The following is a 230,686-nucleotide window of genomic DNA, read 5'->3' as shown; positions in this document are numbered from 1 at the left end:
GCCTCTGACCACCATCACTGCATGGGAAATGTTGTTTGACCGTTTAAAAATTGAAGATCCAGTATCAGGTGGAGAACGAAGTATTCTAATTATTGGTGGGGCTGGCGGTGTTGGCTCAATCACGATTCAATTACTCAAAGCAAAATCAGATTTGAAAGTTATTGCGACAGCATCACGCGCAGAGACACAAGCGTGGGTGAAACAGCTCGGAGCGGATTACGTGATTGATCATTCAAAACCACTTAAGGCGCAAATGGATGAACTGGGTTTAAAGGCACCTAGTTATGTTTTTTCTACCAATTATACCGATCAATATATGGAGCAGATTGCTGCATTGACCGCACCTCAGGGGCGTTTGGGCCTGATTGATGATCCAGCCGAACTGAGTATCAGCCCACTTAAAACCAAATCGATCTCTTTACATTGGGAGTTTATGTATACCCGCTCAATGTATCAAACGGAAGATATTGCACAGCAGCGTGAACTGTTAAATGCAGTGGCCAAACTGGTCGATGATGGCGTCATTCAATCCACATTGACTGAGGTCTATGGCAAGATCAATGCCGAAAATCTCAAAGAGGTGCATAGCCTGATTGAAGGTGGTAAAGCCAAAGGCAAAATTGTGCTTGAAGGGTTTTAAATCGAATCAATCAACAAATAGCCGGAACCGCTTAATTGCGTGTTCCGGTTGTATTAGTTACGCCATTGTCTTGGATTAACACCAAACCAGCGCTTAAATGCACGAGAAAATGCACTCACCTCTGAGTAGCCCAATAAAAATGCCATTTCGGAAATCGGGATATTTTTTTGTTTCATGTAATGCTCTGCAAGCTCACAACGCACTTTATCGACCAGTGAACTAAAGGTTAATCCTTCAAGTTTAAGCCGACGGGTGAGTGCACAGCTGCTCAAATCCAAATCGTGTGCAATTTTTTCCAGATTAGGTTCACCTGTGTTCAGCTCAATTTGAATATGTGAGCGCACTTGATCGGTTAGGCTTTGTCTGTGTACATGGGTATTGAGCAAGCGAAGAGTATCTAGAATTACGGTTAATAGCAGCGGATCATGATTGGGCATCGGGTGCTGCAAATCTTTTTTTGACAGTAAAATTGAGTTGAATGGCTGATCAAAATAAACAGGTGCGTTAAACAATTTGCTATGTTCTTGCCAAAACTCAGGCCGCGTATGCTCAAAATGAATTTCACGTGGTGAATAATGCCCGCCCAGCACGCCACGAATCACATTCATGAACATGCCTAAGGTCAATTCGGCATCTTGACGTCGGGTCAAGATCGCACCGTGATGCACCTGATAGTCTAAGCGCCAGCAATCTCCTAAATCGACCATGCGGTTCAGCGTGTCTTTCTGGTGCAAATAAAAGTGATTGGTCATATTGACTAATGCGCTTTCAAGCGTTGCAGAGCATAGTCCGATGTAGCCAATTAGACCTAAAGATTTGGGCTGAAATTGCTGACCATAATGTAAACCGAAATTGTCACATCCTGAAAGTTCAGCGGCCTGTTCTAATACATGACAGTAATTGGGAAGTTGTAAACTTAATGTCGGACTGGCCAGTAACTCGGGATTGATACCACTGATACCAAAGACACGATCGACGTCTGCACCTTTGCTGCTAATGAAATCACTCAAGCCTGATGCAGCTGCTGACAACACGCCCTGATTGCACATGCTGGTGCCCAATAGTTGTGCCGTATTCATCTGAAACATGTGAAGATCTCACTTAATACCGATATATACAAGAGATGAAGCAAGATGCATACCAGCTATAGCGTAGTTTTTATATGTACGGCTAAAATTAAAAAACCTGCGCTTGAATTGATCAAGCACAGGTTAAAACATAACTCAGTGGATTGGATTTATTGAGGTTTCAATGCTTTTGGTGTGCTCGATCCGTAACTGATACTGTTGATTGACGCTGTAAATTGTCCTGTGTTTGCATCACGGCCCTGTAGTAAAAATTTCGGATTAGTCTGTCCATAGCTTTGAACAGCCAAAGCTGAAAACTTCCCAATATCTGTGGTGGGTTTACGCAGACGATTTACAATCAGCACCTTTTTCGTATCTGTGAAATCCTGCATCATGTTTTGATCGCCTTCGCTGTCGCCAGCAATGAAGAGCGGCCCATAACCATATTTAGATACCAAAAATTTTTCAATTGTGCGCGTTTTGCCTTTGCCTTGGGTCTGATCATAACCTTTACGAAATTCAGGCAAAATGCGTCCTTGTGAATCTCGCTCAAGTTCCATGGCATAAGCATGGCTGTCTGGAATGTTAAAGCCCACGTTGGGATTAGAAATAATTTCTTTAATCACATCGATATATGAAGCCGAACACACATAAACATCGATGCCGTTATTTTGAAATGCCTGAAATAAGTCCTGCATTTCGGCATAAGGGCGTAAACCATTTTCCCACGTTACACTGATCACACCGGCCTGACCTTTTAAATCAGATGGGGATGTCCATATCACCGGGCCAATGGGCTGAGATTTTTGCCAAGCAACTGTTTTTTGAACCAAATCACGTACTTCTGCTTCGGTCATTCCGGCAAATAAATAGGTTACCCATGGATAAGACACATCATGATCGAAAGTATCTCCAATAGCCGCATACAAATAACGCATTTTGCTGATAAAGTTTTGATAGTGCGGGCTCGTTTGGATTTGCGCTAAGGATTGATTGCCTTTTAAGCCTGAATAGTGCGTATATAGCCATGCATAGCTTTGCACAATATCGGGTGCAATCTTGTCGATATTAACTGCTTGACCTTGGCTGTTATTGTAATCTGCAACAAAATTTTGCGTACTGATTCCCTTACGAATAATCGTATTGAGCTGTTCTGGCGTTACGGCAAATGCAAGCTGTTGAAGTTGATAAATTAATGTCGCTTCCTCAATATCTAAAAAAACCGAGGTATTGTCAAAATCAGTCACAATATAGGGCCGTTTTAACGGATTATAATTAGGACTGTCTTTGCCGTATTGTGCAATTAATTGATTGAGCTGATCGCGATTAAACGCATCCCAGCGACCTTGTGCCAGATACTCCTGCTTGATCGCGGATGCCAACACCTGTGTATCGTGCTTTGGCATTTGGGCACAGCCTCCCAACGCTAAAACACCTGCGATTAAAGCTCCAATTCCGAGTAAATGCATGTTTCTTTTCATATCTAATTTAGCCCCAAATTACGAAATACAACTCAATGAAAAAACAGATAAAGTGAACAAGTGCTTTGTTTTACTTAAGCGTTGCTACGTCCGACTGGCATTTCACCATTTAAGTACTTCTTACATAAGCGCACGGTTTCATTCGACCATTGATCACCTAAGCTAAGCGCCATTTCGGTATGTGCATGTGAACCATTCCACGCCATCATTTGAATGCGACGTTGCATAATAAATGTAGGAATCATGACGTAATCATGATTTTGAACATGACCTGTTTTTTCATAACCTGTTAGCCAGTGCTCTACCCATTGCGGTGCAGCATCTAAATGTTCATTAAAACTAATCGCGGCAGCCAGATCATGCATAAACCAGCTCATACCGCAGTCGTCAAAGTCAATCACACCAATTTGCTGATCTTGCAGCAGTAAGTTGGTGAGCCTTAAATCGGCATGAATCAGACCATAGCGATCTTCACCGGCACCATACTGGCATAGTTCAGTTGAAATACGTGCAATCGCTTCTTCCACCACAGCGTGGTCGGCTTGATCTAAATGCGGTGCATGTTTCCAGTTGCCCCAATGGCCTTGAGCACCGACCATGGTGTCATGATTCCACACAATTCGATTAAACTGTTCTGGGCGTTTCCAGCTTTTACTGTGTTGATGTAGTGCGGCGGTAATTTGTCCCAGTTGTTGAAAAGCGGTCGGATCGACATCGGTGGTGGGCATGCTGCCATTGACCCAATTGAAAAGCACTGCGTAGCGCGAAATGCCTTCGGCCAGTTTCAGGGTGATCACACGTTGACCATCCTGATCGGCAATCGCCAGTGGAACTTCGATTCCACTTTGATTAAGCGCATCTAACCACGCCAGCTCACTTTCGATATCTTGCAAGTGATGATAATTCGGTCGATGGATTCTAAGTGCGTATTTTGCCTGCGCTGTGGTCACTAAAAAAGTGGCGTTTTCTGACTGACACAGGAGTTTAACTGAACCTTGATATTCGTTTGGATATTGCTTGATGGCTTGTTCTGCAAGAATTTGAAGCTGAACTGAGCTTAAAAATTCGTTTTGTTCGACCGTCATGATTCGACTCCTTCACTCTAATTTTAGATACATCGTAAGTACCGATTGGCCTGATCTTATAAAAGAAAAAATGAATCAACTTGACTTCAAATGACCTTGCTCACAATTTGCGGTCAAGTTTTGAAATGGGCTTTTACGCAACATGAATGAAGTCGGTTGGATCAATAGAGTGATTGAATACAATGAAAGATTCAGAATTAAGCCTAGACAATGGCGCAACTCGTGATGTTGATTATTTTGCAAAACGCCAGCTCAAAAAGGGTGCAGTGGGCTGGTTATTATTGGTGGGTTTAGGAGTCTCTTATGTGATATCTGGAGACTTTGCGGGGTGGAACTTCGGTCTGGCTCAGGGCGGCTGGGGCGGTTTATTTATTGCTACGGTCATTGTCGCCTTAATGTACCTGTGCATGAGTTTGTCTATGTCTGAAATGTCGACCATGTTGCCTACCGCAGGTGGTGGCTACAGTTTTGCTCGTGTCGCGTTTGGCCCATTAGGAGGCTACCTCACCGGAACCGCGATTTTAATTGAATATGCCATTGCACCTGCGGCGATCGCGGTCTTTATTGGTTCATATTGTGAGTCACTGTTTGGGATTGGTGGCTGGAGCGTTTACTTACTATGCTATCTGGTCTTTATGGGTATTCATCTTAAAGGTGCGGGAGAAGCCCTTAAAATCATGTTTGGAATTACCGCAATTGCCTGTGTGGCTTTACTGGTATTTATTGTGGCCATGATTCCACATTTTGAAAGCGGTAAATTATTTGATATTGCGGTCAGCAATAACGTTGGGGCCAGTGCATTTTTACCACTCGGTTATTTAGGAATTTGGGCAGCGGTACCCTATGCCATTTGGTTCTTTTTAGCTGTGGAGGGCGTTCCACTGGCGGCAGAAGAAGCCAAAGATCCAGTTCGTTCTTTGCCGCGTGGCCTCATTGGTTCGATGCTGATTTTGGCGGCATTTGCGCTATTGATTTTGTTTTTAAGTGCTGGTGCTGCGGGGTCAGATGCGTTAAAAGCCTCAGGTGCACCTTTGGTTGATGCCTTGATTGCGGTGTATGGGCAGCATACATGGTTGGCCAGTTTTGTTAATTTTGTTGGATTGGCTGGGCTTGTAGCGAGCTTCTTTTCGATTATTTATGCGTATTCGCGTCAGATTTTTGCACTTTCACGTGCCGGATATTTACCAAAAAGCTTGTCATTGACCAACAAAAACAAAGCACCTTTTCTTGCGATTATTATTCCGGGGATCATTGGCTTTTTGATGTCATTGACTCATGAAGGTGATTTGCTGATTTTAATGGCTGTCTTTGGAGCAACCATCTCTTATGTGCTCATGATGCTGTCACATATTAAATTACGGATTTCACATCCAAACCTTGCACGTCCGTATAAAACGCCGGGTGGTGTGGTTACTTCAAGTATTGCATTGGTTCTGGCTGCAATTGCAGTAGTGGCTGGGTTAATGGTCAATCCGAAAGTATGGTTGCTCACCGCAATGATTTATGTGGCTTTTATTCTGTACTTTATTTTGTATAGCCGCTTCCATCTGGTGAAAGGAACGCCCGAAGAAGAGTTTGCGCGCTTGAACGAAGACTAACCACATTTAAGTGAAACCCAAAGGCATGGTATCTACTGATTCCATGCTTTTTTTATATCTGTCGCCTGTACTAGAAGGTGTGTTTTTTTAAAAATTATGCTATTTTCGCCGCGCTTAGGTATTAATTTTTTTGCGATGCATAAATTGGGTGTGGCCTTTGGCCTTTTGGTGATCTTGTTGCAGAATCTTGTATTCTGGCAAGCGCTATTGCCTGTATCGATGCAGCAAAATCCGGTCTGCGTGGAAATTATGCAGATGACTGAGCACAGTGTAATGCATCATGATGCATCGCATACCACAATGTCTGCTGTCAAATCGTCTGCAATGTCATTACATAGCGATTTCAAAGCGGATCATCAGCATTCGATGCATCCAACTCTGGATTGTCATTTTTGTCATCTGTTTCATCATATTGCACCTACGCCGACAACGGATATCACGCTGATCGAGATCGGTCAGGTTTTTAAACTGATTTTCTTATCGGCGATGGCATATATTCTCTTTTGCCTGCGCCGTCTCTTTCTTTGCCCGCAAGGTCGAGCCCCGCCTGTAAATCCTGTTGTGATCTAAATTCCGACATTTTTGTCCAATTTTTGTCTTACAGAGTTTTACTATGTCTAAATTTTATGTTCATCCACTTGCGTGGAGTATTTTACTTGCCCAGAGTTCAATGGTATCGGTGGCTTTGGCGGCTGAAACAGACACTCAAGTTCAAACTGCGCAGCTTTCAACCTTGACGCTAACCGCAGAAAAGCAAGATGAGCGTCATGCATCTTCTCAGGCAATTACCCAGTTTAATCACGATCTGATTGATGTGCCGTTCACCAAATCGCATGTGTCCGAACAAGATATCAAAAATCAGAATATTCAGCGCGTGAGCGATGCATTGGCCTTGGTTAATGGCGTGGTTTATCAAGACAGTTATGGCGGTGGCTTTTGGGACAATTACTCGTTTCGCGGTTTTAGTACCGACCCAAACATGGGCACGATTTACATGCGTAACGGCTTAAGCTCTTTAAGCGGCATCCATGCGCCACGCGATATGGTCAACATCCAGTCGATTGATTTTCTGAAGGGGCCAATGGCTGCCATGTATGGCCAAGGCGCAATTGGGGGGATTATGAACATCACCACCAAACAGCCCGAATGGCAACGTAAGAGTGAATTGACCTTAAGTGGCAGTACACTTGAAGAATACCGGACAGCACTCGATACCACTGGCGCAATCAATGATCAGCTTGCGTACAGACTGGGGCTCGCTTATGAAAACAATCAAAGTTTTAGAGATCAGGTCGATAGCCAGCATTATTATATTGCACCACAGCTGGCTTGGAAAATTTCAGATCGTACTCAGTTGAATCTGGATACAGAATTTGCCAAAAATCAAGGCGTGTTTGACCGTGGCGTACCGATGGTCAACGGTCAATTTGTGGTCAATAAAAAAACCTTTCTAGGCGAACCAAGTGATGGCGATATCAAAATCAACGATCAGATGTATCAACTGCGTCTGAATCATCAATTCAATGACGACTGGAACCTGACCACCGCGTTAAGTCATGAGCAGGGTGAGCGCGAAGGAACTTCAACTGAAATTTCATCGATTGCAGCCGATGGACAAACTGCAAATCGCTTTCGTCGCTATCGATGGTTTGATACCGAAACCACGCAATTTCAGGCAATTTTACGTGGGAAATTGAACACAGGAACCATTAAGCACGAGCTGGTGGCTAATGTTGAAGCAGGGCATTACACCATCGACCAGCTTCAGCGCAGAAGTGCAGTGGGTGCTTTAAGTACGATCAATATTTACCAGCCTGTATATGGTGTAAATGTATTGCCACTCACGCGAGTAACCAAAAACAGTAAAGAAACTCAGGATATGCTGGGATTCAATCTGCAAGATCAGATTTTCCTGAATGATCAGTGGAATATATTGCTGGGCGGACGCTTTAACCGACTAGAGCAGCAAATTGCAGATTATCGAAGTAATACACAAAGCAAGCAGGCCTTTTCGCCGTTTACGCCGCGTGCTGGTATTAACTTCAAGCCCACCGATCATTTATCTTTTTATAGTAACTGGGGAAAATCATTTGAGCTAAATACGGGGTTAAATAAAAATAATCAACTGTATGACCCTGAAAAAACCACCAGTTGGGAAGTTGGTACCAAATATGAATACTTGCCACAAAGCTGGCTGGGATTCACGTATTTTGATCTCGATAAACGCCATTTACTTACCGAAGGGATTACAGACACTTATGTGGACAGTGGCCGCGTGCAAAGCCATGGTCTTGAGTTTGAGCTACAGCATCAGGTCTCTGAGCATTTACGCCTTAATGCAAACTACACCTATACCGATGCCTCGGTGGTCGAAAGTGAAGTCGAAGCCAAAGGTGCACGCCTAAAAAATATTCCTAAGCATACGGCAAATTTAAGTGCGGATTATCAATTTAGTGCGTGGGGGAAAGATGCCGGTGTTACGGGCAATATCAATTATTATGGCAAACGAAGCGCCAATTACATCGACAATGGCACCAGTTTACCTGAATTTACGACCGTAAATGTCGGGGCATATATCAAGCTCCGTCCAGATTTACGTGCCCAGCTCAATATCGACAACCTGTTTGATAAAGACTATTACGTTTCAAGTTATACCAATTACTGGGTACAACCTGGTGAACCACTCAAAGCAACATTGTCATTGAGCTGGAATTTCTAAGAAAGATCGGTCAGCGTTGTATGCTCAGGCAAGCAGCGCTGTAAAATAATCATAATGAAATCAACTATTCGCTATCGTGATCAGATACAGATATGCACCCGCCTGAAATAGACATGCTCATTTTAAAAGCATTATGCGCATTTTTTGCTCATTTGGGTGCGCCGAGCAGACTCATAATATGTTGAATTCAGCTTATATTTGATTCATATATTCATTATTTGAGAATTCAAATATCAAGAATTAATACGAAAAAATGGGCTTCGAGTACACCCAAATCTGTAAAAGCTCAAGATATATGATTAGATGCGTTGCAATGGTGCGTGTATGAATGAATGACTGCACCATGTTTGAAACCGTTGAACAGCGTTATGTTAAATAGAATGACTCGAAAAATACACACCGGCACGTTGCGCAGCACCCACAATATGTAAGCGCATGGCTTTTTCAGCGGCAGCGGCATTGCGTTGACTAAGTGCCTGTAAAATCTGTTCGTGTTCTTGAACAGTTTTATAGGCCAGATTGGGTTGTACAAACGGCAGGATCTGGCTTTGTTTCATCCAGTCAGTTTGATTTTTTAAGCTTTGAATAATGGATTGATTATTGCTCAATCCAATGATGAGCTGATGAAATAAAAAGTCATGCTCGGCAGCTTCAGTCCAGTGATGTGCTTCAATTGCAGCTTTAAGTTGCTGAAAATGCTGGTTGAGGGTTTCGATATCATGATCAGAGATATATTCACAGGCCAGAAGTGCGCTAAAGCCTTCTAAAATATAACGAAGCTGATAAAAATCTTTAAGTGAAATTTTAAACTGGATATTCCATTGCTCGACTGGCTGGCTTTCAAGCGCAGTCACATATGCACCTTTACCCGCCATAATGTTGAGCAAACCTAAGGCAGCCAAACGCGTGAGTGCTTCTCTGAGCGAAGCACGGCTAATGCCAAGTTCCGACGACAATTCGCGTTGCGAGGGCAAAGCCGACCCCACTGGATAGATTCCGTTTTGAATCCGCTCATGAATAATTTCAACCGCTTGATCGGTCACTTGAGAACTAGAGCGTTTAACGAGTGCAGTCGATTTCATAGAGCTTTGAGATTCAAGAAAATAATTGAACGAAAGATTCATTGGTATTATGCCATTTTTTGAGTTTTACTCGTTTTCCTTCAAAACATCTAGCCCAAATACTCATCAAGACAGTTAGATGCATTCATATGCTGCTTTTGTGCGCAAGTTTAGGGCAGATGTTTCATGTGCTCCTATTTCGCATACAAATTTTGAGCCAGTTTTAGAGCCGATATGGTGCTCTTTTTGTTGGCATAGCTCTTGCTTAATCAGAACCTGAGTATAAGCGGTTAGTGCGATCATTCGCATGGGACATTGCTCTACAGCGCAGGCTGTTCCTCTTAGGGGGACAAGACAGATTTTTATGCTGTCTTGAGAGTATGAATGATCACACAGGTATACTCCATTCTCCCTTTGTATGAATAGCTGTTATGGCTTTCACCTATTCATCAGGGAGTTCATCATGAACAAATATCATGGGTTAGGCAAATCGCGTTTGGCTGTCGTTGCCGCATCACTTCTATTTCTTACATCTGCTCAAGCCAACGATAAACTCGTCTTACAAACCACATGGTACGCACAGGCCGAACAGGGTGGTTATTATCAGGCTTTGGCTGAAGGCATTTATAAAAAGTATGGTTTAGATGTCACCATCAAGGTAGGTGGCCCGCAAATCAATAACATGACACTGCTTTTGGCCAAGCGTGCCGATGTGATTATTAACTATGATTTACAGGTGCTCAAAGGCATTGAAAGTGGTTTCCCCATTAAAGCGATTGCTGCGCCATTTCAAGTCGATCCACAAGGACTGATTACCCATGCCGATGTAAAATCACTGTCCGATCTTAAAGACAAAACCATTTTAGTCTCAACCAGTGGGCAAGCCAGCTGGTGGCCATGGTTACGTGGCAAATATAATCTCAACATTGCTCAAGCCCGCCCATATACTTTTAATATGCAGCCATTTTTAGCCGATAAAAATGTTGCACAACAAGCTTATGCCACCTCTGAGGTGCTACAAGCCAAAAAAGCAGAACCATCGAGTAAATTTTTCTTGTTTGCCAAAGACGGCTATCCAGCTTATGGCGGTATTTTGGTCACCCGAAATGATCTGGTTCAAACCAAGCCAGAGGTTTTACAACGCTTTGTCAAAGCCTCAATGGAAGGTTGGAAAAGCTATCTGAAAAATCCTGCATCAGGCAATGCCCTCATTAAAAAAGAAAATCGGAATATGGATGATGCATTGCTGGCATTTGGTGTCGCGCAAATGAAAAGCTTGGGTTTAATTGAGGGTGGAGATGCCAAAACCATGGGGATAGGCGTCATGACCGATGCCCGCTGGAGTAAAACACGAGATTTCATGGTGCAGTCCAAGTTACTTAAGCCTCAGACTCAGTGGAAATCGGCATATACCTTACAGTTTGTACAGCCGAAATCCAATAAAAACTAAATATCTCATCGAGGTAGAAACATAAGCAAAACAATAATAGGGGGAACCTAACATGAATTCAGCCGTCTTTGTCTCTCAAAATCCAGAGCCACAAAATACTGTAGCACCAATGCTGATGGCGCGTGGTGTAGAAAAAGTTTATCCAAACGGCACACATGCGCTGCAACGCCTTGATGTCGATGTTCAGCGTGGTGAAATCGTATCGCTTTTAGGGCCCTCGGGCTGTGGTAAAAGTACACTTTTAAAGATGTTTGCAGATCTTGAACAACCCAGCGCAGGGCAAGTACGCTGGCATGGTAAAACTGATCTACAGTCTCAGTGCAAAATGGCCATGGTGTTCCAAGAGGCCACTCTCATGCCGTGGGCCAATATTGCAGAGAATGTTCGGCTTCCGCTCGATCTACGTCTTGTACCTAAAAAAATCAGTCAGCCTAAAGTACAAGCAGCTTTAACTTCGGTTGGATTAGGTAATTTTGCTGCATCTTATCCAAAAGAGCTTTCTGGAGGCATGCAGATGCGTGCTTCTTTGGCCAGAGCTTTGGTGACAGAACCTGATTTATTACTCATGGATGAACCCTTTGGTGCCTTAGATGAATTTACGCGGCACCGCCTAGATCAAGATATCCGTACATTATGGGCAGAGCGAGATCTGACGGTCGTGTTTGTCACGCACAGCATTTATGAAGCTGTATTTTTATCTTCCCGAGTGATTGTGATGGGAGCTCGTCCGGGGCGTATTGTGGCGGATATTGCGATTGAAGGGCCGGCACAGCGTGATGACCACTTTAGAGCTTCAGAACGATTTATGACGCAGTGTGCAGAACTATCCAATATTCTGGAACAAGCAAGTGGAGGGCATCACCATGGTTAAGCCATTAATCGAACATCCACAAGTACGTCGGCTCTTGGCGCCGTTAACACTGGGTGTGTTGCTGCTGCTGGTGTGGCAAATTGCGCTTCAGCAAATGAACGTTCCGATTTATCTTATTCCCAAACCATCCGATATTGCTCATGCTTTGGTTGCACAAGCAGATTTACTGTTCGGTAGTTTATGGATCACCTTAAAAATTACATTACTGGCGTTTGTCTGCGCCGTGCTAATTGGGACTTTGATTGCATTTTTGTTTGTACAAAGCCGGGTGATTGAGGCGTGCTTTATGCCGTATGCCATTTTATTTCAAGTTACGCCAATTGTAGCCATTGCACCTTTGGTAATTATTTGGATTCATAATACTACATTGGCTTTAGTCGTTTGTGCCATGCTGGTCGCGATTTTCCCGATTTTAACCAATACCACGTTGGGGCTACGTAGTGTCAATGCTGGGCTGTTACATCTGTTTCAAATCAATAAAGCTTCACGTTGGCAGGTACTGCTCAAGCTGCGTGTACCCAATGCATTGCCCTATTTTTTTGGCGGGCTCCGTATCTCAAGTGGCTTGGCGCTGATCGGTGCGGTAGTTTCCGAATTTGTTGCGGGTACAGGGGGCAGCAGTGCCGGATTGGCCTATCAGATTTTACAAGCCGGATTCCAGCTCGATTTGCCATTGATGTTTGCCGCATTATTTTTAATTACCTGTACGGGACTGATTCTATTTATGCTGATGTCACTGCTCAGCCGTATCTTCTTGAACAAATGGCATGAAAGCGAGCAAGTCTAATGAATTATCTGATTAAAAATATACATGCCATCATGACCGGACAAGCCAATCAACAAGCACGATCTTCTGCAACTTCAATCCGCATTTCAAACGGCGTGATTACCGAGATAGGACATTTAAGGGCCCATTCAGATGAAACTGTTTTAGATGCGCAAGATGGTGTGGTGTATCCAGCGTGGGTGAATACCCATCACCATTTATTTCAGTCTTTGCTTAAAGGTGAACCGCAAGGATTAAATCAAAATCTGACGCCTTGGCTCGCGGCAACACCTTATCGTTTTCGTGGCGCATTTGATGAAGATACCTTTCGACTCGCAAGCCGAATTGGCTTAATTGAATTGCTCCAGTCAGGCTGTGGCACAGTGGCCGATCATCATTATCTATACTGGCCAGACATACCCTTTGATGGCGCCGAAATTTTATTTGACGAAGCGGATCGACTAGGCATGCGATTTGTACTTTGTCGAGGCGGTGGCACACTCACCAGAGGGCTTGAAGCTGAGTTGCCACAGGCGCTTCGACCTGAAAAATTTGAACACATGATGTACGATGTTGAGCGCTTGGTACAGCGCTATCATCAAGCCCAGCCCGATGCCTATAGACGAATTGTGATGGCGCCCACCACGGCACTCCACTCAACTACACCGCAGCAACTTCGAGAAAGTGCAAAACTCGCTCGCCATTTGGGCATTCGTTTACATTCACATCTCTCTGAAACCGTTGATTATCTGGATGCGGCAAAAGCCAAATTTAATTCAACACCAGTGCAGTTTTGTGCCGAGCATGACTGGGTAGGTGAGGATGTCTGGTTTGCACATTTAGTCAAGCTCTTACCCGAAGAAATCAAGATTTTGGGGCAAAGTAAAACCGGAATAGCACATTGCCCACAAAGTAATGCCCGACTGGGTAGTGGTATCGCCGATCTGGTCACGCTTGAAGCCGCAGGGGTGGCCATTTCAATCGGCGTAGATGGTGCAGCATCCAATGAGGCTGCCGATATGTTGTCTGAAACACATGCAGCATGGATGCTACAGCGTGCCCGAAAAGGAATGCTGGCACAACCTAAATATGCAGGAGGTACTTTTGAGGGCGGTGCAGACGCTGCAACCATCGAAGATGTGATCCGCTGGGGTACGCAAGGCGGTGCACAGGTACTCGGGCTTCCCAACATTGGAACACTTGAGATTGGTCAACAGGCCGATCTGGTTATTTATAACCTCAATGATCCGCGATACATGGGATTACACGATCTTGCCATTGGCCCGGTAGCAAGTGCCGGACAAGCCAATATTCGGTATATGCTGATTGGCGGTAAGATCGTAATGCAAAATAATCAGATTCCAGATCTAGATTTGAATGAGCTAGCCTTTGAGGCACGTCAAGCCGTCAAAAAATTACAGGTTCGTGCAGAGCAAATGGCGCTTGCATCCTAATAAGTGCTGTAAAAAACAACAGCTCTCTACGGAGGGCTTTTTTATTTGATGCGGATATGTAGTTGATGCTTGAATCCAGTTGGTCAGCCGAGCTAGTCTTATTGGTATAGCGATAAATATATGGAAATCTTTATGATATTAAACAGCCACATTGTTGAATCAGATCATGCCACAACCAATGCACCTCTTGTGCTGTTGCACGGTTTATTTGGTAGTTTGTCAAATTTAGGGGTGATTGCGCGGGCATTAAATACCAATCATAAAATTATCCAGCTCGATTTACGCAACCATGGAGCTTCTCCACACAGTGCCGAAATAAACTATGAAATTATGGCGCAGGACGTGATCGATACACTGGATGAACTGGGTATTGCCGAGTTTTCCGTGATTGGTCATTCAATGGGCGGAAAAGTCGCCATGAAAATTGCTGGATTATATCCAGAACATATTGCGCATCTGATTGTACTTGATGTGAGTCCTGTGGCTTATGAAGGGCATCGTCATCAGGCTATTTTAAATGCACTGAACGCTGTTCGTGCTGAACCGCACGAGCTGAGCCGTAAACAAGCTACCGAGATCATGAAGCAATATATTCATGAAGATGGCGTGATTATGTTTTTGCTGAAATCGTTTAATCAAGGCCACTGGCTTTTTAATGTCGATGCGATCGAACAGCAATATTCTCATATTGCAGGTTGGCATCCGATTCAGCCATGGAATAAACCGATGTTGTTGATTCGTGGTGGATTATCAGAATACGTCCTGCCCGAGTATCACGATCCAATTACAGCACAGTTCCCGCAAGCAGATATCCAAAGTATTGATGGTGTAGGCCACTGGCTGCATGCAGAAAAACCCGATGTTGTAATTGAGATGATTCAGGATTTTTTACATCAGCAAGGTGAGTCACGAACGCACTGAGTTTGGTGACGTCATGACTGCTGTAAACAAAAAAACTCGAGCTTCAATGCATCGAGTCTTTTTGTTTTACCCAATTTGTTAACGTATTATTCAGGATCAGTCGCAGAATAAAATTTAACACCGAGCTTAATCCGATCACGTCCCTGACTCATCCGCCAGCGATTGGTATCGCGTAATGAATATACACAACCACAGTATTCCTGCTGGTAAAATTCTTCGCGTTTGCTAATCTCTAACATTCGCGTTGCACCGCCATTTTTACGCCAGTTGTAATCCCAATAAGTAATTTCAGGATAATGTGAGGCAGCGCGAACACCACAGTCATTAATCTGATTCATGTCTTTCCAGCGGGAAATACCGAGCGAGCTGCTAATCACTTTAAATCCATTTTCATGCGCATACAGGGCGGTACGTTCAAAACGCATATCGAAGCACATGGTGCAGCGTATCCCTTTTTCAGGTTCATTTTCCATGCCTTTGGCACGTGCAAACCAGTTGTCGGTGTCATAGTCGCAGTCGATAAAGGGAATATTGTGTTTCTCGGCAAATCGAATATTTTCCTCTTTGCGAATCAGATATTCCTTAACAGGATGAATGTTAGGATTATAAAAAAAGATCGAATAATCGATACCCGATTCAAGTAGCGTTTCCATCACTTCGCCTGAACAGGGTGCGCAGCAGGAATGCAGAAGCAATTTATCTGCATTGTTAGGAAGTTCAAGTTTAATTCTAGGTTTAGTCATCAAGTCGTAAAAAGTTATCGCATTAAAACCATATAATTTACTCGATTTCACCTTTAATGGCATGAGTTAAGTGTGATAGCGTTTTAAATTGGATGGTTTTTATGCAAATGACAGATCATATAAAACGAACAATTAAGCTTTCGATGAAGAATAATTCATCTCTACCGACACATGAATATTGGCAATCTGATACTGGTTACGACCCTTACTTTTTGCCGTGTACAATGCATGATCTGCGCGAGATACAAATGATGAAATACTGTCATCAACTTGCGGAATCATGGTCGCGACCCCAACACTTAATGTCACCTGAGACGAAATATCGCTTGAGGGATGTTGAATATCGATCTTACGAATTACATTCATGAGGCGTTTGACCTGAATGAGTGCTTCAGATTCATTGGTCATTGGAAACAACAATAGAAATTCTTCACCGCCATAACGTGCAGCTAAATCGCCACTTCGTGAAGTGAGTGACGTTAAGGCTTTGGCAATTTCACGTAAACATTCATCGCCTTTAATATGCCCCAACGAATCATTATACGATTTAAAAAAATCCAGATCGATCATCATGATGGTGATGGGCATACTGTGTCGAACCGCACGGCGCCATTCTTTTTCAAGCACTTCATCTAGATAGCGTCTGTTGGCTAAGCCAGTGAGTGAATCTTGCTGTGAAAGTGTTTCCAGTAATTCGGCCTGTTTAACCAGTTTGAGCCGATTGAGTTCAATAACGCAGTCACTTAAAAAATTTTCACGATGCTGACGATCGGTAAAGTAGGCCAGCGCCATACCTAAGAAGCTGCTAAAGGTATACGTGCGATTTAAGTAAGTCCAATCAATCGAGATGTTTGAATTAATACTAATCGTAAAACCAATTAACCCACCGACCCAACCTGCAAACAGGGCAGTATAAAAACGAAGACCAACAAAGCCGTAAATAATAATCACGGCATACATCATTGATGCATGCAGTAAGGCATTGTTTTGACCGCCTTCTAGAATATTAATGAGCGTAAATGTGATGGCAACAGCGGCAGTCGAGCCGAGGCAAACATAGTAATCGAACCATTTATCAAACGATTTAAAAAAAGAGAGCAGCCAGGCACTGGTAATAATTACACCAACCCAAGCATAATTAATCAGCCAGAGTTTAATTTCAGATTGTGGAAGAACCTGAAAAATACCAAAGCTGAGTAAACTATATAAAATGAGAATAATCGGTGCACGAAAACGAAACTCATGGGCAGCTGCTTGTCGATATTGAGTGCGATAAACTTGTTCAAGTGTTTTAGGAAACCAGACAAAATTTAAGCCACGCGATAAAAGTAAGTCTATCTGCTCCTGACTTAAAATATTTGAGCCTTGTAACTTCATCGGCAGATCTCACTGTCTTAACGCAATCTCAAAATATTTTTTTAAAAGTGATTTGGATTTAAATATTGTATTCAAGTCATAATTATCATACGTTGAAATTTTAAGGATGAAAAGTAATATCTATTTTTTATCTAAAACTTTATAAAACAATATGTTATTAAAATAATTATTTATTTGTAAAAATGTGAAATATAAATGTGAATGATTTAAAAATGATAATTGGTCATCATTTTTAAATAATATTAATTCATTATAATTTGATAAATTGTCTATTAAATCACATTATTATAAAAATTGATCTTTATTTAAATATCGCTTAAGAATTATAAAAAATAGTCAATTAAAATGAGATTTAATTCACACAAATGATTTGAAGACGTCTAGAAAAGTGATAAAAAATACAGTATTTTTCTAAATTGTATATTGTATTATCAATGCAGCATAAATGAGTTCACTGGACGAAACAGTAACAGGATTTTAAGAATGAGTGCTTATACAAAAGGAACAGCTTTAGAAATAACGTCGCATAGTCCATGGGCTCAGCAATTTTGGGACGAACTCATTCCGTATAAAGATCGCGTGAGCCAGCATCCTTTATTTCAAAATATGGCCAGCGGACAATTGAGTCTGGACTGCTTTCGTTCGGCCTTGCTTAACTTTTATCCTTTGGTCGCGCATTTTCCTTCTTACATGGCGTTGGGGCTGTCTAAAGCGATTGATTTTTCTGCTCAAGGTGTGACTGAAACCCGCAATTGGCTGATTCAAAACATTAAAGTGGAAGAACGACACCTAAATTGGTATCAAGACTGGGCAGGAGGCTTTGGCTTGAGCATTGATCAACTCAATCAAGTTCGTCCCCCAGTCGCCATGAATGCAGTCAATCACTTTTTATGGCATACCAATACCACAGGTTCTTTAGCTGAGTGCCTTGCAGCAACCAATCTGGCGATTGAATGGGCGACAGGTGATTGGTCAGTTCAGGTCTATAAAGGTATACATGCATATATTGATCACCCTGAAGTGAATATCAATAAGCGCTCTCTGGCATGGCTACGTGCGCATGCGCATTACGATGATTTACATCCCTATGAAGCCATGGAACTCATCAAACGATTGTGTGCAGATCAACCAGAATTACAGCAAAAAGCTTTTCTTGCTGCAAAAGAAGGACTTGAATACTATGCATTGGCACTTGATGAGTGCTACAAACTGCAATCTAAAACTGCGTAATTACTTGATTTGATGCTGCTGAAGGTGCAAGCGCAGAATCCGACGTAACTCAAGCAAAGCTTCTGGTGTTTCCTGAATTGAATGCCCGCCTTTAATAATTTTTTCAGATACAGCGCCGTCAAGATGGGCGCTGCTATACGGAACGATACCATCTGTAATTTGATCAGGTTCCTGACTTTTAGTGATGTTGCCCATAATTGAGTGAAACACGTAGCCTTTTGGTGGCACAACATCTTTAGTTAGTGCAATAAATTTAGATTTGTGGCTTAAATCACTTGGACCATTTTGAATGAGTCCACCGTTGATGCCATTGGTGAGGTCCTTGGCCTGATCGGTCGCATCGTTAGTGAGGGTGTCGGTCAGTGCGCCTAAAAAAGAACTGGGCAGGCGAATAATTTTACGTGCTGCCAAGGTAAACCATCGGTCTGCATAATCTGTACCCCGGTGAGGTGCAGACATAAAAATTGCGCGGTCAAAATTTTCAATGGGTTGAATTTTAAAGCGGTTCAAAACATTTTGATCTCGCTTAAACCGTTGACGTTGATTGGTATTCAGCATCTTAAAGGCTTTATCTGATAAATCAGCCTTACTCACCAGTAATCGGCTAATAATGCCTCCCATACTATGACCAATCAGTACCGCATTGTGGTCTGCGGCATCTTGAGGGTCAAGTCCATCAAATGCCTGCTGTAACAACGCATAAATTTGATAACGGCTTTCCAAAATTGGCATATTGGTTGAGTAAAAAATTTGCCAGACTTGATAATGCTCGCGTAGTACACGATCACCCATAATATCGTTGGTGAGCCCAATCCATGCCTCAGGGCTACTGGCCAATCCATGTACCAATACAATAATTTTTTTATTGGGATTATACGGTTCGAGCTTATACAGATGCGGCATGCTTAAACGTTGATCGCGATCCAATAAGCTTAAATAAGCCAAAATTCCAAGATTATTTTCCGCCAGCCATAAACCATATGGTGCCGAAAAATTTGCTGCTAAGGGGTAGCTTTTCCCCGCGACCTTAATATTCTCAGTATTGTACGGATCATAAACTTTAATCACAAACTGAGGATTATTTAAAATCTGGTCGACATTCTTGGGCTTGATCTGAGGCTCGACGACAAGTGTAACTGCCAGATAGCGCGCGTCGTGAATATTTGGATTTTGTCCACTCTTAAAGTTGTAATGTAGCGGGTCGACAATATATTTTGAAGATTCTTTACGATTTGATGGCGGGAAAACTGCAACAAACTCTGATCCAAAACCATCTCGGCGATTAATTGTGCGAAGCCCTGAAAAGTTCAGGTTATAACTCGAAATAAACTTCTCAAGAGGTTGCTTTGCAAGTTGTGGAAAATCATCAAAATTAATACGGTAAGTATTGTCACCGAGTTGAATCTGGGTTTGTACTTGTTTTTGTGGATTGCGAAGCGCATACAACGTCACTTGTTTCGCAATAGCTTGATTATAGAAATCTCGAATTTGAACTTGGCGGTTATCAAATATTCGATCTTGCGGTTTTCTTTGTGTCAAAAATAAATAGGCATAACTATAGCGAATGCTTTTATCGAGCATATTCATTTGACGATCTAAACAGTTATTTTCCTGATTCGACAAATTTAGTTTTGTATTTGATTTAGCTATAGAAGAAGGTGTTTTACAATCCGACGAGCGTTCAAGTTGCATCGATTTAGCCAGATAAATTTCGCTTGCGGCAGACAGAAATTGCTCTTCACCAATTTGTGAAATAGTTTTGAGTTCTGCAATACATGCATCGGGGTCGTTTGTACAAACGTTTGCTTCTCGGCCCGACATCGACAAGACATTCAGACTGGCCTCACTCAATGCATCTTGCATCAGAATACTATTGCGCTCATTGGCAATGGTAATATTTAACGCTTGCTGCTTTACGCTCACCACTTGGCAACCACTGAGTAAGAGGGTGAGGCTTACACTCAGTAGGCTAAGTCCTTTTAGCAATGATGGATTCGGTCTCATAGCAAATAGTTCTTTTTAGATATGGTGAGTCGGCACATCATAATATGTGCAATCAATCTGGATCAAATTGAAGTACAGGGTTCTAAGAAACAACCATAAAAATAGGCTGTTGGTCAGCCTATTTTTATATACAAGAGTGAAGTATTACTTCGGTGCAACTGCCGGGTTGGTCATGACTTGCCACACATTCCAGCGACCTTGCTTTTCGATCTCTGTAATTAAACGATCTGCAACCTCAGCTTCGTCTGGATATTTGATTTTGTAATTTTTGAGCGTTTGGACTGCATTTTTCTTTTGCTCCATTGCAATATAGTTATTTGCACTGACCAAATACGCTTCCTGTACGCCGCCTTTCATGGCTTTTTCCAAATATGGCATTGCTTCACGTTGACCACCACCTTCAGATAAACCAAAACCAAACCAGAAATTGGCTTCCGGATCATTTGGATTCATTTTGAGTAAACGTTGAGCATAAGTCAGTGATTTGGTGGTATAAGCAGAACCTAAATCGAGGTTACGGCCAAGCACACTGGCTTTAAATGCACGAATCAGAACATCAAATGAAGCATCTGGATTGGCTGCTAAAGTATCAAGTTGCGCTGAAACCTGCTTTAACTTACTTTCATAACCACGACGCTCCTGGCGATCGGTAAAACGTGGTGGATAATGGCGAGCTTTACCTTCAACAAGCTGGATAAAGTCATCAATTTCGGTGACATCCAGTTCATTTTCACCAGCCAATGCGGCATATTTCATGCTACGCGTATTATTTTTAATTGTTGGAACAATCAGTTTATTGACATCGAGCACGATCGTTTGTGTCGGATCATCCGAACGTTTTACCACCATTTTTGTTACAGGTTGAGCTGCTGCTTCTTTAAGTGCAACTTCAAATGCAGGAGGTGCATCGTAGTTAAATGGATTTAATGAATAAAATGGCGGCGAAATATCCGGCTCGGTGAACACATAAGGTTGTGTGCTTTGCTTATTTTCTTTGACAGGAAGAGGGCTACATGCGGTTAAAACTGAAGCTGCTAACATGGTGTATGCCAAAGGCTTAAACATCATAGAGTCATCCGTAAAATTGTTGTATGAATAAAAGATCGTTGTGTAGCCAGTCTAAGAAAACCTGAGCAAACATGCAATGAGTGCCGTGTTACAGTATTAAACTAAATGGTCAAGCATCACTCATCTTATGCTGTGCTTCACATTCACGTCGGACTTCTTCAATAATTTTAAGCTCTTCATCACTAAATGGATGCTGATCATAGTTTTGTTTTTTAAATGTCGGATCAAGTGCAGTCAATCGCTTGCATAAAGTATTCATACGCACTTCATTTTGCTGAATACGGTCAAGCAGTACTTTCATACCTTCGAGTAAAGGATCGGTCTGGTCGCGAGTGGCTGCATAAGGTTCAAATCCAATACTTTGTGCATAGCTTTCACGGCGCATTTCTTCGGCATTTTTATCCAGATCTTTTTGAATAAATCGTGCTGCACTGCCTACAGCAGTCACACCCGCAGGAACAGGCTTGGTCACAACAGCATTTGAACCAATTTTCGCCCCTTTACCAATGATCAATGGCCCTAAAATTTTTGCGCCGGCACCGACCACTACACCATCTTCAAGCGTCGGGTGACGCTTGCCTTTATTCCAAGTTGTACCGCCAAGCGTTACGCCATGATAGAGCGTGACATCATCGCCAATTTCGGCAGTTTCACCAATTACGACACCCATGCCATGATCGATAAAAAAGCGACGACCAATTTTGGCGCCAGGATGAATCTCAATTCCTGTCGCAAATCGGCTCAGAGAAGACAGCGCACGTGCAGAGCCTTTCAAGTCTTTTTTCCAGAGCTCATGTGCAACCCGATGCATGATCAGTGCATGAATACCCGGATAAGTCGTCAAAACTTCCAGGGTATTTCGTGCTGCCGGATCACGCGCAAATACGGCTTGAATGTCTTCTTTAAGCTGTTTAAACATGGGGCTGATCCTCATCCTGTTGTGTTTTTTTCCATTTGCCCTGACTGAGTGCTTGCACGCGGCTAAACACACCACGTAACAAATGATACTCCATTCGGTCGAGTTGAATACGACCAAACAAACGGCGCATACGAAGTGGAAGCAAACGCGGATTTTGTGGATCTAAAAATTCGATGTCGACCAGCATTTTTTCAAAATGAGGATAAAATTCTTCCATTTGCTGATGAGTGACCAGTGGCTCATCCCAGTCCATTGCGACACCTTCTGCAACCTGCATTTGCGCATTTGTCATTTCAGGAGATGATGTGGTGGTTCGTTCGAGTGTAGCCATTCGCATTTCATAGCACACCACTTGAATGGCTTGCGCTACGTTTAACACGCCATAGTCGGTATTGACCGGAATCGTGAGGTGATAATTGGCCAATGCCAGCTCTTCATTGGTCAGACCGCGATCTTCACGACCAAATACAATCGCGACTTGCTGTTGTTTATTCAGCACGGCATCTATCGATAATTCAGCAGCCGGGCGTACATCGAGCAGTGGCCAAGGAATGGTTCTGCTACGCGCACTGGTTCCAAATACAATATGACAATCTCGAATGGCATCTTCAAGCGTATCCACAATCTGAATTTGCTCGATCAGATCTTGTGCACCTGCGGCAAGGGCATCGATATCGGGATGTGGATAGGTTTTGGGTGCAACCAATACCAGTTTTGACAGTCCCATGGTTTTCATTGCACGTAACGCACTTCCAATATTGGCTGGAAGCGTGGTATTGACCATGACAATTCGTACATGCGCCAATGATTGATTCACCAACGCATTGTCAGCATTATTCATAAAGTATCCGATTCAAATTTAAGAGTATTGAGAGACTTCTGCGTGATACAGATCCATTGCTTCATCCATCGACATATCTTGCGGTAGGGCAATATTCGCTTTTACTGGCTCTGCCGCTTTGGCTGCTTTTGACTTCACCTGATATTCAATGTAAATCGCTTCTTTACCAAAATAATCGCGCAGTTTCACCAGTAGTTCGTCTAGTGGCGCAACCTTCCAGTTTTGCCCAAGCTGCACTTCTGCACTTGCGTAAGGCTGATCGATACACATGATGACAGGAATATGCTGGCACATATCAATATTACAATAAGGCAAAAGAATCTGTTGCAGATCGCGCGCTAAAGCAGGGGTCATCAAGTCGTCTGTTGGCTGGATGCGAATATGATTGGCACGTTTTTGACGAATTTCATTCAGACTAAATGCTTTGGTCAAGCGTGCCATCGGGCGGTCGAAGCCTTCGCGCTCGTAAATTTCGCCTTCAATCACCACCACTTGCTCAATTGCGACAATATCTTTAAAGCGCTGAAAACGTTCATGGTTACAACTGACTTCAACACGCGCAGTTCCGTCATCGAGCGTAACAACAATGCGGTTCGGGAAATTGGCAACGTCGAGTACCAGTCCAGCAAAGACCGTAGTGACTCCACGGCGCGTAGGTGTCAGTTCATTTAGTTTAGCTGGAATAAACGATTTTAATTCGGTGCGATAAACATCAATCGGGTGACCGGTCAGATACAAGCCCAAAGTGTCTTTTTCACCTTTTAAGCGAACTTCGTCTGACCACGGCTTAACAGGTTTGGCAGGTTTGCGCTGAACTTCTTCAACTTCACCAAACAAATCCATAATACCAGTTTCACGGTTTTGGCGTGCTTGCTCCGCGGCCTGAACAGCCTCAGGCAACTGTGCCATGAGCGTTGATCGTTCAATTTGCAGACAGTCGAGAGCACCGGCACGAATCAACGCTTCAAGTGTACGCTTATTAATTTTTTTCAAGTCGATGCGGTGGCAAAAATCGAATAAGTCGGTATATGGACCTTGCTTAATACGTGAGTCAATCACCGATTGCATTGCTTGTTCGCCTACACCTTTAATGGCACCTAAACCATACACAATGGTGCGTTCATCACTGGCATGAAAATGATACAGCGACATATTTACAGAAGGTGGCATGACTTCAAGTGCGTTATTACGACAGTCATCAATCAAAAATACGATACTGTCGGTATTTTGCATTTCCGACGATAAAACCGCCGCCATAAATTCGGCAGGATAATGCGCTTTTAACCAAGCGGTATGATAGGCCACCAAGGCATAGGCAGCAGCATGCGATTTGTTAAAGCCATAGCCTGCAAACTTTTCCATATAGTCAAAAATATGGTTGGCTGTGGCTTCATCAATATCTTTTTGCGCAGCACCTTCAATGAAGATTTTACGCTGCTTGACCATTTCTTCAGGTTTCTTTTTACCCATGGCGCGGCGGAGCAAATCTGCGCCACCGAGCGTGTATCCCGCACAAAACTGTGCAGCCTGCATTACCTGTTCCTGATACACCATAATGCCATAGGTCGGTTCGAGCACACTTTCAAGTAATGGATGCAAATACTCAAATTCACCGCCGTGCATCCGGTGAATAAAGTCGGGAATCAGATCCATCGGGCCCGGACGGTAAAGCGATACGAAGGCAATAATTTCTTCAAATTTACTTGGGCGCGCTTCCTTCAGCATTTTTTTCATGCCGACGGATTCAAACTGAAACACCGCAGTCGTATTGGCGTTGGCGAACACCAAGTAGGCATCTTTATCATCTAAAGGCACATTGGCAATTTCAAGCGGTGTCTCAAACTGGATGCGCTTATTGATATTTTGCACCGCATCTTCAATTACGGTCAGGTTTCGCAAGCCCAAAAAGTCGAATTTGACCAGACCGGCTGCCTCAACGTCATCTTTATCGTATTGTGCAACGCGGTTTGTACCATCGGCATCGCATAGGACTGCCGAGTAATCGGTAATTTTTCCGGGTGCAATCACCACACCACCGGCGTGTTTACCTGTATTACGCGTGATACCTTCAAGCTTGAGTGCCATTTCCCAAATTTCACTGGCATCGTCATAATCCGGATTGGACGGGTTGGTGACGATGTCTTTGAGTTGTGGCTCCATGTCGATGGCCGTCGCCAGATCCACCCCGAGTGGTTTGGTAGGCACCATTTTTGAAATACGATCGGCCAAACCGTACGATTTACCCAGTACGCGCGCAACATCCCGGATCGCGCCTTTGGCCGCCATCGTACCGAATGTCGCAATTTGCGATACTGCTTCACGTCCATAGGTACGAGAGACGTAATCAATTACTCGGTCTCGCCCTGCAATGCAAAAGTCGACGTCAAAGTCGGGCATTGAAACTCGTTCTGGGTTCAAGAAACGCTCGAAGAGCAAATCGTAACGAAGTGGATCCAGATCGGTAATTTTTAAACTATACGCTACCAATGAGCCTGCACCAGAACCACGGCCCGGACCAACCGGAACACCATTACTTTTGGCCCATTGAATAAAGTCCATCACGATAAGGAAGTAACCCGGAAATCCCATTTTAAGGATAATGCCCACTTCATACTCAATACGTTCATCGTAAGGTTTACGAATTTCAGGCCAGTCTTCATCGCGCATCTCTACGGGATACAAATGATTAAGGCGCTCTTCAAGACCTACTTTAGACAAATGCTCAAAATAGGTGTCGATGGTAAAACCATCTGGAATTGGATAATCCGGAAGGAAGTAAGTTCCAAGCTGTAGCGAAACATTACAGCGCTGCGCAATGTAATAAGTATTTTCAAGTGCACTTGGAATATCTGAAAAGAGTTCCACCATGTCGGCGGTGGTTTTAAAATATTGCTCGGGGCTGTAAATTCGGGGTCTGCGGTTATCAGCAAGTACGTAACCATCTGCAATACAGACTCGTGCTTCGTGTGCATCAAAATCATCACGCTCAATAAAATGAATATCATTATGCGCGACGACACCAACATGATACTTGGCCGCCAATTTAACCGCTTCACCAATATAATCTTCTTCACCCGGACGATCTGTGCGAGTTAAAGCCAGATAAACACGATTGCCAAATTTTTCTTGCCATGCTTCAAGCAGCGGCTCTGCTTTTTGTGGATTGGACGAACACAACATTTTGCCAACATCACTGTTTTGTCCGAGCAATACAATAATGTCGTGATGTTGTTCCAAGATCCATTCTTTTTGAACACAAGGAATGCTGAGTTGCTGGCCTTCGATATGACCACGTGACACAATTTCGGTTAAGCCTTTCCAGCCTTCATTGGTCATGGCGAGCAAGGTAACTCGTTGGTCGGGCTCATTGAGCCGAACCACACTGCCTAAGATCGGTTTGATGCCTTTACTTAAACACGAGGTGTAAAACTTCACGGCCGCATGTAAGTTAGATAAGTCTGTGAGCGCCAAAGCAGGCATATTGTCTTTGACAGCAGCTTTGATGAGATCAGGTATGCGAACAATCGATTCAGTAATCGAAAATTCTGAATGAATACCAAGATGAACAAACTGCATAGACCTATCCTTAACACGACCGCCAAATATTCTAACACGCTCTGTCTGAGACAGTTGTCTAATATTTTGGCATTAAAACATCTTCGTAAAGACAAATCAGATTATAAAACAAAAAAACCGATGTATAGACATCGGTTTTTTTAGGCTAATTGCGCTTAGTATTGCCAGAACATACGCTGAATTTCTTTTGCGTCATTGGTTTTGGTCAGTGCAAGTGCAGTTAGCAAACGTGCTTTTTGTGGATTTAAGTCATGTGCAACCACCCAGCCGTATTTGTCGTCTGGTTGTTCAGCATTACGTAGTACAAAGCCTTGCGGTACACGTGATGAACGTACCACTTGAATGCCTTGCTCATCATGCAATTGCTTTAATGTTGGCACAATATAGTTACCTACAGAGCCATTACCTGTACCCGCATTTACAATTCCTTTTACACCAGCCTTGGCATAGGCAAGGTAAGCATCTGGAATCATTGAGTCAGAACCATATACGATTTGAACCAAAGGTAACTGGTCGCCTTTAATATTTTCGATATTAAATTCTGAAGCATTAGTATGGCGCTTAACAGAACTTCTAAACCAGTAAGGCTTACCTTCAACCAGTGTACCCAAAGCACCCCATTGGCTGCCAAAAGCATTGGTATGAATGTTGATTGCTTTGGTTACATCACGTGCAGCAAAGATCGAGTCATTCATCATGACCAAAACGCCTTTGTTTTTTGCTTCATCAGATGAAGCTAGAGCAACTGCGCTATAAAGATTGAGCGGACCATCAGCAGAAAGTGCTGTAGATGGACGCATTGAGCCAACCAGTACAATCGGCTTGTCTGTATGAATGACTAAATTTAAAAAGAATGCAGTTTCTTCTAGCGTATCAGTACCATGCGTAATGACGATACCGTTTACAGATGGCTTTTTGACAAGATCATTCACTTGGCGAGCAAGGGAGAGTAGTTCTTTGTCGGTAATGCTTTCAGAAGCAATTTGTAGCGCCTGAACACCAGTGACATTTGCTAAATCTTTGATTTGTGGCACTGCATTGATGAGTGCATCGACTGGGACTTTTGCTGCTGTATATGTTGCGCTATTGGTTGAGCTTGCGCCAGCGCCTGCTATCGTTCCACCTGTTGCAACGACCACTACATTATTTTTTGCATATAGTGATACAGATGCTGCAAGAAGCGTTAATCCTAAACCGAATGATTTAATAGCCTTATTAATCATTTATGACAATCCTGTGTTTTGATCTTCCATCGAATAGCAATGTCTATGCCAGACATTTCGGCTATTATTTGAATTTTGATCAATTAAAGCATTGGCATTTTATTTTTTAAATTAAATTAAAAGAATGCATTAATTTTAACAAGAAATACATCAATCTTATCTATGCTATTTCGAGCGTACTGATAAAAATAAAGTGAAAAAACAAAGTATTTAGCCTACAAAAAGTATTTTTGCACCAAATTGGAATGTTGTTGCTTTATCTTGGTGCGTAAACGGCTTTTTTATAAACCGTATAAAAAATAAAAAAGCAATGTCGAACTTCGACATTGCTTTAAATTTTCTTAATTAACGACGATTTGCTAAAAAACGAGATAGACGGGTAATTGCTTCTCTTAACTCATTTTCTGCAGGCAAGAATACCAGACGGAAATGGTCAGGAGTCGGCCAGTTAAAACCGGTACCTTGAACCAGTAGTACTTTCTCTGCACGAAGAAAGTCTAGCATCAGTTGTTCATCGTCTTCTACGGGATACATGTTTGGATCGAGTTTTGGGAAGCAATACATGGCACCTTCCGGTTTTACACAACTCACACCCGGAATTTCATTGAGCATTTCCCACGCAATATTGCGTTGTTCGTATAAACGACCACTCGGGCGAATCAAGTCGTTAATCGATTGATAGCCCCCTAGCGCAGTTTGAATGGCATATTGTGCCTGATGGTTGGCACACAAGCGCATTGAAGCCAGCATGTCTAGCCCTTCAATATAATCTTTCGCGCGTGATTTATCGCCTGTAATAGCCATCCAGCCTGAACGATAGCCCGCAACACGATAAGATTTTGATAAGCCGTTAAATGAAATGCACAACTGGTCGCCAGCAAGTGCAGCAACAGACACATGTTCAATGCCATCGTAAACGATTTTATCGTAGATTTCGTCTGCAAATAAAATCAGGTCATATTTTTTTGCCAATGCCACAATTTGTGCCAAAACATGGCGTGGATAAACTGAACCTGTCGGGTTGTTTGGGTTGATAATCACAATACCGCGTGTATTGGGTGTGATTTTACTTTCCATGTCGGCAAGATCAGGATACCAGCTATTTTCTTCATCACATTTATAGTGAATGGCGGTTCCTCCTGAAAGGTTTACCGCAGCGGTCCAAAGTGGATAGTCTGGCATAGGCACGAGCATTTCATCGCCGTCGTCGAGCAAGCCTTGCATAGCCATGACAATCAGTTCTGATACGCCGTTGCCGACATAGACATCGTTGACATGCATATCACGGATGCCTTTTTGCTGATAATACTGGCAAATGGCTTTGCGTGCAGGGAAGATACCTTTTGAGTCGGTGTAACCAATCGCATTAGGTAAATTTAGTGCGACATCATTAATAATTTCTTGTGGTGCTTCAAATCCAAACGGAGCAGGATTGCCAATATTGAGCTTAATAATTTTATGTCCCTGTTCTTCCATTTCATTGGCCGCTCGTAACACAGGACCACGAATGTCGTAGCATACATGCTCGAGCTTAGAAGACTTTTTAATTTCTCGTGGGGTTTGGGTCGTGTTCGTCATTTTGAGGGTCTCAGAAGGAGGAGGGTTCACTTTTGCATAACGATATAAATAGCTTTTAAATGTTTCAGTTGTAACCAAATCAAGATCATGCTGGTCTTTGAGTAAAGTCACAATTTTTTCATGCGTATAACCGAGCTGTTGATATTGTTTAATCACAGGCAGTAGGTTTTTAAAAATAACGCTCTTTTTTTGAGACATTTTTTTATCCTTAGCAAGAATGGACAAAGATTAACATGTATTTTGCTTACAATGAAGCGTTGGTTACATAACTACTGCTTACTTAAAAAATAATATTGCTTACTTTTTGCTTTTGGTTCAATTATACGTGTTTTGTAAATTGTGCATGAAACACTAGAAATTTTAGATTGAATGACGTAAATATAAGATTATCCTATTTTAAACAGCAAAATAGCTAGGGAAACTATCATGGGAAAACTCAACAAAACAGAACGAGAATGGCAAAGAGAGTTATCACCAGAAGAGTACCGAATCACGCGACAAAAGGGCACTGAGCCTGCTTTTACAGGTCAGTACTGGAATACAAAGCAATCGGGTACCTATGTATGTCGTTGCTGCGGTGCAGAATTATTCTCTTCAATCACTAAATATGATAGTGGCTGTGGCTGGCCAAGTTTTTATAAACCGATTAACACCACCGCAATAGAGGAGCATGACGATTTATCGCATGGAATGGTTCGAACAGAGATTGTTTGTCATCACTGCGACGCTCATTTAGGGCATGTTTTTGAAGATGGACCACAGCCGACAGGATTGCGATATTGCGTAAATTCGGCGTCATTACAATTAAAAACCGACGAGAAGAATGATGAGGAAACTTATCCATGACCAACCTTTATCAATTTGAAGCAGATTTACTTGAGGGAGAGACGAAGTCACTTGCTGATTATCAGGGCAAAGTACTTTTAATCGTAAATACTGCAAGCAAATGTGGTTTTACGCCACAATTTGCTGGTTTAGAAAAAATTTATGAAAAATACAAAGAACAGGGTTTTGAAGTTTTAGGTTTTCCATGCAACCAGTTTGGAGGGCAAGATCCAGGTTCAAATCAGGAAATTGGCTCATTTTGTCAACGCAATTATGGCGTAAGCTTCCCGATGTTTGCCAAGGTTGATGTTAAAGGCCCAGAAGCACATGCGATTTTTCGCTATCTTACCCGTGAAGCGAAAGGGATTTTGGGCAGCGAAAATATCAAATGGAACTTTACTAAGTTTCTTGTTAGCCGTGACGGGAAGGTGTTGAATCGTTATGCACCAACCACAAAACCAGAAAGCCTAGAAGAAGATATTGAGAAAGCTTTGGACAATGCATAAGTTTAATGCTTGGCTTTTTTAATGTTGAGTCATTCAGGTAATCTGTTCTGGTCAGATGCTCGCATGCCTTATGTGGAAACGCGTAAGGCATGTACCAGTCGAACTTGCTACAAATCGCATAGTCATGAAACTTTTTCGATTGGTGCTGTTGATGCCGGTTTTAGTTGCTTTAGTAGTGCCTTTCATCAATTCGAGCGCTTAACTCCAGGTAGTCTGGTGGTTGTGCCAGCATTTACAGAGCACTCGTGTAATCCATTACCCAATCAGGACTGGAGTTATCAAATGATGCACTTAGATGCATCGTGGCTTTCAGCTCTTATTGAAGAGGGTTTATCGAATAGCATCGAACAGAAAATACCTGTTTTAAAACCTGAAATTATTCGAAAATCTGAAGTGTATCAATCGTTCTGCAAAATGAATGAGACACTATTTAATCCAAATTTTACTGTTTTAGAAAAAGAGCAACAATTAATAGACACGCTCATTCAATTTATTTTCCCTTCTATGTCTTGGCGGTTTTTACACAATAAGCAGTATTTAAGAGCGGCTTTAGATGAATTGATAAATCTTCTTAACCAGCACCAAACCTTTCTTTCCCTTGAAGAACTTGCTCAGTCGAGTGGATTGAGCCGCTTTACAATCATACGATTATTTAAACAAAATTTAGGGTTAACTCCACACGCATTTCAGTTGAATCTTCGTATTCATCAAGCTCGACAACAACTTAAAACAGGAAAGTCAATCACAGCAATTGCTTATGATTTAGGTTTTAGCGACCAGAGCCATTTTCATCGGGTTTTTAAGCAGTTCGCTGGTGCGACGCCTGGACAGTATCAACTATCTATGACGCGCAATTTTATACAAGATAATACACATCTAAATACTTAATCTCGTGTTGATGATTTATAGCGAGATACCTTGTGGAACTGTTTATTGCGATTGCGCTCACTCACTTTATTGCCTTACTTTCTCCAGGACCAGATTTTTTTCTCATTTTAACAACGCTATTGCGCCATAATCGAAATGCAGCCATTTTAGTCTGTTGCGGAGTAGCGTTGGGAAATGCGGTCATTATCGCTTTGGTATTTATTGGATTACAATTACTAATCAATATCGATAAAAGTATTCTCGTAGCCATCAAATGGATTGGTATTTTATATTTATTCTATCTCTCTTATTTATGTATCCGTTATGCCAAATCACCGTTGAATTTGAGACGTGAAAATAATTTACACATCCGTAAGGAAAAAATACATTTCATCAAAGGTGTTCAATCTAGCCTAGTTAATCCAAAAAATATACTTTTTTACAGTAGCTTGAGTATTTTAATAGCTGAGCAGTTCGATTGGTATGAAAAACTTTCAATTTCAATCTGGATGGTAGTGGTCGTTTTGGTTTGGAACCTTTTTTTGGTTCGAATGTTGACATTCGATCAGTCATTAAACTTTTTACAACGGAATTCTTGTAAATTGTATTATCTATCCGCTGGAGCATTTTGCATTTTTTCAATACTTTTGATTGGTTATGTATAGCTCTTTTTTTGAGTTTGGAGATGTGTACTCTAAGAATCACAATCATAAAGGGCATAATTAGAAAATATGAGAATGAGTTTTATTTAATAATAATTCTTTTAATTATTTTTATTCTCATTTAGTATTTGTGTAAATTTTTCTCCCTGAGTCAGCCATGCGAAAAATCAAACCTTTGGTCATGCTTATGGCCTGTGTATCTGGTACGCAAATTATTCATGCTGAAGTACAAGCTTCACTAGATGAATCTCAACAAAAATCCACAACTGTAACTGCACTTGAAAGCATCCGCGTGGTCGCAAGTGCAGATGCATCGGCAGATGGTCTTATGGATGCTTATGCTGGAGGTCAGGTTGCATCGGGAGGGCGAATTGGTATTTTTGGAAATCAAAAAAATTTGGATACGCCGTTTAGTCTAAGTGCCTACACCAATCAATACATTCAAGAGCGGCAAGCAAAGAGTGTTGGTGATGTACTTAAAGCCGATCCAAGTGTGCGGGTGGGGCGTGGCTTTGGAAACTTCCAAGAAAACTATTATATTCGCGGTTTTAATCTTGGCTCAGATGATACGGCGTATAACGGCTTGTATTCTATTTTACCACGCCAATATATTCCGACTGAATTATTCGAACGTGTGGAATTACTAAAAGGCGCTTCTTCATTTTTAAATGGGGCGATGCCAAGTAGTGGTGGTATTGGGGGTGCAATAAATCTGTTGCCTAAACGTGCTGGAAATGAGCCTTTAAATCGTGTCACGTTAGGAACCGATTTTAATGGAGGGTATGTTGCTAGCGATGTAGCCCGACGTTTTGGAGAGGATCAACAGTTTGGTGTGCGAGTCAATACGGCTTATCATGGTGGTCATACCGCGGTTGATCATGAAAAAAATACGTTAGGTTTGACTGCGATAGGGCTAGACTATCGAGGTGAGCGTTTGCGTCTATCGGGCGATATGGGATATAGCAATAATAGACTAGAGGCGACTAGACCCAATGTAACATTAGGTGCTGCTGTAACGAGTGTGCCTTCTGCGGTTAAAGCATCAAGTAATTATGCGCAAAAATGGACTTATTCAAATGAAGAAAATTATTTTGGAAGTTACCGTGCAGAATATGATCTGACTGATGCTGTTACTGCCTATGCAGCCTATGGTTTTCGTCATGGTGAAGAGCGTAATAGCTTAGCTAATCTTACACTGAGTAATGCAAGTACGGGTGATAGCACATTTTATCGGTTTGACAATGCTCGGGTAGATATGGTCAATACAGGAGAAATCGGTCTACGTACCAAACTGAATACTGGCGACATATCGCATCAATTCGTACTTGCAGCATCGGCATTTCAATTGAATTCCCGTAATGCCTACATTATGGATTTTGCGAATCAATATACCAACAACTTATATATGCCAGTGCAATACGATCAGCCACTTGCAACATCGCCTGTATATTCTGGAAATGAGTTGAATTCACCCAAACTGACGACACGTACACGATTAAGAAGTATTGCAATTGGAGACAACCTAAAGGCACTTGATGATCGACTTAATCTAATGTTTGGTGGGCGATATCAAACGATTATGCAAGATAATTATGCGTATAGTAATGGGGAAAAAACCGCCTATGATGAAAGCAAATTTACACCAGTATTAGCTGTTTCATACAAGTTAACACCAGAAATTTCGGTGTATGGTAATTACATTGAGTCGTTGGCCAAGGGTTTAAGTAATACCAATAATGGCACCACAACTACATTAAAGCCATTTGTTGCAAAACAAAAAGAAATTGGAACAAAGTATGAAAATGGAACTTTCGGTGCAAGTTTGAGTCTATTTGATATCAACAAACAGCGTGCTGTTATTCAAAATCAGGTATTTAGTGATGCAGGTGAATATGTTCATCGAGGTGTTGAATTTAATACTTATGGCAAACTTACCGATGCAATTACAGTATTAGGCGGTGCAACATGGATGCATGCCAAACAAGAAAATACAGGGTCGATTGCTTATGATTCAAAGGATGAGGTGGGTGTACCTAAGTTTCAGGCTAACATTGGGGCGGACTGGAAACTACCAATTGCAGCAGATATTTCGCTTAATGCCCAACTGGTTTATACCGGATCAAGTTATGCAAGCCTAGACAACACACTTAAGGTGAAAGACTGGACTACGCTCGATTTAGGGGCAATTTACAAAACTCAATTAGGGCAAACGCCAACCACATTTAATTTCAAAATCAATAATGTCTTTGATCAAAACTATTGGGCATCGGTAGGTTTGTACGACAATATCAATAGCAGTTCCAATACCAATAATGGTTATTTGGTTGCCGGATTGCCACGTACATTTATGCTCAGTGCAAGCTTTGATTTCTAAGAAAAAAGCCTCTCAATAGAGAGGCTTTTTTTAAGCTTGATTGATTATAAAATTTTCTTTAATCGTGCCACAACTTGTTCACATTGTGCCAGATCTGCGACCAATGCCATACGTACATGATTTTCACCCGGATTACCTGTTGAAGTATCACGCGAAAGATAACGACCTGGCAAAACCTTGATGTGGGCTTTTTCCATCAGCATTTTGGCAAAGGCTTCATCGTTATCGACTTGCAACCAGTAATAAAAACCCGCATCAGGCTTTTGAAGCGGTAGCAAACCGCCCAATTCTGACTGAAACATGTCGAATTTCGCGCGATATTGCTGGCGGTTTTCTTCAACATGTACTTCATCGTTCCATGCGTAAATAGAAGCCAATTGATGTTGAACCGGCATTGCCGCACCATGATAGGTACGGAACTGTAAATAAGGCTTGAGCAATGCTGCATCACCCGCCACAAAACCAGAGCGCATACCCGGTAAATTTGAACGCTTGGATAACGAATGGAAAACGATACAGTTTTTATAGTCATCGCGCCCAATTTCGGCACATACTTCCAATAAGCCGACAGGTGGCTGGTCAAACCAGAGTTCTGAGTAGCATTCATCTGATGCAATCACAAAATTATACTGATCTGACAGTTCAATCAGTTTTTTAAATTTCTCTTTTGAGAGTACTGCACCTGTTGGATTTCCAGGTGTACACACAAATAGCAAAGCTGTTTTTTCCCACACTTCGGCAGGAACGGCATCAAAGTCACCTAAATAGTCATTTTCTGCTGTACAGTTGATGAAATACGGTTTTGCGCCGGCAAGTAATGCTGCACCCTCATAAATTTGATAAAAAGGATTAGGCATGACCACATAAGGTGCTTCGTCACGATTGATCAGCGCCTGTACAAAAGAAAAAATTCCTTCGCGTGTACCTGTGACCGGTAAAATCTGTGAGTCTGCACTGATCTGGTTTAGTTTAAAACGACGCTGTAGCCAATTTGCAATACTGTCACGTAGCTCTGGCAAACCTTTACTGTTTGGATAGGTTGAAAGATGATTAAAATGTTCCACGATTGCTTGTTTTACAAAAGCTGGTGCAGGATGCTTTGGCTCCCCAATCGATAATGGAATTAATGGGAGGTCTGCGGGCGTAATATCCTTAAAAAGGGCATTCAGCTTTTCAAATGGGTAAGGGTGCAGTAAAGACAAGCTAGCGTTCATGAAACAGTTACCAGTAAAAATATTAATGTTGAATCGCGATTTGGCTCGAAGCCTCATCTAGTGCAGATTTTAGTTGCGCTGCAAACAGAGTGGCTTCATCGGTAGTCATCGGTTGGCCATCTTTTTTGGTGACAAAGAAAATATCCTCAGCGCGCTCACCCAGTGTCGCAATCTTTGCTGAATGAATATCTAATCCTTGCATCATAAACAAGCCACCTACACGAGCCAATAAGCCCGGCTGGTCAAGCGTTGAGATTTCCACCATATTTTGTTGCAGTGCTTCATTGAGTGTGACATCTACTGTATTTTCAATGTCAAAATGGCGTAATTGGCGCGGAATACGGCGCTGCATTAGTCCAGGATACTTGTCAGATTGACTCAGTGCCTGCACCAAAGCCGATTTTACAGTGTGCTCCCGGTCTGGATCGGTGAGCAGGGTGCCAAAACGATCTAACACCAAGTAAGTATCTAAACTAAATGCTTTGGTGGCAGTAATAATCCGTGCATCTTGTACATCCAGATTCATGCGATCTAACACTGCCACAGTGGTGGCAAAAAGGTTAGGCTTATCTTGTGTATAAATAAAGATTTGTACGGCGTCTTGTGCAGATTGGCGGTGTGCACGAAGCAACACCAGTGGTGCGGAGTTATCGCCGTGAAGCAAAATAGCACGCGTATGCCACGCGATTTCATCTGCTGACTCTTTGAGGAAGTATTCATCACCAAGCTCTTGCCAAACCCGTTCGACTGCATCAAGTGAAAACTCATTGACCAGTATTTCACTCGCAGTAAACTTGGTGTCTTCAATCAGCATTTGATAGTCGACTGGGCGACCCAAACCTGAACGAATCACATCACGCGAATACGTGTATAACTGACGCATTAATGAGGCGCGCCAAGTATTCCAAAGCTTTGGATTGGTGGCATTAATATCAGCGACGGTAAGTGTATATAAGTAGTCAAGATGTTCCATGTCACCGAGTTTTTCAGCGAACTCTTTGATGACATCTGGATCTGAAATATCTTTTTTCTGTGCAGTGAGCGACATTAACAAGTGGTTTTGAATCAACCATGCGACCAGTTTGCATTCACGTTCGGTGAAACCATGCGCTCGGCAAAATTCGATCGCATCTTCTGCACCCAATTCACTATGATCACCGCCACGGCCCTTGGCGATATCGTGAAAAATAGCAGCCAGATAGACAATATCACGACGTGCCAAACGCTGGAATACGGAGCTTACCACTGGAAAGTGCTGTGCAAATTCAGTTTCTTTGAATCGATTAAGATTACGAATCAACAATAAAGTATGCGCATCGACGGTATAGATATGAAATAGGTCGTACTGCATGAGGCCCATGATTTGACCAAACGCAGGAATATAATTACCCAAAATTCCATAACGTTTCATATCGACCAGTGTGTCGTATAGGCGGTATGGCGAGCGGATAATGGCCATAAACAGGGCTTGATGCGCTGGATTGTCTCGAAATTCTTGATCAATACGCTTTGCGGCCATAATTAATAAGCGCAAGGTTCGCGCACGAATTCCTTCTATTTCTGGGCGATTGGCCAGCAAATAGAAAAGCTCTAAAATAGCACTCGGATTCTCAGAAAAAACTTTATGATGCTGAACGGCAAGTTTTTTGTCTACGAGCTTAAAGTTTTCATTAATTTCTTCGATTTTACGCTCGTAATTGGGAAGTCGAGGCGTAATGACTGATTCATTAAAATAAGCCAATAGCATTTCATTGAGTGTAGAAATTTGCTGGGCAGTGCGGTAATACCGCTTCATAAATTGTTCAACCGCATAGTTGGCTGGCTGACCTTCTAGGCGGGTATACCCAAATTTGGCTGCAATTTCACGTTGATGATCAAACAGTAGTCGGTTTTCATCACGTTTGCTGAGTCGGTGCAAGTGATGACGAATTTCCCATAAAAAGCTTTCTGCTTCCTCAAGAATCTTGAGTTCGTACTCGGTAATAAAGCCCAAATGCACCAAATCATAGATCCGATTCACACGGAAATGGCGTTTTGCGATCCATCCAATTTGATTCATATCGCGAATGCCACCAGGTGCATTTTTAATATCAGGCTCAAGGTTGCTTTCGGTGTTATTGTGCTGTGCATGCCGTTTTGCTTGCTCTGCCATTTTGGCATCGAAGAAGGTTTTGTCGGTCCAAGTTTGTGAAACAATTCGGCGGGGCCATTTAGCTAAATCTGGATTGCCGGTAATAAGTCGCGCTTCAATCAGCGTGGTTGCAACGGTCAGATCATTGGTGGCCTGTTCAACGCAGTTTTGAATAGTACGAACGCTGGTGCCGGGTTTAAAATTTCCTACATCCCAAAGCGATGAAATAAATGTCGAGATCTGTTTTTCTAGCTCTGGATCAATTTCATCTTCTGCCAAAATCATGATGTCGACATCGGAGTAGGGCAGCATTTCCTTTCGGCCATAGCCACCCACTGCAAAAAGCCCCAAACGTGATTGATCAAGTCCGGCATGTTTCCACAAAAATATCAGGGCTTCATCAATCAGATTAGATCGTGCAATGACGACATCACGAATGGAGTGTCCATTTTCATAATACTCCTGAATCTGCTGTTCGACATCTGCACGCCATTGATTAATTGCCTTGATATCGTGATGACTGGTGACATAATCCAGCAGCGGTGAAGTAATAATCATAAAAATGGACTCATATTAAATTGAATGATTATTCAGGAAGTACAACATGAACCTGATCGGCTGCTTGCTGTGCCAATGTGCGAGCTGCGTCAGTCGTTTCAGCGCGTGCAGTGGCAACACCCATACGACGACGTTTAAAGCCTTCTGGTTTACCAAAGAGGCGCAAATCCGTATCTGGATGCGACAGTGCTGTATTGAGCTGATCAAAACTTAAATTATTTGCATCTGTACCTGCATAAATCACGGCACTTGCCGCTACGCTGTGGCGCGCTGTGTTTACAGGCAGCCCTAAAATGGCACGCGCATGTAATTCAAATTCGCTTTGAAATTGTGAAGCAAGCGTAACCAGCCCGGTATCGTGTGGACGTGGTGATACTTCGCTAAACCAGACATGATCACCTTTGACAAACAGCTCAACACCGAAAATACCGCAACCGCCAAGTGCTGTGGTGACTTTATTTGCAATGCGTTTAGATTCTGCTAGCGCCGCATCTGTCATTGGTTGTGGTTGCCAGCTTTCAACATAATCACCTGCGTCTTGGCGATGCCCAATCGGGTCACAGAAATGTGTTTCGATTTGGTCTGTTTGAGGGTTTTTGGCACGTACGGTGAGTAGGGTAATTTCAAAATCAAAATCAATTTGAGATTCTACAATCACTTTGCCCTGATTTACCCGACCACCGGTTTGTGCATATTCCCATGCAGCATCGACTTCTTCAAAGCTCTTAACTCGTGATTGACCTTTACCGGATGACGACATGACAGGTTTTACAAAGTTTGGATAACCAATGTCATCGCAGGCTGCCCTGAAGCTTTCTAAAGATTCGGCAAAGCGGTAGGCTGAGGTTGGTAAACCTAATTCTTCAGCAGCCAAGCGTCGAATGCCTTCACGGTTCATGGTCAGGTTGACTGCTTTTGCCGATGGAATAACGGTTGCAGTTTGATTACGCTCAATTTCAAGCAATACTTCAGTGGCAATTGCTTCAATTTCAGGCACGATCAAATGCGGTTTAACGTCTTCGATGAGTTTCTTAAGTTCGACCGGATCGGCCATATTGAGCGTATAAGAATAATGCGCTACTTGCATTGCTGGTGCATGATCATAACGATCTGCCGCATGAACTTCGACACCAAGACGCTGTAATGAAATCACAACCTCTTTACCAAGTTCTCCCGAACCTAACAGTAACACTTTAAATGCAGAAGATTGAAGGGGAGTACCAATTGTGACGCTCATGCGAATCATCCATGCAAGAAGTAGGGCTTTTAAGCATAACAGAACTTTTACTGGATTGACGCCTTGATTCACATAAATTAGTGACTTTTGTTGTCTAATAAATAATCTAATAAAATGAGCAAATTCAACACTAAATTAAAAAATAGTTCAGACGTTTACTTGATAATTTAATTTCAGTTCATCAGCAGTTTTTCCTCGAATTCCCCAGTTTTCTTGTGGTGTCTCAAAAATAGTGATTTCAATATCCTGTGGGGAGATTCCACTCTCAGATTCAATGTTCTTAAAAATTTTATTGATCAGTTGTTTTTTACTTTCAACACTGCGCCCGCTAAACATCGAAATTTCAATGATGACATATAGATCGCTTCGATCTGAGGGATAAATAAAATCTTCTTTTTGCATTTTAATAAAGCGTTGGAAGCATTTTTCAACAGGATATTGCAGTGCTTCGACAAGTGCGTCATGTATAGCTTTTGATAATTGAGATCGATATTTATCGATTGTATCTGCTAGAGCATAGATTTTAATTTGAGACATAAAAATAAAAAGACCTTGTTTTAATTAATCTAAATGATTGATCACATATTGATTTTTAAACCTTATAAGGTCTTAGCTTGCCTTGCAAGCGTATGTAATTGCAAATAAAAAATCAATGATTGAGTATTATCGCTGAATTCACTAGCATAGAGCCGAATGTTCAGATGGATAATCGTGGATAATGATCTCAACGCTTAAAACTTCTGGTTTAATTTCATGTGTTTTATTTGGACTGGTTGTGTCTGGTTGTAGCCAAGACCATACATCAGGTTCAAAAGAAAAAGTTGAAATTAAAGCTGCACCAAAATTGACCAATGATGCAACAACCTATGCAAATGAAGCGTGGAAGCTGATCAATCAAATCGATCCTATTGTTTATGATGGCAAAAAAGATGAGATTGAAGAGCAGGTAAGAAAGCCATTGCGTAAGCTTAGTACCGACTGGCGCATTAATGTCAAAATGACTGACTCAGTTACAGAGGGCAAGTATGCTTTATGTCGCAAAGCGCTGACTTCACTGGATACATGGTCACGTGAAGTGATCACGGGTAGCTCCACACTTGCGCAGCGACAAGCTGATTACGAGCGAGACAAAGCACAATGTAAAGATGCGATAGCTAATCCTGCATTGGGTAATACAGATCCGAAGCGATAAACGATATAAATAAAAAAGCGAGTTGATCTCGCTTTTTTATATTCAATATGTTGATTAAGATTTGGTTTTTGCTGGTTCAGTTTTAGCAGGCATTGCCGTTGTCATTGGTTTGCTTTTTTCAGCCATCATTTTCTTGTCGGTTTTCGCGGCCATTTTTTTACCGCTAACTGCTACACATTTTCCACCTTTATGGTGTGGGCCAGTTCCGCCTTGTAATTCAGTGCCTTTAGGACAAGCAAAAGCGGTGGCACTTAACATCGCGAAAGAAGCCGCAAGCAGTACCGTTGAAATCTTTTTCATTGTATATCTTCTATTCATGGGGCGTTAGTGCCTGTTTTTGAGCTTAATCTGTTTTATTCATAATTAAATTAAAAATTTGTTGATCAAAAGATAAGTTTTCTTGTTGTTTATTTGTCTTAATTTTGCTTTTAATATCAGGTTAAGCTTCATCACGTTTGATGTGAAGTTGGCTTTCAAATACTTTATATTTGTTTGTCAAAAAGTTCGCTTATACATAAATTAAATACGTTCATGCAGCGAACGTATTCGCTACATGAAAGTAGTTTACTATCAATGACCATCAGCTTGCTTTGGCAATTTCGATCACTACTTTGCCTTGTGTTTTGCCGTGCTCGGCCTGATGCAAACCATTTTCCAACTCATCCAGTGTGATCACGTTTTGAATCATCGGGTCGAGTTTGCCATTTGCCATAAGGGTAGCTAAGAATTCACCACCAGCAGCAATATCACGTAGATTTTCATCATCGCCGTGTTGATAGGCAAAACCTAAAGCCACTTCATGAATTGAAATCGCTTTGGTAAAAGAAGGAATTGGATTCTGATCAATCCGTCCTGATACCGAAATCAAATGACCGTTATGACGCAGCACTGTTGCAAGTTGTTGAGAGGTTTCAGATGAAATCAAATCAATCACCGCATCCACACCACGACCTTGAGTGAGCGCATGAATACGTTCAACAATATTGTCTTGTTTGTAATTGATGATGTGGTCGGCACCAAGTGCTTTGATGCGTTCTGGTTCGCTTGAGGCAGTAGCATACACTTCCAGACCCATGAGCTTAGCCAGTTGCACAACAAAACCACCGACACCGCCACCCGCACCATTCACCAAAATTCGCTGACCTGCATGAAGTGGTACCTTACGATATAACGCTTGCCAAGCGGTAATACCGGCACATGGAATAGTCGCGGCCACATTAAAATCAAGCTGTTCCGGTATTGCACTGATACTATTTGCATCAACCACGACATATTCTGCAAAACCACCCCAGCGCCATAAATTGGTTAGACTGATGACTCGATCGCCTTTTTTCCAAGTGGTGACGTCATGCCCTACAGCATCGACAATACCAGCAGCATCAATTCCCAAAATATGGGGTAACTGAAGAGTTGTACCGTTTTTAGCAAACTTGTAGTCGACCGGATTAATACTCGAACTCATCACTTTGATACGAACTTCACCAGCAGCGGGTTCGGGGATCTCGATATCGGTTTCGACATGCAGCGTGTAAGGCGTTCCGACTTGAGTTAAAACTAATGCTTTCATGTGATTTTCCTTGGTCTTAAGTAGTGACTATCATTCATTAAAATTCTCATGGGAGTAGATAGCACTCCATTAGAGTGCTTTTTCAAGAATTTGACGACTGATTGCCAAAGTCACATCACTGTGTTCGCCCAAAGCGGTCATACCATGATGCTCAAGTTGAGCCACAACCTTGTCGATTGCTTCATGACCTAAGTCATAATCGCCAAGTTGAGTTGGAATTCCCATTGCTTTAAAAAATGCTTTGGTTTGCTCAATGGCAGCATCAATACGCGCTTGCTCTGATCCTTCACGGATCTGCCATACACGTTCTGCATATTGCAGTAACTTGGCCGCTTTACTTTCGCGTCTTACACTTAGGTTTGCTGGCAACACCACGGCAAGTGTACGTGCATGGTCAATCTCGTACAGTGCGGTGAGTTCATGACCAATCATATGTGTCGACCAGTCTTGCGGGACACCTGCACCGATTAGACCATTCAGTGCAAGGGTTGCTACCCACATTAAATTGGCACGTGCTTCATCGTCTTTTTCAGCGCTTAAAACACGTGGGCCAATTTCAATCAGGGTTTGTAACAATCCTTCAGCCATTCGATCCTGAATATAACCGCCTGCTGGATAAGTCAGATATTGTTCCATGACATGGGTAAAGGCATCGACTACACCATTGGCCAATTGACGCTCTGGCAAAGTATAGGTTTTAAGCGGATCAAGAATTGAGAACTGCGGAAATACATGGGTACTGTTAAAAAACAGTTTGTCTTGAGTTTCACCGCGGGTGATTACAGCGCCCGCATTCATTTCAGAACCAGTAGCCGGTAGCGTCAGTACACAACCAAATGCCAGTGCTTGTTCTACGTCGGCACCCTGATTTTTGAGGATGTTCCATGGTTCGCCCGTGTACAAGGCTGCCGCTGCGATAAATTTGGTACCATCAATGACAGAACCGCCACCCACAGCAAGCAAATAATCAATATCGTTGCTTTTGATTAGCTCTACTGCGCGCATAAGTGTTTCATAGCGTGGATTTGGTTCTACACCACCAAATTCCTTTACAATACGGTGCCCTAACACATCACGAATTTCTCTGAGTGTTCCTGTTTTTTCCGCACTTTGTCCGCCATAAATCATCATGATGCGCGCGTCGGAAGCAATTAACGTCTCAAGCTGTTCGACAGAATTTTGACCAAATACAATTTTTGTTGGGTTGTAAAATGTGAAATTTTGCATGGAGATTCCTCTAGATTTTAGGTGAGTGTTGGGTTTGAGTAGCAAGTGCTTTAAGTAACGCTTGGGCGAGCGCATGGTCTGAATATGGGTTTTGACCCGTAATCAGTTCACGGTCAATCACAACATGTGGTTGCCATGCCTTGGCAAACTGCATATTGCCGCCTGCTTTTTTCATCGCGTTGGCTGGGTAATAGCGTAATTTGTCGCCGTGAAGTGAGTTTTCAAACACGTGTTCTTCTTCATTCGAGAAAATGGTCATTTGATAACCATGATAGATCCAACCCTCAGCATTCATTTTTTGATTTTGGATCAGTGACTGTTCAAATGCCTTAGGATCTTTTTGCGCAGCTAATAGGGTAATCGGGCCATGACAAATCGCTGCGGTTGGTTTGCCCTTGCGATGAAAGTGTTGCAGGGTGGTACCCACCATCGGATTATTCGCTAGGTCAATGAGTGGTGCATGTCCACCCGGAATAAAAATAGCTGAATAGCGATCAAGCCCTTGTTGCATCACATCTTGTAATGAACGTACGTTCTGCGCTTGAGTCAATTGTTCAGTCAATTTTTTGATTCGCAGCATTTCATTGCGATTTTTTCCAAAATAGACAGGATCAATCGAGCGGACGTCTGGCTTGGGTACATTGCCTTTTGGAGTGACAATTGTCAGGGTGTATCCTGCTTTGATGAGGGCATCGGCTGGCACACCAAACTCATTGACATAATAACCCGACGGAAACGATTTCTTTCCTTGTAGTGGAAGCTCGGTTTCACTCGAGAGTAACACCAGAACTTCACCTTTAGATGCGGCGTGCGTGAATGATGCCGCACCCATCAGCAACAAGGCAAAAATACGAAATAAACGTGACAGAAACATGTTTTCTCACTAACCAAATACGTTGCAGTTATTTCAGCCTTAAATCAGGCATCTTTTGTAACTGCAACTTTATTAGAGTGATAAATAAAGATAAATTAACCGAATGGTAATTTATTTATTACATCAGAGAATAAATGCGACATTTTGATTCGGTCCAATTGGCCAGCATAGAATTGTTCTGTAAAGCGGCAGAGCTGGGGAGTTTTACCGCTGCGGCAGAAGGTTTGGGCATTACACCGGCTTCAGTCAGCCGTTCTATCGGACGCTTGGAAGCAAGGCTCGGTGTGCGCCTTTTTGCGCGAACTACACGTAGTATTAAGCTAACGTGTGAAGGGGAGCTTTATTATCAATACTGTCAGCAGGCACTGGAGCAAATTTCAGAAGTAGAGCGCATGATTACAGGCGATCAGCACAGCCCAAGTGGTACATTAAGGATTAGTGTTGGAACACCGTATGCTCATTATCGGCTTCTGCCTCTGCTGCCTAAATTTCAGGCAAAATATCCACAAATTGAAATTGAGCTAAATATCTCCAATCGAGTCATCGATTTTGTGGAAGAAGGTTTTGATCTGGCCATTCGTTTGGGTATTCCCAAAGACTCCCGACTCATTGCGCGTACGCTTGAAGATGCAACCTTGGGCGTTTTTGCTGCTCCTGAATATTTACATCAATATGCGGAACCTAAAACGGTTGCAGCGCTTGATCAGCATCAGTGCATTCAGTTTATTCTGCCCAGTACAGGCCGCGCCATGCCATGGATTTTTAAAGATAGCCACGGCAATGATTTCAATTACGGCTTTAAAAGTCGTCGACGGGTTTATGATGATGTTATGGGGTGTTTGACATGGGCAAAAGCAGGAGGTGGTTTGTTTCAGATTTATCACTTTATCGCACAACCAGCAGTTGAGCGCGGCGAATTGGTTGAGGTACTTACCACTTTAACGCCTAGGACTCGGCGCTTTTCTATTTTGTATCCACAAAATCGGCACATGTCTGCAAAAATCCGTATATTTGTAGATTTTTTAATGCAGGAAATTGCAGCACTCCAGCATCATGTATCATGAAAATTTGCATAGCTAAGCTATTCTATTACGCCTTCTTTTAAATTGAAGCTATAAAAGCTGGACTGCATGATGTTTTATTGCATTTTGAAGCAGCATAAAACAAATCGCAATCCAGCACAGAGGATCAATCGCTCACACTAAACGAAGAATTAAAATTACCAGTCCTGTGATTAAAATCAAAATACCAAGCAGCAATCGAAACACATGAAAAAGGGGCATTTCATACAGACCTGTTGTTGTGTACAAATGAGTTAACTCCTTATTTCAATGTATCCTGATAGCGATGATTGACTTCATCCCAATCAATCACTTGATAAAATGCCGCGATATATTCAGGGCGACGATTTTGATACTGTAAATAGTAAGCGTGTTCCCAAACATCTAGACCCAAAATAGGCGTGTTGCCATGCATGAGTGGTGAGTCCTGATTGGCGCTGCTTTCAACCACCAGCGTTTTTTGTGGTGTCACACTGAGCCATGCCCAACCACTGCCAAAGCGAGATAACGCGGCTTTGGTAAAAGCCTCTTTAAATGCATCAAAGCCACCTAATTGTTGTCGTATTGCATCGGACACAGGGCCATTGGGTTCACCACCACCTTGAGGGCTCATGATCGTCCAAAACAGACTGTGGTTGGCATGACCGCCAGCGTTATTGATCACGGTATGTTTTAAATCGCTTGGCACCTCATGCACCTTTGTAACCAGATCTTCAACTGACAATTTTTCCCATTCAGTGCCTTCAATCGCAGCGTTAATATTATTGATATAAGTTTGATGATGCTTGGTGTGATGAATCTGCATCGTTTTGGCATCGATATGCGGTTCAAGTGCGTCATAGGCATAATTCAGTGCAGGTAAGCTATAGGCCATGGGGTGTTGTCCTTTGAGATATTTTAAGTCGTTCTTTCCATATGAGTTTAGGCGATGGATTAGAATATGTAAATATATTGATAATGATTATCATTGTAATTATTATTTAATAAATGTTTGTAAATTTAAAAAAGGCCAGCATGAGCTGGCCTTTTTTGAACGAATACTTTATACGTTAAAACGGAAATGCAGCACATCACCGTCTTGAACAACATAGGTTTTACCTTCAAGACGCCATTTACCCGCTTCTTTGGCACCTGCTTCGCCGTTGTACTGAACGAAGTCGTTATAGGCAACACATTCTGCACGAATAAAGCCTTTTTCGAAGTCGGTATGAATCACACCGGCTGCTTGAGGTGCAGTCGCACCTACTTTTACGGTCCATGCACGTACTTCTTGTACACCGGCAGTGAAGTAGGTTTGTAAACCAAGTAGGGCATAACCTGCACGAATTACAACATTCAGGCCTGGTTCTTCCATTCCCATAGCTTCTAAAAATTCGGCACGGTCTTCATCTTCTAGCAATGAAATTTCGGCTTCAATCTGATTGCATAGCGGCACGACAATCGCATTTTCTTCTGCTGCTAATTTTTTAACGGCATCAAGATGCGGGTTATTTTCAAAGCCATCTTCAGCAACGTTCGCAATATACATGGTTGGTTTTAAGGTCATCAAACCAAAGCCACGAATCAATTTACGCTCATCATCGCTTAAGTCGGCTGCGCGTGCTGGCTTGCCTTCATCTAACAATGGCTGAATTTTTTCTAGCACGGCTTTAGTTGCAAGTGCTTCTTTATCACCACTTTTTGCAACTTTGGTCAAACGTAGCAAAGCTTTTGCTACAGTGTCTAAATCGGCAAGTGCAAGTTCGGTGTTGATGGTGGCAATATCGTCTAGCGGATCGATTTTACCATTCACGTGAATGACGTTTTCATCTTCAAAACAACGTACCACGTGCGCAATTGCATCAGTTTCACGAATATTTGCCAAAAACTGGTTACCCAAGCCTTCACCTTTCGATGCGCCCGCAACCAAACCAGCAATATCCACAAACTCCATTGTGGTTGGAATAATACGTTGTGGTTTTACAATTTCTGCAAGTTTATCTAGGCGTGCATCTGGAACAGGAACAATCCCGGTGTTTGGTTCGATGGTACAGAACGGGAAGTTTTCTGCTGCAATCGCTGCTTTGGTCAATGCATTAAAAAGCGTTGATTTACCGACGTTTGGTAGACCCACAATACCGCAATTAAAACCCATGAAATGACTCACAAAAAGTGTAATGTAAAAATTGAGGCTGATTTTACATGAAAGCCATGACAAAGTCAGGTCATGGCGAAGTGTGAATCATAAAGAAGTTTAGATTTTGCGTTTGTCGAGCTGGTTGGAAAGCGCATCACCTGTGGCTTGTATCAGCATCACCAATACAATCAAAACTAAAATAACGGCAAACATAATGGTGAGATCAAAACGCTGATAGCCATAACGATAAGCGATATCGCCTAAACCACCTGCACCAATGGCACCTGCAATTGCCGAAGAATTAATCATGGTAACCACAGTGACGGTAAAACCCGCCACGATGCCAGGCATGGCTTCTGGTAGGAGTACATGCCAGATGATCTGTTTGCGATTACAGCCGATGGCCTGTGCAGCTTCAATCAGGCCCTGATCGACCTCACGCAAACTGACCTCGGAAATGCGCGCAAAGAAGGGGATTGCAGCCAGTGTAAGTGGAACAACAGCCGCCCACACACCATAACTGGTACCGACAATCCAGCGCGTTACTGGAATGAGCGCCACCATTAAAATTAAAAAGGGAATGGAGCGGGTAATATTAATGACCCAGCCAATGGGCTGATTAATTTTAATAGAAGGATAGATCCCATGTTCAGAGGTCATCACCAGTAAAACGGCGAGCGGTAAACCAATCAAAAATGCCAGTAAAGCGGATACGCCTACCATCAGTAAGGTATCCAGTGTACCTGTGAGTAATAAATCAAGAAGTTGGTTGTGCATAACCAATCACCTCCACATCAAAAACAAAATGAGACAGTTGTTTTAGTACCTGCGCATCAAAAGCTTGCTTTGGTATGGCTAAAATTAATGTACCAATTAAGTGATCCTGAACAGTATCGACATGGCTCTGGTACAAAGAAGTATGCGACCCGAGTAATCTCAGCAAATCTGTTAAGTTTGGAGGATGCTTAAGATCGGTTTGATAACGAACTTTAATGATTCGATGCGTTAGGTGATCTTGTGGCGCTTCATAAAGCGTAAAAGGTAAATTGAGTTGTTCAAGATTCAGCAGTTCTTGAGTGATTTTTTGCTTTGGATTTGAAAAAACTGACCAGACCAAACCAGACTCCACAATTTCCCCTTGATCTATAACCACCACTTGATCACAAATTTCACGAATGACCTGCATTTCATGCGTGATCAGCACCACCGTAATGCCTAAATCCCGATTAATCTTTTTTAACAAGGAGAGAACAGTGGCGGTACTTTCGGGATCTAACGCCGATGTGGCTTCATCACAGAGTAAAATTTCAGGATGATGCACCAGCGCTCGGGCAATCCCGACACGCTGCTTTTGCCCACCGGAGAGCTGTGATGGATATTGCCCGGCTTTATGTGCCAGATCGACCAAGCCCAAAACTTCATCGACGCGGCGTTGAATTTCTGCTTTATCTAGACCTGCAATTTTAAGTGGTAACGCCACGTTGTCCCACACTGTTTTAGCCGACATCAGATTAAAATGCTGAAAAATCATGCCAATTTTCTGACGCAGATGAACGAGCTGTGCGTGATCAAGTGTGGTTAATTCATCTTGATGAATTTTTATAGAGCCAGAACTCGGTGTTTCTAGTCCATTTAGCGTGCGTAACAAAGATGATTTTCCAGCACCACTTTTTCCAATCACGCCTAAAATTTTGCCTTGCGGAATATCCAGATCAATAGCTTTAAGCGCCTGCACAGTCTGGCCATTCGATGTATAGGTTTTATTGAGTGCACGAATCTGAATATGTGGCGGTGAGAAATCGACCTGTGATCCAAAACTAACCATGATTAACCTCCTAGACCCAACCTGGGAACCAAAGTTTTGGTCCAATATCTTCATCGATGGCTGCTTTTACCGCCGGTGAATTTTGATAAATCTCAATAAATTTTTTCAGCTTATCGTCTTTATCTTCATAATCATCTCGGACCACAAACAAGATGGCATAACGTTTATTGGTTGTGTCGTCTAAAAGTAGGGCACTATTTGGATCGGCTGTTTTAGCCAAACGCAAATAGTGTGGATAGCCAAATGCCAAGTCGACATCATCAATTGCACGTGCAGTTTGAGGGCCTTCAACTTCAATAAATTTTAAATTTTTTGGATTAACTGTGATATCACTTAGTTTAGACAAGTAATTGTTTGGATCTTTAAGCTGAATCAGTTTGGCTTGCTGTAGTAAGAGCAAAGCACGCCCTTGATTGACTGGATCATTCGGAACCACAACACGTGCATTTTGCGGTAGTTCATCCAGTGACTTATATTTTTTGGAATATAATCCGACGTGAGATGCTGCGCCCACACCAAAAGCTTTGAGTTTATAACCACCTTCTTTAATTGCATTGCTTAGAAAAGGCTGATGTTGAAAGAAATTGGCATCAATGTCGCCATTATTTAAAGTGATGTTTGGCGTATTCCAGTCGGAAAACTCAACCAGCTTGACATGAATCCCTTGTTTTTCAGCTTCTTTGGCTGCTGCTTGCAGCGGGTGAGCAAAAGGAGGGCTAATACCGATCACTAACTCTTGATGCTGACTTTGTCTATTCTGATTCCAGATTACAAGCCCAACAATTAAAACGACAAATAATGCCCCAAGAATAATGAGTTTTTTTGATGAAGATGACTGTGCCATCGAAGACTCCAAGAATTATGCTGTAATTTTTTCGTGTTGATTTAAATTGAATGAATGTGTGGAAGGTGAACATCGGTATTGCTCGACGGGATGCGTCGACGGAAGCAAATCGCCGTGTCCTGAAATTTTTTGACGTAACGAGCCTTCGTTATATGCAGTTTTAAAACGGCCTCGTTGTTGCAGCTCAGGAATCACGTATTGAATAAAGTCATGATGTGACTCTGGTGCGACGGTACGCGTTAAATTGAATCCATCTACGCCGGTTTGATCGACCAGCTCAATCAGTCGTTTTGCCACGTCTTCACCATTGCCAACAATCAGTGGGTAACGCCCACCTAAAACGTGTTGATCTTTTAAATCCTGAATGGTGATTTGTTGGGTTTTAAATTTTTCATTTACCGAAGCGATGCTGTTACTTTTTTGATAGGGAACCACCTCATGATCGGCATATTTCGATAGGTCGATACCGACCGAACTTGCATAATGGGCAAGCCCAGCTTCGGGAGAAGCATAGCGACGATACTCCGCCAGTTTATCTTGTGCTTCAGCCGTTGTTGCGGCAGTGACCACGGTAATGCCGACAAAAATCTTGATATCGTCTGGATGGCGCCCATGCTGTTTGGCGCGCTCACGAATTTTATCGACATTTTGTTTGATCTTGTCGGGTTGGTCGCCACCAATAAAAATGCATTCGGCATGGGCAGTTGCAAAGGCCATTCCTCTTGAAGAGGCGCCTGCTTGAAACAACACTGGCGTGCGCTGCACCGAAGGTGCAACTTGAAATACACCTTCACTTTGATAAAACCGCCCAGAGTGATGAATCGAATGTACCTTGTGTGGATCTGTAAAAACTCGATGTTGTTTGTCCTTGAGCAATGCATCGGACTCCCAAGAGCCTTCCCAGTATTTGTAGCAAAGTGCTAAAAACTCTTCTGCCTGATCGTAGCGCAGATCGTGATCTTTAAGCGCAGACTGCCCAATCAAGCGTTGCGCACTATCAAGATAGCCTGTAACAATATTCCAGCCAATACGCCCTTGCGTGAGATGGTCGAGTGAAGCAAAGCGCCGTGCAAACTGATAGGGCGTTTCGTAGCTCAAATTCACCGTAACCCCAAAGCCTAAATGTTGTGTGACGGCTGCCATTGCCGAGACCAACGTCGTTGGATCATGGCTGGGGAGCTGAATTGATTCTCTTAACGTGAGATCGATATTGCTTTGATAAACATCATACACCCCTGTGATGTCGGCTATAAATAAGCCATCAAATAATCCGCGTTCGAGTGTTTGTGCCAGTTCTGTCCAGTAACTCAGCTCATTAAATCGATGCGACTGATCACGCGGATGAGTCCATAAACCATGATTGATATGGCCGACACTGTTCATGTCAAAAGCATTCAGTAAAATGTGTTTGTGTGTTTTATTTGTCATTACAATGTCCCTCGTCGTGGAGGAGAAATTTGATTCAATGCATAATTGCCAATAAAAAAGTATTTCCAGCGCGCAGCATCATGTAGCGTGTGTACCCGTGCATTACGCCAAAAACGGTCGAGTCCATCTTGACGCTGACTACCACGACTCCCTGCAAGTTCGATCAGTTTCGAACTGGCTTTAAGTGCGGTTTCAGTACTATGCGCTCTGACCTTCGCAACCGCCAATGAAGCTAATGCAACATGCTCTGCTGTGGTGTCCAAACGTGCCGTATCGATTGATTGAGCTGCACGTTTGAGTAAGACTTCACTTGCTCTTACATCAATTGCAATACGTCCAACATCGTAAATGGTGAGTGGGTCCTGAGCCGCGGTATCAACATTTGAATCAATCCAAGGACGGGCTTGATGGACGCGCTTTAGCGTTTCTTCGAACGCGGCACGGGCAATTCCGACTTCAATCGCGGCATGCATGATTTGAGCAAAAGGGCCAACCAGTGTCGGGTGATCAAAGGCTACATCAAAGGGAATAACATCGTCATAAGCAACAAAAACACGATCAAATTTTACCGCACCACTGCCTGTCACACGTTGTCCAAAGCCACTCCAGTTATCAACAAGGCTCAATCCCTGACTTTCACGTTTTACAAAAGCCAAATATTCGCGACCATGCGCATCTATGACCAAAGTTGGAATACGATGTGCAAATAAACTGCCTGTGCAATAGAACTTTTCACCCTGAATCAAATAACCATTCTCGGTGGCTGTAATCGTTGTATGTTTCTGAGCCGCTGTTCTGGGTTTAAATTCTGCAAGTGCATTGCCAAAACGTGCGCCTTGCAATACTTCTTTATAGAGCTTCTGCTTTTGTTGCTCGGTACCAGTATTACGAAGTACCTCAAGGGCGTAGAAGTGATTTTGAGGAATCTGTCCAATCGAGCCGTCAACGCCACTAAACAGTGCAATGATTTTTGCCACTGTCAGGCTAGAAACATCTGCACCGCCAAAGCGTTTTGGTACGGTAATTGCCCAAAGGCCAGACTGACTAAATTGCTCAATTTCCTCAAAAGGCAAAATCCGCTCGGCATCACGTTGCACACTTTTTTCTTTAAAACGCTCACTCAATGTGGTGGCAATCGAGAGTGCCTCGGCATCGTCTCGGATAATATGTGCCTGTGTGGAGTTTGATGAATTAAAAGATGCGATTGCTTGATAAGATGTCATGAAGCTCTCCTTAAATCCATGCATGACGTGCAGGGAAGACGCCATTGAGGTAATAGTTGCCAATCGCATGGATTTTCCAGCGCACAGGATCATGCAGCGTATGTACACGGGCATTGCGCCAGTGCTGATCTAAATTGTGCTGACTTAAACTGGCACGACTACCACCAAGTTCGAGTAATTTTTCAGAGATAGTTAGTGCTGCATCATTGGCATAGACTTTGGCTTCTGCCACCAAAATAGAGGCGCGGGCAGCCTGTGCATCCGTCACTTCGAATTGTGAATCCAGTTCATCCAGATACTCGGCAGCATCATCAAGTAATGCAATCGCGGCATCAAGTAAGACTTGAAGCTTGCCTGTTTCCTGAATGGTGAAATGTTCTAAACAGGCTTTTTCAACATTGGCATCGATAACTGGGCGCGCTTTTTTTACCGCTGATATAAGATCAGTAAATGCAGCTTCAGCAATTCCGACATCGATTGCGACTTGCATCAGTTGCGAATAGGCACCTCTATAATTTGGAGCTTGTGTCAATAAACGCTCATCAAAAATAAGTGCAGGATCGATGTGTACTTGATTGAGTTTTATCGTACCACTTGCGGTAGTACGCTGACCAAATCCATTCCAATCATCTTCAATTTCGATCCCATTTGTAAAGCGATTAACCAATACCAGAACCACATGACCTTCTGGGTGAAGGGCTTTAATTGCCAGCCAATCTGCAAAAATGCTACCCGTAGAATAAAATTTTTCGCCGTTTAAGACCCAAACTTCTCCATTTTGTATGAGCGTCGTATGAACGGTTTTACTGTCTTTACTCTGGCGCTCAGGCCCGCCGTTGGCGAGGCGTTTACCTGCCAGTATTTCGCCAAATACACGTTTTTTTTGTTCTTCATTTCCCATTAAATCAATTAAATTTAACAAGCTGATTTGATTTTGTGGGATTTGGCCAACATTAGAATCGGCTTTACTTAAAATACGAAACACCTGAGCTAAAGTTTTATTTGATACAAAAGCACCACCATAGCGTTTAGGAATTCGAATACCGCCAAGGCCTTTTTGACTCAAGTGTTCAATTGCCTCATACGGCAAAATACGTTGTTGATCTCGTATGTTTCGGTTTACAAGTGCTTCATCAGCAACTTGATAGGCCGCGTTTAATGCTTGTTGGTCGTTTTTAAGTATGTGAACCGAGCGTTTAGATAATGAACTTAACTCAGACATATTAATACCCTTATTTGATATCAATACTTTAGGTAAAATTCTGTGCTTTTCTAAACGATGTATTTGTCAAAACTAATCGATAAAAATGCTAAATTTTATTTCAGCTAAGAAAATCACTTTTTTATATTTAATAAGTTTTTTAAATTCAATTGCTTATATTAATTCATCTATTAAATTACATCTTAAATATCTATTTTTATCGATCCACTTCATATGCTTTGAATAAAAATTCATAGTTTTTATATCGCGGCAATAGGTGATTTAGACAGAGATTTGGCACAAAAAGTACATTGTTTTCAAGCGCGCTTAATTCTAAAGTAACAAGGCAAAACAATGTTTTTTACATTTGGTTGACTAAAAAAATAATTTGGAGTTTTTATGCGGGTTTTATACCAGTTCCCTTTGTCTCATTACTGTGAGAAAGCTCGCTGGTTACTGGATCACAAAGAGCTTGATTATGTTGCTCATAATTTGATTCCTGGTTTTCATCGTGCGTTCGCACAGTTAAAAACAGGTCAAAATAAGTTACCCATTCTAAAAGATGATGCAAGATGGATTGCTCAATCGACTCCGATTGCACTGTATCTTGACGATACTTACCCTGAACATTCGTTGCTGAGAAAAGATCCTGCACAACGACGCGCAGCCTTAGAAATTGATCAACTTGCTGACGAGCTTGGGATTCATGTTCGCCGTTGGTCATTGGCACATGCGTTGTCTTACAGTGATGAACCGATTGAAATCATGATGGGTGAGCAGGGCTACTTGCGTCAATTTGAAAAATTTTCAAAACCAATTCTTAAGACACTGGTCAAAAAAAGTTACGAACTCGAACAAGATAAAGTTGCCCAGTCTAAGGCGCATCTAGATGAGCTTGTACTACTACTTAATGATCGTTTAGTCGAAAACTACGGACGCTATATGGTAGGTGATCGTCTTGGATTAGCTGATATAGCGGTATGTGCCATTTTGGCACCTTTACTACATCCAAATGGCACACCTTGGGAAGTGGAAAATACTGAATTTCATTCGCCCGAACTCGATACCTACAAAACCTACCTGCTAAGTTTGCCTTTGGGGCAATATGTACAGCGAATTTATGAAACCGAACGAAATGCCAGAGTGGATTGGCGTGGTATGTAATGCCAATCCAAGAGGGCACATCAAAAATAACGAATTTCTACTGAGTTAAAGATTTAAACGTTTGAATACAAAATCAATAATATTTTTGTATTCAATCATTTGTACGCAAATGATTTTGCTTTGTGCTGCTTAATAAGCTTAGCTTAACAATGAATGAAATTTATTTTCATTATTTTATTTTGTGATGATGGTTTTCCTGATATTTCGTTCACTTTATATGCAAAAAATGCATAGATTCAAAATGATGCATGCTGAATATAGCTGGCACTAAAAAGATGCAAATAATTTAATTTAATGTGATTTAAATCACATTTTTTTTAAAATAAAACTTTAAAAAAAAGATTTTGGCGTTAAAATAATCTAAAGCAATCAAAGCTAAGACTAAAGTCTAGCGAAAAACTGTATGAAGTGCTTTCAATTAGGATAAGAAAGCATGTAAAAATAGTGGAATCGGTCGATGATAAGCAACAATTAAAAGTTGGCTTGATAATTGCTTTAAACGAAAGGAGAGCTATTTTTTAGGTAGGTTGAATAATATACAACTGTCTTAAAATTTAGCGAAATATAATCAAGGAGTTTTTATGAAACATTCTGCAACCTCACTAATTGTATCGGCATTGATGATTTGTACAGTTGGAGGAGCAACTCAGGTTCAAGCTGCGGATACTTTGGCTAAAATTAAAAGCAGTGGAAAAATTATTATTGGACACCGTGAGTCATCGGATCCTATTTCCTATGTTGTCGCAGGTAAACCAGTGGGTTATGCGGTAGATATTTGTAATGCTTTCGCAAACGACATCAAGAAAGAGCTTAAAATGCCGAATTTGAAAGTCGAATACAAAGCAGTTACATCGTCTACACGTATTCCAGAACTTCTTGCAGGCAATATCGACATGGAATGTGGTACAACCACTAACTCCAAACAACGCCAACAGCAAGTAGGATTCTCTACAAACTACTACGCAACAGAAGTGCGTATGGCAGTGAAAGCAAATTCAGGTATTAAGAGCTTGGCTGACCTGAACGGTAAAGCTGTCGTGACCACTCAAGGCACAACGTCAGATAAATACATCAAAATGAATGAAAAAGGTCAGTCTATTAATGTGCAAAACATTTATGGTAAAGACCACGCAGACTCATTCTCTATGATGGCATCTGGTCGTGCAGCAGCATTTGTGATGGACGACAATATTTTGGCTGGTTTGATTGCAAAATCATCTAACCCGAAAGAATTTGCAATTGTTGGCCCTGTATTATCTTCTGAGCCATATGGCATCATGATTGCAAAAGATGATCCGAAATTCAAAGCGGTTGCAGATCGCACCGTAACTGGTATGTGGAAATCAGGTCAAATGGATAAACTTTATAAAAAATGGTTCCAGTCTCCAATTCCACCTAAAAATACCAATCTGAACATGGCACAAAGTGCTTCTTTCAAGAAATTGAAAGCACATCCGACTGATGAAGGCATTTAAGCCCTAAAACTCTTTTGATTTGCAGCTAACCATTTTGCATACAGTAACTTGTGTACTGTATGCATGCTGTATTTTTAATATTTTAAAAAGGGGCATTTATGTCAGTCGGCTCATTAAACTGGACTGTATTCTGTGCTGAATCGAACGAATTTAGTGTCGAAAAAGCAGCTTGGGCGGAATCGGTCTGTAAAGCGATAGGCAGCTCAAGTTATTCTCAATACGCCGATGCACCAACATGGCTTCAAATGTTAGGTTCAGGTGTTTTAACCATGATATGGACTGCAATTGCTGCATTCTTTATCGCATTCTTCTTGGGTTCTTTACTTGGAATTATACGTACCTTACCTAATAAGCCATTGGCTTTGATTGGTGATACGTACGTTGAGATTTTCCGTAATATCCCATTAATTGTTCAACTTTTCTTTTGGGCTTTCGTTTTTCCTGAACTTTTACCAGCCACACTTAGCTCTGGGAGCGGAGAAGTTGTTGCCGGCGGATGGTGGAAAAACCTGCTGAATGATCATCCTGCGGTTATTGGTGTTTTTGCACTCGGTTTATATACTGCTGCGCGTGTATCAGAGCATATTCGTGCCGGAATCAACACAGTATCACGTGGCCAAAAATTTGCAGCATCTGCAATGGGTTTTACCACAGGCCAAAGTTATCGCTATGTGATTTTACCCGTTGCTTATCGCACGGTATGGCCGACGATTACCTCTGAAGCAATGAACGTGTTTAAAAACTCAGCCGTTCTATATGCGCTAAGTGTACTCAATTTTTTCGCTTATACCAAAACCATGCGCGAAGAAACGTCTCAAGATATTATTATTTTGATTCTTTCAACGCCTGTATACCTGATCATCACTTACACCATCAAATTTATTATGGCGTGGATTGAAAAACGTATGGCAGTTCCTGGCCTAGGTTCGGGAGGGAAATAACCATGGATTTCAGTCTTTTACAATCTCCTGATGTTATCAATGCACTTAAAGAAGGTTTTGTTTTTACCTTAACCGTTACAGTGCTTGCGATGCTAGGCGGTATCATCATCGGTACACCTTTGGCCATGATGCGTCTATCGAATAACGTTGTGGCAAGTAACTTTGCTAAATTCTACGTGGATCTATTTCGTGGTATTCCACTGATTCAGGTTATTTTTATCTTTTACTTTTTACTTCCAAAAGTATTTGAATTCCAGTCTGATACGTATTGGGGGCCACTGTTTTCGAGTGTCATTACGTTTGCAATTTTTGAAGCTGCGTTTTTCTCGGAAATTGTGCGTTCAGGTATTCAATCCGTTTCGCGCGGACAGGTCAACGCAGGTTATGCACTCGGTTTTACTTATGGTCAATCGATGAAATATGTGGTGTTACCACAAGCATTTCGTAACATGCTACCTGTACTGTTGACCCAAACCATTATTCTTTTTCAGGATGTGTCATTGGTCTATGTAATTAGTGCACCAGACTTCTTAGGTCGTGCCGACACGCTTGCCAATACTTATGGTCCTGAAACAAAAGCAACCTTTTATTTAATTGTAGCAGTGGTTTATTTCTGTAGTTCGTTCTTGCTTTCAAGACTTGTAAAACGATTACAGCAAAAAATTGCCATTATTCGCTAATTGGAGATTTTAAATGCCAATGATAGACATCCAACATATCTCTAAATGGTATGGTGATTTCCAAGTACTCACTGACTGTACAACCAGTATTGAAAAAGGCGATGTGGTAGTAGTATGCGGACCATCTGGTTCAGGTAAGTCAACATTAATTAAAACCGTGAATGCATTAGAGCCAATTCAAAAGGGCGATATTTTTGTTGATGGTACTTCTTTGCGTGATCCAAAAACCAATCTTGCAAAATTCCGTTCGCGTGTGGGAATGGTGTTTCAGCATTTCGAGTTATTTCCGCATATGACTGTGCTTGAAAATTTGACTGTGGCACAAGTTAAAGTTTTAAAGCGCTCGAAAGAAGAAGCTCGCAAAAAGGGATTGGGATATTTAGACCGAGTAGGGCTTTTGGCACACAAGGATAAATTTCCGGGTCAGCTTTCTGGTGGTCAGCAGCAACGTGTTGCAATTGCACGCGGTCTTTCAATGGACCCAATTTGTATGTTGTTTGATGAGCCAACTTCCGCACTCGATCCAGAGATGGTGGGTGAGGTGTTAGATGTAATGGTTCAACTCGCTAACGAAGGAATGACCATGATGTGTGTGACACACGAAATGGGCTTTGCGAAAAGAGTTTCAAACCGATTAATTTTCATGGATCAAGGCATGATTCTTGAAGATTGCCCAACATCTGAGTTCTTTGGTAATCTTGATGCACGTCATGAACGTGCCAAATTATTCTTAGACAAGATTCAAGCCATGCATTAATCTGCTTAGCACAAGCATTAAAAAAGCCCAGTCAAGTGACTGGGTTTTTTATTTAGAAAGTAACTTTGCAAATCTTAAAACAGAATTTTGTTCGCAACTTTAATTTGATTGCAGCTTTTGATCGCTTAGCTAAATCATAAATAAAAATATAAGCTTAGTTAAGCGATTTGATTTGAGTATTAAAGCGTTTATAACGTATACATGAGATAGATGAATCAAAAGGCAGTTTAGTTGTAATTATACGTCTTATTTTATGAGTAACTTGATTATCTTCATAGTTTCGTTTTAAAGCGTATTAAAAAACCCTGCATATGCAGGGTTTTTTAGATGCTCGTTTAGCTTAAATTAGAAGCTATACTTCGCCATCAAGTTAAGACGTGAGTAGTCGCCTTTTTGATCAAGGAAAGTTTTACGTTGACCATAAGTGTATTCAACACCTAAATCAACGTTCTTCACTGGTGTGTAGAATGAGTTAATTAGGATGTTGTATAGGTCTTTATTTAACGAGGTACTGCCAGTGTTTACAGCAAAATTAGCATATGCACCGTCATCTTTATACCAGATCCCACCGGCCGCAATTGTTGATCTCCACTTAGGATTCCAAGTGCGTGAATAACCTACAAGTGCAGAATCAAACTCACTTTCACCAATATTTAAGCTGCCGTCAGTGTTCTTTGATGCAACGTATGCTGGATTTGTGTAGATCAAGTAGCGGCTATCGCCTTTTACGTGGTAGTAGTTAGCGAATAAAGTGTCTACGTCAGTCACTTTATATTTTGCACCTAAACCAACACCCCAGCCTAGTTTTTCTTCATCATTGCTGTCATTGGTTGAAATACGGTTTTCGTGTAAAAGCGCGTGAGCTTGACCCAAGAATTTATTGTCTGCAGTTTTATAATCATAACGTGCAGTTAGAGCTGGGAAGCGGTTACCGCCAGAAGATGTTACACCAGCTGCGTTAACAGTTGAATTACCTGTAGTAATGTTATCTACATCACCACCTTCCAATGCTAATAATACTTTTTGGTTAGCATCGATTGGTTGTGTATAACGCACCTGTACCGTACGTGTAGAGCCATACCCCATAGGGCCGTTAAAGTCAACTGACTCTGGCGCTGTATCTACGTTTACAAATGGTGAAGTGGTTTGACCTGCCAACCATTTACCTAAAGAAACGTAAGCATGACGAACACGTAGTGCGCCATTACCGTTGGTTGTTTGTGAACTATTACCAGAAATACCGCCGGCAAAGTCGGCTTCGATTTTACCGTTTAATTCACCCAAGCTTGTTGGGCGTGAAAATTCAACACCCACTCGTGTTGGTGCAGCAGATACATTTAGCGCATCCTGAGTTGCATTAACAGAGTTTAATGGTACTTTGTTTGTAGGATTGTTAATATTAGTTGTATCGCTACTTGTACCTTCAAAGTCATAAGTTGAGTCAGCACGGATACTGCCGTAGAATTTAACTTGTGTTTGACCATCAGGTAACGTGAACCAACCTGGTTTTGCATTACTTGGTGCTTTCGGTGCTGGTGCTGCGGCAACCATTGGCGCTGGAGCTGGTGGTGGAGCCATCACGACAGGTGCAGCTTTTTGCTGTGTAGATAATTGTTGAACCAACTGTTTAAGTTCATTGACTTCTTTACGTAAAGCATCCACTTCAGTGTTGCTCGCTGCGTAAGCAGGAATGGCGAGAGAGGATAGCCCGATAGTACCCATGCTAAGGGCTAAAGTTTTAAGTTTATTCACGATAACTCCGTTAATTATTAAAAAAAGTAAAACTTACTTTTGGGATTTACATAACAAAAAGAATGCCAATTCCTTAAAAATTGTTAATAAACGTTCCCTTTTGTCTAAAAAAACTACTTCAATGTAGCTTCGCTTAATAATCCTGTATTTTATTGTTACAAGTCAATATTACTAAGGTCTAAAAAGAAGCAATATTTTGAAATATTTTACTTAAAGCACAAAAAAGATACTTAACTTTACACTTTCAGGTCAAGCATCGTCTTAGATGAAATTTTTACAAGCTCGTTCAATTTTTTTATATGTACTTTTCACTATAAAGTGAATGTATTTTTTGAGAATGCTCAAAACTACAATACAATGGCCAGAAGTCATTAAAATCATGAAAGATAAGTGGGGAGCAGTTATGGAGCTTGATCGTTACGACAAACAGATTCTTGAGATATTGACCCATGAAGATCTCAACCTGAATGAGTTGTCAGAACGGATTAACCTCTCGGTCAGTTCAGTGCATCGACGGATCAAGCATTTAATTGAATCCAAAATCATGAGTAATCTCAAGCGTGATATTAATTTTGTTAAGCTTGGATTTTCTTTACATATTTTGCTTCAAGTTTCTTTAAGCAAACACGATACCGAAACTTTTGATAAGTTTTTAACTGAACTTGAGGATATCCCGGAAGTCACCAATGCGTTTTTGGTCACAGGGCAGAGCGCAGATTTTATTTTAGAACTTGTTGCGCGTGATATGGATAATTACAGTGATATTTTGCTACGCCGTATTGGTAAAATTGATAATGTCGTAGCCTTACATTCAAGTTTTGTGATTAAAGAATACAACGTCTTTAATTGTTATAAGCTACTCAATAAAGTTTAAAAAAAACGCACCTGTGCGGTGCGTTTCATATTATTTAGGCATCAAGTTGAGCCAAAACTTCGTCTGAAAATTCAACGTTTGTATAAACGTTTTGAACATCGTCCAGATCTTCAAGCATATCGATCATTTTTAAGATTTGTTTCGCTTGGTCGATATCGGTAATTTCAGCTTTGGTCGATGGACTCATCACTACTTCTGCATTGTCAGATTTCAGGCCTGCTGCTGCAAGTGCATCCTGAACATCACCAAAGCTCTCTGGTGTTGTGATGACCAAAATGCCATCTTCTTCCACTTCGATATCTTCAGCGCCCGCTTCGAGTGCGATTTCCATGATTTTGTCTTCTAAACTGACATCTTCAAAGCTGATTTCACCACGCTTGGTAAACAGATACGAAACCGAACCGTTAGTCCCCAAATTACCGTTGGTTTTACTGAAGCAGTGACGAACATCTGGTACTGTACGGTTAAGATTGTCTGTCATGGTTTCGACCAGAACTGCAACACCACCGACACCGTACCCCTCGTAGGTTACTTCGTTCAGATCATCATTGTCTTCACCGCCAGCACCACGCTGAATCGCACGGTTGATCGCGTCACGTGTCATATTTACAGATAAAGCTTTTTCAACGACCGCACGTAAACGAGGGTTGCTGGCTGCATCACCACCGCCTAGTTTTGCCGCAGTTACAATTTCACGAATATATTTTGTGAAAACTTTAGCACGGCTTGCATCTTGTTTTGCTTTACGATGCTTGGTGTTTGCCCACTTGGAATGACCTGCCATGTTGAAATATGCTCCTTACAGATTGGTACCATTACCAGATCAAATGTTTGTAATTCTACCATAAGCATATTTTTTGAAGAAAGTGCCTGTTGATAGAGAAAATAATCGATTGGTCAGATAAAAACGTAATAAATACAGCTTTGATCGTTAATTTGATTGTTCTGGAATACAGATATCTAAGCCGACTTTTTCTTTATAAAGTGCCTGAATAAGCTTAAGGTCTGCTTCAAGATTTTCTGGATAAATTTTGCCTAAAATACCGCCTTCTTTAGTAATAGGATTGGCATACATCAACACAATTGGAACATTTGCCGCACGCGCGATGTGCCAGAAACCAGTACGAATCGGTTTGCGTGTAGAGCCGTCTTTTGCTCGCGTTGCTTGAGGTGCAATCACCAGATTAAATCGATCATTTTGCTCAAATAGCTTGACCATTTGCGAGACGATATCTGATTTTGAATGGCGATCAACCGCAATACCGCCGAGTTTTTCTAAAAGTGGTTTGAGTGGTCCCTGAAAGAGCTCTTTTTTAATCAGGGTATGAATTTTAATTTCTAAAATTTCAAACAAAGCAACTGAGAGTACAGCATCAAGATTAGATGTATGTTCAAATCCAATAATGACCTGCTTATTTTCAAGAATCTCTGGCTCAATGTGATAGCTCCAACCAGACAATTTAAAAATCATTTTTGCAATTTGCTTTTTCATAAAACTCACGCCCAAATCAGTGCGCATAGTTTAATGTCGTTAAGGTGAAAGACAAGAGATTTTATCTTAAAGTTTGAACACCGAGTGTAAACACACCTCAATTACAAATAAGACATGAATAGACTCGGTATTTAATGTTTGTTTATCCAAAATCACTTTGGAGTGATCTACTGACTGAACAATTAATATTTAAATTTGACCGTAAAGTTAATTTGACGTGGATCACCCAAGGTCACCATATTGGCATTGAGTAATCCTGCATAATAGTCTTTATCAAACAAATTTTTAATCGACAATTGCGCGCCCCAGCGTGTTGCTTCGTAACCTGCTTCGGCATCGTAGAGTAAATAAGATGGTGTGTGTACATCGAGTCCTTTATACGATTTTGAGCTTTCACCTCGAATGCCAGCACCGATGAACCATCCCGATATTAAATCAGTCAGATAATAACGTGATGAGAGACTATAGCTATTTTGAGGGACATTATCGAGTGCTGCACCTACATTGCTCGCAACCGAATCTTTGGTAATTTTTGAGTCAAACATATGGCTAAAACTGGCTGTTAATCGCATGCGCTCAATGACCGTGGCACTGAGCTCTGCTTCAATACCACGGGTTAATTGCTCGCCATTAAGCACGTAAGCAGATGTATTATTCGGGTCGCTGACTGCAACGTTTTGACGACGTAAATCGTATAAGGCCAGACTCCCTTGAACCAACTGGTTCGGGCTTTGTAGTTTTACACCAATCTCAGCCTGCTGACCAGTTTCTGGTGCCAGAATGCTGCCATTGACATCGGTACGCGTATTCGGAAGAAACGACGTGGCATAACTGGCGTAAGGAGCCACGATATCATTGATGCTGTAGAGCAGCCCCACATTTCCGGTAAACTTGTTATATGAGTTTCGATCGGTCAGTCCTTTGGCTGCAACTCCTGACTTGGAGACATTTTGCGTTGATACCTCGGCCCAGTCTTGACGTCCTGCAAGGCTAAGTACCAGTTGATCTGTTAGGTTAATACGATCACGCACATATAAACCGCTATAGCGTAAACGGTTAATATCTTCGGTACTATTTATTGCTACATATTTAACTGCTTGCCCATACACAGGGTTGTAAACGTTTAAATTTCCTGTGGTATATCGATCATTGATATAATCGTCTTTTGACTGCATGGCATCAACACCAATGCTGAGATCATGCTGCATACCCAGTAAATTAAACGCGCGCTGGAAGCTGTTATCTAATGAGTAAGTCAGTGTATCATGACTTTGATAACGCCCGTTATTGGTTCGATTAAGTGTGGTATAAGCAGGTGTGGTATTGACCCAGAAGTTTGTACCGGTTTGTGTAAACACAACCCGACCAGTCGATTTCAGTTGCTGAACCGCTGCATTTTGATTAAATGTCCAGCCGTTATCAAACTTGTATTTATAATTCCAGCCAGTGCGGTAAACATCTGCTTCATACCCACCAAAAGTTGGCTCACCTAAATATAAGCTTCGGTCAATCGCGCCATTCGGATTGGATTTTAAGGTGCCAATCAATGGTAAACCTTGTTGACGTAAATATTCTCGATGTTGATAGCTGGCAATCACCGATAGTTCGGCTTTATCGCCCAAATCGAAATTATAAGAAGGCGAGATATAAAAGTTTTTAAAGTACACATAGTCGGTTGGATCGTCTTGATCGGAAACACGACCTGTCAGTCTGAATGCACCTTTTTCAGTTTGCTTTGGCGCATAGTTCAAATCAAATGTGGCTTGTTTGAAGTTGTAGCTTCCGTAGCTCAGATCAGCAGTTGCAAAATTTTCGGCTTGTGGACGTTTAGTCACTAAATTGACCATGCCACCTGGTTGCACCAATCCAAAGTTCACAGACGCTGGCCCTTTAATGACCTGAACTTGATCCATACCAGATAAATCGACTGCAACACCATCTAAGGGTGACTGGCTTTGTCGAAGTCCATCGATATACACTTGATCAGACGAATTTTGACCACGAATAATAAAATCGTCCCATCCTCTACGCCCTAAATAGCCAGCACTGACCCCAGCAACACCATTGATGGCTTGTGAAAGTGTAGTTGCTTGCTTTTGATCGAGTTGTTCTCGCGTAATGACACTAACAGATTGCGGGGTTTTAAATAACGGTGCATCAGATTTCAGTGCTGAACTTGCTTGGGTTGCAGCATATTTTTTCTGATTCGAATCTGCCTGTAATGAAATAGTGGGTAAAATATTTGAAGATGTAGCAACATCTGATTGCGTTATTTCTTCTGCCCAAGCACTTGTAGATAAACCTGTAAAAAGAACGATATAGATTGCATGCGATAAACAATTCAATTTGTGCATGATGATGCTCAGGCAGTCGCTGTTAAAAATGATTCTTATTATCTTTATTTCGATTTGATTAGCAAGCAGAATTTAAGAGTGATCTTATATTTTTAATTTGAAATTAAAATCTTAGAATGAGATAGGGTGCTTTACATCAACCACCATCCTAAAAGACCCCCTAAAAAAACCACCAACCATACTGGAAGCCGCCAAACCATCAGTGCAAGGAGCGCAAGAAGTGCCAGACTAAAGTCTTTTGAGGTATAAATACTATTGGTCCAGATCGGTTGATACAAAGCTGCCAACAGCAGGCCCACCACGGCTGCATTAATTCCTTTGAGCGCAGCAATCATCCATGCAAGATCACGAATACTTTGCCAAAAAGGTAAAATGCCGATAAGAAGAAAAAAAGATGGACTAAAAATTGCCACAATACACAAAATACCTCCTAGCCAAGGCGTGATCATGTGAGGCATCGAGGCGCCTAAGAAGCCAGCAAAAGTAAATAATGGGCCGGGCACCGCTTGAGCCAGTGAATAACCAGCTAAAAAGGTATTTTGCTCAATCCATCCAGTTGCGACGACTTGGGTGTTTAATAAAGGTAAAACAACGTGCCCACCACCAAAAACCAATGCCCCAGTACGATAAAAGGCATCAAAAATCGCAAGGGCTGGGTTTGAAAACGTAAAACTCAGCACAGGTAGCGCAATCAGTAATCCAAAAAATAGGATCAATCCAGTGAAACCAATATGACGAGAATTTGCTGTCGATACTTGTTGTTTTTCTGTGCTTTGCGATGATCTGAAAATCAATGTACCTAATATTCCCGCCACAATAATCACCACGAGCTGAGTCCAGAGCGAGGGAAGCATTAACATCATGAATGTGCTTAAACTCATGAGGGTGATTCGGGTTGCATCTGGGCATAAAGTTTTTGTCATTCCCCAAAGTGCTTGTATCACCACCGCTACAGCGATAATTTTCAAGCCATGCAAAATACCAGTAAGTTGCATGCTTTGCAGATGATCAAAACCCAGTGCAAATGAAATTAATATGATGGCTGAAGGGAAGGTAAACCCTAGCCAGGCAACTAAAGCACCTTTATAGCCACCGCAATAGTAGCCAATTGCCATACCCACCTGACTACTGGCTGGCCCAGGTAAAAACTGGCACAGTGCAACGGTATCGGCATACTGAGCATCGTTTAACCATTTACGGCGGATGACGAACTCATCACGGAAATAGCCAAGATGCGCAGTCGGACCACCAAAGGAGGTGAGTCCTAAGCGCAAAAATACAAGAAAAATTGTCCAAAGTGACTGGGTGGAGATCATCATAGGCATCTGTGATACTGATTATTTTGAATCTAAAGTATCAGAAAGCGTATGAAAGCATCATGAATATGCATGATGATTTGTTTTATTTCAAACGAAACCAGTAATCCAGACTGACATAACGCCCACCGCCCAATTTGATTAGTGCAAGTAGCATGATCAGATAAGTGACTGCAAACTCGATTCCATTATTTAAAATCACAAAATTTCCACTTGAGGTCAACCAGTCATAATTGCCATGTTCGGTCAGAATTTGTCGTGCTCGCTCTAACTTTTCAGCAGAAGCAAGTACCTGAGCATTTGCAAAAGGCGCCGAAGGATCGGCAATTGCTTGCCAACCGTTTGGCAAATGAACAGTCAAGATTGCAACCAGCATGGTGATGATCAAGGGAATGCTGATCCAGCGAGTGAATATACCTAAGCTTAGACAAACTGCGCCAGCCAATTCAGTTGAGGTTGCAAGTGCAGCCATGACATAGGGGAAGGGCAAGCCCAATCCCCAGTCAGTATTGCCAAACCACTCTACAATATTGCTAAAGTGCATTAATTTATTTGTCCCTGCCATCCAAAAGATCGGAACTAAATACAATCGCAGTGCCAATGCGGGTAAGCCATCAAACGGTGTGCTCGCTTTTTTTACAATTAAATAGAGCTGATTGATTTTTTTTGTATAAATATTCATCATTTTTTCACATCCGATGCGATTTAATTCACATTAGTCGAAAGGATCTCGATTTTCTTACATAAAAAAAATTTTTTTTAATGTGTAATAAATTCAGATGAACTGCGTCTAACACCAAGTACACCCCGTACACACAATCAAAAAATGTAAAAAGGAATCGATCATGAACAAATTAAACTCTATGACCACCGTGACTGCGCTATTGGCTTTGTCTGTCCTTGGCCCAACTCAGATTGCAACAGCTGCAACCTCATCTTCTACGGAAACCCATGCCAGTAAGGCAGCAGATGGTAAGTGCGGCAGTGCTAAATGTGGTGCGGATCATGCCAAGAAAGGGCATAAGTCGGCAGATGCAAAATGTGGTGCAGATAAAAAAATGGCAGATGCAAAATGTGGTTCTAAATAAACCGATCAGATATGTACAAGATCGGCTCATTCAATGGATGGGCCGATCTTGATTTGGATAAGGAGCTTGCTCATGATTGAAACTTCACACGTTGGGCTCGGTTTAAGACGAGAGTTTATCGATGATTTTTTAAGTGCAGCTTATCCGCCTGATTTTATCGAAATTGCACCTGAAAACTGGATGAACTTTGGCGGTCGACACGCAAAACTTCTTGCGACCTGTGTTGAAAAGTCTCCTCTTGTTTGTCATGGTCTTTCTCTCTCAATTGGCGGGCCACATCCGCTCAACCTTGAGTTTATTCATAAAATCAAAGCATTTTTAAATACTTATAATGTCAGTATTTACTCTGAGCATTTAAGTTATTCTCATGATGGCGGATACTTATATGACTTGTTACCCATTCCAATGACTCAAGACGCTGTTCGTTATGTTGCGGAGCGTATTTTACGTGTGCAGGATATTTTGGGACAAAAACTGGTCATTGAAAATGTATCGACTTATTTAATGCCCGGTGCTGAGATGACCGAAGCAGAATTTATTGTAGAAGTAATCAAGCAGGCGGATTGCGAATTACTTTTAGATGTAAACAACGTATACGTGAACAGCATAAATCACGGCACTGATGCTCAAGCGTTTATTTGTGCGATGCCTCAAGACAAAATACGCTATTTGCATATTGCAGGTCATGCGCAAGTAGAAGATCATCTGATCATTGATACACATGGTGATGCGATTACGGATTCTGTATGGCAACTTCTGGCGTTTACTTATCAACAATGTGGAATTAAGCCAACATTATTAGAACGGGATTTCAATATTCCGAGTTGGGAAGAACTCAATAAAGAATTAAAAAAAATTAAGACCATTCAAGCCATGGAGAGTGGATATGAACCAAATTCAGAAATCATTTCAGCACACGCAGCAACAATTCTGTAATTGGATTCGCCATCCACATTCTGATTTGGCTAGCGTTTACGATCATGAGCGCATGCAAGTGTATCGTGATTTGGTATTTAATAATATTAGCTCGTTTATCAATCTGGTTTATCCGATTACGCGCAGATTATTGCTCGAATGTCAGTGGCAAGCACTATTACAGGATTTTGTCGCAAATTCGAAATGTCAATCTCCGTACTCAAACGAGATAGCGCTAGAGTTTCGTGAGTATTATTCTTATCAAGCTCATCCCATGTTTAGTCAATATCCTTGGCTAGCTGAGCTTCTACAATTTGAGTGGCTTGAATTGTATTTAGACACTTTGGTTATCGATCAACCGGTATGTATAGAACCTTATCAATGGCAGTTAAAGCAGGCCGTATGGGTTTTGGTTTATCAATATCCTGTGTATGAATGGACACTCAACACACAACCGAATGACATTCAGCTTGCACCTGGTGTGATTATGGTATGGCGTGATGAAATTGATCAAATCCGTTTAGAGCGATTATCGCCGTTATTTGGATTGCTCATCGAACATCTGGTCGAACATGGTGGCGCTATGCAAGATACGCTTCATGATTTAATCGTTTCGATTTTGGGAGATCAGCCTAATGACGTGGCTGAAAACCAATTAAATGAACTGAAATCGTTACTGCTTAAGTTTGATTTGGTCTCTATTTCTGTGTCTAAGTGAGAATTCTTCATGACCATAGCTGCGTCGACTCAAGCGGATCACATTACTGATCAGTTGAATGATCCTATTTTTATTGCCGATCTTAGACATCAAATGATTAAGTTTGCCGTGTTACAGATGTCTTCTATCCAAAGCGCCGAAGATGTCGTGCAGGAAGCGCTTATCAGCGCACTAGAACATGCCGCTTCGTTTTCAGGTCGGTGTGCGTTTAAAACGTGGGTATTTGCAATTTTAAAAAATAAAATCATCGACTTTATCCGTAAGCAATCACGCTTGATCAGCATGACAGATTTATTCGATGATGATTCTGAAAAAAGCATCGATACATTGTTTAATGACAAGAATCACTGGCATGCACATGAAGCACCACAGGCATGGCCAAGTCCAGACCAGATGCTTGAACAAGAAGACTTCTGGGTAATTTTTGATGCCTGCCTCAATCATTTGCCTGCACAGCAGGCACAAGTGTTTATGTTGCGTGAAATGATTGAGCTAAGCTCACAGGAAATTTGCAATAAGCTAGGGTTAACTATTTCAAATTTTAATGTATTGATGTACCGCAGTCGAACACGCCTACGAGAATGTCTCGAAAATAAATGGCTTTTAAAGGAGGAATGTTCATGCTGACCTGTCGAAAAGCGACTCAACTACTCTCGGAAAAACAAGATCGTTCACTTGCATTAAATGAACTTACACATCTTCAATTACATTTATTGATGTGTATATCCTGTCGCCGCTATGCAAAACAAATTAAAGTAATTTCAATATTATCAAGTAAATTTAAACAATTAAAAGATGATGAATTAAATAATGATTAAATTTAAAAAACGTGAAGATCATTCATGTTTTATGACGCTTTTTTTGTGGCTTTGGTCTGAAGTTTAAAATATATAAAAATTAAATTAAACTAATGTAATGATAAATATAAATAAAAAGTAATAGTTTGATTATTTGTTTTTTAAGTTGTTGTTTTTAATAAAATTAAATTTAATAATTTAAATTTTTAGAATTTATATTTATTTATATTTAAAATATGCAAATGATTTTCATTTAATTAAATATTTTGTATATGAATAATCCAAATTTTACAATAAAAATTATGTGAAATCAGATTGCATAGCAAATACTTGACTTCACAAAAATATTGATTTCATCCGTTATTTTCAAAATGATCACATAATATTCACATTCTCTCCTATATGTTAGTATGGTCCCTCATAATGATTTAAAACAATGTAGGGATAAAAAATAAAGTAATAACGATGAAATTAAATATTGGTCAAGGAGATAGCCAATGAACAATCGTATCGCACTAGCGATGGCATTAATGGGGTTAAGTGCTTGTGCACTTGCATCCAGTCACCGCGAAGCTCCATCCATCACCAAAACACCTAAAGTAGATGCCACCGATTTTTATATGTTTAAAAGCTATGAAAGTAATCGGGGCGACTATGTCACCATTTTAGCTAATTACCAGCCACTTCAAGATGCTTATGGTGGCCCGAACTACTTCGCTTTAGACCCTAAAGCGCTTTATGAGATTCATATCGATAACAATGGTGATGCGCAAGAAGATATTACTTTTCAATTTAAATTTGATCAGGAGTTAAAAGATCTACAAGTACCTGTAGGTGGCAAAAATATCTCTGTACCATTGTCAAATATTGGAAAAATTACCAATGATGGCAGTTCTGCTCAAAATACGGCTGAAACATATACCGTGACCATGGTCAAAGGTGATCGACGTAAAGGCGATCGTAACGTGTTGGGCTCCTTTAAAAAACCTTTTGATAATGTGGGCGCAAAATCAATTCCCAATTATCAGTCTTATGCCAATAGTTTTGTGCAAAATATCAACTTTGGCAGTTGCGGATCAGGCAAAGTATTTGTCGGCCAGCGCCAAGATCCATTTGCAGTCAATCTTGGCGAAGTCTTTGACCTTGTGAATATCAAGATTCCTGCTACGCAGCTTGCACCATCGGGTGTGAATGCTGAAGATCAGGGACTTAATACCATTGGCAATAAAAACGTGACGACCATTGCACTTGAAGTACCACAATCATGTTTGGTGTCTTCGGGTGAAACAGTAATTGGTGGTTGGACCACAGCCAGTTTGCCTCAAGCGACCTTACTTAACCCGACTCCAGAGAGTAATTTGACCAGTGCATCTAAAGTGGGTGGGGCATGGACGCAAGTTTCCCGTTTGGGTATGCCTTTGGTCAATGAGGTGGTGATTGGTTTAAAAGACAAAGACAAATTCAATGCCAGCAAACCAGTCAATGATGGTCAGTTTGCCGATTATGTTACCAATCCAACATTACCAACATTGATTGAAGTGTTATTTAAAGACGCTACAGGCGGTGCCGTGGTTGCGCCAACCAATTTCCCACGTACCGATCTGGTCAATGCATTTTTACTTGGAGTACCGGGTCTGAATCAGCCTAAAAACGTGAAAGCCTCTGAAATGTTGCGCTTAAATACTGCAATTGCAGCGCAAACCAAAGATAAGCAAAATCGTTTAGGTGTGATCGGTGGAGACACCAGCGGATTCCCAAATGGTCGCCGTCCGGGAGATGATGTAGTCGATATCGAGCTACGTGTTGCGATGGGTTTACTATGTACCATTGATGGTGTGAACACCGCAGTGGGCTGTAAAGCGTCGGATGCGAAAGCAGGTACGATTGGATTTACCGACGGTGCATTGCAGTCACCTCAGCAGTTTGGTACCACTTTCCCGTATCTTAACACTCCAGTTGCGGGTTCACCATTCAATACTGCCAGTAAGTAATGAGGAGTCATTACCATGAAAAAAATAACCTTGATGTTCATGGTTGTTTGGGGATTGAGCGGTTGTGGTGGCAGTGGAGATGATCATGCTTCTAATAACACCCAAACGCAAAGCGATCCTGTGTTACGAGAAACTTTGACGTTAACCAACCAATCACAAAGTAGCTTTAGTCAGTCTGAACCCAAATCTCTGAAAGATATTTCAGAAGCTTCGATTGATAACAAAGCAGAGCCGCTTGCAGTTAAATTTTAAGGATTTGCGCCCTAGGTGTTGAGCCTCGGGCGTATTTAAGAGGGATACCCAATGTTGATGCGTAAACTGTCGTTCGCCATAATTTTAATGATTCCTGTAAGTTCGATTTATGCTCATCCAAAGCACCATCATAGCTATAGCGGTAATACTGAAAAAAACCAAAATGCCAAAGCCACTTATAGTGACGCAACGCGTAATCAAATTGTGAATGTATTACTTGAAAATGCCTACGCCAAAGGTGACGGTGATTCACTCGAAAAAGCTGAACAATTGATGCAAAAAAGCAATGATCCATCAGATCTTGAAAATCAGTTGCTAAATACCCGCATTGAGCAAGCGAATCATAATTTTTCGGCTGCAGAACAGCGTTTAAAACAGCTTTTAAAAACTCAACCCAACAACAGCGATGCTATTTTACAGCTGGCCAATATTTATCGTTTGCAAGGAAAATACAGTGCGTCTACCCAGTTATGCCAACAGCTGACGCAGCCTGAAGTCATGCTTTATCGTGCAGGATGCGAGTTGCAGGTTGATGCAATGACAAAGTCTTATTCACAGCTTAAACCTCAAATTGATCAGCTTCTTTCGCAAACACCACGTATGAGCCGTGCAGATCAACAATGGTTGGGAAATATCTTTATTGAACTTGCCACACGGTTTAACGATCCGGCACTTGCAGATAAATCTATGTTATTGCTGCAAACCAATAACTTACCCAATACATTAGCAAAAGCGAATTGGTACATCGCACAACATCAGTATCAAACCGCACTGAAGCTTTTAACACCTTACCGCTATCATGACGGTGCGATGTACCGCATTATTTTGTGCAAACAAAAACTGAATGATCCAAGTGCCCAGACTGATCTCAATGAGCTAACCCAGCGCGTACAAGATTTACTCGACCATCATGACCATATTCATTTACGTGAGCAGGCACAGTTTCTCTGGATATCTAAAAAATACAACGAAGGACTCAAAATCGCGGCTAAAAACTGGGATATGCAACGAGAAAATGATGATTTTGAAGTGTATGCAGCACTTGCTATCGCAGCTAAAGATACTGATATTTCTAAAAAATTACTAACTTGGAGTGAAAAAACTGGTTATCAACATCCAGAATATATTCCTCAATTACAACAGATCGTGAATCAGTCATGATGTGAAAATTTAAACTGAACCAGCCTATAAAAACTTAAAAATAACTGACTTTATAAATGAGATAAACATCATGAACAAAACAATGTTAAGCGTATTACTGCTGAGTAGTTCGGGGTTTTATACCAGTCAAACGGTCTGGGCTGGGGGAGAATACATTGCCAATTTACCTACCATTACCATGCAGGCATCAGGCGATAACACAGATCCTTTAAACGGTGCGTTTACTGCATCTCAAGGAACAATTACACAAGAGCAGATCGAAACGCGTCCTTTATCTCGTCCGGCTGAAGTACTAGAAACCATACCTGGCGTCATTGTGACGCAGCACAGTGGTTCCGGAAAAGCGAACCAGTATTTTCTACGCGGTTTTAATCTGGATCATGGTACAGACTTTGCCACATCAATAGACGGTCAACCGCTTAATATGGTGACACATGCGCATGGGCAAGGTTATACCGATCTAAATTTTTTAATCCCAGAACTGATTCACAATATTGATTATCACAAAGGTGCAACTTCTGTGGATGATGGTGATTTTGCCTCTGCTGGAACAGCAAAAATTTACACCCTTCATACGCTGGAGCGTCCATTTGCACAGGTAACATTGGGTAATCATGATCTACTACGGTTTTTAGGTGTTGGGCATGTAAAAATAAATGACGGTGAGCTAATTGGTGCCTTTGAAAATCAAAGCAGTGACGGGCCTTGGACAAATCCTGAAAATCTGTCTAAACAAAATCTCTTTTTAAAATATTTTAAAGGCGATGAAGATCAAAACACATCGTTTGGTCTTCAGCATTATCAAGCAAAATGGGACGCCACAGATCAGATTCCTGAACATCTGGTTCAAAATGGGCAGCTTGATCGTTTCGATAGTCTAGACCCTTCCGATGGTGGAAAATCTAAACGCACAGCATTGTGGTTCAATCGCAATCAGCGTGCAGATCGTGAGTTTTCACAGTTTTCTGCCTACGCGGTCCGTAGTGAACTGAATCTTTTTTCAAATTTTACTTACTTTTTAGATGATCCGCTGCGTGGCGATCAGTTTGAACAAGCTGAAAAGCGCACCTTACTGGGTTTGAAGTTTCAAAAGGGATGGAGTGATCGATGGTACGATAAAGAAATGCTCAATATTGTCGGGTCATCTCTTCGTTATGATGACATTGATGGTCTGGGTTTACATCAAACTCAAAATCGTCAACGATTTAATACAATACGTGAAGATGATGTCAAACAAACCACGCTCGGCGTTTGGGGGCAAAATCAGATTGCATGGCAACCTTGGCTACGCTCAATTATAGGTTTACGTGGTGATCTTTATCATTTTAATGTGAATTCGGATCGAAATGAAAATAGTGGCCGAAAGACAGATCACATTCTGAGTCCGAAATTCAGTTTGATTTTAGGGCCATGGAAAAATGTCGAATATTACATCAATTATGCCTACGGATTTCATAGTAACGATGCAAGGGGCGTTACGACAAAGCTCAATGTAGATCCGCGTGACGCAAATTACTTACAACCACTTGATTCGGTTTCCCCACTAGTACGTACAGTGAATAAAGAGCTGGGTTTAAGAGCACATTTGATTGATAACCTCACCACAACACTGGCATTATGGCGCCTGGATTCTGACTCTGAACTACTGTTTATTGGTGATGCGGGCACCACTGAGCCTAGCCGGCCCAGTAAACGCCAAGGGATTGAGCTGAGTAATTTTTATCAACTCAATGATTGGGTGATGATTGATATTGATGCGGCATGGTCAAAAGCGCGCTTTAAAGATAGTAGTGAAGAGGGCTATTTTATTCCTGGAGCCATCGAAAAAACACTTAGTGCGGGTATAAGTTATAAATTAAATGACCAATGGAGTTTTGGCGGTCGTTTACGGTATTTCGGCCCTCGAGCATTGATTGAAGACAACAGTGTTCGCTCGGACTCATCGACAATCGTTAACTTACTAGCCAGCTATCAACTGAATAAAAATATCTTCACACAAATAGAACTACTCAATGTATTGGATAAAAAGGTGAATGATATCGAATACTACTATGCATCGTGTGCTACACAAGATTTCAATACTGCGGCATGTGCGCCTAGTTCTGCTGAAAGAGAAGGAATTTCAGATAAACATATCCATCCGAGTGAAGGGCGTAACCTAAGATTCACTTTAAGGTATTTATTTTAAATCGCTGGGGAGTCAGCTATGAGACTTCATGACCAATCCAAGATTTCGCCTGTTGCTTTATTTTTCACTGCAATATTGCATATTGGATTGGTCGTGTTTGTTATTTCTCGTCCAGTTGAGCAAACGCCAGAAATCAAAAAAGGTATGAGTGTTGTCTTCATGCCAACAAGCGCTGTTGGACAAAATGATTCGTTGAGTTTTAAATCCGCCGTAAAAATACCACCCATGCCAGAAACATTGATTGAAACGCCTTTTGATCAGTATGATACGCAGAGTTTGGGGCAAACAGCCCAGTTAAATGTGCTGGAGTTTAGCCATGAGGCAACAAAGGGAAATCAAGCAATTGATCCTTTACTGGCGGCCCAGCTTAGAGCCAAACAAGCCATTCGTCGTGCTAAAGTCACTTCAGATCAATATCAGTTGAATCCTGAAAAAATTGATCCCGCTTTGCTATCACAATTAAATTTAGAGCCCAAGCATCCCGATACATCACATGTTAAGAATGTTCAAGCGCCTCAAAATAGTGAGCTTGTCCAGATCATCGAAATATATCCCTTTATAAGCGATCAAATAGAAATTGAGCAATTTACTCAAGCATTAATGAATCAGCCCTATACTCAAGAACAGATTTTTCAAGAGAATCAGTTGAAACAGCAAATTTTGAGTAAAACAGAGAAACAAATACTTCAAAGCTTTGCTCAACATATCGATGAACTCGTTTTCCTGATTTTACCTTCACAGTCTCGCGTTATATTGGTTCAATATACTGCCGATTTAATTCCCTCCGACGATGTTCAATCATTTTTAAAAACGCTCGATATTGAGCCACTCATTCAGAATAAAAAAGCTAAACCCTATCTGGTGAAAGTGAATATCAACGAGTTGATGAACATCACAACACAAAACGGTGTTTAGCTTTTTTGTTTATTGCATAACCTATCGAGAGTAGGGCTGCACCTATTTTCCACTCTTTTGAATGATAGGTAACCAAGCCTATTCAAATCACGCGATTGAAAAGATCAAATCACCATGCCATTTCATGACCTTGAAAATCAATAAATTTGTGTTGGTTGCTGCCGATAGAAGCCTGTATTACCTTTACCAGTCCCGCAGTACTTTCTTTGACCGTAACAGGCGCTTGGCTTCCGCCCATCTCTGTTTGAACCCAGCCCGGATGTAAATTCAACACACCGATATTCAGTGGAATCGCCTCATTTTGTGCAAAACCACGGCTGATACTGTTTAAAGCGGCCTTGCTGGCACGATACAACTCCATACTGCCATCGTCATTGAGCGCAACACTGCCCATTCTTGAACTCATAAATGCAATAAGGCTGTTTGCTTTCATGAGTGGAAGGAATTTTCTGGCAATGGTCACAGGTGCAATGCTGTTAACCCAAAACAGGTCTACAATTTCATTTGGCTGTGATTGTTCGACGCGCTGATGTTCTGGCCCCGCTATACCAGCAGACACTAAAAGCAGATCTATTGAACCTTCTGAATATTTGCTGGTGATCATATTGGCAGTATCTAAATGACTCAGATCTAGCTCAGCCAATTCCAGTTGGTCTGGATATTCTGCAAGTAATTGTTTGAGGTCATCGGGTATACGAGTTATATCTCGAAGTGTCGCAATAACGCTCCACTGCTGAAGAAGTAATTCCCGAACCAGTCCTAAACCAATTCCTCGTGAAGCACCCACGACAATAGCACGCTGATTTTCTTTCATTATGACTTTTCCTGTTCGATTTTGACCGCGGCTTGCCAGCTTGGCAGTAAACTCAAGCCCTCAACATAGCGTTGAATATTTGGATACTTTTTACCTTGTTGCATTTGATGAACTAAAGCATGTAATCCAAAGCCCATCATAAAGTCAGCACCAGTTAAACGCTGATCAACAAAGTACTTTTTATCTGCCAAATAGTCATCTAAGAAACCAAATACTTTTTCAAACTCAACTTGCGTATAGCGTTCTAAAAATACCAATTCTGTGCCTTGCTTTGTTTCCATTGCATTAAATGTTTTTAACAAAAATGGCAACATGGCAGAGCTTTCAGAAAAATGAATCCATTGCAGGTAATCTGCATAGAGATCTTCACTTGAATCGGGTGCTAAATGTGGTGCAAGTTTGGCAATTAAAAGCTCAACAATCGCACCAGATTCTGTAATCACTTTACCGTCCCATTCTATGACAGGCGATTTCCCTAAAGCATGGATTGATTTTAACGAATCTGGAGCTAAATGCGTATTCAGATCACGATAGTAGCGTTGTAACTGATACGGCTGTTGGATCTCTTCAAGTAACCATAAAATACGAAAAGAACGTGATTGATCTAAATGATGCAGTGTAATCATAAGGCTTCCTTATTAGAGTTTGACCACGACTTTGCCAAAGTTTTCACCCTTTAACATGCCATTGAAAGCGTCAATCACGTTATCTAAACCTTGCACCATATGTTCTTTGTATTTGATTTTACCTTCTTTTAGCCACTCAGACATTTGCTGATTAAATTCAGGGTAATGGCTACCATAATCATCAAAAATAATGAAACCTTGCATGCGAATTCGTTTTTTTAATAGGGTAGAGATAAAACCAGGCAGGCGATCTGGCCCTTGTGCTTGTTCGGTCGCGTTATATTGAGCAACTACGCCACACAAAGGTACACGTGCAGCCGAGTTAAGTAATGGCCATACAGCCTCAAAGACTTTTCCGCCTACATTTTCGTAATAGATATCAATGCCATCAGGAACAGCCTGTTTTAATTTCTCTGCGAAATTTTCATCACGATGATCAATACATGCATCAAAACCGAGTTCTTCGACAGCATAACGGCATTTTTCCGCTCCGCCAGCGACACCGACCACACGACAACCTTTAAGTTTACCAATCTGTCCGACTGTTGCACCTACGGGGCCAGTGGCAGCGGCAACCACTAAGGTTTCACCTGCTTTAGGCTGACCAATGTCTAAAAGCCCCATATAAGCGGTAAAGCCAGGCATTCCTAAAATACCTAATGCCCAAGCAGGATGTTCGGGCTGCATGCCCAAACTTTGACACGCCGTGCCATCTGAGATCGCGTAAGCCTGCCAACCATTTCCAGAAAGAATCCATTCACCTTCTTTAAACTTTGAGTTTTTAGTGGCAACAACTTGACTCACTGTTCCACCAACCATTACGCCACCAATTTCGACAGGTGCCGCGTAAGAGGGAGCATCACTCATACGACCACGCATATACGGATCGAGTGATAGATAAACGGTTTTTAACAAGATTTCGCCTTGTTTAAGCTCAGGAACCGGAACTTCCTCAATTTTGAAATCACTATGTTTTGGTTCACCGACTGGTCTTGCAGCTAAAACAATACGTTGATTGGTAATATTATTCATTGATTTAACTCCATATTCTGCATAAGAAACACTTCTATACAGAAATTAGAAATATTGATTGATGACCTTAAAATTGATTGTAGGTAAGTTATGATTAAAATCAAGACGACTGGTCTATTTTTTAACAATAGAGAACATAATTGATATGAATCTATGAGTTTTGATTACGTATGAGACAGACTCTGACATTTCAAAAAGAATTTCTCTAACGACCAACTGATTCATCGTATTTGGTTTTTTCTCACAGTAGTTGATTTATTAGTATTGAAAAATGGAAGTGAAACACTTCCATTATAGTTTTACACAAAATATTTATATGAAATTCAAAAGTCTTTTGTGGTGCATTTAGATTTGTTTTGACGAACTCAAATCATTTAAATGCCTATTGCAAGAGAAATCGTCATTTCACTATCTTTTAAAAAAGTAAATCCACAATTTTTTAAACTTTAACTCACTGACTAACACGCCCAATAAAACTAAAATCCCTCCAAAAATCGATAATATTGATAGTCGCTCCCCAGCCAAACGGCCAAAAATTGCAGCCCATACAGGTTCTCCAGAATAGATAATTGCAGCTTTTGATGGATCTACCGTACGTTGTGCCCAATTCATTGCGAATTGAATTAATGCGCTCGCACATCCTAATGCACCGACAATCAGCATAAACTGCCACGAAAGATTAGGAATGTATTCCGATTGGCTAAAAGGAATTGCTACGAAACAGGCAATGGAGGCCACAACAAGCTGAATAAACGTTACCTTGCCTAAATTCACTTTACCCGCAAAGAATCCAATTAAAATAATCTCCATGGCAATTCCGATCGCACTGCATATGGTCATGATCTGTCCGTAACTTAAATCTATTTGAGACATACTATTCCCGGTAAGCAAAAGCAGACCAAAAAATGCCAGTACAACTCCGATCCAGATATTAAACGCAGGTACTTTTTTAAAAAAAAGAAAAAGCAATATCGGCACAAAAGGGACATAAAGCGCCGTGAGGAATGCCGACTCACTACTTGTGATCGTTTGCAGGCCTACCGTTTGAAATACATAAGAAAAGGCGATAACGATACCAATGAAAAAACCGGCAATCACTTCTTGACGGCTGAAATTTTTGAGCTGCTGATAAGACACCAGAAATAGAACAGCTGCCGCGATACCGAAGCGTGTACCTACAAAAAAAATTGGTGAAGTAAAGTTCAGAGCATAATGTACGGCTAAAAAAGTACCACCCCAGAGAATTGTAATGAGGATCAATACAATTTCAGGAAATTTTGAAGACGAAGTGATTGACATAGTGAAAGACCAACAGAATGTGCAATATATTGCCCATTATTGCATTAAATTATTTTTTTGTGCAATATACTGCTCAAAACATTCAATAGATAGCATATGACCAACAAGGTATTAGAGTTTGTAGGGCAGAATATTAGGCATTTCAGAGAAAAAGCCAGCTTGAGTCAGGTTGAATTGGCAAATTTAGCCGGATTAAGTAGGCGCACAGTGATAGCTCTGGAAAGTAATCAGATGAATATTAGCTTGGCTAAGCTCGATGCAATTGCATCTGCTCTTAAAATAGACTTTGTAACGCTTGTAAGTGATCACGCTCATGATCTTCCAAAATTAACGAATGTCTTGGCTTGGAAAGGCAGTCAACCAGAGAGCTATGCAACTTTAGTGGGTGCAATGCCATCAAAACATCAGACAGAAATGTGGGTATGGTGTTTGAGTACAGGGGAAAAGTATGAAGCAGAACCCGATGCCGATGGATGGCATGAAATGATATGGGTGTTGGAAGGCGAGCTTACTCTTCAAATTAACGATACAGCGCATATTTTAAAAGCAAATGAAAGTTTGGTATTTCCAAGCTCTACTCATTACACCTACATCAATTCAGGATTAAATACGGTTAAATTTATCAGGAATGTAGCGCATTAATTTCGTGAATTTTTTGACTGGAAGTATTTGTTTGGCTTTTACGAACAACGCTGATGCATTTATTGTTTATATCTTAAATATCTCTGCCATTTGAGCCTAAAATAGTCAAGATTATCCGAAAATTTAAAATTAAATAGAGATTATAAAAATTATTTAAATGCTTAAATGAGAAGCGTTAGACAGCATCAAAAATAGCGTTATCGCGTCTAAATTTTTAATGCTTAGTTTCTAAAATTAAAAACGCCCTGTAGTGATGAGCTTAATTTAGGAGTATCTCAGCATCTATTTGATACATTGTGGACCGGCAAGCACAAGCAGTGATTCCACCAAGATAAAATGCGAAGTTATCGAAAGATAAAAAGACGGGCTCGCTAAAACGCAATAAGTTGCTTCAAACAGTTAAGCGTTTAGAAAGAACTATTTGGAAGAAATAGTCAGGCTATCACTGGTGGAGTTTAGTTGAAACCAACATATATTGCATGAAATTGCTAGGGGATAAACTCAGTGCGAGAAATTTTCAAAGCCAAGTCAATAAGATTCATGCACGAGCAGCAGTATTAAATAAATTTACAGACTTAGGTAGACCACATACCCGAGTTGTAACTTTACGTATCTCTCCACACAATCTCAACACAATATTGGCAGAAATTTGAAACTAAGTTTTAACAATACCAACTGTCACTAATTTTGTTGTAGTTAAAATGAACAAACACTTTCATCTTAAGCTTTGTGTGTTGGGGATGAGTGCAGCCATGCTTATGGGTTGCAAAAAAAATGCTGAAGAAATTCAAACTGAACAGCCACCAGCGGTTGTCAGCGTTTTTACTGCACAGCAGCAACCAATTCACCTTATTGAAAATCTACCTGCACGCGTAGCAGCGTATCGGATTGCCGAAATTCGTCCACAAGTCGGAGGAATTGTGGAAAAGGTATTATTTACACAAGGTTCTGATGTCAAAACAGGTCAGTCTTTATTCAAAATTAATTCCGATATCTTGCAAGCAGATGTAGAGAGTAATCAAGCTACATTACAACGTGCTCAGGCTGAAGTGATACGTTTAAAATCGCTTCTTGGCCGTTATGAACAATTATTGTCAAGCCATGCCATTAGTCAGCAAGAATATAACAATACTGAGACAGCTTATCATCAAGCGAAAGCCGATGTTGCTCAACTAAAAGCAGCATTAACCAGACAAAAATTGAACTTAAAATATTCTACGGTCACAGCACCTATTTCTGGTCGTATCGGTCAGATTTTAGTGACGGAAGGTGCATTGGTTGGTCAAGCAGATACTAAAGCGATGGCTGTCATTCAACAGATCAGTCAAGTTTATGTCGATGTGAAACAATCTATTAGTGAATATGAGAAATTACAAGAAGCGTTACAACAAGGAACAGTATCTGATGTGCAACCTCAAGTCGTTATTTTAAATAGTCAGGGCAAGCCTTATCAGGCAAAGGGAAAATTACTGTTTTCAGATACTAATGTTGATCCTGATACCGGTGATGTCACAATCCGTATTCTCGTCAACAACAGCCAGCAAGAACTTCTACCGGGTATGTATGTGCGGGTCAATATCAATCGTGCTGTAATTGACAACGCGATTTTGATACCGGAACGAGCAATTCAACATGATATCAGTGGAAAGACCAATGTTACGGTTATCAATTCACAGGGACAGGCTATTGTTAAACCTGTTCAGTTAGGGCAGCGTTATCAAAGTAATTATGTAGTAACCAGTGGCTTGAGTGCTGGTGAAAAGGTCGTGGTTGAAGGTGCGGAACGTATACAACCGGATCAGAAATTAAAAATTAAAATCTGGCAACCATCTGTAGCTACCTCTGAAAAAGGAGCACACTAAGATGTCTCAGTTTTTCATTCGTAGACCAATTTTTGCTTGGGTGATTGCACTATTTATTATTTTATTTGGGGTATTGAGTATTCCTAAATTACCCATTGCCCGTTTTCCAAGTGTAGCACCGCCGCAAATCAGTATCACCGCAACCTATCCTGGGGCGACGCCTAAAACACTCAATGACAGTGTAGTCACATTGATTGAGCGCGAGATGTCAGGGGTTAAAAACTTACTATATTACAGTTCAACATCGGATAATTCAGGAAGTGCAACCATCACGGCCACCTTTAAGCCTGGTACAGATGTTGAACTTGCTCAAGTCGATGTACAAAACAAAATCAAAGCAATTGAATCAAGGCTGCCACAGTCGGTAAGGCAGCAAGGTTTGATGGTTGATGCTGCATCATCTGGTTTTTTGATGATTGTGGGACTTAATTCTTCAGATAATCGTTACTCTGAAGTTGATCTGAGTGATTACATGGCTCGCTTTGTGATTGAGGAGCTTAAACGGGTCAATGGCGTAGGTAAGGTTCAAAATTTTGGTGCAGAAAAGGCGATGCGTATCTGGGTCGACCCTGATCGCTTGGTTGCATATGGACTTAGTATTAAAGATGTCAATACAGCCATTCAAAATCAGAACATTCCGATTTCTCCCGGTCGAATCGGAGATTTGCCTGCATCAAAAGATCAGCAAATTACCATTCCATTAACCGCCTTAGGTCAGCTGGAAAATATCGAACAATTCAAAAATATTAGCCTCAAATCAAATAAAAATGGGGCGAATGTAAAATTATCGGATGTTGCTCGAATTGAAATTGGTGCGCAGTCTTATAATTTTGCCATTCTGGAAAATGGTAAACCTTCTACAGCTATTGCTATTCAAATGAGCCCTGGTGCCAATGCAGTGAAAACCGCTCAAGGGGTTCAAGAAAAACTCGATCAGCTCAGTGCTTCTTTGCCACAAGGTATGAAATTTTCTATTCCATACGATACAGCTCCGTTTGTAAAAGTATCGATTGAAAAAGTAATTACCACTTTGCTAGAAGCAATGGTTCTTGTCTTTATCGTGATGTTTTTATTCCTTCACAATATTCGCTATACCCTCATTCCTGCGATTGTTGCACCAATTGCCTTACTGGGAACCTTTTCAGTCATGCTGATCGCAGGGTTTTCAATTAATGTGCTGACTATGTTTGGCATGGTGCTCGCCATCGGAATTATTGTGGATGACGCGATTGTGGTGATCGAGAATGTTGAACGGATTATGGCAACAGAACACTTATCTCCTGTAGAAGCGACCTCAAAAGCCATGACCGAAATTACCAATCCCATAATCGGGATTACCTTAGTCTTGGCTGCGGTATTTTTACCGATGGCATTTGCTGCAGGCTCTGTGGGAATTATTTATCGTCAATTTACCATGACTATGTCGGTTTCTATTCTGTTTTCAGCATTCCTGGCGCTGACATTAACGCCTGCCTTATGTGCAACGCTATTAAAACCTATTCATGCACATCAAGAGAAAAAAGGATTTTTTGGCTGGTTTGATCGAAATTTCGAAAAACTGAATAATCAATACGAAAAAGTACTGTTTCGAGTCACCCGGCACCTTTTACCTGCGATGTTCATTTTTGTTGGCATTGTGGCTGTACTGATCTTCAGTTTTAAAATGGTGCCAACGGCATTTATGCCAGAGGAAGATCAAGGCTGGTTTATGACTTCCATTCAGTTGCCGGCAGATGCCACTCAGCAGCGCACTCTTAAAGTGGTTAATGAATTTCAGCAATTTCTTAATCATGAAAAAGGCATTAAAGATAATATGGCGATTTTAGGATTTGGATTTAGCGGTTCAGGTCAAAATACTGCCATGTTTTTTACCAATCTGACCGATTTTAAAGAGCGAACGATCACTGCACAGAAAGTTGTGAATAATGCCAATATGGCCATGACCGATAGCTCAGAAGGGCAAACAATGTCTGTTTTACCTCCTGCGATCGATGAGTTAGGAACATCGTCTGGTTTTACTTTGCGTTTACTAGATAAAGGCAACATTGGTATGGATGCTTTGATCAAAGCACAAAATCAGCTCATTACACTTGCTACGCAAAATAAAAAACTTACTGGCGTATATGCTGAAGGTCTACCGGAGGGGAGTACGGTACAACTAAAAATTGATCGTGAAAAATTACAGGCATTAGGTGTCAACTTTAGCGATGTCACGGATATTATTTCGACTTCTATGGGGTCTATGTATATCAATGACTTCCCCAATCAGGATCGTATGCAGCAAGTGATTGTACAGCTAGATGCCAAATCTAGAATGAGTATTGAAGATATTGGTAAAATTAAAGTGAATAGCCAGAGTGGTAAATTGGTATCGATGGCTGAAGTGATCACACCAGTCTGGCAGCATGCCCCTCAGCAGTTCAACCGTTACAATGGTCGACCGTCTTTAAGTATTACGGGGAGTCCCGCAACAGGATTTTCTTCTGGGCAAGCGATGCTTGAAATGGAACGTCTCATTACGCAACTGCCTAAAGGTGTCGGTTATGAGTGGACGGGAATTTCTCTCGAAGAAAGACAGTCTGAAGCACAGACCACATTCTTATTGATCTTATCGATGCTGGTGGTGTTTTTGGTCTTGGCTGCACTGTACGAAAGCTGGTCAATTCCTTTATCGGTGATGTTGGTGGTTCCTCTTGGCATGGTCGGGGCGTTTATCGCGGTGATGGTACGAGGCATGCCCAATGACATTTTCTTCAAAGTGGGTTTGATAACCATTATTGGTCTATCTGCAAAAAATGCGATTTTGATTGTTGAGTTTGCCAAAACATTAAGACAAGAGGGTATGAGCTTGGTTGAGGCAACCGTCGCCGCAGCAAAACTAAGATTACGTCCTATTTTAATGACATCTCTTGCATTTACCTGTGGTGTAATTCCCTTGGTAATCGCAACAGGTGCTAGTTCGGAAACGCAAAAAGCCATTGGTACAGGCGTGTTTGGCGGTATGATCAGCGCCACCATTCTGGCAGTCTTTTTTGTTCCTGTGTTCTTTATTTTCGTGATGAACATTGTAGAAAAATTCTCTCAACGAAAACATTCTCACAAGTAGTTCATGTCCAATATAGTCATGAGATAAGGCGTGTCCGCTTTATCTCATTGGATAATGTTGTTGAGTATTCATATGAGGTTGATGTAATGCAAGTAAGAATTGAAGCATCACGATTGATTTTGCGAGCATTTGAAATTGAAGACGCAAGTGATTTGCTAGCTTATCTTTCTCAGCCGAAAGTAAATTGTTTTATTGACGAACAAATTTTAAAGATTGAACAAGCGATTGAAAAAATAAAAACAAGACAGCAGAGTAAAGATTATCTTGCAGTTCAGTTAAAACAAACCAATCAGGTCATTGGGGAGCTATTTTTTATTCATGAAGAACCAGATACCTACTCTGTAGGATGGAACTTCAATACAGCTTTTCATGGCCAAGGCTTTGCCTATGAGAGTGCTGATGCATTCTTAGATCATCTTTTCAAGCAGCTCAATGCACGAAGAATCTACGCTTATGTCGAGGAAGATAATCATGCTTCACAAAAACTGTGTGAACGGTTAGGTATGCGTAAAGAAGGATGTTTTGTCGAATATATTTCTTTTGTTCAGTATGAAGATGGAACGCCAAAATACGAAAATACTCTCCAATACGCTATATTGAAAAAAGAGTGGTTAGATAAAACTAGAGTTTGAGAACTCTATTTGGCGCTATGACTTTTTCAAGAGAATGGTAAAACAGCTACCACCTAAATCTGTTGATGTCGTATAGGTGATTTGTCCTTGATGTGCCTCAATAATGGCGTAAATCACTGCAAGCCCCAGACCAGTTCCACCTTCCGAGCGTGATCGAGATTCTTCTAAACGATAGAAGGGTTTGAATAAGTGTTCGAGGTGCTGCTCATCGATACCTGGGCCTTGATCTTCAAGCATCAAAATCCAATGGTCTTGGGTTGTTTTGGTTGTAATGGAAAGTTTGCCAGCGTCCGCATAACGTGAAGCATTAGAAAATAAGGCAATCAACACCTGTTCCATACGTGTTACATCACATCGCGCTGTTTCATGGGTCAAATTAAAAACTACATGCAATCCTTTGTGTTCAAAGCGATCTTGAAACATTTGAAAGCACTTAAAAATACTGTTCTGAAGGTTTGTTTCTTGGATATCTAAACGAAATTGTTGGTTTTCAACCAAAGTCAGCGTACGTAAATCTTCAACCAAGTAAGATAATCCTTCTACTTGACTGAGCAAGCTTTGATGTAACTGCTGATCTGCTTCAAAAACACCATCGACTATTCCTTGTAATCGACCCTGTAAAATAGTGATCGGGGTGCGAAGTTCATGTGCAATTGCCGCATTCCAAAGAGTAGAGTTTTTGACTGAGATCTCGAGCTGATTGGCCATGGCATTAAAATTCTGGATTAATGACATAAGTTCATGTGGAATGTGTGCTTGTTGCTGTTCAATTCTTAATGAAAGATTTCCTTGCTGGATTTGTTTTACGACATTGGCCAGTGCATTGATGGGCTGAGTGTAACGTTTAGCGTATCTGAAAGCTAAAAAAGTGGATAGCAAAAAGCCCGTCAACACGACCAAAAAAGTCCACAGATAGTCTACTGAAGTAAAAGAAAAATTATCAGGGCAAGCGTTCTTGAGATCGAGTAAACCTTTTTCTGTTGCCCAGCCATAAACCAAATAACCTAAACCAAAAGAGAAAATAGTTATTCCCAGATTCAGTACGCTCATCATAATCAGTAGTTGAGCGCTAATACCAATCGAATTTTTATTCAGTTTAGTTCTCATGATTTTGATCTAATCGGTAGCCTACACCACGTAAATTGATGAAATATCCCAAAGCGCGTTTTTGTTCAAGCTTTTTCCGTAAGTTACTGATATGGCTGTCTACGGTACGATCAAGTGTCGTTTTTTCGGGCATGCACTTCTCAATTAATTCAGTCCGGGTAAATACCTTATTCGGACTTTGCAACATCAACTTTAGAATATTAAATTCAGTCAGCGTGAGATTCAGCATTTGCTTTTGATCATGTTGAAGGACATACGCCAAATGTTGTTCAAGATCAATTTCAATGGATTTATAGTTCAGATATTTCTTTTGTTGCTGCTGTAAGGTACTGCGCCGTAATACGGCTTCTACTCGAGCAATCACTTCATTCGGATTAAAGGGTTTCACCACAAAGTCATCGGCACCCATTTTTAATGCCATGATTTTATTATCGAAATCGTCCATAGCGGTGAGCATAATCACAGGAATATTGCTGTACTGTCTTAAAACGGTTAATACTTCCCAACCATTTTTTTTTGGCAGTTTAATATCTAAGATCACGAGATCAATAGCATGGACTTTTAATAATTCTAGTGCCTGTTGACCTTGTATAGCACGGATTACATGCATATTTTCTTTTTTTAAATATCTTTCAAGAATATCACCAATGTCAAAGTCATCTTCGACTACAAGAATGGTTTTATTGGATAAATCACAGGAATGATAGGATGTGTTCAAGGGAATAACGAAGCGTACTAAAATTAAGGTCATGAATGTTTTTTAAAGTATAGTGATTTTATAAAAATGTCTAATCGGATAGCGGATATTTTTATTAGTTTTAATGGCCATCTAACAACTTTTAAGCGTTCTTGATGAACGTTAATGAAATAGAAATAAAAGCACTGAATTTGAGATTTAATTGAATCGCTAAGACCTATAACTTGGATATAAGTAAAGAATGATCTATGAAAAACGTCTAATGTATAAGATAGAATTAGATAACTTAGATCAAAAACTTGATCAGATATGCTCTGATCAAGTTCACTTTAACCAATAAACTTCAAGATTAACTGAATGACTGTTGCATTGATAAGGTCCACAAAAATGCGTCGCAGAGTGGAACAATCAAAAAGGCTTTATGCGACGGACCATACATATTGGTAATTGCTTGCATATTAGCAACGGAAGTTGGTGTTGCACCCATTGCTAAACCACAATGACCTGCTGACAGCACCGCAGCATCGTAATTTTTTCCCATAACTCGGAATGTTACAAAGGCTGCATACAGTGGAATCGTTAATGTTTGCGCACCCAAGATCACAACCAGTGAGCCAGCTAAATCAGTTCATTGCCATAATTGCAGTGATAATAGCGCCATTGCTAAATATAACGACAATGAGGCATTACCAAATACATCTACTGCACGATCAAAAATTCTGACCTTAAAACGCCTTCTAGAGCATTTCTAAGAATCACGCCACCTGCCAATGTCCAGACAAATGTGGGAAGTTCAAACCAAGAACCTTTACTAAATCCAGTCATAAAATCTGCAAATGCTAGACAAGCTGCAAACATCCCCAGTGTGGTAATGGCATTATCGGCAGTAATTAAGCGTACTTGATGAGGATATTCAAATTGAGTAAATTTAATTGGACTTGATTCAGATCGTGGTGTTGTATCACGTTGTGTGATTTGCTCACCGGTACTTGGTTGTGCCAATTGATAGCGGTTAATCAATATCTTAGCTAATGGACCGCCGATGATTCCTCCAATAATCAAACCAAAGGTTGCACTGGCCATACCTAAAGCTAATGCACCTTGAATACCATGTTCAACTTCTAAGATTTCTCCCCATGCACCTGCAGTACCATGGCCACCAGTTAATGTAATTGAACCAGCAATCAAACCTATAAGGGGATCAATTCCTAATAATGTAGCTAAACCTATTCCCACAAAATCTTGTAGAATGATAAAAGAAGCAACACACACTAAGAAAACCACTAAACCCATTCCACCTTCACGCAATTTCGAAAAGTTTGCGCTCAAACCAATTGATGCGAAGAAAATGAGCATAAAACTTGTTTGTAATTCATTACTTATCGTGATGCTTAGCCCCCAAATATTATGCAAAAACATAGATATAATAGCGGCAACCAGACCACCCGCTACAGGTTCAGGAATGTTATAACGATTTAAGAACTTGATTTTGTTGACTAGAAATCGCCCTAATAAGAGAACGATTACAGCTGATATAAGGGTATAAAATGCATTAAATGTTATTTCCATTTCTACCGTCCATATTATTTGGATTCTGTTAATTTCATTATTATGATATTCGGTTATATAGTCTAAAGATTAGGTAAATGCAAAAATACAATAAATGTAATACAGTAAAATCAATGAGATAATTAGTTTTGATCAGATTCAAAGCTTCAGCTAGACCAGACATAAAGAAAAAGCTTTATGCTTTGAGGAGTTCAGATAAATGTGATGTCTTAAATTTTATCTTTTAGGAGTAGTCCAATTTCTAATCTGGAATAGCCACGTTCCTTAAGGATCAGAACAATAGCTTGCCTATAGTCATCAGAAATAGACGTCTTATATTTACTTATTAGCTCTAATTCAGTATCAAGTTGAAGGTCACTTTTTAAGATCAGGACATTCGTAGAAATTTTATTGAATAAATTTAGATTAAACATGTGGGCGTGCTCTATGTAGGCATTGCAGCGGCCCGACTGCAACAATTACCTGCCTTAGCATTGCTAGACACCCACCAATAATCATTACAAATAAAAAGTAGATCTGCAAGTATTTACTCATATCGCTAGGATTGAGTTTACCCGAAGAGGCTAAATACAATATTAGGCTTGACAAATAATGAGCAATTTCAGCATATTATTCTGAATAAATACAAACATAAGTAGAGAAAATAAATGGATATTCTGTTTTCAGAATTTTTAGATAAACCGGTGTGGATGTGGTTATTTTTCATTGTCATCGTTCTTGTCTTACTTGTTCTAGACCTAGGGGTGTTACACCGTAATGTTAGAGAGATTGGTGTGAAAGAAAGTTTGGTCTTTCAGCATTTTATATCACTCTAGGTTTGTTGTTTGGTGCATGGGTCTGGTGGTATATCGGTCCCACGGCAGGACTCAACTACGTTACTGGCTTTGTTATTGAGAAATCACTGGCGATAGATAACATATTTGTCATTGCCATGATCTTTACCTATTTCTCTATCCCTAGAATTTATCAGCACCGGGTTTTATTTTGGGGAATCATCGGCGTTATCATTCTCAGAGCCATAATGATTGGCTTAGGCGCAACCTTAGTGAGCCAGTTTTCTTGTGTACTTTATATCTTTGCTGGCTTTCTCATTTTGACCGGAATAAAAATGTGGCTGAGTGTCGATAAACAGTATGAAGTTGGAAATTCACCGATCTTAAACTTTATCAAAAAGCGCTTTAGAGTGACAGATCAACTTCATGCAGAAAAGTTTTGGGTTAAACAAACCGATCCAAAAACAAATAAATTAGCATGGTTCATGACTCCACTATTTTTGGCCTTAATCATGATCGAGTTTGTAGATTTGATTTTTGCAATTGATAGTGTACCTGCAATTTTTGCGATCACCACTGATCCTTTTATTGTGTATACGTCTAATATCTTTGCCATATTAGGCTTAAGAGCGCTGTACTTTGCTTTGTCGGCTATGGTAGATCGCTTCCACTATTTGAAATACGCTTTAGCTGTATTACTGGTTTTTATTGGTTCAAAGATCTTTATCGCAGTTGGCCTGGATATTGCTAAAATTCCTCCAGCACTATCACTTTCCATTACCTTTGCCATTTTATTTATCGGTATCATGTATTCATTATGGAAAACCAAGAGAAGTGAATGAGGATCGATTTTATTTGAATATCCAAAATTAAATAGAGATTATAGAAATTATTTAAATGCTTAAATGGGAAGCTATCAACATCATTAAAAATGGTGTATAGCTTCCAAATTTTTAATGCTCTGTTTCTAAAATTAAATATTTTTCTGATTGACTCGTTTCGACAGCTCTTCCGCAGTTTCAACACGTTCAGAATAACGATCTGTTAAATATGCGGACTGTCCTCGAGTTAAAAGGGTAAATTTATACAACTCTTCCATAACATCGACAATTCGAGAGTAATAAGATGAAGGTTTCATACGTCCTGACTCATCAAATTCTAAAAATGCTTTTGGAATAGAAGACTGATTTGGGATCGTGATCATACGCATCCACCGACCCAGAATTCGCAATTGATTGACTGCATTAAATGACTGTGAGCCACCACAAACTTGCATCACTGCAAGAGTTTTGCCTTGAGTTGCACGGATAGCGCCAGCTGCTAACGGAATCCAATCGATCTGCGCTTTTAAAATCGAACTCATAGCGCCATGTCGCTCGGGTGAGCACCATACCATTCCCTCAGACCAAGCTAAAAGCTCATGCAATTCTTTAACTTTGGGATGTGCAGCATCGCTGTCTTCGGGTAAAGGAAGTTCTTTGGGATGAAAAATTTTTACCTCAGCACCGAAGTGCTCAAGAATACGTCCTGCTTCCAACACTGCCAATCGACTGTATGAACGTTCTCGATTTGAGCCATAAAGCAAAAGTATACGTGGTGGATGGTCCAGTGCTTTGGCTTGTACTTTTTCTAAAGTTGGTTGGTCGAGAAGATTTATATCTATATTTGGGAGAGACATCGAAATTACACCTCAGGTTTGAAAAACTTCTTTTTAAGCCATAAAGATATGCTGACCAATGCGATCAATACGGGAACTTCAACCAAAGGTCCGATCACTGTCGTGAATGCCACAGGAGAAGCTAAACCAAAAGTTGCGATTGCCACAGCTAGCGCTAATTCAAAATTATTTCCCGCAGCGGTAAATGAAATTGCGGTGGTTTTAGAGTAGTCATTTCCCATCCATTTACTCATAAAGAAGCTAATAAAGAACATCACAATAAAATAAATCGTCAAAGGGATCGCGATGCGTAATACATCCAGAGGTAAGCTCACCACCTCGTTTCCTTTGAGGCTAAACATCGCCACAATCGTAAACAATAAAGCAAGCAAACTGAGCGGGCTGATCTTGGGCAAAAAGACTTGTTGATACCAAACTAAACCTTTGGCTCGAACCAATATGAATCGGGTGATAAAACCGAGTAAGAACGGAATTCCTAAATAAACCAATACCGCATGAGTAATCGTCCAGAAATTAACATCAATAACTTGACCTGCAACACCAAAATAAGGAGGTAAAAAAGTGAGAAACAGCCAAGCATACGTACTAAAAAATAGAATCTGAAAGATACTGTTGAAAGCCACCAATGCGGCAACATATTGATTATCGCCACAGGCCAGACCATTCCAAACCAGAACCATCGCAATACATCTTGCTAAACCAATCAGGATCAAACCCGTCATGTATTCAGGGTAGCTCTGCAAAAAGATAATCGCCAAAGCAAACATCAAAACAGGCGCAATAATCCAATTTTGCACCAACGACAGTGTTAAGGTTTTTTTATCTTTAAATACTTGCGGTAAAGCAGCATAGTCCACTTTGGCAAGCGGTGGATACATCATTAAAATCAGTCCCAACGCAATTGGAATATTGACTGAGTCAACGCTCATTTTATCCAAAGAAACAGAGACCTGCGGGAAGAAAACGCCAATACCGATTCCTACAGCCATGGCAATAAAAATCCATAGCGTAAGATTACGATCTAGAAAAGACAGTCTTTGTCGAGCCATGATGTTCTCATTCAATATTTGAGATCTGATTAATCGCTGCGATCAATTCAGTACGCGTCATATTTGCGCTATCTAGTGCAAACAAAGCATCCAAACGACGATGAATATGTTTAACCGTCACTTGGAATGCTTGTAGTTTTTCTTCTTTAGGCAAATCTAAATGTGAAGGATCAGCCAAGCCCCAATGTGCTTTAATCGCTGTACCTAAATACAGTGGACAAGGTTCTTGCGCTGCTGAATCACAGACTGTGATCACAACATCTGGCTGGTATTGCTCGCAGTCATCAATGGTTTTACTCCATAATCCATCAGTTGAAAGACCCATATTTTCTAGGGTTTCGATAGTGAGAGGGTGAACCTGTCCTGATGGTTGGCTGCCTGCACTATAGGCTGTCCAGCCTGCTGGAGCCCGATGATTGAACAGCACTTCAGAAAGGATACTGCGGCAACTGTTTCCGGTGCATAAAAACAAGAATTTCATTCGTGCTTACTCGCAATGAGTTGGGATGGATGATTGTGCATTGGCTAGATTGATAGAGTGATCAGACAGATTTGACAGGATATTCAGAATATCCTTGGCCCATTCTGGAAGGTTCGGATTTAAGCGGTAATACACCCATTGTCCTTGTCTTTGATCCAGTAAAATGGAAAGGTTGCGAAGCAGGGCTAAATGTCTGGAAATTTTGGGTTGACTGAGTTGTAAATGTTCTGTCAGTTCACACACGCAGACATTGTGCCGAGCCAAAATCAACTTAAGAATATCGAGTCGAGTCGGATCGGAAAGACACTTGAAGAAATCAGATTGATTCATACGTTGTCGCTTATATATTTGATATTTCGAATATACGCATATGCATATGTGAATGCAATATTTTTTAGCATTTTATGGAGTAAAAATTGAATAAATTTGAATGATCAATGTGAATAAAACTTAAATAAAGCTAATTTTAAAAAGACTGAACTGATTGCAAATATATTTTGACTTCAAACTTCGTCAATTTCAGGGAAGCTCCGCTAATAGCTTAAACAAGCAAAATTATAATCTCCATATTTATTTCCTAGCAGACTGATACGGCAATCAATGAGTAAGATGGTGAGTACATATAGCATTTAGATTGTTGCTTTAACGTTATCAAACCGTATCATATGCAAAAAAGTACTTAATTCTCAGATACTATCTTGAAGTCTATAAATATCATTCACAGTTTTTGCATTTTTAAAAATACGAACTAGGAAAAATACAATGAGCAGAAAATCCAATAAGGACAATGCCAAGATCACACAATTCGAAAATGAAAGTTATGTCGATCCTAAAGGGAAGACACTCACGAGTTCACTGGGTGTTCCTGTATCCGATAATCAAAATAGTTTAAAAATTGGCGATCGTGGACCAACGTTACTGGAAGACTTTCTGCTACGAGATAAATTAATTCATTTTGATCGTGAACGTATACCAGAGCGAGTTGTTCATGCTCGTGGCTTTGGTGCACATGGTTATTTTGAAGCGTATGAAGGAAATGAGAAATGGACGAAGGCTCAGTTTCTTACAGATACAACTCACCCGACACCAATCTTTACCCGTATTTCAACGGTACAAGGTGGACGTGGATCAGCAGATGTCGTCCGAGATGTACGTGGATTCTCAATTAAATTTTACACGCAAGAAGGCAACTATGATTTAGTTGGGAATAATATTCCGGTATTTTTCATTCAAGATGCGATCAAATTTCCTGATTTTGTTCATGCTGTTAAACCTGAAGATCCAAACGAAGTTCCTACAGGGCAATCTGCACACGATACGTTTTGGGATTTTGTTTCTTTAAATACTGAAACCGCGCATATGACGACTTGGGTCATGTCTGACCGAGCTATTCCTCGTAACTTACGTTCTATCCAAGGCTTTGGTGTACATACATTCAGATTGATTAATGCGCAAGGCAAAGCGCATTTGGTTAAATTTCATTGGACACCAAAACAAGGCGTCGCTCAGGTTGTTTGGGATGAAGCATTGAAGCTAAATGGTAAAGATCCAGATTTTCATCGCCGTGATTTGTGGGATGCAATTGAAAATGGAAATTATCCAGAATGGGAACTAGGAGCCCAAATTTTCACTGAGGAAGAGGCTGCTCAGTGGGATTTTGATGTATTAGATCCGACAAAACTTGTGCCTGAAGAGCTAGTACCGGTAACGCCATTAGGTAAATTCGTACTTAACCGTAATACAGATGATTTCTTTGCTGAAACAGAGCAGGTTGCATTTAGTCCTGCAAACATTGTTTCAGGAATCGATTTCAGTAATGATCCTTTACTTCAAGGGCGTTTATTTAGCTATACAGATACGCATCTCCACCGATTAGGCACAGCCAATTTCAATCAGATTCCAATCAATAAACCTGTATGTCCATTTCATACTAACCGACGTGGAGGTTTTGCCAACCATGAAGTTTACAAAGGAAAGGCAAATTATGAGCCAAATTCAGTAGATGAAAATTGGCCACGTGAAGCTGAACAAGAAAAAGGTGCGTTTAGCTCTTATCCAGAACCTGTAGAAGCAAGCAAATTGCGTGTGCGTCCTGAAAGTTTTGCTGATCATTTTTCTCAAGCTACGCTTCATTACAGCAGCTTAAAAAAACATGAACAACAGCATATAAAAGATGCTTATGCATTTGAATTATCAAAAGTACAAGATGAAGCAATTCGTCAGCGAGTTATCGATCGAGTTCTAGTGAATATTCATAAAGATCTTGCCACATATGTTGCAAATGAACTCGGCTTAAAGCCATTAATGCAACCTGAAACAGATCAGCAAAGTCAGGTGAAAATTTCTGAAAAACTGAGTATTGATGCTTTTAAAGCACCGGATATTAAACAACGAAAAATCGCAATCTTGGTACATAATGGCGCAAATGCTAGTTCGGTAGATGCAGTCAAAGCATGGGCTGAAGGTGAAAATGCTGTTGCGGAAGTTCTTGCTCCAAGTGCAGCTCCCGTTAAATCTAAAGATGGCAAAGAGATTGCAGTTGATGGTCGCCAAAATGGAGAACCATCTGTCACTTATGATGCTATTGTTGTGATTGATGGAGATAATTTAGATACTTTTAAAGCCGATGGCGTAGCAAAATATTATGTTTTAGAGACTTACAAGCATCTGAAACCCATCTATTTGCTTGACGATAAAAAGTCACTTCTCGATTATTTTGGTATCCATCAAGATGATGCTATTTTCATTAGTGAGTCTTTTAAAGATCAACAGGATAAATTTAAATTAGCCATACAGAATCACAGACTTTGGTCTCGAGAAGATGTAATAGCAAGCGTTCCAGTATAAATGTAGGAAAAAGTCTAGAACTCATTATTGATTCTAGACTTTTTTGGTTCTCATCACATTGTAGGTCGTAATGATCTCAATTAACTCAATCTGCTTAAACAAATTTTGAAAAACGATCGTAATAAATACTATCTTTGGGGATCAGTTCAAGCAAACGTTGCACGGCATCGACTCGCTCTGGTAAATAACCGATAATTTTTAGTAGTTGATCTATATCCTGTAGTTGATAAATTAAATAGCTTAAACGAGCATCAAAACTTTCTCTCCATGCACAAAGATAAGGACTTTCAGTTTTAGATAGAAAACTTCCTTTATATAAAGAAAAAGTGCTCGCTAAAAATCCGGCACTTAAAGAATGTTCAGCTTTTAAAAAATCACATTCAACTTCACAAGTTAATTTATATACTCGGGAATCAATGCAGTTAGGCAACAGATTACGTAATTGAGATAATTCTGATTTAAGCGTTTTGACACTAACGTCTCGATCGCCATACAAAGCATAGTGTAGCTCATCCAAACTGATACCTTTTGGACGTAGAACCAGAATGCATAAAATTTCAATTTGGCGATGAGTTAACACTAGGGGAGTTTGATTAAATATAATTCTTGGTGTTCCTAATGCATGAATATATAAAATATTTTTTTGTTGAGTTAACAGCGATTGACGTACTAAGTCGGCACAACGCTCAACAGCTAAAACTCCCAAAGGCGTGTGTTTTTTATACTTGGTCGATAAATTAATAACACCGTGAAAATGATTAGATACTGGATCAATAATAGGGGCTGCATAGCACACCCAGTCTCGTACACTATTCATCTGATTTTCATGAGAATGTACACAACTCGAACGATGGCTATTGAGCGCCATACCGATGGCATTTTTACCCACAGCTTGAGTAGACCAGTGACCACCTTCAATAAAATTGACTTGTTCTGCAGACGATAACATCGTTCGACTACTCCAGGTCCACAGTAATGTACCTTGATGGTCAGTTAAGCCTATTGCCATTTCGGAGTCATAGGCGATTTTTGACAGTTCATCACAGGTTTGGTGTATAGATCGATCAAATATAGAATTATGTTCTTCATCACGCAAAAGAAGAATCGGGGCTGCATTTACATCAATCTGATTAACTAAATGTGTTGTTTGTAAAGCTGAATTTATTTTTTCCAAATCATTCATTCCATATTCCTTTATGGTTGAGCAACGTATTCGCTTGAGTAAAGCTATTTATTATTCCGACACCGCCTATATCAACACTCTATTGGGTTAATTGATTTGCAGACATTTAATTCCATATGAAAAACTCTAATAGGAAAGAATTCTTTTTTCTATCGAATTTTAGTAAGTTTTGACCATATAGTTTTTTACTCAGGTTGAATCCAATTTCATCAGTCATTTCGATTAAGTTGGTCAGATAGTTGCTGTCCGTAGTACTGCTTTTCAGCAAAGTAACTCGATCTGACCAATGGGCCGCTCCAAATATTTTTAAATTTTAGGCGCTCTCCATGGATCTGATAATGTTTAAATTCTTCTAAGGTAACAAAGCGGTGAATGGGGGCATGAGATTTAGAAGGCTGTAAGTATTGACCAATAGTGACATAGTCTACTTGGTAATCTTTTAAGTCATTTAACAATACAATTATCTCTGCCTCCACTTCTCCTAAACCCACCATCAATCCGCATTTGGTGGGAATGTCTGGACAATAGTGTTTGAATTTATTCAGTAGATCCAATGAATGCTGATAGTCAGCGCCTGGTCGCATAGCTTTATACAGACGCGGAACGGTTTCAATATTGTGGTTAAAAACGTCAGGTGGATTTTGACTCAAGATTTTAAGCGCAATATCAGCACGGCCACGAAAATCAGGAACTAAAATTTCAATCAAAGTATCTGGGCTGGTTTCACGAATTTCTCGAATGCAATCAGAGAAGTGTTGTGCGCCGCCATCTTTTAAATCATCTCGATCAACCGAGGTAATCACCACATACTTTAATCCTAAATTCTTAACCGTTTCAGCCAAATTCTTTGGCTCATGAATATCTAAAACTTGAGGACGACCATGAGCCACATCGCAAAATGGACAACGTCGAGTACATATATCTCCCATGATCATAAATGTTGCCGTGCCACTGCCAAAACATTGCGGCAAATTAGGACAAGCTGCTTCTTCACACACCGTGTGAAGCTTTTGTTGTCTTAGTAAATTCTTGATCATTCGAACTTCTTCAGGCTGACTCATTTTAGTTCGAATCCACTCAGGTTTCTTTGGCGTAATTTCTGTTGGAACAATTTTAATTGGAATACGTGCTATTTTTTCAGCGCCTCTTAACTTATTTCCAATTAATATTGTGTTATTTAAATCCATTTTAAATGCTCCATTATTTAAAAATAATTAATATAAATCCCGATCTTCATTCTCTATTTTTATTGCGCCAATAATATAAAACTGGGCAAAAAACATATCATATAAAATAAAGGTTGGTTAAAGGTTTGTTTTAGCATGTATATGAATAATATAAAAAAATTACAAATTTTTTTGATTGTTTAACCTTTTGTTTTTTATGTTGATCTTACTGATTTAAAAATTAATTTTTTTTAGTCTAATATAAAATTAGAGAAAAATATTCTTATATAAATATACGGTTTAAAAATCTGATTATTCAATTTTGGATTTCTTTTTTAGCGTAATCAATAAGGAATAAATATATGCAGTTAACGGAAGAGCAATTGCTAGCAGCATACAAAAGAATGCGTGACATTCGTGAATTTGAGGATCGGCTTCACGATGAAAACAATACAGGTGATATCCCAGGATTCATTCATTTATATAGCGGTGAGGAAGCAGTTGCTGTAGGTATTTGTGAAAACCTAACAGACAAGGACTTTATCACATCAACACATCGTGGTCATGGACACTGTATTGCGAAGGGGTGTGATATCCACGCCATGATGTTAGAGATCTTTGGCAAAGATGAAGGCCTGTGCCGTGGTAAAGGCGGCTCAATGCATATTGCAGACTTAGATAAAGGTATGCTTGGTGCAAATGGTATTGTGGGCGGTGGCCCACCTTTAGCAATTGGGGCTGCTTTAAGTGCCAAAACACTTAGAACGGGTGGTATTGGTTTGTCGTTTACAGGCGATGGTGGCTCAAATCAGGGTTTAACTTTCGAAGCTATTAATATGGCGGTGGTGTTGAAGCTTCCTGTCATTTTTGTTTTTGAAAATAACGGCTTTGGTGAAGGCACGGCACATGACTATGCTGTAGGCAGTAAAGATATTGCAGGCCGAGCAGGAGGCTTTGGCTTACCTGCTGAAAAAGTAGATGGAACAGACTTTTTTGCTGTGTATGAAATCGCACAAAAAGCCATTGAACGTGCCCGCCGTGGTGAAGGCCCGAGTGTGATTGAAACGGTAACCAACCGGTTTTATGGACATTTTGAGGGTGATCCGGGGCTTATCCGTTCTAAAGAAGAGCTGGATTATGTGAAAGAACATAAAGATCCATTGAAAATATTCCGTGAAAAAGTCAAAGACAAAATTGACGAAGCCAAACTCGATGCGATAGATGCTCAGTCTAAAGCCAATGTAGACGATGCCGTTGCAAAGGCACGTGCAGCTAAGTACCCAGAAGTTTCTCAGTTACTTACCGATGTATACGTCTCTTACTAAAGGAATAGTAGAAAAATGCCAAATAAAAGTTATCGAAACGCAATTAAAGAAGCAATCGAATTAGAAATGCGCCGAGATCCAAGTGTTATTGTGGTTGGTGAAGATGTTCGTGGTGGACATGGCGGTAAAAATACCGATGACAATAAGCTGGAAGGTTTTGGCGGAGTACTTGGTGTAACCAAAGGCCTATGGACTGAATTTGGCTCTGAACGAGTCATTGATACGCCAATTACAGAATCTGCGATTATCGGTATGGCGGCAGGTGCTGCTGCTACAGGTTTAAGACCGGTAGCAGATTTAATGTTTATGGATTTTTATGGCGTGTGTTATGACATGCTTTATAACCAAGCGGCGAAATTCCGCTATATGTTTGGAGGGAAAGCCAAAGCACCACTCGTTGTACGCGGCATGATTGGTGCAGGTTTTTCAGCAGCAGCACAGCATTCTCAATCACCATATAACGTGTTTGCGTCGGTACCTGGGTTAAAAGTGGTGGTGCCTTCTAGTGCTTACGATGTCAAAGGATTATTGATTCAAGCCATTCGAGATGATGACCCAGTGGTCTTTTGTGAACACAAAATGTTATACGACATTAAAGGCGAGGTACCCGATGAAGCCTACACCATTCCTTTTGGTGTCGCAAATTACACCCGTGAAGGCACAGATATTACAATTATTGCCTTAGGCCTGATGGTACATCGTGCCAATGACGTTGCCGACAAGCTAGCAAAAGAAGGCATTTCGGTTGAAGTGGTTGATCCTCGTACCATTTCTCCACTAGACGAAGATGGCATTTTAGAGTCCGTAGCTTCAACAGGTCGGGTGGTGATTGTAGATGAATCTGCCGCGCGTTGCGGTTTCGGACACGATGTGGTTGCACTTATTGCCCAGAAAGGCTTTCATTATCTTAAAGCACCAATCGAGTTAGTCACTCCACCACATTCACCCGTACCATTTTCACCTGTATTAGAAAAAGAATGGCTACCAAGTGTAGAACGCATCGAGCAGGCTGTACGTAAGACATTGGAGGCTTAGGATGAGCGAAATTAAAACCTTAGAAATCCCAAAATGGGGTTTGTCCATGGAAGAGGGCACAATTGCCCAATGGCTGATTCAGGAAGGTACGCAATTTAGTAAAGGACAGGAAATTTGTGAAATTGAAACCACAAAAATCGTCAATGTTATGGAAGCACCTTTCGATGGCTTGCTACGAAAAATTATTGCTAAAGATGGTGACACACTAATTGTAGGTGGAGTCATTGCAATTTGTGCAGACGCTCAAGTTTCCGACGCAGAAGTTGAAGCATTTGCACAGTCCTTAAGTGGAACACCTGCGGTAACTGAAAATAAAGCGGTAACAGCAGTTCCTGAAAAAGTAGCTGTAGCTCAAGTTGAAACCAAAATACAAGCTGCTCCTAAACAGAACAGTGTTGGTAATGGATCCAAAGCGGTGACTCAGGGCGGATATTCTATTCCTGCTGCGTTACAAGGCTACCAGCAAAGCAATGATATTTTTGCAACGCCACATGCCTTGAAATTGGCTCAAAAGCACAATGTAGACTTGTCTCAGATTACGGGTTCTGGGCGTGAAGGTCGTATTAGTGTTCAAGATATTCAGACCGCAGTTCAAGCTGCTGGTGGTTCATGGCCAGATGTACGTCATCAAGCCAGTACCAAGGCCGCTAAATCTAAAGCAGATGATAGTCATGTTTTGGCAACACCTGTTGCTCGCCGCTTGGCCAAACAATGGGACATCAATTTGCATGATTGCCGTGCATCGGGTTCACGTGGACGAGTCTGCAAGGAAGATGTTGAAGCTGTCTATCAACGTGAAAACCCTATAAATGCTCAACATGATCATGCGCAACCGACAGAGTCCGCACAATTTACCACTGTAGCGATGAATGGTATGCGCAAAGCAATCGCTTCAAGGTTACAAGCGGCAAAACGCAATGCACCACATTTTCGCTTAACAATAGACCTAAATGTTGAATCGGTTCAGGCTTTGCGCCAGCAAATTAACAATACGGTGCCGCAAGTTAAGCTGTCTATCAACGATATGCTGATTAAAGCTGCTGCTGCCGCACTGATCAAAGTTCCGCAGGTTAACGTTCAGTTTGATGAAGAAAATCAGCAAATTCTACAGTTTGAACAAGCTGATATTTCGGTTGCTGTGGCCATCGAAAACGGACTGATCACACCAATTATTAAAGCAGCGAACCGTAAATCTTTGACGCAAATTTCCAATGATATGCGTGATCTGGCGACACGTGCCAAAACTGGAAAATTAGCACCTGACGAGTTTCAAGGCGGTAGTTTTAGTATTTCCAATTTGGGGATGCTGGGTATTCAACAGTTTGATGCCATTATTAACCCACCTCAAGGTGCGATTCTGGCCTTAGGTATAGCAGAAAAACGTGCTGTCGTCGAAAATGATGAGATTATTGTTCGTGAAATGGTGACAGCGACTTTATCTTGTGATCATCGTGTCATTGATGGTGCGTTGGGTGCTCAATTCTTATCGGCATTGAAGCAGTTTGTCGAAAATCCTGCATTAATTTTGGTGTAGGAGGAATAGCCATGTCAGATACACGATTTGATCTTGTGGTTATTGGTGCTGGTCCTGGAGGCTATGTCGCTGCGATTCGCGCAGCACAACTGGGATTAAAAACGGCAATCGTTGAAAAACAACACTTAGGCGGAGTCTGTCTGAATTGGGGATGTATTCCAACCAAGGCATTATTGAGCGGGGCTGCGCTTGCGCAGCAGTTCAAACATGCAGGACAGTTTGGTTTTACGCTTAACGCGATTGATTTTGACATTCAAAAACTGGTCCATCATAGCAGACAGGTTTCTGAGCAGCTGGTGCAAGGTATCGGTCAATTATTGAAAAAAAATCAAATCACTGTTTTAAATGCAACAGCTCAATTTGTTGCCAAAGAACGATTAGAGCTTACAGATGCGAATGGTCAAAAACAGCAGATTTCTGCACCGCATATTATTGTCGCAACAGGTGCACGTGCAGCCAATTTGCCTCATATTGCTGTAGATGGCCATCAGGTCTGGAGCTATAAAGAGGCTTTGGTTCCAGAACAATTACCAAAGTCTTTACTGGTCATTGGTTCGGGTGCTATAGGCAGTGAGTTTGCAAGCCTATACCAAGACTTAGGCTGCCAAGTCACCTTGGTTGATATTGCCAAGCAGATTCTCCCTAGCGAAGACATTGAAGTTGCGAAGTATGTACAAAAGCAATTTGAACAGCAGGGTATGCAGGTTTTAACCGAAGCAACTGTAAAAAAAATAGAAACTGGTCAGGCTCAATTACATTGTCATATTCAAACTGCCACAGGTGTGCAAGTCATTAGCGTTGAAAAGGTACTTTCAGCTATTGGTGTGAAACCAAATACTGAAAATCTGGGACTAGAAGCTTTAGGTGTCGAATTAGAGAATGGTTTTATTAAAGTCGACTCATGGTGCAAAACTAATATTGTGGGCGTATATGCAATTGGTGATGTTGCAGGCGCACCGTGTTTGGCACACAAGGCCAGTCACGAGGCTATTCTTTGTGTAGAGAAAATTGCAGGTTTAGATCATGTACATGCTTTAGATCGTACACAAATTCCGGGCTGTATCTTTACCCATCCGCAAGTGGCCAGTATTGGTCTGACAGAACAGAAAGCGAAAGCTGCGGGCTTGAATATCAATGTGGGTAAGTTTCCTTTGCAAGCCAATGGTAAGGCATTGGCTTTAGGTGATAGCACAGGATTCATTAAAACTATTTTTAGTCAGGAAACAGGTGAATTGTTAGGTGCTCACATGGTTGGGCATGAAGTTACCGAACATATTCAGGGTTTTGCCATCGCAAAATACCTAGAAGCGACAGATGAAAGCTTAGCGCAGGTCATTTTCCCTCATCCTACTTTGTCTGAAGCGATGCTTGAGTCGGTTTTATCTGCAATGCAACGTGCAATTCATATTTAAGGAGTCCGCAATGTGTCTAGAGATTTAAACAATAAAGTTGGATTAATTACGTTACAGGTCAGTTTATTTTGACAGATGGTGGAATGGTTTAGCGTTAGTATCAACATAAGGAATACATGATGAAAGCAGCTCGTTTTTATGACCGAGGGGATATTCGAATTGAAGATATCCCTGAGCCGAAAGTACTTCCAGGCACCGTTGGAGTTCAGGTTGCATGGTGTGGTATTTGCGGTACAGATTTACATGAATTCATGGAAGGGCCAATTTTTATTCCACCATGTGGTCATCCACATCCAATTTCAGGAGAGTCGGCACCTGTAACAATGGGACATGAATTTTCAGGTGTGGTTTATGCAGTTGGTGAAGGCGTAGATGATATCGAAATTGGACAACATGTCGTAGTTGAACCCTATATTATTGCTGACGATGTACCAACTGGCCCACATGATAAGTATCATTTATCAAAAAATATGAATTTTATTGGTTTAGGCGGGAGGGGTGGCGGTCTTTCTGAAAAAATTGCAGTTCAACGCCGTTGGGTACATCCTATTTCAAATGATATTCCTTTAGACCAAGCAGCGTTGATAGAACCTTTATCTGTTGGTCATCACGCCTATGTCAGAAGTGGTGCAAAAGCAGGTGATGTAGCATTGGTTGGTGGAGCTGGCCCAATAGGCTTACTTTTATCCGCAATTTTAAAGGCCAAAGGTCTTACGGTTATCATCACTGAGCTAAGTGCAAAGCGTAAAGAAAAAGCGATAGAGGCTGGTGTTGCCGATTATGTACTGGATCCATCTCAGGTTGATGTGGTAAATGAAGTAATGAAAATTACTCAAGACCGCGGTGTAGATGTTGCTTTTGAGTGTAGTAGTGTGAATAAAGTTATGGATACACTCGTCGCAGCGATGAAACCAACGGGTGTCGTTGTAATTGTTTCTATTTGGAGCCATCCTGCCACGATTAATGTACATAGCGTAGTAATGAAAGAACTAGATATTCGTGGCACGATAGCTTACGTCAATGACCATCAGGAAACTATTCGTTTAGTTGAGCAAGGCAAGATTAATCTAGAACCTTTTATTACCCAACGGATTGCTTTAGATGATCTTGTTTCTAAAGGCTTTGAAACATTGATTCATAATAATGAGTCTGCTGTAAAAATTATTGTTCATCCTTAAATGAATATTGCATATGAAATAAAATTATTTTTTTGCTACTACATTTTATCAATTCATATAGTTTATTGATCTAAATTAATTTTGATTATTCGCCCTGCTTAGGCAGGGTATACAAATAAGATCAAGAGTGAATATCAAAATATGAATGCTAGAAGCAGGAATAACCAAGAGAACTAACAGCAGAATTAATTCTTATTATGAATACTAATTGATCTAAAATGAAAAATTAATACGAGAAGTAATTTTTAAAAAAAGTAAACTGATCAACCTTATTTTCATACAGATGTTGCATAAGCAACTTATTATTCGTCTTCCCAGTACTCTTTTATTTTTAACTCATTCAAGAGAAGGAAAGTACGAATTTCCTATGCGATATTGCCAAAACTCTTAACATGCATGAAGCCAGACCGTAAAGAATAAAATATGGTGCGATGATCACATGATTTCACTTCAAAATACATCATAACATAGGTAATTACCAGAATTCGCGTATACTTCTCCTATCCAAAACTTGTAAGCATAAGAAAAGCTTATGGCTCTATTCATTTCCCCTTATTTTGCAAGACAATTTCTTATCCACGATTCGAGGTTATACATAAAAATTTCATAAAAGCCATTGATTGAAATTTATACAACTTGAATTAAGTTACTAAGAAATTGGAAAAAATGAACTGATCTGTACTCAATAAAATTGTACAAACATGTTGTATTTTGCAATGGAAATGTATATTAAGTCTCGTTAATTTTTTATGATTAGTAATAATTCTCAATTAAAAATATTTATCATTACTAATTTTTTGATTAAGAAATTGATTTTTATAAATTTTTTTAATTTATGGCAAAACTTTTTAGAAAAATATCACGAATCTTTTATTTGTTAAAATTTACTTAAAAAATACGTTTTTTTTTCGAGAAGTCATTACTTGTCAAATCTACTTAGAGTAATCTTTCCGTAATTAAAAGCACAAATCTCCCAAGCAAGCATTTGTATTATTTAATTTCTTTAAAATTATGTTAGATCGAGATAAGTATGAATGATGCAAGAATGCTGTATGTAAGTAAGTTGAAAGAGTGTGATAATCCAATGAATGAATTATTCAACATTTTGACTGAATCAATGAACTATAATGCCCCAAATGCAATTTGTGGTGCACTTTACTACGGAAATGGTTATTTCGTTCAATGTATTGAAGGTGATAAAACCAGAATTAATGAGCTTTTTCATAACAAAATCTTAAATGATCGACGTCATGAAAATTGCGAACTGATGTATTGCGAGGACATTAAAGAAAGACTATTTTCTCAATGGCATATGAAATATGCGATTTTCCACAAAGATATCGTGAATTTTTTCTCTCAAAGCAATGTTGATCAGTTTAATCCATATACGCTATCGTTCGATACCATTCCTGAATTTATTAATTTGCTTTCTAAACAGAAGGATAGCTACTATACGCTCAAGCTCAACAATATGTAGATCTGATCTTTATAGTATGCTGCTGAAAGCCTTGATTGGAGGCTTGTTTATATAAAGCTTACGAAAATTTTATGCTGACTCAAAATGATCTAGCATGTGTTTGAGAATCCATCATTGAGCTACTTCCATGAGTAGCTCTGCGTAGTCATTTCGACTCTTAAAGAAATCATAAAACGAAATACCCATTTTTTCATCTTCTCATTCTAATTTTTTAAGTAAATTATTATCTAAAGTAAGGGTTAATAAAGGTTTTCTAAAAATTTTCAAATCGGAATAAATACATTTATCATACTTCACCGAATAATTTTGTCTGATAATATCCTTTTTCCTCAGCTAGTTTATGATCTTATGAAAAAAACCCTAATTGGAACACTAGCCTCATCACTTTTGTTCACTGCATGCACATCTAGTGGTATTAGTAATACTAATAATATTAAATCAATTGGTATGGCCAATCCTGCCAATGTTCATTGTGAAAAAATAGGTGGAAAATCTTTCACCAAAAAAAATTTAGCTGGTGATGAGTTTGCATTTTGTAAGCTTTCAGATGGTTCAGAAGTAGATGCATGGGAGCTATTTAGATCTGCTCATCAACAAGATCATACTAACTTCATAGTTCATTATGATGCTGCCAAGAAGCAAAAAGTTTTGAGTAAAATACAGAATCAAAAATTAGAAACAGTATATATATTAGATAATTTAAGTATCATTGTAGTCTCTGTTCCTCAATCTAAGGTAAAAGAAATTGTTAATGAAATAGAAAAGACAGATGGTGTATTCGGCGTTCAAGAAGACTCAGTGAATCAACTTTATTAATAAAATTTGATATTATTTCCAGCCAATGGATTTAAATTAATTAGAATTTAAAATTAGTGAGTATAGAAATTTCATGCAATGACTGAGTAAAACTATCTCGCTAATTTTATTTTGATTTAACAAAAGTCTAAAAATAATATTTTAGTCATCTAGCTGACTTGTCATACTCTCAACATACAACTACATGTACGACGTTTTCTTTCATGAACCTAACTTCAATAGCTACTAATTCTTGACTCACAAAGTTAGTACTCATTAATAAATAAGCGTCTATGATTAATTTTAGTAGGGGACATTGCTCATTGCCTATTGCTCTGTAGCGAGGTAAAAGAAGAGAGCATCATAATCTTTAATGAGCCAGAAAAGATGAACTGGTTACATAGTGCTTGCATGAATTTCAAGCATTAAAAAACCACTTAGGATTAATGCACCTAAGTGGTTGTTTTATATGGTGGGCCCACCGTGACTCGAACACGGGACCAACGGATTATGAGTCCGCTGCTCTAACCGACTGAGCTATAGGCCCTATATCGCAAGTTATTGTATTTCAAACAATTTGCGTTGAGCGCAATCTTAGCGAATTTCAAAATATATTACAAGTTTTTTATTAAGTAGAAACAGAGTAAACTCTCAAAAAAATTGCAAAAAAAACGCTATATTGCAAAACATTCGGATTCTAGCTCATGTCATCTTGTTGAGTAAAGCAATCAAAGACAATTATTAACCAACTCGAATTGTTTTTGGCGATTTATTAATAAATTGAACGGGTAAGCTCTATTTTAAGCTTTAATGACTCCGAAAGATGCTTGTTGTAAAGGAAAGATAATACACAGTATGGCATATATACTTTGATTATTTATAGATCAATCACTCCAACAAAGCCCATTGGTGAATGTAAGAGATTTGAAGTAGATAAAGAACATCCATCTAGATCAGAGCATCAAAGCATGAGTTAGCAATAAGCGTGGGTACGGTATCAAATTTGCTAAATGATATCGAGATATCCGTAAATGGAAATTTAGGAAAAGTGATATGAAAAACTTTTTTTGTATGAAATTCAATCATTTATAGTGGGTATAAATTCAACAGATCTGCTAAGGATAAAATAAAAATATGTATCAATTTGCAATAGAATTGTTAAATTTGTCACACTTTTAAGGTGTGGAATAATATTAATTAATCTCTGTAAGTTATCAATAAATCTACATTATTAGAATAAGTGTTTGTTTTTAAATATATTTTTAATATAACGGCAGATTCTATCAATATTTGTTAAAAGTTGATCAAAAAAGAATATTTTTCATTTTAGTCATTACTTATACAAGAAGTTTAGAGTATTCTTTAAGTGATTAAAAGCACAAATCCCTTCAGCAAGTATTTGTATTATTTTAATTTTTTTAAATTATTATATATCGAGACAAGTATGAGCGATGCAAGAATGCTGTATGTGAGTAAGTTAAAAGAATGCGATAATCCAATGAATGAATTATTTAATATTTTAACTGAAGCATTAAATTTTAATACCCCAAATGCTATTTGTGGTGCACTTTATTATGGAAATGGCTATTTCGTTCAGTGTCTTGAAGGTAACAAAATCAAAATTAATGATCTTTTTCATAACAAAATCTTAAACGATCCTCGTCATGAAAATTGTGAATTAATGTATTGTGAGGATGTAACAGACAGATTATTTTCTAAATGGCATATGAAATATGCTATTTTTCACAAGGAAATTGTTAATTTTTTCTCTGAATATAATATTGATGAATTTAATCCATATACTTTGTCAATTGGTAATATTCCTGAATTTATTAATTTACTTTCTAAGCAGAAAGATAGCTTTTATACACTCAAACCAAACAGTGTTTGATTTTAATTTTTATAAGATAAACTAGATATAGAAATATATTTAGTTGAAAGGTGGGAAACTCGTTTTCCATCTTTGATTTTTACATATAAATTTTAATAAGAGAAAAATTAAAGAATACGTACTTATCCAATTAGCATTAAATGCTACACTTTATTTTATGTGGATTAACAATTATGATTATTCTTGAATATTTTTGGATTTGTTAAAGAAACGAAATGTCAAAAGTCGACCATGTAGTAACGCGAGATTTGAGTGAAACCATTATCTGGTTATTTCATCATCCTGATATTTTTGATTCACTACATTATGATACAGCAACAAACCAATTACGGGTATGTCACGCACTAGGTGAAGATCTGATTCGAGAAGGAATGTACTTAACTGCAAAATATGGAAATTTAGTGACATCAATATAAAAAACCCTCAAATGACTTGAGGGCTTTTCGTACCAACTGAACTTAAGCTGACATTGCATCGACAGCCATGGCACGTACAGATACTTTTGGTTTTTCTGCAACAAGGCCTAATTTTGCAAACAAGATCTGATCTTTACCTTCACCAGCGTTTGGTGTAGTGAGAAGTTTGTCACCGGAAAATAGGGAGTTTGCACCTGCCATAAATGCCAATGCTTGATCTGAATCACTCAAAGATTCACGGCCTGCCGAGAGACGAATATAACTCTGTGGCATGATAATACGTGCTACAGCAATGGTACGAATCCATTCAGTCACATCTAATTTTTCAACTTCTGCCAATGGCGTGCCTTCAATTGGCACCAGCATATTAATTGGCACAGATTCAGGATGAATTGGAAGCGTTGCAAGCTCATGTAACAAACCGATTCGATCTTGTTTCTGTTCGCCCAAGCCCACAATACCACCACTACACACTTTCATGCCTGCACCACGAACGTGATCAAGCGTATTCAAACGATCATCAAAGGTACGGGTACTGATAATATTGTTATAGTACTCGCGTGATGTATCGAGGTTGTGGTTGTAATAATCTAATCCAGCATCTTTTAAACGCTCAGCTTGGGACTGATTCAGCATACCAAGTGTCATACATGTTTCAAGGCCCAGTGATTTTACTTCGCGAACCATTTCAAGCACATAAGGCATATCGCGTTCGTGCGGATTACGCCATGCAGCACCCATACAAAAACGTGAAGAGCCAGATTCTTTAGCAGCTTTCGCTTCTAAAATAACTTTATCGACGGCAATACGCTTTTCTGCTTCTAATTTAGAATCATAATGTGCAGATTGAGAGCAATATTTACAATCTTCCGGGCATTTACCTGTTTTGATTGAAAGTAACGTACTTACTTGAATCGTGTTGGCAGAAAAATGCTCACGATGCACTTGTTGTGCCTGAAATACCAAATCTAAAAAAGGTTGATCGTAGAGTGCTTGGATTTCGTCACGAGTCCAATCATTACGTAATGTCATTGTCATAGTCCATGATGATTGCATTTACTAGTTCCTAATCATACAGAATTCGTGCCAAAGCCGAAGGGCAAAAAACATCATTTTTTAATGGATCTGGTATTGTTTTTTCAATTGTTGTTCAATTGCCCAATCAATATGAACTTGTACAATTTCATCATGCTGTTCGCGCGCCATTTTTAAGGCCTCGATGACTTCATCTGAGTAGGGTGCATTTCCCAAACCAATCGCAATATTGCGTTTAAATGATTGAAAGCCAGTTCGCCGAATTGGGCTACCTTCAGTATTTGCCAAAAATGTGGCCTCATTCCATGTCCATATTTCAAGTAGTGAAATATTATCTAATCCATGTCGCGGGTTGAAGTCCGGAATTGACGCTATTTTTGCAAAACTGTTCCACGGGCAAATGAGCTGGCAATCGTCACATCCAAAAATACGATTACCAATACCAGCTCTTAATTCTTCAGCAATGATGCCTTTATATTCAATGGTTAAATAGGCAATACATTTGCGTGCATCCAGCATATACGGTTCTACAATCGCTTGGGTTGGACAAATATCAATACAGGCGGTACATGAGCCACAATGTGCTGTGGCAGGCTGATCAAAGGGTAATTCCAAAGAGGTAAATAGTTCACCTAGCACAAAAAAAGAGCCAGATTTTTTATGAATGAGTAGGGTGTGCTTGCCCGTCCAGCCCATTCCGGCACTCTCCGCCAGTGATTTTTCAAAAATTGGCGCAGAATCGGCAAATGGACGTGATTCAAACTCACCAACGCGCGCTTTAATGATTCCAGCCAATGTTTTAAGGCGCCCACGCATGACCTTATGGTAATCGCGCCCACGTGCATAACGCGCAATAATGGCCGAGTTGGGTTGATCGGGCACATATCGAGGCTTGGGGCTTTCCACTAGATAATTCATGCGCACACAAATAATGCTTTTGGTGCCCGGCACCAGTAGGGTTGGGTCGGCACGCTTATCGAGATTTTCTGCCAGATAATGCATATCGGCATGATAACCACGTTTCAAATACTCTTTAAAACGTGGCATTTGGTCTTGAGCATCTGGTTTAGCGATGACACAATCAGAAAAACCCAGCGCTAAGGCCTGCGATTTAATCCAGCTTTTGAGTTCTTCTGGATCATCTTGGGTAAGGGGAATGCTGCCATGCGGCTGATCAAGTGGCATAAATTAAAAAATAACGGAGAATTCAAAATGCATGCAGCAGTTTATCACAGCCAAGAGATCCGAGCATGGGAACAACGATGGTTCCAAAAGCAAAATTCATCGCTCGGGCTTATGCAACAGGTTGCATGGTCGATTTGCAATAAATTAGATCATTTCATTCAAAAAAATAGCCTAAGTGTTCGTAAAATCGCGGTTTGGTGTGGAATGGGGAATAACGCAGGTGATGGTTATTTTCTGGCGGCTTATCTTCAGCAAGCGGGTTATCAGGTTACTATTTTTGCTGCCCCGGCAGGTGAATCTCCAGATCTTGCGCAGGCCGTACAAACTGCGCGTAGGCATCAGCTTAATATTCATTCATCTTTCGATGTACCCGATGTATATGATTGTCATATCGATGCGCTATTTGGTCATGGTTTAAATCGTAACCTCGACTCAGACTGGCAGACGGTGATTAAGCACTTTAATCAGCTTTCGGGGTTGAAAGTGGCGATTGACTTACCTAGTGGCTTAAATGCAAATACGGGGCAGTGCTTACCTATAGCAATTAAAGCAGATATTACCTATACCGTGCTTGCCCACAAAATTGGACTGCATACAGGGCAAGGTTCTGAGTTCTCTGGACAAGTTGAACTGATTAACTTGCTTCCACCTGACGTTTCGTTGCGAGCGACCGCACTTTTAAAGTCTGCCAAGATTATATTGCCTAAACGCCAAGCCTTTGGACATAAAGGAACATATGGCCATGTACTGGTTGTTGGTGGCCATCGTGATATGGGCGGCGCGGTGATTATGGCAGCAGAAGCAGCCTTTCATGCTGGCGCCGGAAAAGTGACTGTGGTTTGTGATGCGACTCATCATGCTGCTATTTTGGCACGAGCGCCCAACATCATGATTAAAGACATTCAAGCTTTAACTTCAGATGAAATTCTGACTCTACTTCAGCAAATCGATTCGGTTTGTTTTGGTATGGGGCTTGGCCGTGATGAATGGTCAGAAAAACAGTTTATGAAATGGTGTCCTGTATTACTGAAACGCACTGAATTACATCTAGTCATCGATGCCGATGCACTCTGGTTTTTAGCTGAACACAGTTTCACATTTTCACAAAACGTATATCTCACCCCTCATGCTGGCGAGGCGGCGAGATTACTAAATACTTCTGCTAAAGAGATCGAACAAGATCGAGTGACTGCCATTGAGCAGCTTTATCAGCGATTTTCCGGACAATGGGTACTCAAAGGTGCTGGTAGTCTTATTTTGGAGCCAGATCAGCTCTGGATCTGTACAACTGGCAATGCCGGCATGGGCACGGCGGGTATGGGGGATGTACTGGCAGGTATGATTGCCAGCCTGAAAGCACAACTCGATACACATATTTCGTTATCGGATATTGTGACTTTACACGGACAGGCAGGTGATCGACTGGCGCAATCGGGCCAACGAGGGATTCAGGCGCACCAAATGCTTGATGCGATCTATCAGGTTGTTAATCCTTAGATTTCATTTTAACGACGCCGGCTACTGTATCTGCTGCGGCCTCTGGCCATACCGCCAAGTGCATTGAGCACTGCAAATTTACTCATATTGCCCGATGCATGGGCATGGCAAATTGCAGCAGCCAAGGCATCCGCAGCATCTGCTTGTGGTTTGATGGTTAAGCTCAAAATACGCATGACCATCATTTGCACTTGCTCTTTGTCGGCTGCGCCATATCCAACCACCGATTGTTTGATCTGACGTGCGGTATATTCAGCCACGTCTAGATCTAAATTGACCAATGCAGCAATCGCAGCGCCGCGTGCTTGACCGAGTTTTAAAGCAGAATCTGGGTTTTGTGCCATAAATACTTGCTCAACCGCAGCTTCGGTTGGGCCATGAAACTTTACAATGCGTTCAACGCCAGCAAAAATTCGTTTTAATCGCTCAGGCATTCCTTGGGTTTCGGTGCGAATCGTACCGGCATCGATAAAACGTAGGTCATTTCCATTTTTTTCAATGATTCCATAACCGGTTAAACGCGAACCTGGATCAATTCCGATGATTAATGGCATAAAAGACTTTAAAAATAAAATAATGCCCATATTTTTACATAAGCGCATGAAAAAAGCTTGATTCTCTTTGAGTCGGTCTTGATACTGCATAAAACCTTTAATTTTTTGAGATAGACATAGTTTTAAATGAATTTACTTCTTATTGTTGTTCTTGGCGCGATTCTGGAAATTGCTGTATGGATTGGCATTGCTCAATTCATAAGCGGCTGGTACGTGTTTTTCTGGTTTATTATCGCTTTTTTCATTGGTTTGAACATGTTACGTTCAAGTGCATCCACCATCATGCCACAACTACAACAAATGCAGATGTCAGGTCAGCTTGGTAACGATCCAGCGGTCAGCAAGAAACTTGCAACGGCGATGGCTGGCTTTTTACTAATGATACCGGGTGTGATTTCCGATATTTTAGCGTTATTGATTTTAATTCCAGGGGTACAAACATTCTTCCGTAATGCCTTAATGAAAACGCTCGCTAAGCGTCAAGAAGCCATGATGAACAAAATGATGGGTGGCATGATGGGAGGTGCTGGCGGAACGAATGGCCAAAACCCATTTGAAGATCTCATGCGTCAAATGCAAAATATGCAGAATCAGCAGGGTGGTGGATCTCCATTTCAAGATTCAAATGTAATTGATGGTGAAGCGCGCGAAGTGAAGCCAGATCAGAAACAAATCGAGCACAAAGATCAGAAATAAACGATTTTCTGAGTTGAAAAAAAGCTGAATGATATTTTCATTCAGCTTTTTTATTGTCATCAGTTTTATCAGAAGTCTTTTGATCTGATGTGAGGCCAGAAGCTTCAGTACCGTGATTGGGTTGATATTTGTTGGGAAGGAGCGCAGTTTGGCGATTTTCAGACTGCTGATAACCACGGCTGCGGTTCGCGCGCTCACGGAAACCACCTTTATTAATAAGTTGAGCCATATGATGAGATTAATTGCTGCATGACATTTCACATTTTAACAGTTGAAACTTTTTTTCACTAGCAGTGCTAAAAATGTAACAATTTTGGCACTATTGAGTCATTTGATTGAAATGGTTTGCTGTTGAAATATCGTACACATTGTCATAGTATGCAATTAAAGATCCATATTTGGTTCTTAATTATGCAAACGAAACTAGAAAAATAAATCAGCACTAAGACAGGGGGAAGCCCATGCTGTATCAATATCGTTGTGCGTGTTGTGACAAGGTCGTTGCATCAACAGACAAAGAATGTCCTCACTGTGGTTCGCATCATATCCGTAGTCCTTACGGGTGGTGGGTATTTTGCTTAGTGGGTTGTCTAGCCGTAGTGATGGTGGTTAAAACCTTTCATTTCTATGTTGAGGCGCAAGATGACACACCCAATCAGCATACTTTGCTGGACATTTTTAATCATGATAAACCGACTAAATCGAATCAATAACGCGTAATTAAAACCAAAAAAAATGTCCGACTTGTGTCGGACATTTTTTTAATCAATTACTTAGCAATTAAAGGCCAGATGCATCTTTGAGCACTTGTACTTTATCTGTTTTTTCCCAAGTAAAGGCAGTATCTGATCCTTCGCGACCAAAATGGCCGTAAGCAGCAGTTTGCTTATACATCGGTTGAAGCAGGTTAAGCATACGGGTAATACCAAATGGACGAAGGTCGAAGTGTTCGCGCACCAAGGCCACGATCAATTCGTCATCTACTTTTCCAGTATTAAACGTATTGATTGAAATCGAAGTTGGCTCAGCCACACCAATCGCGTAGCTTACCTGAATTTCACATTTGTCTGCCAAGCCAGCTGCAACAATATTTTTTGCCACATAGCGCCCTGCATAAGCAGCAGAACGGTCAACTTTCGATGGATCTTTACCAGAGAATGCACCACCACCGTGACGTGCCATACCGCCGTAAGTATCTACAATGATTTTACGACCTGTTAAGCCACAGTCACCCACTGGGCCACCAATCACAAACAATCCCGTTGGATTAATGTGGAATTTAGTTGCGGCATGGAACATGTCCGCTGGAATAACTGGCTTGATAATTTCTTCAATAATGGCTTCTTTTAGCTGTGCTTGAGAAATTTCAGGATCGTGTTGAGTCGATAAAACGACCGCATCCAAGCGAACAGGTTTGCCATTTTCATAAGCGAATGTTACTTGGCTTTTTGCATCTGGTCGTAACCATGGCAAAACACCAGAGCGACGAAGCTCGGCTTGACGTTCCATTAAGCGATGCGCATAAGAGATTGGTGCAGGCATAAGCACGTCAGTTTCACGGCTTGCATAACCAAACATCAAACCTTGGTCGCCAGCGCCTTGATCTTCAGGTTTCTGACGATCTACACCTTGTGCAATTTCAGGTGATTGCTTGCCGATCATGTTAATGACCGCACAGGTTGAACCATCAAATCCGAGATCAGAGTGATGGTAGCCAATACCGTTTACGGTTTGACGAACGATCGCTTCAAAATCAACATTCGCTGTTGTGGTAATTTCACCAGCCAGAACCACAGCACCTGTTTTTACGAGTGTTTCACAAGCAACCCGTGCGTATGGGTCTTCTTTTAAGATCGCATCCAAAATAGCATCACTGATCTGATCTGCCATTTTATCGGGATGACCTTCGCTTACAGATTCCGAAGTAAAAACAGCGTACTCGCGCATGAAAGTCCTATCACAGTTAATTCAAAAGACGGGATATGTTACATCGACTTAGACTTCAGGACTAGCTTAAGCTGACTAAAATCAATGAATTTATTTCAATTCATATAAATTTTAATTTATATCAATAGAACTTATAAAGCATAGTGTTTTGTCTAAGTTTCAGTTATACAATAATCAATCTCAGATGAAATTTATGTGAAATCATCCGATTCTTTTCACCGAAGTGTATTAAATCGAAAACTCTATAACTGATTGAAGCTAACAAAGACGTATATAAAGATGAATAAAATTCACTTTCAACAAGATTGAGTGTTTAAATTTATTGCCTTTAGATTTGTTCATCAGATTTGAGCAATTTAAAAATCATCGAGAATCAGTTAATTTTTAAACATTTTGTGCCTGAATTCAAAAAAACAAACATGAAACGTCACTCTAGGCTTTACCCATTCAGTTTTTTTTAAGACAATACTCACAGTTTGAATTCTGATTCATTTCTTCTTCCTTATCAGCTTTAATTTGGATACTGACCTATGACGACCCCTTTAAACGAACGTCGTATTGCAAACGCAATTCGTGTATTGGCTATGGATGCTGTGCAACAAGCAAACTCAGGGCATCCTGGTGCACCAATGGGGATGGCAGATATTGCTGATGTGGTGTGGCGTGAATTTTTAAACCATAATCCAGCAAACCCGCAATGGGCCAACCGTGACCGTTTTGTACTTTCTAATGGTCATGGATCAATGCTGCATTATGCTTTGTTGCATTTAACTGGTTATGATCTTTCAATTGACGATTTAAAACAGTTCCGTCAGCTTCATTCAAAAACACCGGGTCACCCAGAATATGGTTATGCACCAGGTATCGAAACAACAACAGGTCCTTTAGGTCAGGGCATTGCAAATGCTGTTGGTTTCGCACTGGCTGAAAAAACACTAGCGGCTCAGTTCAATAAAGACGATTTAACAGTCGTTGATCATTTCACTTATTGCTTCTTGGGCGATGGCTGTTTGATGGAAGGCATTTCACATGAAGTGTGTTCATTGGCGGGTACATTAGGTCTGGGCAAACTCATTGCTTACTATGACGACAATGGCATCTCGATTGATGGTGAGGTTGAAGGTTGGTTCAGTGATGATACTGAGCAACGTTTTAAGGCTTACGGTTGGCAAGTTCTTCGTGTAGATGGTCATGATGCCGCTGCAATCCGTCAGGCAACGATTGAAGCAAAAGCAGAAACTACTAAACCAACTTTAATTATCTGTAAGACAATTATTGGTTTAGGTTCTCCAAACAAGCAAGGTAAAGAAGACTGTCACGGTGCGCCATTGGGTGCAGAAGAAATCAAACTTACCCGTGAAGCACTGGGTTGGAGCGATGAAGCATTTGTTATTCCGCAAGATATTTATGCCGCATGGAATGCCAATGAAAAAGGTCAAACTTCTGAAGCTGCATGGAATGAAGTATTTGCCGCATATCAAGCAAAATATCCAACTGAAGCAGCAGAATTATTGCGCCGTGTAAATGGTGACTTGCCAGCAGACTTTACTGCACAAGCCGATGCATTTATTGCGCAGGTGAATGAGAAAGCAGAAACAATTGCAACCCGTAAAGCGAGCCAGAACACCTTGCAAGCGTTTGGTCCGTTATTGCCAGAAATGCTAGGCGGTTCAGCAGATTTGGCAGGTTCTAACCTGACACTTTGGAAAGGGTGTGAAGGTGTGCAGGACAACCCAGCAGGAAACTACGTTTACTATGGCGTACGTGAATTCGGTATGACAGCCATTGCTAACGGTGTTGCGCTGCACGGTGGTTTTGTTCCTTATGTTGCAACGTTCCTGATGTTTATGGAATACGCGCGTAATGCTGTACGTATGTCTGCATTAATGAAGCAACGTGTGATTCATGTATATACCCACGATTCAATTGGTTTGGGTGAAGATGGTCCAACACATCAGCCAATCGAGCAAATCGCGTCACTTCGTGGTACGCCAAACCTCAATACATGGCGTCCTGCTGATACAGTTGAAACAGCAATTGCATGGAAATCTGCGCTTGAGCGTAAAGATGGTCCAACCGCATTGATCTTGTCTCGTCAAAACTTGCCATTCCAGTCACGTACTGAAGCACAAATTCAAGATGCTGCGAAAGGCGGTTATGTATTGGCACAAGAAAAAGGCGAATTGAAAGCGATCATTATTGCAACAGGTTCTGAAGTATCTATCGCGATGGAAGCCTACGCACAGCTTGAAGGCGTTCGTGTGGTATCTATGCCTTGCGCAGAGTTGTTCATGACTCAAGATGCAGCATATCGTGAAGCGGTATTGCCTGTGAGCATTCGTGCTCGTGTTGCGGTTGAAGCGGCGCATGTCGATTACTGGTGGAAGTTTGTAGGTCTAGACGGTAAAGTGATCGGAATGACCACTTATGGTGAATCTGCACCTGCAAAAGATTTGTTCCAGCACTTTGGTATTACTAGCCAAGCTGTAATTGAAGCGGTACAAAGCTACTAAGTTTTAGCGCTTTAAAAGAAAAGCCCTTGTTTGCAAGGGCTTTTTTTGCCTGTAATTGTGATCGATTGAATCAATAATGTAGCTTTTTGTCTTTTAAAATAAGATAAATTCTTCAGAGCAACTTTTATTGCATCCTCTAAATGTATAATTTAAATAAATAAAATTTAAAATTATTAAGAAAAATTAAATTTAAAGTGTGGTGTTTCATCCATGCAACATATCGTTTTATAAATCAGAATGATTTAAATTGTTGAATGTATAGACTAAATAACATGATTTAAAAGGAAAACATCGAATGAAACTTCAATCATTATCTTTAGGTTTGGCGGTTGCGATCAGCAGTACATTGGCACTTGCAGCGCCAGTAGATTATAAAATTGATCCAACGCATACAGCAACCGTATTTAGCTGGAACCATTTTGGTTTTTCAACACCAAGCGCGAACTTCAGTGACATCCAAGGTGTCATTAAAGTCGATAACGCTAAACCTGCGAACTCATCGGTAGACGTGACGATTCCAGTCAGTAGCGTAAATACCAATGTGCCAGCTCTAGATAAAGAATTCCAGCAAGAAGGCTGGTTTAATGCAGCCAAGTATCCAAACATTACCTTCAAAAGTACTAAAGTTGAAACCAAAGACAAAAAACACTTCAAAATTACAGGTAATTTAACCGTTAAAGGCATTACCAAACCTGTGGTGCTTGATGCTGTACTTAATAAACAAGGTGAGCACCCAATGGCAAAAGTTCCAGCGATTGGCTTTAATGCAACTACTTCGTTTAACCGCTCAGAATTCGGTATCGGTAATTATGTGCCGAATGTGGGAGATAAGATCACAGTCAACATCACCACTGAAGCAACTGCTGCTAAAAAATAAGTAATGACACAATAAATGATTCAAAAAGAGATGCTGAGGCATCTCTTTTTTTATTTAAATTCATATTTACAAAGACTTAATTTAAATATTTTAATTATTCCATAAATTAGAAAATTTAAATCCAATTCCCATCATTATGTGATTGAAATCGCTCTAAATATAATCTGATTGTAGATCACCATAAAAACAGCAAGATCAAAAGGATAAGTCTTTTCAAGCATTATTTTAAAACGTCTAAAATGAGTATGCTGCTGTATTTTATTTATAGGCACATTACCATACGCCAAATATCTAAAGAGTATAAATATAAAGAAAGTAAGCGTGAGCAGAAATATATCGAATAGATCGCTTTGATAATAGATAGCTATAGCAATTAAGATTGACCACACGACGATTGAAGAAGGGATGAGTCTGATCATTGTTGTCTTCGAGATTTTTAAAGGATTAATGAAAATAATTAATTTTTATTCAATTTAGTTTAGATGAGCTTTGCTTAAATTGAAAGCAAGATTTAATACTTGATGTATAAGGCACTGGTTCAGAATGAAATCAATATGATTGAAATAAGATAGATCGTTTTATCGCTTTTAGTACTTCGTGTTTTCATAACAGGCTCAATCGCACCTCGTGATCACAGTTCCTTTAAATGCATACCATCTTGATCTTATAAAGCTTGGCAAAACAAGGTATGATAACGCGTTTTGCATAACAACCTTTTGGAGATCCCTGAGTGGAGCGACCGACAATCAGCCCTGAACATTTACAGGAAGCAGCAGAAAGTTTAAGCACAATTCGTGATTTTATTCGTTTTGGTGTGACTGCATTACGTCAATATGATGCTCATTTAGGACAAGGGACAGAAGATTATTTTGCTGAAAGCTCAGCATTGGTATTGCAAACGTTGTCACTTGAATGGGCGGCAGACTCAGAAATTCTAGATGCCAAATTGCTGCCAAGTGAAAAAGCCGAATTTTTGAGTTTACTCGAACGCCGTATCAATGAGCGTACGCCAACGTCATATTTGCTGAATCTTGCTTATTTTGCCAACAAACCGTTTTATGTCGATGAGCGTGTTTTAATTCCTCGCTCACCGGTAGCAGAGCTGATCGAACAACGTTTTGCGCCGTATTGCCTCGATGAAAATGGTCAAATGCGAGAGGCACAAAACAATCTGCCGGAAAATGCTGCGCCAAAAACACCGCACCGAATTCTAGATATGTGTACAGGTTCAGGATGTATCGCGGTTGCATTGGGTTATGCGTATCCAGATGCAGAAGTAGATGCAACAGATATTTCAAAAGAAGCACTTGAAGTGGCTGCGCTGAACGTTGAACATCACAATAAGCAATATCAAATTGCACTTATGGAGTCGGATCTTTTCGCAAAAATTCCTGCTGAAAATCAGTACGATTTGATTGTCAGCAACCCGCCTTATGTTGACGCTGAAGATATGGCTGACTTGCCAGAAGAGTTTTTACATGAGCCTGAACTGGCTTTGGCAGCAGGTCAGGATGGACTAGATTTGGTGCGTAAAATGCTCGCTCAAGCGGCTGATTATTTAAGCGAAAACGGTCTGATTGTGATTGAGGTGGGTAATTCTGAGTGGGCGATGCGTCAAAACTTTAATACGGTCGATTTTCACTGGTTGACATTCCAAAAAGGTGGTTCGGGAATCTTTGCATTGACTGCTGAACAGTGCCGTCGTCATCAGAAATTATTTCAAGCATCATTAGAGGGATAAGGAAGAAACGTTATGGCAGGGAATAGTATTGGACAGCTGTTTCGAGTCACCACCTGTGGGGAATCGCATGGCGTCGGCTTGATGGCAATTGTAGATGGTGTTCCGCCGGGTCTTGAACTTTCTGAAGCGGATTTACAACAGGATCTTGATCGACGTAAACCAGGTACTTCAAAGTTTGCAACACAGCGCAAAGAGCCCGATCAGGTTAAAATTATTTCGGGTGTGTTTGAAGGTAAAACTACGGGCACATCGATTGGTCTGTACATTGAAAATACGGATCAAAAGTCGAAAGATTACGGCAATATTGCGCAAACTTTCCGTCCTGGACATGCCGATTATACCTATACGCAAAAGTATGGTTTTCGCGATTATCGCGGTGGCGGACGCTCAAGTGCACGTGAAACGGCCATGCGTGTCGCTGCTGGCGCGATTGCGAAAAAGTTTCTTGCAGAGAAGTTTGGTATTGTCATTCGCGGGCACGTAACACAAATCGGAACTGAAGTAACAGAAAAACTCGACTGGAATGAAGTTTCTCAAAATCCATTTTTTTGTGGTGATGTTGATGCCGTTCCACGTTTTGAAGCTTTAGTTACGTCTTTACGTGAACAAGGTACAAGTTGTGGCGCCAAACTCGAAATCGTAGCAGAAAATGTTCCAGTTGGTTGGGGTGAACCTGTATTTGATCGACTTGATGCCGATATTGCACATGCGATGATGAGCATTAATGCAGTAAAAGGCGTCGAAATTGGCGACGGTTTTGCTGTTGCTGGCCAGTTTGGGCATGAAACCCGTGATGAGTTGAGCGCTGATGGATTCTTGGCGAATCATGCAGGGGGTATTTTAGGCGGAATTTCAAGCGGTCAGGATATTCGCATTGCGATTGCCTTGAAGCCAACTGCGAGTATCACTACGCCAGGTAAAACCATTAATATCGATCGTGAAAATATCGATGTTTTAACCAAAGGTCGCCATGATCCGTGTGTTGGGGTTCGGGCAACGCCAATTGCAGAAGCAATGCTTGCGATTGTGTTGATGGATCATTTTATGCGCCATCGTGCACAAAACGCAGATGTGATTCCGCCTTTTGAGCCAATCGCGCCTTAAGATGCTACTTTAAAAAACACCTCACACCATCGATGGCGTGAGGTGTTTTTTTTATGACTTGTTATACACTTCGATAAAGTTTTTATAGGCGCTTGATTGTTGTCCATCTTTATACATGGCACGTTTGATTGGGCCATGATCGGTATTGATTTGTACTTCAATCGATTTTGCGTTTTTAAATTCAGATAAAAAGCTACTTGGTACCACAATATAGTTACTCGAACGTCTAGGCTCTAAACGATTCACATAACGTAAGACGGTAGGCTGTTTGGGTCTGTAAGATAAATGCTTACCATCAACAATAAAAGTCACCTTTTTGATGTCGTAATACAAATACGAGCTATTGAGGCGAACATCGATTCTTAATTGGCTCTTATTTTCCGGATTCCAGCGTGCACTCATAATTGGGCACTGTTCGGTCGGTTGACACAAAAGCAGTCCCGCCGTTGCCACATCATCCGGTGGAGCCGTATCTTGAGGAACAGTTGCACAACCATGCAATAAAAAGAGTGCTGTACACCACCCAAAAATTCTTTTCATGTTTTTCCTCGTTCATCCAATTTTGAGAAACTTTCGACTTAATCGTCTTTACCTAAAAAATGAAATGGGGTTGATGCTTTAAACTGACTGGTTGCATCTCCCGCATAGACATTTTCCTGATTTTTTCCTAAATCCAGTTTCTTTGTTATACCATCTTTAAAGTTAATCTTTTTTAAATCTATCCAAAAAATATTGGGTGAAAGAGCCGATTCAAAAAAGTACATTTTATGTTTATGGTCAACCACTGTTCGCCATCGGGTCGATGAAATATTCGGTTCTTCTTCAGTATTTAAGCCATAAGGAACAGATACGTTTCGAATCACGCCAAATACAGAAGCAAGACTGGCTTTTGGATCTTCAGTTTTGGGAATGGCATTGATATAAAACGATGCCCGAGCAAATCGGTCAGCTGCTCGATTGGTTCCCGGTAAAAATGTTGTTCCCCCTATTTTTTTCCAATATTCATTTAAGGCAAGCTGCTCTTCAAAAATAGGGGAATTGGTCATCACCTGATAAGTCTTACTGTGATGAATCACTTGCTTGCCATTAATATATTCAACAATAGCGCTGTCGCCCGTGGCATCGGAAAGTGACAAATGTAAGGTGGTTAGTCTTTGTTCTCCGGGAACTGCATCACTGACAATAATAAACGGCTCTTTTTCTAAAGCTGTAACCGCTTCATTTACGGTTGCAAAATTATCGAGCGCATATTGTGCCCACGCGGCAATGGTTAATTTAGGCTTGTTCGAGGTTTTTTCGTCTGGATATTGTGATTCCACCAGCCACAATAGATTGGCGTTGAGTCCTGCTTCGTTGACACCGTCTGTGGTTGCAACATCATAACCAGTAGCAACAACGCTTCCGTATTTAGACGTCCACTGGATGGAGTTTTTACCTGAATTGCCACTGCGTTTGATACCGCTAGGTAGAATCCACAGATTGGTACCTACATCACTTTTCCAATCCATGGATCGGGCAGTGAGAATATTCTGATTGTTACCTTGATATACCACACGAGTACACGCCTGAGCAGTGTAAGATAAAAGAAAGGTCGAAGATGCAATAACAGAACTCAAAAGTATGTGCTTAAACATAATTTTGTCCTTTAATTCAAACTATAATTTTTAGAATGCGTTAATTTTCAATTAAAATTTAATGTACGATCTGCGTTTAATTACGCAGTCTGTTGTCCTGAATGTACTCGATTTAGGCAATAAAAACGAGTTTAATTACAAAAAGTAAGTTTTTAATTCACTTGGGCTGAATGAGTTCAACTTATTGGCCATCGACTATGATATTTGTCACTAAAATTTAGCCTGTATTAGCATGTCGGATAAGCTACACATCTTGCGCATCCTCATTGATTCGATATGATGAGAATATTTAACAAACTGACACGGAAAAACATACGCCCAAGTCAGCGTTTTAACTAAAACCAAATCAGGCCATTAAATACACCAGAAGATAAAAACTGCTCAGGCTTATACAGATTGTGGCTAGTGTATGTCGAATAACATAGGCAACCAATATGGTAATCAGTGTGGCAATAAAGTAGGGGTTTATAATGTGCTCTCGAAAGACATGATTATCCATCAGAATAATCGGAACGCAAATCGATGAAAGAATACAAGGTGCAGAATAGCGCAAGGCACGATTAAGCCAGTCGGGAATTTTGATCGGAAAACGAGGTTCTAAAAAAATATAACGATTTAAAAAGACAATTCCCGCCAGTAAAAGCATAAATGTCCATGTCATTCTTTTTTCTCCTTAGATTCAGACCATGCCGCTACGCACATCCCAATCAGTGCAGCAATTAATCCACCCATCAAGATATTTAAATATAGGATTAGTGCTGTCAGAACAAGCGTGATGATCACCCCGATCAGAGCATGTCGGTTTTGAATGAGAGGCACAATAATGGCTATAAACGTCGCAACAATAGAAAAATCCAGATGCATGTGTTCAAGTTGTGAAAATGATGAGGTCAGTAGCACACCAAAAAAACTAAACACAAGCCAGCAGAGATAAAACCAGATTCCTGCGCCGAGTAGTACACGATAGTTATAGTGTGGTTGAGTGCTACTGATTGCAAAGAGCTCATCGGTTAAAACAAATCCAAATAATACACGTTTGCCGAAAGATTCATTTTTCACAGATGAACGTAAGTTGAGCGCGTATAGGTAATGTTGTGAGGTGATCAGAAATACAGACAAAACAATACTAATGAGTGGAGCGCCCGCCATGATCATACCAAGTGAAACCAACTGAGCTGCACCAGCAAATACAAAAGCAGACATCCCGATGGCTTGAGCAGGGGAAAGTCCAGCCTGAATCGCCATCGAACCGGCCAGTAATCCCCATGGTAAAACAGCAATGCACAAGGGAGTAATTTTTAAGGCGCCCGTAACTAAATCACGTATATGGGCCAAGTTAAAATAATTCGATATTACATTATTCATCATGATTGGATTTTACATCTCAAAATAACAGTACGATTTTAGCCACCTAAAATTGATCTTGATTGCATAAACTTGCTTATTTTAAACTTCGAATATAACCGCCGGGTGTGATACCGAGTGCATTTTTAAAATGTCGCGTGAAATGACTTTGATCTGAAAAACCGCAACGTTGCGAGACATCTGAAATCGTCAAATCTTCACGTAATAATTTTTGTGCTTTCATAATACGACATTGAACAAGCCACGCATGCGGAGAAAAACCTACATGTTTTTTAAATTGTCTTAAAAAATGCCACTGGCTTAAATGTGCAAAGCCTGCGAGTTCACCCAGTGAAAAATCATGTTCGGGATGTGTTGCGATCATTTCTTTGATTGTAAGTATTTTGCTTTTGGCATCACTTAAGCTCAATAATGACGGCTTTGTTTGACTATAGCGTGTAGTCAACCAAGCCATGGTAGATAGAAAAAGTGTTTCTTTAAGTAAAATATTCTGTGGCTGCTCAAGAAGATCAAATAATAATCTGAGCTGCTGGGCAAGACCTTCATCATGAACCACAGCATGCGTAAACCAAGGAATGAAACGCTGGGTAGAAAACAAATCCTGAGTAAGACGGCTCAATAGTTCAGGGGTTGGATAAATTGCTCGATAGCGCCAACCAGTTTCAACAGCCGAAGAACCTGTATGAATTTCATCTGGATTGACTAAAATAATATCGCCTTTGGGTGCAACATGGTGAGCACCAGTACGGAAAAAACGCTGCGCACCTTCTTCAATTACACCAATACAAAAGCCTTCATGAACATGACGAGAAAATGTTTGCTGATAGTATTGCGCGCTCAGCATTTCTAATCCACCTAACTCCTTAAGATGCAGATAATGAACCTGTTCACGCGGTCTTCGGGACATAATAAACTTACCTGTAACGCATGCCGTAGAGAATGATAAAACGTGATGGTGGTTTATAGAACAAAATTGCTGCTTTTTAGTTTAAATTTCCAATAAAAAATGATCATGTAGTCTTTAATTTTTTAAAATTAATCAAAGTGTAAAGAAATCTAAGTACTTTAAATAAGTATCAAAGCTGAAAGAATAGATCTGATGAAAAAAGCAAATGTTGCATATCTTGATCAATTAATTGAAGATTTTAAACATAATGGGGAAAAGCCATCCAAGATTGTGATTGGATATAAAATCTATTCGGAGTTGATGAATGATACAACTTTTTCTAATGAGGTTTTGCACTCAGCACTCGATGCCAGTAAGCGTAAATACAAAAAGCTCAAGATTAAAATTAGCCAAGATGAATTTCAGCTCAAAATTGAATAGCGACGCTGGCTGCAATTAAGCTGAGTATTAAAAGCGCATAAGTGTTTACAAAATCTAAAGCATCACAGTGCAATATTTAGCCATGTGATGTTTTTTTTCGATAGTATAAAAGCCTACTCAAACAAATAAGGAAAATAAGAAATGTTAGGCGCTTGTTTGTGTGGTGCAGTGCAGATTGACGTCGAGGTCAATTCTGAGGAAATTACAGTGTGTCATTGCAGCATATGTAGAACATGGGGAGGAGGCCCAGCTTTAACGATTGAATCGACTCAAAAAATCAAGCTTACTGGGCAGCAATTTGTTCGAAAATATGACTCATCGGAATGGGCAGCGCGATATTTTTGCCAGCAGTGCGGCACCAATTTGTTTTACAAGCTGAACGAACGAGAGTATTACAGCATTAATGCCGAATTATTCGATTTAACTTCCGATGCCAAAATCCATCTTGAGATTTATGCCGATCACAAGCCAGATTATTATCAGTTTCTAACGAAGTCACCTCAAATGACCGAGCAGCAAGTGATCGATCAATTTTCCAGTGACGAATAAAAGATCAGAAATAAAGCTGACTTATACTAGGTTAAGCTGCTTGAGATAATCTAAGAGAATCGAACGTGCCACGTGAGATAAACCTTGAGCATAGCGTGCGGTATCGGTGCGAAGCGCTTGAACTGAAAAATTTCCTTGTCGAAGCTCAGCTGTATGCCCGATGAGCCAGCGTTCAAAGTTATCACCACAAACTTCCAAATGAAACTGTAAAGCAAGTACATTCGTTCCACATGAAAAGGCTTGATGCGGATAAAGTTCTGAACTTGCCAGCAGCGTCGCTGACGTAGGTAAATCAAAGGTATCACCGTGCCAGTGTAAAACCGGTTGATCGATCAGCCCTTGTAATGGATTCTCTGATGTGGCCTTGATGTCTAAGGTACTCCATCCAATTTCTTTGTGCTCTCCAGCATAAACTTTGGCACCGAGTGCTTTTGCAATAAGCTGAGCACCTAAACAAATTCCAATCGTCGGCTTATTCGCCGCTAAGCGCGCTTTAAGAAGTGCCGTTTCTTGTTCTAAAAATGGATAGTCGGCTTCTTCATACACACCGATTGGACCACCTAAAATGACGGTAAGGCCATCATGCTCAAAGGCAGGCTTGAGGTCATCTACACCTGCTTCAAAATAACGCACCCTAAAACCGAGCTCATAAAAAAGATCTTCAAGCGAGCCGAGATCTTCAAAGGCCAAATGTTGAACTGCATAAATAGTTTTCATGGCGTAAATTACACAATATTAAAAAGATCTCATGCGATCATACCTGAAGTATGCATAGAACAAAATGCAGAGCCATACCTCGATATTGCTAAAAAGAAAGGCCCATCGTGGGCCTTTTTTGGAGTAGGTTACAACGTGATTAGAAGAAGCCCATTGGTTTAGTTGAGTAGCTCACCAACAAGTTTTTGGTTTGCTGATAATGATCGAGCATCATTCTGTGGTTTTCCCGTCCAATACCAGACTGCTTATATCCTCCAAATGCGGCATGAGCAGGGTATAAATGGTAACAGTTGGTCCAGACTCGACCAGCCTGAATTGCACGGCCCGCACGATATGAGGTGTGTGCAGAGCGAGACCATACACCGGCACCTAAGCCATACATGGTGTCGTTGGCAATCTTGATGGCCTCGTCAAAATCTTTAAATGTGGTGACCGATAGTACTGGCCCAAAAATCTCCTCTTGGAAAATTTTCATGCTGTTATCACCTTTAAAAATAGTCGGTTCAATATAAAAACCACCATCAACATCATGACGTGGATCGCCACCCGTCATCAATTGCGCGCCTTCGTTTCGACCAGTATCGATGCAGCCAATAATCTTATCAAACTGTTGTTTAGATGCTTGAGCACCAATCATGGTGTCGGTATCAAGTGGATGACCGGTTTTGATTTTTTTAACCCGTTCGACTGCCAATTCCAGAAACTGATCGGCAATACTTTCCTGTACCAGCGCGCGTGATGGACATGTACATACTTCACCTTGGTTCAGTGCAAACATAGCAAAGCCTTCAAGTGCTTTTTCAAGATAGTCATCTTGCTGTGCCAGCACATCTTCAAAGAAAATATTAGGCGATTTACCGCCCAGTTCGAGCGTAACCGGAATAATATTTTCAGTCGCGTATTGCATAATCATCTGGCCAACTTTTGTTGAGCCGGTAAATGCAATTTTTGCAATTCTCGGGTTCGTCGCCAGTGGACGACCAACTTCGGCACCGTAGCCATTTACAATATTGAGTACACCAGGTGGAACTAGATCTTGAATCAATTCCATTAATACTAGGATACTTGAAGGCGTTTGCTCGGCAGGCTTTAATACAATGCAGTTACCCGCTGCAAGTGCTGGTGCAAGTTTCCACGCGGCCATTAAGATTGGAAAGTTCCACGGAATGATCTGTCCAACCACACCGAGCGGTTCGTGAAAATGATAGGCAATGGTATCTTCATCAATTTCAGAAATTCCACCTTCTTGAGCGCGAATACATCCTGCAAAATAGCGGAAATGGTCAATCGCCAGTGGAATATCTGCTGCCAGTGTCTCGCGAATCGGTTTGCCGTTTTCCCATGTTTCTGCTACGGCAAGTAACTCAAGATTTTCTTCTAGACGGTCTGCAATTTTAAGCAGTAAATTTGAACGAACAGTCGGTGATGAGCTGTTCCAGTCGGCTTTCGCTTTATGCGCTGCATCGAGAGCAAGCTCGATATCTTCAATACTAGAGCGTGGAATTTGAGTGAACACCTTGCCATCTACTGGAGAACTGTTGCCAAAATACTCGCCTTTAACAGGAGGTACCCACTGACCCCCAATAAAATTTTCATATTGTGCTTTAAATTGAACTTTTGAACCGGGTTGGTTTGGGTCGATGTATCGCATATCAGTATTCCTTTGCTTATTATTCATCTATGATTGAAGCATCTACAGCTTTGGTATAAGGTACTTTTGTACATTATTTAATTAGCATAGAAGAAATAAGGTTGGAGAAAGGTTGGAAATAATGAGAATTTGCAAGGGAACGACAAATGTTTACAAAACAGGATTTACTACACCAGCGGCATACCATTGATAAACTGAGAAATCAAAGTGTACTGACGCCGCAACATGCTGAAAAAATTGAACAAAGTATTGCGAGCTCTTGGCAGCGATCTGCATCTGCCGATATTCCTAAAGAGCGCTTAGCTGCACCTTTGCTCAAACCTGCCTCAAACAAAAATCCCAGTGTCTTAGATGTGGCGATTCAGGCGTGTCAACATGATCTTAAACACGTCGCGGAGCAATCATCGATGGTGATTGCGGTGGCAGATATAGGCAGCACGATTTTATGGGCAGCGCCAAGTGCGCAAATGCGAAGCGCTGCTGAGAAAGTCCATTTTGTTGCTGGTGGTCAGTGGAAAGAAGAGCTTGTAGGGACGAATGCTTTGGCTTTGTCACTTAAAACCCGGCAGTCGAGTTGTGTTTTTTCCAATGAACATTACATGTCTTCTGTGCATGATTGGGTGTGTTACGCTGCGCCAATTTTAGATCCTTATACACAACAACCTGTGGGTGTTGTCGATTTATCCGCCACTTGGAAAAATCACAATGCTTTAGGCATGTTGGCGGCAGAGCGTTGTGCTGCCATCATTCAAAATGCGCTTATCGAGCATCAGCGACAGCACTTATTTATTCGTGCTTTTTCTACGCCGCAGATATTATTTAACGGCAAAGCGCTCGTCTTAACGCCACGACAAGTTGAAATTTTAACTATTTTAACTTTATGTCCACAAGGGCTGAATCTGGAAAAACTGCATCATGCACTTTATGGTGAGCGCAAGGTCAGTGTAGGAACGCTCAAAGCTGAAATGTCTCAGTTGCGTGATATTTTGGGTGGCTTGCTCGGATCGAGACCTTATCGCTTACTGGCACATGTAGAGGCAGATTTTTTACAGGCAGAAGATGCGCTTAATGCAGGTTATGTCGCTATGGCCTTAGAACTGTATACAGGTGTGCTGTTATCCCGCTCGGAGAGTCCTTTTATTTGTACATGGCGTGACTGTCTTGAATCACGTCTGAGTGATGCAATTTACAAAGCAAAAGAGCCTGATATGTTGCTCAAACATCTAGCACGCTTTCCAGAAGCCATAGATGCTGTACAACGATTAACCGAGCTGCTTCCACTGGATCATCCGGCACACCAATTATTGGTCAAATATTATGAAGGATAAGGTCAGTATGAACTGATTTTGCTGTTAAGCCATTGAAATAACTTTTGATAGACAGCTTCACGTACAGCGGGCGCTGATAAGACCAGATCATGCACACCATTTTGGATGCTCTGGATTGTCACATCGCCCTTGATTTTTTTAGCGTATTTGCGAATGTCTTTTACATTTAAAATCACATCACTTTGTGTGACGCTCTTATGCCAGCGTTTCGGATTTTTAGTTTGATGTGAATGCATCACCAGTACAGGAATATCAATATACACACCTTTGTGAATTTCTTTTTGGGCACTATGTATAGCATGTACAAAACTAAGTAAAACGGTCGGTGCAGATACTGGCTTCCAGTTCAGATCAAAATCCCATTCACCTTTTAGGCTTTGATGCAAACTGGTAACGTACCATCGGTTGAGTTTGTTCGGAAAAGGTTGACGCGGCAATACTCGACCAACCTGACTCAACAGCGGAATTCCCAGTTTCTTTTCGGCAAGACTCAAATTGAACTCATAAAATGGACTGTTTACCCAGAGTGCTTTGATCAGTGAATTCTGACGATAATGTGCAGCATACAAAGTGGCAATTAGCCCGCCAGTAGAGTGACCTGCAAGTAACACTTGATGATGAGATTCTTGCTCGATTAGCTCAAGTGCCCGACTAATTTCGGCATCGTATTCGCGTAAATCGTGCACATTAAAAAATGTTTGATGGGGGAGTTTAGAGCGGCCATATTTGCGTAAATCAAGAGCGTAAAAATCATAACCATGTAAGTTAAATTGCTCGGCCATTTCTTTTTGAAAAAAATAGTCAATATAGCCATGAATATATAGCACAGCCTTATCAGTAGTATGATTGGCTTTTTTTCTTACCAGTGTGGCGATCACTCGACCTTCATAATCGTCAGGAAAATTCAGGATTTGCTGTTCATAGCCTTCACCTAAGAGATCGGCGCTGTAATCTGACATTCTTGTTTTTTCTATTGAATCATAATGTCTTCATCGTTATCTGAAATTTAAACTTTGTCAATTACGACATGTGAATAAAAAAAGGGAATATCCATGATGGAGATATTCCCAAAATCCGAGTAAGTTGGTTGGATAAAACCTACTCAGAAGAGGATTTTTACTGTTTAAGCCAGTTACAATGCTGCTTTAAACATCTCGACCACTTGTGCATGCGTTGCTTTACGTGGATTGGTAAGCATACAGGCATCATTTTGTGCATTTTCTGCCATAACTGCCAAATCTTCTGGTTTAACGCCCAATTCTGTTAAACCAGATGGTATACCAATTGAAGAAGACAACTCACGTATCGCATTAATCGCTGCATATGCCGCGGCAGTGGTACTCAAGCCTTGAGTATTTACACCCATCAGTTCTGCAATTCGGGCATAACGTTCAGGGCACGCAATTAGGTTGAATTCACAAACATGGGGCAATAAGATCGCGTTGCATACGCCGTGCGGCAGATTATAAAAACCACCTAATTGATGTGCCATGGCATGTACATAACCCAATGAGGCGTTGTTAAATGCCATACCTGCCAGATACTGAGCATAGCTCATGGCATCGCGCGCCTCGATATCTTCACCGTTGGCTACTGCGGGTCTGAGCCATTGACTGATCATGCTAATAGCTTTTTCTGCACAGGCATCGGTAATGGGGTTGGCTGCTGTCGATACATAAGCTTCAACCGCATGTGTCAAGGCATCCATCCCTGTGGCAGCGGTCAAGCCTGTCGGTTTAGCAATCATAAGTTTAGGGTCGTCTATGGCAATCAATGGTGTGCAGCGCCAATCGACAATTGCCATTTTTACGTGCGTATCTGTATTGGTGATGATACAAAAGCGTGTCATTTCAGAAGCGGTGCCTGCTGTAGTATTGACGGAAATCAGCGGCGTCATTGGGACTTTGCTTTTATCAATTCCTTCATAGTCACGGATGTGACCACCGCCGGCAGTCACCAGTCCAATGCCTTTGGCGCAGTCATGTGATGAACCGCCTCCTAAAGACACAATAAAATCACAGTCATTGTGAGTATAGGCCTCTACACCACGATGTACATTGATGTCGGTCGGATTAGGTTCTGCACCTGAAAAAATATGACTTTTTACACCGGCGCTATGTAGATATTCTGCAATTGTGTCGGCTACACCAAATTTAAAGAGGCCTTCATCGGTCACAATCAGAGCTTTTTTTGCTCCTAAATCAATTGCTTTATTTCCAATTTCTTTGGCACATCCTGGACCAAAAAGTGAAACGCTCGGGATGAAAAAACCGTTGGTTTGATCTGCAATTTGTTTAAACGCCATTGAGATATTCCTTATTCAATCTGTTTATGTCTTGTTATCTAGGTGTCCTTCACCATGTCACTAGTATTATCTGAGCGTAAAATAATGTGTACCTACCAAACACCTACCAAGAATTTTTGAATTAAGATTTTGTATTTTAAGTGATATTTTAATCGATTGAGCTTTAGCATTTTACTTTTATGTCAAAGTCGTTAAGCTATGTGCTCGTTGTTAGAAGTCGTTGGATTATGAAGCAAGAAACTGCACTGAAGTTATTAAAAGCCGGAGAAAATGTATTCCTAACGGGCTCGGCCGGTGCAGGTAAAACCTATACACTTAATCAGTACATTCAGTATTTAAAGGCGCGTAAGGTGCCCGTTGCCATTACAGCCTCAACAGGTATCGCGGCGACGCATATGAATGGTATGACCATTCATACATGGGCAGGTATTGGCATTAAGGATCATCTATCCGATGATGATCTGAAACGTATGAAAGAGCGCAAGTATTTAAAAGAACACCTTGAAAACGCTCAAGTGCTGATTATTGATGAAATTTCAATGTTACATGCCAAACAGCTTAATCTGGTAAATCAGGTACTGAAATACTTCAAAGAAAGCGACGAAGCATTTGGCGGTATACAAGTCATTGTGGCCGGTGATTTTTTTCAGTTGCCGCCTGTTGGTAAAAATGATGAACGCAACCGCGATAAATTTTGCTTTATGTCGGATGCGTGGGTTGAGGCAAAATTTCGGGTCTGTTATTTGACAGAGCAACACCGTCAGGACGATGAAATTTTAAATCAGATTTTAAATGCCATTCGAGCGCAAAATATACAGCCAAATCATAAGCAAGCCTTATTGGCATCGCGTCAGCATGATATTGGGGATACGTTTACACGGCTTTACACCCACAATATGGATGTAGACGCGATCAATTTTCAACATTTGAATGAAATTGAAAATGATGGCCATCAGTTCAATGCCACATTAGATGGCAATGAAAAATTACTTGAAACATTAAAATCGTCGGTACGCGCGCCCGAAGAGCTTACGCTTAAAAAACATGCCAAAGTGATGTTTGTAAAAAACAACTTTGATATGGGATATATCAATGGCAGTTTAGGCGAAGTGATCGGATTTGAAGAAGACGACGAATTTGGCTTACTGCCCAAAGTAAAAATGACAGATGGAACCACGTTGCTGGTAGAGCCTGAAACATGGTCGATCGAAAACGAAGCCGGGAAGGTGATTGCAAGTTTCCAGCAAATTCCATTACGTTTGGCTTGGGCGATCACCATTCATAAAAGCCAAGGTATGACTTTGGAAGCCGCAGAAATTAATCTAACCCATACGTTTGAAAAAGGTCAGGGTTATGTGGCTTTATCTCGGCTCAAGTCATTAACGGGTTTGCGTTTACTTGGTTTTAACGAGCAAGCTTTGGAGCTTGATACCCTTGCGCTTAAAGCAGACAAGCGTTTTCAGGAGTTGTCTCAAGAGGCAGAAGATCATTTTGCAGAAATTGATTTAACCGATAAGCACAAAGCGTTTATTCGACATTGTGGTGGTACGCTCAATGAAACCGAAATTGCCCGTAACGAGAAAAAACTCGCCAAAGGTGAAAAGCAAAATTATGGCTCTGCGACCTTAGATGAAACTCGTGAGCTATTTGAGGGCGGGTACGACATTCAAGATATCGCCCAAGAGCGAGGGCTTACACCGGCCACCATTATTAATCATCTGGCGCGTTTACATCGTGAGCAAGGACTGGATATTTCGGTGGCCCACCCGGGTGATGAGGTAGTCGAGCAAGTACGTAAATTGTTTAAACGTGTGCAAAAAAGCAAACGGCCAGAAAATTTTAATGACGATGGTTCAATCAAACTCAAACCGATTGTGGATCTTACTAGCCCGAGAATGGGCTATGATCAGGTACGTCTTGCACTGTTATTTATAGAATAGGAAGTCAAACCGCATGCCCCATATTATTGTGGATTATTCGGCCAATATTGAATATTTCGATCCGAAGCAACTTTTATTAAAAATTAACAATACATTGGTAGAAACGGGCTACTGTCAAGCAATTGATATTAAATCTAGAGCGCGTAAAGACGATGTTTTTGTGATTGGATTGGATACAGAGCAGCAGGCTTATGTGCATGTTAAAGTGTATCTATTGTCTGGACGTAACCAACAACAAAAAACAGAAATAGGTCAAAAAGTATTTGAGACCCTAGTTGCAGATCAGGTGTTAAATCATCAAAAAATTTCTGTACAAAGCTGCGTAGAGTTGATTGAAATGCCTAAACAGGATTATTTCAAACAAGTGATTAAATCGCAATTTTGATCAGGATCGGCATGTTTAATCATTTCATAATATATCTATCAAATGAACATGTATTAAAGCTATGACGGCTTATGATCTGAAATTAAAACGCGTGTGTGATTACATTCAACAACATTTGGATGAATCTTTAAATTTACAACAATTGAGTGAAGTTGCTGGATTATCCAGATTTCATTTTCATCGTATTTTTTATGCACATCTGGGCATGAATGTAATGAAATATACGCAAATGTTGCGATTAAAACGCGCATCATTTCAGCTTGTATTTAAACCAGAAGTAAAAGTGATCGAGATTGCTTTAGATGCTGGTTTTGATAGTCCAGAAGCATTTGCAAGAGCATTTAAACGTTCATTTGATCAAACGCCCAGTGTCTTTAGAGTTGAGCCAAACTGGCAAAATTGGCACAGGAAGTTTGTTTATTTCACCCCTAAAAGTGAGCTAGAAATGAACGTTACCATTATTGAACGACCTGTCGAGAAGATCGCTTATATTTCTCATCAAGGTTCACCTGAAAAAGTATTTGAAACTGCAGCCAAGTTTATCGAATGGCGTAAAAGAACAGGGTTGTCTCCCGTTAAAACATCGGCAACCTATGGTATTCCTTTTTCGGATCCTGAGCAGACGCCTGAACAAGAATTTCGCTTCGATATTGCAGGATCAATCACTAAGCCGATTGATCCTAATCATGAAGGCATCGAAATGAGTGAAATTCCCGCGGGACGCTATGCTATTGTTCGGCATTTGGGAAGTCATGATCATATACGTGATAGCGTCTATTTTTTATTTAGAAACTGGTTACCAGCGCAACAGGAAGAAGCGGGCGATTATCCAGTATTCTTTCATTATCATAATTTTGTACATGAAGTGAAAGAAGCTGATTTGGTCACCGATATTTATTTGCTACTGAAATAAACCTATCTAGGGACGATTAAAATCGTCTCTAGATATTTTAAAAATATAGAACTGAGATTTTCAATCATCAGAAATTAATTCAATACGCGCATACTGTTCAATTAAGTTTGCATCGAGCATATGGATATAATCCATAAACATAATATTAAAACTCCCCACCGTTTGGGCTTGATCAAAAGCAAGCTTTCCAGCAATTGCAAAATGCACATGCGCAGTAATTGCCGCCAAATGAACAGGTGCAACAGCACAGTATGCTGCGACTAAAGCACCAAGTGCACAACCTGTTGCAGTGATGCGTGGCTGTAAATGGCTACCACCTTGAATTTTGACAATGCAGGTCATTGCATTTGACAAGATATAATCGGTTTCACCTGAAATCGCCACACAACTGGTTTTAGTTAAAAGGTGCTGGGCGTGATGAAACATTTCATCGCTTTTGAGGGTACTATCTACACCTTTAGATTGGGTCAGGCGCCCTGCAAGGGCACTAATTTCAGAGGCATTACCGCGAATAACCGAGGGGTGATACTGTAATAGCGCATCGACAGCGTCACTTCGCCATTTGAGAATTGGCCCGTATCCTACAGGATCGAGCACCCAAGGAATGTGATGTTTGTGCGCCGTTTGAGCCGAAATCATCATGGCCTGCATCTGCTCTGTGGTCGGGGTACCAGTATTGATGCTAAGTGCGCCACTAATTTGGGTAAAACTCTCAGCCTCAAATGGATTGTCAATCATTGCAGGTGAGGCACCCGCTGCCAGCAAAACATTTGCCGCATAGTTGGCTGCCACGCTATTGGTAATACATTGTACCAGCGGTGCTTGTGCCTGTAATTTTTCCCAAGTATCAATAACATGTTCAATAATGTTGCATGAGTTATACATGGTTGACCCCTAAAAAGAAAAAGCTTACTTGGTAAAATAATGATCTTGATGTTTGCAGTTTCGGCAAATTAACGACACATAATCTGTCGCATCATAATCGACCTCAAGGTCGTTTGAACCACAATTCATACACCGTTTTAAAGAAAAAAAGTTAAGGCGCGGCTCAATCTTGCGCCATGCTTTCCATATCGGTTGTATAAAGATGCGTTCATCATAAGATAAAAACCGATACAAAAATATCTGACTCATTTTACTTAAAGGTAAATTCATGGGCCGAGGTAAAGTTGAGGTTTCCCATCGTTCTGTAATGGCACGCTCTCGATATTGTTCTAGCGTTTTTTTTAGTAAATTCGTATTGATGAAGCTTTCATTACGTGGCTGAAGCGCTTTTTGGGTATACAAATACTCTAATGCAGTCTGGATCAGATAGTAAATCTGGCCCACTGCCAAACCATCAAGAAGTTTATAACAAAATTGCTGGAAATGACGGTTGCCTGCAATTTGTATATTCCATGTGCGACAGTACATTTGCATAAATTGCACAATTTCTTGATACAGCAATTCAAACAATACGTTTTTGACGTCTTCTGTCGTTTTATAAGGAATTCCCATACTTAGATTTTCATAAAACCAATGTCTGAGCTGTTGTACGACACTAAACAAGCTAGGGTCGGAGTAGCCATCGAGTCGAACCCTTAAATAAGCAATCTGTTGTTGTTCATCAAGATGTTCAGGAATAACCAAAATACCTAAATGCAGCAGCTCTTTATACAATGCATTGTTGAAAAGATAATGTGGGCTGATGCTGTGGTACTTAATGGCATGCCAATGTACAAATTCATCGTGCGGAATATTTTCCTGCACATGATCATCTAGTAAAGCCAACAAAAACAGTTTATGCATCAAGCTCAAGTCTTCAAGATTGAACACTTTGTCATCTTTAATCTGGTTTTTTTTCTGCTCTTGCTGACGAGCTTGTTTAATCATTTTTTTGCGTTGTTCGGTACAGCTTATGCAATGACACACACGCTTGTGATCTTGAAATACACGATGCTGACAGTGGCTGCATTCTTGAAATTGAACATCCTGCTCATACTCTTCTGCCTCAACCCAAAACATAGCGGCTTGGCACAGTGGGCACTGACTACTTTCATCAAGTTGTTTTTGCAGAATATTCAAAATAACACTCAGGTAAAGAACGAGAGTTGAATTATATCGCGTCTGTTCAAATTGCGACATCCAGATTTACAGATCAAATGATCAGATCAAAGCTCTCTATAAATAGAACACACAAAAAAGGCTCAAAGTTAAATCTTTGAGCCTTCTACTTTATATAAATTTAAACAGGGCAGGGCAAAGATTCGTCGTGTTGGCCAAGTTTTTTGGCTGCAATAAGGGCTTTGACCTTGCGCGAAGGTGCTTTTTCTTTACCCAAAGCATCGTAAGTATTCACAATGGCTGTGACATCTTGTGCGCTAAGTTCAATTCCTTCTGCGGTCATGAACACCGCAATAACATTGGGACAAACGCCAGCCCTGTGCAAATCATGAATGGCTTTGATATTTTCAACGCGATGTAAGTGTTGTGTGAGTTCCATATCGATCACCTCTTCGACATTATGTATTTTATATTGGCCAACTTGGTCTTGCTAATACAAGCAAAAAACGTGCACAAAATGTAATCGAAACTTAAAAATGTAAGTCGGCGTTACAATGAAATAGATTGTCTTACTTTCAGCCAAAATTAAACAAAGCAAAAGAAAGAGCTAAAAAACTCAAGCCAAACAAAACGTTTTTTGAGCATTTGTACGTACTTACAATTGAAAAATAATTCGATAAGACGCATCTTAATTTTAAATTGAAACTTCGCAGACACATTGATTAAGTTGGCGTATGATCAAATGCATACACAATAATGACTGATGCCATGCATAAGGGCAAAATAGGAAAATATATGAATATTGCGGCAAACCCTCATATTTCGGCAGATCAAACGGTTTATCTTAAAGATTATCAACAGCCATCTTTCTTGGTCGATTCGATCAACCTTGATATTCAGGTACACGATGATCATACGCACGTGTTTTCTACACTGGTGATGAAACGAAATGCTGCTGGTGATTTGGTACTATTGGGTCGTGATCTTGAACTGGTATCGATTAAATTAAATGGCGAGTCGCTTAACAGTGAAGATTACACGCTTGATGATGAGCAATTGGTGATTACCAATGCACCAGATCAACTCACACTTGAAACCCAAGTGGTGATTCATCCAGAAAGTAATACCCAGCTAGAAGGTCTATACAAAGCTGGCGATTTGTTTGTCACGCAAAATGAACCAGAAGGTTTCCGCAAAATTACCTTTTATCCTGACCGTCCAGATGTATTGTCAGTATTCACTACACGTGTTGAAGCCGATAAAAAATATCCTGTATTACTGGCTAACGGTAACTTGCTTGAAACGGGTACCGTGGGTGAAGACCGTCACTTTGCCATCTGGCAAGATCCAACTAAAAAACCAAGTTATTTATTTGCCTGTGTGATTGGTGATTTGGCTGTACTGAAGGATCGATATACGACTTCCGAAGGCCGCGATGTTGCACTTGAAATATATGCTATCGAAAAGGATATTCCAAAATGCAAAATTGCCATGGAAGCACTCAAGCATTCTATGCGTTGGGATGAAGAGCACTATGGCCGTCCATACGACTTAGACAATTATATGATTGTAGCGGTCAGCCAGTTCAACATGGGGGCTATGGAAAACAAAGGCTTAAATATTTTTAATACCTCTTGTGTGCTGGCCGATGAAGAATACACCACCGATGCCGCGATTATGCGTGTACAGTCCGTGATTGCACACGAATACTTTCATAACTGGACTGGAAACCGTATTACTTGTCGTGACTGGTTCCAGTTGTGCCTTAAAGAAGGTTTAACCGTTTTTAGAGATCAGTCATTTTCTGAAGACCTTCAATCTGCTGCGGTACAACGCATTGACGATGTCGCGGTACTCAAAGCGCATCAATTTCCAGAAGATGCTGGCCCACTTTCGCATCCACCACGTCCAGATCATTTTGTGGAAATTAATAACTTTTACACCGCTACGGTGTATGAAAAAGGTGCCGAAATTAATCGAATGATGGCGACACTTCTTGGCAAAGAAAAGTTCCGCCAAGGCACCGATGAGTATTTTAAGCGCTTCGATGGTCAAGCAGTTACGGTTGAAGACTGGATTGATGCACTTTCAGCTGGATCGGGTGTCGATTTATCCGCCTTTTTGATCTGGTACAACCAGCCGGGAACACCAAAGCTCGAAGTTGAGAGCGAATATCACCCTGATCAGCGCATCTATCGTTTGAACTTTAAACAAAGTCTTAAAGCGCATCCTAAATATCCAAATTTAAAGGCCGTGCCTATTCCTGTTGCTTTGGCGCTGTTTAACCCGCAAACAGGTGAACAATACACCTTAAATAGTCCAGATTTGTTTGAAAATCAGGTGAAAGACGGTGTGTATTTATTTGATCAAGATCACGCAAGTATTGAGTTTTCAGGTGTCGATCAGCCGCCTGTCGTTTCGTTACTACGTAACTTTTCTGCACCGGTGAATCTGGTCTTTAATTATACCGATGAAGAGCTGGCATTTTTAATTCAGCACGAAACCAATGGATTTAATCAGTGGCAGGCGAGTCAAACCTTACTTGAGCGCATTTTATTGCAGGAACACTCGGTTGAGCCTTATATCGACGCCATTCAAAAAACGTTACCTACGCTAGTACGTCAGGATCCATTATTGGCGTCACGACTTTTTGATGTTCCAACAGAGGGTTATTTGGGAAGTCGTATCGATCACGATTATCAGCCTGAGCAAGTGCAGGAAAAGCGTAATTCTGTTTTAGAAACCCTAGCACGTGCATTAAATGGGTTCTGGAAAGAAACCTATTTAGCGTTAAATCCAGCACTACAACACGATTTCTCTCAAGCAATGGGAGAGCGTGCGCTTAAAAATATCATGCTCAGCATGATGGCGCGCCAAGGTGATGATGAGGTGTTCGAGCTCGCTTATACCCAGTATCAAACAACTGGCAACATGTCAGAGCGTTTAGGTGCGTTACGCGTACTGGTCTGGAATGATGCGCCTCAGGCACAGCAGGCACTTGATGACTTTTATAATCGTTATAAGGATGAGGCGCTATCGCTTGATCAGTGGTTTATGATTCAGGCGGCGAATCCTAATGCTACAGCAGAGACCATTCGTACACTTACTCAGCATCCTGATTATGATTTGGGAACACCAAACCGTGTACGCTCGGTGAGTGGTGGTTTGAGTAATAATCCTGTCAATGCATGGAGTTATGGGGTAGAGCACTATATCGATTTGGCTCAGTATTTTGACGAAAAAAATCCGATTTTAGGCTCACGCCTCTTACAAGTATTATCTCGCTGGTACACCTTGGCCGAGCCGCATAAAACGCGTGTAAAAGAAGCACTTCAAGCACTACAACCTAAAGTTAAATCCAAGAACGTAAAGGAGACACTCAATAGTATTTTGAGTGTCTAATCGTATCAGTTGTCAGTGAAATGATAAACGGGACTTCCATTCTTGTGAGGTCCCATTGTAATTTGAAAGCTGGATTTTCATAAACAACAACGACTTTTATTCAAAAGGATATTATTCAATGAAAAAGAATATTTTATGGGCTGCTTTAATGCTGCCATTAGCAGCATGTTCGTCTTATCCGCATTCAGGTGAAAAAATGCCAAAAATCGGTATGCCTAATCCGGCCAGCCAGTATTGTGTTGAGCAAAAAGGAAAGCTGGAAATTCGCAATGGACCAGAAGGGCAAACGGGTTATTGCCACTTGCCAAATGGACAAGTCGTTGAGGAGTGGGCATTATTTCGTTCTCAACAAAAAAACTGTATGCCAGATGAAGCCCAAAAGCTTGTTGGACAGTCGGGTTTGACTGATGAACAGATTAAACAGGTATCACGTGCACAAATTGTGCGCAATATAGCACCCGGGCAGCCAGTGACCATGGATTATCGTGAAAATCGTGTCACTGTGGTTACCGATCCTTCAACCAAAAAAATTGTAAAGGTAAGTTGTGGTTGATTTGACCTATTTTTAATGTTTTAAAAATAATTAAATAGTCATGCAATCTTTGAAATATAAGACTGCGTGGCCTTTATAATCTATCGACCTGAATTATTCACTCGAATAGTGGATAGGAAGAGATAGATATATTTTACGAAGCTATACTTGGTTTCAGAATAAATGTTTCATTATATTTAATAATTTGACAGTCATTATACAGAGTTGTTTATATTGAATGACCAATTGACTCAACTACTTTTTTGTTTAACTTATAAGCATATGCCATTTTGAAATGAATTTTTCGCTATTAGGCATAGCAACATTGCCAAAGGAATGTTCAATTTTACTGTGACAGGTTACATAAGCTAGGACGCAGCGCTGTTGTCGATAGGATGCACTTTCAACAATTATCTTAGTGATTAATTTTTTGGAGGTCAGATGAATCATCTACAGTTTTTGCTGTTAAAACTTTCTGAGGAATGTCATCAAATTGGAAAGATTGCATCAGATAGCGCACAATTGGGTTTGCTCAATGCCAATCCTGAACAAGGAGAGCGTAATAAAGCATGCTTACACAGCAGGTTGAATCACTTAAATGCCATCCTTTTGTTGTTGAATGAATCATACAATCTGGATTATCGCCCAGATGTAATGCAAATGAATAAATCTCAGGTCAAAATCAATAAAGATTTAAATCATGCGATTGGTTCAGGTATGGTCACTTTACATGTGCCATTTCAACAATGGCACGATGCCGAATTAAAACGACAAAAATGAAAAAGCCCTGAATTGATCAGCGCTTTTATAAGTTTGAACAAAAAATTATTTTTTTACAATCATCACAGGGACCACACTTTCACTGGCGACTTTTTGTGCGACACTACCTAAAACAAATTTTTTCAGCCCTGATCGGCCGTGAGAACCCATAATAATCAGATCGGCATTTACTTCATCGGCAATATTCAAAATGCCAGTCGCAGTTGGTTCTTCACGAATGATTTTAACGTCTGTGTCGATTTGATGTGCGAGAAACTGTTGCTGAATCTGCTCAAGATGCTTTTGAGCATGTGCTTCGGCATCCATGAAGTGATTGGTAATCGCGGGGGCTACCTTATAAAAATCGACACCAACAAATGGATCGACTGCCACAACACTCATGACTGTAACTCGACTGCCAAAAGCTTGAGCAATAAAAAGTGCATGCCGGGTAGCAATTTCTGAAAGTTCCGAATCATCAACGGGAACAAGAATGTGTTGGTAGCTCATATTATTCTCCTTTATTACTCTTTTTAAAACTTAAATTACGTTTTTAGCTTAACATACTGTCTAAAAGATAAAGTCTATTTAGAATTTTTTTAGAGATAAAATTTCATATAATCAACAAATTAAACACGAATTACCAACACTAAGTTTTGTTATATACATCTAAAAAAAAGCCCGCAAGTAATCCTTAACGGGCATCTTTTACTGCGCAAAACGCAATTAGTTTTTGAGGGCAGGTGTTGCTGCTGCAATCGCATCCGCCACCGCATCATCTTCACTACGGTTTTGTTTGGTGGTTGAACGAGCTGGCTGTTCTTCCGTATTCGCCGTTGAAACTTCCGTTTTCGGTTCGGCTTTTGGTTCTTCTTTCACTGGCGTTTCAACAGGTTTTGCGGCATGGTGCTGCTCACGACGAATCTCTGTTGTGGTATTTGGTGTTTCCATCCGCTCAATTACGACGGTCTGTTCTGTGGTCGACTGTTGGCTTTGTGCCTCTTGAAGCGGTTTAAGCTCAGTTGGTTGCTGCTCCTGAGAGCTTGTTTCCATTTGAGACTGATTTTCATCTTTTGGTTGTTCTTTTTTTGAACAAGCCGTTAAAAATAAGCCAGCAGCAATCAATCCACAAATTAAGAATTTTTTATTCATGTGTGTACAAATTAAATCTAGAAATAGGTGCGCCTATTATAACAATAAAAATCGCTATGAAAATCCTCGTTACAAAGTCTAATTTTCCGATAAAAATGCTGCTAGAATAGCCAATTGTTTATTGTTCTAACATTTGATGCTGAATGACTTTGCTTTATAGGTGCAGAGTAAAGTAAAATTGCCCAGCATTGCATGCCGATTTAGGCTCGATTGTACGAGAAACCCAATGACCCATTTTATTTTCGTAACTGGTGGTGTTGTTTCATCACTAGGTAAAGGTATTTCAGCTGCTTCAGTTGCTGCACTTTTAGAAGCCCGTGGTTTAAAAGTAACCATGGTAAAAATGGATCCATATATTAATGTTGATCCGGGGACAATGAGTCCATTCCAACACGGTGAAGTTTTTGTTACTGAAGATGGTGCCGAAACAGATTTAGATTTGGGCTATTACGAACGTTTCTTACGTCGTGCGAAAATGACCAAATTGAACAACTTCACCAGTGGTCGTGTTTATCAAGACGTTTTAAATAAAGAACGTCGTGGCGATTACTTAGGTGGTACGGTTCAAGTTATTCCACATATTACCGATAACATCAAAGAACGTGTTCTTGCAGCCGGTGAAGGCTATGATGTCGCGATTGTCGAAATCGGTGGTACGGTTGGTGATATCGAATCTTTACCATTTATGGAATCTGTACGTCAGTTAATGGTCGAACTTGGCCATAAGCGTACGATGTTGATGCATTTGACACTCCTCCCATATATTCGTTCAGCAGCAGAGTTGAAAACCAAACCAACTCAACATTCTGTGAAAGAATTATTGTCAATTGGTATTCAACCGGATATTTTGATCTGCCGTACAGAGCATGACGTAGATGCCGACACCAAACGTAAAATCGCATTGTTTACCAATGTTGAAGCACGTGCGGTTGTGGTCTGTAAAGATGCGAAAACCATCTATCAAATTCCGCGTAACTTCTACGAGCAAAAAGTAGACGACCTCATCTGTGAGCGTTTCGGCTACAACGATTTGCCACAAGCTGATCTTTCAGATTGGGATCAGGTATGTGAAGCGTTATTTAACCCTGAATACATTGTTCGTGTCGCAATGGTAGGTAAATACGTTGAACTTCCAGATGCTTATAAGTCTGTCAATGAAGCTTTACTTCATGCGGGTATTCAAAATCGCGTAAAAGTTCAGATCGACTATGTCGATGCAGAAACGCTTGAAACCCAAGATATCTCTATTTTGTCTACGGCTGACGCTATCCTTGTACCGGGTGGTTTTGGTGAGCGTGGAACAGAAGGCAAGATGTTGGCGATTAAGTATGCGCGTGAGCAAGGTATTCCATTTTTAGGAATCTGCTTGGGCATGCAGCTTGCGGTAATTGAATACGCACGTAATGTTGCAGGTTTGGCAGAAGCTACATCGACTGAATTTAACCGTTCGACCAAGTTCCCAATCATTGGTCTGATCACAGAGTGGTTAGACGAGCGTGGTGAACTTCAACAGCGCAGCGTTGAGTCGGATCTTGGTGGAACCATGCGTTTGGGTGCACAAAAATCTGAACTGGTCGAAGGCACTAAAACACGTCAGGTGTATGGTAAGGCTGAGATTGTAGAGCGTCATCGTCACCGCTATGAAATGAACGACCGCTTTATTGAGCCAATTGAAAAAGCGGGTATGAAAATTTCGGGCTATTCAACTGCGCAACATTTGGTTGAAACAGTCGAAATTCCTGAACATCCTTGGTTTATTGCTGTACAATTCCATCCTGAATTTACAAGTTCGCCACGTGATGGACATCCATTATTTGCTAGCTTTATCGATGCTGCGAAAAAACAGCACCTTAAAACGAAATAATACGACGCATAAACTAGGACTGTTTAAATGTCACAATTAAAACCCCAAGAGATTGTACGTTTAGGCGATATACAAATGGCAAATCATTTGCCATTTGTATTATTTGGCGGAATGAATGTACTTGAGTCGAAAGATCTTGCATTTGAAATTGCAGAAACCTATGTAGATATCTGCAAACGCCTTGAAATCCCTTACGTTTTTAAAGCAAGTTTTGATAAAGCAAACCGTTCAAGCCTACATTCGTTTCGTGGTCCTGGCCTCGAAAAAGGTATTGAATGGCTCGGTGAAATTAAAAAACATTTTAATGTTCCAATTATTACCGATGTGCATGAACCGTATCAGGCTGCTCCTGTTGCAGAGGTTGCCGATATTATTCAATTGCCTGCATTCTTGAGCCGTCAAACGGATCTGGTTGAGGCAATGGCAAAAACTCAAGCCATTATTAATATTAAAAAAGCACAATTCTTGTCGCCGCGTGAAATGAATCATATCTTGAACAAGTGCCTTGAAGCGGGCAATGACAAGCTGATTTTATGTGAGCGTGGAACCTCTTTTGGCTACAATAATCTTGTTGTCGATATGCTTGGTTTCGACACCATGAAAGAGATGAATGTGCCAGTATTTTTTGATGTCACGCATGCACTTCAAACACCTGGTGGTCGAGCTGACTCGGCAGGTGGACGCCGTGCACAAATTACGACATTAGCTCGCGCAGGGATGGCGACTGGATTGGCTGGATTGTTCTTAGAAGCACATCCAGATCCTGAAAAAGCCAAATGTGATGGTCCTTGTGCGTTACGCCTATCACAGCTTGAGCCTTTCTTGGCACAATTAAAAGAATTGGATACTTTAGTTAAAGGATTCAAAAAGTTAAATACTGATTGATGCAAATGATTGCATCTTATTTTTCATTCAATTGAGGAATTGTTCATGAGCCAAATCGTTGACATTCGTGCACGTGAAATTTTGGACTCTCGTGGTAACCCGACCATCGAAGCAGACGTAATCTTAGCATCTGGCGTAGTTGGTCGTGCATGTGCACCATCTGGTGCTTCAACTGGTTCTCGTGAAGCGTTAGAACTTCGTGATGGCGATAAAGCACGCTATTTGGGTAAGGGCGTTAAAACTGCGGTGAATAACGTCAACACTGTTATCCGTGACGCTTTAGTGGGCAAATCAGTATTTGAACAAAAAGACATCGATAACACGATGATCGAGCTTGATGGTACTGAAAATAAAGAAAAATTAGGTGCGAATGCAACTTTGGCGGTATCACTAGCTGCTGCACGCGCTGCTGCCGATGAAAAGAAAATCCCTCTTTTCCAATACATCGCAGACTTACGTGGTCAAACCATCTTGACGATGCCTGTACCTATGATGAACATCATCAATGGTGGTTCGCATGCAGACAATAACGTTGATATTCAAGAGTTTATGATTGAACCTGTTGGCTTCACTTCATTCTCTGAAGCATTGCGTGCAGGTGCTGAAATCTTCCATTCTCTAAAATCAGTTTTAAACAAAAAAGGTTTAAACACTGCTGTGGGTGATGAAGGTGGTTTTGCTCCAAACTTGCGTTCTAACGAAGAGGCAATCACTGTTATTCTTGAAGCGATTGGTCAAACTGGCTACAAGGCGGGTTCTGACATCATGCTTGCACTTGACTGTGCATCTTCAGAATTTTATAAAAATGGTCAGTACATCTTGGCTGGTGAAGGCAATAAAGCATTCACAAGCAACCAGTTCTCTGACTATTTAGCAGGTCTTGTAAACCAGTATCCAATTATCTCTATTGAAGATGGTTTAGATGAGTCTGATTGGGAAGGTTGGTCTTACTTGACATCGATTCTGGGTGACAAAATCCAGTTGGTGGGTGATGACCTGTTTGTGACCAATCCAAAAATCCTTCAACGTGGTATCAATGAGAAAGTAGGTAACTCTATCTTAATCAAGTACAACCAAATTGGTACGTTGACTGAAACGCTAGATGCAATCTATTTAGCGAAAGACAATGGTTATTCTACAGTGATTTCACACCGTTCAGGTGAAACTGAAGATTCAACTATTGCAGATCTTGCAGTAGGTACTGCTGCGGGTCAAATCAAAACAGGTTCATTGTGCCGTTCTGATCGTGTATCAAAATACAACCAGTTGCTTCGTATTGAAGAGTTAACTAAAGCGGCTTACCGTGGTAAGGCGGAATTCAAAGGTTTAAATTAAGCTTTGAATGTAATTGCAAATCATCATCAGTCTTGAATTGAAGAGATTTGCAGGCAATAAAAGGTGCTATGTTTAATAGCACCTTTTTTATTTTAGAGTGATATTTTCACATTTAGTGATTCATACACGGCACAACAGTTTTTGAAATGAGTTGCTAATTTAAAGAGTCCGGAAACTGACTATATTTCTCTATTGAGCAATGAAAAGTGGCTGAATTACATTTAAAGCATCCAGAAGAATTGCAAAAAATAGCATAAAATTAATAGCAGAAAGTTGCCTTAGTTTTGAGTAGATTACTCAAATCATACCCGATAGACCCTTTTCAATTGAGATGAACTTTGACAAAATGAGACGCGTCAAAAAGGTCAATAACGTTATGATTGGCTTTTAATTTTTTTATTTAGATTTGGCCACAATTGTGCATGCCAAGTTTCAAATTGTTATATCATACAAAACATTAAAGGATGTTTTAATTGAAGTGCTCAAGACTATGTTAGAAGTTTTTAAGTCTACTTCGAGCAAACTTATATTGGGGCTTGTCATCATTTTGGTTGCAGGTCTTCAGTACAGTTTCTGGTGGGGTGAGGGTGGTTATTTTCCGCATCAAGCCTTAACACAGCAAATTGCTCAACAAGCTGAAATCAATCAAGAATTAAAAGAGCGAAATCGAATTCTTGCTGCTGAAGTCTATGATCTGAAAAATGGCACAGAGGCGATTGAAGAACATGCACGTCTCGATTTGGGTTTAATTAAGCCTCATGAAACCTTTGTTCAAATGAGTACGATTAGTACCCAGTACAAGCCGATTTATATCGATCCAAATGCTAAAGTAGATATGCAAACCAATGAAACCCCACCAACACCCGACATTCCAGACTAAGTTATGGGCAATTATTCCTGCTGCTGGAAGCGGGTCGCGTTTTTCTAAAACCGAGTTAAAACAATACCAGTTGATTGATGATAAAACTGTTTTAGAACACACAGTTGATCGATTAAATGGCTTACCCCTCGATGGTTATGTTTTGGCGATTGGTCAAGATGACAATATTGCCCAGACACTTCCTTTAAAGAATCGCCATAAAGCACATTTTTGTTTGGGCGGGAAAGAACGAGCCGACTCAGTATTAAATGCGCTGAATCATCTTTTGCGCTTTGCTTCAGAAGATGACTATGTTTTGGTGCATGATGCTGCTCGTCCATGTGTGAGCTTGCCCAACCTAGAGGCACTAATGACACATTGTACAGCGCATGATGTACATGCCATTTTGGCAACGCCTGTCAGAGATACGCTTAAACGAGTACAACAACAGCCTAAAATTGAGAAAACTGTTGATCGGAGTTTCCTCTGGCAGGCACAAACACCACAAATGGCAAAGCTGGGTATTTTAAAGCGTTGTATTGAGTACGCTTTAATGAATCAAATTCCGATCACAGATGAAGCAAGCGCATTAGAATATATGGGTGAAACTGTAGATGTGGTTCAAGGGCGTTCTGATAACATTAAAATTACTTATTCAGAGGATTTACAACTTGCTCGCCTGATTCTAAATGCACAGCGGCAGAGTTGATTTGAGTCAATATTTTTTAAAGCGCTTGTATTTGAAAAGATACAGGCGCTTTTTTTATACACTACAATTCATTAACGATAATAAGTTGATTTTATACTGAATTGGCATATACATTGCTTTTATAAACATAACGATTATTGCAGGAGAGATGTCCTTTTAGGATACGCCGAAGGAGCAACGACCCCGGAAACTCTCAGGCAAAAGGACTGTAGTGATCGATAAGTAATCTGGAGAGAAGTATCTTAGTATACTCACCGAAGGGGATGGTCGACAGATTTATGGTAAATCTAGTCGCATCGAAGCTCTCAGGTACCATGACAGATGGGGCAACTTCTGAAATGTTGTAACATTTCAAAGGAGCAATTATGTCTCATATTATTGTGATTGGTGCGGGTATTACAGGTGTTACATCGGCCTATGAGCTGGCAAAATTGGGGTATCAGGTCACGGTGATTGACCGACATTTGTTTCCAGCCATGGAAACATCATTTGCCAATGGTGGACAACTTTCAGCGTGTAATGCAGAAGTCTGGAATCAAAAATCTACAGTGGCCAAGGGCATCAAATGGATGTCTCACAAAGATGCACCGTTACTGTTAAATCCTTCATTTAATTTGCATAAATATAGTTGGCTATTTGAGTTTTTATCGCAAATCAAAAATTATGAAAAAAACACCATCGATACAGTACGATTGGCACTTTTAGCCCGCCAACGCCTGTTTGAAATTGCTAAAGATGAAAATATTGATTTTAATCTGGAAAAGCGCGGTATTTTGCACATTTATCACAATGAATCGGACTATATCGTTGCCAAAAATGTGAATGATCTGCTGGTTAAAGGTCAGCTTGAGCGCTATGGTGTCACGCCTCAACAAATGAAGCAGATTGAGCCGACTTTGGCAGGTGAATATTTTGGTGGGTATTACACGCCTGGAGATGCAACAGGCGACATTCATAAATTTAGTGTGGGGTTGGCCGAGCGCTCAAAAACGTATGGCGTGAATTACCAGTTTGGTTGGGATGTCAAAGATGTTCAGTTAAATGAGCATATGGTTCGTGTAACGTGTTTGCCAAGTGATGAAAACATGTCGCAACTATCAAAAGAAGAGCTTTGTATTGAGGCCGACGGTATTATTGTCTGTGGTGGTGTGGGAAGTTATCAGCTTGCACATATGCTGGGCGATCGAGTAAATGTATACCCAGTCAAAGGATATTCGATTACGGTGCATTTGAAAGATACGAAAAGCATTGCCAACGCGCCTTGGGTGAGTTTACTCGATGAGCGTGCCAAGATCGTGACATCACGCTTAGGAGAAGATCGCTTACGTGTAGCCGGGACTGCCGAATTTAATGGCTATAACCGAGATATTCGGGCAGATCGTATTCAACCTTTAATTAACTGGGTGAATGAAAACTTTGATCTTTCCACCGAACATGTAGTGCCTTGGGCAGGCTTAAGACCTATGATGCCCAACATGATGCCGGTTGTAAAACAGGGCAGACATCCACGTGTATTTTACAACACTGGACATGGCCATTTAGGATGGACACTTTCGGCCGCAACTGCTTCCATGATTAGTCAAGAAATTGCGATGAAGGTTCCTGCCTAAGCATATACGCACGGCATGCATTCAGGTGTATGCCGATTTAATCGTAAAGCCGATAAATACCTGTAAAACGCTCACAGCCTTTTTGCTCGGTTTTAACAACTAAAAGGCTTTTTTGAAAATTAAATGTATACGCACAGTCGTGCTCGTTATCGACAATCTGATTTTTCTTCTCAGGTGAGGTATAAGCTAAAAAAGGCACAGTTTGGGTTTCAGATCGATTGTTCGGATTTCGATATGCAATTCCTTCAATCTTGATTTTATCTTTGCTTAATTGATGAACTTGTAAATGAACTGGCGATGTGGCTAATGTTCCATTGTCATATTTGAGAAAATGCTGTGTAAGCGTTTGATTTAAAGATGTATAAGTATTGAGTTCATCGGAGCGAACATCAAATTGTTGCTTGATACATTGAGAGGTTTTGCAAAGTTTGGTTTGATTCAGCCACAAGGTGTGAGTGTCTTTGAGCAACTGAACCGGTGCATCTGAAACCAGATAAGCGGTTAAAAATTTGCTGTCGAGTGCTTGGCGTGAGCTTTTAAACGTACCTGAGCAGATCTTTCCCTCAAGCGGTGTATCAGATTTTGCATCACAATTGCTCAATGGAAAAGCTTGGGCAAATGTACACCATCCACCAATCATTAGAACATAAGCTACGTTTTTTAAAGGAAATCTATCTGTATTAAACGGCATGATCGCTTATACTTTCATTTGACTTTGCTTCACGTACTATAGCGAAACCGCAAGCCAGAATACAAGATGAGTTGTTTATTTATAGAAGGAATGAATAGTGGTTGTACAAGTTCGAATTGGCCAGGGATTAGATGTGCATGCCTTTGAAGAGGGCGATCATGTCACACTGGCTGGAGTCAAGATTCCGCATTCACATGGCTTAAAAGCGCATTCAGATGGTGATGTCGTGTTACATGCATTGTCCGATGCACTTTTAGGAGCATTGGCATTAGGCGATATTGGTCAGCACTTTCCAGATACAGATCCAGCATTTAAAGGTGCGGATAGCCGAGTATTGCTTAAACATGTCTATCAGCTTATTTTGGATCGTGGCTATGTACTCAATAATGCGGATATCACGGTTGCCTGTGAGCGACCTAAGCTAGCCAAGCATAATCTTGACATGCGTCAGAGTATTGCTGATGTTTTGGAGGTTGATGTGACGCAGATCAGTATCAAGGCCACTACAACCGAACAGCTAGGTTTTACGGGACGTCAGGAAGGTATTCTGGCTACAGCAACCGTATTGATCTCGCATCAGGTAAAATGATCGGATTGATTCATGGTATTTTGAATATCGCGTGTTGCTTTACGGCCTTGAAGCTGTAAAGCAATACTGTGAATAATGCCCGTCCAAGTTTCGTTGGGTTGCCACACTTCTTCAAGTTGTGTTTGGGCCTCTGAAATATCAATATCCATATAATATTGACGATATAGGTACATCAAACAACTGACCCGATAATTTTTAGCACAATGAATCCAGACCATTTCATTACCGACAAGATGATCAATCAGGTCTAAAATTAACAAGCCTTGTTCAGCATTTGGCATATCCCATAACATAGGCAAATGGATATAATTGAGCCCAAGTTCGAGACAGATTCGATCTTCATGATTTAAGTGTGGATCAGCATCATTTAAGGCCAGATTAATGACGGTACTAAAGCCATATTCTTTAATACACTTAAGCTGTTCAGCGCTTGGCTGACCAGAACTAAAAAGATGTGCATGGATAGGTGCGAAGGCTGGAATTTCAGCAAGAGATTGTTCTAAAGATGTCATAAGCGTTTTGCTGAGTATTCATATTAAAGCTTAAAAATCACTTATAACTAATTCTTTATGACAAATCCAGACAATTTCGCTTATTCGTGACGAATCAAAAAATCAGGACATAAAAAAAGAGAGGATAACCTCTCTTTTTTATAACACGTATAACTTAAGCTTTCTGTGCAACCAAAGGTGCTGTTTCACGGCGCTTGAGTAAAGCGTAGCTCAGACCTGTTACTAAGCTGCCTGCAGCAATCGCAATGAGATACAGCCACGCGTGGTTGATTGCATTTGGAATCAGCAATACAAATACGCCACCATGCGGTGTAACCAGCTCGCAATGAAATAGTGCAACAAGCGCACCTGTGACTGCACCACCAGCGATACAGGTTGGAATTACTCGCATCGGATCTTTTGCTGCAAATGGAATTGCACCTTCAGAAATAAAACACAAGCCCAAAACAAATGCAGCCTTACCGGCATCGCGTTCGCCCGTATTAAATTTATTTTTCGCAAAGAATGTAGCCAGCGCCATTCCGAGTGCAGGTACCATACCGCCCGCCATTGTGGCAGCCATTGGCATATACGTATTGGTGGTTAAAAGGCCTACAGTAAAAGCATAAGCTGCTTTGTTGATTGGCCCACCCAAATCGATACACATCATCGATGCCAAAACAATTCCCATCAACACAGCGTTGGTTGTACCCATGTTGTTCAGGAAGTCTTTCATCATTTCAAAGATTTGAGCAACCGGACTACCCACAACATAGTACATGATCAAACCAACCGACAATGTTCCCAATAATGGAACAATGAGGATTGGTTTTAATGACTCAAGGCTGGTTGGCAACTTGATTTTTTTGGCCAAAAACAACGCGATATAACCAGCAAGGAAACCTGAAACAATCCCGCCTAAAAAACCTGCTTGCAACTGGGTCGCCAATAAGCCACCAATCAGTCCTGGTGTTAAGCCTGGGCGGTCGGCAATTGAATAGGCAATATAGCCAGACAACATCGGCACCATGAGTGTAAAGGCTGTTACACCAATTTGCTTCAAAATATAAGCTAAACTTCCGCTTTGTTCAGCAGCATTTAAACCAAAACATAGCGATAGTGCGATAAGCAAGCCACCCGCAACCACCATAGGTAGCATGAAAGAAACACCTGTCAGTAGGTGTTTGTACACGCCAGCCTTTTCTTTTGTCGCTGAGCCAGACGCTGCGGTTGCAGCTTGCTTGGACGATTCAAGAACCTTAGCTTCGCTAATCGCTTGTTGAAACGCCTTGTCAGTTTGTTTTAAGGCAAAGCCTGTGCTGCAACGATAAACGCGTTTGCCCACAAAGCGGTCGGTATTCACTTCAATATCTGTTGCCAAAATGACAATGTCGGCCGCTTCAATCGCTTCTGCTGTCAGAATGTTTTTTGCGCCAACAGAGCCTTGGGTTTCAACATCAATGATATAGTCGTGCTTGGTCGCACCTTGTTGTAAAGCCTCAGCAGCCATAAAGGTGTGCGCTACACCCGTTGGGCAAGCTGTGATTGCAACAAAGCGTTTTGCCTGATTGCCAGTTGAAGCTGTGAGTGAGGCAGACTCACTTGCAGCTTGAGCATTGTTTAAGGCATGACTGAGTAATTCATCTGTATTCTTTGTGGCATCATCCAAACGAATTTGTGCGACCAAGTTTGCAGGGTACGCAGCAACATTACTCGGTAGATCACCCAGAAACACCACAACATCGACATTATGCTGTGGAATGTCATCTTTTGATGCAATAGTCGTGCTGGTATAGCCCAATTTGTTTGCAGATTGAGTCAACTTTTTTGCCAAAATCGAAGCATTGACGTACTGCTGCGTACTATTGATCACAAATAAGAGGGATTGAACTGTCTGCATCAGATTAACTCAATGATTTGATAGTGGTTTGTTGTTTAAGATTCAACAGCTTTTCTTCTGTTGGTACGCGAAAGCCAATTTGGCTCACAGCATTACTTGCAATTGCAGTTGCCGTTTGAAGTGTTTCTTCGGCAGAGAGCTTGCTGACCAAACCATGTATCATTCCTGCCAACAATGAATCACCTGCACCTACTGTACTTTTCACTTCTACTTTAGGCGGCAACGATTTTAATGCTTGAGCAGGGTTGAGCCAGTGCACGCCGTCTTCACCCATCGAAATCACAACATGCTCAATACGGCTATCGAGCGCTTTAAACAATTCGATTTGTTCAGACAGTTCGGTGAGCTTCTTACCATAACTTTCTTCAAGTTCATCGGTATTGGGTTTGATCATCCAAGGATGCATTGAAATCGCGGCGACAAGTGCTTCACCACTGGTATCAATTGCGACCAGTTTATTGGCTTTTTGCAACATATCCATCAATGCTTTTAAATCGTCTACTGAAAATCCTTGTGGCAAACTTCCACCAATGACAACGCATTCGACTTCTTGAGCAGCCTGATGAATCTGAAGCATCAAGCGTTGCTTATCACTTTCGGAAACCAGAAAACCTTTACCATTAATATCTGTCATGCGGCCAGAGTATTCTGCAATTTTGACATTCTGGCGTGTTTCGCCCGGAATATAGATAAACTGATTTTCAAAGTGCATTTCTTCAAAGTGGCGATCAAAAATCTCTCGATTTCTTACCCCTAAGAAGCCCGAAACAATGACATCATGCCCCAAATCATGTAAGACCTGTGCAACATTTAATCCTTTACCTGCAGCATGTAGTTGTACATGCTGCTGACGATTGACTGCACCGACATGAAGTGTTTCAAGTTCGATAGTGATATCAATAGCTGGATTTAGAGTAATAGTTAAAATTTTTGCCATGGGTTATTATTCCGCCAATTCACGAACTGCAGTCGCACTATCGCAAAGCAATGCTTTTTGCGCGAGTTTTTGACACTCAGCATAATTTAAGTGGCGCACTTGAGCCTTAACCAGTGGAATGCTAGAAATTGACATACTGAGCTCATCAACACCAAGTCCCATTAAAATGGGTACAGCTTTAGGATCTGCGGCAAGTTCACCACAAATACCCACCCATTTGTTATTTGCATGTGCAGCACGTACCGTTTGATCAATTAAAAGCAGGATACTTGGGTGAAGTCCGTCTGCTTCAGCCGATAAAATCGGATGACCACGGTCAATTGCCATGGTGTATTGCGTTAAGTCATTTGTACCGATACTAAAGAAGTCGACCTCTTTAGCTAAAATAGGGGTCAAGAGCGCTGCGGAAGGAACCTCAATCATGATGCCGACTTCAAGGTTTTCACACGGATACTGCTGTAGTACTTCGTCTAAGATGCCTTTAGCAGCGCGCCATTCTTCAACTCGACCAACCATTGGAAACATAATGCGCAGTGGGCGATTATCTGCCGATTTAAGCAATGCAATTAATTGCTGACGCAGTAATGTTGGTTTGCGTAAAGTCAAACGAATACCGCGTAATCCCAAAAACGGATTTTCTTCGGCTGCAATCGGTAAGTATGGAAGTGGCTTGTCTCCACCTACATCAAGTGTACGAACGACAAGTGGACGGCCTTCGAGTGCATCAAGTACATGACGGTAATCTTTTTCTTGAGCTAATTCATCTGGTGCGCTGTTATGCGACATAAACACCAGTTCAGTTCGCAATAAGCCAATGGCTTCTGCGCCGTTTTGAACAGCTTTAGCCGTATCGACAATTTTTCCAACATTGGCAGCAATTTCGATTTGATGCTGGTCTGTGGTAATCGCTGGCTCGTGTGCAGATTTTTCAGCTTCTTCACGGCGTAGACGCTGTACTTCGCGTTCACGAATTGCATGTTCAATCTGTTCAGGTGAAGGATTCACTTCGAATTCACCTGTGTCACCGTTAATGAGTACAACTGCATGCGAATCAATGTTCAGTACAGCATCACCTGCACCCACAACAGCCGGAATACCTAAAGCACGAGCGACAATGGCACTGTGGGCACTTGCACCACCAATCGATGTCAGAATACCTGCGACACGGTCTTTGTTTAGGCGGGCAACATCGCTCGGACCTACATCATGCATAATCAGGATATAAGGCTGTTCTGGCTCTTCCACTTCAGGCTCATTACACAAAATGGCCAAAACCTTATCGCCGATATCACGCAAATCAGCAGCACGTTCTGCAAGCAGTTTATCCTTCAAGCCTTCTTGTGCCTTGGCTGCTTTTTCAATATGTTCATGCCATGCAGCGGCCGCACTTAAATTGTGATTTAACGCCAAATGAACTTGTTGAATCAGATCTGGGTCATCAAGCATTTCAAGGTGAGCAAGAAAAATTTGCTTGATGTCTTTCGATGCAGATTTTGAAATGTATTGGTGAATGGTGTTTTTAACCGTACGAATTGCAATTTCAAGCTTTTCTTTTTCTTCTTTTAAACTGCCTGCATAACGATCGTAATTAAATTTTTTCGGCTTAATGACATGCGCAGGGCCAAATGCTAAACCAGAAGAGGCTGCAATACCGCAATGGGTAATTTCATACTGTTCGGTTTCAGCCGAGCTGTCCTGATCAAGTGCTGAATTTAAAAACAGATTTTCTTCAATTGGCTCAACCTCTTCACCTAAACCATCACGTACAGCCTCGACAATCTGATCGAGTGCCAAAATTGCATCTGTATCAGGTTCTGCAATAAAGGTTAGGCGTTGACCACGTTGACAACCCAAAGACAGGAGTTTAGTCAGGCTTTTTGCAGAAACAAAACTACCACCATCTACTGATACCTGAAGATCACCACTAAAGGTTTTGGTTAGGTTCACCAGTTGTGTTGCCGGGCGTGCATGTAAACCATGGGCATTGGCAAGTAGAATATTGCGTGAAGGCCAGTCTGGAATCGTTTCTGCACCAACAAGTTTGGCAATTTGATTGCTAGATTGCTCATCGTCTAGCTGTTGTTGTACTTGTGGTTGAAACAGCACATCCATCAAGCGGTTAAATTGTTGTGTATCGAGCTGTTCATTTTCAGCAATACAAATCAGGGTTTTGATGGTACTGCCTTGAAAAGCCAATGGTTGTTTAGCTTTCACAATACTCACGGCAGGTTGTTTTACATAACCTGAACCTGAAATTGACCAAAGATCATCTTGAATTTGAATCGTATTTTTAGGATTAAGTTGACTAATAAAACCAGGTTCAACCAATTTTTGTTGTTTGAGAAGCTTACTTGCATTCCAGAAGAAGTCTTCGATATCGTCAACCTGTGTATCGGTTTGAATTAAATTTTCATGCAAGACCAATGATTGGGGCTGTGCTTGTAAAATTTCGATAATCTGTTCTGCTGTTGTAGCAGACTTAACCAACTCATGTACATCTTTACTCAACGCACGCGTCAGAATTTGTAAAACCTGCAAATGTTCATCTGATTTTGCTGCAATAACCACAGCCAAGTAAATAACATTTTCACCGTCCCAGACAACGCCGTCTGGAAAATGTGCTAAACGAACACCTGTGTTTAAAATAAATTCTCGTGATTGTGGTGTTCCATGTGGAATCGCAATCCCTTGACCCAAATATGTCGCGCTTTGCTTTTCACGTGCCTCTAGTCCAGAAAGATATTCAGCAGTTACGAGTTGGTCTTCAACCAGAATATTTATTAAACATTGTAGCGCTTCTGCTTTATCACCAGCATGTTGATGCATGTGAACATGTTGGGGCTCAAGTACTAACATAAAGCTTCCTTTGATAATTTTAATGAAGACCTTGAAATGCTCAGGATATAAAAAAGAAGCCAATTCATCGTCATTTTAAATCAAGTTAAACTTAAAAATAGGACTTAGCTTCCGGTGAAACTTTAACAGAACTTCATAAAATTATCGATATGATAAAGTACCAACTCACTTATTTTTTAGTCAAAAGCTCAAACAAAAATAGAAACTTTTCTGCAAGTTACATATAATTCGTCAAATTGATTTAGTAAGCGGATGCGGCTATAAAAGCGGGTGACTTTAAACGCAAGTATTAAGCGGGAGTAATGATGCGAGTAATTGAACGTATTTTAAAGCGATAAGTCATGATATTTTGAATAGAACATATAAGATTAAATAAGAGAGAAGGGCAATTGGCAAAAATGGTCAAAAAATAAAAATAATAAAAGTGAGTAAGTAATTTAAGCTCAAACAGATGAAAAAAATGGATGATTACTCATCCATTTTTTCTAATTTAGATTTGGCTCTTTCGGCACCCAGTTTTCGAAACTTATGGTCGACGAAAGCCCATACACAGAAGGCGAAAGATACGATCAAGGCATAGCCAAAGTATTCGGGCTTTAAGTTACCCTTAATCATGCCTTGAAACATGATCGTAAGCATCAGAGCAAACGTGGTTACTCCATATACGACCATATTTGAGGTCTTCAGAGTGTTAATGAAGACTTGCTTATTGAAATGTATTGATGACATCTCCACCCCTCCCATGTTGTTTATTTACGTTTAAATCACAGTAGCGAATTGCTATATCATTTGTTGTACTGCGATTTAGATTCTATTTCAAGAGTTGATACTATTATTTTTTCACTCGATATACAAAAATGATAATACACTGCATCATTATTCAAGAAAAATAATAATATTTAGCTCGAAAATATTAAAGCATCTTAAAGTGTAGCTTCAGTATACGATAGGAATAACGCGATCAATATTCGACAAAAGTGTCACGTAGATGCTTCATTATTGTTAAGCAAAAAATGAGCCAGAAAAGATAGTTTTAGAATTTTTATCAGTATCAAATAAAAAATGCCTGTTTTGGGTAAAAACGACGGCATTTTTATTGATTGCAAGATGCGGCTTGGATAAAGCACGCGCTTACATTGACGATGGGTGAAAACGATTAATTTTTCACTTTATCGATCACAATAGAAATGACGAGTACCACTAAAGATGGGATCAACCATGCTAAATTTTGCTCATTGAGTGGCAAATGTTGCACAAACGATGGAAGTGCATCTGTGAAACCGGCTGTTTTTAAGCCTTCTATAATACCAAACAAGAATGAGCATGCAGTTACAGGGCCTACAACGTTGGATGGTTTTTTCCAGAATTTCCAGAAGAAACTCAGCATAATCACCACAATTGCAGGTGGATAAATTGCAGTCAGCACCGGTACCGACACCGCAATCAGTTTAGTCAAACCAAGATTTGAGATAATAAGCGAGAAACCGACCAGCACAAATACAAATAATTTGTAAGGAAGTTTGGTTAATTGCGCGAAATACTCAGCACATGCACAGGTGAGGCCAATCGCGGTCACCATACAGGCAAGGAAAATCAGGCCAGATAAAAACCAAGTACCTAGGTTTCCAAAGGCATGCTGCACATAAGCGTGCAAAATCACAGCACCGTTGCTCGCATTTGGTGCAACTTCATGACTACCTAAGCCGAGTTTAAACAAGCTTAAATAAACCAGTGTTAAACCAATACCAGAAATAATGCTGGCAATGACAGCATAACGTGTAACCAGTTTCGGATCACGTACACCACGCGAGTAAATCGCCTGAATAATGACGATACCAAAAACCAGCGCACCCAAAGTATCCATAGTCAAATAGCCATTTACAAAACCTTCCGACACCGGGTTGGTGACGTAGTTGTTGATGGCTGGTGGGATATAACCTGATGGAATTGCAACCGCAGCAATACCTAAAATCGCCAAGGCGAAAATCTTAAGAGGCGCCAGTACATGGCCAACGGTATCGAGAAGTTTGTTTGGATACAATGAAACCAAAGTCACTACAGCAAAATACACGATACTGTAGATCAGCAAACTGCTTGCAGATGTGCCAAAAAACGATGAAAAGCCAATTTCATACGAAACAGTGGCAGTTCGTGGAGTAGCAAAAAGTGGACCGACAGACAGATAACACACAACGGTCAAAATTAAGCTGAAAACACGTCCAAGTGGTGAGCTGATCATCGCGATTGAACCTTCCATACGAGACAAGGCCATAATCGTGATGACTGGTAGACCCACTGCAGTGATCAAGAATCCTGCAGCAGCCAGCCAGACGTGTTCACCTGCTTGTTGTGCAACAATCGGTGGGAAGATAATATTGCCAGCCCCAATAAATAGAGCAAAGGTCATAAACCCCAATGCAATAATATCTGAAGTACGAAGACTAGTCATAAAAAAGGTGAGACGCAGTAAAGAAGCGCGAATTTTAGAGCAAAAGGAGCCATTTTTGTGCAATTCGCACGGCCCAAAAATTAATAAAAACACCTATTTGCTGCCTGATTGTTTAGTAAAAAAGCACACTGTTTAATTTATATACTTGATATCTTTGCCAACATTTTTAATTTCAAACTTTTATTGCGAATAAAATTTTTATTCATTTATTCATCAAATTTACATTAAATGTGCAAATATTAATCTATTTTGAGTTTTTATTGTGTTGTGCCGAATTGGAAATTGAACCATTCCATGATAGTTATGTTAATGATTCTCAAAACTAGTATAATAAGTCGGATACGACCGAGGGTAATTACATGCGTGCATCAACTGTAACGATTAAAGACCAGCAAGACTTAGAACATCTACGTGTATCTGGGCGTTTGGCTGCTCAAGTGCTTGAAATGATCGGTCAATTTGTAAAGCCTGGCGTGAGTACAGATGAGCTTGATCAACGTTGTCATGATTTTATTGTAAATACGCTGAACGTAATTCCAGCAAATGTCGGCTATCACGGCTTTACCAAGACCATCTGTACCTCAGTCAATGAGGTAGTCTGTCATGGTATTCCATCGCCAAGTAAAATTTTACAAGATGGCGATATTATCAATATCGATGTTGCGATTATTAAAGATGGATATTTTGGTGATACCAGTCGCATGTATCTGGTGGGAGATGTACAACCAGAAGCAAAAAAACTGGTGATGACCACTTATAATGCGATGCGTGCCGGAATACTCAGTGTCAAACCTGGCGCTACTTTGGGCGACATTGGTCATGCCATTCAAAAAGTTGCCGAAACTGAAGGTTATTCCATTGTGCGTGAATATTGTGGTCATGGAATTGGAAAGGTCTATCATGAACAGCCGAATATTCTGCACTATGGTCAACCGAATCAGGGCATGGTATTGCAAAAGGGGATGGTATTTACCATTGAGCCGATGGTAAATGCGGGCAAACAGCATGTGAAAGAATTGAGTGATGGCTGGACTGTGGTAACTACGGATAAATCTTTATCTGCACAATGGGAACATATGGTGGCGGTGACTGATACAGGTTTTGAGTTACTCACGCCGTGGCCAGAAGGAACCGGAATTTATCCTGAAATTGAACAATTAACATAAGTTGTAAACAGACCTCAACATGTGTCTAAAGCTTTTGAGGTCTGCACAAATAAGAAATCATGATCATTTTTAGTTTAAAAAATCTAAAACACAATAATGAGACATCATCATGACCTATAAATATGAATATGCGGGATTTTGGTTGCGTGTAGGTGCAACAGTTATTGATACCTTGATTATTTTGCTTGCAGTGATTCCTGCGGCTTGGATTTTTTACCATGGCGATATGGATTTGATCTTTTCGACTGGATTAAGTGATCGACAATCTTCGCCTTGGTTTGATGCAATCATCAACTACGTTTTTCCATTTATTTATTCCATTTTGTTTTGGATTTTTTTAAAAGGAACACCTGGCAAACGTTTGATGCGCTTAAAAGTACTCGATGAACAAACGGGACATCCCTTAACATGGGGGCAAGCTATTTTGCGCTATATTGGTTATTTTCCATCAACTTTGGTTTTATTTTTGGGCTTTTTCTGGATCGCTTTTGATAGCAAGAAGCAAGGCTGGCATGACAAAATGGCCAAAACAGTGGTGGTTCGCGAGCTATAGACCGCTAAAATTTTTAAATGCACGTCTTGTAAATTAATTTTAGAGAAATATAATACGTGCAAATTTAATACGAGGAGACCCTAAGTGGGAAGTTGTTCGAGGTTGTGCTGTCAAACGGTTAAGCGCGTTATTCTCTGAGCAAGTTAGTACACATTTAGGGTGGCTATCTTGCAATGAGATAGCCTGTTTATCATTTTTCATCATGTTCTTCTTATCCGTCTGCATTTTTTGCTGGGCAGAATGTCGTCTTCTTGCTTAGGCCTCCTGTGATCTGGGAGAAGCCTATGTGGTTACATGCTTCGTTACTAAAACTCTTGAGCATGCAATGCTTATGTGCGTGGCTGTGTATTTTGTTTGTGCAATATGTACACGCAAGCCCGCTTTTAAATACTGATGATCCTGAGATCACAGCGTATGCCCATTGCCAGCTTGAGACTTCTGTTGTGGCATCTAAGCCATCAGCAACTGTTTCACAGTTCAATACAGCCTGCCAAGTAGTGAAAGGCGTAGAAACATCACTTGGATATGCGAACACCTCTGCCACAGCCAACTCGACAGCATGGTCTGCGCAAATTAAATCGGTATTGGTGCCCATGCAACGCTGGGGGCTTGCCGCAAGCCTTAGCACAACAAAAAATGATTCACCGGTAGGGGACCAACGAGCTTGGTTTCTCAATTTTCCTTCTGCTGTTTCACTCAATGATGGACACATCCATTTGTATAGCAATATTGGCTATCAAAAGGTGCAATCGCATGACGATTTGATGCGTTGGAGCACAGCAATGGATATTGGGCTCACCCAAAATACAGGAATCAGTTTAGAGTTTTTTAATCAAGACCGTCAGGCGCCACTTACTCAAGCTGTTATACATCATGTTTTTTCAGATGTTTTGAGTTTAGAGTTTTTATTTGGCCAGCGCTTACAAGATTTTCGACAGCGATGGTTTGGCTTTGGCCTGAGCTTTACGCCTTAATTTTTATTTTCTTTACATTGTAAACACATCTCTAAACAAACGGCTTTTTTACATAAAAAAGTCACGACTTCGTATGCCTGAAAAAAGGAGATCTTTTATGAAATATGATCTATGGCAACGTCTATTTACTCGATTTTTGCAAACATTTCATCTTAAGCGTTTTTTTGAGCGACATCGTTCTTTTAAAGAAATGCATCAATCAAGTTATGCCAAAGAAATTGGACAGGCTTTATCGCAACAGCTGAAGACTAATGCTCAAATGGAAATGAGTCAGCTTTTAGAAAAATTACATACAGCGCAAGATGGTTTAACAGAAGCGCACGCGTATCAACAGCAACAGACACATGGTTTGAATGAAGTTGCTCAGGAAAAGCCACTCACTTGGTGGCAGCATGTATGGTATTGCTATCGTAATCCTTTTAATGTGCTACTTAGTCTTTTAGCGCTTGTTGCTTTTTTAACTGATGATTTCACTGGTGGATTAATCATCACTATTATGGTGTCACTATCGACCTTATTACGTTACTGGCAGGAATCTAAATCCAACAAGGCTGCTGAGTCGCTTAAAGCAATGGTGACCAATACGGCTATGGTGCTGCGCCATAACGTCAATACTCAAGATCAGATTTTGATCAAGCAACGTTATGGCGTTGAGGTGAAGCAATTAAAAAGTATTCAATTTGAAATACCGATTCAGTATTTGGTGCCTGGCGATATTATTTTACTTTCAGCTGGCGATATGATTCCGGCCGATTGTCGAATTTTGACGGCAAAAGATTTATTTGTTTCGCAAGCAGCCATGACAGGTGAATCGATGCCTGTGGAGAAATATGCAGCTGCACATACATCAGACATAAATTCTCCTTTAGAACTCGACAATTTACTGTTTATGGGTACCAATGTTGTCTCCGGAACAGCGCGTGCAGTGGTGATGAGTACAGGCATTCAAACTTATTTTGGTGCGCTGGCGCATCGCGTGACGGCAACTGATTATGCAGTGACTTCTTTTCAGCTAGGGGTAAATAAAGTCAGTTGGTTACTGATCCGTTTTATGTTGGTAATGGCACCGATTGTTTTGTTTATCAATGGCTTCACCAAAGGGGATTGGGGTGAGGCTGTGCTGTTTGCTTTATCTGTTGCGGTGGGTTTAACGCCTGAAATGCTTCCCATGATTGTGACGTCAACCCTTGCAAAAGGAGCAGTGTTTTTATCGCGTAAAAAAGTGATTGTAAAACGACTAGATGCTATACAAAATTTTGGTGCTATGGATGTGCTGTGTACAGACAAAACAGGCACATTAACGCAAGATAAAATCTTTCTTTCGCATCATGTTGATGTGCTTGGTAAAAAATCGCATTCCGTATTAATGCAGGCATTCTTAAACAGTTATTACCAAACGGGGCTTAAGAACCTGTTGGATGTGGCCGTATTAGAAGCGGTTGATCAGGACATGAAGTTTGAAAAACTACGCTTTAAAAAGCTAGATGAAGTACCTTTCGATTTTGAACGCCGTAGGATGTCTGTTGTTGTGCGTACGCCACAAGCCCAAGTGCGTATGGTCAGCAAGGGAGCCGTTGAGGAAATTTTAAAAGTATGTTCGCATGTTGAGCTACAAGGCGAGATTAAACAGCTTAGCCCAGCGTTACGCCATGAGATACAGACCATAACGCAAAACTACAACCGCGAAGGATTGCGTGTTGTAGCAGTTGCATACCGTAATATTGATACGCATCAAGAAAGTTTTTCTGTGGCAGATGAATGTGATCTGATTCTGATGGGCTATCTTACCTTTTTAGATCCACCGAGAGAGTCAGCTCGACCTGCCATCCAGCAGTTACATGCACATGGTGTAGCTGTGAAGGTATTAACGGGCGATAACGAGTTCGTCACACAAAAAATATGCCGTGAAATCGGGATTGCCCATGACAAGGTACTTCTTGGTGGCGAAATCGAAATGCTATCCGACGCGCAGCTTAAAGTTGCGGTTGAGCAGCATACTATTTTTGCAAAACTAAGTCCTATTCATAAAGAACGTATTGTCGATCAGCTAAAAGCGAATGGACATGTGGTCGGATTTTTGGGGGATGGAATCAATGATGCTGCCGCAATACGTGCTGCAGATATTGGCATTTCAGTCGATTCAGCAGTGGATATTGCCAAGGAATCTGCCGATCTGATTTTACTAGAAAAGAGTTTGATGGTGCTTGAAAACGGTGTGCTTGAAGGGCGTCGAACATTTGCCAATATGCTCAAATATATCAAAATGACGGCCAGTTCAAATTTTGGTAATGTTTTTTCGGTATTGGTTGCGAGTGCTTTTATTCCATTTTTACCTATGCTACCGATTCATCTACTGGTACAAAACTTACTCTACGATGTATCTCAGATTGCTATTCCGTTTGATCATGTGGACGAAGAACAACTAAAAAAACCGCAGCGCTGGCAGCCTTCTGAAGTTGGGCGCTTTATGGTGGTATTTGGTCCGATTAGCTCCATCTTTGATATTCTGACCTTTTGCATGATGTGGTTTATTTTTCATGCCAATACGTCAGCGCAGCAAACCATGTTTCAATCTGGCTGGTTTGTCGTGGGACTACTCACGCAAACCATGGTTGTGCATATGATTCGAACCAAAAAAATACCGTTTATTCAAAGTTGCGCAGCTCCGCCACTGTTGATCATGACGGTAATTATTTGTGCAATTGGTATTTTTTTACCAATGGGACCTCTGGCAAGCTACTTAAAGCTTGAAGCATTGCCTTGGATTTACTTTGTATATTTGCCTTTTATTTTGTTTGCTTATATGTGTTTGACTCAATTCATCAAACAAATTTATATCCGTCGATATGGCTGGCAATAAGAGAAACAGCATGACTTTACAATTTTTACAAAATACCAGTGTGTCCAATATGGCCGATACCTTAATTAGTCTGGCAGCCGCATTTATTTTGGGTGGATTGATAGGATTCGAGCGACAATACCGACAGCGTACAGCCGGGCTGCGAACCAACGTTTTGGTTGCGCTTGGCGCTGCAATTTTTGTCGATATTGCAAATAACCTGTCAGCGTCGGATGGCGCTGTGAGGGTCATTGCTTACGTGGTGTCAGGGATTGGTTTTTTAGGTGCAGGTGTAATTATGCGCCAAGAAGGTAACATTCATGGTTTAAATACAGCGGCTACACTTTGGTGCTCAGCCGCTGTGGGCGCAGCCGCAGGAGCTGATCTGATTGTGGAGGCATTGGTCGCGACAGCATTTATTCTGGCCGCCAACACATTACTGCGACCCTTGGTGAATATGATTGATCGCCAGCCGCTAGATGCAGAATCTGAAGTGACGCATATCATTTACCTAACGTCTAATAAAAGTCATCGTAAATTGGTGATGTATAAATTGACCGAAATCTTGCATCATTTTAATTATCCATTAAAAGACCTAGATGTCGAACCCTTTGGCGAAAATGACATTGAAATTGAAGCGACACTGATTGCGACCTCGATTGATCCAGTTGAAATGAATGAAATCATTAAACAGATCAATCAGGTGCCGCAAGTACAACAGGCCTATTGGGATAAAAATACCATGGCATAAGCAGCATACATATGATGAGGTTTAAGATAGACTTTTCTTAAGTTTTAACTTAAAGATGATCATCACGATGATGCCTACAATTAAACCCCAAAAGGCAGAGCCGATACCAAAAAACTGAATTCCCGAGGCGCTGCATAAAAAAGTGAGCAGTGCCGCCTCGCGGTCATTCACATCGTGAAATGCCAGGGCAATGTTGTGACTGATCGTCCCAAACAGTGCAATACCCGCCAATGCAATGATAAATAACGAAGGAAATGACATCAGTAAGCTGGTTAAGGTTGCGGCGAACACGCCCATCAATATATAGAAAAATCCACAGCTAATGCCTGCAATATAGCGCTTGCTTGGATCTGGATGAACTTGATCATCTAGACTTACCGCCGCACTGATGGCGGCAATATTTACAGTGTAGCAACCAAAAGGTGCAAGAATGGCTTGGGTGGCACCGGTCCATCCAATCAGTTGATTAACGTGAGGTGTATAGCCATAGCTTTTGATCATGGCGATACCCGGCAAATATTGCGATGCCACATTAATTACAAAAAGTGGTAAGGCCAAACCCAAAATGGCAGAACCTGTAAAATGTGGCGTGATCCATTCAGGTTTTGCTAAATCCCAATGCAAAACAGGTGGATGGAAAGTCATAAACAAAGGACACAGAATTACACCAACGACCACGGTTATGACGATACAGTAGCGTGGCCAGATACGTTTACTCATAACATAGATTGCGAGCAGACTGATAATAAACTGCCAGTCGTTTTGCATATTGGCAAAGAGTGCAATCCCGAATTTAAGCAACACACCGGCCAGCATCGCGCTGGTGAGGCTTTGTGGAATATGCGCCAGTACTTTCTCAAAGATACCTAAAAAGCCTAATAATGCAGTTAACACACCACATAGCAAAAATGCGCCAATCGCTTCATGTAAGGAGTAACCGCTGCCAGTCGCTATGATCAGTGCCAAGCCTGCGGTCGACCATGATGTCGCGACCGGATATTTAAACTTCCAAGATAAAAACAGACCAGAAGCACCGATTCCAATGCCCAACGCCCAAAACCAGGAGGTAATCTGGCTCGTGGTGGCCCCTAAAATCTGTGCGGCCTGTATCACTAATACCGAGGATACGCTAATCCCGATGAGAAAAGTGACAAATCCTGCAAAAGCAGCCGGAAGAGTAAAATCACGAAGAAATGTACGCATGATTCAATATTTATCATCTGTTTGTGAGTGAAGTGTCTTTCATAGAGACACATTAAATTTAAAACTCAGTGTAACTATCTCATTGAACAGAAAACAGGTTCAAAGATTACAATGTTGATGTGGCAAGCCTCAGTCCAAAACCAAAAAACAGCACACCTACCAGAGCAATGCAGATAGCGGATGTTTTATGTTTTGATTTAAAAAAATCAGAAAGTCGAACACCTGAAAAAATTAGCGCCGTTAAATAGCCTAAGCTAATGCATTGTAAAATAATTGCAAGAGCAATAAAGCTAATCGCCGGGTAGGGATAATCCGGATCTACAAACTGGATAAAAAAAGACAAAAAGAACAAGATTGCTTTGGGATTGAGCAGGCTGATACTCAGCGCAGTTCGATAAGGGTGAATCTGATCGAGTTTTGGTAGGTCAGTCATTTCAGGCATTGAAATATGACGATTTTTATAACGTAGATAGCTGGCTTGAAGCAGCTTAAAGCCTAAGTAGGACAGATATGCTGCGCCTATCACTTTAAGCGTTGTAAAAATCCAGGGAAAAGCATGCATCAACGACGCTGCGCCCAGAACCGTACACAAAATTAAAATTGCATCGCCTGTGACAATACCCATTGCGCCTCGGTATCCAGTTTGAATACCATAACGTGATGCAATGGACATCACATATAGGGAATTTGGCCCCGGCAAAAGAACAATAAAAAGCGTCCCTATGATATAGGTTGTTAAATCCGTGATCCCCAACACAACACGAAGTCCATAAAAAACCAGTTTTTGTACTATAACAAAAACTGGTCAAATTATGTGAATATTCACCTATTAGGCTTGAATTTCAGCATCGATTCCAAATGATTGACGCAATAGGTGAGTCAACTGTTCACGTGCTTTAATAAAGCCATCGATACCGCCTTGAAGTAATTGAAATGCCATTAAGTCATGTTCAAGCTCTTCTCTAAAGCTTTGTTCGGTTTGTGCAGAGCGTTCGACTGGATCTGCTGCCTGCGCGGCTTCAATTGTGAGTGCTGGCTTAATTTCACGGGTATCCGATTCAAGCTGAGCCAAAAGTGCAGGGGCAATGGTCAGTAAATCACTACCAGCGAGGCCAAGTACCTGATCGGTACTACGGAAGCTCGCGCCCATGACTTGAGTTTTGATACCTTGTTGCTTGTAGTAGTTATAAATTTTCTTAACTGAAAGCACACCCGGATCTTGTTCGATTGGGTAGTGATCGACATTTTCAGCTTTTTTATACCAGTCTAAAATGCGTCCAACAAAAGGCGAAATGAGGGTTACATTGGCATCTGCACAGGCTTGTGCCTGATGTAAACCAAACAGTAAGGTAAGATTACACGCAATGCCTTCAGCTTCTAAAACTTTGGCTGCCTGAATGCCTTGCCAAGTAGATGCAATCTTGATCAGTACGCGAGACTGATCGATACCATACTGATGGTACAAGGCAGAAAGTTCGCGCGCTTTTGCAATTGTTGCTTCGGTATCGTAAGACAACGAAGCATCAACCTCGGTAGAGACACGACCTTCGATGAGTTTTAAAATTTCAACACCAAACTTAACAGTCAAAATATCAATGGTACGTTCGATGAGTTCATCGTTTTGATAGCCTTCTTGCTTGGCTTGATCAAACGCGGCTTCAATCAACGCTTTATTGTCAGGAATGCTGGCGGCAGCCGTAATCAGGGAGGGATTTGTGGTTGCATCCAAAGGACGAAATTTTTGAATTGCATCAAGATCACTACTATCAGCAACCACTGTAGTCCATTTTTTTAATTGATCGAGGGCAGATTGTGTCATTGTTTCAAGCGTCTTTATATAAGAATTCGGATGCATTTAGTTATAGCATAATCTTGCGTGAACCCAATGACTATTTAATCTTTTGCTCGTTTTCTCTGCAATTGCAAGTGATCAATCAGATAATGTGCAGCCACGCCAAGACTACTTTCGCGGCTCCAAACCAAATCGATATAATATTCAAATTTAGGCGTGAAATCTAAAATATTTAATATTTTTAATTGATTAGATAGCTTTGGATTTTCAATAAACATTTCACTAGGTAATACACCCCAGCCCAACTCACCTAAAATCATCATACAGGCCGAGTGGTGGTTATCTGTACGCCAATACTGCTTGGAAAATAACAGTTCGGGTTTGATTTTACTATCACGACTTGCCACCACAATTTGCCGCTGCTGCACCAGATCTTTGAAACTGACCTGATCAAGTTGCGCCAAACAGTGTTCATTTGCAGCGACAGCAACCAGCGCTTCTTTTTTAATTTCTACAAATTGTTCACGATGGTCTAGGTGTTCACGTTCAAACATAAAAGCCAGTTGCGCGCTTTGATCGAGTAGCATGGCCAGAGCATCTTCTTGAGGCGCTGAGATAATATTAATTTGTAAAGTCGGAAATTTTTGTTCAATCAGGCGTATATAGTCGACCCAATGCGTGTGTAATAGTTCAGACACAATCACAATATTCAGTGCCGATTCCAAACCAGTACTTAAGGCAAACGCCTGTTGCTTCCATTGATTCATCTCAATCAAAAGCTGTGCTGATTTTTCATATAAAACATGTGCCTGAGGTGTAGGAACTGGTTCGCGTCCTTTACGTTCAAACAAATTTAAGTTGAGGTCAATTTCCATATTGGCAATCGACATACTTACCGCGGATGGAACCTTGCCCAATTTTCTGGCTGCTGCTGAAAATGAACCGGTTTCCATGACGCTTTGAAAAATGATGAGTTGTTCTTGATTAATATTCATCTGTCAGAAAAGTTGAAAGAACCTAATTAGATTTATCAGAATTATAAAAATAAAATGCAATCTATCCAAATAAAAGAGTGTTTAAAAATGTTGATTTCCAAAAGAAGACTTGTTCATGCATTTAGCTATGAAGGGATCTTGTTGGTCATCATTGCGATTGCATTAAGCTTTATTTTTGATATGCCTATGGAAGTAACCGGAATGCTCGGTATTTTTATGGCGGTGACGTCGGTCATCTGGAATATGATTTTCAACCATTATTTTGAGAAAGTTGAACATCGGTTACAATGGAAGCGGACAGTTGGTGTGCGTATATTGCATGCGATCGGGTTTGAGGGTGGACTTCTCATTGCTACGATTCCAATGATTGCTTATATGATGCAGTTAAGCCTGCTCGATGCATTTATTTTAGATTTAGGTTTGACCTTGTGTATTTTGGTGTATACCTTTATTTTTCAGTGGTGCTATGACGCGATTGAGAAACGCTTAGGTTATGCACCGCAGCATTCATCGTAAAAAAAAGCGCCTGTTGTAGGCGCTTTTTTATGTTTATTTTTCAACGATCGCGACAACGCCTTGACCGCCTGCGGCACAAATCGACACTAGAATTTTGCCAGAACCTTTCTGATTCAAGATTTTCGCTGCGGTCGCCAAGATGCGTCCACCCGTTGCGGCAAATGGATGCCCAGCAGCCAATGAAGAACCATGAATGTTCAGTTTGCTACGGTCAATCGAGCCTAAAGGAGCATCAAGACCTAAACGTTCTTTACAGAATTTTGGATCTTCCCATGCTTTAAGGGTCGAAAGCACTTGAGATGCAAAGGCTTCATGAATCTCGTAGTAATCAAAATCTTGTAATTTCAGACCAGCGCGTTCAAGCATACGAGGAACAGCATAAGCCGGTGCCATGAGTAAGCCTTCTTTTTTACCCACAAAATCAACGGCCGCAGTTTCTGAAAAGCTTAAATAAGCCAGTACTTCATGACCGTTGGCTTTTGCCCATTCTTCGGATGCCAGCAAAACTACAGATGCACCGTCTGTCAGTGGTGTCGAGTTACCCGCAGTCATGGTGGCGGTTTCGCCCTTGCCAAATACAGGTTTGAGTTTGGCCAGTTTTTCTACTGATGAATCTGGGCGTAAGTTATTGTCACGCGTTAAACCCATAAACGGTGTGATCAGATCGTCAAAGAAACCAGCATCGTAGGCTTTGGCCATTTTATGATGTGAAGAGGCGGCAAGTTCATCTTGAGCCTGACGTTCGATGCCCCACTCAAGTGCGGTAATGGCCGCATGATCTCCCATGGACAGCCCAGTGCGAGGCTCACCGTTTTTAGGAGCATCCATCAAGTCTTTAATGTTGATTTTAGCCAATGCCTTTAAACGATCTTTCGCTGTTTTGGCAATGTTGAGCTCAAGTAAAGCCTTACGTAAGCCATCACCAAATGCAATCGGGGCATCGGATGTGGTATCTACACCGCCCGCAATACCGACCTCAATCTGACCCAACGCGATTTTATTTGCCACAGCAAAAGCTGCCTGCAAGCCAGTGCCACAAGCTTGTTGTAAATCGTAAGCTGGTGTTTCAGGAGCCAATTGAGTATTAAGTACGCATTCACGGGTCATATTAAAGTCACGGCTATGCTTTAAAACAGCGCCTGCAACCACTTCGCCCACACGTGTGCCTTGAAGCTTATAGCGTTCAACTAAACCATTGAGTGCAGCAGTCAGCATGTCAATGTTGGACGCTTTAAAATACGCACCGTTAGAACGTGCAAATGGAATACGATTACCACCAATAATGGCGACGCGACGGATAGAAGTTTGGCTCATGATGCGATCCTGTTGAGCAGACGTTTTTTTAGATGTTGAAGTATTTGCAGAAGATTTGGCTTGTGTACCTGCCGAAGCGGTTTTAGCACGTGAACTGGCACGCTTTGGCTTTGCTGTCGCTTCAGTACTTTTTTTAGCTGTCGACGAGTCAGCCGCAGATGAGGTTCGACTGGTACGACGTGTTTGCGAGGTGCTTCGCGCTTTCGGTTTTGATGTATTTGACACATCATCCTGAGTAGAGTTTTCGACTGCCGATTTTTCTGGAGTTGTTTTACTCATAAGGCTTTTCCAAGCATGATTATGATGTTATTGACGGTACATTAACATAATTAAAATAGACCTGTATTGACTAGAATGACATTGTAGATTGTATTCGGGTCAACACATATCAAGATTAACTCAAGTATTATTTTATTCAAATCCACAATGCGATCGAGCTAACACCTTTACAACACAATGATGTGGAACGCGTAGCTTGTGAACATGTTTAAAAATTAATTTGCATGAGAGATTATTAAGATGATTGATCAATACCAAGCATTTACTCAATCGCCAATCGGTAAATTCGTTGTGAAGAATCTCGGCTTGCCATCGCCCGTGGTATTGGATCGTTTCGAGCAAGGTCAGCCAGTGATTCGTGGTGCTGTATTGGTTGGTGCAGCACCTGAAGGTGTTTTATCTTCTGCTATAGCCAATGTGCTCAGTATCATTCATGCAGACAGTTATGCAGGCAACAATACCGATATTCAGCAGGCTGCTGCACAAGTGGGCTTAAACTTACGTGCTTTTAATTCTGGAGATAAAGAATCTCGATTCAAAGCCGTTATTTTTGATGCATCAGGAATTCAAAACTCAGAACAATTAAACGAGTTACATAAATTTTTTAATCCGATTGTCCGTCAAATCGAAGGTTCAGGTCGTGTGATTGTCGTGGCTACCACACCGGAGTCTGCCAAAACGGTGAAACAGGCGATTGCGCAGCGAGCTCTTGAAGGCTTTGTAAAATCTGTAGGAAAAGAGTTTAAAAAAGGAATCACTGCGCAACTGGTTTATGTCGATGAAGGCGCAGCCAACAATCTTGAGTCTACATTGCGTTTCTTACTTTCGCCGCGATCTGCTTATGTATCTGGTCAGGTGATTCGTATTTCTAAAGCAGAAGTTGTAAAAGTTGACTGGAACAAGCCACTTGCAGGTAAAACTGCTTTGGTGACGGGAGCAAGCCGTGGTATTGGTGAAGCAATTGCCCATATTTTGGCACGTGATGGTGCGCATGTCATTTGCCTTGATGTGCCACAACAACAGGCTGATTTAGACCGGGTTGCTGCCGATATCTCTGGTTCTGCTCTCGGGCTTGATATTACGGCAGCCGATGCAGGCGAAAAAATAAAAGCGGCTGCACAAAAAAATGGCGGCCTTGATATTATTGTGCACAATGCAGGTATTACTCGCGACAAAACGCTGGCCAACATGAAACCAGAGCTTTGGGACTTGGTAATCAATATTAATCTGAGCGCAGCAGAGCGAATCAACGACTATTTACTCGAAAATGATGGCTTGAATGCAAATGGTCGAATTGTCTGTGTTTCTTCAATCAGCGGGATTGCAGGCAACTTGGGTCAGACCAATTACGCAGCGTCTAAGGCTGGCGTGATTGGTTTGGTTAAATTTACTGCACCAATTTTGAAGAATGGAATCACCATCAATGCAGTGGCGCCAGGATTTATCGAAACACAAATGACAGCCGCTATTCCGTTTGCTATCCGTGAGGCTGGGCGCCGTATGAACTCGATGAATCAGGGGGGCTTACCTGTTGATGTTGCCGAGACAATCGCATGGTTTGCATCAAGTGCATCCACTGGTCTGAATGGAAATGTAGTTCGGGTTTGTGGTCAGAGTCTGCTCGGTGCATAATGAGGGTTAAAGAGGGATGTAAGAACATCCCTTTTTCATAAACACAGACTTAAAAACAAATACATTTTAATGAAAAGGTTCGTTATGAATACGCGTCATTTTAGTCAACTGCCGAAAGCCTATTTGGCTTATCCGAAAGTCATACAAGGTTTGGTATTTAAAAAACCCAAAGGCGAGCGTGTATTGCCTAAAGTGGAATATGTTGTCGACTCCTTTCGAATAGATCAAGATCATTTAAATGATTACAATCAAGTCTGTGGATTTAAAAGCGACGATACAATTCCGGCAATCTATTTGGCAGTGTTGTCACAAAGTTTGCAAATGCACATGATGACGACAGAAAACTTTCCTTTTGCGATTCTGGGTTTGGTGCATATTCGTAATCAGATCAAGCAAACTCGTCCAATTGGCGTTAATGAAGCACTGAGTCTTTCATGTCGATTTGGCGATATTCAGCCACATGATAAAGGCCTGCAATTTGATTTTATCACCACAGTGAAGGTGGGAGCAGAGACGGTGATGGAAGGAATCACGACTTATCTTTCTCGCCAAAAAACATCAAGTAGTACAGCCGAAAAAACCAAAGAAGCTCAATTACCTGATTATGAAGTTCAAGATGTCTGGACGGTTGCTGAAAACACAGGGCGCCGCTATGCCAAAATCTCGGGTGATTATAATCTGATCCATATTCATGCGATGACAGCAAAGGCATTTGGCTTTAAGCAAGCAATTGCTCACGGCATGTGGAGCAAAGCACGTGCTTTGGCCAGTATTGATTTACCTTCGGCCTATGAAGCAGATGTTTGGTTTAAGTTGCCGCTATTTTTGCCATCGACCGTTGAGTTTTTAACGGCATCAAATCCTTCTGAAACCGATTTCTTGATTCGGAATCAGCGTTCTCAAAAGCCACATGTTTCAGGCCAAGTGAAAAGCCTTTAAACAATTCTTCCCGGTACATATCGTGATGTGCCGGGAATGTAACAATAATAAAAATAGGGACATACAGTGAATACACTAACTCAATATTTCTCAGCCGATACTCAAAATTATCACGGTATTCTAGATGAGCGATTCCATGATCTGGCAGTGCATTTTAGTCGTTTACAAGATGCCCGAACTGATCAAGGAGGAGCGGCACTCGCCGTTTATTTCGGAACACAAAAAGTTGTCGATATTTTTACGGGTAAAAAATCTCGTGATGAGTTGTGGGATGCCAATACGCTTTCTGTCAGTTACTCAACGGGTAAAGGCGTACTTGCAACATTGGCACATATCCTCGTGAGTGAGGGTTATTTGGAATATGACCGACCAATTGCCTATTACTGGCCTGAATTTGCTCAGCAGAACAAGCAAAAGATTAGCTTAAGAGATGTTCTGAGTCATCAAAGCGGTTTATACGATATTCGAAACTCGATCCAAGATGCCAGTGAAATGCTGGACTGGCCGCATATGCTAGAAGTCTTTGAAAGCACAGCACCTCGATTTACAGCGACCCATGCTCAAGCTTACCAGGCATTAACATTTGGTTGGCTGGTAGGCGGGGTGCTAGAAAAGGCAACAGGGGCAACACTTCCAGACTTGATGCAAAAATATCTAGTCGAGCCGTTGAAATTAGATGGTGCTTATTTTGGCGTACCAGTTTCTGAACTTTCGCGTGTGGCAAGACTCATTGCGCCAGTAAAGTCTGTAGAAAAAGTCGGAACGCCAGTACACAAAACATCTCACCAGCAAAAGAAAACGAGTGTAATGGATAAATTGGTGACATGGACAGGCCAAAACCCGCAAGATTTTCAAGATGCCATGATGCCTAAAGGAATGCGTCATTTCAGTTTTTTTAGCGATGAAGGTTTACAAGCCATCATTCCGGCTGCTAATGGTGCTTTTACTGCAAATAGCCTAAGTAAGATGTATGCAATGCTGGCTAATCAAGGCCGTTTTGAAGATAAAACACTGATCAAACCTGCGGTTTTTAAACAGCTCAGCACAATTCAGAGTTTTTCTAGAGACAAGGTCATGCCAATACCAATGTATTGGCGATTAGGTTATCACCGCGTAATTACACTGGGGAAGCGAGCCAAACATGGATTTGGACACATTGGCTATAACGGTTCTGGTGCATGGTGTGATCCAGAACGCAATCTCAGTTTCGCATATGTTCATAATTTCAAAATCGGATCAATTACAGGGGATTATCGCTTGTGGAGTTTGACTCAAGAAACCTTACGCTGTGCGGATTTATTTTTAAAGGGTAAAAAAGGCTGGTTTTAATGTTTTGAAGCCAGTAACTCATAGTCCAGCATAATCTGTACATGATGTTTAAAGGAGCTTTCTTCAAAACCTTGCAAGCCAATTTTAAATATACCGTCTAGCCCACAAACAAATGCAATCAGACGCCATGCCACTTCATGAATTTGGGGCATGGTTAAATCTTTGAATTGCTTAAGCATAACACCTGTTTTGATTTCTTTTATCAGTGCTGCATGCCAGTGCTGCATGGTCAGTTGATAGGCCAAGCGGATCTGTTCATCTTGTTGCATCAATACTTCAGCTTCGTTCCACAATCTGAGATATGCCTGAGTCTGTTCAGTATCTTCATAGCCTAAGATCAAGCGAATTCGTGCCATTTGATTACTGGTTTCGATGCCATCTTCAATTTCATTAAGCTGATCCATCAGTTCGACAAAAACCTCGGCCTTTAAGTGAGAGCTAGACTGAAAATGATGATGAACTTGACCTGTAGAAACCTGCGCCTCAGCAGCCACGCGTCGAACCGTTAATCCACTTAGTCCATCTTGTAGGGCCACCTGTTTTGCGGCACTTAAAATCATGGCGCGTCTTTCTTCTCGATTTAAATAATTCATGTCATCCATAGTGGTGAAACATACAAGTCTTATCATAAATAAAGTTGGACATATGTTCAAGTTTGAATATAATAAGATCAACTTGAACAAGTGTCCAACTTTAATTTGGGTGAGTTATGTACCGCAAATGGATGATCTTGGCGATCATCGTCCTTATTTATTTACCAGTATCGATTGATGCAACAGTATTGCATGTCGCTATTCCAACGCTTAGTGCAGATTTGGCGCTCACGAGCACCCAAATGCTGTGGGTGATTGATATTTATTCACTCATTATGGCAGGTTTAATTTTACCAATGGGGGCGTTAGGCGACCGAATGGGATTTAAGCGCCTCATGCTGGTCGGGGCTTCCATTTTTGGTCTTGCATCTTTACTGGCTGCTTTTGCAAATTCTGCAGCACTGCTAATAGCAGCACGGGCGCTTTTGGGCTTAGGTGCAGCTATGATTTTACCTGCCACGCTCTCAGGATTAAGAACCACATTTTTAGATGAAAAACAGCGTAATTATGCGCTAGGTATCTGGGGAACAGTCGGAGGAGGAGGTGCTGCATTTGGACCATTGCTCGGCGGCTTTATACTGGAGCATTTCTCTTGGGGCGCAGTATTTTTAATCAACGTTCCAATTATTATGACAGTGATTCTACTCACGGCTTTTTGGGTGCCTAAACAGCACATACAACACAAACAAGCCCTGAATCTATTTCAGGCGTTGATCTTGGTCGTGGCTATTCTGACATTAATCTATGCCGCCAAAACCGCGATGCATGCACCAAGCATGACAATTTTTATGGTCATGCTTGCAGGTTTTGTACTCCTTGCTGGCTTTATTCGTCATCAACTAAAAACGCCAGCGCCGATGATTGATGTACACTTATTTAAGCATCCGGTGATTTCAACCAGTGTCATCATGGCGATGGTGGCCATGATTGCGTTAGTCGGATTTGAACTACTGCTTTCGCAAGAGTTGCAATTTGTGTATGGCTATTCACCCCTTGAGGCCGGTTTGTTTATTGTACCGTTTATGGTGGCAATTAGTGTGGGTGGGCCTTTTGCCAGTGTTTTGATGAACCGTTATGGTTTAAGGCCAGTGGCAACACTCGGAATGCTGTCATGTGGGTTTAGTTTTTTTGGTCTAGCGTCAATCAACTTTGATACACAACATATGCAAGCTTGGGCTTGGATGGTGATAATGGGAATTAGCGTTGAAATTGCACTACTTTCTTCTACGGCAGCAATTATGTCTTCTGTCCCACCTCATAAAGCCACTGCGGCGGGTGCAATTGAGGGTATGGCCTACGAGTTAGGAGCCGGATTAGGCATTGCAATTTTTGGCCTTATGCTGTCATTTTTCTACACGCGTGCAATCGTTTTACCAGAAAATCTGCCTATACAGTGGGTAGAAACAGCGTCAGCTTCGGTTGGAGAGGCAGTTCAAGCAGTAAAGATGCTCGAACCTACTTTGGCACATGATGTAATGGCTGCGGCTGCAAATGCATTTACTGCATCGCATAGTATTGTGCTGAGTATTGCAGGCGTGATGTTCGTGATTTTATCTGTTTTTGTATGGATAACCTTGCCCAAAACAGCAACTGTAGTACCACACAAAATATCAGAGTAAATTCTCTGCTGCCCATAAGCGTCTTTAAATACGCCGAGCAACTGCTGCACTTTAAAGCAACTCTGAACGGATATTGTGCTTATTCATTCACTAACGTTCAAAAAAACAGTATGCTTATGGACAAACCAAGGAGCATCCATGTATCAAGTACTGGCCAGAAAATATCGTCCACGAAACTTTATCGAACTCGTGGGTCAAAATCATGTGTCTCGTGCGCTTACGAGTGCGCTTGAACGTGGCCGCTTGCATCATGCCTACTTATTTACCGGAACACGTGGCGTAGGTAAAACTACAATCGCCCGTATTCTGGCGAAGTGTTTAAACTGTGAAACTGGCATTACCTCTACACCATGTGAAGTTTGTACGACCTGTAAGGCTGTAAATGAAGGCCGGTTTATTGATTTGATCGAGATTGATGCTGCTTCTCGAACCAAAGTAGAAGACACTCGAGAGCTGCTGGATAATGTTCCTTACGCACCGACTCAAGGGCGCTTTAAGGTGTACTTGATTGATGAAGTGCATATGTTATCGACGCATTCATTTAATGCCTTGCTCAAAACACTTGAAGAGCCACCTGAACACGTCAAATTCTTATTTGCCACCACCGATCCGCAAAAGCTTCCGATCACGGTGATTTCAAGATGCTTACAATTTACTTTGCGCCCGCTGGCAGTCGATGAGATTACATCGCATTTGACCGAAATTTTAACCAAAGAAGATATTTCAGCGGAAAAAGACGCTATTTGGCAAATCGCTGAATCGGCGCAAGGTTCTTTACGTGATGCTTTGTCACTGACCGATCAGGCGATTGCCTATGGTCAGGGTGAAATTCAGCATCGAGATGTTAAAGAAATGCTAGGGTTGATTGATCGTACTATTATTTATGATCTGATTCTGGCAATCCATCAAAATGCCCCGCAGCGTGTCAGTCAATTATTAATGCAATTTCGACAACAAGCGCTCGATGTATCGTTAGTGCTAGATCAATTGATTTCGACATTACACGAGCTGGCATTGCTTCAGTATTTGCCTGAGCTAAGCTTAAAATATAGCGACGAAATTAATCAAAAAATACTTGCACTGTCGAAAACTGTATCTGCACAAGATTTGCAGCTATATTACCAAATCGCCTGTAAAGGACGTGCCGAACTTCAGCTCGCGGTGACTCAGGAGCAGGGTTTCGAGATGTGTGTACTACGCCTGTTGGCGTTTCGCCCATTGGCCCTCGATGAAATTGTGGTGCACGATTCTGCACCTACCACTCCGGGGCATTCTACACACAGTACGACCACTGTTTCAGTTGAATCAGCTGAAACGGATGAACCAAATGTTCATACACATACCCCCTTAGAATCTAAGCAATCTATACAAGAAATAGAAGCAATTGATGAGAGTAATGAACAGCGCTTAATTGAAGCGCCGTCAGCTCAAGCAGAGCCAACACCAATACCAGATCATTTCAAAGAATCAGCGCTCGACGTTGAGTCGGATGACGTGGTGCTCAATCATACAGTTTCTGAGCAAGCTCTTATAACTGAACCTGAAAATTCAGATGTTTTGGTTTTTGATATTGAAACAGATGGATTAATCGGTCTAGAACCTAGCACAGTTGAGCCCGCACTGAGCGTACAAGATATGTCGCTTTTTCCAGTAGAAACCGAGCTTCAGCCAGAGGAAAATCTTGAACAACCAAAATTACAAACCTTAACTGATGTAGCGTCCGATGTACCTACTGATTTATTTGGTCAGCCTATTGAAGACACTTCTGCGCTTGCTGTTGAAGAGTCAGATCCAAGCAACATTGAGCCAGTGCTAGAAAATGAACCTCTTCAAGCCCATGGAATTAACGCGGATGTGAGTAGTGAAGCGCTTGAGCCTAATAACCTAATGCCTCAAGACATTTTGAAACTTCAAGAACAGGTACTTGAAGGTGAGTGGACACTTGAAAAATGGGAGTTTTGGTTTAGAGGCAGTCAACTTTCACCTGCAGTGCAAGAGCTCGCTCAATATGGATTGATGACTGGGCAAATTGATGGCACCAGTATTTTTATTATTCCTCAGCAATATGAAGGGATGTTGTCTCAATTACAACATGCGCTTGAATCTGAGTTGATCACTCGTTGGCCAAACACACAGTTTAAAGTGCAATATGGTGAAGTGGCCTCAATTACGCCGTTTATCAAACAGTCAGAGCGTAAAGAAAAAGCTTTCCAACGTGCGGTAACCTTGATGAGTGAAAACAAGGTCGTCAAATCACTACTAGATACTTTCGATGCCGAATTGCAGAACGTTAATCTTAAGCTATAAAAAGGGGCAAACGTTTATGTTGGTGCCCATTTTTTTATTTAGCTTTGATTTAACTGATAGGCTGTAAGCGCCTCACGCATCGCATCGGGAATTGTGGTACTTTTTCGTGTCTCTCGATCAACAAAAACATGGACAAAGTGTCCTTGTGCACAAGGTTCAAGCTGGTGTTGCTTAAATATTGCGAGTTCATAGCGTAAGGAGCTTTGCCCAATTTTTGAAATTGCAACACCCACTTCAATGGTATCTGGAAAGGTGAGTTCCTTAAAAAAACTGCATGCCGAGTCAACAACTAGTCCGATGATCGGTGACTGACGAATATCAAAGCCTGCATGTTGAATCAAAAGTGAGTTAGCGGCTGTATCAAAATAACTATAATAAGTCACGTTGTTTACATGACCATAAATATCGTTATCTGCCCAGCGTGTCTGGATATTTAAAAAATAATGAAACTGGTCACGGCGTTTGGGTATTGGTTTCATGCGTAAATTGCCTCATAAATCTGATACGCAGCCTGATGTGTCATTTCGCGTGGGTTATTTTGTAATAGGCGGGTTTGCAATAATGCATCTTGCGCCAGTGTTTCAAGGCTAGAGTGCGGTACATTGAGTTGGCTCAGTTTTAAAGTCAGCCCACTATGATCAAGATGATTTTGCATATGGTCGATAAACAAATCGCACAAGCCGTCTGCACAGCCATTACTTTTAGGGTCAAGCCATTGCATTAATTCTGCATATAACTGTTTAGCATGTGGCGCGTTGTATTTTAAAACTTCGACCAATACCAACGCATTGGTATGTCCGTGAGACAAATGAAAATGACCACCCAATGGATAAGCCAGCGCATGTACAGCCCCTACAGGTGCATTTGCAAATGCTTGACCTGCAAGCATTGAGCCAAGCAACATGTTTTGACGTGCATCCATGTCATGTCCATTACTCAGAACTTTAGGCAGATTATCATTAAGTAAACGCAGTGCATGTTTTGCCAGCATATCGGCATAAACATTTTTTTTCAGTTTACTGGTATAAGCTTCAATCGCATGCACCATGGCATCAATTCCGGTGGCCGCGGTGATGTGTGCTGGTAAATCACGGGTAAAGTTCGCATCTAATATCGCAACATCGGCATACAAAACTGGAGATACAATTCCGGTTTTAGTTGTTTCACCTGTCGTGATGATCGAAATCGGTGTGACTTCGGAGCCGGTTCCTGCTGTAGTCGGAATCAAGATCAGCGGTAATCGGGGGCCTTTGGCATTATTTACGCCATACATGTCGCTTAACTGTTGTATTTGATCAGGATGGGCAAGTAACGCAATCACTTTTGCGACATCCATTGAGCTACCACCGCCAAAGCCTAAAACGGCATCAACTTTCTCTTGTTTCGCATAGGCAGCCGCATTTAAAACAATCTGCTCGGGTGGGTCGGCTTGAATATCTGAATAAATAACATAATCAATCTGAGCTGCGTCTAAACACTTAATGACAGGTAAGTGATACTGATGGGCAATCATTCCTGGATCCGTCACCAGCAAAACTTTTTGATAGTCTCGATCAATCAAAATAGTTTTAAGCTCAGCAATTGATCCCAATCCTGAAATGATGCTTGATGCGCTCTGAAACTGAAAATATCCCATCGTTCCGTCCTTATTTAATTTACTTGTCGATTACAAATCATTGTTTTATTGAGTTAATCCATCATTTTATTGTGAAGCCGCATCAAAAGAATGCTTTTTGATCGACAAATCATTTGATCACGAAACTCTTAAGAGATTCTATAGGATTCGTGAATTAAATCACTTAACATAACAGTTATTCATCGTGATCTGTTGCTGAGGTTTGATATGTCATCTCAAACGCCTTATAAGGTGTTATGTGTCTGTTTAGGTAATATTTGCCGCTCGCCAACGGCTGAAATCGTATTAAGACACGCGTGTGATGCAAATAATCTCAATATAACTGTCGATTCGGCCGGCACCAGCAATTATCATCCCAATAAAGCGCCAGACGCGCGTTCTCAAGCACATGCTTTAAAGCGTGGCTATGATCTATCTTCACTGCGTGCTCGCCAGATTCAGCTTGAAGACTTCATTGAGTTTGATCTGATTTTGGCGATGGATCATCAAAATCTTGAAGACATTCAAACCCTAGAGCGTCAGGCGATTAAACGTTTTGGAAAATCACGTGTACGCTCTAAAGTGGCTTTGATGAGTGAACATGATCCTAAATACAAACACAAAGCCATCCCAGACCCTTATTATGGCGGCGCAGATGGATTCGAACGTGTATTGGATCAATGCGAATCCAGTGCTGCAGCATGGGTAGCCGAGTTTAAACGTGAACACCACGGATAGTGGATCAAAACAGGATTTAACGTGATACACATTCAACAACAGATTCAACTCAAACCATTTAATACGTTACAGCTTGATGTGATTGCATCGCACTATGTCAAGATCAATTCTGTGCACGCACTAATCGATGCACTCGAATATGCCCATACTCATGATCTCAATGTACTCGTGTTATCTGGCGGGAGCAATATGTTGCTGCCACAATATGTGGATGCGTTGGTGTTTCATATGGATATTCAAGGATATGAAATAATCAATGAAAGCGCCGAGCATGTACTGGTAAATGTGGGTGCAGGCGAAAACTGGCATGAATTTGTTTTAAAAACTACCGAAAATGGATGGTATGGACTTCAAAATCTGGCGTTAATCCCGGGATTGGTGGGTGCATCTCCGGTTCAGAATATTGGAGCATATGGTGTTGAGGTTGGTGAGTTTATTGAACAGGTTCATGTGTATGATCGTAAGCTTCAGGCTGTAAAGTCCATTGATGCTCAAGACTGTGAATTTGCTTATCGGCACAGTATTTTTAAAGATGATCCTGAGCGATATGTCATTACACATGTCAGTTTTAAATTACTCAAAACGCCGAAACTGAAGCTAAATTACGGTGATTTGCTCAAAGCGGTTGGTGATGACAAAACGCCCGAAAATTTACAAAAACAAGTGATTGCGATTCGTCAAAGCAAATTGCCAGATCCTAAAGAATATCCTAATGTAGGTAGTTTCTTTAAAAACCCGGTGATTTCATCGCAGGAATTTGACCAAATCCACACAAAATTTCCTACGATTCCTCATTACCCGCAGCCAGACGGACGTACCAAAATTGCAGCAGGATGGCTGATCGATCAGACTGGCTGGAAAGGTAAAAAGCTCGGCTGTGTAGGAATGTTTGAAAAACAAGCACTTGTTCTGGTGAATTATGCCAATGCAACCTTGACCGATGTGCAGCACACTTACCGAGCAGTACAATCAGATGTCGCACAAAAATTTAATGTTCGACTTGAGCCTGAACCCGTGCTGTTCAATTCAAACGGTTTGATTACTTCACATTAGGAACAAAACTGTATGACACAAATACATTGGATGATCCGACTTGTTCGAGCAGTGGCTATACTGTTCGTACTTGCCGCATGTCTAATGGTTTTTATCTACACGCCGTTTTATTCAAAAATGATCGTAAAGGGACTGAATTACTTTGTACCTGTCGAAGTGAATCAAGTGGCTGCAAAGAGTCAGCAAAATGCATCGCTTAGCGAGCATGAAAATCTAGAGCCTGGTTCAAATCTCTGGATTGCACGTCAAGCCTATTTGCGGTTAGTCGAAGAGGCCATGAGTCAACAGAAGTTTGAAGAACTTGGTCTGTTACAAGCGCGTTATCGCGCACTACAACACCGCATTGAAGATGAGCAACTTAAAGAGCAGCAAGAAGACGAAAAAAATGCAACCAGTGTGCCTTTACTGGCCAAGAAAGATGAGACGACTCACGTAAAAGATGCTGCCAAGCATGAAAAAGAGAATCCAGAGAATCCAGCATCAGCCTCAAGTGTAATTGTGAGCCAGTTGTTTGATTTAAATCACTCTGAAAATAAGGCACTACGTGACAAATATATTGTTTTTTTAAAAACACATCCTGTTGCAACACCAGAAGACGAAGCCAGTAAAAATGAAATTACCGAGGATATCGAGTTTATTAGACAAAATCAAAGTGATCTCAGAGCTTCGTCTTATCATGCCAAACCATATGCCATTGTGGTTTTAGGTGGTGGCTTAACACTCGCAGATAATCGTAAAGATATTGTAGTGAATGCCTACACCAAACTTCGCCTAGAAAAAACTTTGGAAATTGAAAAAAAATACAAATTACCGATTGTATTGAGTGGTGTTGAGGCCCCTTATATGCAAGCATGGTTAAAAGAACGAGGCGTAGAAGCAAAATTGCTTGAAAACCGCAGTATGAATACCTGTGAAAATTCGCGATTTAGCTCTTTATTGCTTCAGAAAAAAGGTGGAGCACCGACTGTGATGCTTGTAACAGATGTATATCATATGCCGCGAACACGGCGTCTTTTTGCATTGAATGGAATTGAAACCATTCCAGTTGAAGCTCCAATGCCTACTCAATTAAGCGCTTGGCAGCCGAGCCAGCAAAATTATGATCATAGTCGCCGTGCCAATTACGAACTTTTGGCCACAGTACGGGATATGCTTTTTGGCTCAAGTGGTTGTCGTGAGGTGCCCTAAATGTCAGATATTCCATTTCTAAATCCTACAGTATTACAGCAACTTGACCTGCCAGTCCCGAATCGTGAGCAGACTCCACAGATTTTGCCACAACTAAATCTGAATCACGAAATGCAATCATCTCGGGATTTACTGGCCTATAAAAAACTGTACGGACTCGATCAATTGTCTGCGAAGCACTGGCAAGGCTACATTCAAATGCCACTGTTTAAATTGCATGTTCAGGTGTTTCAGCCTGAGCGTGATGTTCCATTAGGTACTGTCTTTTTACTGCATGGTTATTTAGAGCATAGCGGCATTTATCAGCCGATTATCCGAGAAATTCTGGATCAGGGTTTTAGTGTACTCACTTACGATTTACCCGGTCATGGTTTGAGTGATGGCTCGCCGGCGAGTATTCAAAATTTTGATCATTACCAACACGTGTTGCTAGCAGTTTATCAGTACGTGAAGCATGCAAACCAGCTGCCAAAGCCTTGGGTCGGTATTGGACAAAGTACGGGTGGTGCAATCTGGATGCATCATTTACTCGAATATGCACAGAAACGCCAAGATCCTATTGTAGATCGGGTGTTATTACTTTCACCTTTAATTCGTCCTGCCAAAACCGCATGGTGGCATAATCCGGTCGGGCTTGGCATTATTCGCAGAATACGCCGTCAAGTACCAAGACACTTTAGACGCAACAATCATAATCCTGAATTTTTACGTTTTGTGCGTCTTAAAGATCCGTTACAACCACGTATGATGGGGATGGACTGGATTCTGGCAATGTCTAAATGGATGTTTGAAATGGAAGAGCGTCCACCTTGCAGGATACCGGTTTGGTTAGCACAAGGCGCACTCGATCAAACTGTCGATTGGCGCTATAACATTGAGTTCATTCGGCGTAAGTTTCGTTTGCAAACCTTACTCATGCTTGAAGAAGGCTCGCATCAGTTAATTAATGAGCGAGCGGATATTCGCGCTGCACTCACGGGGTTAATTCCTGCATTTTTGCATGCTCGTCCTAAACATCACTATTATTAAGTCTTTATATTTACTTTAATTAAAGCCAGCCTCAAGCGCTGGCTTTTTGCTATAGCAAGCAATGGAATTTGAATATCTTTTGTAATTACAATGTGTATTCATTGTATGTGTATTCTCTATCTAAAATGATTAAATTTAATAGTTTATCTATTTCATTAATCTATGATGTTTTGATAGTTCGAATGATAAGCACAATGTGATTTAAATTTGTGCTACATGAGATATCAAACATTAAGTCTCGCTGATATGAACTTTCATTTTAAATAGAATGATTAAGTCAAAAGCGAAAGATTTTAAGTTAAATAAGATTTTGCAGCGTAATTTTTATTGTTTTGAACGAGCAGATCAATTGCGATAAGACGTACTGTGTTATTTAAGTCGTCATACCTTGATATCTGTACCTCTAAAAAAGTAAGGCGCAATCAAATCAAGTGATTAGATGCGCCTGATGGATGGTGTGCTTTTTAAAAATGATCGGCCATCGCCATATTCCACATTCTGTAGTAAAAGTTTTCGTCATCTTTTTCATGGCAGTCGAGAAGTTCTCCACCTTTGAAAAAGAAGTGTAACTGAGCATAGTTTTTGATCTCGCGATCATTCACTCGCTGTGCTAAATGATGTGCCTTAATTTCTGACGGATGTTGTAAACCAGAAGCTGCGATAATTTCGGCCAGTGCATGCAAGGTATTTTTTTGAAAGTTAAATACACGTTCAGCTTTAGTCGGTACATGGATGGCTTTTTGACGATCTTTGTCTTGGGTTGCGACGCCTACGGGGCATTGATTCGTATGGCAACTTTGGGCCTGAATGCAGCCAACGGCAAACATAAAGCCACGCGCAGAGTTGACCCAGTCTGCTCCTAATGCAAGCGTACTGGCAATATCGAAACCACTGATAATTTTTCCACTGGCGCCAATTTTAATTTGATCTCTTAATCCTGCACCGACCAAGGTATTGTGTACAAATAAAAGGCCTTCTCTGAGCGGTGTACCAATATAATCACTAAATTCGATCGGTGCCGCACCTGTACCGCCTTCAGAGCCATCCACCACAATAAAGTCTGGCACAATTTTGGTTTCCAGCATTGCTTTAACAATGCCCATAAATTGCCAAGGCTGACCAATACATAGTTTGAATCCGACCGGTTTGCCGCCAGAGAGTTCACGTAACTGCTGTATGAAGTGCATCATTTCAATAGGTGTATTAAACGCAGAGTGTTTTGGTGGGGAAATACAATCTTGGTCGCGAGACACACCACGAATTTGTGCAATTTCTTCAGTAATTTTATGCTTAGGTAAAATGCCACCATGGCCGGGCTTTGCGCCTTGAGAGAGTTTGATTTCAATCATTTTAATTTGTGGAAGTTCGGCCTGTTGTTTGAATTTTTCAGGATCAAATTTTCCATCAGGCGTACGGCAACCAAAGTAGCCGCTGGCAATTTCCCATACAATGTCACCCCCATATTCAAGATGATACGGGCTTAAACTACCTTCACCGGTGTCATGATAAAAGTGACCCATTTGAGCGCCTTTATTGAGCGCACGAATTGCATTGGCGCTCAAGCTGCCAAAGCTCATCGCAGAAATATTCATGATCGATGCGCTGTAGGGTTGGGTGCATTGAGCATTACCAATGTTAATACGAAAACTTTTGATATCCGCAGGTGGGCATGGAACCAGTGAATGCACCATAAAGCGGTAATCTTTTTGATAGACATCGATAATCGATCCAAACGGTTTATCTGCATTTTGGTTTTTGGCGCGCTGGTAAACTAAACTTCGCTGCATGCGTGAAAAAGGCAAGGCATCTTGATCTGATTCAATAAAATACTGACGAATTTCAGGGCGAAAATCTTCAAATAAAAAACGAAAATGACCCATGATGGGATAATTTCTTAAAATAGAGTGTTTGCTTTGAAGTACATCGTATAATCCAACCACACTTAAAATGCTGGTGATGACCCAGATTACATTTAAAACAGTATCGGAAATAAAATAATACAGATAATGGGGTGTGTGGGTGAAATGGAACCATGAAATACTGATTGCAACCAGCATACATAGAAACCAGACAGAGTGCCGCGAGAAGAAAGTATTGAGTAATTTATGACGAATGATTTGCGCCGGGCTAGCCATTTCAAGCAATTTCCTTGATTTTTGTTCTATGTTTAACTTGCCAAGAACAATCAGGAAGCTCAAGTAACGAATTGTTAGTGCGAAGAATTATGTCAATTCTTCGCACTTTTAATTTTATTCTTCTTCAGGTGGTAGCAGCATTAAGACCGAATCATTTAACAACTGTGCTAGATCTTCAAGAAATTCATCATGATCAAATTGCGCATCAAACGTTAATACCTGACCATCTGCAAGTGCTTTTAGCAGTGGGGCAAACCTATCATCGATACAACACGCTTCACCATTGGCCCAAAACAGTAACTGATCATCCTGTTGGGTATAAAGCAATCGAGATGCAGGCTCCAGACATAGCTCATAACCCGTTGACAAAATTTCGCGTAAGTCATCGGCTTCAATTTCGTCAGGTTCTGGAATGTTATCTGGATACTTAGGTTCAGACATCAGCGCAACTAAGGCGTGTTCAAAGTCGCTTGAATGCTGAAGCTGATCGAGTACTTTGGCCTTTAAGTAAGCCAGCTCGTTACTGGTCATTTCTCCAATCTGGCCCACCTGATCTCGCATGATATCAATCACGGGATTTTTGAGTAAGGCGTTGTCTGCAAATCGATCGCTCACTCGATCCATCATGGTCGCAACGTTTGGCATACGAAAGCCAAACGAAAAAGTGAGGCAGTCATCTTCTGCAACGCCATAATGCGACAGCCCAGGTGGTACGTACAGTAAATCGCCTGGCGCTAAAACTTCACCAAAGTGAACATCCATTTCTGGTAATAACTTGAGGGGCTGACCTGCGACAAACGCTGTGTTTTCATCGCACATTTGCCCAAGTTGCCAACGGCGATGACCGTATCCCTGAACCAGAAAAACATCATAAAAGTCGAAATGCTGGCCTACTGAGCCACCTTTAGGTGCGTAAGACACCATAATGTCATCTCGTCGCCACTGTGGAATAAATGGAAATTTTTTCCAAAGTTCTGCCAGATCAAAAGAATAATGGTCTACAGCCTGAACCAACAGTGTCCAGAGCTTTGGTAATTTCTGAAAATCACCCTTAATCAGTGGAGATGATTTGACACTCCATTGGTTTGGATCTTTATCTTTTTGCTTAATGAGACGAGCACTGACTGTTTCCTCTAGGGCCAGTTCTTTCACATCATCAGGTTCAAGAATATTGATAATTTCAGGCATGGCGTTGCGAACCAGCAATGGTTTTTTTTGCCAATACTCATTTAAAAATTGTTCTGCGGTGATTCCGCCTAAGACCTGAAGTGGGCTGGACATTAATTGCCTCGATAAAAATGTTTATAGAATACAATCTGAAGAGATATGTAACTGTGATAGATATTTTACATTAACTAAATTTTTCAATCGTACAAACTTTATGCATTAGCTCAAGGCATTTACGTTTTTCTAAACAAATTGATATTTTTTGCTTATCACAATAACCATTCGTATATTAGTATTTTGATTGCTTTATTCTATTTTAAGCATATTTTAAGTTTTTTATGATTTGGGAATATTGGTTTTATAGGATGTAAATATGCTAACGCTGATTGGACTGTTGATAATTATTACAATTGTTGCCTTACTGATGACGGGTAAATCTAACCCTATTTTGGCCATGTCAATTATTCCACTGATTGGAGCTTTAATTGCAGGATTTTCCATAAGTGAAATTTCTACTTTTTTTGAAGCGGGAATGATGAAGGTGACAAAAGTTGCCGTGATGTTTTTATTCGCAATTTTATTTTTTAGTATTTTAAAAGAATTGCATATTTTTGATCCGATGATTCGGCATTTAGTCAAGTTAACACGTGGAAATGTGGTTTTAGTTGCCATGATGACGGCACTGATTGCAGCAATTGTTCATCTTGATGGCTCAGGTGCTGCTACATTTTTGATTATTATTCCAGCTTTATTACCTTTATATAAAAAGTTAGGTATGAGTCCTTATCTAATGCTACTGCTCATGGCGGGTAGTATGGGAATTATGAACATGGTGCCTTGGGGTGGACCACTGGGACGAGCTTCTGCGGTTACAGGAATTGAAGCCTCTATATTGTGGCAAAATATTATTCCAGTACAAATTGTTGGAATTATTGGAATGATAGCTTTTGCCGCAATCATGGGGCTACGAGAGAAAAAGCGTATTCAGGCGGCCGCGATAAATGGAACCACGCCATTTGAGCAAGATTGTACTTTAAGCGACTTGGCAGAAGATACAGATGATGGGGAAGCTCGTAAACCTAAAAATTTTTGGTTTAACATTGCGCTGATCTTGATTTCAATTATTTGTCTGGCTTTCGGTTTATTTTCAGCACCCTATGTATTTATGATTGCATTATCTTTAGTGCTGTTGGTGAATTTTCCAAGACCAAGACAACAAGTTGAAGTAATATCACGTCATGCACCTCAAGCCTTAAATATGGTTGCCATTATTTTTGCTGCAGGCGCATTTCTTGGAATCCTTTCAGAGTCGGGTATGCTCAAAGCGATTGCCTTGGATTTAATTCATATATTACCTCCGACTTGGGTTGGAAGCTTGCATATCGCTGTCGGTCTTTTGGGTGTGCCACTCGATATTTTTACCAGTACAGATGCTTATTATTTCGCACTATTACCCGTAATTGGTGAAGTAACTGCGACTGCTGGTGTATCTATTGACTCTGTTGTTTATGCAATGGCTATTGGCAATAATGCGGGGACATTTGTAAGCCCATTTTCACCGGCAACATGGCTGGCGATGGGACTTGCTGGCACAGATATGGGGAAGCATCTTAAGTATTCATTTGGTTGGATCTGGCTTGTCGGATTATTTGTCGTTGCTGTAGGTTATTTTATGGGGCTTTATTAAGCATATATTTAGACCTAGATCTAATCTATGAGGAAAAGCATTCAGAAACGATGGTTTCTAAATGCTTTTTTTGGTTTTAAATCTGATTTAGGGCAACTGAATATTCAATTGACGTAAATATTTACAAAGCGTTATTAATGGTAATCCCATCAGCGTGGTTTGATCTGATCCTTGCATCGATTCAAATAAGCTGATGCCTAGTCCTTCACATCGAAAACTCCCTGCACACTGTAAAGGTTGCTCGGTGGCGACATAGCGCTCGATTTCAGCATCGGTCAATACTCTAAATTTTACCTGATAATGCTCGATAAGCGTGTGTTCAAAACCTGAAGCTCTATGTTGTATGCTCAAACCTGTACTAAAACACACCGTTTGACCCGAATTTTGCTTGAGCTGTGCAATGGCATTTTCAGCGCTCAGCGGCTTTCCGATAAATTGATCGGGCTGATGAATACGCCATGCAACCTGATCTGAACCAATCACTACAGCATTTGGATAGTTTTTTGCAATATGCTGTGCTTTCTCGTAGGCCAAACGAGATGCGAGTTGATCGGCATGTGTTTCGCCACGTGGTGTTTCGTCAATATCTGGAGATAGGGCAGTATAGGTGATGCCCAAACGATCCATTAATGCTTTACGGGTCTGACTGCTCGACGCCAAAATAATTTGCTGCATGGTGCTTAAACCGCGTAGTCGAGCAAGATATCTAAGGGAACATAACTCAGCACCGATTGATGACACGCATGTAATTTCACATTGGGCGCTTTGCCTGCCTGATAGGCTTCCACCCAGCGAGACACACAGATACACCAGAAATCACCAGGTTTTAAGCCCGGAAAACCAACTTCTGGTAGCGGCGTAATCAAATCATTGCCGACTTTTTGTGAAAAGCTCAAAAACTCCGAGGTCATTTCTGCACAAACAGTATGTTGACCGAGGTCTGTTGTGGCTGTATGGCAAAATCCATTTCGGAAATACCCTGTAATTGGATCGAAACAACAGCTTGCCAACGGTTCGCCAAGTACGTTTAACTTATTAATTTTTGGATCTGGATGAATAGACATAAGGCTTTGCATCGTAATTTCGTAGTACAACTCCATCTATCATAATGAAAATGAAGACGTTCGACAGCTTTTCTATAAAAAAACTCACTTTTTTTATCATAATCATTTAAAATGTCGCCATTTATAATTTTCATAAGAGTAAAAGAGAGCACTCAATGAACTTTAAGCGTATGACGGACCTCGACTTAAATACAAAACGAGTATTAATTCGTGAAGATTTAAATGTACCCGTAAAAAATGGTCAAATTACCAGTGATGCCCGTTTACGTGCTGCATTGCCTACCATTCAAGCTGCATTGGCTCAAGGTGCTGCAGTCATGGTGTGTTCTCATTTGGGGCGTCCTGTTGAAGGTGAACCTAAAGCCGAGCAATCGTTGGCTCCAGTCGCTGAGTATCTTTCTAAGGCGCTTGGGCAAGACGTTAAACTTTTGACAGATTACCTCGAAGGTGTTGAGGTCGCGTCAGGTCAAGTGGTTTTGCTTGAAAATGTGCGCTTTAATCATGGTGAAAAGAAAAATAATCCTGAACTTGCTCAAAAATATGCAGCACTTTGCGATGTATTTGTAATGGATGCCTTCGGTACAGCGCACCGTGCAGAAGCGTCGACAGAGGGCGTTGCACGTTTTGCACCGGTTGCAGCGGCAGGGCCATTGTTGGCAGCTGAACTTGACGCTTTGGGCCGTGCTATGGAAACTCCTGAAAAACCAATGGTCGCAATTGTAGCGGGTTCGAAAGTGTCGACGAAGCTTGATGTGCTCAATTCACTCTCTACTATCTGCGATCAGTTAATTGTAGGTGGTGGTATTGCCAATACTTTCCTCGCTGCAGCGGGCTACAATGTAGGCAAGTCACTTTATGAAGCTGATCTGATTGAAACGGCAAAAAGTATTGCCGCTAAGGTGAGTGTGCCATTACCAACTGATGTGGTCGTAGCAGACGCTTCACAAATTCATTTTGACGATTTCCTAGGCTCACTTGCCTCAGCACAAGCGACGATCAAGCCAGTAAGTGATGTTGCTGACAACGACATGATTTTAGATGTTGGCCCAGACACAGCAAAAGCATTTGCTAAAATTTTAGAAGCGTCTAAAACCATTTTATGGAATGGCCCTGTGGGTGTATTTGAAGTCGATCAATTCGGCGAAGGCACCAAGGCTTTATCTACAGCCATTGCTGAATCTGCAGGTTTCTCGATTGCAGGTGGTGGTGATACATTAGCAGCAATTGACAAATACAACGTTGCAGACAAGATTAGCTATATTTCAACAGGTGGCGGTGCCTTCCTTGAGTTCGTTGAAGGTAAAACTCTACCAGCAGTAGCTGTATTGCTCGAACGCGCTTAATCGCTCACTTGCTTAAAAAAACCGGCCTGAAGGCTGGTTTTTTTTCATATGAGATTCATCGAACTGTCATATATCTGCAATAAAATCTGTCCAACGAATCACCCGTGATGAGACAATCTGATGAAGTTAAACATTCTACTCGCTGCGTTAATTATTGCACCATTAACATTGACTGCATGTTCTAAAAAGAACGATGCACCGGCAGCACAGCAAGGACAGTCAGCACCAGCAGATGAAAAAGTGACACCAGAGCAGCAAGCTGCAATTGATGCTTTGGATAAGCCCGTTATGGATGAAAAAAATACAGATATTCCAGAGTCTGTTTCGAATGCGCCGGCAGATGCAGCGACACCTGCTGCTGAAAATGCTGGAGCAACTGAGCAGAATCAAGAAAAAGCCAAGTAATACGCTTTGATTTTATAAAAGTCCCTGCAAATACAGGGATTTTTTTTTGAAATTGTGTGATTTGTTGCTGAATTGAAATACATGACACTGTAGAATAGGTGCCACTACCTGGGAGGATATTATGGCACTTATCTCATTGCGCCAGCTCTTGGATCACGCTGCAGAACATAACTACGGCGTACCAGCGTTTAATGTAAACAATCTTGAGCAAATGCGCGCGATCATGTTGGCAGCGGATGAAACCAACTCACCTGTAATTGTTCAAGCTTCGGCAGGTGCACGCAAATATGCAGGCGCTCCATTTTTACGTCACTTGATTTTGGCAGCAATCGAAGAATGGCCACATATTCCGGTGGTAATGCATCAAGACCATGGAACCAGCCCTGATGTATGTCAGCGTTCGATTCAGTTGGGCTTTAGCTCGGTCATGATGGATGGATCACTTGGTGCAGATGGTAAAACGCCAACGTCTTATGATTACAACGTCGATGTAACACGTCGTGTTGTTGAACTCGCGCATGCGTGTGGCGTATCTGTAGAAGGCGAAATCGGATGCTTGGGCAGTCTTGAAACTGGTCTTGCTGGTGAAGAAGATGGTGTCGGTGCAGAAGGTGTATTAGACCATTCACAGCTTTTGACTTCTGTTGAAGAAGCAACTCAGTTTGTTGCAGATACCAATGTCGATGCTCTTGCAATTGCAGTAGGTACTTCACATGGTGCTTACAAGTTTACCCGTCCACCTACAGGCGATATCTTGGCGATTGACCGCATTAAAGAAATTCATGCTGCGTTGCCAAATACACATCTTGTGATGCACGGTTCAAGTTCTGTACCACAAGACTGGTTGAAAATTATCAACGATAACGGTGGACAAATTGGCGAAACTTATGGTGTGCCAGTAGAGCAACTTGTTGAAGCAATCAAGCACGGTGTACGTAAAATCAACATCGATACCGATTTACGTTTGGCTTCAACTGGTGCAATTCGTCGTTTCATGGCGGAAAATCCTGCCGAATTTGACCCGCGTAAATATTTTGCAAAAACTGTTGATGCAATGAAACAAGTATGTATCGAGCGCTATCAATCATTTGGTACAGCAGGCAATGCAGACAAGATTCGTCCTATTTCTTTAGAAGCGATGGTAAGTCGTTATAAATAATTAGCTCGACGTTTTGAAAAGCCCACTTGTTGGGCTTTTCTTTTTTTATGAGGTAATACCATGGGATTAATTGTGTTGGCAGCATGTTGTAGCGTGCTGGTGTCTGTTTTACTCAAATTGCTCAAATCGAAAGGCTTTGAACCGCTTCAACTGATTGTCTGGAATTATGTAAGTGCCAGCCTGCTGTGCTTTTTATGGTTTCAGCCAGATATTGCGCATCTTTCTATTCAACACACGCCGTGGTGGTTAATTATCGTGTTAGCAATGGCATTGCCGAGCGTATTTTTATTACTTGCCAAGTCGTTACAGCACGCCGGTATCGTAAAAACTGAACTTGCACAGCGTCTTTCAGTGGTGTTGTCGTTGCTGGCCGCTTTTTTTATTTTTCATGAGGCCATGAGTACCTTTAAAGTACTTGGTATGGGATTAGGACTCATCGCGGTTGCCTTGATTGTGATGAGCAAAACCGAGCATGTTTCAGTCAACCATCGAAAAGCATGGAGCGGGTTGGTTGGTGTTTGGGCCGGATATGCACTAATTGATATTTTACTTAAATATACCAGCAGTTTAGGCCTGAAATTACCAATGACGTTGAATCTGGTATTCATCTTGGCATTCGTATTTTCCTTTGTTTATGCCTATGTATTTGCAAAACAAAACATGCAAATTAAAAATGTTTTGGGTGGTTTGCTACTTGGAGGTTTCAATTTTGCCAATATTGCGTTGTATGTTCAGGCACATGTGCTGCTCAAAGACAGTCCTGCGATTGTATTTGCAGGCATGAATCTGCTCGTTGTGGTATTTGGTGTGTTAAGTGGAATGATCATATTTAAAGAGCGTACCGATTGGAAAGCTGTGCTTGGTCTGATCTTGGGAGTTCTTGGAATTCTGTGCTTAGCGAAAGCCATGTAAATTGCTACATCGGACAGAGTGTTTTGCCCGATGAGCACTAGGTATCATTAAAGTGTGGTAAAAATAACTGCGTCATCGAGGCGAGATTTAGGTAATTGGGCATTGAAATCGCTTTCACTACGATAGCCTAGTGACACAATGACAGATGGGCGCAATCCTTTTTCAGCAAGTGCAAATTCCTGACTGATGATTTCTTCGTCGAATCCACCCATCGGCGTGGCATCGACGCCTTCTAAACCTGCCGCTAGTAAAAGCTGACCCAGCGCAATAAAGGTTTGATTTTCCATCCAGCCATAAAGATTTTGCTGCTCGTTTCGATAATATTCGACATAGCCTGCGCGAGTTTGACCTTGAGCTTCCTTGGCTTTTTCGTCTTTAAAACGTCCGTTCAAATCATCTTGTTTGAGTAGCTGCTCTAGATGTTCCTGTGTGACATCGGTACGCGTACAAAAAATAATGCTATGTGAAGCATCTAGTACCTTAGGTGCATTATAGGCATAACGACCTGTCAGTCCTTTGGCGATTCGTGTTTTGGCTTCTATGTTGTCTGCAATTAAAAAATGCCAAGGCTGAATATTAACCGATGACGGTGTTAAACGAAGAATTTCGAGTAAGCGTTGAAATTGGTGGTCTGGAATTTTTTTTGAAGCGTCGTACGCTTTTGTGGTGTAGCGCATTTGTGTGGCGTTTAATACATCCATCATTAAAACCTTTTAGTTACACTCAATAAATATGAAGCGAATCAAGGTTTTTAGCATAGCCTAAGCAGTTTTTCGTTTAAACCACTAAAATAAAATTTAGTGTATTGTCCACTCAATAAACTCATATTGTCCGTTTTCATGGACTTCTAAAATCATGGCGCATCCTTCTTTTTCACGCCAGTCACCCAGCACGATGCGAGTTTTGTCATAGGTATGATGGATTTGAGGACGGTGTGTATGTCCATGAATGAGAATATCGGGATATTGGAGTGCCTGATGAACGGCGGCATCGTTGACATCCATAATGTCATAGCTTTTTTGTTGTTTTTGATCGTGGCTTTTTTGCCGAAATCCATTTGCGAGTCTTTGTCTAAAGCTTAAAGGTGTACGTTTTAAAATCGCGATCAGTAAAGGATTACGGATAATCTTTTTAAAGCGTTGATAGGCAATATCATCGGTACAGAGTGCATCGCCGTGCTCAATTCGATAATGAACCCCTGCAATGTTTAATTCATAGACATCGGGGAGTAAAGTACCAGCAAATTGTTTTAAAAATTCAGCACCCACTGCAAAGTCTCGATTTCCAGCCTGAAAATAAACCTGATTTCCAGCTTGGTGAAATACAATCAGTGCAGCGACAATTTCATCTAGCCAAGGTGCGCTGTAGTCATCGCCAATCCAGGCATTAAACCAGTCGCCCATAATATAAAGCTGGGTGTTGCGGTCTTGATAGTGTATCAATAAATCTAAAAACCCTCGAACGAGTCGAGGGTGTTCAGGTGACAGATGCAAATCTGAGATAAACAGATAGGTCACGAATAGATCCGTCTAAAATTATTCAGCGATAATTTTAGCAGATTCAATCACAACATTTTCAAGAGGAACGTCGGCGTGGTAACCACGATTACCAGTACGAACACCTTTGATTGTGTTTACAACGTCTAAACCTTCAACAACTTTACCAAACACCGCATAACCCCAACCTTGCGCAGTTTTACCTGTATGGTTGAGGAATGAGTTGTTTTTAACGTTGATAAAGAATTGTGCAGATGCAGAGTGAGGCGCTTGGGTACGTGCCATAGCAATCGTGCCTTCGTCATTGCTCAAACCATTATCTGCTTCGTTTTCGATAGAATCGCGAGTGGCTTTTTCTTTAAAGTTTTCGTCCATGCCGCCGCCTTGGATCATAAAACCATCAATGACGCGGTGAAAAATCACGCCGTCATAGAAACCATCACGAACATATTCCAAGAAGTTAGCAACTGTTTTAGGCGCTTTTTCAGGGTTAAGCTCAAGAACAATACGACCTTTATTGGTGTTTAATTCGACTTGAGGAAAACTCATTACATAATCTCCTAATCATGGACACGAAAGCCATGGGTTTTTTGGTTGAGAGAAGCATAAGCAAACTGTAAACTACATGGCAAGTAAAAACGTAAAAATCTTTGTTAAAAAACAAAGATTGCTTTACATTCATTCAAAATTTAACGTGTAAGAAGTGAAATATCTATATGAAGCCAAATGATGTTGTTTCAACTGTGCCTAACTCTCCGACATCTACGCATGCACCTGTCGATTCTGCGCAGCAAGAACAACAGGCAGGCTTAGACTTTGTAAGACAAGTAATTACAGAGGATTTAAATGCTGGTCGTACCGAAACGGTGGTGACTCGTTTTCCGCCTGAGCCAAATGGCTACTTGCATATCGGACACGTCAAAGCCATCTGCTTGAACTTTGGTGTAGCAGAAGAGTTTGGAGGCTATTGTAACCTTAGATTTGACGATACCAACCCAGATGCTGAAGAACAAGAATACGTAGATGGGATTGCCAACGACGTAAAATGGTTAGGTTTCGACTGGCAAGGTGAGCCACGCTATGCATCGAGCTATTTTGATCAGCTTTACACGTGGGCCGTGCAACTGATTGAGCAAGGCGATGCTTATGTCGACTTGCAAACCCCTGAAGAAATCAAGCTAAACCGCGGTAACTTTGTTGAACCTGGTAAAAACTCACCTTATCGTGATGCAAGCGTTGCAGAAAATCTCGAACGTTTTGAAAAAATGCGTGATGGAACATATCCAGAAGGTCATGCAGTGTTACGCGCCAAGATTGATATGACTAGCCCAAATGTACATATGCGTGATCCGATCTTGTACCGAATTTTGCATTCAGAGCATCACCAAACAGGCAATACATGGAAAATTTATCCAATGTATGACTATGCGCATCCGTTGTCAGATGCCATTGAGGGTGTAACGCATTCACTATGTACGCTTGAGTTTCAAGATCACCGCCCATTTTATGACTGGATCATTGAAAAAGTTCACTCAAACGCAGTTCCACGTCAGTATGAATCTTCGCGTTTAAATGTGGATTACACTATTACATCTAAGCGTAAGCTTCGCCGTCTGGTTGAAGGTGGCTTTGTAAATGGCTGGGATGATCCACGTATGCCAACGGTTGTGGGAATGCGTCGTCGCGGGTTTACACCAGAAGGCTTACGTGATTTCTGTAAACGTGTGGGTGTGTCTAAAACAGACGGTATTGTTGATGTGGCCATGCTCGAGTTTTGTATTCGTCAGTCACTTGAAAATACTGCTGGCCGCGGTATGGCAGTGCTCAATCCATTAAAGGTGACCTTAACCAATTTGCCTGAAGCATTGGATCTTGTGCATGCCCGCCATCCAAATGTGGATATGGGTGACCGCGTGATTCCATTAACTTCTGAGCTTTACATTGACCGTAAAGATTTTGAAGAAGTACCACCAAAAGGCTTTAAACGTTTGGTACCAGAGGGCGAAGTGCGTTTACGCCATGCTTATGTCATTAAATGCGATGAAGTCATCAAAGACGCAAGCGGCGAAGTGATTGAGTTGAAATGCTCGATTGATCCAGATACTTTAGGTAAAAACCCTGAAGGGCGTAAGGTAAAAGGTGTGATTCACTGGGTATCTGCAACCAAAGGACTTCCTGCCGAAGTGCGTATTTATGACCGTCTGTTTACCGAAGCAGATCCTGAAACGGGTGATGATTTCTTGGAAAACCTGAATCCAGAATCACTAAAAGTAATGCAAGCTTATATTGAGCCCGCACTGGCAGAGGCTGCACCGGAGCAACGTTTCCAGTTTGAACGTGAGGGTTACTTTGTTGCAGATCGTTATGATCATACGCCTGAAAGACCAGTCTTTAACCGCATTTTAGACTTAAAAGACAGCTTTAAACCTGAGAAAAAATAAGGCGATAGCCTTATTTTTTCGCAAGGCTCCGCAGGGTAAAGTGATACAGCCTTATTTTTTCGCAAGGCTCCGCAGGGTAAAGTGCGACAGTTTTAGATTAAAAATAAGCTACTTTAGGGTAGCTTATTTTTTTGCTCATCTTTTAAAAGCAAATGATAGGGCGCTTTCATTTTTGCACGTTCACGCAATTTCTTTTTAATATACAGCACGATTGCAAAGCAGGTGGTCGCAATGGTCAAGAAAAAACTGTTCATATAACTCATAATTGAGCTGATATAGCCAATCGTGGTGAGTCGATTCATCATTTTTACAACTTGCGGACTGTCTTCAATACCGGTAATGGCCCAAGAGCATAAATGCTCGCAATTATTGAGTATGAGGTGATAGTGATTTTCATGCATGCGTGAGCGCATCCGCCTCACGACAATACGGCCTTTATATCGGGCGTGTTCGTAGTGACGGATATGAATTTTTTTACCATGAGAAAAATGACTTAAAGTGGTGATCTCGATCGGCTTTTTTTTAAATAGGTGAGCAAAGCCTGAATAATGGATCACGCGTCCACGTCCGGCATAAATACCATGGTGACTGTATCCAAAATGATAAACCACAAGATGCGAACCAATTGGATAGCGTTTGTTTGTGCGCTGCATGTGCTCCTAAACCAACAAAAATCTGTACATAGACTTAGGTGTGCCCAATTATAACCAAAAAAATGTGTCACTATTGTAAAAGCTGCAATACTTTGACGCTATATTCAAATCATTTGAGTCACTACATAGCAGTTGTAATCGGGAGCTAATTTAGATGCGATTTAAAAAGAAACAAATGATTTATATTTTTTCTTTTGTATTCATGTGTCTGAGTGTTCCCGCTTTTGCAAAGCTTGTACCTACCTATCGAGAAATACATAGTCAGCTCGGTGTTGATGCCATCGTCATACAGGTGAGCGATCTATCTAAGCTATCATTGGCATTAAATGATCCAGATACGCTCAAAAAATACGGCTCATTTTCTGCATTACAAAACAGTTTGCCAGCTTGCCAACATTTAGTTTTTGCAATGAATGCTGGTATGTATCATCGCGATCGTGAACCTGTAGGGCTTTATATTGAGGCAAATCAACAAAGAACTGCTTTAAATACCCAAGATGGATATGGCAATTTTTTTCTTCAACCCAATGGTGTGTTGGCTTGGAATGATCGCGAAGCAATTATTAAAACAACATCCGAGTTTACGAAGCGTGCATTTCATACAAAATATGCGACTCAGTCGGGGCCTATGCTTGTCATCAATGGAGACATTCATTCTAAATTCTTAGCAGATTCAGATTCTTTGAAGATTCGAAATGCAGTGGGTGTGAAAGACAATCAACTTTATTTTGTGATCACGCGTAATCGCGTCAATTTTTATGCGCTAGCTCGGCTTTTTAAAGATGAACTACAAATCGATAATGCGTTGTATTTAGATGGTTCAATTTCTAGTTTGTACTGGGCCGCACAGCAACGAAATGATCGCATTACACAGCTTGGGCCTCTACTGGCCTGGATTGATCCGGCGCAATGTGATTTTAAGAATCTGCATTAAATACGATATGAAAAAAGAAAGCCCGAACTCGCTCAAGTCGGGCTTTCTGTTTACTCATTAATTAGGGATCAATAAGTTTGATGAATTATACGCATTAAATGTTAAATGTAAAGTAAATCACGTTTTTTATGTTTTATGTTAATTGTATTGCTTCCTTTGTGATCTGATGAAGTGAAAGTATCACTGCATTAATCGGCATGTTAAGATAGTGTAAAGAGGCTCTTATGGATTAAAAACATCAGCAAGAATAAACATATAACAAGAAACTAAAAATGAATGGCATGTAACGCATTAAAACCGTTTAAGGAGTGAACAGTGATGCAACAGGTTAAAATTTTTGAAACCAAAGTGTTTAGTAAACTTGAAACCGATATCAATCACTGGATTGAATACGAATACAGTAAAAACAGGCGTGTCGAAATTAAATCGATTAGCCATGCTTATGTTGCATCCCATGAAGATTTTTATCATTACACCGCAATAGTGGCATATGACCTAAAACATGAGGGCGAATAGCCGCATCAAGTTTAGGTATAAACTGAAAAGCGCTCATTACGACAAAAGCTTGCCAAAGTTAGACCTGAACGCTTAGCTGTTTCTATAGCCAGTGTACTTGGTGCAGAAATAGTGGCCAGTAATGAGATATCAAGCTGGATGCATTTCTTAACCAGTTCATAACTTGCACGGCTGGTCATGACGACAAAGCCTTGGTTTAATGGAATCTTATGCTTGACCAAATAGCCAATCAGTTTATCTAGTGCATTATGCCGGCCAGCATCTTCAAACACCATAAGTACATCACCTTCACACACCCATGCTGCTGCGTGTGCACCACCAGTCACGGCACTAATGGGCTGTCGTTTTTGTAGCGAGATCATGGCTGCGGGAATCAATGACAGCCACTCTGTAGGAGCAGATATGGTAATTTTTGCTAAAGACGCATCCACTTGTTGCAGACTTTCAATACCGCAAAGTCCACAACCGGTTTGACCAATCAAAGAACGTCTATGTGCTTTTAATTGTGCAAAAGCTTCAGAAGCAATGGTGATGTGTATTTGATAACCCAGCGGACTTTTCTCAATGTCTAGATCATAAATCTGACGTACATGCTGAATAATGCCTTCGCTCAGACTAAAGCCAATTGCAAACAGATCCAGATTGACGGGAGTCACCATCATCACGGCATGTGATATACCGTTATAAATTAAAGCAACGGGATATTCTTCAACCACTTCGTCTAAACCCGTACTAATTTCATGATGACGATAGCGTGTCACCGAAACCGATTGATGGCCTTGAGAAAAAATGGATTCTCTCAAGGCGTCGATTTGATTAGATTCATCCATTGGCATGTTCGGGATCGACTTCTGCCGCCAGATTAAAGTTTTCAGGTGGTTGACCCGCATGTAAAATCACTGGAATGCTTTTCGATGCAGGAATCCGGGCGTGTTTATCGTGGCTACTTAAGGCAACTAAAGGGTTAGTTTCAGGATAATACGCAGCCAAACTACCGACAGGTACGTTATATGGCACAATACGGAAGCTTTTCACAATACGTTTTTGACCATCGGAAAACACACTTTCGATATCGACCCACTGATCTGCTTTGAAACCAGATGCTTGAATATCCTGTTCATTCATAAACAAAACACGGCGCTGACCAAAAACACCTCGATAACGATCATCAAGACCGTACAATGTCGTGTTGTACTGATCGTGAGAACGGGTAGTCATCAGGGTATACACTTTTGCATCCGGATAGGCATCGGCGTACTGGTGTTCTTTATCGGCATAAATTTCACTGAGTGGTGAAATGATAAACTGTGCCTTACCGCTGGCAGTATTCCATGTGTAGCTATTTGCTGGATGTTCGAGATGAAAACCACCCGGCTGATAAACGCGTTTATTGAAATCATGAAATTCATCAAACACTTCTGAAATTGCATCGCGGATACGATCGTAGTTTTCAATGTACCAGCGCCATTGAACAGGCGTTTCTTTGAGTGTCGCTTCTGCAATGCGTGCCACGATATCTGGTTCAGACAATAGATCAGATGAAATAGGCTGATTTGGCCCCGAAGATAAATGCACATTACTCATCGAATCTTCAACACTGATCGCTTGAGGTCCGTGTTTTTGCATGTCAATTTCAGTACGTCCCAAACAAGGCAGCATCAAGGCATCTTCACCGCACACCAAATGGCTTCGATTCATCTTGGTGGTAATATGTACGGTGAGTTTACACTTGCGTAGTGCATCTTGAGTAAAATGACTGTCGGGTGTCGCAACTGCAAAATTGCCACCGAGGGCAATAAAGACTTTTACGCGGCCATCGGCCATCGCTTTGATGGTTTCGACAACGCCCAATCCGTTTTCACGTGGGCTTTTTATTCCAAACACGCGATCTAAGCTATCGAGTAGTTTAGGTGCCGGACGCTCATTAATGCCTACCGTACGGTCACCCTGTACATTACTATGCCCGCGAATGGGTGCGAGTCCTGCTCCCGGCTTACCTAATAGGCCACGGCATAACACCAAGTTGGCAAGTAAATGAACGTTGGCTGTACCATGTCGATGTTGGGTAATGCCCATTCCCCAGCAAAAGATTGGGCGCTCAGATTGAATATAGAGCTTGGCGAGCGATTCAAGGTGGTCTGGGCTCAAGCCGGTATAACGATGAATCTCTGCCCATTCGGTACGATCTAGCTCGGCAAGCATGTCTGAAAAACCAATCGTTTGCTCCTCAATAAATGCTTGATCGAATAAACTTGGCTTTCCTTGTGCGACGGCTTGTTTATTCCATTCATGAGTATGTTTTAACAGACCAAACATAATCGCGTAATCCCCCCCAATACTCGGCTGGAAATAATAGCGACTGATCGGCGTGCTGCCGTTGGTCATCATTTCAAGTGGGGCTTGAGGGTCCTGAAAACGTTCTAGTCCGCGTTCTTTAAGCGGATTGAGTGCAACAATGGTGCCTCCACGTTTAGACACTTCTCGTAAAGTTGCGAGCATTCGCGGGTGATTGGTCCCCGGATTATGTCCAAAACTAAAGATCGTATCGGCCAGATCAAAGTCGTCTAGCGTTACAGTGCCTTTACCCAAACCAATGGCATCTTTTAAGCCCACACTGGTCGGCTCATGACACATATTGGAGCAATCTGGAAAATTGTTGGTACCGAAGCTACGTACAAAAAGTTGGTATAAAAAGGCGGCTTCGTTACTGGCGCGCCCAGAAGTATAGAAGGCAGCCTCGTTAGGGTTGTCGAGTGCTTGCAAATGTTTGGCGATCAGTTGAAACGCATCATCCCAAGAGATTGGCACATATTTGTCTGTTGCGGCATCGTATCGCATCGGGTCGGTAATACGCCCAACGTCTTCCAAATAGAAATCACTTTGTTCAGATAGCCAGCTTACAGTATGCGTTGCAAAAAACTCAGGCGTTACGCGCTTACTGGTGGCTTCAAATGCCACAGCTTTGGCGCCGTTTTCACAAAAGTTAAAAGTTTGCGTATCTTTTTTTTCTGGCCATGCACAGCCCGGACAGTCGAATCCGGTCGGCTGGTTAATATTGAGCAGAGAAATCGAACCTTTTTTAAAAGTTTCCTGCCGCTTCAGATTACGTGCAACACTGAGTAATGCGCCCCAACCACCAGCAGGCTGATCGTATGGTTCAATACGGGCATAGTTTGGATTATTTTCATCTGCCAATTTTTCTCTGCTGTCCATATCCTCGTCCTGATGCTTTTGCTAAGTTTTCATACTAAATCCATTTTTAACATATCGTTGCTAAAATTTGTAACGACTGCACACACATTCAACAAACTAACCCTTTGAACTACTGTTAATTAATTTGTTTGTGTCGAATAAAATGTACGTTAGTCTTCAAGTAATTGTCTTGCTGCCATGTGACTTTTTAAATCGATACATTGCTTGCTCAAGCGCTTTAGTGCTGTCTGCTCTAGATTCAAACCTTGCCAAGTTTGCATTTGTTCAAATAACCATTGCATATCGCTTTGTTTTGGCGCTGTATGGTCTAGAACCAAATGTCGAATAATTTTTTCTAGAGCATGGTATTTCTGTACATGAATCTCTTCGTTACATTGAAAGCGAATTACATTAAAGTCGATGAGCATTTGCCAGACCGGTTTGAAGTCCTCCAGTATTTCAAGCTCACGCTGAGCCTTGAGAATAGCAGCAGTAAGTGCACATAAGGTATTTGGATGATGTGATGCCCATTCATGCGTGACTGCCAATACTTTATCTGCAATTTCGGGAACAATATCGCGGCTGTGCGCTACAATTTGGCTCACACCTTCGACTTCACCTTGGGTATTCCATGGTTCACCTACACAAAAACCGTCTATGGCATGAGAAGAAATTGCCTCGACCATATACGGTGGCGGTAGGGTTTTTAACACAATATCTTGTGCCACACTTGGATCTGCAAGTGCAATCCATTCTCTTAAGCAATAGTGATGAATCGAATGATTAAACACATGCGCCAGATGAACCGGATGTCCTGCATGAAGATGCTGTACCAGTTTGTATGCCGATTGAAGCGGCGTATCTGCGGGTTGAATGTGTAAATCATGACTGAGCTTCTGGCTTAAGCTGATATAGGCACGATTAATACTTAAAACTAAAGGTGTTTTGAGCTGAATACCGATTTGGTCTTCGCCTACTGCCGCAGCAGGGAGCATGGCAGATAAACAATGTGCGGCATCTAAAATGCCAAAAGCCAGACGATCCCGCAAACTTGCCCATGAGGCTTCCTTAACCAAAGTAACATCAAGTCCGAAGTCATCAAAAAAACCGCGCTGTTTCGCCCAAAGTAGTGCAATACAATCCAGTAAAGGAATATAGCCAATATGCAGTTGTGTTTTTTCCAAGTGGCTCATGTTAGTCCTCTTTTAACTGGCTATTGAGTAATTGCTGGGCATCGATCAGCCGCCGTGCCATTTCACCGATCGTGATACGGTGACTCATGGCATTTTTGCGTAGTAACTGAAATGCGGTGTCTTCGGTCAGGCTGTGAAGCTGCATCAGAAGCACTTTGGCTTTTTCGATATCTTTTCGGTCTGCTAGCTTGAGCTTGGTTTCTTTTAAATCGCTTTCGAGCTGCTTATGCTTTTTAAACTGTTCAATCGAAATTTCAAGAATGATTTCCAAGCGTGCAGGGTCAATACCATCCACAATATAGGCAGTTACACCGGCATCGATGGCCTGTTTAATGGTTTCTTTGTTGCTGTTTTTGGTAAAGAGTACTGTAGGCAAATCAAAGTGACTGACGCAGCTTTCAATAATGTCACGATGTGGATGATCCATATCCAGTAAAATGACATCGGCCTGAAGATTTTCAAGCTTAAATGTATTCAAGTGGTCTAGCGGTAGACATGCCACCACATCAAAATCATGCGCACGCAAGTTTTGTTGAACAAATTCAGCGCGTTCAAGATCGTCATCAATCAATGCAATTTTTAATTTTGGCATAGGTCGTAGGGCATAATTTTTCGCATTTGCGAAACAGTGTAAGCGAAAATAATTGAAAAATTGCATAGCAAGATAAGTGCCACCTTAAAAAGAGTAAAATTTGGTGGTTATTTGTACTTCGATCTTATGAAGTGATCTGTTGTGGTGCATTGGCGTCTCGTCATGACGCATGTGCCGACTATTATTCGTTAAATAAGAAGCAAAAATCGACTGTTGTTCTTGTTTAAAAAGGTGAGCCATCAAAAAGCGAGCTTAAAGAAACGATTTTTAAATAAAAAAAGCATAAAACGAAAAACTGGCACATGCTTTGCATAGATATTACTGAGTCAAAGACGACTCTGTTTTAAAAAATTTGTAAGACGGCCAACGACGTCCGTTCTGATCGATTGCCAATACAGCGCAAGCTGTTTAGCCCATATTACGTTCAGTTCAGGAGAAGGCCATGTCTTCAAATTTAGATTTAACAGCAAAAAAAGCGACGAAAATAAATCTATTTAGTTTTAAAGTTCCAGCGATGCGAGCCTTCCATATGAGTTGGCTCGCTTTTTTTGTCTGTTTTTTTGCTTGGTTTGCATGTGCACCACTTATGCCGGTGATCGCAGGTGAATTTCACCTCACTAAAGATCAGATTGCCAATATCAATATTGCCGCCGTTGCGATTACCATTTTGGTTCGCCTTATTGTCGGGCCGCTGTGTGACAAATACGGCCCACGTAAAACCTATACTGCTTTATTGCTGATTGGCAGTATTCCTGTTTTTGGTGTCGCTGCTGCAAACAGTTATGAATCCTTCTTATTCTTTAGATTACTCATTGGTGCCATCGGGGCAAGCTTTGTCATTACCCAATATCACACCAGTATCATGTTTGCTCCAAATGTAGTGGGCACGGCCAATGCCACCACTGCGGGCTGGGGAAATGCGGGTGGTGGTGCTACACAAGCGTTAATGCCGCTTTTGCTTGCTGCACTGGTGATGTTTGGCGTAGAGCAAAGCATGGGCTGGCGTGTGGCCTTACTGGTTCCGGGTATGATGATGGTGATTGTAGGCCTGCTGTACTGGAAACTGACCCAAGACTGCCCACAAGGTAATTTTAAAGAACTTCGCGCACAAGGAGTTGCAGTCGGGAGCGATAAAAAAGGCGGTATGGCGATTTTGATGCATGCTGCACGTAACTATCGCGTCTGGATTTTATTTGGTGCCTATGCGGCGTGTTTTGGTATTGAAATCTTTATTCATAACATCGTAGCCATGTACTACGTCAATAACTTTAACTTTGGCCTTAAGGAAGCTGGATTTGCAGCGGGTATCTTTGGTTTGCTGGCTTTATTTGCCCGCGCACTCGGTGGCATTGTGTCCGATAAAGTAGCCATGAAAAAAGGCCTCGACGGTCGTACGAAAGTACTTTTTGTCATGATTTTGTGTGAAGGTCTATTTCTGGTTTTATTCTCTCAAATGAATACCCCGATGCTGGCGATTTTAAGTATGACCGTATTTGCATTGTTTACTCACATGGCATGTGGTGCAACCTATGCATTGGTTCCGTTTATCGATCGTGACGCGCTGGGTGGTGTTGCAGGCATCATTGGTGCTGGCGGTAACGTCGGTGCGGTTGCAGCGGGTTTCTTGTTAAAAGGCATGGTGGATATTCAAACCTGTTTGATGGTGTTGGGTGGTCTGGTGGTGGTGGCAGCAGGTTTTGTGATGCTGATTCGTTTTTCGGTCGAGCATAAGGTGAAAGAACAGCTTCTTTTTGAGCAAGCCGTTCTTGAACGAAACAACCTTGCATAACCAGAACTGACCTATCTTATATCTATTCGGAGAATACCCATGAAACTTGTCATGATTGGCCACGGTATGGTCGGGCACAAATTTATCGAAAGCTTGATGGAAAAAGCAGATGATGAAATGGAAGTCACCATTTTGGCCGAAGAGCCGCGAATTGCATATGACCGAGTGCATTTGAGCGAATACTTTAGCGGTAAAAGCGCCAAAGACCTTTCCCTTGCGCGCATGGATTTTGCCGATGCCTACGGTATTGATTTACGCTTAAATACTCGCGCAACCGCAATTGACCCTGTTGAAAAAACAGTGACCACATCTGCCGGTGATGTCATTGCTTATGACAAACTCATTTTGGCAACTGGATCTTATGCATTTGTACCACCAATTGCTGGAAATGACCGTTCAAACTGTTTTGTGTATCGCACCATTGAAGATCTAGATGCGCTTCGTGCTGCAAGCTTGAAGGCTAAATCTGGTGTGGTGATTGGTGGCGGTTTATTGGGGCTTGAAGCCGCCAAGGCATTACGCGATTTAAATCTTGAAACACATGTGGTTGAGTTTGCGCCGCGGTTGATGGCGGTACAAATCGACGACTTAGGTGGCAAGGTACTACGCCGTAAAATTGAAAACTTGGGGGTAAAAGTTCATACGCAAAAAGCTACGCAGTCAATTGAAGAGGGTGAAACCAGTCATCATGTGATGAAGTTTGCAGACGGTAGCTCACTTGAAACCGATATTGTTTTGTTTTCAGCCGGTATTCGTCCACGTGATGAATTAGCCAAAGCGTCTGGGCTTGCTGTTGGTGAACGGGGCGGTATCAAGATTAATCAATACTGCCAAACTTCAGATCCAAATATTTATGCCATTGGTGAATGTGCGCTTTGGGACAACAAAATTTATGGTCTTGTTGCGCCGGGGTATGATATGGCGCGTATAGCTGCCAAGCATGTACTGGATGAAAGTACTCATGGCTTTGCTGGCGCTGATATGAGTACTAAGCTCAAACTCATGGGTGTGGATGTCGCTTCGATTGGTGATGCACATGCCATGACACCCGATGCATTGAGCTATTTTTATGCCGATGAAGACGCACTCATTTATAAGAAAATTGTGGTCAATGCTCAAAAAACCAAACTGCTTGGCGCCGTATTGGTGGGCGATGCCAAAGAGTACAATGATTTATTACAAATGATGCTTAACGGTCTGGATTTACCAGATCAACCCGAAAGCTTGATTATCCCGGGATATGCTCAATCCGGTGCAGCTAAGGCAGGCGGCAGTGGTGTCGACTTACTTCCAGACAGCGCAACCATTTGCTCATGCAATAATGTGTCTAAAGCCGATATCTGTCAGGCCATTGAAGACGGCGCGACATCATTAGGTGCATTAAAGAAATGTACAAAAGCAGCTACAGCTTGCGGTGGTTGTGCCCCTTTAGTGACACAAGTACTTAAATCAGAGTTACAGCGTCAGGGCGTTACGGTGAATAATCACATTTGTGAGCATTTTGCTTACTCGCGCCAAGAGCTGTATCACTTGGTTCGTGTCAATGAAATCAAAACTTTCGATGATCTGATCCATCAGCACGGTCATGGATTAGGCTGTGATATCTGTAAACCGACGGTTGCCAATATTTTAGCCTCATGCTGGAACGACTTTGTCTTAAAACCGACTCATGCAGGTTTGCAAGACAGCAACGATTATTATTTGGGTAATATTCAAAAAGATGGCTCGTATTCGATTGTACCGCGCATGGCGGGCGGTGAAGTTACTCCAGATGGGTTAATTGCAGTCGGGCAAATCGCCAAAAAATATAATCTTTATACCAAGATCACCGGTGGTCAGCGTGTGGACATGTTTGGAGCACAGGTACATCAGTTGCCATTGATTTGGGAAGAGTTGATTGCGGCGGGTTTTGAGTCGGGTCATGCTTACGGTAAATCGCTGCGCACGGTCAAATCGTGTGTAGGCAGCACATGGTGTCGCTATGGTGTGGATGATTCGGTTGGTTTGGCGATCTTTCTTGAAAATCGTTACAAGGGCCTGCGCTCTCCACATAAATTAAAAATGGCAGTTTCTGGGTGTACTCGTGAGTGTGCAGAGGCCCAAGGGAAAGATGTCGGCGTCATTGCCACAGAAAAAGGCTGGAATCTTTATGTGTGCGGTAATGGCGGAATGAAACCACGTCACGCAGAACTACTGGCTTCGGACTTAGACACCGATACATTGATTCGTTATATCGACCGTTTCTTCATGTTTTACATTCAAACCGCAGATCGTTTACAGCGGACCAGTGTATGGCGCGACAACATGGAAGGTGGTCTAGATTATCTCAAAGCGGTTATTGTTCAAGATTCACTGGGTGTAGCGGACGAGCTAGAGCGCCGTATGTCGCATGTGATCAATACTTATCAGGACGAATGGCGTACAGCTGTGGAAGATCCTGAAGTACGCAAACGTTTCCAGACGTTCATCAACCAAAAAGAGCAACACGATCCACACATTCAGTTTACCCAAGAACGAGGTCAAATCCGTCCGCTTAAAGACAGCGAGCGTCATGAAGATCGTATTCCCATGGTTGAAGCATAAGGAGACAAACATATGACCAGTTTAAAAGCCTTAAATCGAGTGAATGATGCAGAATGGATCGAGATTTGCGCACTAAATGATATTACGCCCAATACGGGGGTGGGTGCGCTTCTTCACGAGCAGCAGATTGCACTGTTTCGTGTGGGACACGAGCAACGAGTGTATGCGCTTAGTAATACCGATCCGTTTAGTGGCGCAAATGTGATGTCTCGCGGGATTATTGGCGACTTACAAGGTGAGCGTGTTGTCGCATCTCCAATCTATAAGCAGCATTTTAGCTTGGCCACAGGTCGCTGTCTGGAAGATAAAGACCAACGACTATTGGTATTTCCAACCAAAGTCGAACAAGGACGGGTTTATGTTTCGCCCATAGCGCAAAAGTCGTACATTACCAACAACGGAACTGCGCAAGAAAAACTGAAGCTGGTATTGGTCGGAAATGGCTTGGCAGGTATGCGCTGCCTAGAAGATTTACTGGATATGAATGCCGAGCGCTATGAAATTACCGTGATTGGTGAAGAGCCATGGGGCAATTACAACCGCATCATGCTTTCGCCTGTTTTATCGGGTGAAAAAACGGTAGAAGACATCATGTTGCATTCGCATGCGTGGTATCAAGAGCGTCAAATGCGGTTTATTGCGGGCGATCCGGCTGTGAAAATTGATCGAACCCGTAAACAAGTGACAACACAACAAGGCCAGATCGTCGACTACGACCGCTTGATTCTTGCAACAGGATCGAAACCGTTTATTCCACCGATACAGGGGAATCAACTCAAAGGCGTCATCAGCTTTCGGGATATCTATGATGTCAACACCATGGTGGATTACGCATCAATCAAAACTCACGCCGTTGTGATCGGAGGTGGCTTACTGGGCCTTGAAGCTGCGTATGGGTTAAAGCAACGTGGAATGCAGGTGACTGTGCTGCATTTGATGGATCGAATCATGGATCGCCAGCTTGATCAGCGAGCCAGCGAGCTACTTAAAGGCAGTATCGAGCACAAGGGAATCCGTATCCTTACCCAAGCCAATACCGAGGCTTTAATTGGCGATGAACATGGTCATGTTCAGCAGCTACGCTTGAGCGACGGCACTTTACTCAATGCTGACCTCGTGGTGTTTGCGGTAGGTATCCGCCCAAATATTGAGCTGGCCCAACGAGCCGGACTGCGATGTAATCGTGGAGTTTTGGTCAATGACACCATGCAAACCTTCGATCCGAGTATTTATGCCGTTGGCGAATGTATTGAGCACCGTGGTCAAACCTTTGGTTTAGTCGAGCCACTGTGGGGACAAGCCTTTATCTGTGCCAGTCATTTGGCAGAACATGGCAGCTTAACCTTTAAAGCGCCGACTGTGCCCACCCAGTTAAAAGTCAGTGGCGTGGATGTATTTTCTGCCGGTAATTTTCAGCCACAAGATGATTATGAAGACATCATTTTAAATGACGAAAAGCGTCAGATTTACAAGCGTATCATCATTCAACACGACCAGATCATCGGCGCCGTTTTGTTTGGTGATACTGAAGATGGTTCATGGTATGCAGAACTGATTGCAGATCAGACTCCAATTGGCTCAATTCGAAACAAATTGCTGTTTGGTCGCGATTTTGCACTAAGAAAAGCAGGTTAATCTGAAGGAGCCGCCATGAATACGATTCCCCTTGTGCAACTCCAGAGTGATACATCCAACTTAATCCGTCATACCCAAACTACATGTCCATATTGTGGTGTAGGATGTGGCGTGACCGCAACGGTTGAAGAAACCAAATCGGGTAAAAAAATCTCGGTGACTGGAGATGAAACACATCCTTCTAATTTTGGTCGCTTATGTATCAAAGGGAGTCGTTTGGCCGATACACTGGGTTTGGAAACACGTGTGTTACAACCTATGTCGGGGCGTGGTGCAGCCCGTCATGCCACTACATGGGAGCATGTGACTGATGAAATTGCAAAACGCTTTCAAGCCTGTATCGATGAACACGGTAAAGACAGTGTGGCGTTCTATGTGTCGGGGCAACTCTTAACTGAAGACTACTATGTGGTGAATAAGTTTGTAAAAGGCTACTTGGGCACAGCCAATATCGATACCAACTCACGTTTATGTATGTCGTCGGCAGTAGCGGCGCACAAACGCAGTTTCGGTGAAGATCTGGTGCCTGCCAGTTATACCGATTTTGAGCAGACCGATCTGGTGGTACTGGTGGGTTCGAATACCGCATGGTGTCATCCGGTTTTGTATCAACGGATTATGAAAGCCAAAGCAGAGCGTGACCTTACAGTTGTGGTGATTGACCCACGTTATACTGCAACATGCGAGCAAGCAGACTTACATTTGCCGATATTACCGGGTCAGGATGTCACGTTATTTAATGGCCTATTACAGTATTTGCATCAACACGGTCACACCGATCATACTTTTGTAAATGCGCATACCGATCAACTGCAATATGCGTTAGATGCTAGTCTGGCTCAGGCCAATTTAAACGACGTGGCAGAAAAGACCGGGATCTTACTCGACAAGCTCGAACAGTTTTATGCATTGTTTGCTCGCTTGGATAAAGTGATGACGCTGTTTTCTATGGGCGTTAATCAATCCTCACAAGGGGTGAATAAAGCCAATTCAATTATCAACTGTCATTTACTCACTGGAAAAATTGGTCGGCCAGGTGCTGCGCCGTTTTCGATGACAGGGCAGCCAAATGCCATGGGCGGGCGTGAAGTCGGCGGTTTGGCCAATATGCTGGCCGCACATATGGAAATTGAACAGCCTTTACATCGGCAAATCACTCAGCGATTTTGGAATAGTCCATCTATTGCGACTCAGCCGGGATTAAAAGCGGTCGATTTATTTCAGGCAATTGAGCAAGGCAAAATTAAAGCCATCTGGATTATGGCCACTAATCCGGTAGTGAGTTTACCCAATGCTGATCAAGTCAAACGTGCTTTAGAAGCCTGTGAACTGGTTGTGGTATCGGATATCAGTGAACACACCGATACCACTGCTTATGCCGATTTTTTGTTGCCGGCACTCGGTTGGGGAGAAAAAGACGGAACAGTGACCAATTCTGAACGCCGTATTTCCAGACAGCGCGCCTTTCTAGATGCACCTGTACAGGCCAAAGCTGATTGGTGGGCCGTGTGTCAGGTCGCAAAAAAAATGCAGTTTGATGGGTTTGAATTTCAATCGGCTGCCGAAATTTTTGATGAGCATGCCCAGTTATCAGCCACAGCCAACTTAGTAACGAATATTCAAAGTGAAAATAGTGTCTTTCGTTACTTTAATCTTTCTGGGTTAGTCGGTTTATCTACAAAAGCCTATAACGAGCTTAAACCGATCCAATGGCCAGTCTTGCATAATCCTAATGAGAATGACAAGGCAATCAATCAGCAGCAGTTATTCCAATCTGGGGTGTATAGCCATAGCAATCAAAAGGCGAAGTTTATTGCCACACCTGCTATAGATGCTGTGCATGCGCCATCTAAAGCGTTTCCGCTGATTTTAAATACAGGGCGTATTCGTGACCAATGGCACACCATGACCCGTACAGCACTTTCTGCGCATTTAACGTCACATCGTGCAGAACCCTATTGTGAAATACACCCTCAAGATGCACTCAAGTACGGTGTACAGCATGGCAGTCTGATTGAAGTGAAATCACAGTGGGGCAGTTGTGTATTGCGCTTGAGTGTTTCAGACAGTATTCGCCGTGGTCAGATTTTTGTTCCTATACATTGGAGCGAGCAACATGCTTCCGATGCACGTATTGGTAAGGTGGTCAATCCTGTAGTCGATGCAATTTCAGGAGAACCTGAGTTTAAACATACGCCTGTAATGTTGCAGCCATTTTATACGTATTGGCAAGGATGCTTGTTTGTACGTGAAGGTATGGAGCATCTTATGGTATCGCAGCTTCAACAGTTGGCATGGTGGACAAAGGTCAAAATGACCAAAGTGATTCGATACGAGATTGCGGATCGTTCCCGAATAGAAGATATACAAAACAACTTAAAAGCATTTTTACCTTTTGATGATGCATCCTACGAATGGTTAAATTTAAGTGATCCGAGTACACAACTCTCGCACAGTGTGGTGTTAAAAGACGGTATATTGATTGCAAGCTTATACATTGCGCCGTTAGAGATGTTACCCGACCGTGACTGGGTTGCAACGTTGTTTAAGCGTGAACGCCTCAGTGCATTGCATCGTAAAGCTTTACTAGCAGGTATGCCGATTAATGTGCGCAACAATGATGGCCCATTGGTCTGTAGTTGCTTTAAAGTAGGAAAAAATAAAATAGTGGATACCATCAAGGCGCAAAACTTAGTGCATGAAAAACAAGTGACAGCATGCCTTAAAGCAGGCGGAAACTGTGGATCATGTTTACCCGAAATACGAGGTTTAATTAAAGCTTGTCAACAGGAGATCGATGCGTGAGCGTGAGCAAATATCCACAAACCGATTTGGTCATCTTGGCTGGTGGACAGGCCCGTCGTATGAACGGGGTCAATAAGTTATTACAAAACTTTGATGATCAGATTCAGTTGCTGAAAATTTATGAGCGCTTAAAGCACGATATTCATCAGATCTGGGTGAATAGCCATCGAGATGCCAGTTTGTATCGTCAGATTTTGCCACAAACACGTAGTTATGAAGATCATCAGCATGGTTTTTTAGGACCAATGATGGGCATATACAGTGCTTGGAATCATGTGGCATCGGATTATGTGCTTTTTGTACCGTGTGATATTACCTACATTCCCAGCAAGGTTGTGTCGTTATTGCATCATGCTTTGAATCAAGATCCACGTGCGATGATGAGTTATGTGGCCATTAATGGCACAGCGCTATATCCATTTTGCCTGATGAAGCGATCAAGTGCGGCGGTCATTAAGAATCACTTAGACAAAAATCAATTGAGCATCAAAAGAGCCTTAGCAGACTTACATGCGCAGGTGGCTTATTTTAGAAAACATCGCTTATTTTTTCATAGCATCAATTCATTAGACGAGTTACAACAATACCAGCAGCTGAATACGCTCAAGCAGAGCGAGTTTTAATCAAATCCCGCCGTAAATTCGCTTAAATGAATATATGTGAGTTTAGATAATCATTATTGCATTTATCTTGAAGCGAACAAAAAAATGCAAGACAGGTCTGATTTTTGTTAGTAAATTGGATTGTCACTGATGAGTAATGGTGCAAGGAAGCATATTTTGATCATTTTTTGAAATATTTTTGCTTTTTAAAATCAACATCATGAGTCATTATAGAATTATCAACGTGCAATAGCGCTGTTTAAGGGTTATCTCGAAGTTTTAATTATGAGTGCATACAATGAAGCATGAAACACAAGATCTGATGACGCCACCTTTTAAAGATCAATATGGGCGTCATAAACGGAAACTACGTATTTCCGTTACAGATCGTTGTAACTTCAAATGCCTGTATTGTATGCCAGAACATCCAGAGTGGATCAAAAAGCATGACTTGCTAAGTTTTGAGGCACTTTTTGAGTTTTGTCGCTTTATGGTGCAAAATGGAATTGAAAATATTCGGATTACTGGCGGTGAACCACTGATGCGCCAAGGCGTGGTGCACTTTATACGTGATTTGCAATCGCTACGGGCAAAAGGTTTAAAGCGTATTTCGATCACCACCAATGCCCATTACTTAAAGAAATATGCATTAGATCTTAAACATGCAGGTTTAGATGATCTCAATATTAGTCTAGATAGTCTCGATCCAGAGCAATTTATGACGCTGACCAAAAAGCCAATTTTGCCTGTTTTAGAAGGTATCAAGGCAGCGCAAGCCGTAGGTTTGAAATTTAAGATTAATACCGTGCTCATGAAGGGTAAAAATGACGATCAAATTTTACCATTAGTTCAGTGGGCCAAATCGCAACATATTCCGCTCAGATTTATCGAGTTTATGCCACTTGATGGTGATCAGCACTGGTCGAACGCCGCTGTAGTGTCAGAGCAAGAGATTTTAGAGGTACTTTCTAAAACGTATTCAATTGAAGCGCTAGAGCAACACAGTGAGCCAGCACGGCTTTTTCGTTTAGATCAAAATTATGACGTGGGTGTCATCTCAACCATTACCCACTCTTTTTGCGGACAATGCGATCGAATTCGTTTAACAGCTCAAGGTGAGCTGTATAACTGCCTATTTGCGCCTAAGGGCATTGATCTCAAGCCATTACTAAACGAATTGGTTCAAGGGTATGATCAAGATCGGACACTGACAGAACTCTATGATAAAACCTCGAGCTATATCTGGAATAAAGCCAAAGGCTTTCATAGCTTAAACACACACACACGAAAAATTACCATGCATATGATTGGAGGATAACAATGTCGGCCTTAAACGTCACGATTGAAGGTTATGGTGCCATACAAAGAAAAATACCCTCCCAGATCGTTTTGAATTATTCAGATACGGTGCTTGTTTCTGACGTTTTAAATGATATTACTCATCAATATCCAGATGCGACACAGGCCATTGAGCGCTGTGCATGTGCAATTGGTGAAGATATTATTTCGCGTCAAACCTACTTAAGCCAAAATTGTACCTTGGTCTTACTTTCACCTGTAGCAGGAGGCTGATATGAAAGAATTCCAACGCGTGCAATCAGTTGACTTAACACTGGATAGTTTTGATCCTATATCCGATTTTCCTGCTTGCGGTGGTATTGGTATTTTTCAGGGAACGGTACGTAACCATCACAATGGTCGCGCTGTGAGTGGGCTGAAATATACCTCCTATACGCCTGTTGCAGAAAAAATGATTCGTCAGATTGAACAAGACATCATGAATAAGCACGGTGCTGCATATGTGCGGGTTATTCATCGTATTGGGCAGCTAGATATCGGTGGAATGGCAATTATTGCCGTGGCCTATGCGCCGCATCGCCGTGAAGCATTTGCGGCCTGCGAAGAGGCGGTAGAGCGTGTAAAACATGAAGTGCCAATCTGGAAAGAAGAGTTTTATACCGATGGCAGCAGTCAATTTGTCGAAGGATGCTGTATCCGTAAAGATCATCATCATGATCAAATCGATCATTCACATCATCACGAACACCAGCACTAATTTAAAACGGGATTTTTAATGAAAAACGTAGGCATGAAACCGGAAAGTTATCGTATTGCCGAAGCTCAAGCTATTTTGTATGCACCACCACATTGTATTGAATTACTTCGTCAGGGAAATACCGAAAAAGGTGATGCACTAAAAACAGGACGCATTGCAGGTATCTTGGCCGCAAAACGTACCGATGAGCTGATTCCGCTTTGCCATCCATTGCCTATTTATCGTGCCGAAGTCGATTACGAGTTACATGAAAACTTTGTTGAAATTCTAACCACGGTAGAAACCATCGGCCCAACGGGTGTAGAGATGGAGGCACTCACAGCCGCAAGTATTGCCGGTTTAACCCTGTACGATATGCTTAAACCGCACTGTGAGCCAGAAGATTTGGTGTTAGATCAGTGCAAGCTCTTAAAGAAAAAAGGCGGTAAATCGCATTTCAAGCGTACACTTCGCCAAGCTGTATCTGCGGCGGTAATTGTATTGTCTGATACTGTAGCCTCTGGCAAAAAACCAGATACTGCCGGTAAGTCTGTGGTTGAGAGTTTAACCGAAGCTGGCTTTACGCCTATTCATTACCAAATTTTGCCAGATGAGCCTGAACAGCTTAAAGAACTGGTTCTTGAGTTAACCAAATCCTATGCATGTGTTATTACAGTGGGCGGTACAGGAATAGGTAAGCGAGACATTACAGTCGACACCCTAGAGCCTTTACTTGAACGTAAGCTCGATGGCTTGATGGAAGCTGCACGTGCATTTGGTCAGCGTCGTACACCGTATGCAGCAATGTCGCGTGGAGTTGCAGGTTTTATCGATCGTTCATTGGTGATGACATTCCCAGGTAGCCGTGGTGGTGCTTCTGAAACAATGGCTGCTTTATTGCCAGCGATTGTGCATATTTTTGATGTGTGCCGTGATCTTCCACATCCGGGAGGTTATGAATAATGTCCGCATGTGGCCATGAAAAAGGTCTAATCAATATCGATGAGGCAATTGATCATATTTTAAATACGGTCAAGCCACTTGGCACGGAAAACATTGAACTACAAAATAGCCTAAGTAGATATCTGGCACAGCCAATTCATTCGCCAGTGAATCTACCAAGTTTTGATCAAAGTGCCGTTGATGGGTATGCGCTGTGTGCGAGTGATATCATTGAAAAGAACCAATGCTTTGAACTTATAGGTGAAATACGCGCAGGGCAAAGCAGTGATCTGGTTTTGAAAGCAGGTCAGGCTACGCGTATTTTTACTGGCGGTAAACTTCCAGAGGGATGTACGACGATTGCGCGTCAAGAGATTGTACATCGGCTCGATGAGCATCGAATCCAGATTACAGAATCACTTCAGGCCAATATCGACATCAGACGCCAAGGTGAAGAGTTAGCTCTTGGGCAGCAGGTGGCCAATAAAGATCAATATCTTAAGACCGGGCCTTTAGCCGCGTTGAGCATGGCGGGAGTTCAGCTGGTTGATGTATATCGTCAGCCTAAAGTCGCCGTAGTAATTACAGGTGATGAAGTTGCTACTGAGCAAAATAGCCTAAGTAATGCACATGTCTATGATGCCAACGGACCGCTAATTAAGGCGTGGTTTCAAGAGCGACATATACAAGTTGAAATTTTACACATTCATGATGAAGCGAAGGCACTGAGTGAATTGTTTGCTCGACTTAAAAATCAGTATGATGTGATTGTGACGACAGGTGGTGTGTCTGTAGGGGACTATGATTTTGTTCGGCCCTGTGCTTTTGAGGTTGGATTTAAAGAAATCTTTTGGAAAGTCAAACAAAAACCCGGTAAACCGATTTTCTTTGCCAAATATCAACAAGATCAGCATGCATGTTATTTACTCGGGCTACCGGGCAATCCAGCCGCCGTGTACGTATGTATGCAAGTATATACGCGTCTGCTCATCGATGCGCTGCAAGGTCAAAATCAAAATATCGATTGGTTTGAAGTCAAGCTTGCACAACCGCTTAAAGCCGATAAGCGTGAGCGCTTTATGCGCATGAAACTGGAGCTTCATGCTGGTGAGCTAAGTGCTTCAAACCTTGCCAATCAACAGTCACATATGTTAAGTAACTTAATGGATGCGAACTGTCTGGTTCGTGTACCAGCGGATATAAGTCCAGAAGTGGGAACGCTCGTCTCTGCAATACGAATATAAGGTGCCAATCATGATAAAAAAAATCGCTGTATTTTCGCTTTTCTGTCTTGGTGCTTTACACGTTTCGGCAGGTGAGGTGAGAGTCTATGCGGCGGCAAGTTTGACTAATGCAGTGACTGATATTGCCAAGCTTTACAAACAGCAGCATCCATCAACCAATGTCGTGACTGTTTTTGGTGCATCATCGGCGCTAGCAAAACAAATCGAGAGTGGTGCAAAAGCAGATATTTATTTTTCTGCCGATACAGACTGGATGAAATATTTAGTTAAGACTCAGTTTATATCGTCAGGTAAGGTAAAAAATACACTCGGCAATCAGCTTGTGGCCATCACGCCGATGGATATGGATGTACCTTTTGGCCCCACCAAACAATTTAACTTTGCCAATGCATTTAAAGGCCATTTATGTACTGGTCAAATGGAATCTGTGCCTGTAGGCAAATACGCCAAACAAAGCTTGATGGCTTTAGGCTGGTATACACCTTTGCAAGGACGTATTGTTGGGACAGATGATGTGCGTTCAGCTTTGGCCTTTGTTGAACGTGGTGAATGCGATGTTGGAATTGTTTACCAAACCGATGCATTAATCAGTAAAAAAGTTAAGATTATTGGAACATTCCCTTCAAAAACACACGATCCAATTGTTTATCCTGCGGCGCTCACCAAACAAGGTGAACGTAATCGCGAAGCGGCCCAATTTGAACATTTCATGCTTAAAAATGCCAAAGCAAAAGCCATTTTTACCCGTTATGGTTTTAGTGAGTTGAAATAGTCGTTCTACATGCTCACACCTGAAGAAATCTCTGCCTTATATTTATCTGCCAAAGTGGGCTTGTTTGCCACTTTGGTGAATCTTCCTTTTGCTATTTTTGTGGCGTGGATCTTAGCTCGATATGAATTTCGCCTAAAAGTTATACTCGAATCTCTTTTACAATTACCTATGATTTTACCACCCGTGGTATTGGGGTATTTGCTGCTGATTTTATTTGGTAACCGCGGCATTGTGGGGCAGTTTTTAAGTGAATGGGGAATTCAACTGGCATTTAACTGGAAAGGCGCAGTCATTGCCTCGATGGTGGTGGCTTTCCCACTGATGGTTCAACCGATTCGTTTGTCTTTTCAACTGATTAATCAGCAACTTGAACAAATTGCACAAACTTTAGGGGCAAGCCCTATTCAGGCTTTTTTTTCGATTAGTTTGCCGCTTGCCTTGCCTGGTGTACTTATTGGAAGTATTTTGTGTTTTAGTCGCAGTCTGGGGGAGTTTGGTGCCACTATTACCTTTGTGGGCAATATTCCAGATGAAACCCGCACTGTACCCATCGCAATTTATTCGTTATTACAACAACCGGATGGCGAAAGCATGGCAATGCGTTTAGTACTACTCTCCGTAGGTTTGGCGTTTGCTGCACTGGTGGCCAATCATCTTATTTTAAAACGTTATCAGCAAAGGTTAACGCCATGAATCTGCGCTGTCACTTTAATTACGTCCAGCGTGATTTTCAGCTTCATGTTGATTTAACACTAGGGCATAACTTACTCGGAATTTTAGGCCCGTCTGGTTCTGGAAAAAGTACATTTTTAAAAAATATGGTGGGAGTTTTGAAGCCTCATGACGGTGAGATCACTTTCAATGAGCGTGTTTTGGTCAATACAGCCGAGCAGCAATTTGTACCTACGCACCAACGTCATATTGGACTGATTTTCCAACAGGCGCAGCTTTTCCCACATTTAAACGTAAGACAAAATCTTGAATATGCGTTGCGGTTTAATAAGAAGCGCCCGCAAAAATTCAGTTTTGAGCAGATTGTAAAGCTACTTAGCCTAGACGCATTGCTCAGTCGTAAAGCTTTACAGCTTTCTGGTGGGGAAGCACAGCGAGTCTCGATTGGGCGAGCTTTACTGGCTTCCCCTGAGCTTTTATTGCTGGATGAGCCACTCACAGGCTTGGATCGACACCTAAAAAATCAGCTTTTGCCTTTTTTATTCGAGCTTAAACAGCAATTAAATATTCCGATCATTTACGTTACACATCATCCAGAAGAGCTGGATTATCTCAATGCGCCCATTGTGACTATGGAACGGGGGATATTGCAGTACAGCGATACATAAGTCAGTCAATCAAATGATCATTCATATATGTAGATGCAGGTTTTGATGCAAGTAAACCCGCTTGTAATACGTTAAATACATCGTAATGAACACATTGGGCGACATTAAATCGTAAAAATTGTTTGAATAAACCTGATGTGCTAAACGCTTCACCTAAAGCAAGAACGACACCTTGCTCTGTGCAATACTGTTGTAGTCGATGAAGATCAATATAAGCAGGTAACTCACACCATAGAAACATTCCTGCTTGTGGTTTTATCCATGGGCGAATTTGCATTTGTTCAAGTGTATTTATCGATATGTCCATAGCATTTGCCAAACGTGTATTCAGCTGCTCAAGATGCTTACGGTATTTTCCATCTGTGAGCACCTTATACAAAACATGTGCTGAAAAATTATTATGACTGAAACTCGTGGCAATTTTGAGATCAATTAAATCATTAATCCACTCAGGTTTTGCCACGATATAGCCGCAGCGTAATGAAGCTGATAATGTTTTGGAAAAGCTGCCGATGTAAATACTGTTTGTAAGGCCGTCAAGTGCGCTAAAGCGAGGCGAGTGTTTATTTTCAAAATCTGAAAAAATATCGTCTTCAATTACAATCATATTCGCTTGTGTAATTAAAGAAACCAGTTGATGAACCGTCGCAGATGAAGGCATAGCGCCTGTAGGATTATGAATACCTGAATTCGTAATATATAACCGCGGTTGATGTTCTATGATGGCTTGCTGAAAGGCCTCAATATTTGGGCCACCTGTAGTATATGGAATACCGATGACTTTGGCTTGATGTACCTTAAGTAACGCCTTAAAGTTAAAATAACAAGGATCATCGACTAAAACAGTATCACCCGGTTTGAGTAAAAAACGACAAAGTAGATCGGTTGAATATGAACCTGAATCGGTCAGCAAGACTTGATCTGGACTTACAAATATACTTTTACTTTGCAAGCGTCTTGCCAATAATTCACGTAACAAATTAAACCCTAATGGCGAGGAGTAATTCATCAATTCAAAGGTCGATTCTTTAGAAACGTCACGGATTGCTTTTCTTAAAGCTTCATGAGGCATCCAGCTATCTGGGAGCCAGCCGCATCCCGGCTTTATTAATGATGGAGATGCTTCTAAGAGTTCGCGAGATAGCCGAAGTGGATCAAGGTGTTTAACCTGTATCGGCTCCATATTTGAAAGCTTTAAAGGTTCTAGTGGTGCGCTAACAAAAAATCCAGAGCCTGCACGAGACTCTATCTGGCCAGTAGATAACATCCGCTCATAAGCACAAACAATTGTAGATACAGAAAAATCAAGCTGTTTGGCCAGTTGTCGAACAGATGGTAGTCGCATACCTGGTGTGAGCCGGCGACTTTTAAGTTCAGAATCGATATAACGTATTACGTGTTCAATTTTAGTCATGTTAAACCAATTACTGTATTGAATTTTAATCCAGTACAGTTTTTATAAATTGTACTGCACTGTATCTTTGTACCAACTTAACATAAGTTTATAAAAAGACATTCTATAAAATGCGATGTCATCATGAATTCTCAATTTTTAGCTTGGTTAAGTGGTTTAATCGGTGTTGTAATCTTTTCCGGATCTTTACCTGCAACACGTATTGCTGTTATGGATTTTAATCCTTGGTTTTTAACAGGAATTCGTGCTGTTATTGCGGGTATTGTTGCTATGGTCTTGTTAAAAATCTTAAAAGCTAAGCGACCATCAAAACGTGATTGCGGGAATTTAGTATATGTCGCGGTTGGTGTTGTTGTGGGATTTCCGTTATTTACAGCATTAGCACTGCAACATATTAGTGCGGCTTTTTCGATTGTATTTATAGGATTGCTTCCTTTAAGCACTGCCATATTCGCAGTCCTGCGTTCAAATGAGCGACCTCAACTGACATTTTGGCTGTTTTCATTATTTGGAAGCGGATTGGTTGTTTTATATATTTTGTTAGATATATCGTTGAATACGCAAAGCTTTTTTGGGATTTTATATATGCTTTGTGCAATTATTCTATGCGGATTTGGATACGCTGAAGGGGCAAATCTTGCGAAAAAAATAGGGGGATGGCAGGTCATTTGCTGGGCGCTGGTTATTTCATTACCTGTAATGCTCATAGTAACGATCTATAATTATTCTAGTGAAATACTAGATAAATTGACTTTATCTGGTCTGGTAGCTGTTTTATACATTTCGATCTTCAGCATGCTGATCGGATTTTTCTTCTGGTACTATGGTTTATCAAAAGGCGGTATTGCAAGTGTAGGGCAATTGCAATTATTGCAACCCTTTATGGGCCTAGCACTTGCAGCGGTGATATTACATGAACCAATTAGTGCCAACATGCTTATTATCACAGCAGGCGTCATTTGTTGTGTGGCATCTGCCAAGAAATTTGCCTAATCGATTACAAGCAATTAGCAGGTTTTGGAATACCAGCCAAACGGCTTAAATGGCGTGCAACAAGACCTGTTTTGAATGCTTGCTGTAACACTGCATTATCAATATTGGCATCTACCGTTTTCATTAGATATTTGATCAGAGGACGCGTTGCAGGAGAGTGTCCGAACTGTTGATAAAACTGGCGGACTGCATTTAAAACGTTAAAGTGCCATTCAGTCAATTCAAGATCTAAAGAACGAGCAAGCTCTTGAGCCACGTCTTTATTCCAAATGGTGTAATCGACAAGATGTCCATCTTGATCAAGATCTAAGTGCATAAAATAGCCTAAGCAAAAATCAAATTATTTAAAAGATACACTACGTTTGTATTGCAAAACTAAGTCCGCAAATGCACTGTAATCTAGGGGAATTATAGCGGAACTAAGATCAGGATTTAAAAGAGTCCGTTCGTTATTTAAACAGTAATACGACTGAAAAGAACGCATATTCTCGCTGGTGAGTGCCGACAATGCTTCGCCCATGATCACGATTTGATCACCTTCCACAAAGATCTGTTGTACTTTATTTAAAGCAGAAGCAGTCGATGCAAAAGAAGTTTGTATGAGGTAAATTGTGTTGTTCATCTTTGGAAATTACCAATATAAAACATAATCAAAGGATTGAATCAGGCTTGCATTGAATTCGACAAACTCGATGTCTTGTGAAGAATTTCTAACAAACGCATGTTGCTGATATTTTGATTCAACTAAAATGGGCGTTAAGTCATAAAATTCAAAACTTTCCAGCATACTTGAAGCGGGTTTAAAGGCATGAATGAGCTGATCAAAGCTTTGGTCTTCTTTTAACAGCGTTAGGGCTGCATCTTGAAGTAAAACGCTGATATTAGAGCCAAAAGTGGCTAAAACCATCGTCGCAGACAGGCTTTCGTTGACCTGTAACTGACTTAAATTAGACTGGGTTAAAATAACGAGTACAGATTTCACACAATATACCTTTTAAAAGCAACACTCTAGAAATAAAAAGCTGCTTAAAATTGAATTAGACGTGTAGAAGATTCTACGGCATCTGCAAGTTCACCTAAACCAACCAGTTCAAATCCCTGAGCCAAGTTGTAATGCGTGAGTTGATGGCGTTTAGCATTTTCTTCATCTGTAATTCCACGGTTTAGTGCAGCACTAACACAAACAGGGAGTCGTATTGAGAGCTTTTGCCATTCTTGAGTCAAACGACGCTGATCATCGGGCACCCATTGCAAATCGTTTGCAACATGAACAGCATCTTGATAAAAGAACACTCGGAACACTTCATTTTTGTCCTGAAGTGCCTGAACTAAACCAAGTGCATGCCATGCATGAACCGATGTCGGTGCAGCAGTAATTAAAACTAATGTACTCATTGAAATTTCACTGTAGCCATGCGTCTGATAACAGATGAGCTATTTACACATGATAAAAAGGTAAGTATACAATGATTTTAGTGACAGGTGGTTTAGGCTTTCTTGGGTCACACATTGCTTTGAGTCTTCTGGCTCAAGGTCAAGAGGTTATATTGGTCGATAACTTGGCCAATGCATCTTTACAAACATTAGAACGATTAGAATATATTTCCGGTATGTACGTGCCATTTGTGAAAGTGGACGTTCGCAACACACCCGCATTAAATAAAGTTTTTGAGCAATATTCCATTGATGCTGTCGTACACACCGCAGGTTTTAAAGCACTCGAAGAATCCAAGCTTAAACCGCTTGAGTATTATAATGACAATGTCAGTTGTATCATGAGCTTGTTGCGCTCTATGCAGCGTACAGGCGTAAGAAAACTGGTTCATCTCTCAA

Annotated in this window: 209 protein-coding genes, 1 tRNA gene, 2 pseudogenes and 1 riboswitch (2 of these 213 only partly in view); of the genes and pseudogenes, 110 read left to right on the top strand and 102 right to left on the bottom strand. The window is 41.2% G+C overall.

Annotated features, from left to right (window positions below; all coding sequences use genetic code 11):
* On the top strand, window positions 1-640 hold the 3' portion of the coding sequence (locus Aso01_RS07255; RefSeq protein ID WP_004937004.1) for a zinc-binding alcohol dehydrogenase family protein. The gene continues 374 nt to the left of window position 1, outside the view; only the last 640 of its 1,014 coding nucleotides appear in the window; the start codon falls outside the window, past its left edge; the stop codon is at window positions 638-640.
* Between the two features lie 53 nt (window positions 641-693).
* Here Aso01_RS07255 and qhpR read toward each other — a convergent pair whose 3' ends face one another.
* The 3 genes from qhpR to Aso01_RS07240 all read right to left on the bottom strand — a co-directional run bounded on the left by qhpR (window position 694) and on the right by Aso01_RS07240 (window position 4,273).
* Window positions 694-1,728 (bottom strand): AraC-like transcriptional regulator QhpR, encoded by a 1,035-nt coding sequence (qhpR, locus tag Aso01_RS07250; protein WP_004925421.1) that lies wholly within the window; start codon window positions 1,726-1,728, stop codon window positions 694-696.
* Between the two features lie 149 nt (window positions 1,729-1,877).
* The gene (locus tag Aso01_RS07245) at window positions 1,878-3,113 is read right to left on the bottom strand and encodes an HAD family hydrolase (protein ID WP_228127993.1); all 1,236 of its coding nucleotides are present in this window, start codon (window positions 3,111-3,113) and stop codon (window positions 1,878-1,880) included.
* Between the two features lie 149 nt (window positions 3,114-3,262).
* Window positions 3,263-4,273 (bottom strand): phosphotransferase enzyme family protein, encoded by a 1,011-nt coding sequence (locus Aso01_RS07240; protein ID WP_004925413.1) that lies wholly within the window; start codon window positions 4,271-4,273, stop codon window positions 3,263-3,265.
* A gap of 182 nt (window positions 4,274-4,455) precedes the next feature.
* Between Aso01_RS07240 and eat the strand changes: the two genes are divergently transcribed.
* The 3 genes from eat to Aso01_RS07225 all read left to right on the top strand — a co-directional run bounded on the left by eat (window position 4,456) and on the right by Aso01_RS07225 (window position 8,590).
* The gene (gene eat / locus Aso01_RS07235) at window positions 4,456-5,871 is read left to right on the top strand and encodes an ethanolamine permease (protein WP_004937009.1); all 1,416 of its coding nucleotides are present in this window, start codon (window positions 4,456-4,458) and stop codon (window positions 5,869-5,871) included.
* 168 nt (window positions 5,872-6,039) lie between these two features.
* Window positions 6,040-6,441: a hypothetical protein gene (locus Aso01_RS07230; protein ID WP_228127994.1), complete on the top strand. Its 402-nt coding sequence runs from the start codon at window positions 6,040-6,042 to the stop codon at window positions 6,439-6,441.
* Between the two features lie 43 nt (window positions 6,442-6,484).
* Window positions 6,485-8,590, top strand: a complete 2,106-nt coding sequence (locus tag Aso01_RS07225; protein ID WP_004937016.1) for a TonB-dependent receptor — start codon at window positions 6,485-6,487, stop codon at window positions 8,588-8,590.
* Between the two features lie 371 nt (window positions 8,591-8,961).
* Here Aso01_RS07225 and Aso01_RS07220 read toward each other — a convergent pair whose 3' ends face one another.
* Window positions 8,962-9,672, bottom strand: coding sequence for a FadR/GntR family transcriptional regulator (locus Aso01_RS07220; protein WP_039910042.1), 711 nt, complete (start codon window positions 9,670-9,672; stop codon window positions 8,962-8,964).
* Between the two features lie 442 nt (window positions 9,673-10,114).
* On the opposite strand from Aso01_RS07220, the gene Aso01_RS07215 reads away from it, so the two are divergent.
* The 5 genes from Aso01_RS07215 (at window position 10,115) to Aso01_RS07195 (ending at window position 15,113) form a co-directional block, all read left to right on the top strand.
* Entirely contained in the window at window positions 10,115-11,101 is a 987-nt protein-coding gene (locus tag Aso01_RS07215) for an ABC transporter substrate-binding protein (RefSeq protein WP_004937024.1), read from the top strand.
* A 52-nt stretch (window positions 11,102-11,153) separates the two neighbouring features.
* Window positions 11,154-11,972, top strand: coding sequence for an ABC transporter ATP-binding protein (locus tag Aso01_RS07210; RefSeq protein WP_004937026.1), 819 nt, complete (start codon window positions 11,154-11,156; stop codon window positions 11,970-11,972).
* A complete protein-coding gene (locus Aso01_RS07205; protein ID WP_004937032.1) occupies window positions 11,965-12,759 on the top strand; it encodes an ABC transporter permease in 795 nt (264 codons plus the stop codon). Before Aso01_RS07210 ends, Aso01_RS07205 begins: the two co-directional genes overlap by 8 nt.
* The gene (locus tag Aso01_RS07200) at window positions 12,759-14,192 is read left to right on the top strand and encodes an amidohydrolase family protein (RefSeq protein WP_004937037.1); all 1,434 of its coding nucleotides are present in this window, start codon (window positions 12,759-12,761) and stop codon (window positions 14,190-14,192) included. The genes Aso01_RS07205 and Aso01_RS07200 overlap by 1 nt, the downstream gene beginning before the upstream one ends.
* A gap of 132 nt (window positions 14,193-14,324) precedes the next feature.
* Window positions 14,325-15,113, top strand: a complete 789-nt coding sequence (locus Aso01_RS07195; protein ID WP_004937041.1) for an alpha/beta fold hydrolase — start codon at window positions 14,325-14,327, stop codon at window positions 15,111-15,113.
* A gap of 86 nt (window positions 15,114-15,199) precedes the next feature.
* Here the strand turns inward: Aso01_RS07195 and Aso01_RS07190 are convergent, their stop codons facing one another.
* Together Aso01_RS07190 and Aso01_RS07185 are read right to left on the bottom strand one after the other, a co-directional pair.
* Window positions 15,200-15,856 carry an epoxyqueuosine reductase QueH gene (locus Aso01_RS07190; RefSeq protein WP_025095936.1) on the bottom strand — a complete coding sequence of 219 codons (657 nt, stop codon included), beginning with the start codon at window positions 15,854-15,856 and terminating at the stop codon, window positions 15,200-15,202.
* Window positions 15,857-15,988: 132 nt separating this feature from the next.
* Window positions 15,989-17,233, bottom strand: coding sequence for a GGDEF domain-containing protein (locus Aso01_RS07185; RefSeq protein ID WP_004937043.1), 1,245 nt, complete (start codon window positions 17,231-17,233; stop codon window positions 15,989-15,991).
* A gap of 483 nt (window positions 17,234-17,716) precedes the next feature.
* Between Aso01_RS07185 and Aso01_RS07180 the strand changes: the two genes are divergently transcribed.
* Window positions 17,717-18,463: an iron-containing redox enzyme family protein gene (locus tag Aso01_RS07180; RefSeq protein WP_004937044.1), complete on the top strand. Its 747-nt coding sequence runs from the start codon at window positions 17,717-17,719 to the stop codon at window positions 18,461-18,463.
* Here the strand turns inward: Aso01_RS07180 and Aso01_RS07175 are convergent, their stop codons facing one another.
* The 7 genes from Aso01_RS07175 to Aso01_RS07145 form a co-directional block, all read right to left on the bottom strand.
* Window positions 18,464-20,467: an esterase/lipase family protein gene (locus Aso01_RS07175; protein ID WP_004937046.1), complete on the bottom strand. Its 2,004-nt coding sequence runs from the start codon at window positions 20,465-20,467 to the stop codon at window positions 18,464-18,466. It lies immediately after the preceding gene.
* 144 nt (window positions 20,468-20,611) lie between these two features.
* The gene (locus tag Aso01_RS07170; protein WP_004937048.1) at window positions 20,612-21,535 is read right to left on the bottom strand and encodes an ABUW_2363 family tetratricopeptide repeat lipoprotein; all 924 of its coding nucleotides are present in this window, start codon (window positions 21,533-21,535) and stop codon (window positions 20,612-20,614) included.
* 109 nt (window positions 21,536-21,644) lie between these two features.
* Window positions 21,645-22,454: a serine O-acetyltransferase gene (gene cysE / locus Aso01_RS07165; protein WP_004937050.1), complete on the bottom strand. Its 810-nt coding sequence runs from the start codon at window positions 22,452-22,454 to the stop codon at window positions 21,645-21,647.
* Window positions 22,447-23,295 (bottom strand): RNA methyltransferase, encoded by an 849-nt coding sequence (locus Aso01_RS07160; RefSeq protein ID WP_004937052.1) that lies wholly within the window; start codon window positions 23,293-23,295, stop codon window positions 22,447-22,449. The genes cysE and Aso01_RS07160 overlap by 8 nt, the downstream gene beginning before the upstream one ends.
* A gap of 18 nt (window positions 23,296-23,313) precedes the next feature.
* On the bottom strand, window positions 23,314-26,871 hold the full coding sequence (gene dnaE / locus Aso01_RS07155; protein ID WP_004937054.1) for a DNA polymerase III subunit alpha: 3,558 nt from the start codon (window positions 26,869-26,871) through the stop codon (window positions 23,314-23,316).
* 155 nt (window positions 26,872-27,026) lie between these two features.
* A complete protein-coding gene (locus tag Aso01_RS07150) occupies window positions 27,027-28,094 on the bottom strand; it encodes an asparaginase (RefSeq protein ID WP_004937056.1) in 1,068 nt (355 codons plus the stop codon).
* Window positions 28,095-28,439: 345 nt separating this feature from the next.
* Window positions 28,440-29,870, bottom strand: a complete 1,431-nt coding sequence (locus Aso01_RS07145; protein WP_004937057.1) for a pyridoxal phosphate-dependent aminotransferase — start codon at window positions 29,868-29,870, stop codon at window positions 28,440-28,442.
* Between the two features lie 228 nt (window positions 29,871-30,098).
* Between Aso01_RS07145 and msrB the strand changes: the two genes are divergently transcribed.
* The 5 genes from msrB (at window position 30,099) to Aso01_RS07120 (ending at window position 34,906) form a co-directional block, all read left to right on the top strand.
* Window positions 30,099-30,518 (top strand): peptide-methionine (R)-S-oxide reductase MsrB, encoded by a 420-nt coding sequence (gene msrB / locus Aso01_RS07140; protein ID WP_004937058.1) that lies wholly within the window; start codon window positions 30,099-30,101, stop codon window positions 30,516-30,518.
* Complete coding sequence (locus Aso01_RS07135; protein ID WP_004937060.1) at window positions 30,515-31,003, top strand: glutathione peroxidase; 489 nt, start codon at window positions 30,515-30,517, stop codon at window positions 31,001-31,003. The genes msrB and Aso01_RS07135 overlap by 4 nt, the downstream gene beginning before the upstream one ends.
* Before the next feature lie 21 nt (window positions 31,004-31,024).
* On the top strand, window positions 31,025-31,891 hold the full coding sequence (locus Aso01_RS07130; protein ID WP_004937062.1) for an AraC family transcriptional regulator: 867 nt from the start codon (window positions 31,025-31,027) through the stop codon (window positions 31,889-31,891).
* 32 nt (window positions 31,892-31,923) lie between these two features.
* Window positions 31,924-32,535, top strand: a complete 612-nt coding sequence (locus Aso01_RS07125) for a LysE family translocator (protein ID WP_004937065.1) — start codon at window positions 31,924-31,926, stop codon at window positions 32,533-32,535.
* A 154-nt stretch (window positions 32,536-32,689) separates the two neighbouring features.
* Window positions 32,690-34,906, top strand: coding sequence for a TonB-dependent receptor (locus tag Aso01_RS07120; protein ID WP_004937067.1), 2,217 nt, complete (start codon window positions 32,690-32,692; stop codon window positions 34,904-34,906).
* 44 nt (window positions 34,907-34,950) lie between these two features.
* Here Aso01_RS07120 and dapC read toward each other — a convergent pair whose 3' ends face one another.
* From dapC to Aso01_RS07100, 4 genes are all read right to left on the bottom strand, one after another.
* On the bottom strand, window positions 34,951-36,120 hold the full coding sequence (gene dapC / locus Aso01_RS07115) for a succinyldiaminopimelate transaminase (RefSeq protein ID WP_004937069.1): 1,170 nt from the start codon (window positions 36,118-36,120) through the stop codon (window positions 34,951-34,953).
* A gap of 22 nt (window positions 36,121-36,142) precedes the next feature.
* On the bottom strand, window positions 36,143-38,809 hold the full coding sequence (gene glnD, locus Aso01_RS07110) for a [protein-PII] uridylyltransferase (protein ID WP_004937071.1): 2,667 nt from the start codon (window positions 38,807-38,809) through the stop codon (window positions 36,143-36,145).
* 28 nt (window positions 38,810-38,837) lie between these two features.
* Window positions 38,838-40,055, bottom strand: coding sequence for a formate-dependent phosphoribosylglycinamide formyltransferase (gene purT / locus Aso01_RS07105; protein ID WP_155757071.1), 1,218 nt, complete (start codon window positions 40,053-40,055; stop codon window positions 38,838-38,840).
* Window positions 40,056-40,193: 138 nt separating this feature from the next.
* On the bottom strand, window positions 40,194-40,583 hold the full coding sequence (locus Aso01_RS07100) for a tautomerase family protein (RefSeq protein ID WP_004937075.1): 390 nt from the start codon (window positions 40,581-40,583) through the stop codon (window positions 40,194-40,196).
* Window positions 40,584-40,764: 181 nt separating this feature from the next.
* Between Aso01_RS07100 and Aso01_RS07095 the strand changes: the two genes are divergently transcribed.
* The gene (locus Aso01_RS07095; RefSeq protein WP_004937076.1) at window positions 40,765-41,238 is read left to right on the top strand and encodes a hypothetical protein; all 474 of its coding nucleotides are present in this window, start codon (window positions 40,765-40,767) and stop codon (window positions 41,236-41,238) included.
* Between the two features lie 54 nt (window positions 41,239-41,292).
* On the opposite strand, the gene Aso01_RS16090 is transcribed toward Aso01_RS07095, so the two are convergent.
* From Aso01_RS16090 to Aso01_RS07075, 4 genes are all read right to left on the bottom strand, one after another.
* Window positions 41,293-41,538 carry a hypothetical protein gene (locus Aso01_RS16090; protein ID WP_171063730.1) on the bottom strand — a complete coding sequence of 82 codons (246 nt, stop codon included), beginning with the start codon at window positions 41,536-41,538 and terminating at the stop codon, window positions 41,293-41,295.
* Window positions 41,539-41,818: 280 nt separating this feature from the next.
* The gene (locus Aso01_RS07085) at window positions 41,819-42,805 is read right to left on the bottom strand and encodes a zinc-binding dehydrogenase (RefSeq protein WP_004937081.1); all 987 of its coding nucleotides are present in this window, start codon (window positions 42,803-42,805) and stop codon (window positions 41,819-41,821) included.
* Between the two features lie 69 nt (window positions 42,806-42,874).
* Window positions 42,875-44,032: an iron-containing alcohol dehydrogenase gene (locus Aso01_RS07080; protein WP_004937083.1), complete on the bottom strand. Its 1,158-nt coding sequence runs from the start codon at window positions 44,030-44,032 to the stop codon at window positions 42,875-42,877.
* 10 nt (window positions 44,033-44,042) lie between these two features.
* Window positions 44,043-44,906: a type 1 glutamine amidotransferase domain-containing protein gene (locus tag Aso01_RS07075; protein WP_004937085.1), complete on the bottom strand. Its 864-nt coding sequence runs from the start codon at window positions 44,904-44,906 to the stop codon at window positions 44,043-44,045.
* A gap of 134 nt (window positions 44,907-45,040) precedes the next feature.
* On the opposite strand from Aso01_RS07075, the gene Aso01_RS07070 reads away from it, so the two are divergent.
* Window positions 45,041-45,970: a LysR family transcriptional regulator gene (locus tag Aso01_RS07070; protein ID WP_004937087.1), complete on the top strand. Its 930-nt coding sequence runs from the start codon at window positions 45,041-45,043 to the stop codon at window positions 45,968-45,970.
* A gap of 259 nt (window positions 45,971-46,229) precedes the next feature.
* On the opposite strand, the gene Aso01_RS07065 is transcribed toward Aso01_RS07070, so the two are convergent.
* The 8 genes from Aso01_RS07065 to Aso01_RS07030 all read right to left on the bottom strand — a co-directional run bounded on the left by Aso01_RS07065 (window position 46,230) and on the right by Aso01_RS07030 (window position 54,625).
* Complete coding sequence (locus Aso01_RS07065) at window positions 46,230-46,841, bottom strand: superoxide dismutase (protein ID WP_004937089.1); 612 nt, start codon at window positions 46,839-46,841, stop codon at window positions 46,230-46,232.
* 168 nt (window positions 46,842-47,009) lie between these two features.
* Window positions 47,010-48,101 (bottom strand): redox-regulated ATPase YchF, encoded by a 1,092-nt coding sequence (gene ychF / locus Aso01_RS07060; protein ID WP_004937090.1) that lies wholly within the window; start codon window positions 48,099-48,101, stop codon window positions 47,010-47,012.
* A gap of 99 nt (window positions 48,102-48,200) precedes the next feature.
* A complete protein-coding gene (locus Aso01_RS07055) occupies window positions 48,201-48,860 on the bottom strand; it encodes a methionine ABC transporter permease (protein ID WP_004937092.1) in 660 nt (219 codons plus the stop codon).
* Entirely contained in the window at window positions 48,841-49,908 is a 1,068-nt protein-coding gene (locus Aso01_RS07050; protein WP_004937094.1) for a methionine ABC transporter ATP-binding protein, read from the bottom strand. Before Aso01_RS07050 ends, Aso01_RS07055 begins: the two co-directional genes overlap by 20 nt.
* A gap of 10 nt (window positions 49,909-49,918) precedes the next feature.
* On the bottom strand, window positions 49,919-50,752 hold the full coding sequence (locus Aso01_RS07045; protein ID WP_004937097.1) for a MetQ/NlpA family ABC transporter substrate-binding protein: 834 nt from the start codon (window positions 50,750-50,752) through the stop codon (window positions 49,919-49,921).
* A gap of 15 nt (window positions 50,753-50,767) precedes the next feature.
* The gene (locus tag Aso01_RS07040; RefSeq protein WP_004937099.1) at window positions 50,768-52,180 is read right to left on the bottom strand and encodes an LLM class flavin-dependent oxidoreductase; all 1,413 of its coding nucleotides are present in this window, start codon (window positions 52,178-52,180) and stop codon (window positions 50,768-50,770) included.
* Complete coding sequence (locus Aso01_RS07035; RefSeq protein WP_004937102.1) at window positions 52,180-53,403, bottom strand: SfnB family sulfur acquisition oxidoreductase; 1,224 nt, start codon at window positions 53,401-53,403, stop codon at window positions 52,180-52,182. Before Aso01_RS07035 ends, Aso01_RS07040 begins: the two co-directional genes overlap by 1 nt.
* Before the next feature lie 10 nt (window positions 53,404-53,413).
* Window positions 53,414-54,625: an SfnB family sulfur acquisition oxidoreductase gene (locus Aso01_RS07030; protein ID WP_004937104.1), complete on the bottom strand. Its 1,212-nt coding sequence runs from the start codon at window positions 54,623-54,625 to the stop codon at window positions 53,414-53,416.
* Between the two features lie 378 nt (window positions 54,626-55,003).
* Between Aso01_RS07030 and Aso01_RS07025 the strand changes: the two genes are divergently transcribed.
* The 5 genes from Aso01_RS07025 (at window position 55,004) to Aso01_RS07005 (ending at window position 59,621) form a co-directional block, all read left to right on the top strand.
* Complete coding sequence (locus tag Aso01_RS07025; RefSeq protein ID WP_004937106.1) at window positions 55,004-55,768, top strand: glutathione S-transferase family protein; 765 nt, start codon at window positions 55,004-55,006, stop codon at window positions 55,766-55,768.
* 581 nt (window positions 55,769-56,349) lie between these two features.
* Complete coding sequence (locus tag Aso01_RS07020) at window positions 56,350-57,243, top strand: transporter substrate-binding domain-containing protein (RefSeq protein WP_004937109.1); 894 nt, start codon at window positions 56,350-56,352, stop codon at window positions 57,241-57,243.
* A gap of 98 nt (window positions 57,244-57,341) precedes the next feature.
* Window positions 57,342-58,184, top strand: a complete 843-nt coding sequence (locus Aso01_RS07015) for an amino acid ABC transporter permease (RefSeq protein WP_004937110.1) — start codon at window positions 57,342-57,344, stop codon at window positions 58,182-58,184.
* Window positions 58,185-58,186: 2 nt separating this feature from the next.
* A complete protein-coding gene (locus Aso01_RS07010; RefSeq protein ID WP_004937112.1) occupies window positions 58,187-58,864 on the top strand; it encodes an amino acid ABC transporter permease in 678 nt (225 codons plus the stop codon).
* A gap of 13 nt (window positions 58,865-58,877) precedes the next feature.
* On the top strand, window positions 58,878-59,621 hold the full coding sequence (locus Aso01_RS07005; protein ID WP_004937114.1) for an amino acid ABC transporter ATP-binding protein: 744 nt from the start codon (window positions 58,878-58,880) through the stop codon (window positions 59,619-59,621).
* 345 nt (window positions 59,622-59,966) lie between these two features.
* On the opposite strand, the gene Aso01_RS07000 is transcribed toward Aso01_RS07005, so the two are convergent.
* On the bottom strand, window positions 59,967-61,373 hold the full coding sequence (locus Aso01_RS07000) for a DcaP family trimeric outer membrane transporter (RefSeq protein WP_004937115.1): 1,407 nt from the start codon (window positions 61,371-61,373) through the stop codon (window positions 59,967-59,969).
* Window positions 61,374-61,776: 403 nt separating this feature from the next.
* Here Aso01_RS07000 and Aso01_RS06995 point away from each other — a divergent pair, with 403 nt between their 5' ends.
* Window positions 61,777-62,247 carry an Lrp/AsnC family transcriptional regulator gene (locus Aso01_RS06995; protein ID WP_004937117.1) on the top strand — a complete coding sequence of 157 codons (471 nt, stop codon included), beginning with the start codon at window positions 61,777-61,779 and terminating at the stop codon, window positions 62,245-62,247.
* Between the two features lie 34 nt (window positions 62,248-62,281).
* Here Aso01_RS06995 and Aso01_RS06990 read toward each other — a convergent pair whose 3' ends face one another.
* The 5 genes from Aso01_RS06990 to Aso01_RS06970 form a co-directional block, all read right to left on the bottom strand.
* Window positions 62,282-63,031 carry a YebC/PmpR family DNA-binding transcriptional regulator gene (locus tag Aso01_RS06990; RefSeq protein WP_004937118.1) on the bottom strand — a complete coding sequence of 250 codons (750 nt, stop codon included), beginning with the start codon at window positions 63,029-63,031 and terminating at the stop codon, window positions 62,282-62,284.
* A gap of 147 nt (window positions 63,032-63,178) precedes the next feature.
* Window positions 63,179-63,739, bottom strand: a complete 561-nt coding sequence (locus Aso01_RS06985; RefSeq protein ID WP_039910046.1) for a 1-acyl-sn-glycerol-3-phosphate acyltransferase — start codon at window positions 63,737-63,739, stop codon at window positions 63,179-63,181.
* Window positions 63,740-63,921: 182 nt separating this feature from the next.
* Window positions 63,922-66,093, bottom strand: a complete 2,172-nt coding sequence (locus tag Aso01_RS06980) for a TonB-dependent siderophore receptor (RefSeq protein ID WP_004937122.1) — start codon at window positions 66,091-66,093, stop codon at window positions 63,922-63,924.
* A 131-nt stretch (window positions 66,094-66,224) separates the two neighbouring features.
* The gene (gene chrA / locus Aso01_RS06975) at window positions 66,225-67,418 is read right to left on the bottom strand and encodes a chromate efflux transporter (protein WP_228127976.1); all 1,194 of its coding nucleotides are present in this window, start codon (window positions 67,416-67,418) and stop codon (window positions 66,225-66,227) included.
* A gap of 76 nt (window positions 67,419-67,494) precedes the next feature.
* Window positions 67,495-68,091 (bottom strand): HvfX family Cu-binding RiPP maturation protein, encoded by a 597-nt coding sequence (locus tag Aso01_RS06970; RefSeq protein WP_370736351.1) that lies wholly within the window; start codon window positions 68,089-68,091, stop codon window positions 67,495-67,497.
* 163 nt (window positions 68,092-68,254) lie between these two features.
* Between Aso01_RS06970 and Aso01_RS06965 the strand changes: the two genes are divergently transcribed.
* The 10 genes from Aso01_RS06965 (at window position 68,255) to Aso01_RS06920 (ending at window position 77,434) form a co-directional block, all read left to right on the top strand.
* A complete protein-coding gene (locus Aso01_RS06965; RefSeq protein WP_004937127.1) occupies window positions 68,255-68,497 on the top strand; it encodes an HvfA family oxazolone/thioamide-modified RiPP metallophore in 243 nt (80 codons plus the stop codon).
* Between the two features lie 72 nt (window positions 68,498-68,569).
* Entirely contained in the window at window positions 68,570-69,433 is an 864-nt protein-coding gene (locus tag Aso01_RS06960; protein WP_004937129.1) for an HvfB family MNIO-type RiPP peptide maturase, read from the top strand.
* Entirely contained in the window at window positions 69,384-70,130 is a 747-nt protein-coding gene (locus Aso01_RS06955; protein ID WP_004937131.1) for an HvfC family RiPP maturation protein, read from the top strand. Before Aso01_RS06960 ends, Aso01_RS06955 begins: the two co-directional genes overlap by 50 nt.
* A gap of 9 nt (window positions 70,131-70,139) precedes the next feature.
* Entirely contained in the window at window positions 70,140-70,757 is a 618-nt protein-coding gene (locus Aso01_RS06950) for an RNA polymerase factor sigma-70 (protein ID WP_004937133.1), read from the top strand.
* On the top strand, window positions 70,751-70,948 hold the full coding sequence (locus tag Aso01_RS06945; RefSeq protein WP_004937134.1) for an anti-sigma factor family protein: 198 nt from the start codon (window positions 70,751-70,753) through the stop codon (window positions 70,946-70,948). The genes Aso01_RS06950 and Aso01_RS06945 overlap by 7 nt, the downstream gene beginning before the upstream one ends.
* A gap of 476 nt (window positions 70,949-71,424) precedes the next feature.
* On the top strand, window positions 71,425-72,918 hold the full coding sequence (locus Aso01_RS06940; protein WP_004937136.1) for a DUF4331 domain-containing protein: 1,494 nt from the start codon (window positions 71,425-71,427) through the stop codon (window positions 72,916-72,918).
* A 15-nt stretch (window positions 72,919-72,933) separates the two neighbouring features.
* The gene (locus Aso01_RS06935) at window positions 72,934-73,170 is read left to right on the top strand and encodes a hypothetical protein (protein WP_004937138.1); all 237 of its coding nucleotides are present in this window, start codon (window positions 72,934-72,936) and stop codon (window positions 73,168-73,170) included.
* A 51-nt stretch (window positions 73,171-73,221) separates the two neighbouring features.
* Entirely contained in the window at window positions 73,222-74,331 is a 1,110-nt protein-coding gene (locus Aso01_RS06930; RefSeq protein ID WP_004937139.1) for a tetratricopeptide repeat protein, read from the top strand.
* 70 nt (window positions 74,332-74,401) lie between these two features.
* Window positions 74,402-76,519 (top strand): TonB-dependent receptor, encoded by a 2,118-nt coding sequence (locus tag Aso01_RS06925; protein WP_004937141.1) that lies wholly within the window; start codon window positions 74,402-74,404, stop codon window positions 76,517-76,519.
* An 18-nt stretch (window positions 76,520-76,537) separates the two neighbouring features.
* A complete protein-coding gene (locus tag Aso01_RS06920) occupies window positions 76,538-77,434 on the top strand; it encodes a hypothetical protein (RefSeq protein WP_004937142.1) in 897 nt (298 codons plus the stop codon).
* Window positions 77,435-77,543: 109 nt separating this feature from the next.
* On the opposite strand, the gene Aso01_RS06915 is transcribed toward Aso01_RS06920, so the two are convergent.
* The 4 genes from Aso01_RS06915 to Aso01_RS06900 form a co-directional block, all read right to left on the bottom strand.
* Window positions 77,544-78,248, bottom strand: a complete 705-nt coding sequence (locus tag Aso01_RS06915; RefSeq protein ID WP_004937145.1) for an SDR family NAD(P)-dependent oxidoreductase — start codon at window positions 78,246-78,248, stop codon at window positions 77,544-77,546.
* Window positions 78,248-78,874, bottom strand: a complete 627-nt coding sequence (locus tag Aso01_RS06910; protein WP_004937147.1) for a glutathione S-transferase family protein — start codon at window positions 78,872-78,874, stop codon at window positions 78,248-78,250. Before Aso01_RS06910 ends, Aso01_RS06915 begins: the two co-directional genes overlap by 1 nt.
* Before the next feature lie 12 nt (window positions 78,875-78,886).
* Window positions 78,887-79,906, bottom strand: a complete 1,020-nt coding sequence (gene curA / locus Aso01_RS06905) for an NADPH-dependent curcumin/dihydrocurcumin reductase (protein WP_004937149.1) — start codon at window positions 79,904-79,906, stop codon at window positions 78,887-78,889.
* 408 nt (window positions 79,907-80,314) lie between these two features.
* The gene (locus Aso01_RS06900; RefSeq protein WP_004937151.1) at window positions 80,315-81,205 is read right to left on the bottom strand and encodes a DMT family transporter; all 891 of its coding nucleotides are present in this window, start codon (window positions 81,203-81,205) and stop codon (window positions 80,315-80,317) included.
* 96 nt (window positions 81,206-81,301) lie between these two features.
* Here Aso01_RS06900 and Aso01_RS06895 point away from each other — a divergent pair, with 96 nt between their 5' ends.
* From Aso01_RS06895 to Aso01_RS06875, 5 genes and pseudogenes are all read left to right on the top strand, one after another.
* A complete protein-coding gene (locus Aso01_RS06895) occupies window positions 81,302-81,847 on the top strand; it encodes a helix-turn-helix domain-containing protein (RefSeq protein WP_004937153.1) in 546 nt (181 codons plus the stop codon).
* 293 nt (window positions 81,848-82,140) lie between these two features.
* A pseudogene (locus tag Aso01_RS06890) lies at window positions 82,141-82,500 on the top strand (hypothetical protein); the annotation flags it as partial.
* Window positions 82,501-82,548: 48 nt separating this feature from the next.
* Window positions 82,549-83,709, top strand: coding sequence for an efflux RND transporter periplasmic adaptor subunit (locus Aso01_RS06885; protein WP_169740419.1), 1,161 nt, complete (start codon window positions 82,549-82,551; stop codon window positions 83,707-83,709).
* 1 nt (window position 83,710) lies between these two features.
* Entirely contained in the window at window positions 83,711-86,815 is a 3,105-nt protein-coding gene (locus Aso01_RS06880) for a multidrug efflux RND transporter permease subunit (protein WP_004937156.1), read from the top strand.
* A gap of 86 nt (window positions 86,816-86,901) precedes the next feature.
* Window positions 86,902-87,447, top strand: a complete 546-nt coding sequence (locus tag Aso01_RS06875) for a GNAT family N-acetyltransferase (protein ID WP_004937158.1) — start codon at window positions 86,902-86,904, stop codon at window positions 87,445-87,447.
* 15 nt (window positions 87,448-87,462) lie between these two features.
* On the opposite strand, the gene adeS is transcribed toward Aso01_RS06875, so the two are convergent.
* From adeS to Aso01_RS16020, 4 genes and pseudogenes are all read right to left on the bottom strand, one after another.
* Window positions 87,463-88,554 (bottom strand): two-component sensor histidine kinase AdeS, encoded by a 1,092-nt coding sequence (gene adeS, locus Aso01_RS06870; protein ID WP_004937161.1) that lies wholly within the window; start codon window positions 88,552-88,554, stop codon window positions 87,463-87,465.
* Window positions 88,544-89,305, bottom strand: a complete 762-nt coding sequence (gene adeR / locus Aso01_RS06865) for an efflux system response regulator transcription factor AdeR (protein WP_004937163.1) — start codon at window positions 89,303-89,305, stop codon at window positions 88,544-88,546. Before adeR ends, adeS begins: the two co-directional genes overlap by 11 nt.
* Window positions 89,306-89,580: 275 nt before the next feature.
* Window positions 89,581-90,820, bottom strand: a pseudogene (gene gltS / locus Aso01_RS06860) (sodium/glutamate symporter).
* A 209-nt stretch (window positions 90,821-91,029) separates the two neighbouring features.
* The gene (locus Aso01_RS16020; protein WP_004937168.1) at window positions 91,030-91,233 is read right to left on the bottom strand and encodes a hypothetical protein; all 204 of its coding nucleotides are present in this window, start codon (window positions 91,231-91,233) and stop codon (window positions 91,030-91,032) included.
* Window positions 91,234-91,637: 404 nt separating this feature from the next.
* Here Aso01_RS16020 and Aso01_RS06850 point away from each other — a divergent pair, with 404 nt between their 5' ends.
* Window positions 91,638-92,435: a TerC/Alx family metal homeostasis membrane protein gene (locus tag Aso01_RS06850; RefSeq protein WP_255210187.1), complete on the top strand. Its 798-nt coding sequence runs from the start codon at window positions 91,638-91,640 to the stop codon at window positions 92,433-92,435.
* Between the two features lie 131 nt (window positions 92,436-92,566).
* Here Aso01_RS06850 and arsH read toward each other — a convergent pair whose 3' ends face one another.
* From arsH to Aso01_RS06830, 4 genes are read right to left on the bottom strand one after another with little or no spacing between them, the layout of a single operon-like run.
* On the bottom strand, window positions 92,567-93,271 hold the full coding sequence (gene arsH, locus Aso01_RS06845) for an arsenical resistance protein ArsH (RefSeq protein ID WP_004937174.1): 705 nt from the start codon (window positions 93,269-93,271) through the stop codon (window positions 92,567-92,569).
* A 5-nt stretch (window positions 93,272-93,276) separates the two neighbouring features.
* The gene (gene arsB, locus Aso01_RS06840; RefSeq protein ID WP_004937176.1) at window positions 93,277-94,320 is read right to left on the bottom strand and encodes an ACR3 family arsenite efflux transporter; all 1,044 of its coding nucleotides are present in this window, start codon (window positions 94,318-94,320) and stop codon (window positions 93,277-93,279) included.
* 7 nt (window positions 94,321-94,327) lie between these two features.
* Window positions 94,328-94,801, bottom strand: coding sequence for an arsenate reductase ArsC (locus tag Aso01_RS06835; protein WP_004937178.1), 474 nt, complete (start codon window positions 94,799-94,801; stop codon window positions 94,328-94,330).
* Window positions 94,802-94,807: 6 nt separating this feature from the next.
* Window positions 94,808-95,131 carry an ArsR/SmtB family transcription factor gene (locus tag Aso01_RS06830; protein WP_004937180.1) on the bottom strand — a complete coding sequence of 108 codons (324 nt, stop codon included), beginning with the start codon at window positions 95,129-95,131 and terminating at the stop codon, window positions 94,808-94,810.
* Between the two features lie 432 nt (window positions 95,132-95,563).
* On the opposite strand from Aso01_RS06830, the gene Aso01_RS06825 reads away from it, so the two are divergent.
* Window positions 95,564-97,648: a catalase gene (locus tag Aso01_RS06825; protein WP_004937182.1), complete on the top strand. Its 2,085-nt coding sequence runs from the start codon at window positions 95,564-95,566 to the stop codon at window positions 97,646-97,648.
* A gap of 94 nt (window positions 97,649-97,742) precedes the next feature.
* Here Aso01_RS06825 and Aso01_RS06820 read toward each other — a convergent pair whose 3' ends face one another.
* Both Aso01_RS06820 and lipA read right to left on the bottom strand, forming a co-directional pair.
* Window positions 97,743-98,831 carry a transcriptional regulator gene (locus tag Aso01_RS06820; RefSeq protein ID WP_004937184.1) on the bottom strand — a complete coding sequence of 363 codons (1,089 nt, stop codon included), beginning with the start codon at window positions 98,829-98,831 and terminating at the stop codon, window positions 97,743-97,745.
* A gap of 209 nt (window positions 98,832-99,040) precedes the next feature.
* Complete coding sequence (gene lipA, locus Aso01_RS06815; RefSeq protein ID WP_004937186.1) at window positions 99,041-100,018, bottom strand: lipoyl synthase; 978 nt, start codon at window positions 100,016-100,018, stop codon at window positions 99,041-99,043.
* A gap of 341 nt (window positions 100,019-100,359) precedes the next feature.
* Here lipA and Aso01_RS06810 point away from each other — a divergent pair, with 341 nt between their 5' ends.
* The 6 genes from Aso01_RS06810 (at window position 100,360) to Aso01_RS06785 (ending at window position 107,958) form a co-directional block, all read left to right on the top strand.
* Entirely contained in the window at window positions 100,360-101,322 is a 963-nt protein-coding gene (locus Aso01_RS06810) for a thiamine pyrophosphate-dependent dehydrogenase E1 component subunit alpha (protein ID WP_004937189.1), read from the top strand.
* Between the two features lie 15 nt (window positions 101,323-101,337).
* Complete coding sequence (locus Aso01_RS06805) at window positions 101,338-102,357, top strand: alpha-ketoacid dehydrogenase subunit beta (RefSeq protein ID WP_004937190.1); 1,020 nt, start codon at window positions 101,338-101,340, stop codon at window positions 102,355-102,357.
* 1 nt (window position 102,358) lies between these two features.
* Window positions 102,359-103,891: a dihydrolipoamide acetyltransferase family protein gene (locus Aso01_RS06800; protein WP_004937192.1), complete on the top strand. Its 1,533-nt coding sequence runs from the start codon at window positions 102,359-102,361 to the stop codon at window positions 103,889-103,891.
* Between the two features lie 11 nt (window positions 103,892-103,902).
* Entirely contained in the window at window positions 103,903-105,303 is a 1,401-nt protein-coding gene (lpdA, locus tag Aso01_RS06795) for a dihydrolipoyl dehydrogenase (RefSeq protein ID WP_004937193.1), read from the top strand.
* Between the two features lie 119 nt (window positions 105,304-105,422).
* The gene (locus Aso01_RS06790) at window positions 105,423-106,481 is read left to right on the top strand and encodes a 2,3-butanediol dehydrogenase (RefSeq protein WP_004937195.1); all 1,059 of its coding nucleotides are present in this window, start codon (window positions 105,423-105,425) and stop codon (window positions 106,479-106,481) included.
* Between the two features lie 1,030 nt (window positions 106,482-107,511).
* The gene (locus tag Aso01_RS06785) at window positions 107,512-107,958 is read left to right on the top strand and encodes a BLUF domain-containing protein (protein WP_004937197.1); all 447 of its coding nucleotides are present in this window, start codon (window positions 107,512-107,514) and stop codon (window positions 107,956-107,958) included.
* Window positions 107,959-108,069: 111 nt separating this feature from the next.
* On the opposite strand, the gene Aso01_RS16150 is transcribed toward Aso01_RS06785, so the two are convergent.
* Window positions 108,070-108,144, bottom strand: coding sequence for a DUF6500 family protein (locus Aso01_RS16150; RefSeq protein ID WP_370736353.1), 75 nt, complete (start codon window positions 108,142-108,144; stop codon window positions 108,070-108,072).
* A 162-nt stretch (window positions 108,145-108,306) separates the two neighbouring features.
* Between Aso01_RS16150 and Aso01_RS06780 the strand changes: the two genes are divergently transcribed.
* The gene (locus Aso01_RS06780; protein WP_004937198.1) at window positions 108,307-108,774 is read left to right on the top strand and encodes a putative hemolysin; all 468 of its coding nucleotides are present in this window, start codon (window positions 108,307-108,309) and stop codon (window positions 108,772-108,774) included.
* A 449-nt stretch (window positions 108,775-109,223) separates the two neighbouring features.
* On the opposite strand, the gene Aso01_RS06775 is transcribed toward Aso01_RS06780, so the two are convergent.
* Window positions 109,224-109,300 (bottom strand) — tRNA-Ile (locus Aso01_RS06775).
* An 897-nt stretch (window positions 109,301-110,197) separates the two neighbouring features.
* Between Aso01_RS06775 and Aso01_RS06770 the strand changes: the two genes are divergently transcribed.
* Together Aso01_RS06770 and Aso01_RS16010 are read left to right on the top strand one after the other, a co-directional pair.
* Complete coding sequence (locus Aso01_RS06770; protein ID WP_004937200.1) at window positions 110,198-110,644, top strand: BLUF domain-containing protein; 447 nt, start codon at window positions 110,198-110,200, stop codon at window positions 110,642-110,644.
* A gap of 215 nt (window positions 110,645-110,859) precedes the next feature.
* Window positions 110,860-111,060, top strand: coding sequence for a hypothetical protein (locus Aso01_RS16010; RefSeq protein WP_004937202.1), 201 nt, complete (start codon window positions 110,860-110,862; stop codon window positions 111,058-111,060).
* Window positions 111,061-111,102: 42 nt separating this feature from the next.
* Here Aso01_RS16010 and bioB read toward each other — a convergent pair whose 3' ends face one another.
* Complete coding sequence (gene bioB, locus Aso01_RS06760; RefSeq protein ID WP_039909914.1) at window positions 111,103-112,092, bottom strand: biotin synthase BioB; 990 nt, start codon at window positions 112,090-112,092, stop codon at window positions 111,103-111,105.
* Window positions 112,093-112,176: 84 nt separating this feature from the next.
* Window positions 112,177-113,280 (bottom strand): tRNA epoxyqueuosine(34) reductase QueG, encoded by a 1,104-nt coding sequence (queG, locus tag Aso01_RS06755; RefSeq protein WP_004937207.1) that lies wholly within the window; start codon window positions 113,278-113,280, stop codon window positions 112,177-112,179.
* A 27-nt stretch (window positions 113,281-113,307) separates the two neighbouring features.
* Between queG and Aso01_RS06750 the strand changes: the two genes are divergently transcribed.
* Complete coding sequence (locus Aso01_RS06750; RefSeq protein ID WP_004937208.1) at window positions 113,308-114,777, top strand: bifunctional ADP-dependent NAD(P)H-hydrate dehydratase/NAD(P)H-hydrate epimerase; 1,470 nt, start codon at window positions 113,308-113,310, stop codon at window positions 114,775-114,777.
* An 8-nt stretch (window positions 114,778-114,785) separates the two neighbouring features.
* Here the strand turns inward: Aso01_RS06750 and ruvC are convergent, their stop codons facing one another.
* Entirely contained in the window at window positions 114,786-115,331 is a 546-nt protein-coding gene (ruvC, locus tag Aso01_RS06745) for a crossover junction endodeoxyribonuclease RuvC (protein ID WP_025095186.1), read from the bottom strand.
* A gap of 126 nt (window positions 115,332-115,457) precedes the next feature.
* On the opposite strand from ruvC, the gene Aso01_RS06740 reads away from it, so the two are divergent.
* Window positions 115,458-116,027 (top strand): FxsA family protein, encoded by a 570-nt coding sequence (locus Aso01_RS06740; protein WP_004937213.1) that lies wholly within the window; start codon window positions 115,458-115,460, stop codon window positions 116,025-116,027.
* A 37-nt stretch (window positions 116,028-116,064) separates the two neighbouring features.
* On the opposite strand, the gene Aso01_RS06735 is transcribed toward Aso01_RS06740, so the two are convergent.
* On the bottom strand, window positions 116,065-116,256 hold the full coding sequence (locus tag Aso01_RS06735; protein WP_004937215.1) for a hypothetical protein: 192 nt from the start codon (window positions 116,254-116,256) through the stop codon (window positions 116,065-116,067).
* Window positions 116,257-116,488: 232 nt separating this feature from the next.
* Here Aso01_RS06735 and Aso01_RS06730 point away from each other — a divergent pair, with 232 nt between their 5' ends.
* Window positions 116,489-116,740 carry a hypothetical protein gene (locus tag Aso01_RS06730; protein ID WP_004937217.1) on the top strand — a complete coding sequence of 84 codons (252 nt, stop codon included), beginning with the start codon at window positions 116,489-116,491 and terminating at the stop codon, window positions 116,738-116,740.
* Window positions 116,741-116,807: 67 nt separating this feature from the next.
* On the opposite strand, the gene metK is transcribed toward Aso01_RS06730, so the two are convergent.
* On the bottom strand, window positions 116,808-117,974 hold the full coding sequence (metK, locus tag Aso01_RS06725; protein WP_004937219.1) for a methionine adenosyltransferase: 1,167 nt from the start codon (window positions 117,972-117,974) through the stop codon (window positions 116,808-116,810).
* A gap of 530 nt (window positions 117,975-118,504) precedes the next feature.
* On the opposite strand from metK, the gene tkt reads away from it, so the two are divergent.
* The 4 genes from tkt (at window position 118,505) to aroC (ending at window position 124,209) form a co-directional block, all read left to right on the top strand.
* Window positions 118,505-120,487 (top strand): transketolase, encoded by a 1,983-nt coding sequence (tkt, locus tag Aso01_RS06720; protein ID WP_004937221.1) that lies wholly within the window; start codon window positions 118,505-118,507, stop codon window positions 120,485-120,487.
* Window positions 120,488-120,782: 295 nt separating this feature from the next.
* Window positions 120,783-121,364 (top strand): YceI family protein, encoded by a 582-nt coding sequence (locus tag Aso01_RS06715; protein ID WP_004937223.1) that lies wholly within the window; start codon window positions 120,783-120,785, stop codon window positions 121,362-121,364.
* 730 nt (window positions 121,365-122,094) lie between these two features.
* Complete coding sequence (prmB, locus tag Aso01_RS06710) at window positions 122,095-123,105, top strand: 50S ribosomal protein L3 N(5)-glutamine methyltransferase (protein ID WP_004937225.1); 1,011 nt, start codon at window positions 122,095-122,097, stop codon at window positions 123,103-123,105.
* 12 nt (window positions 123,106-123,117) lie between these two features.
* Window positions 123,118-124,209 carry a chorismate synthase gene (gene aroC / locus Aso01_RS06705; RefSeq protein WP_004937228.1) on the top strand — a complete coding sequence of 364 codons (1,092 nt, stop codon included), beginning with the start codon at window positions 123,118-123,120 and terminating at the stop codon, window positions 124,207-124,209.
* Window positions 124,210-124,260: 51 nt separating this feature from the next.
* On the opposite strand, the gene Aso01_RS06700 is transcribed toward aroC, so the two are convergent.
* From Aso01_RS06700 to Aso01_RS06680, 5 genes are all read right to left on the bottom strand, one after another.
* Window positions 124,261-124,749, bottom strand: a complete 489-nt coding sequence (locus Aso01_RS06700; protein WP_004937229.1) for a hypothetical protein — start codon at window positions 124,747-124,749, stop codon at window positions 124,261-124,263.
* A gap of 38 nt (window positions 124,750-124,787) precedes the next feature.
* On the bottom strand, window positions 124,788-125,843 hold the full coding sequence (locus Aso01_RS06695) for a linear amide C-N hydrolase (RefSeq protein ID WP_004937231.1): 1,056 nt from the start codon (window positions 125,841-125,843) through the stop codon (window positions 124,788-124,790).
* A 346-nt stretch (window positions 125,844-126,189) separates the two neighbouring features.
* Window positions 126,190-126,504, bottom strand: a complete 315-nt coding sequence (locus Aso01_RS06690) for an AzlD domain-containing protein (protein WP_004937233.1) — start codon at window positions 126,502-126,504, stop codon at window positions 126,190-126,192.
* Complete coding sequence (locus Aso01_RS06685) at window positions 126,501-127,211, bottom strand: AzlC family ABC transporter permease (protein WP_004937234.1); 711 nt, start codon at window positions 127,209-127,211, stop codon at window positions 126,501-126,503. Before Aso01_RS06685 ends, Aso01_RS06690 begins: the two co-directional genes overlap by 4 nt.
* Window positions 127,212-127,284: 73 nt before the next feature.
* A complete protein-coding gene (locus Aso01_RS06680) occupies window positions 127,285-128,115 on the bottom strand; it encodes an AraC family transcriptional regulator (protein WP_004937235.1) in 831 nt (276 codons plus the stop codon).
* A 192-nt stretch (window positions 128,116-128,307) separates the two neighbouring features.
* On the opposite strand from Aso01_RS06680, the gene Aso01_RS06675 reads away from it, so the two are divergent.
* Both Aso01_RS06675 and Aso01_RS06670 read left to right on the top strand, forming a co-directional pair.
* Complete coding sequence (locus tag Aso01_RS06675) at window positions 128,308-128,535, top strand: hypothetical protein (protein WP_004937238.1); 228 nt, start codon at window positions 128,308-128,310, stop codon at window positions 128,533-128,535.
* Window positions 128,536-128,676: 141 nt separating this feature from the next.
* A complete protein-coding gene (locus tag Aso01_RS06670; protein WP_004937239.1) occupies window positions 128,677-129,084 on the top strand; it encodes a GFA family protein in 408 nt (135 codons plus the stop codon).
* A 21-nt stretch (window positions 129,085-129,105) separates the two neighbouring features.
* On the opposite strand, the gene Aso01_RS06665 is transcribed toward Aso01_RS06670, so the two are convergent.
* Complete coding sequence (locus Aso01_RS06665; protein WP_004937241.1) at window positions 129,106-129,801, bottom strand: glutamine amidotransferase; 696 nt, start codon at window positions 129,799-129,801, stop codon at window positions 129,106-129,108.
* A gap of 139 nt (window positions 129,802-129,940) precedes the next feature.
* Window positions 129,941-131,452, bottom strand: coding sequence for an acetaldehyde dehydrogenase ExaC (gene exaC / locus Aso01_RS06660; RefSeq protein WP_004937243.1), 1,512 nt, complete (start codon window positions 131,450-131,452; stop codon window positions 129,941-129,943).
* Window positions 131,453-131,598: 146 nt separating this feature from the next.
* Between exaC and Aso01_RS06655 the strand changes: the two genes are divergently transcribed.
* Window positions 131,599-132,780, top strand: coding sequence for a hypothetical protein (locus Aso01_RS06655; protein WP_004937245.1), 1,182 nt, complete (start codon window positions 131,599-131,601; stop codon window positions 132,778-132,780).
* Between the two features lie 2 nt (window positions 132,781-132,782).
* On the opposite strand, the gene Aso01_RS06650 is transcribed toward Aso01_RS06655, so the two are convergent.
* Both Aso01_RS06650 and mdh read right to left on the bottom strand, forming a co-directional pair.
* The gene (locus Aso01_RS06650; RefSeq protein ID WP_004937246.1) at window positions 132,783-133,739 is read right to left on the bottom strand and encodes an alpha/beta hydrolase; all 957 of its coding nucleotides are present in this window, start codon (window positions 133,737-133,739) and stop codon (window positions 132,783-132,785) included.
* A gap of 173 nt (window positions 133,740-133,912) precedes the next feature.
* The gene (gene mdh / locus Aso01_RS06645) at window positions 133,913-135,085 is read right to left on the bottom strand and encodes an iron-dependent methanol dehydrogenase (protein WP_004937247.1); all 1,173 of its coding nucleotides are present in this window, start codon (window positions 135,083-135,085) and stop codon (window positions 133,913-133,915) included.
* Between the two features lie 227 nt (window positions 135,086-135,312).
* On the opposite strand from mdh, the gene Aso01_RS06640 reads away from it, so the two are divergent.
* The 3 genes from Aso01_RS06640 (at window position 135,313) to Aso01_RS06630 (ending at window position 138,323) form a co-directional block, all read left to right on the top strand.
* On the top strand, window positions 135,313-137,025 hold the full coding sequence (locus tag Aso01_RS06640) for a DEAD/DEAH box helicase (protein ID WP_004947036.1): 1,713 nt from the start codon (window positions 135,313-135,315) through the stop codon (window positions 137,023-137,025).
* 13 nt (window positions 137,026-137,038) lie between these two features.
* Window positions 137,039-137,410, top strand: a complete 372-nt coding sequence (locus Aso01_RS06635) for a 5-carboxymethyl-2-hydroxymuconate Delta-isomerase (protein ID WP_004937249.1) — start codon at window positions 137,039-137,041, stop codon at window positions 137,408-137,410.
* A gap of 61 nt (window positions 137,411-137,471) precedes the next feature.
* Complete coding sequence (locus Aso01_RS06630; protein WP_004937251.1) at window positions 137,472-138,323, top strand: AraC family transcriptional regulator; 852 nt, start codon at window positions 137,472-137,474, stop codon at window positions 138,321-138,323.
* 60 nt (window positions 138,324-138,383) lie between these two features.
* Here the strand turns inward: Aso01_RS06630 and thiM are convergent, their stop codons facing one another.
* From thiM to Aso01_RS06615, 3 genes are all read right to left on the bottom strand, one after another.
* Window positions 138,384-139,208, bottom strand: a complete 825-nt coding sequence (gene thiM, locus Aso01_RS06625; protein WP_004937253.1) for a hydroxyethylthiazole kinase — start codon at window positions 139,206-139,208, stop codon at window positions 138,384-138,386.
* 24 nt (window positions 139,209-139,232) lie between these two features.
* A complete protein-coding gene (locus tag Aso01_RS06620) occupies window positions 139,233-140,447 on the bottom strand; it encodes a TFIIB-type zinc ribbon-containing protein (protein WP_004937255.1) in 1,215 nt (404 codons plus the stop codon).
* A 100-nt stretch (window positions 140,448-140,547) separates the two neighbouring features.
* Complete coding sequence (locus Aso01_RS06615) at window positions 140,548-140,805, bottom strand: hypothetical protein (protein ID WP_004937257.1); 258 nt, start codon at window positions 140,803-140,805, stop codon at window positions 140,548-140,550.
* Between the two features lie 356 nt (window positions 140,806-141,161).
* Between Aso01_RS06615 and pepN the strand changes: the two genes are divergently transcribed.
* The 3 genes from pepN (at window position 141,162) to Aso01_RS06600 (ending at window position 145,080) form a co-directional block, all read left to right on the top strand.
* Window positions 141,162-143,768 carry an aminopeptidase N gene (pepN, locus tag Aso01_RS06610; protein ID WP_004937259.1) on the top strand — a complete coding sequence of 869 codons (2,607 nt, stop codon included), beginning with the start codon at window positions 141,162-141,164 and terminating at the stop codon, window positions 143,766-143,768.
* Window positions 143,769-143,886: 118 nt separating this feature from the next.
* Window positions 143,887-144,321, top strand: a complete 435-nt coding sequence (locus tag Aso01_RS06605; protein WP_004937262.1) for an I78 family peptidase inhibitor — start codon at window positions 143,887-143,889, stop codon at window positions 144,319-144,321.
* A gap of 420 nt (window positions 144,322-144,741) precedes the next feature.
* Entirely contained in the window at window positions 144,742-145,080 is a 339-nt protein-coding gene (locus tag Aso01_RS06600; RefSeq protein ID WP_004937263.1) for a hypothetical protein, read from the top strand.
* Between the two features lie 45 nt (window positions 145,081-145,125).
* Here Aso01_RS06600 and Aso01_RS06595 read toward each other — a convergent pair whose 3' ends face one another.
* Window positions 145,126-145,569 (bottom strand): universal stress protein, encoded by a 444-nt coding sequence (locus Aso01_RS06595; protein WP_004937265.1) that lies wholly within the window; start codon window positions 145,567-145,569, stop codon window positions 145,126-145,128.
* 216 nt (window positions 145,570-145,785) lie between these two features.
* Window positions 145,786-146,211 carry a hypothetical protein gene (locus Aso01_RS06590; RefSeq protein ID WP_004937267.1) on the bottom strand — a complete coding sequence of 142 codons (426 nt, stop codon included), beginning with the start codon at window positions 146,209-146,211 and terminating at the stop codon, window positions 145,786-145,788.
* Between the two features lie 226 nt (window positions 146,212-146,437).
* Between Aso01_RS06590 and pyrG the strand changes: the two genes are divergently transcribed.
* The 6 genes from pyrG to Aso01_RS06560 all read left to right on the top strand — a co-directional run bounded on the left by pyrG (window position 146,438) and on the right by Aso01_RS06560 (window position 153,473).
* Complete coding sequence (pyrG, locus tag Aso01_RS06585) at window positions 146,438-148,075, top strand: CTP synthase (RefSeq protein WP_004927357.1); 1,638 nt, start codon at window positions 146,438-146,440, stop codon at window positions 148,073-148,075.
* 27 nt (window positions 148,076-148,102) lie between these two features.
* Window positions 148,103-148,960, top strand: a complete 858-nt coding sequence (gene kdsA / locus Aso01_RS06580) for a 3-deoxy-8-phosphooctulonate synthase (RefSeq protein ID WP_004937268.1) — start codon at window positions 148,103-148,105, stop codon at window positions 148,958-148,960.
* A gap of 45 nt (window positions 148,961-149,005) precedes the next feature.
* Entirely contained in the window at window positions 149,006-150,295 is a 1,290-nt protein-coding gene (eno, locus tag Aso01_RS06575; protein ID WP_004937269.1) for a phosphopyruvate hydratase, read from the top strand.
* A 490-nt stretch (window positions 150,296-150,785) separates the two neighbouring features.
* Window positions 150,786-151,175, top strand: coding sequence for a cell division protein FtsB (gene ftsB, locus Aso01_RS06570; protein WP_004937272.1), 390 nt, complete (start codon window positions 150,786-150,788; stop codon window positions 151,173-151,175).
* A complete protein-coding gene (gene ispD / locus Aso01_RS06565; RefSeq protein WP_004937274.1) occupies window positions 151,141-151,863 on the top strand; it encodes a 2-C-methyl-D-erythritol 4-phosphate cytidylyltransferase in 723 nt (240 codons plus the stop codon). The genes ftsB and ispD overlap by 35 nt, the downstream gene beginning before the upstream one ends.
* Window positions 151,864-151,993: 130 nt before the next feature.
* Window positions 151,994-152,082, top strand: a riboswitch (glycine riboswitch).
* 146 nt (window positions 152,083-152,228) lie between these two features.
* Entirely contained in the window at window positions 152,229-153,473 is a 1,245-nt protein-coding gene (locus tag Aso01_RS06560) for a D-amino acid dehydrogenase (protein ID WP_004937276.1), read from the top strand.
* 37 nt (window positions 153,474-153,510) lie between these two features.
* Here Aso01_RS06560 and Aso01_RS06555 read toward each other — a convergent pair whose 3' ends face one another.
* Window positions 153,511-154,164 (bottom strand): A1S_1983 family putative colistin resistance protein, encoded by a 654-nt coding sequence (locus tag Aso01_RS06555; RefSeq protein WP_004937277.1) that lies wholly within the window; start codon window positions 154,162-154,164, stop codon window positions 153,511-153,513.
* 97 nt (window positions 154,165-154,261) lie between these two features.
* On the opposite strand from Aso01_RS06555, the gene ispF reads away from it, so the two are divergent.
* Entirely contained in the window at window positions 154,262-154,753 is a 492-nt protein-coding gene (gene ispF / locus Aso01_RS06550) for a 2-C-methyl-D-erythritol 2,4-cyclodiphosphate synthase (protein WP_004937279.1), read from the top strand.
* Here the strand turns inward: ispF and Aso01_RS06545 are convergent.
* From Aso01_RS06545 to brnQ, 6 genes are all read right to left on the bottom strand, one after another.
* On the bottom strand, window positions 154,741-155,265 hold the full coding sequence (locus Aso01_RS06545; protein ID WP_004937280.1) for a protein tyrosine phosphatase family protein: 525 nt from the start codon (window positions 155,263-155,265) through the stop codon (window positions 154,741-154,743). The two genes, ispF and Aso01_RS06545, sit on opposite strands and share 13 nt — an antisense overlap.
* A gap of 154 nt (window positions 155,266-155,419) precedes the next feature.
* Complete coding sequence (locus tag Aso01_RS06540) at window positions 155,420-157,144, bottom strand: fructose-specific PTS transporter subunit EIIC (protein WP_004937282.1); 1,725 nt, start codon at window positions 157,142-157,144, stop codon at window positions 155,420-155,422.
* A gap of 4 nt (window positions 157,145-157,148) precedes the next feature.
* Window positions 157,149-158,081 carry a 1-phosphofructokinase gene (gene pfkB / locus Aso01_RS06535; RefSeq protein WP_004937284.1) on the bottom strand — a complete coding sequence of 311 codons (933 nt, stop codon included), beginning with the start codon at window positions 158,079-158,081 and terminating at the stop codon, window positions 157,149-157,151.
* A gap of 6 nt (window positions 158,082-158,087) precedes the next feature.
* Window positions 158,088-160,937 carry a phosphoenolpyruvate--protein phosphotransferase gene (ptsP, locus tag Aso01_RS06530; protein ID WP_004937287.1) on the bottom strand — a complete coding sequence of 950 codons (2,850 nt, stop codon included), beginning with the start codon at window positions 160,935-160,937 and terminating at the stop codon, window positions 158,088-158,090.
* Window positions 160,938-161,405: 468 nt separating this feature from the next.
* Window positions 161,406-161,666, bottom strand: a complete 261-nt coding sequence (locus tag Aso01_RS16005) for a hypothetical protein (protein ID WP_004937288.1) — start codon at window positions 161,664-161,666, stop codon at window positions 161,406-161,408.
* 427 nt (window positions 161,667-162,093) lie between these two features.
* The gene (brnQ, locus tag Aso01_RS06520) at window positions 162,094-163,386 is read right to left on the bottom strand and encodes a branched-chain amino acid transport system II carrier protein (protein ID WP_025095157.1); all 1,293 of its coding nucleotides are present in this window, start codon (window positions 163,384-163,386) and stop codon (window positions 162,094-162,096) included.
* Between the two features lie 359 nt (window positions 163,387-163,745).
* On the opposite strand from brnQ, the gene map reads away from it, so the two are divergent.
* From map to Aso01_RS06495, 5 genes are all read left to right on the top strand, one after another.
* Window positions 163,746-164,552 (top strand): type I methionyl aminopeptidase, encoded by an 807-nt coding sequence (gene map / locus Aso01_RS06515; protein WP_004937291.1) that lies wholly within the window; start codon window positions 163,746-163,748, stop codon window positions 164,550-164,552.
* A gap of 109 nt (window positions 164,553-164,661) precedes the next feature.
* Window positions 164,662-165,105, top strand: a complete 444-nt coding sequence (locus tag Aso01_RS06510; RefSeq protein WP_004937293.1) for an RDD family protein — start codon at window positions 164,662-164,664, stop codon at window positions 165,103-165,105.
* Between the two features lie 284 nt (window positions 165,106-165,389).
* Window positions 165,390-166,079, top strand: a complete 690-nt coding sequence (locus Aso01_RS06505; protein WP_004937297.1) for a PA4824 family protein — start codon at window positions 165,390-165,392, stop codon at window positions 166,077-166,079.
* A 97-nt stretch (window positions 166,080-166,176) separates the two neighbouring features.
* Window positions 166,177-168,939: a magnesium-translocating P-type ATPase gene (mgtA, locus tag Aso01_RS06500; protein ID WP_004937299.1), complete on the top strand. Its 2,763-nt coding sequence runs from the start codon at window positions 166,177-166,179 to the stop codon at window positions 168,937-168,939.
* Window positions 168,940-168,949: 10 nt separating this feature from the next.
* Window positions 168,950-169,669 carry an MgtC/SapB family protein gene (locus tag Aso01_RS06495; RefSeq protein ID WP_004937301.1) on the top strand — a complete coding sequence of 240 codons (720 nt, stop codon included), beginning with the start codon at window positions 168,950-168,952 and terminating at the stop codon, window positions 169,667-169,669.
* Window positions 169,670-169,690: 21 nt separating this feature from the next.
* On the opposite strand, the gene Aso01_RS06490 is transcribed toward Aso01_RS06495, so the two are convergent.
* From Aso01_RS06490 to aceR, 4 genes are all read right to left on the bottom strand, one after another.
* The gene (locus tag Aso01_RS06490; RefSeq protein ID WP_004937303.1) at window positions 169,691-170,872 is read right to left on the bottom strand and encodes a benzoate/H(+) symporter BenE family transporter; all 1,182 of its coding nucleotides are present in this window, start codon (window positions 170,870-170,872) and stop codon (window positions 169,691-169,693) included.
* A gap of 106 nt (window positions 170,873-170,978) precedes the next feature.
* Entirely contained in the window at window positions 170,979-171,629 is a 651-nt protein-coding gene (gene leuE, locus Aso01_RS06485; protein ID WP_004937305.1) for a leucine efflux protein LeuE, read from the bottom strand.
* A 72-nt stretch (window positions 171,630-171,701) separates the two neighbouring features.
* Window positions 171,702-172,691, bottom strand: a complete 990-nt coding sequence (gene tal / locus Aso01_RS06480; protein ID WP_004937306.1) for a transaldolase — start codon at window positions 172,689-172,691, stop codon at window positions 171,702-171,704.
* Between the two features lie 74 nt (window positions 172,692-172,765).
* Window positions 172,766-173,659 carry an HTH-type transcriptional regulator AceR gene (gene aceR, locus Aso01_RS06475; RefSeq protein ID WP_004937308.1) on the bottom strand — a complete coding sequence of 298 codons (894 nt, stop codon included), beginning with the start codon at window positions 173,657-173,659 and terminating at the stop codon, window positions 172,766-172,768.
* Window positions 173,660-173,746: 87 nt separating this feature from the next.
* Here aceR and aceI point away from each other — a divergent pair, with 87 nt between their 5' ends.
* Window positions 173,747-174,175 carry a chlorhexidine efflux PACE transporter AceI gene (aceI, locus tag Aso01_RS06470; protein WP_004937309.1) on the top strand — a complete coding sequence of 143 codons (429 nt, stop codon included), beginning with the start codon at window positions 173,747-173,749 and terminating at the stop codon, window positions 174,173-174,175.
* Window positions 174,176-174,208: 33 nt separating this feature from the next.
* On the opposite strand, the gene Aso01_RS06465 is transcribed toward aceI, so the two are convergent.
* Window positions 174,209-175,768, bottom strand: a complete 1,560-nt coding sequence (locus Aso01_RS06465; RefSeq protein ID WP_004937311.1) for an acetyl-CoA C-acetyltransferase — start codon at window positions 175,766-175,768, stop codon at window positions 174,209-174,211.
* A 240-nt stretch (window positions 175,769-176,008) separates the two neighbouring features.
* Between Aso01_RS06465 and Aso01_RS06460 the strand changes: the two genes are divergently transcribed.
* The 3 genes from Aso01_RS06460 (at window position 176,009) to Aso01_RS06450 (ending at window position 179,668) form a co-directional block, all read left to right on the top strand.
* On the top strand, window positions 176,009-177,400 hold the full coding sequence (locus Aso01_RS06460) for a 3-oxoacyl-ACP reductase (protein WP_004937313.1): 1,392 nt from the start codon (window positions 176,009-176,011) through the stop codon (window positions 177,398-177,400).
* An 84-nt stretch (window positions 177,401-177,484) separates the two neighbouring features.
* Window positions 177,485-178,339 (top strand): MaoC family dehydratase, encoded by an 855-nt coding sequence (locus Aso01_RS06455; RefSeq protein ID WP_004937314.1) that lies wholly within the window; start codon window positions 177,485-177,487, stop codon window positions 178,337-178,339.
* 66 nt (window positions 178,340-178,405) lie between these two features.
* Window positions 178,406-179,668 carry a serine hydrolase domain-containing protein gene (locus tag Aso01_RS06450; RefSeq protein ID WP_004937316.1) on the top strand — a complete coding sequence of 421 codons (1,263 nt, stop codon included), beginning with the start codon at window positions 178,406-178,408 and terminating at the stop codon, window positions 179,666-179,668.
* Here Aso01_RS06450 and Aso01_RS06445 read toward each other — a convergent pair.
* Entirely contained in the window at window positions 179,665-180,261 is a 597-nt protein-coding gene (locus Aso01_RS06445) for a TetR family transcriptional regulator (RefSeq protein WP_039909916.1), read from the bottom strand. The genes Aso01_RS06450 and Aso01_RS06445 overlap by 4 nt on opposite strands.
* A gap of 116 nt (window positions 180,262-180,377) precedes the next feature.
* On the opposite strand from Aso01_RS06445, the gene Aso01_RS06440 reads away from it, so the two are divergent.
* Both Aso01_RS06440 and dnaX read left to right on the top strand, forming a co-directional pair.
* Window positions 180,378-181,880 (top strand): SmvA family efflux MFS transporter, encoded by a 1,503-nt coding sequence (locus tag Aso01_RS06440; RefSeq protein WP_004937320.1) that lies wholly within the window; start codon window positions 180,378-180,380, stop codon window positions 181,878-181,880.
* A 138-nt stretch (window positions 181,881-182,018) separates the two neighbouring features.
* A complete protein-coding gene (gene dnaX / locus Aso01_RS06435) occupies window positions 182,019-184,187 on the top strand; it encodes a DNA polymerase III subunit gamma/tau (RefSeq protein WP_004937322.1) in 2,169 nt (722 codons plus the stop codon).
* A 38-nt stretch (window positions 184,188-184,225) separates the two neighbouring features.
* On the opposite strand, the gene Aso01_RS06430 is transcribed toward dnaX, so the two are convergent.
* Both Aso01_RS06430 and Aso01_RS06425 read right to left on the bottom strand, forming a co-directional pair.
* On the bottom strand, window positions 184,226-184,666 hold the full coding sequence (locus tag Aso01_RS06430; RefSeq protein WP_004937324.1) for an acyl-CoA thioesterase: 441 nt from the start codon (window positions 184,664-184,666) through the stop codon (window positions 184,226-184,228).
* Window positions 184,663-185,823, bottom strand: a complete 1,161-nt coding sequence (locus Aso01_RS06425) for an iron-containing alcohol dehydrogenase (protein WP_004937325.1) — start codon at window positions 185,821-185,823, stop codon at window positions 184,663-184,665. Before Aso01_RS06425 ends, Aso01_RS06430 begins: the two co-directional genes overlap by 4 nt.
* A 207-nt stretch (window positions 185,824-186,030) precedes the next feature.
* Here Aso01_RS06425 and Aso01_RS06420 point away from each other — a divergent pair, with 207 nt between their 5' ends.
* The 4 genes from Aso01_RS06420 to Aso01_RS06405 are packed head-to-tail and all read left to right on the top strand — an operon-like array spanning window position 186,031 to window position 189,810.
* The gene (locus Aso01_RS06420; RefSeq protein ID WP_004937328.1) at window positions 186,031-186,540 is read left to right on the top strand and encodes a low molecular weight protein-tyrosine-phosphatase; all 510 of its coding nucleotides are present in this window, start codon (window positions 186,031-186,033) and stop codon (window positions 186,538-186,540) included.
* A gap of 24 nt (window positions 186,541-186,564) precedes the next feature.
* The gene (gene murB, locus Aso01_RS06415; RefSeq protein WP_228127996.1) at window positions 186,565-187,593 is read left to right on the top strand and encodes a UDP-N-acetylmuramate dehydrogenase; all 1,029 of its coding nucleotides are present in this window, start codon (window positions 186,565-186,567) and stop codon (window positions 187,591-187,593) included.
* Window positions 187,594-187,605: 12 nt separating this feature from the next.
* A complete protein-coding gene (locus tag Aso01_RS06410) occupies window positions 187,606-188,781 on the top strand; it encodes a YdcF family protein (protein ID WP_004937331.1) in 1,176 nt (391 codons plus the stop codon).
* On the top strand, window positions 188,782-189,810 hold the full coding sequence (locus Aso01_RS06405) for an alpha/beta hydrolase (RefSeq protein ID WP_004937333.1): 1,029 nt from the start codon (window positions 188,782-188,784) through the stop codon (window positions 189,808-189,810).
* A 464-nt stretch (window positions 189,811-190,274) separates the two neighbouring features.
* Here Aso01_RS06405 and Aso01_RS06400 read toward each other — a convergent pair whose 3' ends face one another.
* Window positions 190,275-191,945 (bottom strand): FMN-binding glutamate synthase family protein, encoded by a 1,671-nt coding sequence (locus Aso01_RS06400; protein ID WP_004937334.1) that lies wholly within the window; start codon window positions 191,943-191,945, stop codon window positions 190,275-190,277.
* Window positions 191,946-192,059: 114 nt separating this feature from the next.
* Window positions 192,060-193,226, bottom strand: coding sequence for a ribosomal protein uL16 3-hydroxylase (locus tag Aso01_RS06395; RefSeq protein WP_004937337.1), 1,167 nt, complete (start codon window positions 193,224-193,226; stop codon window positions 192,060-192,062).
* 259 nt (window positions 193,227-193,485) lie between these two features.
* Between Aso01_RS06395 and Aso01_RS06390 the strand changes: the two genes are divergently transcribed.
* Complete coding sequence (locus tag Aso01_RS06390; RefSeq protein WP_004937339.1) at window positions 193,486-194,799, top strand: CitMHS family transporter; 1,314 nt, start codon at window positions 193,486-193,488, stop codon at window positions 194,797-194,799.
* Window positions 194,800-194,886: 87 nt separating this feature from the next.
* On the opposite strand, the gene Aso01_RS06385 is transcribed toward Aso01_RS06390, so the two are convergent.
* Together Aso01_RS06385 and Aso01_RS06380 are read right to left on the bottom strand one after the other, a co-directional pair.
* Window positions 194,887-195,474, bottom strand: coding sequence for a Maf family protein (locus Aso01_RS06385; protein WP_004937340.1), 588 nt, complete (start codon window positions 195,472-195,474; stop codon window positions 194,887-194,889).
* A gap of 5 nt (window positions 195,475-195,479) precedes the next feature.
* Window positions 195,480-195,863, bottom strand: a complete 384-nt coding sequence (locus Aso01_RS06380) for a DUF2237 family protein (protein ID WP_039909918.1) — start codon at window positions 195,861-195,863, stop codon at window positions 195,480-195,482.
* Window positions 195,864-196,018: 155 nt separating this feature from the next.
* Between Aso01_RS06380 and Aso01_RS06375 the strand changes: the two genes are divergently transcribed.
* From Aso01_RS06375 to Aso01_RS06360, 4 genes are all read left to right on the top strand, one after another.
* Window positions 196,019-197,206, top strand: coding sequence for a phosphoglycerate kinase (locus tag Aso01_RS06375; protein ID WP_004937344.1), 1,188 nt, complete (start codon window positions 196,019-196,021; stop codon window positions 197,204-197,206).
* 120 nt (window positions 197,207-197,326) lie between these two features.
* A complete protein-coding gene (locus tag Aso01_RS06370; RefSeq protein ID WP_004937345.1) occupies window positions 197,327-197,611 on the top strand; it encodes a hypothetical protein in 285 nt (94 codons plus the stop codon).
* 121 nt (window positions 197,612-197,732) lie between these two features.
* Window positions 197,733-198,770, top strand: a complete 1,038-nt coding sequence (gene fba / locus Aso01_RS06365) for a class II fructose-bisphosphate aldolase (RefSeq protein WP_004937347.1) — start codon at window positions 197,733-197,735, stop codon at window positions 198,768-198,770.
* Window positions 198,771-198,830: 60 nt separating this feature from the next.
* On the top strand, window positions 198,831-199,682 hold the full coding sequence (locus Aso01_RS06360) for an EamA family transporter (RefSeq protein WP_004937350.1): 852 nt from the start codon (window positions 198,831-198,833) through the stop codon (window positions 199,680-199,682).
* Between the two features lie 47 nt (window positions 199,683-199,729).
* On the opposite strand, the gene nfsB is transcribed toward Aso01_RS06360, so the two are convergent.
* From nfsB to Aso01_RS06345, 3 genes are all read right to left on the bottom strand, one after another.
* Window positions 199,730-200,383 (bottom strand): oxygen-insensitive NAD(P)H nitroreductase, encoded by a 654-nt coding sequence (gene nfsB, locus Aso01_RS06355; protein WP_039909919.1) that lies wholly within the window; start codon window positions 200,381-200,383, stop codon window positions 199,730-199,732.
* Between the two features lie 96 nt (window positions 200,384-200,479).
* A complete protein-coding gene (locus Aso01_RS06350; protein WP_004937353.1) occupies window positions 200,480-201,199 on the bottom strand; it encodes a UDP-2,3-diacylglucosamine diphosphatase in 720 nt (239 codons plus the stop codon).
* Between the two features lie 18 nt (window positions 201,200-201,217).
* Window positions 201,218-201,727 (bottom strand): peptidylprolyl isomerase, encoded by a 510-nt coding sequence (locus Aso01_RS06345; protein ID WP_004937354.1) that lies wholly within the window; start codon window positions 201,725-201,727, stop codon window positions 201,218-201,220.
* 167 nt (window positions 201,728-201,894) lie between these two features.
* On the opposite strand from Aso01_RS06345, the gene Aso01_RS06340 reads away from it, so the two are divergent.
* Window positions 201,895-203,619 carry a glutamine--tRNA ligase/YqeY domain fusion protein gene (locus Aso01_RS06340; RefSeq protein ID WP_004937356.1) on the top strand — a complete coding sequence of 575 codons (1,725 nt, stop codon included), beginning with the start codon at window positions 201,895-201,897 and terminating at the stop codon, window positions 203,617-203,619.
* Between the two features lie 113 nt (window positions 203,620-203,732).
* Here Aso01_RS06340 and Aso01_RS06335 read toward each other — a convergent pair whose 3' ends face one another.
* The gene (locus tag Aso01_RS06335) at window positions 203,733-204,272 is read right to left on the bottom strand and encodes a lecithin retinol acyltransferase family protein (RefSeq protein WP_004937358.1); all 540 of its coding nucleotides are present in this window, start codon (window positions 204,270-204,272) and stop codon (window positions 203,733-203,735) included.
* Window positions 204,273-204,426: 154 nt separating this feature from the next.
* Here Aso01_RS06335 and Aso01_RS06330 point away from each other — a divergent pair, with 154 nt between their 5' ends.
* Together Aso01_RS06330 and Aso01_RS06325 are read left to right on the top strand one after the other, a co-directional pair.
* Window positions 204,427-205,206, top strand: a complete 780-nt coding sequence (locus Aso01_RS06330; protein ID WP_004937360.1) for a phosphodiester glycosidase family protein — start codon at window positions 204,427-204,429, stop codon at window positions 205,204-205,206.
* 318 nt (window positions 205,207-205,524) lie between these two features.
* A complete protein-coding gene (locus Aso01_RS06325; protein WP_004937361.1) occupies window positions 205,525-205,722 on the top strand; it encodes a DUF2536 family protein in 198 nt (65 codons plus the stop codon).
* Window positions 205,723-205,733: 11 nt separating this feature from the next.
* Here the strand turns inward: Aso01_RS06325 and fdhD are convergent, their stop codons facing one another.
* The 4 genes from fdhD to Aso01_RS06305 form a co-directional block, all read right to left on the bottom strand.
* Window positions 205,734-206,558 (bottom strand): formate dehydrogenase accessory sulfurtransferase FdhD, encoded by an 825-nt coding sequence (fdhD, locus tag Aso01_RS06320; protein ID WP_004937363.1) that lies wholly within the window; start codon window positions 206,556-206,558, stop codon window positions 205,734-205,736.
* Entirely contained in the window at window positions 206,545-208,935 is a 2,391-nt protein-coding gene (locus Aso01_RS06315; protein WP_004937365.1) for an FdhF/YdeP family oxidoreductase, read from the bottom strand. Before Aso01_RS06315 ends, fdhD begins: the two co-directional genes overlap by 14 nt.
* Before the next feature lie 149 nt (window positions 208,936-209,084).
* A complete protein-coding gene (locus Aso01_RS06310; protein WP_004937367.1) occupies window positions 209,085-210,107 on the bottom strand; it encodes an ABC transporter substrate-binding protein in 1,023 nt (340 codons plus the stop codon).
* A gap of 1 nt (window position 210,108) precedes the next feature.
* Window positions 210,109-210,699, bottom strand: coding sequence for an ANTAR domain-containing response regulator (locus tag Aso01_RS06305; RefSeq protein WP_039910053.1), 591 nt, complete (start codon window positions 210,697-210,699; stop codon window positions 210,109-210,111).
* Between the two features lie 442 nt (window positions 210,700-211,141).
* On the opposite strand from Aso01_RS06305, the gene Aso01_RS06300 reads away from it, so the two are divergent.
* The 13 genes from Aso01_RS06300 to Aso01_RS06240 all read left to right on the top strand — a co-directional run bounded on the left by Aso01_RS06300 (window position 211,142) and on the right by Aso01_RS06240 (window position 226,446).
* Entirely contained in the window at window positions 211,142-212,488 is a 1,347-nt protein-coding gene (locus Aso01_RS06300) for an MFS transporter (protein WP_004937372.1), read from the top strand.
* A gap of 39 nt (window positions 212,489-212,527) precedes the next feature.
* A complete protein-coding gene (gene nirB / locus Aso01_RS06295) occupies window positions 212,528-215,071 on the top strand; it encodes a nitrite reductase large subunit NirB (protein ID WP_004937374.1) in 2,544 nt (847 codons plus the stop codon).
* A gap of 12 nt (window positions 215,072-215,083) precedes the next feature.
* Window positions 215,084-216,706 carry a nitrite reductase small subunit NirD gene (gene nirD / locus Aso01_RS06290; protein WP_004937376.1) on the top strand — a complete coding sequence of 541 codons (1,623 nt, stop codon included), beginning with the start codon at window positions 215,084-215,086 and terminating at the stop codon, window positions 216,704-216,706.
* A 15-nt stretch (window positions 216,707-216,721) separates the two neighbouring features.
* Complete coding sequence (locus tag Aso01_RS06285) at window positions 216,722-219,511, top strand: nitrate reductase (RefSeq protein WP_004937377.1); 2,790 nt, start codon at window positions 216,722-216,724, stop codon at window positions 219,509-219,511.
* Window positions 219,508-220,134 carry a molybdenum cofactor guanylyltransferase gene (gene mobA, locus Aso01_RS06280; protein ID WP_004937379.1) on the top strand — a complete coding sequence of 209 codons (627 nt, stop codon included), beginning with the start codon at window positions 219,508-219,510 and terminating at the stop codon, window positions 220,132-220,134. The genes Aso01_RS06285 and mobA overlap by 4 nt, the downstream gene beginning before the upstream one ends.
* Before the next feature lie 277 nt (window positions 220,135-220,411).
* Window positions 220,412-221,431: a GTP 3',8-cyclase MoaA gene (moaA, locus tag Aso01_RS06275; RefSeq protein ID WP_004937381.1), complete on the top strand. Its 1,020-nt coding sequence runs from the start codon at window positions 220,412-220,414 to the stop codon at window positions 221,429-221,431.
* A gap of 2 nt (window positions 221,432-221,433) precedes the next feature.
* Window positions 221,434-221,685 (top strand): MoaD/ThiS family protein, encoded by a 252-nt coding sequence (locus tag Aso01_RS06270; protein ID WP_004937383.1) that lies wholly within the window; start codon window positions 221,434-221,436, stop codon window positions 221,683-221,685.
* A gap of 1 nt (window position 221,686) precedes the next feature.
* Window positions 221,687-222,169 (top strand): molybdenum cofactor biosynthesis protein MoaE, encoded by a 483-nt coding sequence (locus tag Aso01_RS06265; RefSeq protein ID WP_004937386.1) that lies wholly within the window; start codon window positions 221,687-221,689, stop codon window positions 222,167-222,169.
* A gap of 18 nt (window positions 222,170-222,187) precedes the next feature.
* Window positions 222,188-223,111, top strand: a complete 924-nt coding sequence (moaCB, locus tag Aso01_RS06260; protein WP_004937388.1) for a bifunctional molybdenum cofactor biosynthesis protein MoaC/MoaB — start codon at window positions 222,188-222,190, stop codon at window positions 223,109-223,111.
* Entirely contained in the window at window positions 223,111-224,334 is a 1,224-nt protein-coding gene (locus Aso01_RS06255) for a molybdopterin molybdotransferase MoeA (protein ID WP_004937391.1), read from the top strand. The genes moaCB and Aso01_RS06255 overlap by 1 nt, the downstream gene beginning before the upstream one ends.
* A 10-nt stretch (window positions 224,335-224,344) precedes the next feature.
* Window positions 224,345-225,106: a molybdate ABC transporter substrate-binding protein gene (gene modA, locus Aso01_RS06250; protein ID WP_004937394.1), complete on the top strand. Its 762-nt coding sequence runs from the start codon at window positions 224,345-224,347 to the stop codon at window positions 225,104-225,106.
* A gap of 9 nt (window positions 225,107-225,115) precedes the next feature.
* Window positions 225,116-225,799, top strand: a complete 684-nt coding sequence (modB, locus tag Aso01_RS06245; RefSeq protein ID WP_004937396.1) for a molybdate ABC transporter permease subunit — start codon at window positions 225,116-225,118, stop codon at window positions 225,797-225,799.
* A complete protein-coding gene (locus Aso01_RS06240; protein WP_004937397.1) occupies window positions 225,796-226,446 on the top strand; it encodes an ATP-binding cassette domain-containing protein in 651 nt (216 codons plus the stop codon). The genes modB and Aso01_RS06240 overlap by 4 nt, the downstream gene beginning before the upstream one ends.
* 1 nt (window position 226,447) lies before the next feature.
* Here the strand turns inward: Aso01_RS06240 and Aso01_RS06235 are convergent, their stop codons facing one another.
* Window positions 226,448-227,860: an aminotransferase-like domain-containing protein gene (locus Aso01_RS06235; RefSeq protein ID WP_004937400.1), complete on the bottom strand. Its 1,413-nt coding sequence runs from the start codon at window positions 227,858-227,860 to the stop codon at window positions 226,448-226,450.
* Between the two features lie 123 nt (window positions 227,861-227,983).
* Between Aso01_RS06235 and Aso01_RS06230 the strand changes: the two genes are divergently transcribed.
* Window positions 227,984-228,853: a DMT family transporter gene (locus Aso01_RS06230; RefSeq protein WP_004937403.1), complete on the top strand. Its 870-nt coding sequence runs from the start codon at window positions 227,984-227,986 to the stop codon at window positions 228,851-228,853.
* A gap of 4 nt (window positions 228,854-228,857) precedes the next feature.
* Here the strand turns inward: Aso01_RS06230 and Aso01_RS06225 are convergent, their stop codons facing one another.
* From Aso01_RS06225 to tusD, 4 genes are read right to left on the bottom strand one after another with little or no spacing between them, the layout of a single operon-like run.
* Complete coding sequence (locus Aso01_RS06225; protein ID WP_004937405.1) at window positions 228,858-229,169, bottom strand: TusE/DsrC/DsvC family sulfur relay protein; 312 nt, start codon at window positions 229,167-229,169, stop codon at window positions 228,858-228,860.
* Window positions 229,170-229,193: 24 nt separating this feature from the next.
* Entirely contained in the window at window positions 229,194-229,475 is a 282-nt protein-coding gene (locus tag Aso01_RS06220; RefSeq protein ID WP_004937407.1) for a hypothetical protein, read from the bottom strand.
* Window positions 229,476-229,484: 9 nt separating this feature from the next.
* A complete protein-coding gene (locus Aso01_RS06215) occupies window positions 229,485-229,835 on the bottom strand; it encodes a hypothetical protein (RefSeq protein WP_004937411.1) in 351 nt (116 codons plus the stop codon).
* Window positions 229,836-229,879: 44 nt separating this feature from the next.
* Window positions 229,880-230,248, bottom strand: a complete 369-nt coding sequence (gene tusD / locus Aso01_RS06210) for a sulfurtransferase complex subunit TusD (RefSeq protein WP_004937417.1) — start codon at window positions 230,246-230,248, stop codon at window positions 229,880-229,882.
* A gap of 71 nt (window positions 230,249-230,319) precedes the next feature.
* Here tusD and Aso01_RS06205 point away from each other — a divergent pair, with 71 nt between their 5' ends.
* Window positions 230,320-230,686, top strand: partial view of an SDR family NAD(P)-dependent oxidoreductase gene (locus tag Aso01_RS06205; protein ID WP_004937420.1) — the start only. It continues 638 nt past the right edge of the window; only the first 367 of its 1,005 coding nucleotides appear in the window; the start codon lies at window positions 230,320-230,322; the stop codon falls past the right edge of the window.

Origin of the sequence: Acinetobacter soli (assembly GCF_000760595.1) — a bacterium.
Lineage (GTDB): Bacteria > Pseudomonadota > Gammaproteobacteria > Pseudomonadales > Moraxellaceae > Acinetobacter > Acinetobacter soli.
This window is presented reverse-complemented; position numbering and strand designations above follow the sequence as displayed.

What these genes read in the sequence shown, in the direction of transcription:
- Aso01_RS06635 (WP_004937249.1), top strand. Translation starts at nt 137,039, where the DNA reads ATGCCCCATATTATTGTGGATTATTCGGCCAATATTGAATATTTCGAT.
- Aso01_RS06740 (WP_004937213.1), top strand. Translation starts at nt 115,458, where the DNA reads ATGAATTTACTTCTTATTGTTGTTCTTGGCGCGATTCTGGAAATTGCT.
- Aso01_RS07210 (WP_004937026.1), top strand. Translation starts at nt 11,154, where the DNA reads ATGAATTCAGCCGTCTTTGTCTCTCAAAATCCAGAGCCACAAAATACT.
- Aso01_RS06325 (WP_004937361.1), top strand. Translation starts at nt 205,525, where the DNA reads ATGCAACAGGTTAAAATTTTTGAAACCAAAGTGTTTAGTAAACTTGAA.
- ruvC (WP_025095186.1), bottom strand. Translation starts at nt 115,331, where the DNA reads ATGCCATTAATCATCGGAATTGATCCAGGTTCGCGTTTAACCGGTTAT.
- Aso01_RS07130 (WP_004937062.1), top strand. Translation starts at nt 31,025, where the DNA reads ATGTTGAGTCATTCAGGTAATCTGTTCTGGTCAGATGCTCGCATGCCT.
- Aso01_RS06785 (WP_004937197.1), top strand. Translation starts at nt 107,512, where the DNA reads ATGAATGATGCAAGAATGCTGTATGTAAGTAAGTTGAAAGAGTGTGAT.
- lipA (WP_004937186.1), bottom strand. Translation starts at nt 100,018, where the DNA reads ATGGATTTAAATAACACAATATTAATTGGAAATAAGTTAAGAGGCGCT.
- Aso01_RS06615 (WP_004937257.1), bottom strand. Translation starts at nt 140,805, where the DNA reads ATGGAACTCACACAACACTTACATCGCGTTGAAAATATCAAAGCCATT.
- Aso01_RS06315 (WP_004937365.1), bottom strand. Translation starts at nt 208,935, where the DNA reads ATGGACAGCAGAGAAAAATTGGCAGATGAAAATAATCCAAACTATGCC.
- Aso01_RS06555 (WP_004937277.1), bottom strand. Translation starts at nt 154,164, where the DNA reads ATGCCGTTTAATACAGATAGATTTCCTTTAAAAAACGTAGCTTATGTT.
- pepN (WP_004937259.1), top strand. Translation starts at nt 141,162, where the DNA reads ATGAATATTGCGGCAAACCCTCATATTTCGGCAGATCAAACGGTTTAT.
- Aso01_RS06310 (WP_004937367.1), bottom strand. Translation starts at nt 210,107, where the DNA reads ATGAGCCACTTGGAAAAAACACAACTGCATATTGGCTATATTCCTTTA.
- Aso01_RS06605 (WP_004937262.1), top strand. Translation starts at nt 143,887, where the DNA reads ATGAAAAAGAATATTTTATGGGCTGCTTTAATGCTGCCATTAGCAGCA.
- modA (WP_004937394.1), top strand. Translation starts at nt 224,345, where the DNA reads ATGATAAAAAAAATCGCTGTATTTTCGCTTTTCTGTCTTGGTGCTTTA.
- Aso01_RS06330 (WP_004937360.1), top strand. Translation starts at nt 204,427, where the DNA reads ATGCGATTTAAAAAGAAACAAATGATTTATATTTTTTCTTTTGTATTC.
- msrB (WP_004937058.1), top strand. Translation starts at nt 30,099, where the DNA reads ATGGGAAAACTCAACAAAACAGAACGAGAATGGCAAAGAGAGTTATCA.
- Aso01_RS06430 (WP_004937324.1), bottom strand. Translation starts at nt 184,666, where the DNA reads ATGAAACCAATACCCAAACGCCGTGACCAGTTTCATTATTTTTTAAAT.
- curA (WP_004937149.1), bottom strand. Translation starts at nt 79,906, where the DNA reads ATGAATAATATTACCAATCAACGTATTGTTTTAGCTGCAAGACCAGTC.
- aceI (WP_004937309.1), top strand. Translation starts at nt 173,747, where the DNA reads ATGTTGATTTCCAAAAGAAGACTTGTTCATGCATTTAGCTATGAAGGG.
- Aso01_RS06370 (WP_004937345.1), top strand. Translation starts at nt 197,327, where the DNA reads ATGAAGTTAAACATTCTACTCGCTGCGTTAATTATTGCACCATTAACA.
- Aso01_RS06790 (WP_004937195.1), top strand. Translation starts at nt 105,423, where the DNA reads ATGAAAGCAGCTCGTTTTTATGACCGAGGGGATATTCGAATTGAAGAT.
- Aso01_RS06965 (WP_004937127.1), top strand. Translation starts at nt 68,255, where the DNA reads ATGAACAAATTAAACTCTATGACCACCGTGACTGCGCTATTGGCTTTG.
- Aso01_RS07205 (WP_004937032.1), top strand. Translation starts at nt 11,965, where the DNA reads ATGGTTAAGCCATTAATCGAACATCCACAAGTACGTCGGCTCTTGGCG.
- Aso01_RS06770 (WP_004937200.1), top strand. Translation starts at nt 110,198, where the DNA reads ATGAGCGATGCAAGAATGCTGTATGTGAGTAAGTTAAAAGAATGCGAT.
- Aso01_RS07025 (WP_004937106.1), top strand. Translation starts at nt 55,004, where the DNA reads ATGCGGGTTTTATACCAGTTCCCTTTGTCTCATTACTGTGAGAAAGCT.
- Aso01_RS06695 (WP_004937231.1), bottom strand. Translation starts at nt 125,843, where the DNA reads ATGTTTAAGCACATACTTTTGAGTTCTGTTATTGCATCTTCGACCTTT.
- Aso01_RS06990 (WP_004937118.1), bottom strand. Translation starts at nt 63,031, where the DNA reads ATGGCAGGTCATTCCAAGTGGGCAAACACCAAGCATCGTAAAGCAAAA.
- Aso01_RS07100 (WP_004937075.1), bottom strand. Translation starts at nt 40,583, where the DNA reads ATGTCTCAAATTAAAATCTATGCTCTAGCAGATACAATCGATAAATAT.
- Aso01_RS06995 (WP_004937117.1), top strand. Translation starts at nt 61,777, where the DNA reads ATGGAGCTTGATCGTTACGACAAACAGATTCTTGAGATATTGACCCAT.
- Aso01_RS06805 (WP_004937190.1), top strand. Translation starts at nt 101,338, where the DNA reads ATGCCAAATAAAAGTTATCGAAACGCAATTAAAGAAGCAATCGAATTA.
- exaC (WP_004937243.1), bottom strand. Translation starts at nt 131,452, where the DNA reads ATGCGATACATCGACCCAAACCAACCCGGTTCAAAAGTTCAATTTAAA.
- lpdA (WP_004937193.1), top strand. Translation starts at nt 103,903, where the DNA reads ATGTCAGATACACGATTTGATCTTGTGGTTATTGGTGCTGGTCCTGGA.
- Aso01_RS06445 (WP_039909916.1), bottom strand. Translation starts at nt 180,261, where the DNA reads ATGAATTATTTAAATCGAGAAGAAAGACGCGCCATGATTTTAAGTGCC.
- Aso01_RS07015 (WP_004937110.1), top strand. Translation starts at nt 57,342, where the DNA reads ATGTCAGTCGGCTCATTAAACTGGACTGTATTCTGTGCTGAATCGAAC.
- Aso01_RS06360 (WP_004937350.1), top strand. Translation starts at nt 198,831, where the DNA reads ATGGGATTAATTGTGTTGGCAGCATGTTGTAGCGTGCTGGTGTCTGTT.
- Aso01_RS06800 (WP_004937192.1), top strand. Translation starts at nt 102,359, where the DNA reads ATGAGCGAAATTAAAACCTTAGAAATCCCAAAATGGGGTTTGTCCATG.
- Aso01_RS06600 (WP_004937263.1), top strand. Translation starts at nt 144,742, where the DNA reads ATGAATCATCTACAGTTTTTGCTGTTAAAACTTTCTGAGGAATGTCAT.
- Aso01_RS06885 (WP_169740419.1), top strand. Translation starts at nt 82,549, where the DNA reads ATGAACAAACACTTTCATCTTAAGCTTTGTGTGTTGGGGATGAGTGCA.
- Aso01_RS06700 (WP_004937229.1), bottom strand. Translation starts at nt 124,749, where the DNA reads ATGAAAAGAATTTTTGGGTGGTGTACAGCACTCTTTTTATTGCATGGT.
- Aso01_RS06670 (WP_004937239.1), top strand. Translation starts at nt 128,677, where the DNA reads ATGTTAGGCGCTTGTTTGTGTGGTGCAGTGCAGATTGACGTCGAGGTC.
- metK (WP_004937219.1), bottom strand. Translation starts at nt 117,974, where the DNA reads ATGCGCGAGTACGCTGTTTTTACTTCGGAATCTGTAAGCGAAGGTCAT.
- Aso01_RS07020 (WP_004937109.1), top strand. Translation starts at nt 56,350, where the DNA reads ATGAAACATTCTGCAACCTCACTAATTGTATCGGCATTGATGATTTGT.
- Aso01_RS07065 (WP_004937089.1), bottom strand. Translation starts at nt 46,841, where the DNA reads ATGGCCTATAGCTTACCTGCACTGAATTATGCCTATGACGCACTTGAA.
- Aso01_RS06270 (WP_004937383.1), top strand. Translation starts at nt 221,434, where the DNA reads ATGTCGGCCTTAAACGTCACGATTGAAGGTTATGGTGCCATACAAAGA.
- Aso01_RS07240 (WP_004925413.1), bottom strand. Translation starts at nt 4,273, where the DNA reads ATGACGGTCGAACAAAACGAATTTTTAAGCTCAGTTCAGCTTCAAATT.
- Aso01_RS06830 (WP_004937180.1), bottom strand. Translation starts at nt 95,131, where the DNA reads ATGAATCAATCTGATTTCTTCAAGTGTCTTTCCGATCCGACTCGACTC.
- adeS (WP_004937161.1), bottom strand. Translation starts at nt 88,554, where the DNA reads ATGAGAACTAAACTGAATAAAAATTCGATTGGTATTAGCGCTCAACTA.
- map (WP_004937291.1), top strand. Translation starts at nt 163,746, where the DNA reads ATGCGTGCATCAACTGTAACGATTAAAGACCAGCAAGACTTAGAACAT.
- bioB (WP_039909914.1), bottom strand. Translation starts at nt 112,092, where the DNA reads ATGACATTACGTAATGATTGGACTCGTGACGAAATCCAAGCACTCTAC.
- glnD (WP_004937071.1), bottom strand. Translation starts at nt 38,809, where the DNA reads ATGATTATTACTTCACCGCTGCTGGATTATGTCACCAGTCATCACGAT.
- tal (WP_004937306.1), bottom strand. Translation starts at nt 172,691, where the DNA reads ATGACACAATCTGCCCTCGATCAATTAAAAAAATGGACTACAGTGGTT.
- Aso01_RS07085 (WP_004937081.1), bottom strand. Translation starts at nt 42,805, where the DNA reads ATGAAAGCATTAGTTTTAACTCAAGTCGGAACGCCTTACACGCTGCAT.
- dnaE (WP_004937054.1), bottom strand. Translation starts at nt 26,871, where the DNA reads ATGCAGTTTGTTCATCTTGGTATTCATTCAGAATTTTCGATTACTGAA.
- Aso01_RS06960 (WP_004937129.1), top strand. Translation starts at nt 68,570, where the DNA reads ATGATTGAAACTTCACACGTTGGGCTCGGTTTAAGACGAGAGTTTATC.
- Aso01_RS07075 (WP_004937085.1), bottom strand. Translation starts at nt 44,906, where the DNA reads ATGTTTCTGTCACGTTTATTTCGTATTTTTGCCTTGTTGCTGATGGGT.
- Aso01_RS16020 (WP_004937168.1), bottom strand. Translation starts at nt 91,233, where the DNA reads ATGTTTAATCTAAATTTATTCAATAAAATTTCTACGAATGTCCTGATC.
- eno (WP_004937269.1), top strand. Translation starts at nt 149,006, where the DNA reads ATGAGCCAAATCGTTGACATTCGTGCACGTGAAATTTTGGACTCTCGT.
- Aso01_RS07040 (WP_004937099.1), bottom strand. Translation starts at nt 52,180, where the DNA reads ATGACAAATAAAACACACAAACACATTTTACTGAATGCTTTTGACATG.
- Aso01_RS06655 (WP_004937245.1), top strand. Translation starts at nt 131,599, where the DNA reads ATGTTTACAAAACAGGATTTACTACACCAGCGGCATACCATTGATAAA.
- tusD (WP_004937417.1), bottom strand. Translation starts at nt 230,248, where the DNA reads ATGAGTACATTAGTTTTAATTACTGCTGCACCGACATCGGTTCATGCA.
- Aso01_RS06455 (WP_004937314.1), top strand. Translation starts at nt 177,485, where the DNA reads ATGAATACGCGTCATTTTAGTCAACTGCCGAAAGCCTATTTGGCTTAT.
- Aso01_RS06675 (WP_004937238.1), top strand. Translation starts at nt 128,308, where the DNA reads ATGAAAAAAGCAAATGTTGCATATCTTGATCAATTAATTGAAGATTTT.
- Aso01_RS07080 (WP_004937083.1), bottom strand. Translation starts at nt 44,032, where the DNA reads ATGCAAAATTTCACATTTTACAACCCAACAAAAATTGTATTTGGTCAA.
- Aso01_RS06510 (WP_004937293.1), top strand. Translation starts at nt 164,662, where the DNA reads ATGACCTATAAATATGAATATGCGGGATTTTGGTTGCGTGTAGGTGCA.
- Aso01_RS06640 (WP_004947036.1), top strand. Translation starts at nt 135,313, where the DNA reads ATGAAGCAAGAAACTGCACTGAAGTTATTAAAAGCCGGAGAAAATGTA.
- moaA (WP_004937381.1), top strand. Translation starts at nt 220,412, where the DNA reads ATGAAGCATGAAACACAAGATCTGATGACGCCACCTTTTAAAGATCAA.
- Aso01_RS06630 (WP_004937251.1), top strand. Translation starts at nt 137,472, where the DNA reads ATGACGGCTTATGATCTGAAATTAAAACGCGTGTGTGATTACATTCAA.
- Aso01_RS07095 (WP_004937076.1), top strand. Translation starts at nt 40,765, where the DNA reads ATGATCTCAACGCTTAAAACTTCTGGTTTAATTTCATGTGTTTTATTT.
- Aso01_RS06395 (WP_004937337.1), bottom strand. Translation starts at nt 193,226, where the DNA reads ATGTCCAGCCCACTTCAGGTCTTAGGCGGAATCACCGCAGAACAATTT.
- Aso01_RS06895 (WP_004937153.1), top strand. Translation starts at nt 81,302, where the DNA reads ATGACCAACAAGGTATTAGAGTTTGTAGGGCAGAATATTAGGCATTTC.
- Aso01_RS07200 (WP_004937037.1), top strand. Translation starts at nt 12,759, where the DNA reads ATGAATTATCTGATTAAAAATATACATGCCATCATGACCGGACAAGCC.
- Aso01_RS06300 (WP_004937372.1), top strand. Translation starts at nt 211,142, where the DNA reads ATGTCTTCAAATTTAGATTTAACAGCAAAAAAAGCGACGAAAATAAAT.
- chrA (WP_228127976.1), bottom strand. Translation starts at nt 67,418, where the DNA reads ATGCCTATGATGATCTCCACCCAGTCACTTTGGACAATTTTTCTTGTA.
- Aso01_RS06465 (WP_004937311.1), bottom strand. Translation starts at nt 175,768, where the DNA reads ATGAGTAAAACAACTCCAGAAAAATCGGCAGTCGAAAACTCTACTCAG.
- Aso01_RS07220 (WP_039910042.1), bottom strand. Translation starts at nt 9,672, where the DNA reads ATGAAATCGACTGCACTCGTTAAACGCTCTAGTTCTCAAGTGACCGAT.
- Aso01_RS06490 (WP_004937303.1), bottom strand. Translation starts at nt 170,872, where the DNA reads ATGCGTACATTTCTTCGTGATTTTACTCTTCCGGCTGCTTTTGCAGGA.
- Aso01_RS06685 (WP_004937234.1), bottom strand. Translation starts at nt 127,211, where the DNA reads ATGATGAATAATGTAATATCGAATTATTTTAACTTGGCCCATATACGT.
- dapC (WP_004937069.1), bottom strand. Translation starts at nt 36,120, where the DNA reads ATGAACGCTAGCTTGTCTTTACTGCACCCTTACCCATTTGAAAAGCTG.
- dnaX (WP_004937322.1), top strand. Translation starts at nt 182,019, where the DNA reads ATGTATCAAGTACTGGCCAGAAAATATCGTCCACGAAACTTTATCGAA.
- Aso01_RS06545 (WP_004937280.1), bottom strand. Translation starts at nt 155,265, where the DNA reads ATGACATCTTTAGAACAATCTCTTGCTGAAATTCCAGCCTTCGCACCT.
- Aso01_RS06255 (WP_004937391.1), top strand. Translation starts at nt 223,111, where the DNA reads ATGTCCGCATGTGGCCATGAAAAAGGTCTAATCAATATCGATGAGGCA.
- Aso01_RS07070 (WP_004937087.1), top strand. Translation starts at nt 45,041, where the DNA reads ATGCGACATTTTGATTCGGTCCAATTGGCCAGCATAGAATTGTTCTGT.
- ychF (WP_004937090.1), bottom strand. Translation starts at nt 48,101, where the DNA reads ATGGGTTTTAATTGCGGTATTGTGGGTCTACCAAACGTCGGTAAATCA.
- Aso01_RS06560 (WP_004937276.1), top strand. Translation starts at nt 152,229, where the DNA reads ATGTCTCATATTATTGTGATTGGTGCGGGTATTACAGGTGTTACATCG.
- brnQ (WP_025095157.1), bottom strand. Translation starts at nt 163,386, where the DNA reads ATGACTAGTCTTCGTACTTCAGATATTATTGCATTGGGGTTTATGACC.
- Aso01_RS06345 (WP_004937354.1), bottom strand. Translation starts at nt 201,727, where the DNA reads ATGAGTTTTCCTCAAGTCGAATTAAACACCAATAAAGGTCGTATTGTT.
- Aso01_RS06405 (WP_004937333.1), top strand. Translation starts at nt 188,782, where the DNA reads ATGTCAGATATTCCATTTCTAAATCCTACAGTATTACAGCAACTTGAC.
- Aso01_RS06930 (WP_004937139.1), top strand. Translation starts at nt 73,222, where the DNA reads ATGTTGATGCGTAAACTGTCGTTCGCCATAATTTTAATGATTCCTGTA.
- Aso01_RS07005 (WP_004937114.1), top strand. Translation starts at nt 58,878, where the DNA reads ATGCCAATGATAGACATCCAACATATCTCTAAATGGTATGGTGATTTC.
- Aso01_RS07145 (WP_004937057.1), bottom strand. Translation starts at nt 29,870, where the DNA reads ATGTCTCAAAAAAAGAGCGTTATTTTTAAAAACCTACTGCCTGTGATT.
- Aso01_RS07180 (WP_004937044.1), top strand. Translation starts at nt 17,717, where the DNA reads ATGAGTGCTTATACAAAAGGAACAGCTTTAGAAATAACGTCGCATAGT.
- thiM (WP_004937253.1), bottom strand. Translation starts at nt 139,208, where the DNA reads ATGTATAACTCATGCAACATTATTGAACATGTTATTGATACTTGGGAA.
- Aso01_RS06400 (WP_004937334.1), bottom strand. Translation starts at nt 191,945, where the DNA reads ATGGCTAGCCCGGCGCAAATCATTCGTCATAAATTACTCAATACTTTC.
- Aso01_RS06420 (WP_004937328.1), top strand. Translation starts at nt 186,031, where the DNA reads ATGTCATCTCAAACGCCTTATAAGGTGTTATGTGTCTGTTTAGGTAAT.
- Aso01_RS06285 (WP_004937377.1), top strand. Translation starts at nt 216,722, where the DNA reads ATGAATACGATTCCCCTTGTGCAACTCCAGAGTGATACATCCAACTTA.
- Aso01_RS06970 (WP_370736351.1), bottom strand. Translation starts at nt 68,091, where the DNA reads ATGAATATTTATACAAAAAAAATCAATCAGCTCTATTTAATTGTAAAA.
- Aso01_RS06920 (WP_004937142.1), top strand. Translation starts at nt 76,538, where the DNA reads ATGAGACTTCATGACCAATCCAAGATTTCGCCTGTTGCTTTATTTTTC.
- Aso01_RS06440 (WP_004937320.1), top strand. Translation starts at nt 180,378, where the DNA reads ATGTACCGCAAATGGATGATCTTGGCGATCATCGTCCTTATTTATTTA.
- ispD (WP_004937274.1), top strand. Translation starts at nt 151,141, where the DNA reads ATGAAACCCCACCAACACCCGACATTCCAGACTAAGTTATGGGCAATT.
- Aso01_RS06925 (WP_004937141.1), top strand. Translation starts at nt 74,402, where the DNA reads ATGAACAAAACAATGTTAAGCGTATTACTGCTGAGTAGTTCGGGGTTT.
- qhpR (WP_004925421.1), bottom strand. Translation starts at nt 1,728, where the DNA reads ATGTTTCAGATGAATACGGCACAACTATTGGGCACCAGCATGTGCAAT.
- Aso01_RS06730 (WP_004937217.1), top strand. Translation starts at nt 116,489, where the DNA reads ATGCTGTATCAATATCGTTGTGCGTGTTGTGACAAGGTCGTTGCATCA.
- Aso01_RS07030 (WP_004937104.1), bottom strand. Translation starts at nt 54,625, where the DNA reads ATGTCTGAGTTAAGTTCATTATCTAAACGCTCGGTTCACATACTTAAA.
- pfkB (WP_004937284.1), bottom strand. Translation starts at nt 158,081, where the DNA reads ATGGCAAAAATTTTAACTATTACTCTAAATCCAGCTATTGATATCACT.
- Aso01_RS06235 (WP_004937400.1), bottom strand. Translation starts at nt 227,860, where the DNA reads ATGACTAAAATTGAACACGTAATACGTTATATCGATTCTGAACTTAAA.
- Aso01_RS06750 (WP_004937208.1), top strand. Translation starts at nt 113,308, where the DNA reads ATGCATGCAGCAGTTTATCACAGCCAAGAGATCCGAGCATGGGAACAA.
- Aso01_RS07175 (WP_004937046.1), bottom strand. Translation starts at nt 20,467, where the DNA reads ATGAGACCGAATCCATCATTGCTAAAAGGACTTAGCCTACTGAGTGTA.
- Aso01_RS06240 (WP_004937397.1), top strand. Translation starts at nt 225,796, where the DNA reads ATGAATCTGCGCTGTCACTTTAATTACGTCCAGCGTGATTTTCAGCTT.
- Aso01_RS07190 (WP_025095936.1), bottom strand. Translation starts at nt 15,856, where the DNA reads ATGACTAAACCTAGAATTAAACTTGAACTTCCTAACAATGCAGATAAA.
- nirD (WP_004937376.1), top strand. Translation starts at nt 215,084, where the DNA reads ATGACCAGTTTAAAAGCCTTAAATCGAGTGAATGATGCAGAATGGATC.
- Aso01_RS06955 (WP_004937131.1), top strand. Translation starts at nt 69,384, where the DNA reads ATGAACCAAATTCAGAAATCATTTCAGCACACGCAGCAACAATTCTGT.
- Aso01_RS06915 (WP_004937145.1), bottom strand. Translation starts at nt 78,248, where the DNA reads ATGAAAGAAAATCAGCGTGCTATTGTCGTGGGTGCTTCACGAGGAATT.
- mgtA (WP_004937299.1), top strand. Translation starts at nt 166,177, where the DNA reads ATGAAATATGATCTATGGCAACGTCTATTTACTCGATTTTTGCAAACA.
- pyrG (WP_004927357.1), top strand. Translation starts at nt 146,438, where the DNA reads ATGACCCATTTTATTTTCGTAACTGGTGGTGTTGTTTCATCACTAGGT.
- Aso01_RS16090 (WP_171063730.1), bottom strand. Translation starts at nt 41,538, where the DNA reads ATGAAAAAGATTTCAACGGTACTGCTTGCGGCTTCTTTCGCGATGTTA.
- Aso01_RS06950 (WP_004937133.1), top strand. Translation starts at nt 70,140, where the DNA reads ATGACCATAGCTGCGTCGACTCAAGCGGATCACATTACTGATCAGTTG.
- Aso01_RS06900 (WP_004937151.1), bottom strand. Translation starts at nt 81,205, where the DNA reads ATGTCAATCACTTCGTCTTCAAAATTTCCTGAAATTGTATTGATCCTC.
- arsH (WP_004937174.1), bottom strand. Translation starts at nt 93,271, where the DNA reads ATGTCTCTCCCAAATATAGATATAAATCTTCTCGACCAACCAACTTTA.
- Aso01_RS07215 (WP_004937024.1), top strand. Translation starts at nt 10,115, where the DNA reads ATGAACAAATATCATGGGTTAGGCAAATCGCGTTTGGCTGTCGTTGCC.
- Aso01_RS07225 (WP_004937016.1), top strand. Translation starts at nt 6,485, where the DNA reads ATGTCTAAATTTTATGTTCATCCACTTGCGTGGAGTATTTTACTTGCC.
- Aso01_RS06265 (WP_004937386.1), top strand. Translation starts at nt 221,687, where the DNA reads ATGAAAGAATTCCAACGCGTGCAATCAGTTGACTTAACACTGGATAGT.
- nfsB (WP_039909919.1), bottom strand. Translation starts at nt 200,383, where the DNA reads ATGGATGTATTAAACGCCACACAAATGCGCTACACCACAAAAGCGTAC.
- Aso01_RS07135 (WP_004937060.1), top strand. Translation starts at nt 30,515, where the DNA reads ATGACCAACCTTTATCAATTTGAAGCAGATTTACTTGAGGGAGAGACG.
- Aso01_RS06505 (WP_004937297.1), top strand. Translation starts at nt 165,390, where the DNA reads ATGTGGTTACATGCTTCGTTACTAAAACTCTTGAGCATGCAATGCTTA.
- Aso01_RS06225 (WP_004937405.1), bottom strand. Translation starts at nt 229,169, where the DNA reads ATGCACTTAGATCTTGATCAAGATGGACATCTTGTCGATTACACCATT.
- Aso01_RS06335 (WP_004937358.1), bottom strand. Translation starts at nt 204,272, where the DNA reads ATGCAGCGCACAAACAAACGCTATCCAATTGGTTCGCATCTTGTGGTT.
- Aso01_RS06595 (WP_004937265.1), bottom strand. Translation starts at nt 145,569, where the DNA reads ATGAGCTACCAACACATTCTTGTTCCCGTTGATGATTCGGAACTTTCA.
- Aso01_RS06810 (WP_004937189.1), top strand. Translation starts at nt 100,360, where the DNA reads ATGCAGTTAACGGAAGAGCAATTGCTAGCAGCATACAAAAGAATGCGT.
- ftsB (WP_004937272.1), top strand. Translation starts at nt 150,786, where the DNA reads ATGTTAGAAGTTTTTAAGTCTACTTCGAGCAAACTTATATTGGGGCTT.
- Aso01_RS07050 (WP_004937094.1), bottom strand. Translation starts at nt 49,908, where the DNA reads ATGGTTAGTTTTGGATCACAGGTCGATTTCTCACCGCCACATATTCAG.
- Aso01_RS06230 (WP_004937403.1), top strand. Translation starts at nt 227,984, where the DNA reads ATGAATTCTCAATTTTTAGCTTGGTTAAGTGGTTTAATCGGTGTTGTA.
- Aso01_RS06220 (WP_004937407.1), bottom strand. Translation starts at nt 229,475, where the DNA reads ATGAACAACACAATTTACCTCATACAAACTTCTTTTGCATCGACTGCT.
- tkt (WP_004937221.1), top strand. Translation starts at nt 118,505, where the DNA reads ATGACGACCCCTTTAAACGAACGTCGTATTGCAAACGCAATTCGTGTA.
- Aso01_RS06825 (WP_004937182.1), top strand. Translation starts at nt 95,564, where the DNA reads ATGAGCAGAAAATCCAATAAGGACAATGCCAAGATCACACAATTCGAA.
- Aso01_RS06735 (WP_004937215.1), bottom strand. Translation starts at nt 116,256, where the DNA reads ATGGCTCAACTTATTAATAAAGGTGGTTTCCGTGAGCGCGCGAACCGC.
- Aso01_RS06410 (WP_004937331.1), top strand. Translation starts at nt 187,606, where the DNA reads ATGACACAAATACATTGGATGATCCGACTTGTTCGAGCAGTGGCTATA.
- mdh (WP_004937247.1), bottom strand. Translation starts at nt 135,085, where the DNA reads ATGGCGTTTAAACAAATTGCAGATCAAACCAACGGTTTTTTCATCCCG.
- aceR (WP_004937308.1), bottom strand. Translation starts at nt 173,659, where the DNA reads ATGAATATTAATCAAGAACAACTCATCATTTTTCAAAGCGTCATGGAA.
- Aso01_RS06680 (WP_004937235.1), bottom strand. Translation starts at nt 128,115, where the DNA reads ATGTCCCGAAGACCGCGTGAACAGGTTCATTATCTGCATCTTAAGGAG.
- Aso01_RS06980 (WP_004937122.1), bottom strand. Translation starts at nt 66,093, where the DNA reads ATGCACAAATTGAATTGTTTATCGCATGCAATCTATATCGTTCTTTTT.
- Aso01_RS06690 (WP_004937233.1), bottom strand. Translation starts at nt 126,504, where the DNA reads ATGACATGGACATTTATGCTTTTACTGGCGGGAATTGTCTTTTTAAAT.
- Aso01_RS06835 (WP_004937178.1), bottom strand. Translation starts at nt 94,801, where the DNA reads ATGAAATTCTTGTTTTTATGCACCGGAAACAGTTGCCGCAGTATCCTT.
- Aso01_RS07120 (WP_004937067.1), top strand. Translation starts at nt 32,690, where the DNA reads ATGCGAAAAATCAAACCTTTGGTCATGCTTATGGCCTGTGTATCTGGT.
- Aso01_RS06940 (WP_004937136.1), top strand. Translation starts at nt 71,425, where the DNA reads ATGAACAATCGTATCGCACTAGCGATGGCATTAATGGGGTTAAGTGCT.
- Aso01_RS07150 (WP_004937056.1), bottom strand. Translation starts at nt 28,094, where the DNA reads ATGATTAATAAGGCTATTAAATCATTCGGTTTAGGATTAACGCTTCTT.
- ptsP (WP_004937287.1), bottom strand. Translation starts at nt 160,937, where the DNA reads ATGTTAGTACTTGAGCCCCAACATGTTCACATGCATCAACATGCTGGT.
- Aso01_RS07170 (WP_004937048.1), bottom strand. Translation starts at nt 21,535, where the DNA reads ATGATGTTTAAGCCTTTGGCATACACCATGTTAGCAGCTTCAGTTTTA.
- fdhD (WP_004937363.1), bottom strand. Translation starts at nt 206,558, where the DNA reads ATGCCAATGGATGAATCTAATCAAATCGACGCCTTGAGAGAATCCATT.
- Aso01_RS06460 (WP_004937313.1), top strand. Translation starts at nt 176,009, where the DNA reads ATGATTGATCAATACCAAGCATTTACTCAATCGCCAATCGGTAAATTC.
- Aso01_RS06380 (WP_039909918.1), bottom strand. Translation starts at nt 195,863, where the DNA reads ATGTCTATTCATCCAGATCCAAAAATTAATAAGTTAAACGTACTTGGC.
- modB (WP_004937396.1), top strand. Translation starts at nt 225,116, where the DNA reads ATGCTCACACCTGAAGAAATCTCTGCCTTATATTTATCTGCCAAAGTG.
- Aso01_RS06590 (WP_004937267.1), bottom strand. Translation starts at nt 146,211, where the DNA reads ATGAATAAAAAATTCTTAATTTGTGGATTGATTGCTGCTGGCTTATTT.
- nirB (WP_004937374.1), top strand. Translation starts at nt 212,528, where the DNA reads ATGAAACTTGTCATGATTGGCCACGGTATGGTCGGGCACAAATTTATC.
- Aso01_RS06875 (WP_004937158.1), top strand. Translation starts at nt 86,902, where the DNA reads ATGCAAGTAAGAATTGAAGCATCACGATTGATTTTGCGAGCATTTGAA.
- Aso01_RS07160 (WP_004937052.1), bottom strand. Translation starts at nt 23,295, where the DNA reads ATGAATAATGCTGACAATGCGTTGGTGAATCAATCATTGGCGCATGTA.
- Aso01_RS06935 (WP_004937138.1), top strand. Translation starts at nt 72,934, where the DNA reads ATGAAAAAAATAACCTTGATGTTCATGGTTGTTTGGGGATTGAGCGGT.
- Aso01_RS06390 (WP_004937339.1), top strand. Translation starts at nt 193,486, where the DNA reads ATGCTAACGCTGATTGGACTGTTGATAATTATTACAATTGTTGCCTTA.
- Aso01_RS06340 (WP_004937356.1), top strand. Translation starts at nt 201,895, where the DNA reads ATGAAGCCAAATGATGTTGTTTCAACTGTGCCTAACTCTCCGACATCT.
- aroC (WP_004937228.1), top strand. Translation starts at nt 123,118, where the DNA reads ATGGCAGGGAATAGTATTGGACAGCTGTTTCGAGTCACCACCTGTGGG.
- Aso01_RS07045 (WP_004937097.1), bottom strand. Translation starts at nt 50,752, where the DNA reads ATGGCACAGTCATCTTCATCAAAAAAACTCATTATTCTTGGGGCATTA.
- purT (WP_155757071.1), bottom strand. Translation starts at nt 40,055, where the DNA reads ATGATTCGCATGAGCGTCACAATTGGTACTCCCCTTCAATCTTCTGCA.
- Aso01_RS06715 (WP_004937223.1), top strand. Translation starts at nt 120,783, where the DNA reads ATGAAACTTCAATCATTATCTTTAGGTTTGGCGGTTGCGATCAGCAGT.
- Aso01_RS07010 (WP_004937112.1), top strand. Translation starts at nt 58,187, where the DNA reads ATGGATTTCAGTCTTTTACAATCTCCTGATGTTATCAATGCACTTAAA.
- Aso01_RS07055 (WP_004937092.1), bottom strand. Translation starts at nt 48,860, where the DNA reads ATGCACAACCAACTTCTTGATTTATTACTCACAGGTACACTGGATACC.
- fba (WP_004937347.1), top strand. Translation starts at nt 197,733, where the DNA reads ATGGCACTTATCTCATTGCGCCAGCTCTTGGATCACGCTGCAGAACAT.
- Aso01_RS06650 (WP_004937246.1), bottom strand. Translation starts at nt 133,739, where the DNA reads ATGTCAGATTACAGCGCCGATCTCTTAGGTGAAGGCTATGAACAGCAA.
- Aso01_RS06540 (WP_004937282.1), bottom strand. Translation starts at nt 157,144, where the DNA reads ATGCAGACAGTTCAATCCCTCTTATTTGTGATCAATAGTACGCAGCAG.
- eat (WP_004937009.1), top strand. Translation starts at nt 4,456, where the DNA reads ATGAAAGATTCAGAATTAAGCCTAGACAATGGCGCAACTCGTGATGTT.
- Aso01_RS07185 (WP_004937043.1), bottom strand. Translation starts at nt 17,233, where the DNA reads ATGAAGTTACAAGGCTCAAATATTTTAAGTCAGGAGCAGATAGACTTA.
- Aso01_RS06305 (WP_039910053.1), bottom strand. Translation starts at nt 210,699, where the DNA reads ATGCCAAAATTAAAAATTGCATTGATTGATGACGATCTTGAACGCGCT.
- Aso01_RS06820 (WP_004937184.1), bottom strand. Translation starts at nt 98,831, where the DNA reads ATGAATGATTTGGAAAAAATAAATTCAGCTTTACAAACAACACATTTA.
- Aso01_RS06385 (WP_004937340.1), bottom strand. Translation starts at nt 195,474, where the DNA reads ATGCAGCAAATTATTTTGGCGTCGAGCAGTCAGACCCGTAAAGCATTA.
- Aso01_RS06985 (WP_039910046.1), bottom strand. Translation starts at nt 63,739, where the DNA reads ATGAAAAAGCAAATTGCAAAAATGATTTTTAAATTGTCTGGTTGGAGC.
- Aso01_RS06945 (WP_004937134.1), top strand. Translation starts at nt 70,751, where the DNA reads ATGCTGACCTGTCGAAAAGCGACTCAACTACTCTCGGAAAAACAAGAT.
- Aso01_RS06375 (WP_004937344.1), top strand. Translation starts at nt 196,019, where the DNA reads ATGAACTTTAAGCGTATGACGGACCTCGACTTAAATACAAAACGAGTA.
- Aso01_RS07195 (WP_004937041.1), top strand. Translation starts at nt 14,325, where the DNA reads ATGATATTAAACAGCCACATTGTTGAATCAGATCATGCCACAACCAAT.
- Aso01_RS06665 (WP_004937241.1), bottom strand. Translation starts at nt 129,801, where the DNA reads ATGAAAACTATTTATGCAGTTCAACATTTGGCCTTTGAAGATCTCGGC.
- adeR (WP_004937163.1), bottom strand. Translation starts at nt 89,305, where the DNA reads ATGACCTTAATTTTAGTACGCTTCGTTATTCCCTTGAACACATCCTAT.
- arsB (WP_004937176.1), bottom strand. Translation starts at nt 94,320, where the DNA reads ATGGCTCGACAAAGACTGTCTTTTCTAGATCGTAATCTTACGCTATGG.
- Aso01_RS06880 (WP_004937156.1), top strand. Translation starts at nt 83,711, where the DNA reads ATGTCTCAGTTTTTCATTCGTAGACCAATTTTTGCTTGGGTGATTGCA.
- Aso01_RS06910 (WP_004937147.1), bottom strand. Translation starts at nt 78,874, where the DNA reads ATGATTACACTGCATCATTTAGATCAATCACGTTCTTTTCGTATTTTA.
- Aso01_RS06620 (WP_004937255.1), bottom strand. Translation starts at nt 140,447, where the DNA reads ATGTCGCAATTTGAACAGACGCGATATAATTCAACTCTCGTTCTTTAC.
- Aso01_RS06425 (WP_004937325.1), bottom strand. Translation starts at nt 185,823, where the DNA reads ATGGGATATTTTCAGTTTCAGAGCGCATCAAGCATCATTTCAGGATTG.
- Aso01_RS07035 (WP_004937102.1), bottom strand. Translation starts at nt 53,403, where the DNA reads ATGACATCTTATCAAGCAATCGCATCTTTTAATTCATCAAACTCCACA.
- Aso01_RS07245 (WP_228127993.1), bottom strand. Translation starts at nt 3,113, where the DNA reads ATGCCAAAGCACGATACACAGGTGTTGGCATCCGCGATCAAGCAGGAG.
- kdsA (WP_004937268.1), top strand. Translation starts at nt 148,103, where the DNA reads ATGTCACAATTAAAACCCCAAGAGATTGTACGTTTAGGCGATATACAA.
- queG (WP_004937207.1), bottom strand. Translation starts at nt 113,280, where the DNA reads ATGCCACTTGATCAGCCGCATGGCAGCATTCCCCTTACCCAAGATGAT.
- Aso01_RS16005 (WP_004937288.1), bottom strand. Translation starts at nt 161,666, where the DNA reads ATGTCATCAATACATTTCAATAAGCAAGTCTTCATTAACACTCTGAAG.
- moaCB (WP_004937388.1), top strand. Translation starts at nt 222,188, where the DNA reads ATGAAAAACGTAGGCATGAAACCGGAAAGTTATCGTATTGCCGAAGCT.
- cysE (WP_004937050.1), bottom strand. Translation starts at nt 22,454, where the DNA reads ATGTTTAAACAGCTTAAAGAAGACATTCAAGCCGTATTTGCGCGTGAT.
- Aso01_RS16010 (WP_004937202.1), top strand. Translation starts at nt 110,860, where the DNA reads ATGTCAAAAGTCGACCATGTAGTAACGCGAGATTTGAGTGAAACCATT.
- Aso01_RS06495 (WP_004937301.1), top strand. Translation starts at nt 168,950, where the DNA reads ATGACTTTACAATTTTTACAAAATACCAGTGTGTCCAATATGGCCGAT.
- Aso01_RS06780 (WP_004937198.1), top strand. Translation starts at nt 108,307, where the DNA reads ATGAAAAAAACCCTAATTGGAACACTAGCCTCATCACTTTTGTTCACT.